The sequence below is a fragment of the Achromobacter sp. 10T422 genome, assembly GCF_056394065.1.
The window spans coordinates 1-226,695 of sequence record NZ_JBFTHD010000003.1 but is presented as its reverse complement, the minus strand read 5'-3'; the positions used below and the strand labels follow the sequence as shown (position 1 = coordinate 226,695).

The 226,695-nt window shown below is 63.9% G+C and carries 209 protein-coding genes, 5 tRNA genes and 1 riboswitch (1 of these 215 only partly in view); of the genes, 124 read left to right on the top strand and 90 right to left on the bottom strand.

Going from position 1 to position 226,695, the window contains the following annotated elements; genetic code table 11:
- The 3 genes from tatB to AC1DB0_RS08685 form a co-directional block, all read left to right on the top strand.
- Nucleotides 1-457: the 3' portion of a Sec-independent protein translocase protein TatB gene (tatB, locus tag AC1DB0_RS08695; RefSeq protein ID WP_476757361.1), read on the top strand. It extends 209 nt beyond the left edge of the window; only the last 457 of its 666 coding nucleotides appear in the window; its start codon lies off the left edge, out of view; its stop codon occupies nt 455-457.
- Complete coding sequence (gene tatC / locus AC1DB0_RS08690) at nt 454-1,245, top strand: twin-arginine translocase subunit TatC (protein WP_054421037.1); 792 nt, start codon at nt 454-456, stop codon at nt 1,243-1,245. The genes tatB and tatC overlap by 4 nt, the downstream gene beginning before the upstream one ends.
- A gap of 83 nt (nt 1,246-1,328) precedes the next feature.
- Entirely contained in the window at nt 1,329-1,880 is a 552-nt protein-coding gene (locus AC1DB0_RS08685) for a helix-turn-helix domain-containing protein (protein ID WP_476757360.1), read from the top strand.
- A 74-nt stretch (nt 1,881-1,954) separates the two neighbouring features.
- On the opposite strand, the gene AC1DB0_RS08680 is transcribed toward AC1DB0_RS08685, so the two are convergent.
- A complete protein-coding gene (locus AC1DB0_RS08680; RefSeq protein WP_476758643.1) occupies nt 1,955-3,115 on the bottom strand; it encodes a trypsin-like peptidase domain-containing protein in 1,161 nt (386 codons plus the stop codon).
- Nucleotides 3,116-3,134: 19 nt separating this feature from the next.
- Here AC1DB0_RS08680 and AC1DB0_RS08675 point away from each other — a divergent pair, with 19 nt between their 5' ends.
- Nucleotides 3,135-3,911: a Nif3-like dinuclear metal center hexameric protein gene (locus AC1DB0_RS08675; protein ID WP_054421034.1), complete on the top strand. Its 777-nt coding sequence runs from the start codon at nt 3,135-3,137 to the stop codon at nt 3,909-3,911.
- 28 nt (nt 3,912-3,939) lie between these two features.
- On the opposite strand, the gene mscL is transcribed toward AC1DB0_RS08675, so the two are convergent.
- Nucleotides 3,940-4,389: a large conductance mechanosensitive channel protein MscL gene (gene mscL / locus AC1DB0_RS08670; protein WP_006224521.1), complete on the bottom strand. Its 450-nt coding sequence runs from the start codon at nt 4,387-4,389 to the stop codon at nt 3,940-3,942.
- 140 nt (nt 4,390-4,529) lie between these two features.
- Between mscL and petA the strand changes: the two genes are divergently transcribed.
- From petA to AC1DB0_RS08640, 6 genes are all read left to right on the top strand, one after another.
- Nucleotides 4,530-5,171 carry a ubiquinol-cytochrome c reductase iron-sulfur subunit gene (gene petA, locus AC1DB0_RS08665; protein WP_054421033.1) on the top strand — a complete coding sequence of 214 codons (642 nt, stop codon included), beginning with the start codon at nt 4,530-4,532 and terminating at the stop codon, nt 5,169-5,171.
- A gap of 75 nt (nt 5,172-5,246) precedes the next feature.
- The gene (locus AC1DB0_RS08660; RefSeq protein ID WP_006224519.1) at nt 5,247-6,635 is read left to right on the top strand and encodes a cytochrome b; all 1,389 of its coding nucleotides are present in this window, start codon (nt 5,247-5,249) and stop codon (nt 6,633-6,635) included.
- A 24-nt stretch (nt 6,636-6,659) separates the two neighbouring features.
- Nucleotides 6,660-7,523, top strand: coding sequence for a cytochrome c1 (locus AC1DB0_RS08655; protein ID WP_054421032.1), 864 nt, complete (start codon nt 6,660-6,662; stop codon nt 7,521-7,523).
- Between the two features lie 153 nt (nt 7,524-7,676).
- On the top strand, nt 7,677-8,288 hold the full coding sequence (locus tag AC1DB0_RS08650; protein WP_006388039.1) for a glutathione S-transferase N-terminal domain-containing protein: 612 nt from the start codon (nt 7,677-7,679) through the stop codon (nt 8,286-8,288).
- 12 nt (nt 8,289-8,300) lie between these two features.
- On the top strand, nt 8,301-8,753 hold the full coding sequence (locus tag AC1DB0_RS08645) for a ClpXP protease specificity-enhancing factor (protein ID WP_054421031.1): 453 nt from the start codon (nt 8,301-8,303) through the stop codon (nt 8,751-8,753).
- A gap of 125 nt (nt 8,754-8,878) precedes the next feature.
- Nucleotides 8,879-8,954: transfer RNA gene (locus AC1DB0_RS08640), tRNA-Thr, on the top strand.
- A gap of 53 nt (nt 8,955-9,007) precedes the next feature.
- Here the strand turns inward: AC1DB0_RS08640 and AC1DB0_RS08635 are convergent.
- A complete protein-coding gene (locus tag AC1DB0_RS08635; protein ID WP_476757449.1) occupies nt 9,008-9,901 on the bottom strand; it encodes a LysR substrate-binding domain-containing protein in 894 nt (297 codons plus the stop codon).
- Nucleotides 9,902-10,067: 166 nt separating this feature from the next.
- Between AC1DB0_RS08635 and AC1DB0_RS08630 the strand changes: the two genes are divergently transcribed.
- Together AC1DB0_RS08630 and AC1DB0_RS08625 are read left to right on the top strand one after the other, a co-directional pair.
- Nucleotides 10,068-10,595, top strand: coding sequence for a sugar ABC transporter (locus AC1DB0_RS08630; protein ID WP_476757448.1), 528 nt, complete (start codon nt 10,068-10,070; stop codon nt 10,593-10,595).
- A gap of 27 nt (nt 10,596-10,622) precedes the next feature.
- Nucleotides 10,623-11,462, top strand: coding sequence for an MBL fold metallo-hydrolase (locus AC1DB0_RS08625; protein WP_054421029.1), 840 nt, complete (start codon nt 10,623-10,625; stop codon nt 11,460-11,462).
- 96 nt (nt 11,463-11,558) lie between these two features.
- Here the strand turns inward: AC1DB0_RS08625 and AC1DB0_RS08620 are convergent, their stop codons facing one another.
- The 3 genes from AC1DB0_RS08620 to AC1DB0_RS08610 all read right to left on the bottom strand — a co-directional run bounded on the left by AC1DB0_RS08620 (nt 11,559) and on the right by AC1DB0_RS08610 (nt 15,500).
- Nucleotides 11,559-12,947, bottom strand: a complete 1,389-nt coding sequence (locus tag AC1DB0_RS08620; protein WP_054421028.1) for a GntP family permease — start codon at nt 12,945-12,947, stop codon at nt 11,559-11,561.
- Between the two features lie 135 nt (nt 12,948-13,082).
- Nucleotides 13,083-14,048, bottom strand: a complete 966-nt coding sequence (locus AC1DB0_RS08615) for a Bug family tripartite tricarboxylate transporter substrate binding protein (RefSeq protein WP_342066326.1) — start codon at nt 14,046-14,048, stop codon at nt 13,083-13,085.
- Between the two features lie 30 nt (nt 14,049-14,078).
- A complete protein-coding gene (locus AC1DB0_RS08610; RefSeq protein WP_476757358.1) occupies nt 14,079-15,500 on the bottom strand; it encodes an amidase in 1,422 nt (473 codons plus the stop codon).
- 181 nt (nt 15,501-15,681) lie between these two features.
- On the opposite strand from AC1DB0_RS08610, the gene AC1DB0_RS08605 reads away from it, so the two are divergent.
- The 5 genes from AC1DB0_RS08605 to AC1DB0_RS08585 all read left to right on the top strand — a co-directional run bounded on the left by AC1DB0_RS08605 (nt 15,682) and on the right by AC1DB0_RS08585 (nt 19,589).
- Nucleotides 15,682-16,482, top strand: a complete 801-nt coding sequence (locus AC1DB0_RS08605) for an IclR family transcriptional regulator (protein ID WP_476757357.1) — start codon at nt 15,682-15,684, stop codon at nt 16,480-16,482.
- A gap of 66 nt (nt 16,483-16,548) precedes the next feature.
- Nucleotides 16,549-16,624: transfer RNA gene (locus tag AC1DB0_RS08600), tRNA-Asn, on the top strand.
- A 185-nt stretch (nt 16,625-16,809) separates the two neighbouring features.
- A complete protein-coding gene (gene gcvA, locus AC1DB0_RS08595) occupies nt 16,810-17,760 on the top strand; it encodes a transcriptional regulator GcvA (protein WP_476757356.1) in 951 nt (316 codons plus the stop codon).
- A gap of 94 nt (nt 17,761-17,854) precedes the next feature.
- Complete coding sequence (locus AC1DB0_RS08590; protein ID WP_054421024.1) at nt 17,855-18,328, top strand: RidA family protein; 474 nt, start codon at nt 17,855-17,857, stop codon at nt 18,326-18,328.
- A gap of 64 nt (nt 18,329-18,392) precedes the next feature.
- Nucleotides 18,393-19,589: an aminotransferase class V-fold PLP-dependent enzyme gene (locus AC1DB0_RS08585; RefSeq protein ID WP_476757355.1), complete on the top strand. Its 1,197-nt coding sequence runs from the start codon at nt 18,393-18,395 to the stop codon at nt 19,587-19,589.
- Between the two features lie 8 nt (nt 19,590-19,597).
- Here AC1DB0_RS08585 and AC1DB0_RS08580 read toward each other — a convergent pair whose 3' ends face one another.
- On the bottom strand, nt 19,598-20,497 hold the full coding sequence (locus tag AC1DB0_RS08580) for a DMT family transporter (RefSeq protein WP_476757354.1): 900 nt from the start codon (nt 20,495-20,497) through the stop codon (nt 19,598-19,600).
- Between the two features lie 162 nt (nt 20,498-20,659).
- Here AC1DB0_RS08580 and AC1DB0_RS08575 point away from each other — a divergent pair, with 162 nt between their 5' ends.
- The 8 genes from AC1DB0_RS08575 to AC1DB0_RS08540 all read left to right on the top strand — a co-directional run bounded on the left by AC1DB0_RS08575 (nt 20,660) and on the right by AC1DB0_RS08540 (nt 31,485).
- A complete protein-coding gene (locus AC1DB0_RS08575) occupies nt 20,660-21,550 on the top strand; it encodes a helix-turn-helix domain-containing protein (RefSeq protein WP_054421021.1) in 891 nt (296 codons plus the stop codon).
- A gap of 138 nt (nt 21,551-21,688) precedes the next feature.
- Nucleotides 21,689-23,128, top strand: a complete 1,440-nt coding sequence (locus tag AC1DB0_RS08570) for a DUF2868 domain-containing protein (protein ID WP_476757353.1) — start codon at nt 21,689-21,691, stop codon at nt 23,126-23,128.
- Entirely contained in the window at nt 23,121-24,509 is a 1,389-nt protein-coding gene (locus AC1DB0_RS08565) for a GTPase/DUF3482 domain-containing protein (protein ID WP_175170691.1), read from the top strand. Before AC1DB0_RS08570 ends, AC1DB0_RS08565 begins: the two co-directional genes overlap by 8 nt.
- A gap of 356 nt (nt 24,510-24,865) precedes the next feature.
- Entirely contained in the window at nt 24,866-26,473 is a 1,608-nt protein-coding gene (locus tag AC1DB0_RS08560; RefSeq protein WP_054421018.1) for an ABC transporter substrate-binding protein, read from the top strand.
- A gap of 131 nt (nt 26,474-26,604) precedes the next feature.
- A complete protein-coding gene (locus AC1DB0_RS08555) occupies nt 26,605-27,576 on the top strand; it encodes an ABC transporter permease (RefSeq protein WP_054421017.1) in 972 nt (323 codons plus the stop codon).
- A 10-nt stretch (nt 27,577-27,586) separates the two neighbouring features.
- Nucleotides 27,587-28,513 carry an ABC transporter permease gene (locus AC1DB0_RS08550; protein ID WP_476757352.1) on the top strand — a complete coding sequence of 309 codons (927 nt, stop codon included), beginning with the start codon at nt 27,587-27,589 and terminating at the stop codon, nt 28,511-28,513.
- A gap of 7 nt (nt 28,514-28,520) precedes the next feature.
- The gene (locus AC1DB0_RS08545; protein WP_476758642.1) at nt 28,521-30,251 is read left to right on the top strand and encodes an ABC transporter ATP-binding protein; all 1,731 of its coding nucleotides are present in this window, start codon (nt 28,521-28,523) and stop codon (nt 30,249-30,251) included.
- Nucleotides 30,252-30,276: 25 nt separating this feature from the next.
- On the top strand, nt 30,277-31,485 hold the full coding sequence (locus AC1DB0_RS08540) for a metal-dependent hydrolase family protein (protein WP_342066334.1): 1,209 nt from the start codon (nt 30,277-30,279) through the stop codon (nt 31,483-31,485).
- Nucleotides 31,486-31,572: 87 nt separating this feature from the next.
- Here AC1DB0_RS08540 and AC1DB0_RS08535 read toward each other — a convergent pair whose 3' ends face one another.
- Nucleotides 31,573-33,045 (bottom strand): YdgA family protein, encoded by a 1,473-nt coding sequence (locus tag AC1DB0_RS08535; RefSeq protein ID WP_175170693.1) that lies wholly within the window; start codon nt 33,043-33,045, stop codon nt 31,573-31,575.
- A gap of 303 nt (nt 33,046-33,348) precedes the next feature.
- On the opposite strand from AC1DB0_RS08535, the gene AC1DB0_RS08530 reads away from it, so the two are divergent.
- From AC1DB0_RS08530 to AC1DB0_RS08515, 4 genes are all read left to right on the top strand, one after another.
- Nucleotides 33,349-34,893 (top strand): DEAD/DEAH box helicase, encoded by a 1,545-nt coding sequence (locus AC1DB0_RS08530; RefSeq protein WP_342066335.1) that lies wholly within the window; start codon nt 33,349-33,351, stop codon nt 34,891-34,893.
- Nucleotides 34,894-34,949: 56 nt separating this feature from the next.
- Nucleotides 34,950-35,579, top strand: a complete 630-nt coding sequence (locus AC1DB0_RS08525) for a LysE family translocator (protein ID WP_476758641.1) — start codon at nt 34,950-34,952, stop codon at nt 35,577-35,579.
- A gap of 110 nt (nt 35,580-35,689) precedes the next feature.
- On the top strand, nt 35,690-37,297 hold the full coding sequence (locus AC1DB0_RS08520) for a peptide chain release factor 3 (protein WP_054421010.1): 1,608 nt from the start codon (nt 35,690-35,692) through the stop codon (nt 37,295-37,297).
- Between the two features lie 24 nt (nt 37,298-37,321).
- Nucleotides 37,322-38,008, top strand: coding sequence for a hypothetical protein (locus tag AC1DB0_RS08515; protein WP_175170501.1), 687 nt, complete (start codon nt 37,322-37,324; stop codon nt 38,006-38,008).
- An 84-nt stretch (nt 38,009-38,092) separates the two neighbouring features.
- Here the strand turns inward: AC1DB0_RS08515 and bfr are convergent, their stop codons facing one another.
- The 4 genes from bfr to rpoN all read right to left on the bottom strand — a co-directional run bounded on the left by bfr (nt 38,093) and on the right by rpoN (nt 41,954).
- Entirely contained in the window at nt 38,093-38,569 is a 477-nt protein-coding gene (bfr, locus tag AC1DB0_RS08510; protein ID WP_006216785.1) for a bacterioferritin, read from the bottom strand.
- Between the two features lie 387 nt (nt 38,570-38,956).
- Nucleotides 38,957-39,868: a DMT family transporter gene (locus AC1DB0_RS08505; RefSeq protein ID WP_054421008.1), complete on the bottom strand. Its 912-nt coding sequence runs from the start codon at nt 39,866-39,868 to the stop codon at nt 38,957-38,959.
- Nucleotides 39,869-40,121: 253 nt separating this feature from the next.
- A complete protein-coding gene (locus AC1DB0_RS08500) occupies nt 40,122-40,403 on the bottom strand; it encodes a (2Fe-2S)-binding protein (protein ID WP_050448875.1) in 282 nt (93 codons plus the stop codon).
- Nucleotides 40,404-40,526: 123 nt separating this feature from the next.
- The gene (gene rpoN, locus AC1DB0_RS08495) at nt 40,527-41,954 is read right to left on the bottom strand and encodes an RNA polymerase factor sigma-54 (protein WP_441372620.1); all 1,428 of its coding nucleotides are present in this window, start codon (nt 41,952-41,954) and stop codon (nt 40,527-40,529) included.
- 16 nt (nt 41,955-41,970) lie between these two features.
- On the opposite strand from rpoN, the gene AC1DB0_RS08490 reads away from it, so the two are divergent.
- From AC1DB0_RS08490 to leuA, 3 genes are all read left to right on the top strand, one after another.
- Nucleotides 41,971-42,627 (top strand): hypothetical protein, encoded by a 657-nt coding sequence (locus AC1DB0_RS08490; protein WP_054421006.1) that lies wholly within the window; start codon nt 41,971-41,973, stop codon nt 42,625-42,627.
- A 190-nt stretch (nt 42,628-42,817) separates the two neighbouring features.
- Nucleotides 42,818-43,795, top strand: coding sequence for a tripartite tricarboxylate transporter substrate binding protein (locus AC1DB0_RS08485; protein WP_476757351.1), 978 nt, complete (start codon nt 42,818-42,820; stop codon nt 43,793-43,795).
- A gap of 397 nt (nt 43,796-44,192) precedes the next feature.
- Complete coding sequence (gene leuA, locus AC1DB0_RS08480; protein ID WP_054421005.1) at nt 44,193-45,905, top strand: 2-isopropylmalate synthase; 1,713 nt, start codon at nt 44,193-44,195, stop codon at nt 45,903-45,905.
- 145 nt (nt 45,906-46,050) lie between these two features.
- Here leuA and AC1DB0_RS08475 read toward each other — a convergent pair whose 3' ends face one another.
- The gene (locus AC1DB0_RS08475) at nt 46,051-47,379 is read right to left on the bottom strand and encodes an amidase (protein ID WP_054421004.1); all 1,329 of its coding nucleotides are present in this window, start codon (nt 47,377-47,379) and stop codon (nt 46,051-46,053) included.
- Between the two features lie 320 nt (nt 47,380-47,699).
- On the opposite strand from AC1DB0_RS08475, the gene AC1DB0_RS08470 reads away from it, so the two are divergent.
- The 6 genes from AC1DB0_RS08470 (at nt 47,700) to AC1DB0_RS08445 (ending at nt 53,737) form a co-directional block, all read left to right on the top strand.
- The gene (locus AC1DB0_RS08470; protein ID WP_054421003.1) at nt 47,700-48,713 is read left to right on the top strand and encodes a substrate-binding domain-containing protein; all 1,014 of its coding nucleotides are present in this window, start codon (nt 47,700-47,702) and stop codon (nt 48,711-48,713) included.
- Between the two features lie 31 nt (nt 48,714-48,744).
- Nucleotides 48,745-49,542, top strand: coding sequence for a phosphodiesterase (locus AC1DB0_RS08465; protein ID WP_476757350.1), 798 nt, complete (start codon nt 48,745-48,747; stop codon nt 49,540-49,542).
- Nucleotides 49,543-49,665: 123 nt separating this feature from the next.
- Nucleotides 49,666-50,721 carry an ABC transporter ATP-binding protein gene (locus tag AC1DB0_RS08460; protein WP_054421001.1) on the top strand — a complete coding sequence of 352 codons (1,056 nt, stop codon included), beginning with the start codon at nt 49,666-49,668 and terminating at the stop codon, nt 50,719-50,721.
- 34 nt (nt 50,722-50,755) lie between these two features.
- Nucleotides 50,756-52,051, top strand: a complete 1,296-nt coding sequence (locus tag AC1DB0_RS08455) for an ABC transporter substrate-binding protein (RefSeq protein WP_054421000.1) — start codon at nt 50,756-50,758, stop codon at nt 52,049-52,051.
- A 13-nt stretch (nt 52,052-52,064) separates the two neighbouring features.
- The gene (locus tag AC1DB0_RS08450; protein WP_054420999.1) at nt 52,065-52,940 is read left to right on the top strand and encodes a carbohydrate ABC transporter permease; all 876 of its coding nucleotides are present in this window, start codon (nt 52,065-52,067) and stop codon (nt 52,938-52,940) included.
- Nucleotides 52,937-53,737, top strand: a complete 801-nt coding sequence (locus AC1DB0_RS08445; protein WP_006224480.1) for a carbohydrate ABC transporter permease — start codon at nt 52,937-52,939, stop codon at nt 53,735-53,737. The genes AC1DB0_RS08450 and AC1DB0_RS08445 overlap by 4 nt, the downstream gene beginning before the upstream one ends.
- Nucleotides 53,738-53,747: 10 nt before the next feature.
- Here the strand turns inward: AC1DB0_RS08445 and AC1DB0_RS08440 are convergent, their stop codons facing one another.
- Together AC1DB0_RS08440 and AC1DB0_RS08435 are read right to left on the bottom strand one after the other, a co-directional pair.
- Nucleotides 53,748-54,065, bottom strand: a complete 318-nt coding sequence (locus AC1DB0_RS08440; RefSeq protein WP_054420998.1) for a hypothetical protein — start codon at nt 54,063-54,065, stop codon at nt 53,748-53,750.
- A gap of 78 nt (nt 54,066-54,143) precedes the next feature.
- Complete coding sequence (locus tag AC1DB0_RS08435; RefSeq protein WP_054420997.1) at nt 54,144-54,482, bottom strand: DUF1840 domain-containing protein; 339 nt, start codon at nt 54,480-54,482, stop codon at nt 54,144-54,146.
- Nucleotides 54,483-54,785: 303 nt separating this feature from the next.
- Here AC1DB0_RS08435 and argS point away from each other — a divergent pair, with 303 nt between their 5' ends.
- The 5 genes from argS to AC1DB0_RS08410 all read left to right on the top strand — a co-directional run bounded on the left by argS (nt 54,786) and on the right by AC1DB0_RS08410 (nt 60,322).
- Nucleotides 54,786-56,471 carry an arginine--tRNA ligase gene (gene argS, locus AC1DB0_RS08430; protein WP_054420996.1) on the top strand — a complete coding sequence of 562 codons (1,686 nt, stop codon included), beginning with the start codon at nt 54,786-54,788 and terminating at the stop codon, nt 56,469-56,471.
- Nucleotides 56,472-56,480: 9 nt separating this feature from the next.
- Complete coding sequence (locus AC1DB0_RS08425; protein WP_054420995.1) at nt 56,481-57,218, top strand: SPOR domain-containing protein; 738 nt, start codon at nt 56,481-56,483, stop codon at nt 57,216-57,218.
- A 92-nt stretch (nt 57,219-57,310) separates the two neighbouring features.
- Nucleotides 57,311-57,943, top strand: coding sequence for a thiol:disulfide interchange protein DsbA/DsbL (locus AC1DB0_RS08420; RefSeq protein WP_054420994.1), 633 nt, complete (start codon nt 57,311-57,313; stop codon nt 57,941-57,943).
- Nucleotides 57,944-58,103: 160 nt separating this feature from the next.
- Complete coding sequence (locus AC1DB0_RS08415) at nt 58,104-59,327, top strand: ABC transporter substrate-binding protein (RefSeq protein ID WP_054420993.1); 1,224 nt, start codon at nt 58,104-58,106, stop codon at nt 59,325-59,327.
- Nucleotides 59,306-60,322: an alpha/beta hydrolase gene (locus AC1DB0_RS08410; RefSeq protein WP_425286144.1), complete on the top strand. Its 1,017-nt coding sequence runs from the start codon at nt 59,306-59,308 to the stop codon at nt 60,320-60,322. The genes AC1DB0_RS08415 and AC1DB0_RS08410 overlap by 22 nt, the downstream gene beginning before the upstream one ends.
- 52 nt (nt 60,323-60,374) lie before the next feature.
- On the opposite strand, the gene metC (AC1DB0_RS08405) is transcribed toward AC1DB0_RS08410, so the two are convergent.
- The gene (metC, locus tag AC1DB0_RS08405; protein WP_476757348.1) at nt 60,375-61,568 is read right to left on the bottom strand and encodes a cystathionine beta-lyase; all 1,194 of its coding nucleotides are present in this window, start codon (nt 61,566-61,568) and stop codon (nt 60,375-60,377) included.
- A 115-nt stretch (nt 61,569-61,683) separates the two neighbouring features.
- Complete coding sequence (locus AC1DB0_RS08400) at nt 61,684-62,328, bottom strand: nitroreductase (RefSeq protein WP_476757347.1); 645 nt, start codon at nt 62,326-62,328, stop codon at nt 61,684-61,686.
- 257 nt (nt 62,329-62,585) lie between these two features.
- Between AC1DB0_RS08400 and AC1DB0_RS08395 the strand changes: the two genes are divergently transcribed.
- Complete coding sequence (locus AC1DB0_RS08395; RefSeq protein WP_054420989.1) at nt 62,586-63,212, top strand: LysE family translocator; 627 nt, start codon at nt 62,586-62,588, stop codon at nt 63,210-63,212.
- Nucleotides 63,213-63,257: 45 nt separating this feature from the next.
- On the opposite strand, the gene AC1DB0_RS08390 is transcribed toward AC1DB0_RS08395, so the two are convergent.
- Complete coding sequence (locus tag AC1DB0_RS08390) at nt 63,258-64,325, bottom strand: MBL fold metallo-hydrolase (RefSeq protein ID WP_054420988.1); 1,068 nt, start codon at nt 64,323-64,325, stop codon at nt 63,258-63,260.
- Between the two features lie 73 nt (nt 64,326-64,398).
- Between AC1DB0_RS08390 and AC1DB0_RS08385 the strand changes: the two genes are divergently transcribed.
- The 3 genes from AC1DB0_RS08385 to AC1DB0_RS08375 all read left to right on the top strand — a co-directional run bounded on the left by AC1DB0_RS08385 (nt 64,399) and on the right by AC1DB0_RS08375 (nt 66,351).
- The gene (locus AC1DB0_RS08385) at nt 64,399-64,779 is read left to right on the top strand and encodes a MerR family transcriptional regulator (protein ID WP_476758640.1); all 381 of its coding nucleotides are present in this window, start codon (nt 64,399-64,401) and stop codon (nt 64,777-64,779) included.
- Nucleotides 64,780-64,789: 10 nt separating this feature from the next.
- Nucleotides 64,790-65,122 (top strand): YnfA family protein, encoded by a 333-nt coding sequence (locus tag AC1DB0_RS08380; protein ID WP_175170493.1) that lies wholly within the window; start codon nt 64,790-64,792, stop codon nt 65,120-65,122.
- Between the two features lie 137 nt (nt 65,123-65,259).
- Nucleotides 65,260-66,351, top strand: coding sequence for an FmdB family zinc ribbon protein (locus tag AC1DB0_RS08375; RefSeq protein ID WP_175170492.1), 1,092 nt, complete (start codon nt 65,260-65,262; stop codon nt 66,349-66,351).
- A gap of 46 nt (nt 66,352-66,397) precedes the next feature.
- Here the strand turns inward: AC1DB0_RS08375 and AC1DB0_RS08370 are convergent, their stop codons facing one another.
- On the bottom strand, nt 66,398-67,372 hold the full coding sequence (locus AC1DB0_RS08370; protein WP_054420985.1) for a Bug family tripartite tricarboxylate transporter substrate binding protein: 975 nt from the start codon (nt 67,370-67,372) through the stop codon (nt 66,398-66,400).
- A gap of 90 nt (nt 67,373-67,462) precedes the next feature.
- Nucleotides 67,463-68,641, bottom strand: a complete 1,179-nt coding sequence (locus tag AC1DB0_RS08365; protein WP_054420984.1) for a M20 aminoacylase family protein — start codon at nt 68,639-68,641, stop codon at nt 67,463-67,465.
- A gap of 247 nt (nt 68,642-68,888) precedes the next feature.
- On the opposite strand from AC1DB0_RS08365, the gene AC1DB0_RS08360 reads away from it, so the two are divergent.
- From AC1DB0_RS08360 to AC1DB0_RS08330, 7 genes are all read left to right on the top strand, one after another.
- Nucleotides 68,889-70,067 carry an isovaleryl-CoA dehydrogenase gene (locus AC1DB0_RS08360; protein ID WP_476757346.1) on the top strand — a complete coding sequence of 393 codons (1,179 nt, stop codon included), beginning with the start codon at nt 68,889-68,891 and terminating at the stop codon, nt 70,065-70,067.
- Nucleotides 70,068-70,089: 22 nt separating this feature from the next.
- Entirely contained in the window at nt 70,090-72,009 is a 1,920-nt protein-coding gene (aceK, locus tag AC1DB0_RS08355; protein WP_441372632.1) for a bifunctional isocitrate dehydrogenase kinase/phosphatase, read from the top strand.
- A gap of 2 nt (nt 72,010-72,011) precedes the next feature.
- The gene (locus tag AC1DB0_RS08350) at nt 72,012-73,193 is read left to right on the top strand and encodes an acetyl-CoA C-acetyltransferase (RefSeq protein WP_054420981.1); all 1,182 of its coding nucleotides are present in this window, start codon (nt 72,012-72,014) and stop codon (nt 73,191-73,193) included.
- A 218-nt stretch (nt 73,194-73,411) separates the two neighbouring features.
- Nucleotides 73,412-75,019: a carboxyl transferase domain-containing protein gene (locus AC1DB0_RS08345; RefSeq protein WP_476757345.1), complete on the top strand. Its 1,608-nt coding sequence runs from the start codon at nt 73,412-73,414 to the stop codon at nt 75,017-75,019.
- Between the two features lie 57 nt (nt 75,020-75,076).
- Nucleotides 75,077-77,104: an acetyl/propionyl/methylcrotonyl-CoA carboxylase subunit alpha gene (locus tag AC1DB0_RS08340; RefSeq protein ID WP_476757344.1), complete on the top strand. Its 2,028-nt coding sequence runs from the start codon at nt 75,077-75,079 to the stop codon at nt 77,102-77,104.
- 154 nt (nt 77,105-77,258) lie between these two features.
- Nucleotides 77,259-78,500, top strand: a complete 1,242-nt coding sequence (locus tag AC1DB0_RS08335; protein WP_342066345.1) for an MFS transporter — start codon at nt 77,259-77,261, stop codon at nt 78,498-78,500.
- A gap of 107 nt (nt 78,501-78,607) precedes the next feature.
- Entirely contained in the window at nt 78,608-78,982 is a 375-nt protein-coding gene (locus tag AC1DB0_RS08330) for a glutaredoxin family protein (protein ID WP_476757343.1), read from the top strand.
- Between the two features lie 41 nt (nt 78,983-79,023).
- On the opposite strand, the gene AC1DB0_RS08325 is transcribed toward AC1DB0_RS08330, so the two are convergent.
- The gene (locus tag AC1DB0_RS08325) at nt 79,024-80,241 is read right to left on the bottom strand and encodes a hypothetical protein (RefSeq protein WP_476757342.1); all 1,218 of its coding nucleotides are present in this window, start codon (nt 80,239-80,241) and stop codon (nt 79,024-79,026) included.
- A gap of 57 nt (nt 80,242-80,298) precedes the next feature.
- On the opposite strand from AC1DB0_RS08325, the gene AC1DB0_RS08320 reads away from it, so the two are divergent.
- Nucleotides 80,299-80,796 (top strand): hypothetical protein, encoded by a 498-nt coding sequence (locus AC1DB0_RS08320; RefSeq protein WP_175170488.1) that lies wholly within the window; start codon nt 80,299-80,301, stop codon nt 80,794-80,796.
- Here the strand turns inward: AC1DB0_RS08320 and AC1DB0_RS08315 are convergent.
- Nucleotides 80,774-81,388 carry an ABC transporter ATP-binding protein gene (locus AC1DB0_RS08315; protein ID WP_476757341.1) on the bottom strand — a complete coding sequence of 205 codons (615 nt, stop codon included), beginning with the start codon at nt 81,386-81,388 and terminating at the stop codon, nt 80,774-80,776. The two genes, AC1DB0_RS08320 and AC1DB0_RS08315, sit on opposite strands and share 23 nt — an antisense overlap.
- Nucleotides 81,389-81,463: 75 nt before the next feature.
- Here AC1DB0_RS08315 and AC1DB0_RS08310 point away from each other — a divergent pair, with 75 nt between their 5' ends.
- From AC1DB0_RS08310 to AC1DB0_RS08290, 5 genes are all read left to right on the top strand, one after another.
- Nucleotides 81,464-82,258 carry a hypothetical protein gene (locus AC1DB0_RS08310; protein WP_245636241.1) on the top strand — a complete coding sequence of 265 codons (795 nt, stop codon included), beginning with the start codon at nt 81,464-81,466 and terminating at the stop codon, nt 82,256-82,258.
- Nucleotides 82,255-82,947: a phosphoglycolate phosphatase gene (gph, locus tag AC1DB0_RS08305; RefSeq protein WP_342066351.1), complete on the top strand. Its 693-nt coding sequence runs from the start codon at nt 82,255-82,257 to the stop codon at nt 82,945-82,947. Before AC1DB0_RS08310 ends, gph begins: the two co-directional genes overlap by 4 nt.
- Complete coding sequence (locus AC1DB0_RS08300; RefSeq protein ID WP_175170486.1) at nt 82,944-83,420, top strand: hypothetical protein; 477 nt, start codon at nt 82,944-82,946, stop codon at nt 83,418-83,420. The genes gph and AC1DB0_RS08300 overlap by 4 nt, the downstream gene beginning before the upstream one ends.
- 197 nt (nt 83,421-83,617) lie before the next feature.
- On the top strand, nt 83,618-84,436 hold the full coding sequence (locus AC1DB0_RS08295; protein WP_342066353.1) for an SDR family oxidoreductase: 819 nt from the start codon (nt 83,618-83,620) through the stop codon (nt 84,434-84,436).
- Between the two features lie 6 nt (nt 84,437-84,442).
- Nucleotides 84,443-86,359, top strand: coding sequence for a glycoside hydrolase family 15 protein (locus AC1DB0_RS08290; protein ID WP_476757340.1), 1,917 nt, complete (start codon nt 84,443-84,445; stop codon nt 86,357-86,359).
- A gap of 26 nt (nt 86,360-86,385) precedes the next feature.
- Here AC1DB0_RS08290 and AC1DB0_RS08285 read toward each other — a convergent pair whose 3' ends face one another.
- Nucleotides 86,386-86,826 (bottom strand): DUF3806 domain-containing protein, encoded by a 441-nt coding sequence (locus tag AC1DB0_RS08285; protein WP_054420969.1) that lies wholly within the window; start codon nt 86,824-86,826, stop codon nt 86,386-86,388.
- Between the two features lie 155 nt (nt 86,827-86,981).
- Nucleotides 86,982-87,755, bottom strand: a complete 774-nt coding sequence (locus tag AC1DB0_RS08280; RefSeq protein ID WP_447576887.1) for a class I SAM-dependent DNA methyltransferase — start codon at nt 87,753-87,755, stop codon at nt 86,982-86,984.
- On the opposite strand from AC1DB0_RS08280, the gene AC1DB0_RS08275 reads away from it, so the two are divergent.
- The gene (locus AC1DB0_RS08275; protein WP_476757339.1) at nt 87,750-88,340 is read left to right on the top strand and encodes an HD domain-containing protein; all 591 of its coding nucleotides are present in this window, start codon (nt 87,750-87,752) and stop codon (nt 88,338-88,340) included. The genes AC1DB0_RS08280 and AC1DB0_RS08275 overlap by 6 nt on opposite strands.
- On the opposite strand, the gene AC1DB0_RS08270 is transcribed toward AC1DB0_RS08275, so the two are convergent.
- The 3 genes from AC1DB0_RS08270 to AC1DB0_RS08260 all read right to left on the bottom strand — a co-directional run bounded on the left by AC1DB0_RS08270 (nt 88,319) and on the right by AC1DB0_RS08260 (nt 90,619).
- Nucleotides 88,319-88,639 (bottom strand): hypothetical protein, encoded by a 321-nt coding sequence (locus tag AC1DB0_RS08270; protein WP_054420966.1) that lies wholly within the window; start codon nt 88,637-88,639, stop codon nt 88,319-88,321. The genes AC1DB0_RS08275 and AC1DB0_RS08270 overlap by 22 nt on opposite strands.
- Before the next feature lie 135 nt (nt 88,640-88,774).
- Complete coding sequence (locus AC1DB0_RS08265; protein ID WP_054420965.1) at nt 88,775-89,134, bottom strand: cupin domain-containing protein; 360 nt, start codon at nt 89,132-89,134, stop codon at nt 88,775-88,777.
- 291 nt (nt 89,135-89,425) lie between these two features.
- The gene (locus tag AC1DB0_RS08260) at nt 89,426-90,619 is read right to left on the bottom strand and encodes an acetylornithine transaminase (RefSeq protein ID WP_054420964.1); all 1,194 of its coding nucleotides are present in this window, start codon (nt 90,617-90,619) and stop codon (nt 89,426-89,428) included.
- A 216-nt stretch (nt 90,620-90,835) separates the two neighbouring features.
- Here AC1DB0_RS08260 and AC1DB0_RS08255 point away from each other — a divergent pair, with 216 nt between their 5' ends.
- From AC1DB0_RS08255 to AC1DB0_RS08225, 7 genes are all read left to right on the top strand, one after another.
- Entirely contained in the window at nt 90,836-91,801 is a 966-nt protein-coding gene (locus tag AC1DB0_RS08255; protein WP_175170482.1) for a Bug family tripartite tricarboxylate transporter substrate binding protein, read from the top strand.
- Nucleotides 91,802-91,991: 190 nt separating this feature from the next.
- Nucleotides 91,992-92,765 carry an SDR family oxidoreductase gene (locus tag AC1DB0_RS08250; RefSeq protein WP_476757338.1) on the top strand — a complete coding sequence of 258 codons (774 nt, stop codon included), beginning with the start codon at nt 91,992-91,994 and terminating at the stop codon, nt 92,763-92,765.
- A gap of 18 nt (nt 92,766-92,783) precedes the next feature.
- Entirely contained in the window at nt 92,784-93,692 is a 909-nt protein-coding gene (locus AC1DB0_RS08245; RefSeq protein WP_476757337.1) for a LysR family transcriptional regulator, read from the top strand.
- A 233-nt stretch (nt 93,693-93,925) separates the two neighbouring features.
- Complete coding sequence (locus tag AC1DB0_RS08240; protein ID WP_054420960.1) at nt 93,926-94,708, top strand: transporter substrate-binding domain-containing protein; 783 nt, start codon at nt 93,926-93,928, stop codon at nt 94,706-94,708.
- 18 nt (nt 94,709-94,726) lie between these two features.
- Complete coding sequence (locus AC1DB0_RS08235; RefSeq protein WP_054420959.1) at nt 94,727-95,395, top strand: amino acid ABC transporter permease; 669 nt, start codon at nt 94,727-94,729, stop codon at nt 95,393-95,395.
- Nucleotides 95,392-96,048: an amino acid ABC transporter permease gene (locus AC1DB0_RS08230; protein WP_175170479.1), complete on the top strand. Its 657-nt coding sequence runs from the start codon at nt 95,392-95,394 to the stop codon at nt 96,046-96,048. The genes AC1DB0_RS08235 and AC1DB0_RS08230 overlap by 4 nt, the downstream gene beginning before the upstream one ends.
- Nucleotides 96,029-96,766: an amino acid ABC transporter ATP-binding protein gene (locus AC1DB0_RS08225; protein ID WP_175170478.1), complete on the top strand. Its 738-nt coding sequence runs from the start codon at nt 96,029-96,031 to the stop codon at nt 96,764-96,766. Before AC1DB0_RS08230 ends, AC1DB0_RS08225 begins: the two co-directional genes overlap by 20 nt.
- A 45-nt stretch (nt 96,767-96,811) precedes the next feature.
- Here the strand turns inward: AC1DB0_RS08225 and AC1DB0_RS08220 are convergent, their stop codons facing one another.
- Nucleotides 96,812-97,951 carry a DSD1 family PLP-dependent enzyme gene (locus AC1DB0_RS08220; RefSeq protein ID WP_054420956.1) on the bottom strand — a complete coding sequence of 380 codons (1,140 nt, stop codon included), beginning with the start codon at nt 97,949-97,951 and terminating at the stop codon, nt 96,812-96,814.
- Nucleotides 97,952-98,234: 283 nt separating this feature from the next.
- Between AC1DB0_RS08220 and AC1DB0_RS08215 the strand changes: the two genes are divergently transcribed.
- The 4 genes from AC1DB0_RS08215 (at nt 98,235) to gluQRS (ending at nt 103,031) form a co-directional block, all read left to right on the top strand.
- Nucleotides 98,235-99,194: a TAXI family TRAP transporter solute-binding subunit gene (locus tag AC1DB0_RS08215; RefSeq protein WP_175170477.1), complete on the top strand. Its 960-nt coding sequence runs from the start codon at nt 98,235-98,237 to the stop codon at nt 99,192-99,194.
- Between the two features lie 104 nt (nt 99,195-99,298).
- Nucleotides 99,299-101,332 carry a TRAP transporter permease gene (locus AC1DB0_RS08210; protein WP_447576883.1) on the top strand — a complete coding sequence of 678 codons (2,034 nt, stop codon included), beginning with the start codon at nt 99,299-99,301 and terminating at the stop codon, nt 101,330-101,332.
- Between the two features lie 303 nt (nt 101,333-101,635).
- Nucleotides 101,636-102,094 (top strand): Smg family protein, encoded by a 459-nt coding sequence (locus AC1DB0_RS08205; RefSeq protein WP_050447430.1) that lies wholly within the window; start codon nt 101,636-101,638, stop codon nt 102,092-102,094.
- A gap of 49 nt (nt 102,095-102,143) precedes the next feature.
- Complete coding sequence (gene gluQRS, locus AC1DB0_RS08200; RefSeq protein WP_346552430.1) at nt 102,144-103,031, top strand: tRNA glutamyl-Q(34) synthetase GluQRS; 888 nt, start codon at nt 102,144-102,146, stop codon at nt 103,029-103,031.
- A 74-nt stretch (nt 103,032-103,105) separates the two neighbouring features.
- On the opposite strand, the gene AC1DB0_RS08195 is transcribed toward gluQRS, so the two are convergent.
- Nucleotides 103,106-105,733, bottom strand: a complete 2,628-nt coding sequence (locus AC1DB0_RS08195; RefSeq protein WP_476757336.1) for a GDYXXLXY domain-containing protein — start codon at nt 105,731-105,733, stop codon at nt 103,106-103,108.
- 62 nt (nt 105,734-105,795) lie between these two features.
- Here AC1DB0_RS08195 and AC1DB0_RS08190 point away from each other — a divergent pair, with 62 nt between their 5' ends.
- From AC1DB0_RS08190 to AC1DB0_RS08170, 5 genes are all read left to right on the top strand, one after another.
- Complete coding sequence (locus AC1DB0_RS08190) at nt 105,796-108,468, top strand: DNA topoisomerase III (RefSeq protein ID WP_476757335.1); 2,673 nt, start codon at nt 105,796-105,798, stop codon at nt 108,466-108,468.
- 172 nt (nt 108,469-108,640) lie between these two features.
- A complete protein-coding gene (locus AC1DB0_RS08185; protein ID WP_441372647.1) occupies nt 108,641-109,699 on the top strand; it encodes an ABC transporter substrate-binding protein in 1,059 nt (352 codons plus the stop codon).
- Entirely contained in the window at nt 109,699-110,469 is a 771-nt protein-coding gene (locus AC1DB0_RS08180) for an ABC transporter ATP-binding protein (protein WP_476757334.1), read from the top strand. Before AC1DB0_RS08185 ends, AC1DB0_RS08180 begins: the two co-directional genes overlap by 1 nt.
- Before the next feature lie 13 nt (nt 110,470-110,482).
- The gene (locus tag AC1DB0_RS08175) at nt 110,483-111,337 is read left to right on the top strand and encodes an ABC transporter permease (RefSeq protein ID WP_054420949.1); all 855 of its coding nucleotides are present in this window, start codon (nt 110,483-110,485) and stop codon (nt 111,335-111,337) included.
- Between the two features lie 70 nt (nt 111,338-111,407).
- Nucleotides 111,408-112,187 (top strand): SDR family oxidoreductase, encoded by a 780-nt coding sequence (locus tag AC1DB0_RS08170; RefSeq protein ID WP_054420948.1) that lies wholly within the window; start codon nt 111,408-111,410, stop codon nt 112,185-112,187.
- A gap of 8 nt (nt 112,188-112,195) precedes the next feature.
- On the opposite strand, the gene ilvB is transcribed toward AC1DB0_RS08170, so the two are convergent.
- Nucleotides 112,196-114,022, bottom strand: a complete 1,827-nt coding sequence (gene ilvB / locus AC1DB0_RS08165) for a biosynthetic-type acetolactate synthase large subunit (RefSeq protein ID WP_156336325.1) — start codon at nt 114,020-114,022, stop codon at nt 112,196-112,198.
- A 93-nt stretch (nt 114,023-114,115) separates the two neighbouring features.
- On the opposite strand from ilvB, the gene AC1DB0_RS08160 reads away from it, so the two are divergent.
- Complete coding sequence (locus AC1DB0_RS08160; protein WP_006227770.1) at nt 114,116-114,586, top strand: Lrp/AsnC family transcriptional regulator; 471 nt, start codon at nt 114,116-114,118, stop codon at nt 114,584-114,586.
- A gap of 39 nt (nt 114,587-114,625) precedes the next feature.
- On the opposite strand, the gene AC1DB0_RS08155 is transcribed toward AC1DB0_RS08160, so the two are convergent.
- Nucleotides 114,626-115,546: a bestrophin family protein gene (locus tag AC1DB0_RS08155; RefSeq protein ID WP_054420946.1), complete on the bottom strand. Its 921-nt coding sequence runs from the start codon at nt 115,544-115,546 to the stop codon at nt 114,626-114,628.
- A 127-nt stretch (nt 115,547-115,673) separates the two neighbouring features.
- Between AC1DB0_RS08155 and AC1DB0_RS08150 the strand changes: the two genes are divergently transcribed.
- Nucleotides 115,674-116,219, top strand: coding sequence for an SET domain-containing protein (locus tag AC1DB0_RS08150; RefSeq protein WP_427945811.1), 546 nt, complete (start codon nt 115,674-115,676; stop codon nt 116,217-116,219).
- Nucleotides 116,220-116,705: 486 nt separating this feature from the next.
- A riboswitch (FMN riboswitch) is annotated at nt 116,706-116,857 on the top strand.
- Nucleotides 116,858-116,973: 116 nt separating this feature from the next.
- The gene (gene ribB, locus AC1DB0_RS08145) at nt 116,974-117,687 is read left to right on the top strand and encodes a 3,4-dihydroxy-2-butanone-4-phosphate synthase (RefSeq protein WP_175170472.1); all 714 of its coding nucleotides are present in this window, start codon (nt 116,974-116,976) and stop codon (nt 117,685-117,687) included.
- A gap of 75 nt (nt 117,688-117,762) precedes the next feature.
- Here the strand turns inward: ribB and AC1DB0_RS08140 are convergent, their stop codons facing one another.
- Nucleotides 117,763-118,971, bottom strand: a complete 1,209-nt coding sequence (locus AC1DB0_RS08140) for an MFS transporter (protein WP_476757333.1) — start codon at nt 118,969-118,971, stop codon at nt 117,763-117,765.
- A gap of 150 nt (nt 118,972-119,121) precedes the next feature.
- Between AC1DB0_RS08140 and AC1DB0_RS08135 the strand changes: the two genes are divergently transcribed.
- Nucleotides 119,122-119,859, top strand: coding sequence for a TetR/AcrR family transcriptional regulator (locus AC1DB0_RS08135; RefSeq protein ID WP_342067951.1), 738 nt, complete (start codon nt 119,122-119,124; stop codon nt 119,857-119,859).
- Nucleotides 119,860-119,892: 33 nt separating this feature from the next.
- On the opposite strand, the gene AC1DB0_RS08130 is transcribed toward AC1DB0_RS08135, so the two are convergent.
- The 6 genes from AC1DB0_RS08130 to AC1DB0_RS08105 all read right to left on the bottom strand — a co-directional run bounded on the left by AC1DB0_RS08130 (nt 119,893) and on the right by AC1DB0_RS08105 (nt 124,257).
- Nucleotides 119,893-120,402, bottom strand: coding sequence for a nucleoside 2-deoxyribosyltransferase (locus tag AC1DB0_RS08130; RefSeq protein WP_175170471.1), 510 nt, complete (start codon nt 120,400-120,402; stop codon nt 119,893-119,895).
- Nucleotides 120,403-120,407: 5 nt separating this feature from the next.
- Nucleotides 120,408-120,977: a flavin reductase family protein gene (locus AC1DB0_RS08125; RefSeq protein ID WP_054420940.1), complete on the bottom strand. Its 570-nt coding sequence runs from the start codon at nt 120,975-120,977 to the stop codon at nt 120,408-120,410.
- Nucleotides 120,978-120,987: 10 nt separating this feature from the next.
- Nucleotides 120,988-121,446, bottom strand: a complete 459-nt coding sequence (locus AC1DB0_RS08120) for a nuclear transport factor 2 family protein (protein ID WP_054420939.1) — start codon at nt 121,444-121,446, stop codon at nt 120,988-120,990.
- Nucleotides 121,447-121,583: 137 nt separating this feature from the next.
- Entirely contained in the window at nt 121,584-122,195 is a 612-nt protein-coding gene (locus AC1DB0_RS08115; protein WP_054420938.1) for an NAD(P)-dependent oxidoreductase, read from the bottom strand.
- Nucleotides 122,196-122,351: 156 nt separating this feature from the next.
- Complete coding sequence (gene panE / locus AC1DB0_RS08110) at nt 122,352-123,278, bottom strand: 2-dehydropantoate 2-reductase (RefSeq protein ID WP_441372499.1); 927 nt, start codon at nt 123,276-123,278, stop codon at nt 122,352-122,354.
- Nucleotides 123,279-123,324: 46 nt separating this feature from the next.
- Nucleotides 123,325-124,257, bottom strand: coding sequence for a DedA family protein/thiosulfate sulfurtransferase GlpE (locus tag AC1DB0_RS08105; protein WP_342067948.1), 933 nt, complete (start codon nt 124,255-124,257; stop codon nt 123,325-123,327).
- A gap of 430 nt (nt 124,258-124,687) precedes the next feature.
- On the opposite strand from AC1DB0_RS08105, the gene AC1DB0_RS08100 reads away from it, so the two are divergent.
- The 5 genes from AC1DB0_RS08100 to AC1DB0_RS08080 all read left to right on the top strand — a co-directional run bounded on the left by AC1DB0_RS08100 (nt 124,688) and on the right by AC1DB0_RS08080 (nt 130,756).
- Nucleotides 124,688-125,722 (top strand): BMP family protein, encoded by a 1,035-nt coding sequence (locus AC1DB0_RS08100; protein ID WP_054420935.1) that lies wholly within the window; start codon nt 124,688-124,690, stop codon nt 125,720-125,722.
- Nucleotides 125,719-127,248 carry an ABC transporter ATP-binding protein gene (locus AC1DB0_RS08095; RefSeq protein ID WP_175170468.1) on the top strand — a complete coding sequence of 510 codons (1,530 nt, stop codon included), beginning with the start codon at nt 125,719-125,721 and terminating at the stop codon, nt 127,246-127,248. The genes AC1DB0_RS08100 and AC1DB0_RS08095 overlap by 4 nt, the downstream gene beginning before the upstream one ends.
- Nucleotides 127,249-127,297: 49 nt before the next feature.
- Entirely contained in the window at nt 127,298-128,371 is a 1,074-nt protein-coding gene (locus tag AC1DB0_RS08090; RefSeq protein ID WP_050728326.1) for an ABC transporter permease, read from the top strand.
- Between the two features lie 10 nt (nt 128,372-128,381).
- A complete protein-coding gene (locus AC1DB0_RS08085) occupies nt 128,382-129,332 on the top strand; it encodes an ABC transporter permease (protein ID WP_046804007.1) in 951 nt (316 codons plus the stop codon).
- 143 nt (nt 129,333-129,475) lie between these two features.
- A complete protein-coding gene (locus AC1DB0_RS08080) occupies nt 129,476-130,756 on the top strand; it encodes an amidohydrolase family protein (protein WP_054420933.1) in 1,281 nt (426 codons plus the stop codon).
- Here AC1DB0_RS08080 and AC1DB0_RS08075 read toward each other — a convergent pair.
- From AC1DB0_RS08075 to AC1DB0_RS08035, 9 genes are read right to left on the bottom strand one after another with little or no spacing between them, the layout of a single operon-like run.
- Nucleotides 130,731-131,120, bottom strand: coding sequence for a RidA family protein (locus tag AC1DB0_RS08075; RefSeq protein ID WP_054420932.1), 390 nt, complete (start codon nt 131,118-131,120; stop codon nt 130,731-130,733). The two genes, AC1DB0_RS08080 and AC1DB0_RS08075, sit on opposite strands and share 26 nt — an antisense overlap.
- A complete protein-coding gene (locus tag AC1DB0_RS08070; RefSeq protein WP_476757332.1) occupies nt 131,117-132,280 on the bottom strand; it encodes an NAD(P)/FAD-dependent oxidoreductase in 1,164 nt (387 codons plus the stop codon). The genes AC1DB0_RS08075 and AC1DB0_RS08070 overlap by 4 nt, the downstream gene beginning before the upstream one ends.
- 4 nt (nt 132,281-132,284) lie before the next feature.
- Nucleotides 132,285-133,727, bottom strand: coding sequence for an FAD/NAD(P)-dependent oxidoreductase (locus tag AC1DB0_RS08065; RefSeq protein ID WP_476758639.1), 1,443 nt, complete (start codon nt 133,725-133,727; stop codon nt 132,285-132,287).
- Nucleotides 133,724-134,032 (bottom strand): (2Fe-2S)-binding protein, encoded by a 309-nt coding sequence (locus AC1DB0_RS08060; protein WP_046804012.1) that lies wholly within the window; start codon nt 134,030-134,032, stop codon nt 133,724-133,726. Before AC1DB0_RS08060 ends, AC1DB0_RS08065 begins: the two co-directional genes overlap by 4 nt.
- Nucleotides 134,016-135,173 carry an NAD(P)/FAD-dependent oxidoreductase gene (locus AC1DB0_RS08055; protein ID WP_342067944.1) on the bottom strand — a complete coding sequence of 386 codons (1,158 nt, stop codon included), beginning with the start codon at nt 135,171-135,173 and terminating at the stop codon, nt 134,016-134,018. Before AC1DB0_RS08055 ends, AC1DB0_RS08060 begins: the two co-directional genes overlap by 17 nt.
- Nucleotides 135,173-135,973 (bottom strand): ABC transporter permease, encoded by an 801-nt coding sequence (locus tag AC1DB0_RS08050; RefSeq protein WP_054420928.1) that lies wholly within the window; start codon nt 135,971-135,973, stop codon nt 135,173-135,175. Before AC1DB0_RS08050 ends, AC1DB0_RS08055 begins: the two co-directional genes overlap by 1 nt.
- 1 nt (nt 135,974) lies before the next feature.
- Nucleotides 135,975-136,841 (bottom strand): ABC transporter permease, encoded by an 867-nt coding sequence (locus tag AC1DB0_RS08045; protein ID WP_054421374.1) that lies wholly within the window; start codon nt 136,839-136,841, stop codon nt 135,975-135,977.
- Nucleotides 136,838-137,899 (bottom strand): ABC transporter ATP-binding protein, encoded by a 1,062-nt coding sequence (locus AC1DB0_RS08040; protein ID WP_054420927.1) that lies wholly within the window; start codon nt 137,897-137,899, stop codon nt 136,838-136,840. The genes AC1DB0_RS08045 and AC1DB0_RS08040 overlap by 4 nt, the downstream gene beginning before the upstream one ends.
- A gap of 55 nt (nt 137,900-137,954) precedes the next feature.
- A complete protein-coding gene (locus tag AC1DB0_RS08035) occupies nt 137,955-138,986 on the bottom strand; it encodes an ABC transporter substrate-binding protein (protein WP_054420926.1) in 1,032 nt (343 codons plus the stop codon).
- 131 nt (nt 138,987-139,117) lie between these two features.
- Here AC1DB0_RS08035 and AC1DB0_RS08030 point away from each other — a divergent pair, with 131 nt between their 5' ends.
- Nucleotides 139,118-139,921, top strand: a complete 804-nt coding sequence (locus AC1DB0_RS08030; protein ID WP_054420925.1) for a GntR family transcriptional regulator — start codon at nt 139,118-139,120, stop codon at nt 139,919-139,921.
- Between the two features lie 15 nt (nt 139,922-139,936).
- Here the strand turns inward: AC1DB0_RS08030 and AC1DB0_RS08025 are convergent, their stop codons facing one another.
- From AC1DB0_RS08025 to AC1DB0_RS08015, 3 genes are read right to left on the bottom strand one after another with little or no spacing between them, the layout of a single operon-like run.
- Nucleotides 139,937-141,655 carry a hydantoinase B/oxoprolinase family protein gene (locus AC1DB0_RS08025; protein WP_476757330.1) on the bottom strand — a complete coding sequence of 573 codons (1,719 nt, stop codon included), beginning with the start codon at nt 141,653-141,655 and terminating at the stop codon, nt 139,937-139,939.
- On the bottom strand, nt 141,648-143,705 hold the full coding sequence (locus tag AC1DB0_RS08020; protein WP_476757329.1) for a hydantoinase/oxoprolinase family protein: 2,058 nt from the start codon (nt 143,703-143,705) through the stop codon (nt 141,648-141,650). Before AC1DB0_RS08020 ends, AC1DB0_RS08025 begins: the two co-directional genes overlap by 8 nt.
- Nucleotides 143,706-143,744: 39 nt before the next feature.
- A complete protein-coding gene (locus AC1DB0_RS08015; RefSeq protein ID WP_476757328.1) occupies nt 143,745-144,725 on the bottom strand; it encodes a Bug family tripartite tricarboxylate transporter substrate binding protein in 981 nt (326 codons plus the stop codon).
- Nucleotides 144,726-144,884: 159 nt separating this feature from the next.
- Between AC1DB0_RS08015 and AC1DB0_RS08010 the strand changes: the two genes are divergently transcribed.
- Nucleotides 144,885-145,781 (top strand): LysR family transcriptional regulator, encoded by an 897-nt coding sequence (locus AC1DB0_RS08010; protein ID WP_245636238.1) that lies wholly within the window; start codon nt 144,885-144,887, stop codon nt 145,779-145,781.
- A gap of 15 nt (nt 145,782-145,796) precedes the next feature.
- Here the strand turns inward: AC1DB0_RS08010 and AC1DB0_RS08005 are convergent, their stop codons facing one another.
- The 9 genes from AC1DB0_RS08005 to AC1DB0_RS07965 all read right to left on the bottom strand — a co-directional run bounded on the left by AC1DB0_RS08005 (nt 145,797) and on the right by AC1DB0_RS07965 (nt 155,078).
- Entirely contained in the window at nt 145,797-146,630 is an 834-nt protein-coding gene (locus tag AC1DB0_RS08005; RefSeq protein WP_476757327.1) for an AraC family transcriptional regulator, read from the bottom strand.
- 489 nt (nt 146,631-147,119) lie between these two features.
- The gene (locus AC1DB0_RS08000; RefSeq protein ID WP_476757326.1) at nt 147,120-148,055 is read right to left on the bottom strand and encodes a 2-hydroxyacid dehydrogenase; all 936 of its coding nucleotides are present in this window, start codon (nt 148,053-148,055) and stop codon (nt 147,120-147,122) included.
- A gap of 202 nt (nt 148,056-148,257) precedes the next feature.
- The gene (locus AC1DB0_RS07995) at nt 148,258-149,328 is read right to left on the bottom strand and encodes an ABC transporter substrate-binding protein (protein ID WP_054420919.1); all 1,071 of its coding nucleotides are present in this window, start codon (nt 149,326-149,328) and stop codon (nt 148,258-148,260) included.
- A complete protein-coding gene (locus AC1DB0_RS07990; RefSeq protein WP_054420918.1) occupies nt 149,325-150,494 on the bottom strand; it encodes an NAD(P)/FAD-dependent oxidoreductase in 1,170 nt (389 codons plus the stop codon). Before AC1DB0_RS07990 ends, AC1DB0_RS07995 begins: the two co-directional genes overlap by 4 nt.
- On the bottom strand, nt 150,491-151,876 hold the full coding sequence (locus AC1DB0_RS07985) for an FAD/NAD(P)-dependent oxidoreductase (protein WP_476757325.1): 1,386 nt from the start codon (nt 151,874-151,876) through the stop codon (nt 150,491-150,493). The genes AC1DB0_RS07990 and AC1DB0_RS07985 overlap by 4 nt, the downstream gene beginning before the upstream one ends.
- Nucleotides 151,873-152,214 (bottom strand): (2Fe-2S)-binding protein, encoded by a 342-nt coding sequence (locus tag AC1DB0_RS07980; RefSeq protein ID WP_054420916.1) that lies wholly within the window; start codon nt 152,212-152,214, stop codon nt 151,873-151,875. Before AC1DB0_RS07980 ends, AC1DB0_RS07985 begins: the two co-directional genes overlap by 4 nt.
- Nucleotides 152,215-152,251: 37 nt before the next feature.
- Nucleotides 152,252-153,046 carry an ABC transporter permease gene (locus AC1DB0_RS07975; RefSeq protein ID WP_054420915.1) on the bottom strand — a complete coding sequence of 265 codons (795 nt, stop codon included), beginning with the start codon at nt 153,044-153,046 and terminating at the stop codon, nt 152,252-152,254.
- A gap of 18 nt (nt 153,047-153,064) precedes the next feature.
- Nucleotides 153,065-153,946, bottom strand: coding sequence for an ABC transporter permease (locus tag AC1DB0_RS07970; RefSeq protein ID WP_054421372.1), 882 nt, complete (start codon nt 153,944-153,946; stop codon nt 153,065-153,067).
- Between the two features lies 1 nt (nt 153,947).
- Nucleotides 153,948-155,078 carry an ABC transporter ATP-binding protein gene (locus tag AC1DB0_RS07965; RefSeq protein ID WP_441372485.1) on the bottom strand — a complete coding sequence of 377 codons (1,131 nt, stop codon included), beginning with the start codon at nt 155,076-155,078 and terminating at the stop codon, nt 153,948-153,950.
- 192 nt (nt 155,079-155,270) lie between these two features.
- On the opposite strand from AC1DB0_RS07965, the gene AC1DB0_RS07960 reads away from it, so the two are divergent.
- Nucleotides 155,271-156,113 carry an IclR family transcriptional regulator gene (locus AC1DB0_RS07960; protein WP_054420913.1) on the top strand — a complete coding sequence of 281 codons (843 nt, stop codon included), beginning with the start codon at nt 155,271-155,273 and terminating at the stop codon, nt 156,111-156,113.
- A 55-nt stretch (nt 156,114-156,168) separates the two neighbouring features.
- Here AC1DB0_RS07960 and AC1DB0_RS07955 read toward each other — a convergent pair whose 3' ends face one another.
- A complete protein-coding gene (locus AC1DB0_RS07955; RefSeq protein ID WP_054420912.1) occupies nt 156,169-157,332 on the bottom strand; it encodes an alpha-hydroxy acid oxidase in 1,164 nt (387 codons plus the stop codon).
- 217 nt (nt 157,333-157,549) lie between these two features.
- Entirely contained in the window at nt 157,550-158,446 is an 897-nt protein-coding gene (locus tag AC1DB0_RS07950) for a phytanoyl-CoA dioxygenase family protein (protein ID WP_054420911.1), read from the bottom strand.
- Between the two features lie 161 nt (nt 158,447-158,607).
- Here AC1DB0_RS07950 and AC1DB0_RS07945 point away from each other — a divergent pair, with 161 nt between their 5' ends.
- Nucleotides 158,608-158,916 carry an acylphosphatase gene (locus AC1DB0_RS07945; protein ID WP_054420910.1) on the top strand — a complete coding sequence of 103 codons (309 nt, stop codon included), beginning with the start codon at nt 158,608-158,610 and terminating at the stop codon, nt 158,914-158,916.
- Between the two features lie 84 nt (nt 158,917-159,000).
- Here AC1DB0_RS07945 and AC1DB0_RS07940 read toward each other — a convergent pair whose 3' ends face one another.
- The 6 genes from AC1DB0_RS07940 to AC1DB0_RS07915 form a co-directional block, all read right to left on the bottom strand.
- Nucleotides 159,001-159,909, bottom strand: coding sequence for an EamA family transporter (locus AC1DB0_RS07940; protein WP_054420909.1), 909 nt, complete (start codon nt 159,907-159,909; stop codon nt 159,001-159,003).
- Nucleotides 159,910-159,950: 41 nt separating this feature from the next.
- Nucleotides 159,951-161,009, bottom strand: coding sequence for a threonine aldolase family protein (locus tag AC1DB0_RS07935; protein ID WP_476757324.1), 1,059 nt, complete (start codon nt 161,007-161,009; stop codon nt 159,951-159,953).
- Between the two features lie 5 nt (nt 161,010-161,014).
- A complete protein-coding gene (locus AC1DB0_RS07930) occupies nt 161,015-161,749 on the bottom strand; it encodes an amino acid ABC transporter ATP-binding protein (RefSeq protein WP_175170517.1) in 735 nt (244 codons plus the stop codon).
- A gap of 33 nt (nt 161,750-161,782) precedes the next feature.
- A complete protein-coding gene (locus tag AC1DB0_RS07925) occupies nt 161,783-162,472 on the bottom strand; it encodes an amino acid ABC transporter permease (protein WP_054420907.1) in 690 nt (229 codons plus the stop codon).
- A gap of 9 nt (nt 162,473-162,481) precedes the next feature.
- Complete coding sequence (locus tag AC1DB0_RS07920; RefSeq protein WP_054420906.1) at nt 162,482-163,231, bottom strand: amino acid ABC transporter permease; 750 nt, start codon at nt 163,229-163,231, stop codon at nt 162,482-162,484.
- Nucleotides 163,232-163,317: 86 nt separating this feature from the next.
- A complete protein-coding gene (locus AC1DB0_RS07915) occupies nt 163,318-164,229 on the bottom strand; it encodes an amino acid ABC transporter substrate-binding protein (protein WP_175170451.1) in 912 nt (303 codons plus the stop codon).
- Between the two features lie 171 nt (nt 164,230-164,400).
- Here AC1DB0_RS07915 and AC1DB0_RS07910 point away from each other — a divergent pair, with 171 nt between their 5' ends.
- Nucleotides 164,401-165,333, top strand: coding sequence for a LysR substrate-binding domain-containing protein (locus AC1DB0_RS07910; protein ID WP_175170450.1), 933 nt, complete (start codon nt 164,401-164,403; stop codon nt 165,331-165,333).
- Between the two features lie 60 nt (nt 165,334-165,393).
- Here the strand turns inward: AC1DB0_RS07910 and AC1DB0_RS07905 are convergent, their stop codons facing one another.
- Nucleotides 165,394-166,062 (bottom strand): flavin reductase family protein, encoded by a 669-nt coding sequence (locus AC1DB0_RS07905; RefSeq protein ID WP_441372483.1) that lies wholly within the window; start codon nt 166,060-166,062, stop codon nt 165,394-165,396.
- An 18-nt stretch (nt 166,063-166,080) separates the two neighbouring features.
- Nucleotides 166,081-166,569 (bottom strand): VOC family protein, encoded by a 489-nt coding sequence (locus tag AC1DB0_RS07900; RefSeq protein ID WP_342067523.1) that lies wholly within the window; start codon nt 166,567-166,569, stop codon nt 166,081-166,083.
- Between the two features lie 162 nt (nt 166,570-166,731).
- Here AC1DB0_RS07900 and AC1DB0_RS07895 point away from each other — a divergent pair, with 162 nt between their 5' ends.
- On the top strand, nt 166,732-167,637 hold the full coding sequence (locus tag AC1DB0_RS07895) for a LysR family transcriptional regulator (protein ID WP_441372481.1): 906 nt from the start codon (nt 166,732-166,734) through the stop codon (nt 167,635-167,637).
- On the opposite strand, the gene AC1DB0_RS07890 is transcribed toward AC1DB0_RS07895, so the two are convergent.
- From AC1DB0_RS07890 to dnaA, 4 genes are all read right to left on the bottom strand, one after another.
- Nucleotides 167,596-169,419, bottom strand: a complete 1,824-nt coding sequence (locus tag AC1DB0_RS07890) for a WG repeat-containing protein (protein ID WP_476757323.1) — start codon at nt 169,417-169,419, stop codon at nt 167,596-167,598. The genes AC1DB0_RS07895 and AC1DB0_RS07890 overlap by 42 nt on opposite strands.
- Before the next feature lie 178 nt (nt 169,420-169,597).
- Entirely contained in the window at nt 169,598-172,045 is a 2,448-nt protein-coding gene (gene gyrB / locus AC1DB0_RS07885; protein WP_054420900.1) for a DNA topoisomerase (ATP-hydrolyzing) subunit B, read from the bottom strand.
- A gap of 101 nt (nt 172,046-172,146) precedes the next feature.
- Entirely contained in the window at nt 172,147-173,256 is a 1,110-nt protein-coding gene (gene dnaN / locus AC1DB0_RS07880; protein ID WP_006227714.1) for a DNA polymerase III subunit beta, read from the bottom strand.
- A gap of 2 nt (nt 173,257-173,258) precedes the next feature.
- Nucleotides 173,259-174,716 carry a chromosomal replication initiator protein DnaA gene (gene dnaA, locus AC1DB0_RS07875; RefSeq protein WP_054420899.1) on the bottom strand — a complete coding sequence of 486 codons (1,458 nt, stop codon included), beginning with the start codon at nt 174,714-174,716 and terminating at the stop codon, nt 173,259-173,261.
- 405 nt (nt 174,717-175,121) lie between these two features.
- Here dnaA and rpmH point away from each other — a divergent pair, with 405 nt between their 5' ends.
- The 5 genes from rpmH to AC1DB0_RS07850 all read left to right on the top strand — a co-directional run bounded on the left by rpmH (nt 175,122) and on the right by AC1DB0_RS07850 (nt 179,458).
- Nucleotides 175,122-175,256, top strand: a complete 135-nt coding sequence (rpmH, locus tag AC1DB0_RS07870) for a 50S ribosomal protein L34 (RefSeq protein ID WP_003816025.1) — start codon at nt 175,122-175,124, stop codon at nt 175,254-175,256.
- Nucleotides 175,257-175,369: 113 nt separating this feature from the next.
- Nucleotides 175,370-175,741 carry a ribonuclease P protein component gene (locus AC1DB0_RS07865; RefSeq protein ID WP_175170445.1) on the top strand — a complete coding sequence of 124 codons (372 nt, stop codon included), beginning with the start codon at nt 175,370-175,372 and terminating at the stop codon, nt 175,739-175,741.
- Nucleotides 175,741-176,013: a membrane protein insertion efficiency factor YidD gene (gene yidD, locus AC1DB0_RS07860; RefSeq protein ID WP_082386929.1), complete on the top strand. Its 273-nt coding sequence runs from the start codon at nt 175,741-175,743 to the stop codon at nt 176,011-176,013. The genes AC1DB0_RS07865 and yidD overlap by 1 nt, the downstream gene beginning before the upstream one ends.
- A gap of 48 nt (nt 176,014-176,061) precedes the next feature.
- Nucleotides 176,062-177,741 carry a membrane protein insertase YidC gene (yidC, locus tag AC1DB0_RS07855; protein ID WP_175170444.1) on the top strand — a complete coding sequence of 560 codons (1,680 nt, stop codon included), beginning with the start codon at nt 176,062-176,064 and terminating at the stop codon, nt 177,739-177,741.
- 271 nt (nt 177,742-178,012) lie between these two features.
- Nucleotides 178,013-179,458, top strand: coding sequence for a catalase (locus tag AC1DB0_RS07850; protein WP_054420896.1), 1,446 nt, complete (start codon nt 178,013-178,015; stop codon nt 179,456-179,458).
- Nucleotides 179,459-179,567: 109 nt separating this feature from the next.
- Here the strand turns inward: AC1DB0_RS07850 and AC1DB0_RS07845 are convergent, their stop codons facing one another.
- The 10 genes from AC1DB0_RS07845 to AC1DB0_RS07800 form a co-directional block, all read right to left on the bottom strand.
- The gene (locus tag AC1DB0_RS07845) at nt 179,568-180,446 is read right to left on the bottom strand and encodes an ABC transporter permease (protein WP_175170443.1); all 879 of its coding nucleotides are present in this window, start codon (nt 180,444-180,446) and stop codon (nt 179,568-179,570) included.
- A 27-nt stretch (nt 180,447-180,473) separates the two neighbouring features.
- Nucleotides 180,474-181,316: an ABC transporter ATP-binding protein gene (locus AC1DB0_RS07840; protein WP_175170442.1), complete on the bottom strand. Its 843-nt coding sequence runs from the start codon at nt 181,314-181,316 to the stop codon at nt 180,474-180,476.
- Between the two features lies 1 nt (nt 181,317).
- Entirely contained in the window at nt 181,318-182,361 is a 1,044-nt protein-coding gene (locus AC1DB0_RS07835) for an ABC transporter substrate-binding protein (RefSeq protein ID WP_175170441.1), read from the bottom strand.
- 60 nt (nt 182,362-182,421) lie between these two features.
- The gene (locus tag AC1DB0_RS07830) at nt 182,422-183,375 is read right to left on the bottom strand and encodes a TauD/TfdA dioxygenase family protein (RefSeq protein WP_476757322.1); all 954 of its coding nucleotides are present in this window, start codon (nt 183,373-183,375) and stop codon (nt 182,422-182,424) included.
- A 187-nt stretch (nt 183,376-183,562) separates the two neighbouring features.
- A complete protein-coding gene (locus AC1DB0_RS07825) occupies nt 183,563-184,762 on the bottom strand; it encodes a M20 aminoacylase family protein (RefSeq protein WP_175170440.1) in 1,200 nt (399 codons plus the stop codon).
- Nucleotides 184,763-184,807: 45 nt separating this feature from the next.
- The gene (locus AC1DB0_RS07820; RefSeq protein ID WP_054420891.1) at nt 184,808-185,821 is read right to left on the bottom strand and encodes an ABC transporter ATP-binding protein; all 1,014 of its coding nucleotides are present in this window, start codon (nt 185,819-185,821) and stop codon (nt 184,808-184,810) included.
- Nucleotides 185,818-186,828 (bottom strand): ABC transporter ATP-binding protein, encoded by a 1,011-nt coding sequence (locus AC1DB0_RS07815; protein WP_175170438.1) that lies wholly within the window; start codon nt 186,826-186,828, stop codon nt 185,818-185,820. Before AC1DB0_RS07815 ends, AC1DB0_RS07820 begins: the two co-directional genes overlap by 4 nt.
- An 11-nt stretch (nt 186,829-186,839) precedes the next feature.
- Nucleotides 186,840-187,760 (bottom strand): ABC transporter permease, encoded by a 921-nt coding sequence (locus AC1DB0_RS07810; RefSeq protein WP_476757321.1) that lies wholly within the window; start codon nt 187,758-187,760, stop codon nt 186,840-186,842.
- Nucleotides 187,757-188,731 (bottom strand): ABC transporter permease, encoded by a 975-nt coding sequence (locus AC1DB0_RS07805; protein WP_054420888.1) that lies wholly within the window; start codon nt 188,729-188,731, stop codon nt 187,757-187,759. Before AC1DB0_RS07805 ends, AC1DB0_RS07810 begins: the two co-directional genes overlap by 4 nt.
- Before the next feature lie 22 nt (nt 188,732-188,753).
- A complete protein-coding gene (locus tag AC1DB0_RS07800) occupies nt 188,754-190,340 on the bottom strand; it encodes an ABC transporter substrate-binding protein (RefSeq protein WP_175170437.1) in 1,587 nt (528 codons plus the stop codon).
- Between the two features lie 115 nt (nt 190,341-190,455).
- Here AC1DB0_RS07800 and mnmE point away from each other — a divergent pair, with 115 nt between their 5' ends.
- Nucleotides 190,456-191,808 carry a tRNA uridine-5-carboxymethylaminomethyl(34) synthesis GTPase MnmE gene (gene mnmE, locus AC1DB0_RS07795; RefSeq protein WP_476757320.1) on the top strand — a complete coding sequence of 451 codons (1,353 nt, stop codon included), beginning with the start codon at nt 190,456-190,458 and terminating at the stop codon, nt 191,806-191,808.
- A gap of 121 nt (nt 191,809-191,929) precedes the next feature.
- Here the strand turns inward: mnmE and AC1DB0_RS07790 are convergent, their stop codons facing one another.
- On the bottom strand, nt 191,930-193,348 hold the full coding sequence (locus AC1DB0_RS07790; RefSeq protein ID WP_476757319.1) for a ClcB-like voltage-gated chloride channel protein: 1,419 nt from the start codon (nt 193,346-193,348) through the stop codon (nt 191,930-191,932).
- Nucleotides 193,349-193,837: 489 nt separating this feature from the next.
- Here AC1DB0_RS07790 and AC1DB0_RS07785 point away from each other — a divergent pair, with 489 nt between their 5' ends.
- The 5 genes from AC1DB0_RS07785 (at nt 193,838) to AC1DB0_RS07765 (ending at nt 199,187) form a co-directional block, all read left to right on the top strand.
- Nucleotides 193,838-194,515: a response regulator gene (locus tag AC1DB0_RS07785; RefSeq protein WP_175170434.1), complete on the top strand. Its 678-nt coding sequence runs from the start codon at nt 193,838-193,840 to the stop codon at nt 194,513-194,515.
- Nucleotides 194,505-195,989: a sensor histidine kinase gene (locus tag AC1DB0_RS07780; protein WP_476757318.1), complete on the top strand. Its 1,485-nt coding sequence runs from the start codon at nt 194,505-194,507 to the stop codon at nt 195,987-195,989. Before AC1DB0_RS07785 ends, AC1DB0_RS07780 begins: the two co-directional genes overlap by 11 nt.
- Before the next feature lie 114 nt (nt 195,990-196,103).
- Nucleotides 196,104-197,102, top strand: a complete 999-nt coding sequence (locus AC1DB0_RS07775; RefSeq protein ID WP_476757317.1) for a Bug family tripartite tricarboxylate transporter substrate binding protein — start codon at nt 196,104-196,106, stop codon at nt 197,100-197,102.
- A 124-nt stretch (nt 197,103-197,226) separates the two neighbouring features.
- Nucleotides 197,227-197,664, top strand: a complete 438-nt coding sequence (locus AC1DB0_RS07770; protein ID WP_476757316.1) for a tripartite tricarboxylate transporter TctB family protein — start codon at nt 197,227-197,229, stop codon at nt 197,662-197,664.
- On the top strand, nt 197,661-199,187 hold the full coding sequence (locus tag AC1DB0_RS07765) for a tripartite tricarboxylate transporter permease (RefSeq protein WP_476757315.1): 1,527 nt from the start codon (nt 197,661-197,663) through the stop codon (nt 199,185-199,187). Before AC1DB0_RS07770 ends, AC1DB0_RS07765 begins: the two co-directional genes overlap by 4 nt.
- Nucleotides 199,188-199,347: 160 nt before the next feature.
- Here AC1DB0_RS07765 and AC1DB0_RS07760 read toward each other — a convergent pair whose 3' ends face one another.
- Complete coding sequence (locus AC1DB0_RS07760; protein WP_054420880.1) at nt 199,348-200,514, bottom strand: pyridoxal phosphate-dependent aminotransferase; 1,167 nt, start codon at nt 200,512-200,514, stop codon at nt 199,348-199,350.
- Nucleotides 200,515-200,598: 84 nt separating this feature from the next.
- On the opposite strand from AC1DB0_RS07760, the gene AC1DB0_RS07755 reads away from it, so the two are divergent.
- From AC1DB0_RS07755 to AC1DB0_RS07715, 9 genes are all read left to right on the top strand, one after another.
- The gene (locus AC1DB0_RS07755; protein ID WP_476757314.1) at nt 200,599-201,663 is read left to right on the top strand and encodes an AbrB family transcriptional regulator; all 1,065 of its coding nucleotides are present in this window, start codon (nt 200,599-200,601) and stop codon (nt 201,661-201,663) included.
- 235 nt (nt 201,664-201,898) lie between these two features.
- Nucleotides 201,899-202,105, top strand: coding sequence for a cold-shock protein (locus tag AC1DB0_RS07750; RefSeq protein WP_476758638.1), 207 nt, complete (start codon nt 201,899-201,901; stop codon nt 202,103-202,105).
- Between the two features lie 415 nt (nt 202,106-202,520).
- Nucleotides 202,521-202,718 carry a hypothetical protein gene (locus tag AC1DB0_RS07745; RefSeq protein WP_175170430.1) on the top strand — a complete coding sequence of 66 codons (198 nt, stop codon included), beginning with the start codon at nt 202,521-202,523 and terminating at the stop codon, nt 202,716-202,718.
- A gap of 1,797 nt (nt 202,719-204,515) precedes the next feature.
- Nucleotides 204,516-206,435 carry a tRNA uridine-5-carboxymethylaminomethyl(34) synthesis enzyme MnmG gene (gene mnmG, locus AC1DB0_RS07740; protein ID WP_476757313.1) on the top strand — a complete coding sequence of 640 codons (1,920 nt, stop codon included), beginning with the start codon at nt 204,516-204,518 and terminating at the stop codon, nt 206,433-206,435.
- A complete protein-coding gene (gene rsmG, locus AC1DB0_RS07735) occupies nt 206,432-207,145 on the top strand; it encodes a 16S rRNA (guanine(527)-N(7))-methyltransferase RsmG (RefSeq protein ID WP_342067512.1) in 714 nt (237 codons plus the stop codon). The genes mnmG and rsmG overlap by 4 nt, the downstream gene beginning before the upstream one ends.
- Nucleotides 207,142-207,942: a ParA family protein gene (locus AC1DB0_RS07730; RefSeq protein WP_054420876.1), complete on the top strand. Its 801-nt coding sequence runs from the start codon at nt 207,142-207,144 to the stop codon at nt 207,940-207,942. The genes rsmG and AC1DB0_RS07730 overlap by 4 nt, the downstream gene beginning before the upstream one ends.
- Before the next feature lie 9 nt (nt 207,943-207,951).
- Nucleotides 207,952-208,776, top strand: coding sequence for a GNAT family N-acetyltransferase (locus tag AC1DB0_RS07725; RefSeq protein ID WP_175170427.1), 825 nt, complete (start codon nt 207,952-207,954; stop codon nt 208,774-208,776).
- Between the two features lie 43 nt (nt 208,777-208,819).
- Nucleotides 208,820-209,743 carry a ParB/RepB/Spo0J family partition protein gene (locus AC1DB0_RS07720; RefSeq protein WP_054420874.1) on the top strand — a complete coding sequence of 308 codons (924 nt, stop codon included), beginning with the start codon at nt 208,820-208,822 and terminating at the stop codon, nt 209,741-209,743.
- Complete coding sequence (locus AC1DB0_RS07715) at nt 209,736-210,740, top strand: asparaginase (protein WP_476757312.1); 1,005 nt, start codon at nt 209,736-209,738, stop codon at nt 210,738-210,740. Before AC1DB0_RS07720 ends, AC1DB0_RS07715 begins: the two co-directional genes overlap by 8 nt.
- Here the strand turns inward: AC1DB0_RS07715 and AC1DB0_RS07710 are convergent.
- Nucleotides 210,734-211,606 (bottom strand): LysR substrate-binding domain-containing protein, encoded by an 873-nt coding sequence (locus AC1DB0_RS07710; protein ID WP_054420872.1) that lies wholly within the window; start codon nt 211,604-211,606, stop codon nt 210,734-210,736. The genes AC1DB0_RS07715 and AC1DB0_RS07710 overlap by 7 nt on opposite strands.
- Nucleotides 211,607-211,724: 118 nt before the next feature.
- Here AC1DB0_RS07710 and AC1DB0_RS07705 point away from each other — a divergent pair, with 118 nt between their 5' ends.
- The 4 genes from AC1DB0_RS07705 (at nt 211,725) to AC1DB0_RS07690 (ending at nt 216,298) form a co-directional block, all read left to right on the top strand.
- Complete coding sequence (locus tag AC1DB0_RS07705) at nt 211,725-212,312, top strand: cysteine dioxygenase family protein (RefSeq protein WP_054420871.1); 588 nt, start codon at nt 211,725-211,727, stop codon at nt 212,310-212,312.
- Nucleotides 212,313-212,314: 2 nt separating this feature from the next.
- On the top strand, nt 212,315-213,505 hold the full coding sequence (metC, locus tag AC1DB0_RS07700; RefSeq protein ID WP_175170425.1) for a cystathionine beta-lyase: 1,191 nt from the start codon (nt 212,315-212,317) through the stop codon (nt 213,503-213,505).
- Nucleotides 213,502-215,100 (top strand): rhodanese-like domain-containing protein, encoded by a 1,599-nt coding sequence (locus tag AC1DB0_RS07695; protein WP_342067508.1) that lies wholly within the window; start codon nt 213,502-213,504, stop codon nt 215,098-215,100. The genes metC (AC1DB0_RS07700) and AC1DB0_RS07695 overlap by 4 nt, the downstream gene beginning before the upstream one ends.
- 190 nt (nt 215,101-215,290) lie before the next feature.
- Nucleotides 215,291-216,298 (top strand): Bug family tripartite tricarboxylate transporter substrate binding protein, encoded by a 1,008-nt coding sequence (locus AC1DB0_RS07690; RefSeq protein ID WP_175170423.1) that lies wholly within the window; start codon nt 215,291-215,293, stop codon nt 216,296-216,298.
- A 129-nt stretch (nt 216,299-216,427) separates the two neighbouring features.
- On the opposite strand, the gene AC1DB0_RS07685 is transcribed toward AC1DB0_RS07690, so the two are convergent.
- Genes AC1DB0_RS07685 through AC1DB0_RS07670 form a run of 4 tightly spaced genes read right to left on the bottom strand, consistent with a single transcriptional unit; the run spans nt 216,428 to nt 220,977 of the window.
- Nucleotides 216,428-217,189 carry a DeoR/GlpR family DNA-binding transcription regulator gene (locus AC1DB0_RS07685; RefSeq protein ID WP_054420867.1) on the bottom strand — a complete coding sequence of 254 codons (762 nt, stop codon included), beginning with the start codon at nt 217,187-217,189 and terminating at the stop codon, nt 216,428-216,430.
- Between the two features lie 17 nt (nt 217,190-217,206).
- Nucleotides 217,207-218,889 carry an ABC transporter permease subunit gene (locus AC1DB0_RS07680; RefSeq protein WP_476757311.1) on the bottom strand — a complete coding sequence of 561 codons (1,683 nt, stop codon included), beginning with the start codon at nt 218,887-218,889 and terminating at the stop codon, nt 217,207-217,209.
- Between the two features lie 22 nt (nt 218,890-218,911).
- Nucleotides 218,912-219,919, bottom strand: coding sequence for an ABC transporter ATP-binding protein (locus tag AC1DB0_RS07675; protein ID WP_342067506.1), 1,008 nt, complete (start codon nt 219,917-219,919; stop codon nt 218,912-218,914).
- A gap of 47 nt (nt 219,920-219,966) precedes the next feature.
- Nucleotides 219,967-220,977, bottom strand: a complete 1,011-nt coding sequence (locus AC1DB0_RS07670) for an ABC transporter substrate-binding protein (protein ID WP_054420864.1) — start codon at nt 220,975-220,977, stop codon at nt 219,967-219,969.
- A 152-nt stretch (nt 220,978-221,129) separates the two neighbouring features.
- Here AC1DB0_RS07670 and hisN point away from each other — a divergent pair, with 152 nt between their 5' ends.
- From hisN to AC1DB0_RS07630, 8 genes are all read left to right on the top strand, one after another.
- Nucleotides 221,130-221,936: a histidinol-phosphatase gene (hisN, locus tag AC1DB0_RS07665; protein ID WP_054420863.1), complete on the top strand. Its 807-nt coding sequence runs from the start codon at nt 221,130-221,132 to the stop codon at nt 221,934-221,936.
- A 57-nt stretch (nt 221,937-221,993) separates the two neighbouring features.
- Nucleotides 221,994-223,379, top strand: a complete 1,386-nt coding sequence (locus AC1DB0_RS07660; protein WP_054420862.1) for a glutamine synthetase family protein — start codon at nt 221,994-221,996, stop codon at nt 223,377-223,379.
- 30 nt (nt 223,380-223,409) lie between these two features.
- The gene (locus AC1DB0_RS07655; RefSeq protein WP_175170421.1) at nt 223,410-224,798 is read left to right on the top strand and encodes an aldehyde dehydrogenase family protein; all 1,389 of its coding nucleotides are present in this window, start codon (nt 223,410-223,412) and stop codon (nt 224,796-224,798) included.
- 24 nt (nt 224,799-224,822) lie between these two features.
- On the top strand, nt 224,823-225,986 hold the full coding sequence (locus AC1DB0_RS07650; protein WP_175170420.1) for an iron-containing alcohol dehydrogenase: 1,164 nt from the start codon (nt 224,823-224,825) through the stop codon (nt 225,984-225,986).
- Nucleotides 225,987-226,098: 112 nt separating this feature from the next.
- Nucleotides 226,099-226,185, top strand: a tRNA-Tyr gene (locus tag AC1DB0_RS07645).
- 145 nt (nt 226,186-226,330) lie between these two features.
- Nucleotides 226,331-226,404 (top strand) — tRNA-Gly (locus AC1DB0_RS07640).
- A 12-nt stretch (nt 226,405-226,416) separates the two neighbouring features.
- A tRNA-Thr gene (locus tag AC1DB0_RS07635) sits at nt 226,417-226,491 on the top strand.
- Nucleotides 226,492-226,547: 56 nt separating this feature from the next.
- Nucleotides 226,548-226,695: GTP-binding protein (locus AC1DB0_RS07630; RefSeq protein ID WP_441372500.1), on the top strand; the 148-nt coding region annotated here is incomplete at its 3' end.

Sequence of the window (226,695 nt, the reverse complement as noted above, 5' to 3'; positions counted from 1 at the left end):
GCAAGGTGTGCAGCAATCGCTGAACGACACGCATGCGTCGCTGCAAGAACCCGTGCAGCAATTCCGCGCCGAACTCGACGAAGTGGCCCGTGAAGCCAGCGGCAAGGCCGCGCCGGTGATCGTGGGTGACGCGTCAGTCGGGGACGCCTTTGCCGGGGACGCCTCAGTCGGTAACGCCTCCACCGCCCCCGCCGAAGCCGCCCGCACCATCGCGCCGCCAGGGCAGAATCACAGCCTGGATCTGGACCTGCCTGCCGTATCCGAACCCCGCCCCGCTGCCATCTCGGCTTCGGCTGCCGCTCCGGCTACCGTCCGGGCGTCCGCGACGGGTCCGGTTCACGGGCCCGTTATCGCGCCGGCCGCATCCCAACAACCCGCCCCGGCGCCTCGCGCGCCCCAGGCTGACGACGCTGCGCTCGCCGCCAAGCCCGTCCCGCCCTCCGGAACACCGACGTGACCCAGGACGCCTCCCAAGAAGAAGGCCAGCAAGAGACCTTCATCTCTCACCTGGTTGAATTGCGCACCCGTCTGCTGCGCGCCGTAGGCGCCGTGGTGGCTGTGTTCATTGTGCTGTTCATCTACCCGGGCGCATCGGCCATCTATGACGTGCTGGCGGCGCCCATGCTGGCCTCGCTGCCCGAAGGCACGCGCATGATCGCCACCGGCGTCATCACGCCGTTCATGGTGCCCGTCAAGGTCACGATGATGGCCGCCTTCATCGTGGCGCTGCCCGTCGTGCTGTACCAGGCCTGGGCCTTTGTTGCGCCCGGCCTGTACCGCCACGAAAAGCGCCTGGCGCTGCCGCTGATCATCTCCAGCACCTTCCTGTTCATCGCGGGCATGGCGTTCTGCTATTTCGTGGTGTTCCGCACGGTGTTCCACTTCATCGCCACGTTCGCGCCGCAATCCATCACGCCGGCGCCGGACATCGAGGCCTATCTGAGCTTCGTGATGACGATGTTCATGGCCTTCGGCATCACCTTCGAAGTGCCGGTGGCCGTGGTGTTGCTGGTGAAGATGGGCATTGTTGAACTGTCCAAGCTGAGGTCGGCGCGAGGCTATGTCGTGGTCGGCGCCTTCATCATCGCCGCCGTGGTCACGCCGCCCGATGTGGTCAGCCAGTTCATGCTGGCCGTGCCGCTGTGCCTGCTGTACGAAGTGGGGCTGATCTGCGCCCGCATGGTGCAGCCCAAGGCGGGCGCGGCTGAAGAGGCCGGTTCCGATTCGCTGACCGAGCGCCATTAAGACAGCCCCGGCCGTCACCGCGACGGCCAATATAGGACTGTTTCACTCTTGCCGGGACATGGCTGCAAACCTACATTGCAGACATGTCCCTCGCCAAAAGACTGCGCGCCCTGATGCGGTGGCGCGGTATCCATAGCCAGAACCAGCTCGCACGCATTTCCAGCGTGCCGCAGTCCTGCATTCACCGCATCCTTACTCGTGCCGATGGCTACTCGCCGTCTCGCGCCACGTTGATACGCCTGGCCGCCGCGCTGGATACCAGCGTGCCGTGGCTGTCAGACGGCGTCATCAGCGCGGTCGAGCCGCATGGGGTGCCACATGCTGTGCCACATGCGGTGCCACATGCGGTGCCACTCGGGGCGCCACATGCGGTGTCGCACGGTTCGCCACACGGTGTGCCACGCACTGATACCGCCATGCAAGCGGACAGGGGCGCGGCGGCGCATGCGTTCATACACACGGCAGTACCCGCGTCCGCCCCGGAGGTCGATGGCTATTGCGCCGAAATATGCGTGTTGCTGCGCCAGCAACCTGACAGCACCAAGAAGACCGTGCTGTCGATGGTGCGCTTGATGGTCGACAGCCAGGCGACGGGCGCAAGTTCGCAGGCCTTGAATTCGCTCGCCTCTTCTTAGCGCGGCTTCAAGGGGCTGAACGGGCCTTCATAGACCCTCATAGACCTTCCTAGGCCTTCACAGGCGAATCCGGTTCAGCGCGGCTTACCCGGCCGCGTGCCCACCACCACCGTCATGTCCTGCGGCTTGCCTGAACGCAGAATTCCCAGCGTGGCGCGCTGGCCCGGGGGCAGCTGCGCAATCTCGGCCAACAGCTGGGCCGTGTCGGCCATGCGTTTGCCATTGACGCTTTGCACGATATCGCCCACGCGCATGCCGCTGCGCGCGGCAGGGCCGTCGCGCATCACGCCCGCGATAATCGCGCCCTTGGCGTCACCGCCCAGCCCGAATGCGCGCGCCAGTTCCGGCGTGACGTCTTGCGGCTCCACGCCCAACCAGCCACGCTTGACGCCACCCGTCTTGACGATTTCGTCCATGACCTTGCGCGCAATCTCCACCGGTGTCGCAAAGCCAATGCCCATCGACCCGCCCGATTCCGAGTAGATCGCCGTGTTGATGCCGACGAGGTTGCCTTCCGCATCCACCAGCGCGCCACCCGAGTTGCCCGGGTTGATGGCTGCATCCGTCTGAATGAAGTTCTCGTACGTGTTCAAGCCCAGCCCATTGCGGCCCAGCGCCGACACAATGCCTTGCGTGGTGGTTTGCCCCACGCCAAACGGATTGCCAATGGCCAGCACCACATCGCCCACGCGCAAGCCGCGGTCAGCAGCCAGCGCAGCGGCGGGCAGGGTGCGCAACGAGGCCAGCTTCAGCACGGCCAGGTCAGTGTCAGGGTCGGCGCCCACCACCTTGGCGGTGTMGCGGCGGCCATCGCTCAAGGCCACTTCAATGGCGTCGGCCGCCTGCACCACGTGATAGTTGGTCAGCACATGGCCGTCCTGGCTCACGATAACGCCGGACCCCAGGCTGGTCGTGGCCTCGCGCCGGCTCACGCCCGGCAACTGGCCAAACAGCTGGCGCAGCACCGGATCATCCGGCAGCGGGATCAGTGGCACATTGACGTGCTTGGTGGTGTAGACGTTCACGACAGAAGGCGCGGCGCGAGCCACCCCATCCGCATAAGACACCGGGCCCGTCCCCGTGCCTGCGGCCGGCCGCGAGGCCGCCGCCACCGCGGCAGGCGCCGCACCCGGCACGGCCAGGCGCAGCAGGTCGGGCCGCAGCGTCGTGACGACGAATAGAATACCCAGGCAGACCGTGACGGCCTGAGAGAAGATCAGCCAATATCGGCGCATGATTCTGATAGGACAAACAATGAAAAAAGTGGACTCCCACGTGCTGGCCAGCTGGCTGGACAACACCCTGCAAGCCGCGCGCTTCAAGGACTACTGCCCCAACGGCATGCAGGTGGAGGGCCGATCCGAAGTCGGACACATTATCACCGGTGTCACCGCTAGCGAAGCGTTGTTGCGCACGGCCGTCGAACGCGGCGCCGACGCGGTGCTGGTGCATCACGGCTGGATGTGGCGCAACGAAGACCGCCGCGTCATCGGCACGCGCCGCACGCGCATGGCGTTGGCGTTGAAAAACGACCTGAACCTGTACGCCTACCACCTGCCGCTGGACGCCCACCCCACACTGGGCAACAACGCGCAATTGGCCCGCGTGCTGGGCCTGACACCCGCGCGCCGCGATGACGGTTCACCGCAAACCTGTGGTCAGGACAATCTGGTGTGGCTGGGCGACGCCACCGGTGTGCAAACGCTTGGCGAACTTGGCGCGCGCGTGGCCGAACGCCTGGGCCGCCAGCCGCTAGTCGTGGGCGACCCCGACCAACCCGTGTCGCGCGTGGCGTGGTGCACGGGCGGCGCGCAAGGCATGCTGGCTGACGCCGTGGACGCGGGCGTCAGCGCCTACATCACAGGCGAAGTCTCGGAATCCACCGTGCATCTGGCGCGCGAAACCGGCGTAGGGTTCATCGCCGCCGGTCATCACGCCACCGAGCGCTATGGCGCGCAAGCGTTGGGCCAGGCAGTTGCCGAGCACTTCGGCATCAAGGTCGAATTTGTCGACCTTGATAATCCAGCCTAATAAAAAAGCGCCCCACGGGGCGCTTTCTTCATGGCTTTTTCAGCAGGTCGCGGATCTCGCGCAGCAGCGCCACATCTTCGGGCGTTGCGGCCGGTGCGGCCGGCGCTTCCTCGGCCTTGGTGCGGGCCTTGTAGATGGCTTTCACCATCCAGAAAATCACGAACGCCAACAACACAAAGTTGATGATGATCGTGACGAAATTCCCCCACGCGAACACGTTCGCGCCGGCTTTCGTGAGGTCGGCATACGTCATCGGGCCGTTGTAGCCAGCAGGCATCGACAGCACCAAGAATTTGTTCGAAAAATCGACCGAACCACCCAGGATGAAGTTGACCAGAGGCATGACGATGTCTTTGACTAGCGAATCAACAATTCTGCCGAACGCTGCGCCGATAATGACACCCACCGCCAAGTCAACCGCATTGCCTTTAACAGCGAAATCTCGGAATTCTTTGACGAAACCAGTTGCTTTGCTCATAAAAGCACTCCCTTCGTGATACGCCCGTCAGTGGGCTGGCGCTATAATACGCGGTTGCTATGTTGTTACATATTCCCGCGAACCCGATGCCGCAGAAGTGATGCTACTCGTAGAGCGGGCGCATCAACAAGGATAGGAAGATGAGTCAGGATACGCTGGTGCACGATGATGACGGTGCGGTTGATCCCAACCTGCCACCTGATCCTTCGCGACGTTTCTGGGTTACCACCGCCTGTGCTGTGGGTGGCGTAGCAGGTGTCGCAACGGCAGTGCCGCTTGTGAGCACATTTTCTCCCTCTGAAAAGGCCCGCGCGGCCGGGGCCCCTGTAGAAGTGGATATCGGCGATATACCCGTCGGCACCATGAAAACAGTGGAATGGCGTGGGAAGCCGGTATGGATCATTCACCGGTCTCCCGAACAACTCGCCGGTCTCAAAGCGCTCGACCCTTTACTGGCCGATCCCGAATCCAAGCGGCCTGGTTTCACTCCCAAATACGCAGAAAACGAAGCTCGTTCGCGCAAGCCCGAGATCTTCGTCTGTGTCGGCATTTGTACTCATCTGGGCTGCTCGCCCACCTCGCACTTCGAGACAGGCGGCGGTGGCGGCATGGGCGCCAATTGGCAAGGCGGATTCCTCTGTCCGTGCCATGGCTCCACGTTCGACCTGGCCGGCCGGGTCTACAAGAACAAGCCTGCTCCCGATAATCTCGAAGTACCGCCCTACCAGTATCTGAGCGATACCCGCATCATTGTGGGCGTCGATGAAGACAACAAGGCCTGACGCTCGCGTCGCGCTTTTTTCCCGAATTACGTAAGTAAAACAAATACGCACACGTATTAGAGAAGGAGCCGTTACATGGCTGGCGAGAAAACCGTCGAGACGACAGGCCTGCTGGGCTGGTTGGACCGGCGCTTTCCGGTGACCTCCACCTGGAAAGCCCATCTGTCCGAGTACTACGCACCGAAGAATTTCAACTTCTGGTATTTCTTTGGCTCTCTGGCCTTATTGGTCCTGGTGCTGCAGATCGTGACCGGTATTTTCCTGGTCATGCACTACAAGCCGGACGCCGAACGCGCGTTCCAGTCCGTCGAATACATCATGCGCGAAGTCCCGTGGGGCTGGCTGGTGCGCTATATGCACTCCACCGGCGCGTCGATGTTCTTTGTCGTCGTCTACCTGCACATGTTGCGCGGGCTGCTTTACGGTTCCTACCGCAAGCCGCGCGAACTCGTGTGGATTTTCGGCGTGGCGATTTTCCTCTGTCTGATGGCCGAAGCCTTCTTCGGCTACCTGCTTCCGTGGGGCCAGATGTCGTATTGGGGCGCCCAGGTGATCGTCAACCTGTTCGCGGCCATTCCGTTCATCGGCCCTGAACTGTCGATCTGGATTCGCGGCGACTACGTCGTGTCGGACGCTACCCTGAACCGCTTCTTCGCCTTCCACGTCATCGCGATTCCGCTGGTGCTCGTGGGCCTGGTGGCGGCTCACCTGGTGGCGCTGCACGAAGTGGGCTCCAACAACCCGGACGGCATCGAGATCAAGCAGGGCCCGAAAGACAAGTACGGCCGGCCGAAGGATGGCATTCCGTTCCACCCGTTCTACTCGGTGCATGACCTGATGGGCGTGGCGGGCTTCTTGCTCGTGTTCGCGTTCATCGTGTTCTTCGCCCCCGAGATGGGCGGCTACTTCCTCGAGTTCAACAACTTCATTCCTGCTGACTCGCTGAAGACGCCTCCGCACATCGCGCCTGTCTGGTACTTCACGCCGTTCTACTCGATGCTGCGCGCCACCACCGACGAATTCACGTGGGTGCTGGCGGGTGCATCGGTGCTGGGCGCCATCGCGTTGCTCGTCAAGAGCAACCTGAAGGGCATCCTGCGCGTCGCCATCCCCGGCATCCTGATCGTCGTGGCCGTGCTGCTGCGCGTGATCGACGCCAAGTTCTGGGGTGTGGTGGCCATGGGCGGCACGGTTGTCATCTTGTTCTTCCTGCCCTGGCTGGACCATTCCCCGGTCAAGTCGATCCGCTACCGGCCCACGTGGCACAAGTGGATCTACGGCATCTTCATGGTCAACTTCCTGGTGCTCGGCTACATCGGTACGCAGCCGCCCAGTCCGCCGTTGAACATCACGTCGCAAATTGGCACGCTGCTGTACCTGGCATTCTTTTTCCTGATGCCGGTCTGGAGCCGCCTTGGCACCTTCAAGCAAGTGCCTGAGCGCGTTACGTTCCACGCCCACTGAGCCCCACCAGATAACGGATTAACCATGATCAAGAAGCTGATTGGTGCCGTAGCCTTGATGCTCACGTGCACCACCGCCGCATTCGCCGCCGAGGGCGGGTTCCCGCTGGACAAGGCGCCGTACCGCGTCAACGACATGTCGTCGCTGCAAAACGGCGCCAAGCTGTTCGTCAACTACTGCCTGAACTGTCATAGCGCCTCTTCGATGCGCTACAACAAGCTGAAGGACATCGGTCTGACCGACCAGCAAATCAAGGAAAGCCTGCTGTTCACCGGCGAAAAGGTGGGCGACATGATGAATATCGCCATGTCACCCAAGGACGCCAAGAAGTGGTTTGGCACGACGCCCCCGGACTTGTCCGTGATCGCCCGCGCCAAATCGGTCAACGCCGGCCCGTCCGGCGCCGACTACATCTACACCTACCTGCGCACTTTCTACCGCGACACGTCGCGCGCCACCGGCTGGAATAACCTGGTTTTCCCCGCCGTCGGCATGCCTCACGCGCTCTGGGAACGCCAAGGTCCGCGCGAACTGACAACCACCGCGATGCATGAAGTGGAAGTCAAGGATGCCAAGGAAGGCACACCCAAAACCTGGGAACGTGTCACGACGGTGTACGATGCTCAAGGTTTTTCCACGGTCAAGGCCGAACCGGTAGCTGATTACCACGGCCATGCCACCTTTGATGCCAAATTTAAGGCCGCCAACCCGGCCCAAGTCGCAACATACGACAACGACGTCGCTGATCTGACCGCATTCATGTCCTGGATGGCCGAGCCCGTCCAGACATTGCGCGTCCGCATCGGCGTCGGCGTCATGTTGTTCCTGCTGTTGTTCTTCCTCGTTACGTGGCGCTTGAACGCCTCGTACTGGAAACACGTGCGCTAACCGCAACGCCCCGCCAGGCAATTTGACCGTCCCCCCTATAAAAAGGGACGGTAGCGGAGGATAGGGCTGTACGCCTATCCCGTCTGGCAATTGGGGCCAGCGCCTGCTAGATTTAGGCGCTGGCCTTTCGTTTTTCAATAAAGGACTTACACCATGATGGTGCTCTATTCCGGAACCACGTGTCCGTTTTCGCAACGCTGCCGCTTCGTGTTGTTCGAAAAGGGTATGGATTTCGAGATCCGCGACATCGACCTGTACAACAAGCCCGAAGACATCTCGGTGATGAACCCGTACGGTCAGGTGCCCATTCTGGTCGAACGCGACCTGGTTCTGTACGAGTCGAACATCATCAACGAGTACATCGACGAGCGCTTCCCGCACCCGCAGCTGATGCCCGCTGATCCGGTGATGCGCGCCCGTACCCGCCTGTTCCTCTACAACTTCGAGAAAGAACTGTTCGTTCACGTCTCGACGCTGGAAGACCGCAGCGCCAAGCCCGACGAGAAGAAGCTGGCCAACGCGCGCCAGAACATTCGCGACCGCCTGGCTCAGCTGGCTCCGATGCTGCTGAAGAACAAGTACATGCTGGGCGAAGAATTCTCGATGCTCGACGTGGCCGTGGCTCCGCTCTTGTGGCGCCTGGATCACTACGGCATTGAACTGCCCAAGAATGCGGCCCCGCTGCAAAAGTACGCCGAACGCATCTTCTCGCGTCCGGCCTACATCGAAGCGCTGACGCCTTCGGAAAAAGTGATGCGTCGTTAAGGCTGTTGCGTGATGGGTGAAACTTCGACCAAACCGTATCTGATCCGCGCGTTGCATGAATGGTGCACTGATAACGGCTACACGCCGTACATCACTGTGCAAGTTGACGAGCACACCATGGTGCCCGTCGCGCATGTGCGTGACGGTCAGATCACTCTGAACGTCGGCACGCTGGCCACCAACCGTCTGGTGCTGGGCAATGAATTCATCGAATTCCAAGCCCGCTTCAGCGGCGTGACCGAGAACGTCTACGTTCCCGTCGGCGCGGTCAGCGCCATCTACGCGCGAGAAACCGGCGCAGGCATGGGCTTCGAAGTGCAGCCCTATGAACCGCCGGCAGCCGGTGCTCAAGGCGTGGCGGATACCGCTGCCGCGCCCGAAGGCTCCGACGCCGACGCCGCGCCTGGCGACGACGGCGGTGATGACGACGAACCCAAGCGTCCGCGTCTGACCATCGTCAAATAGCATCTGCTACGCGGGGACGGCGTGCCTGGCACATCGTCTCCGCCATCGCTATCTTCCGCGGTGCCACGCAGCCCCGCCGATTTTTCATTACAATGCAGTCCCTGCGCGTGCCCCCGGCACGCCGTGCCGGTGTAGCTCAGTTGGTAGAGCAGCTCACTTGTAATGAGAAGGTCGAGGGTTCGATTCCTTTCACCGGCACCAACACCCCTATTGCGATAGCGTCATAGGGGTACGCCAAACCGCTGGCGCTTACGTCACGACGCCAAGCCCCGCGCTTCATGAAGCATCCATTTCGCAAATGCCTGTAGTGGGGCCGCACTCAACTCGAGCGGCTCAGGAAGAACCAGGCAGAAGGTCTTGGTAATCGCTTTGCCGTCCGCCCAAGGCGCGACCAGACGGCCTTGTTCCAGCTCTGCCCCGATGTAAAGACGCGGCACCAACGCGACTCCCAGGCCGGCGACCGCCGCCGCTATCAGCATGGAATGCAGATCGTAGCGCGCACCTACCGCCGAATTGGTCAGCAAGATGCCGGCCTCTTTTGCATAAAGCTGCCACGCGTCCGGGTTCTGCCTGCGGTGAAGGCGTGGCAATTGGTCGAGCGACACATTCGCACCGGCCTCCGCCAGCAGCGCCGGACTACAGACGGGCACAAGCACCTCCTCCAGCAGCGGATGCAAATGCATACCCGCCCATGCCGGATGCTCAAAATGAATGGCTGCGTCGAATCCACTGCCAGCAAGAATGAAGGGCTCCATACGCTCGGCGATATGCACGGTAATGCTCGGATGCGCAGTCTGAAAGCGCTTCAGCCGGGGAATTAGCCAACGGGTGGCGAAGGTCGGAATGGCGGCAATATCAATGCTGCCCCCCTCGATGGGCTGCCCCATCAGATAGAGGCTGTCACGTTCCAGCCGATCCAGAATCTCACGCACCTGCACCGCGTATCGCTTGCCGTTGGGCGCAAGCCGAACCCGATTTCCCACGCGCTCGAATAGCGCGACATTCAAAAATGCCTCAAGGCGTCCGATCTGGCGACTGACCGCGCCTTCCGTCAGCGCCAATTCCGCGGCTGCGCGCGCGAAGCTGCCATGTCGAGCCGCGGCTTCAAAAGCAAGGAGCGCGGAATTGCTTGGAATCTTACGTCGCATAAGGGTTTCGACAACGGGGATGGGTTCGATATCAGCTTGAGTAAATGTCACCGAAGGCTGACTTTATATCGCTATATAGGCCGGGATTGTCCACTTAGCATTACGTTACCGCAATGAAAACGGGATGGCTGCCGCAAGCGCCTCGCCCGTGACGAAGGACAATCTGATGATCTACACCGTGGAATGCAGCTTCGCCGATCCCGCCAGCGAAGCCGAATGGAACGCCTTCTACAGCCTTGAAAAGCTACCTGCCCTGATCTCGGTAACCGGCTTCCATACGTCGCAGCGCTTCAAGCCGTTAAGCGACGGTTGCCCGACCTACCTGGCCGTCCACACCATCGACGGTCTCGATGTGCTGACGGGCGAGGAATATCGCCAGAAAGGCGGCGGTAATTTCGCAACGTGGCAGCAACACATCACCGACTGGCACCGAAATCTGTACAGCGATATCGGCCTTGCACCGGCGGTCAGCGCCTCCGAGCTTCTCGTGCTTTGTGCAAGCGGCCCAGACCCTCTGATCCAGATGGGCCTCACGCCCTTAGGCATGCAAGCGGTTGCGCTGGAACAGTTTCCGGAACGCCGTTGGCTCGCAAAACTGCCTCGGCAAACCGCTCAGCTTGTCGAGAGGCTGCCCGACGGCGTCCACCTCTATTCGCCGATGACGGACCAACTGACAAGCGCCCGCAGCGCTTGAAGCGAACAAAATTTTCCGGAGATAGCGATGCCCGCCATTCCCTTTCCCAGTCAGCAAGCCGGAGATTTCACGATCACCGCCATCAGCGACGGCTACCTCACCGCCAGCCTGGACTTTCTCTCGAATATCGACCCATCCGAGGCCGCCAGAATGCAAAGCGAAGCCGGGCAGCAGGAGCCCGCCGCCGTGCATATCAACTGCTATGTGGTGCGCGGCGCTGGCCGCACCATTCTTATCGATGCAGGGGCCGGAGGGATCAAGCAATGGGGCGGCCGTCTGATAAGGAATTTGTCGCTCGCTGGCGTCGAACCCGGCGATATCGACACCATTCTGCTCACCCATGCCCATCCCGACCATGTCGGCGGGCTGGTGGACGCCGCCGGGCACATCATCTTTCCGAATGCAGAACTGGTTGTTCATCAGCGGGAGCTTGCCTTCTGGCAGGACGACGGCAACTTAAGCCGTGCCAGCGAGCGCGCCCGGGGCAACTTCCTGATCGCACGCCAGGTCTTCAGCGGCTACCGCAACACGCTTCGCACGTTCGCTGAAGGGGAGGTGCTTCCCGGTGTCAAAGCGATGCCATTACCGGGACACACGGATGGACACTCCGGCTATCTTTTCGAATCCGCCGCTCAGAGCCTGCTTGTCTGGGGAGACATTGTTCATTTCCCTCATATCCAGATTGAACGGCCGGACGTCTCGATTGCATTCGACCAAGACGCAGCCCAGGCAGCCGCCACACGATCACGGCTTCTGGACATGGTCAGCTCGGAAGGTATGTTGATCGCCGGCATGCATCTGGGCGAACTCGGCTTCGCGCGAATCAAGCGAACGGGCAGCGGCTACGGTCTGCTTTACGAGGCCTGAGCCTGGGGCGGCGACGCGAAGCAGCCTTGTCGGATACCCCGCTTGGACCGCCTGTGCGCGCCGTTCAGGCAGCCCGTCGATGCGTCAGGCCCACAATCACCCCAACGCCGGCAGCATGTTGAACAACAGCACCATCACCAAGCCCACCACCGACACGATCGATTGCACGACCGAGATCGTTTTCGTGGCCTCGCCCATCGTCATGCCAAAGGACTCTTTCACCATCCAGAAGCCGGCGTGATTCGCGTAGTTGAAGAACAGCGATCCGCAGCCGATCGACAGCGCGAGCAGCGGCAGGTTCAGGTTGGGGTCGGCGCCTGCCAGCGGAGCCAGCAGGCCCGCCGCACCGACGATGCCGACGGTGGCCGAGCCGGTGGATACCGACAGCAGCATGGCGATCAGCCAGCCCAGGATCAGCGGCGGGAAGGCGAATTGGTGCGTCAGGTGCACGATGGCGTCGCCGACCTTGGCGCTGGTCAGCACCTGCTGGAACGCGCCGCCACCCGCAATGATCAGCATGATGCCGGCGATGGGCTTCAGGCTTTGGCCCAGCGCGTCGCGCAGCTTCTCAGCATCGCCTTGGCGCATGAAGACGAGCGTCACGGCCGCAAACAGCACGCCCAGCAGCATGGCGACGATCGGGTTGCCCAGAAACGCGGCCACGTGCAGCGTGCTTGACCCCTTGGGCAGCAGCATCTCGGCCACCGCATGCACCAGCATCAGCAAGGCGGGCAGCAATGCCGCCAGCACGCCCAGGCCGACGCTGGGTGCGGCGTGGCCACCTGCGGTTTCCTTGGTGGCGGTGAACTGATCGAGCAGCGCCGCGTCGGGGCGCGTCGTCATGCGCGGCGCGATGAAGGCGCCATACAGAGGCCCGCCGAAAATCATGGCGGGCAGGGCGGCGATGAAGCCGTAGATCATGGTCGGGCCGACCGTCGTCTTCAAGGTGGCAATGGCGGTCAGCGGGCCCGGATGCGGCGGCACCATGCCGTGCATGGCCGCCAGCGCAGCAATCACCGGCACCCCCACATACACATAGGCCGACCCCTTGAAGCGCTGCTGGCTTTCCAGCTTGCGCGCCACGCTGAAGATCAGCGGCAGCATCACCACCAGACCCACTTCAAAGAACATCGGGATGCCGATGACGAAAGCCACCAGCGTCATGGCCCACGGGATCATGCGGGTAGAGGTGCGCTGCAAGATGGCGTTGGCCAGGCGCTCGGTGGTGCCCGAGTCCGCCAGGATCTTGCCCAGCATCGCGCCCAGCGCAATGACTACCCCTACTGCGCCCAGGGTTTTACCCGCGCCATCGGTCAGGTTCTTGACGATGGCCACAGGCTCCATGCCTGTGGCGAAACCGACGCCGATCGAGACGATCAACAGCGCCAGCAGCGGGTGCATGCGGATGCGCGAGACGATAAGTGCGACCAGCACCAGGACGCTCACCAAGGCGGTGAGCAGCAATTGAATGTCGAACGAAGACATGGATGAACCCAGAAAAGACGAAAGAGGCCGCGAACCTTCTGGGTGCCATGATAAGGGATGCAGCCTGTCGCCAACCTGCATCCCGCTCGTGGGGCGCTGCCGCCGTTGGCAACAGCTATCGTCCCAAAATCCGCATCAATCCGGCTTGATCCCGGCCGCCTTGATGATCGCCACATTGCGCTCCAGCTCCGTTTCCACCTTGCGGCGGAACGCGGCCGGGTCTTGATAGGTGGCGTCAAAGCCCAGATCTTGCAGTTTGGCGCGGGTATCCGGTTCAGCCATGACCGCCTGAATCTCCTTGGACAAGCGGCTGACGATGGGGGCCGGCGTGCCGTGCGGCAGGACCACGCCGAACCAGGTTTCGAAGTCGTAGCCGGTGACGCCGCTTTCGGCCACGGTGGGCACGTCGGGCACCAGCGGCGAACGGGCGTTGCCCGTCAGCGCAACGGCGCGAGCCTTGCCTGCCTTGATTTGCGGCAGGCCAGCCACCAGCGTGTCGATAGACAGCGGAATCTGGTTGCCGATCAAGTCCGTCATGGCCGGTGCGCTGCCGCGATAGGGCACGTGCAACAGCTTGGCTCCCGTGCGCTGCGCCAGCGACTCGCCCGCGATGTGCGGCGTGGAGCCGTTGCCAAACGAGCCAAAGCTAAGCGGCTGCGCGGCTGACTTGCTGGTGATGTCGGCCACCGTGCCGATGCCGGTTTGCGGATTCGTCAGAATCACGAACGGCGTGCTGCCCGCGATGGCGACGTATTCGTAGCTCTTGATGGGGTCGTAGTTCAGGTTCGAATACAGCAGCGGATTCAACGTGAACGTGGGCGCGCCGGTGATCATGAACGTGTAGCCGTCAGGCGCGGCGCGCGCCACGGCAACCGCGCCGATGCTGGTGTTGGCGCCGGGCTTGTTCTCGACCACGACGGTCTGGCCCAGCCGTTCGCCCAGCTTGGCGGCAAAGAGGCGGCCGATGACGTCGGTGGAGCCTCCCGGCGGGAACGGCACGACCATGGTGATCGGTTTTGCCGGATAGTTCTGCGCCGACGCCATCAGCGGCGCGGCGGCCAGGACGCACAGCGCAAGCGTGCGAAGGACTTTCTGGTTCATGGATTTCCCCTTGTGTTGTAGGTGTGAAGGTCAGTTGGGCAATGCCGGCGCGCGGCGCCAGTGCTGCGTGGCGTGTTCGAACGCTTGTGCCAGTTGCAGCAGGGCGTGCTCCTGCCGATACCGGCCAACGATCTGGATGCCCACTGGCAACCCCTCGCCGGTAAAGCCACAGGGCACGGAAATGGCCGGATGCCCCGTCAACGACAGGTAGTAGCCCGAGCGCATCCAATCGATGTAGTTGTGCATCGGCGTGTCTTCAATGCGGCTCACGGTTTCGTGTTCCACCGGAAACGGCAACACCTGACTGACCGGGCCGATCAGGAATTCGTGCGTCTGCATGAAGGCGTGCATGCGCGCAAACAGCGCGGCGCGGTCGCGCTCGGCCTGGATGACGGCCGCAGCCGATTGCTGCAAGCCCAGTTCAATATTCCAGATGACCGTGTCTTTCAACAGATGCCGGTGCTCGCGCAGCACGGCTTCGTAGCCCACCGCGAAGGTTTGGCCGCGCAAGGCCTGGAACGACGCGTCCGCGCCGGTGAAGTCGGGGCAGGCGGGTTCCACGTGCGCGCCTAACTCGGCGAAGACGGGCAGCTGGCGGTCCAGCACTTCCAACACCGCACGTTCGACAGGCAGGCCGCCCCACGTCGGCGCGTAGGCGATGCGCACGCCCTTGAAATTACGGGCCAAGCTGTCCAGGAAGCGCGCGGGATCTTGGTCGATGGCCAGCGGGTCGCGCGCGTCGTTGCCCGCGGTGGCGGCCAGCAGCAGCGCCACATCGGCCACCGTGCGGGCCATGGGGCCGGCCACCGTCAGCGCGTTGTACGGGCTGGCCGTGGGCCATTGCGGCACGCGGCCGGGCGACGGGCGCAGGCCCACCACGTTGCAGAATGACGCGGGGTTGCGCAGCGAGCCGCCCATGTCCGTGCCGTCGGCCAGCGGCGTCATGCGCGCGGCCAACGCGGCGGCCGCGCCGCCACTGCTGCCCCCCGCAGTCAGGCGAAGGTCGTAGGGGTTGCGGGTGGCGCCGAAGACCGTGTTGAACGTCTGCGAGCCCGCGCCGAATTCGGGCAGGTTGGTCTTGCCCAGCGTAATGGCGCCGGCCGCGCGTTCGCGGCTGACGATGAGGCTGTCGCGCTCAGGCACGAAATCGCGATATAGCGGCGAGCCGTAGGTGGTGCGCATGCCGGCCGTCAGGAACGAATCCTTGTGCACGATCGGCAAGCCATGCAGCAAGCCCAGCGGGTGGCCGGCGGCCTGGCGTTCGTCGGCTTGCGCAGCGCGGGCCAGCGCGCCTTCGGCGTCCAGCGTCACAATCGCGTTCACACTGGGGTTGCAGGCGTCGATGCGCGCCAGATGGGCGGCGGTGACGTCGCGGGCGCTGACATGGCCGGCGGCGATCTCGGCGCGCAGGGCCACGGCGGTCATCTCGCAAAGGGGGGAAGTCGAAGTCATTGCGGCTTGGTTGTATTGCTATGCGATACAAAGTATTGAATAATCAACTTTATAGTGCGTATTTGGTGCGCGAACAATTCGGGGAAACTAGCCCCGCCACGTGCGCCAACGCCGCGCCACCGCCGCGCCAAACCCGCGCCACCCCGCCATTTCCCTTGTGCAAGACCTCGGCCAGACGCTCATGACCCCTCGCCAACATCCGGTTGCTGACATCCCCACTCCCGATGCCGACGACCCCTTGTTCGTCGCGTCGCTGGAAAAGGGCATGCGCGTGCTGGACGCTTTTCGTGACGCCTCGGACTCCTTGGGGCTGACCGACATCGCTACCCTGACCGGCCTGGGCAAAAGCGCGGCGCAACGCTTTGCGCATACGTGGGAACGCCTGGGCTACTTGGTCAAGGACCCGGCCACGCGCCGCTACCGCCTGGGGCCGCGCGTGGTGGAGCTGGGCTATTACTTTCTGCGCAGCGACCGCCTGGTATCCATGGCCGCACCGCATCTGGTCGCGCTGCGTGATCGCTGCGGCCTGGCCGTGCACATGAGCGTGCTGGCGGGCGATGACATGATCTATCTGCTGCGCCTGCCCAGCCGGCAGTTGACGTTGGCCGAAATGCTGCCGGGCCGCCGCATGCCGGCCTGGTGCAACAGCGGCGGGCGCATGCTGCTGACGCAGTTGGACGACAGCGCCATCGGCCAGACCCTACAGCGGTCGCCCCCGCGCGCGTTCACGCCGCGCACCGTGGTCGAGCCCGGCGCCTTGCTGGCGCTGATCCGGCAAGCGCGCGACGACGGCTATGCATTGACCGAAGATCAGGTGCTGCAAAACCAGGTTGGCGCGGCCGTGTTGCTACGCGATGCGCGAGACGTGCCACTGGCGGCAATCAGCGTCAGCGCGCCCCGCCACGACTATCCCAGCGACCGTTTGCTGCGCGATATCGTGCCGCAACTGTTCCGCACGGCCCAGGCGATTCAGCACGCCTGACAGAAAATTTTCCACCCGCTTTGCATTCTTTCGATTTTTTGTGCATAATTCGGCCCCTCTACCTGTTCCCCGATAGCTCAGTCGGTAGAGCGACGGACTGTTAATCCGCAGGTCGCTGGTTCGAGCCCAGCTCGGGGAGCCAAGAATTCAGCAATGCAAGCTTCATCCGCATTGCTCGCAGTACCCCTAAAAAAGCCCGCAACTTTGGTTGCGGGCTTTTTGCATTGGGCTTTTTGCATTGGGCTTTTTGCATTGGGCTTTTGCCCCGCGCCTTTCGATCAGCGTAGGATGACGCGCATCCCGTCCTGATGCTGCACTGCTGATTCCATGCGTTCCACGCGATCCCTGCCTGCCCTGGTTTCCCTGCGCGCGTTCGAAGCGGCCGCGCGCCGCTTGAGCTTTTCGCTGGCCGCGCAGGAACTCTTCGTCACGCAAAGCGCCATCAGCCACCATATCCAACGGCTGGAACGCGAATTGGGATTGGCGCTGTTTGAACGGCGCACGCGCGCCGTCGCGTTGACGCCCGCGGGGCAGGCATATTACGACCATGTGCATGCCGCGTTCGAATTGCTGCGGCAAGGCACCGACGCGATCCGCGCACCGGCTGTGGCGCGTACGACGCTGACGGTAGGGCTGCTAGCCTCGTTCGCCACCCGCTGGCTCGCGCCGCGCTTGCCAGCCTTCGCGGCCGCGCATCCCGATATCGACCTGCAACTGCAACCCGACATCAGCCTGGCCGACGTGGCAGGCGGCGATGTGGACGTCGCCATCCGCTATGGGCGCGGCGTGTGGCCCGGGGTGAAATCGCGGCTGTTGATGACCGAGCGGCTGTCTGTGGTCTGCGCGCCCAGCCTTGTCGCCGGCCGCAAGCGCCCGCGCACGCCGGACGATCTGCTGCGCCATCCGCTACTGACCTCGCACGCCAAGCAGCCCTTTGAATGGGACGCCTGGGCACGGCGCTATGGGATGGACCTGGGCCGCGCGCAGACCGTGCGCCTGCACGACTACAACATCGTCGTCGAAGCGGCGTTGGCGGGGCAGGGCCTGGCGATGGGCCGGCACCGGCTGATTGCCCCGCACCTGGCCAGTGGCGCGCTGGTGCAGGCGCTGCCTGACGCCGTGCTGGAAGATGCGCGCATCGGCTGGTGGTTCGTCGCGCCGCGCGGCGCGCTCACCCCCGCAGCGCAAATGCTGCATGACTGGCTGAAGCAGGCCGCCGCCGAATCCACTGGCTCCGGCACTGGAACCGGAACCGGAACCGGAACCGGAACGCATTAGTTTTACTCATACGTAAAGCGCAAGAATTGATTGGTCAGACGCGGCCCGCACCGATAGCATCAACGCTATCTCCAACCGTTTAAGGTGCACCGACATGACCCGCTCGATCTCTGGCCGCGTGGCCGAACTGGGCTACGCCCTGGAAGCCGCCTCCGCCCCCGCCGCCAACTACGTTCCGTTTGTTCTGGAAGGCAACCTGCTCTATATCTCGGGCCAAATTTCGCGCAAAGGCGGCAAGCCCCAGTACCTGGGCCAATTGGGCAACCAGATTTCCGATGCCGATGGCGTTGAAGCCGCCAAGCTGTCCGGCCTGGGCATCCTGTCGCAAATCGCCGCCGCCACCGGCGACCGCCTGGACCGCGTTGCACGCGTGGTGCGCCTGGGCGTATTCGTGGCCAGCACGCCGGATTTCAACCGCCAAAGCGCCGTCGCCAATGGCGCGTCCGACCTGATGGTGGACGTGTTCGGCGACGCCGGCCGCCATTCGCGCAGCGCGGTGGGTGTGGCCTCGTTGCCGCAAGGCGTGGCCGTGGAAGTTGAAGCCGTGATTGCGCTCACGCCCGCCTGATTTTTCGACAACATCCATCGCAGGCTCGTCTGAGCCTGCGCCTACGACACGCTCCGAGCCCCCCATGTCTGCCCCTCTGACTTCCGACGCCCGACTCGCCTTGCGCGCCCGCACGCCCGGTGCGCAACGCTGCGTCCACTTCAACCATGCCGGTTCGTCGCTACCGTCCGCCGCGACCGTGGATGCCGTCCACGAGCACCTGCTGCGCGAAGCCACGCAAGGGCCGATGGAAGCCGGAGTGCGGTCACGCGCGCTGACCGAAAGCGCCCGCACGCTGGGCGCGCAGTTGCTTAACGCGCAGCCTGAAGAGATTGCGCTGACCACCGGCAATTCCCATGGCTGGGGCGCGGCCTTCGCGGCGCTGCCGCGCTGGCAGCCCGGTGGCCGCATTCTGGTCGGCCGCCACGAATGGGGCGGCAATCTGGCCACGATGCGGCTTCACGCCGAACGCGCCGGCGCGGTGCTTGAAACGATTCCGTCGGATGCGAGCGGCTGCGTGGACGCCGATGCGCTTGCCGCCATGGTGGACGAACGCGTGCGCCTCATTGTGCTGACGTGGCTGCCTGCCAACGGCGGCCTGATCAACCCGGCCGCCGCGATCGGACGCGTGGCGCGCCAACACGGCATTCCGTACTTCGTCGACGCCGCGCAAGCGCTCGGCCAACTACCCATTGATGTGGAGCAAGTTGGCTGCGACGTGTTGACCGGCCCGGGGCGCAAAGCCTTGCGCGGCCCGCGCGGCACCGGCCTCTTGTATGTGCGCCGCGCGTTCCTGGATCAGCTCACGCCCGCCTTCGTCGACACCCACTCCGCCCCCTTGAACGCCGACGGCCAGCCCGTGCTGCGCGCCGATGCCGCGCGCCTGGAAGGCGCCGAGAGCGCGCTGGCCTTGCGTTGCGGCCTGGCCAACGCCTTGCAGGAAGCGCTGGACCTGGGCTTGGACACGATCCGCGCCACCATCGACGCCACCGCCCGCACGCTGCGCACGGAGCTTGCCGCCATTGACGGCATCACCGTGCTGGATCAGGGCCACGAACAATCGGGGCTGGTGGCCTTCAATCTGGCGGGCCAGGACGCGGCCGATGTGCAGCGCGCACTGGCGGCGCAAGGCATCACCATCGGCAGCAATGGCGTGCCCTACACGCCGCTGGACATGCAGGCGCGGGGTCTGACGCAGATTGCGCGGGCCTCCGTCAGCTACCTGACGAGCGACGACGAAATCAGCCAGCTGCTGGATGGCTTGCGCAAGCTGGCGCGATAAGCCTTACGTCACCGGGCGACGCACGGCCGGCGCAAAAACGGCGACCACTTCGTGAAGACGAGCAGGTTGCCCACCATCACCAGCGCCAAACCGGCGAACGCAGCCGGTGTCCACTGATAGCCCTCGGCCACCGTCGACACGCTTAGCGCCACCACCGGAAACAGCACCGTGCAATACGCGGCGCGCGCCGGACCCATCCGGCCGACCAACGTCAGATATGCGGTGAAACCAATCACCGACCCCGGAATCGCCAGGTACAGCAGGGCGCCGACATACTGCGAAGATCTGTCGAATTCAAACGGCAGACCCGCCACCAGGCACCCCGCCAGCAAGATCGACGCGCCGTACAACATGCTGTACGCATTGCCCGTCAGCGGGCGGATGCCGGCGCGCTGCTGCAAGGACGACAGCATGTTGCCCGTGGAAAAGCAGAACGTGCCCAGCAGCGCAAACCCCAGGCCCAGCAGCGTTTCGTGGCTGGCCGCCTGGCTGGACAGCTCCGGCCAGAACAGCAGCACCAGGCCCGAAAAGCCGAACGCGCCCGCCAGCATCACGCGCGGCGCAATCCGGGTGCCGAACCACAGCCGGGCGTTCAGCGCGTTCCACAGGGTGGCCGCCGAAAACACCACCGACACCAGCCCGCTCGGTATCCATTGCGTTGCGGTGTAGAAGCACAGGAAGTTCAAACAGAACAAGCACAGCCCCTGACCCACACAGAGCCAGTGTCCGCGCCGGTCCAGCTTCTGCAATTTGCGGGTCAGCAGCAAGGCGGCGAACAGCACCAGGCCCGCCAGCGCGAAGCGATAGAAAATGGACACGGGAATGGCCACCACGCCAAGCTGCAACTTGATGGCGATCCAGGTGGTGCCCCAGATGACGACGGTCAGGAAATACAGAAAGAGATTCACGATGCGATACGCAAGAAAAAGGGGACGTGAGGCCGACCCGTCAAACCCGGATCGCCTGGCCGCGAGTGTGCGCCTGGCCACTCATCCGCGATTGCCGATTCTTGCGGTTATTCCGTCAACGTTCGCGCGGCCCGCGCCAGATCGCAGTAGCATTTGAACCCTATGGGTTCCGCTGCCTCGGCCCCGGCCGATTTCTCCGTTTTCCGCACCCTCTCGCGCTCCACCGCCACGCTGGAGCGCGCCGCGCCGTTGGGCGAAGGAATGGCCATTTCGCAGTGGGCGCGCAGCGCGCACGAGACGCTGGGCTACGACTCGCCCGGCCACCACACGCTGTCGCTCTACCTGCATGGCGGCGACAAATCCTTCCGCGTCGGCCGCGACACACTGCATGGCGGCGCCGGCAAGTTCTGCGTGCTGCCGGCGGAACATTATTCGCGCTGGTGCATGAACGACACCGTGCATTTCCTGCACCTGTACATCTCGCCCGAACGGCTGGCGCGCGAAGCCGTGATGCGGCTGGACTGCGAACCCCGCACGCTGGAACTGCGCGACCGCACCTACATTCAGGACGACTCGCTGATCGATGTGTGCCGGCAGCTGCTGGGCACCGACTGGGCGCAGCCGGCAGACCGGCTGGCCGCCAGCAGCGCCGCCGAAACCGTGCTGCACCACCTGCTGATCCAGGGCGTGACCCGCAAGACCGCGCAGCCCGCGCGCGGCGGGCTGGCGCCGGCCGTGCGCCGCCGCATCATGGACTATGTGGACGCGCACCTGCACGAGGCCCTGACGCTGGACGAGCTGGCCGGCGTGGCCGCCTTATCCACCTATCACTTCGCCCGCATGTTCCACACCTCGTTCGGTGAACCGCCGCACGCGTGGGTGCGCGCACGCCGGCTGGCGCACGCGCGGCGTTTGCTGGCGGCCGGCAAGGGCGACCTGGCCGGCATTGCGCAAGCCAGCGGTTTCGGCAACGCCAGCCACCTGTCCCGCGTGTTCCGCGACGCAGTCGGCGTCACGCCCGGCCAATACCGCAGCGCCCGCCGCCAGCACTGAAACCCGCCGCCGTCCGGGTCCCGTCCAGCCCCGCGTCCATTCCCCCGCTCAGCCCCGGCTCCTGACTTGCGCGGTCTACAATGGCCCACCGCCTCAACGGCCTGACGCCGCGGCCCGACCGCGCTTGCTCCCGACGCGATGCCGTCTTCGAACTCTCGCGATTTTGATCCTCTGGCCGGCCCCGCCGCGCCGCGTCCGTTGCGCGCGCATTGGCTGGCTGAACTCATCCGCCTGCGCGAAACCCATTGGGGTCCGCTGGATGACGCCGACGCCGTGCGCCGCGTGCGGCAGCTGGACACCGATCTGCCTTCCCGCATCCTCGCCCGCGCCGGCTTGCTCGCGCAGCGCGAAAACCTGACATCGCTCGTCGACACCTGGAGCCGCAGCGCCAAAGCGATGCTGGCGGCGTTGTTCGTGATTGCGCTGCTGTCGGGCATTGGCGTGGCCCTGGGCGCGCTGGGCGACGGCGCCCGGCCCGTCAATGTGTTGTGGGCGCTGGGCGCGTTGCTCGGCCTGCACGCGCTGACCTTCCTGTTGTGGCTGGCCAGCTTCCTGCTCCGGGCCTCCGCCATGACAGGTCTTGGCCGTCTATGGCTCTGGGCCACCCGCAAGCTCGCGCGCGGCCCCGACGGCGCGCTGGTGCCGCAAGCATTCCTGAACCTGCTGGCGCGCGCAGGCGCGTTGCGCTGGCTGTTCGGCGTCATCAGCCATCTGCTGTGGCTGACCGCGCTGTGCGCCGCCCTGGCGGCCTTGCTGGTGGTGCTGTCCACCGCCAGCTACCGCTTCATCTGGGCCACCACGCTGCTGGCGCCCGACACCTTCGTCTGGCTGACGCAAGCCATCGGCTGGCTGCCCGCGCATCTGGGCTTTCCGATGCCCGACGCCGCCATCATCCTCGCCAGCGACGGCACGCAGACACTCGCCGCCGAGGCGCAGGTGCAATGGTCGCTATGGCTGATCGGCGTGGTGGTTGTCTACGGCATCCTGCCCCGCCTGCTGGCCGGCGCGCTGTGCGGCGTTGCCACGCTGCGCGCGCTGCGGGCCTTGCGCATTGATCCTTCGCTGGCCGGTTTCGCGCCCTTGCGCGATCGTCTTGAGCCGCCCGCGCAGTCCACCGGCATCGACCGCCCTGTAGACCCGCTGCACGAACCGCGCGTGCAATCGGCGCCGCTGTCGGGCCTGGCGGGCCAGCCCGTGCTGCTGGGCCTGGAACTGCCAACCGACCTGCCCTGGCCGCCCGCCGACGTGCCTGCGCCCATCCAGGTCGCCGGCAACCTGGACACGCGCGAAGAACGCAACCGCGTGCTGGATGCGTTGGCGCAGGCCGCGGCCTCGCGCCTGGTCATCGCCTGCGATGCGCGCCAGACGCCTGACCGCGGCACCTTGTCGCTGATCGCCGAACTGTCCGCGCACGCGCAACACACCCGCGTCTGGCTCATCGCGCCGTGCGGGGCCACTGCACACGCCACACGCGCCGCGTTGTGGCGCGAGCGGCTGCTGGCGCTAGGCCTTGCCGCCGACGCCATCCTGCAAACGCCTGCCGCGCCGCTCGCGTGGCTGGAGTCCGGCCATGGCTGACGACTTGATCAAGATCGCGCTGGTAGGCCACACCAACACGGGCAAGACCTCGCTCTTGCGCACGTTGACGCGCGACACCACGTTTGGCGAAGTGGCCGACAGCCCCGGCACCACGCGCCATGTCGAAGGCGCGCGCCTGCGTCTGGACGGACGCGCCGTGCTGGAATGGTTCGACACGCCGGGCATGGAAGACAGCATCGCGTTGCTGGAATACCTGGAACGGCTCGCCAGCCCCGACGAACGCCTGGACGGCCCCGCGCGCATCCGCCGCTTTCTGGATACGCCCGAAGCGCACGGCCGCTTCGAGCAAGAAGCTCGCGTGTTGACGAAGATGCTGGACTGCGACGCCGCGCTGTACGTCATTGATGCGCGCGACCCCGTGCTGGGCAAGCATCGCGACGAGCTCTCGATTCTGGCCGCTTGCGGCCGGCCTCTGCTGCCCGTGCTGAACTTCGTCAACGCGCCCGCGCACCGTGCCGATGAATGGCGTGGCGCAATGGCGCGCTTGGGCCTGCATGCGGTGGTGGAGTTCGACACCGTTGCGCCGCCGCTAGATGGCGAGCAACAGCTGTACGCCAAGCTGGGCGTCTTGCTCGACCGCCATGCCGCCGCGCTGGCAAAGCTCTCCGACAGCCTGTCCGCGCAACGCCGCCAACGCCACGACGCCGCCTACGAACTGCTGGCCGATCTGCTCATCGATGTGGCGGCGCTGCATCTGTCCAGCCCCAGCGACGACGACGCGCTTGCCGCCACATCGAACCAATTGCGCGATCAGGTGCGCCAGCGCGAGCAAGCCTGCGTGAACGCCTTGCTGGCGCTCTACAACTTCCGCCCCGCCGATGTCACCGACGACGCGCTGCCGCTGCAAGGCGAGCGCTGGGGCATGGACCTCTTTCATCCGCAGGCCTTGAAAGACATGGGCGTGCAGGTAGGCATGGGTGCGGCGGCGGGTGCGATGGCGGGCGCGGCGGTGGACCTGTTCAGTGCAGGCTTGAGCCTGGGCACCGGCATGCTGATTGGCGCGGCGGCAGGCGGCTTGTGGCAGGGCGTTGAGAAGCTGGGCAAGCGCATGGCCGGCAAGCTGCGCGGCTGGCGCGAGATCAGCGTGGACGACGCCGTGCTGCGCTTGCTGGCGCTACGCCAGCGGCAACTGATCGACGCCTTGGAACGCCGCGGCCACGCCGCGCGCGAGCCTTTGACACTACGTCTTCCGGATGATGACGCGTGGCGCAAAGGCCCATTGCCCGAAGCACTGAAAGAAGCGCGCAGCCGGCCCGAATGGTCGGCGCTGGGCAAGCACTACGAAGATAGCGACCGCCGCAAGCGCGTGGTGCGCGACTTGGCGAAAACCCTTGCTAGCGCGCCGCCATCCGCCCCCTGATCCGCCCCGCCGCAAGCCGCGCCAAACGCACCATTCAACGCTGACGGCAAGCACGGACTAACCCCAACCCAAACCGATTGACGCTTAAACGAATCGCTCTATAAGATTCGATCTGCATCGGCGCGGGTCCGTCCCCGTCATGACAATCACAAGGGGTTGGGTCCATCGTGAAGTCGAAGTCTTCGGCAGTGATTTCCGGCATCGCCCTCCACGGCCTGCGCGCAGTTCGCGCCGCGCGCCGCCCAGTCCAACACCGTCTTTCGTCGTAAGCAGCAACGCCATGCCCCGAGTCCCACAGGGGCCGGGGCCCTGTCACTTCTGTCGCGCGACACGCGCACCAACGGAGCATGAGGGCTATGCGTACTTTTCCCCACCTAAAGCAAGCTGCGCTGGCGGCCGCCATTGCCGCATCGCTGGCGTTCAGCGCCGGCGCGGCCGCCAAGACCTTCCACTGGGCGTATCAAGGTGACGCCACATCGATGGACCCGATGGCGTTGAACGAGACCTTCACGCTGGGCTTCCAGGGCAACATCTACGAAACGCTGGCGGGCTACGACGGCAACCTGAAACTGACGCCGCTGCTGGCCGAAAGCTGGGAAAACCCCGAGCCCACCAAGTGGGTCTTCAAGCTGCGCAAAGACGTGAAGTTCCACGACGGTTCGCCCTTCACGGCGGACGACGTCATCTTCTCGTGGAAGCGCAGCCTGACCCCTGGCTCCGACATGAAGGGCTACGGCGCCAAGGCGTCCGACATCAAGAAGGTGGACGACTACACCATCGAAGTCACCACCCCTACGCCCAACCCGATCTTGCCGCGCGAATGGGTGTTCCTGTACATCATGAGCAAGACGTGGGCCGAGAAGAACAAGACGACTGAAGCCACCAACGTCAAAGGCGACAACCAGGGCAACTATGCCAACCTGAACGCCAACGGCACCGGCCCCTTCATGCTGGTGTCGCGCCAGCCGGATGTGAAGACGGTGCTCAAGCGTTATGACGGCTACTGGAACAAGAACATCAAGACCAACGTCGACGAGGTCATCTTCCAGCCCATCACGCAGGAAGCCACGCGCGTGGCCGCGCTGATCTCTGGCGAAATGGACCTGGTGCAGCCGGTGCCCGTGCAAGACTGGAAGCGCCTGGAAGACGCCAAGGGCGTGAAACCGCTGACGGCGCCCGAAGCGCGCGCCATCTTCATCGGCATGGACCAGGACCGCGACGAACTGCTGTTCTCGGACGTCAAGGGCAAGAACCCGTTCAAGGACCCGAAGGTGCGCGAAGCCGTCGTGCTGGCGGTCGACACCAAGGCCATCAACGACAAGATCATGCGGGGTGCAGCAAAGCCGCTGGGCTCGCTGGTGGCTACCGCCATCAACGGCTACGCCGATTCCTATGGCGCACCGTACAAGCCCGACCCCGAACGCGCCAAGAAGCTGCTGGCCGAAGCGGGCTACCCGAAGGGCTTCACCGTCACCATGGACTGCCCGAACGACCGCTACGTCAACGACGAAAAGGTCTGCCAGGCGGTGGCCGGCATGTTGGCGCGCGTGGGCATCAAGATCAACCTGCTGGCGCAGACCAAGTCCAAGTACTTCGGCAAAATCCTGCTGCAAGCCGGTAACCAGACCAGCATGTACATGCTGGGCTGGACGCCCAGCTCTACCGACGCGCACAACGCGCTGCTGAACCTGGCGGCGTGCCGTGATGCGAAGACGGCGGCTGGCCAGTTCAACCTGGGCGGCTACTGCAACAAGAAGGTTGACGACCTGACCAACAAGATCGGTGTTGAAACCGATCAGACCAAGCGCAACGCAATGATCAAGGAAGCCTTCGAGATCGTGCGCAGCGACTACGGTTATTTGCCGCTGCACCAGCAGCCCATGTCGTGGGGCGTGAAGGACAACATCAAGGTCATTCAACGCGCCGACGACGTGCTCGACCTGCGCGATGTGGTGTTGCCGTAAACCTGCCGTAAACCTTTGACGTTGTATGCCCCGGATGGCGCAAGCCGTCCGGGCGCACCTGGCCCAGCTTCGCTTTCAAGCGTTCTACGCAAACGCGGCCCGGCGTTATCTGCAAACGAGGGCACCCGATAATGCTTTCCTTTATTGCGCAACGGCTTATCCAGTCGGTGCTGGTGATGTTGACGGTGGCGCTGATCGCGTTCTCCATGTTCCGCTATGTCGGCGACCCGATCGCCAGCATGGTCGGCCAGGACACCACCCCTGAACAACGCACGCAACTGCGCGAACAGCTCGGCCTGGACGACCCCTTCGTGGTGCAGTTCGCGCGCTTTGTCGGCAACGCGGTGCAAGGCGACTTCGGTATCTCGTACCGTCAGCGCCGGCCCGTCAGCGAGCTGCTTGAAGAACGCATGCCCGCCACCTTGGAATTGTCTTTCGTGTCCGCCGTGATGGCGTTGGCGCTGGGCATTCCGATGGGCATCTACACCGCGCTCAAACGCCACGGCATTCTGTCCAAGACCTTCATGGCGGTGTCGCTTGCCGGCATCTCGCTGCCCACGTTCCTGATCGGCATTCTGCTCATTCTTGTGTTCGGCGTGCAGCTGCGATGGCTGCCCAGCTTCGGACGCGGCGACGTCGTCAGTTTGGGCTGGTGGACAACGGGCTTTCTGACCAAATCAGGATGGCTGGCGCTGATCATGCCGGCCATCACATTGGCGCTGTTTCAGATGACTTTGATCATGCGGCTGGTGCGCGCCGAAATGCTGGAAGTGCTGCGCGCTGACTTCATCAAGTTCGCGCGCGCCCGCGGCCTGCCGGAACGGCTCATCAATTTCCGCCATGCGTTAAAGAACACGATGGTGCCCGTCATCACCATCACGGGCTTGCAGCTGGGCTCGATCATCGCGTTCGCCATCATCACGGAAACGGTGTTCCAGTGGCCGGGCATGGGCCTCTTGTTCATCCAGGCCATCAGCATGGTCGACATCCCCGTGATGGCGGCTTATCTGGTGCTGATCGCCTTCATGTTCGTGGTCATCAACCTGGTCGTCGACCTGCTGTACTTCGCCGTGGACCCGCGTCTGCGCGTGCAGAGCAAATAAGGGAATCAACATGATTGCTCGCATCGCTCCAATGTTCGCCCGCGCCGCCGACAGCGACCTGTGGCACAGCTTCAAGCGTTCGCCCGGCGCCATCATCGCCGCCATCTTCACGCTGATCATTTTGTTGGGTGCGCTGTTCGCGCCCGTCGTCGCGCCGCACAACCCGTTTGACCTGGCGTCGCTCAGCATCATGGACGCCAACACGCCGCCGGCCTGGGAAGAGGGCGGCAGCCCTGACTTCCTGCTGGGCACCGACGACCAGGGCCGCGACATCCTGTCGGCCGTGATGTATGGCTCGCGCGTGTCGCTGCTGGTGGGGTTTGCGTCGGTGCTGTTCTCGATGGTGCTGGGCGTCACGCTCGGCCTCATCAGCGGCTACGCCGGCGGCCGTATTGACAGCTTCATCATGCGTATTGCAGACGTGCAGCTGTCGTTTCCGGCCATCCTGGTGGCGCTCTTGATCGACGGCGTAGCGCGCGGGCTATTGCCGCGCGACATGCACGACCAGCTAGCGCTGTATGTGCTGATCTTCGCCATCGGCATCTCGGGCTGGGTGCAGTACGCGCGCACCGTGCGCGGCTCCACGCTGGTCGAGCGCAACAAGGAATACGTGCAGGCGGCGCGTCTGATCGGCATCGGCCCCTTCACCATTTTGCGCCGCCACATCCTGCCCAACGTCATGGGCCCGGTGCTGGTCATCGCCACCATTCACCTGGCGATCGCCATCATCACCGAAGCCACGCTGTCGTTCCTGGGCGTTGGTGTGCCGCCTACGGCGCCGTCGCTGGGCACGCTGATCCGCATTGGCAACAGCTATCTGTTCTCGGGCATGTGGTGGATTTCGATCTTCCCCGGCATTGCGCTGGTGGCGCTGGTGCTATCGGTCAACCTGCTGGGCGACTGGCTGCGCGACGCGCTCAACCCCAAGCTGCGCTGAGGACGTCATGGCCCTGTTGAACATTGAAGATATCCGCATCGAATTCCCCAGCCGCCGCGGCACGCTGGTGGCGGTGGATGGCGTATCGCTGTCCCTGGAAAAGGGCGAGATCCTGGGCGTGGTGGGCGAGTCCGGGGCGGGCAAGTCCACCATCGGCAACGCGGTGATCGGCCTGCTGGAAGCGCCCGGGCGTTTGGCCGGCGGTTCCGTGCTGCTGAACGGCGAACGCATCGACACGCTCACCCCTGCGCAGAAACGCAAGGTGCGCGGTCGCCGCATCGGCATGATCTTTCAAGACCCGCTGACCTCGCTCGACCCGCTTCAAACGGTGGAAAGCCAGCTGGTGGAAACCATGCAGGTGCACCTGAACCTGTCGCACGCCGAAGCGAAGAAACGCGCGGTGCAGCTGCTGGTGCAAGTGGRCATCGATCAGCCGGAACTGCGCGTCAAGCAATATCCGCATCAGTTCTCGGGCGGCATGCGGCAACGCGTAGTGATTGCGCTGGCGCTGTGCTGCGAGCCCGAAGTCATCATTGCAGATGAACCCACCACCGCGTTGGATGTGTCCATCCAGGCGCAGATTCTTGAGCTCTTGAAGAAGCTGTGCCGCGAAGAGCAGGTGGGCATGATCATCATCACGCACGACATGGGCGTGATTGCTGACGTGACCGATCGCGTGGCAGTGCTGTATCACGGCAAGCTTGTCGAGCAAGGCCCCACCGCCAAGATTCTGGGCGACCCCGATCATCCCTACACGCGCAGCCTGATTTCGGCCGTGCCGCGCCCCGACATCAAGCTCAAGCGCTTTCCGCTGGTGACTTACATCGAAGACGTGAAGACGCCGTCGCAGCCGTTGGACCTGGCCACGCATTGGCTGGGCCAGCGACGCGACTTCGGCGTGCAGACGGGCGGCCCGCTGGTGCAGGTGCGCGACCTGTCCATGCGCTTCGTGTTGAAGAGCGCGCTGTTCAAGCGCAATCAGCGCACGCTGGATGCCGTCAAGCGCGTGAACTTTTCCATTGGCGAAGGCGAAGTCTTCGGACTGGTGGGCGAATCCGGCTCGGGCAAATCCACAGTGGCGCGGCTGATCTCCGGCTTGTACACGCCATCCGAAGGCTCAGTCACGTTTGGCGGCACTGACCTCACGGCGCTCAAGGGCGAGAAGCAGCTGAACCCCTTCCGCCGGCAGATCCAGATGATCTTCCAGGATCCGTTCTCGTCGTTGAACCCGCGCATGCGCGTGCTGGACATCATTGCCGAACCCATCCGCTTCCATAAGCTGGCGGCCAACGAAGCTGAAACGCGCCGCATCGTCGCCAACCTGCTTGACGTGGTGGGCCTGGGCGACCGCGCCGCCGAACGCTTCCCGCACGAGTTCTCGGGCGGCCAGCGTCAGCGCATCTGTATTGCCCGCGCGCTCGCCACGCGTCCGCGATTCCTGATTTGCGATGAACCCACATCGGCGCTGGACGTTTCCATTCAGGCCCAGATTCTGAATCTGCTTAAAGACCTGCAAGAAGAGCTGGGCCTGACGATGCTGTTCATCAGCCACGACTTGCCCGTGATTCGCCAGATGTGCGACCGCGTGGGCGTCATGCGCTACGGCGAATTGCTGGAAGTGGCCGAAACGGAAAGCCTGTTCGATCACCCGCAACACCCCTACAGCCAACACCTGCTTGGGCTGATGCCCCGCCTGCAAACCATGTCCCGCAAGGGGCTGGATGTAGTGGAAGGCTGACGCCCGAGCGCAACCGGAGCGAGACATGACGGCGACACGACAGACCCTCTTCATCGGCGGCCAGGTATTTGATGGCGAGGGCAAGGTATTGCGCGATCACGGCGTGCTGGTCGAAGACAAGCGGGTGGCGCGCGTGGCGCCCGCCAGCGCATTCGAAGGCTATGCCGGTTTGCAGATCAACACCACCGGCATGACGCTGATGCCCAGCCTGGCGGACTGCCACGTGCATCTGGTCTACACGGGCGGCGCCGATCCCAATGCGCAATTAAGCAAGCAGGGTCCGGCGCAGATCACGCTGACCGCGCTGGAGAACGCACAAGCCAGCTTGCGCGGCGGCGTCACAGCCTTGCGCGACTGCGGCGGAAAGGACTATCTGGAATTCGGCGTGCGCGACGCGATTGCGCGCGGCGTGTTTCCCGGCCCCACCATCAAGGCGTCCGGCCGCATCATCTGCATGACGGGCGGGCACGGCAACCGCATCGGCCGCATCGCCGACGGCTGTGAAGACGTCATCAAGGCCGTGCGCGAACAAGTCCACGCCGGCTGCGATCTCGTGAAGATCATGGCCACGGGCGGCGTCATGACGCCGGGCGTGAGCCCGATGGATGCGCACTACAGCTTCGACGAAATGAAGGCGGGCGTGCATGAAGCCAAACGCTTTCGCAAAAGCACGGCCAGCCACGCACAAGGCACGCAGGGCATTCTGAACGCGGTGCGTGCGGGCATTGATTCCATCGAACACGGCATCTTCATGGACGACGATTGCCTGCGCGAAATGCTGGAGGCCGAAACCTATCTGGTGCCCACCATCGCGGCGGTGCGCAACATCATCGCCAACGCCGACAACGGCATCCCCGCCTACGCGGTGGAAAAGGCGCGCGCCGTCGAACAGCGCCATCGTGAGTCGTTCCAGATGTACTACAAGGCTGGCGGCCGCATCGCGATGGGCACGGACGCGGGCACGCCCTTCAACCTGCATGGCGAAAACGCCATGGAGCTGGCCTACATGGTGGAGTTCGGCATGACGCCCATCGATGCGCTGATTGCCGGCACATCACGCGGCCACGACCTGATGGGCTTGACGGAACACGGCGTCATCGCCGATGGCAAGGTCGCTGATCTGCTGCTGGTGCAGGGCGACCCCACGGAAGACATTCTGAAGGCGGCCGACAAACGCTTTCATGTGGCGGTGCTGCGCAATGGTGAATTGGCGGCGGGGGCTTTGCCCTTCTGAACCGCGCCGGGTTCAACCATGGAAAAAGCCGCCGCGCCCATCGGCGCGGCGGCTTTTTAATTGGCGTTGCAGGGGACTGCCCGCGCCTTAGCGCGCGCCACCCATCGCGCCGCTCATGACCATCATCAGGAACTGCTCAACCGGCATCTTCTTGCCGTTGAAGTCCACTTGGCCATCCGCGTAGTTCAGGTACGTCACGATGTTGTTGTTCTCGACCTTGGCCATGCCCATTGCGGTGGCCATGGTGCCGACCATTTCGGCCTGGCCCTTGGCGGTTTGCACGGCTTGTTCGGCCGGCACGCCGCGCATTTGCGGTTCGATGGCCATCAGGTCGCCCAGGTTGCCCTTGGACAGCACCAGCTTGGCGTCCAGCTTGCGCACGGCTTGCGTCAGCGTGTCAGACAGGTCACCTTCCATGGAAGCCGGCTTGGCCAGGTCCAGGTTCAGGTTGAACGTCGACGTGCCGTTGGCGGTGCGCACTTCCAGCGGCGCCACGGCCAGCGTCGGGTTGCCAGCCAGCAGCAGCTCAACGTTGGTCTTCAGCACCTGTTGCTCTTCCGGCGTGAACTCGGGCGTTTGCTGGTCGCCCTTGCTTTGCATCATGCGGCGCGAGGCGGCTTCATAGACGTCGTTCAGCGCCTTGAACGCCTTGGCGTCCAGCTTCTGCAGGTCGAGCGCCAGCTTCATGCCCGCCACGTCCTTGGCCTGCACGTTGATCATGCCGAAGTCCAGCGCCATCTTGGCGCCGATTGCCGAGCCGTTCTCCGTCACGTCGACGGCGATCGACGTGTCCTTGAACTGAACCGGCGGCTTTTCCTTCGAGGTGATCGTCCAGTCCTTGAACGTCAGCTTCTGGCTGCCCACGTACAGGTCGTTGGCCGACGGCGTCATGTCGCTGGTCAGCGTGATGCCTTGCAGGGCCATGCTGACGATGTCGCTGTTTTCGCTTTGGCCGGCCAGCACCAGCTTGTCAGTCTTCAGATCGAAGACGCCGTGCTTGGTGCCGGTGGCGTATTCCACGTTGCCGGTCATGCCCGAGAACGTCAGGCTGGTGTCGCCCTTGGTGACTTCGGCGGGAGCGACGTTGAACTTGCCGCTGATGTTCTTGCCGTAGCTGACGCTGTAGTGGCCGGTCACGGGCGTTGCGCCCTTGGACGCCGCGAACCATTCCTTGACGGTCGGGGTCTCTTCCAGCGCGAAGTCGCTGGCGACCATGGCGGGCATGAAGGCGCCGGACTTCAGGTTCGACAGGGGCAGGGGGCCGTGCGACAAGTGCTCGACGAACACCAGATCGCGGTCTTCGGCGGGCTTGCCTTCGGCGGCGGGCGTCGTGAACTTCACGCGGTAACGCGCGGTCGACGAAAACACGCCACGTTCGAACGACACCAGCTCAACGGCCGATGCGATGCCCCACTGGTCGCTGAGCTTCTTCAGTTCAACGTTGGCGTTGTCGATCGACTGCTTGACGAAGTCCTCGGCCTTTTGGCCCGTGAACCAGGCAGTACCCGTCCATACCGCGCCCAGAACGACGACAACGCCCACTAGTGCCGATTTCTTCATAGCGATCCTTTATTCTTCAAATGGATATAAGCGCACGGATTATAGGGAGTGCAGCCTAGGGAAAACACTTATTTCGTTCAGAGGCACTGCAATTTGTTACTTGGTGATACTGCGGTGCGTAATCCATTCGGTGCTGCAGCGCCACATCAGCTACAATCCCGCCGTGTGCTTTGCCAATCTGCACACGTCCGCTAGGCCCTTCGCTGCCAAGCTTCGCCCATCAGGGCGCTTCCCTTTTCTCCTTATTCGTCCGCCTGGATTGGAGTCTCTCAACTTGAGCGACGGGCTGCCGCTGGAGTTGTTTTGACTACCTCTTCCCCTTTTGCCGACCTCGGGCTGGCTGATTCCCTGTTGCGCGCCATTGCCGAAACCGGCTACACCGCGCCCACCCCCATTCAAGCCCAAGCCATTCCTCAAGTGCTGAAAGGCGGCGACCTGCTGGCCGCCGCACAAACCGGCACTGGCAAAACCGCCGGCTTCACGCTGCCCATTCTGCATCTGCTGTCGCAGCAGAAGCCGGAAGGCCGCAAGCCCGGCCGCCCCCGTTGCCTGATCCTGACCCCGACGCGTGAATTGACCGCGCAGGTGGCGGAATCGGTGCAAACCTACGGCAAGTACACCTCGCTGACGTCCATGGTGATGTTCGGCGGCGTCAACATCAACCCCCAGATCTCCGCGCTGCGCAAGCCGCTGGACATCCTGGTGGCCACCCCCGGCCGTCTGCTGGACCACTGCGGCCAGAAGACGGTTGACCTGTCGGGCGTGGAAATCCTGGTGCTGGACGAAGCCGACCGCATGCTGGACATGGGCTTCATCCGCGACATCCGCAAGATTCTCGCGCTGCTGCCCAAGCAACGCCAGAACCTGCTGTTCTCGGCCACGTTCTCGGACGAAATCCGCACGCTGGCGCGCGGCGTCCTGAACAACCCGGGCGAAGTCTCGGTCACCCCGCGCAACACTGCCACGGAACTCGTCACGCAGACGGTTCACCTGGTCGAACAGCACCACAAGCGCGACCTGATCAGCCACATCATCCGTGAAAGCGGCTGGCATCAGGTGCTGGTCTTCACGCGCACGAAGCACGGCGCGAACCGCCTGGCTGAAAAGCTGGTCAAGGACGGCCTGACCGCCGCCGCGATCCACGGCAACAAGAGCCAATCCGCCCGCACCCGTGCGCTGGCCGGCTTCAAGGACAGCACCGTGACGGTGCTGGTCGCGACCGACATCGCCGCCCGTGGCCTGGACATCGACCAGCTGCCGCAAGTGGTGAACTTCGAACTGCCCAACGTGCCGGAAGACTACGTGCACCGCATCGGCCGCACGGGCCGCGCAGGCGCCACCGGCGCCGCGGTCTCGCTGGTCGACAACAGCGAAATCAAGCTGTTGAAGGACATCGAACGCCTGATCAAGAAGACGATCGAGCGCAAGCCCGTGGAAGGCTGGACCCCGTCGCCCACCAGCGCCGCCGCCTTCGAACGCCAGGAACGCGATGAAGACGCGCGCAGCCCGCGCGGCGGCAATCGCAATGGCGGCGGCGGCCGTGGCGGTAACGCCGGCCGCGGCAATGGTGGCGGCGGTGCCGGCGCCGGCCGTTCGCGCCCCGCGCAAGGCCAACCCCGCGCCGCTGCTGGCGGCCGCGCCCCCGCGCCGGCCCGTGCTGGCGGCGAAGGCCGTGGCAATGGCGGCGCGCGTGATGGCAAGCCTGCTGACCGTCCGGCACACGCCGGCCGCGGCGAAAGCCGTCCGCAGCAAAGCCAGCGCCGTCCGGAGGGCTCTGGCCGTCCGGCTGGCAACGGCGGTTCGGGCCGCCCGTCCGGCGGTCCGCGCGCAGCCCTGCTCGGCAAGTAATTCCAAGCAGGTAATATCCCGGCACCCACATCCTGCGATCCAAGGACCCGCGCATCATGCCTTTATCCACCTGGTTGACGTTCTTCCTGGCCTCCTGGGCCATTTCGTTCTCACCTGGGGCGGGCGCGATTTCCGCGATGTCTTCCGGATTGAAGTACGGCTTTGCACGCGGCTACTGGAACACGGCCGGCCTGATCATGGGCATCCTGTTCCAGTTCGTCGTCGTGGCCGTAGGGTTAGGCGCGGTGCTGGCCACGTCCGAAATGGCCTTCAATGTGGTCAAGTACCTGGGCGTGGCTTACCTGATTTATCTTGGCGTGCGCCAGATCCGCACCGATGCCGCGCCCGTCGCGGTGGATGCGGGTGACCCCAAGCAGGCCTCGATCCGTGACCTCGTCATGCGCGGGTTCCTGATCAACACCATGAACCCCAAGGGCACGGTGTTCCTCTTGGCCGTGGTGCCGCAATTCGTGGACCCGGCGTTGGCGCTGACCCCTCAGTACGCCGCGCTGGCCGCCACGCTGGCTTTTACCGACCTCGTGGCCATGGGCGTGTACACGCTGCTGGCCGCGCGCGTGCTGCGCATGCTGCGAGACGCCAAGCACATCCGCTGGATGAACCGGACCTTCGGTTMGCTGTTCATCCTGGCGGGCGTTTTTCTGGCGTCATTCCGCCGTCATTCCTGACGCTGACCCCGTGGGGCACGCACCGGCAACGGTGCGTGCCCCATGCGTTTCATGCACGTCGCCGGACCGCACCGGCTGGAAGATGCGGCGTTAAGTAGAATCCCCCGATCATGAATATCCCTCAAGAAGTCGCGCGGCGCAGAACGTTCGCCATCATTTCCCACCCTGACGCGGGTAAGACCACGCTGACCGAAAAGCTGTTGCTGTTCGCAGGCGCGATTCAGATCGCCGGCAGCGTGAAAGCGCGCAAAGCGTCGCGCCACGCCTCGTCCGACTGGATGGAAATCGAAAAGCAACGCGGCATTTCCGTGGCGTCCTCGGTGATGCAGATGGAATACCGCGACTGCGTCATCAACCTGCTCGACACCCCGGGTCACCAGGACTTCTCTGAAGATACCTACCGGGTGCTGACGGCGGTGGACGCCGCGCTGATGGTGATCGACGCCGCCAACGGCGTGGAACCCCAGACGATCCGCCTGCTGCAGGTTTGCCGCGCGCGCAACACGCCCATCATCACGTTCATCAACAAGATGGACCGCGAAGTGCGCGAGCCGCTGGAACTGCTGTCTGAAATTGAAGGCCACCTGGGCATGGACGCCGTGCCGTTCTCGTGGCCGGTGGGCATGGGCAAAGCGTTTGGCGGCGTGTTCGACATCCGCCGCGACCGCATGCGCGTGTTCCGCCCCGGCCAGGAACGCCGTTCCGACAACGACGACGTCATCGAAGGCCTGAGCAACCCTGAAATCGCCCGCCGTTACGGCTCGGCATTCGACCAGGCCAGCGGTGAGATCGAACTCATCAACGAAGCCGCTCCCGCGTTTGACCGCGAGCAGTTCCTGGCCGGCAAGCAGACCCCGGTGTTCTTCGGTTCGGCCATCAACAACTTCGGTGTCCAGGAAGTGCTGGATGCGCTGGTCGACCACGCGCCGCCCCCGGGCCCGCGCATGGCGCTGCAACGCGAAGTGCTGCCCGAAGAGCCCAAGTTCACCGGTGTGGTGTTCAAGGTGCAAGCCAATATGGACCCCGCCCACCGCGACCGCGTCGCCTTCGTGCGCGTCAGCTCGGGCCGCTTTGAACGCGGCATGCGTTTGAAGGTGGCTCGCACCAACAAGGAAATGCGCCCGAACAACGTGGTGTCGTTCCTGTCGCAGCGGCGCGAGCTGCTGGACGAAGCCTATGCCGGCGACGTGATCGGTATTCCGAACCACGGCGTGCTGCAACTGGGCGACGTGCTGACCGAAGGCGAAACGCTGCAGTTCACCGGCCTGCCGTTCTTCGCGCCGGAACTGTTCCAGGCGGTGGAAGTAAAGGACCCGTTGCGCACCAAGCAACTGCGCACCGGCCTGACCCAATTGGGTGAAGAGGGCGCCATTCAGGTGTTCCGCCCCGAGGCGGCAGGCGGCTCCTTGCTGCTGGGCGCCATCGGCCAACTGCAGTTCGAAGTGGTCGCCCACCGGCTCAAGACGGAGTACGGCGCGGACGCCAGAATGCTGCCTTCCCGCTACACAATGGCACGTTGGATTACGTCTGAAAACCCGAAGGCGCTGCGCAAGTTCATGGATGCCAATGCGGCTCATATCGCCTATGATGTCGTCGATGCGGCGGCGTTTTTGATCAGTTCCCCTGCGCAGTTGCGCGTAGCCGAGGATCTGTATCCCGAAGTGAAATTCCATGCCATGCGCGAACACGGCGGCAAGGTTTTCGGGGACAAGGCGTAAACCCGTTCGGGTTCCGCACGGCAGATGAGGGTAGCAATGTCTTGGCGTTTATTATTCGCAACGCTCCTGATCGCGCTTGGCGCGTCGGCCTGGGGCGGAATTCAATTGGGTGACTGGCTGGTGGCGCATGCGCCGCCCGCCGCACCTGCTCCTGGTCAGGACGCGGCAGCTTCGCAGCAGCCCGTTCTGGACGCCAACGGACGTCCGTATGTGGCGCAGCCTCCGCAGCCGCGCATTGACGGCACGTTGGGTGTGCCGGACAAGCCGGCCGACCGGCAATGGCAGGTCAATACGGTGTCGTTGTTCGACACCGTCAGCGATCCGGCCGTCAAACTTTCCCGCGAACGCATCACCCCGGAACAGGCTCGAGAAATCGCAGCCGCCTCCGAAGTGCCGCTGCCGTCGGGTACGTCGGACGTGACCACGATGGATCTTCAAGTACCGGGCACCTCTACCGCCATTAATGGCGGCCAGGCGCAAGCGGGCGGCTACGGCACCCCGCAAATGGTGCAAGCGCCTCCGCCCCCGCCCAATACGTCGCCGGCACCGGGCGCGCCGGGCTGGCAAGACGCGCTCAAGCGCGAACTGGCCCAATGCGCGACCCAAGGCTTCTTCGAACGCCCGTCGTGCTCGTGGAACGCGCGCAATAAATACTGTGCGCCTAACCGCGCCTGGGGCACGATGGCCGAATGCCCGGCACGCCCGCAGTAAGCCCGATCCGCAGCTGATGCTGCAAAAAATAATGGCGCCCCGTGGGGCGCCATTATTTTTGCCTTGGCAGATAACGCGTGCGCGTTATTCCGGCACGGACATCTGGCTTTGCAGGTAGTTCTGAATACCGACCTTGTCGATCAGATCGATCTGCGTTTCCAGATAATCGATGTGCTCTTCGGTGTCGTCCAGGATGTCCTGGAACAGATCGCGCGAGACGTAATCACGCACCGATTCACAGTAGGCAATCGCTTCCACGACGGTGGCGTGCGCGGCTTGTTCCAGCTTCAAGTCACAGGCCAGCAGCTCGGGCACGTCTTCACCGATCAGCAGCTTGTGCAGGTCTTGCAGGTTGGGCAGGCCATCCAGCATGAAGATGCGGGCGATCAGGCGATCCGCGTGCTTCATTTCACCGATGGATTCTTCGTACTCGTGCTTGCCCAGCTTGTCGAAGCCCCAATGATTCAGCATGCGGGCATGCAGGAAATATTGGTTGATGGCCGTCAGTTCGTTGGTCAGTTGCTTGTTCAGAAACTGGATGACGGTTTTGTCGCCTTTCATAATGGACTCCTTGCAGTCAGGCGCGACGCGAGTGCATCGCGACAGAGGAGCGCACGATGCCGCGCGTACGCAACCCCGGCAGACTACCATCAGCCGGCGGGCCGCGCCTAGCCTTGCGCTGCATTTGGTAAACCGCTTTAGAACCGCTACAAGAAAGCGATACGCCAATGAGAATGAGTATGCGTGCGTGATGCCTTGCACAGACAAGGCAAGGGTTATGCGGCCTGTGCGGCATCGATGTGCGGGAATCGACCCCTATATTGCGCGCGCCATGTTCAATATCGCGCAGCCAACCGACGAATATCGACCTGAAGATGGCGTTATGTGCTGCGTTGCATATCGGCAACCCAAACGCGCCAAATCCTCACATTCTGTCTTGCGAGCCGATCAGGCCGCTTTGCGCGTGGTCAACCAGATGCCGAATGCAATCGGCACAATGCCCAGCAAATCCAGCCACGACACCGGTTCGCGCAGCACCAGCCAACCAAACAACAAGCCCAGCGGCGGCATCAGAAAGTGCAGCGCGCTGGCCGATGTGGCGCTGGCGCGAGTCAGGATCATGAACCACAGGTAGTAGCCGCCCATCGACACCGCCACGATCATGTAGGCCATGCTCCACGCGAGGCTCGCGGTCAGGCGCGCATCGCCCAGGCTTTCGTTCATCAGCGCGAAAGGCAGCAAGGCCACGGCCGCTGCCAACGATTGAATGCCGGTCGCCGTCCACAGGCCCGCCTGCGGCTTCAAGCGCTTGTAGAGCAGCGTACCGGCCACGAGCGCAATCAGGCCACCCGTGACGAGCAGCGTGCCATGCAGGTCCTCCTGCATGCCGCTCAAGCGCGACCGCAGCACCAGCGCCACGCCCGCCAGCCCCAGGCACAAGCCCAGCAGCTTGCGCCAGCTGAGTTGCTCTCCCAGCACTGGCCCCGCCAACACGCCGATCAACAAGGGGTTGGTGCTGATCAGCACGGCGGTGAAGGCGGAGGACACGGTGATCATCCCGGACCAGCTCAGGCCCAGGTACAGCGCGTTGTTCAGCACGCCCAACAGAATCAGCGCGACCAAGTCACGCGCGCTGGGCCGCTTGCCTTGGCGGCTGGCCACGGCGATGCCCAGCATCAAGGCGCCGGCGATCAGGAAACGGATGGTCAGAAGCGTCAGGGGCGGGCAGTCCCGCACCGCGATTTTGGCCGCGGCAAAGGCGGAACTCCACAAGAAGCAGAATGCGGCGATCGGCACCCAACTGATCCCCGGCGCGCCGTTGGCGGTCGAGGCGGTGGAAACGGCAGGCGTGGCCTTCATCGGAGATCCAGGTGGACAGGGCGCCACGCATGCCGCGTGGAGCAGGCATTCTGCGCGCCTGCCCAGGCGTGCGCAACCCATCAGCGAGCGGATCGCAATGGCCGGGAGGTTCTAAGAAAGCGGGGGGATCTTGCGGGAGGAAATGCGGAGCGACGGGGCGCGGGTGAAATGCGGAAAGAATGCGGAAAGAATGCGGGAAGAAAACAGCGCGGCCCGCTGCGTCAGGCAGCGAGCCGGAAATTGCGGGTCAAGCTCAGCCTGCGGCGACCAGCGGAATGGGGAAGCTGCTGTTGTTGGCAGCCGCACCCGACTCCACGAGCGTGGCAGGAGCATTGACCGGAACGGCAATGGAGCGGACGTCGCATACGCTGGAGCAGCGGCCGCCTGGCAGGTATTCGGCGGCGGTTGCCGCGCAGCAGCCGCAGCACGTGGCTACGCCCAGCTCGAATTGCAGGTCGGACAGGGTCGTCGCGCCTCCGTCCACGCTGGCGCGGACTTGGCGTTCGGTGATGGCATTACATACGCAAATGTACATGCGAATGATTATCGAAAATTATTCAGCGGATGACAAGTCCCCTGCGATAAAAAAATTTGCAACGGATTTGTCACGCAAGCCCTTGAAAGATTGGACGAATCTTAAAAAGATTCGTCCCCTATTTCAACGCGCCGAGGCCTGCGCCTTGCGCACCGTTGCGGGGGCAATCCGCAGCGCTTCGCGGTACTTTGCCACCGTCCGGCGGGCGATCACTATCCCCTGATCGGCCAGTTTTTGCATGATCTGGCTGTCGGACAAAGGCTTGGCACGGTTCTCGTCTGCCACCATTTGGCGGATAAACGTCTGCACCGCGGTGGCCGAGGTGGCGTCGCCGCCATCGGTGGAAACGCCCGCGCCAAAGAAGCGCTTGAGCTCCAGCGTGCCAAACGGAGTGAGCATGTACTTCTGCGTTGTGGCCCGTGAAATGGTCGATTCGTGCAAACCAAGCTCGCCCGCGATGTCTTTCAGAATCAGCGGACGCATGGCCGATGGCCCCTGGCTGAAGAACGCAGTCTGGCGTTCAACAATGGCTTGAGCCACCCGCAGGATCGTGTCAAAGCGCTGTTCGACGTTGCGGATCATCCATCTGGCCTGCTGCAACTGGGATTGCAGCCCGGCATGCGCGGATTCTTTCTGGTTGCCCAGCATCTGCGCATACAGCCCGTTGATCTGCAGGCGCGGCACGGCGGCGCTATTAAGCGTCACTTGCCAGCCGCGCCGGGTTTTACGCACGATGACGTCCGGCACGGCATAGTCGGCAGCCGGCACGGTCCAGGCGCGGCCCGGGCGCGGTTCCAACCGCAAGATCAGTGAATGCGCGGCGCGGAAGGTGGGGTCGTCACAGCCAGCGGCTGCGCACACACGTGCGGCGTTGCCCGTCGCCAACAGCGGAAGGTGCTGCGCACAGATTTGACGCGCGCACGCCAACACGGCGGGGTCTGCGGCTTCGGGCAGGCGGGTCAGGTCGGGGTTGCGCAGCTGCAACAGCAGGCAGTCGGCCATGTCGCGGGCCCCGATGCCAACCGGGTCGAACGATTGCAACAGCGACAACGCCGCGCGCAGCTCGTCCAGGTCAGGCTCCATTTCGGCGGGCAGCCAGCTAAGGATTTCTTCCAGGGGAGACCCCAGGTAGCCGTTCTCATCCAGCTCGTCGATCAGCAGCCCCGCCAGCGCGGCGTCTCGCGGCGCCGCGCGCGTCAGCATCAGCTGGCCCAGCAGGTGCTCGCGCAGCGTATCGGGCCGCGCCGCCTCGGGCGGGCCGGAATCGTCATCGGAATAGACCCCGCCCGAACCCGGCATTTCGTCCACCGGCGTTTCGCGTTCGGCCGCCGGCTCGTCGTCCTGCACGGAAGATTCGCGCTCGGACTCGGCTTGCGCCTCGGCCGCGGGCGTGTCGTCTTCACGTTCCAGCAGGGGGTTGTCCGAGAGCACTTGCGAGATCTCGGCCTCGAGGTCGAGCGTAGACAACTGCAACAATCGTATCGATTGTTGTAGCTGAGGGGTCAGCGTCAAATGCTGGCCAGGTCGCAGTTCTAAAATTGGACGGGTCATAGGTACAATATTTTGCATGATGAATCTGACTTCGCCCGCAAGCGTTCGCCAGGACAGCCGACTTATCGGCCAGACCCTGCTCAAATTGGCGCTTCCCCGACTCGTTGTGCGCGCGATAGTCATCGCCGTCGCCGTCGTCCTTTGGTATCTGGTCGCCTCGTGGATACTGGATTTCGGCAAACGCATGAACTACGACTTCCTGCATACCCTGGGCCAGCCCACCCAGGACATGGCGCAGAAAGTGAATCCGTATATCTGGTGGGTCGTCGCCGCCATCTGGACCTTGATCGTCTTCTTCTCGGTGCGCGCCTGGTTCTCGGCCAGCCTGGCCTCGGGCGCGGCAACGCCGGTGGGTACCGATGTGCTGGCAGAACTGGCGCCGAACCTGTCGGAAGAGTCTCTCGGCGTGCTGCGCTGGACGTGGGGCGACCGCCAAGAGCCCTTCACTGTAGGCGACTTGCGCCGCTCACTGTCTGAAATTCGCCACAATCGCATCGGCAAGATCGCGATGGTGGCCGAACAGGCGCAAATTCTGGAAGGCGCCGCGAGCCGCCCCACGCGCGATCCGCGCGACGATGGGCGCCGCGAGCCGCGCAGCGAAGTCCGCGGTGAGGTCCGTGGCGAACCCCGCGGCGACCGCTACGTCGAACCGCGCATCGGGCCGGCCCGCTAAGCGCCGAACGCATCACACGCAGACTTCAGGCCGCCCACAAGGCGGCCTGTTTGTTTCAGTCCTCTGCCAGCCGGCTTTTTCTATACTGGCCCCTCCAGGCTCGCGCAACCGCGGGCCGCGCACACACCAAACAATATCTACCGGCACCGAGACAGGCCGGATGCGCGGCCGGCCCCTGGAGTTGTTCATCATGTTCCGACCCCCCGTCCGGTATGCCGCCGGCCTGTTGTTGGCCTGTTCGGCCGCGTTCGCCGTCACGCCGGCCCTGGCCGCCTGGCCTGACAAGCCCATCACCTTCGTCGCCCCGTTCAGCGCGGGCGGCGCCAATGACCTCGTTGCGCGGATCATCGCGAAAGCGGTGGGTTCGACTTTGAACCAGACGGTCATCGTAGAAAACCGTCCCGGCGCAGGCGGCGTCGTGGGCGCTGCGCACGTCGCACGCAGCGGCGCTGATGGCTACACGTATCTGGTCGGCAGCAACGGCACCGTCACCAACAGCCTGATCCGGTCAGACCAGCCCTACAAAGATGAAGAGCTGACGCCTGTGGCGCTGCTGTCCATCACGCCGTCCGTCATTGTGGCCAACCCGTCCAACCCCGCCAAAGACCTGAAGGACTTCGTTGCGCGCGCCAAACAGGCCAAGACCGACCGCATCACGTTTTCCACCGCCGGTAACGGCAGCACGCCGCATTTCGTGGCGGAGATGGTCAAGGAAGCGACTGGCCTGCCCGTGGAGCCCATTGCCTACAAGAGCGGTTCGGAAGGCGTGACGGCGGTGATCGGCAACCAGGTCGACGCCACCTCGGAAGCCAGCATCGTGACGCTGCCACTGATCCAGAGCGGCAAGCTCAAGGCGCTGGCCACGACCTGGGACAAGCGCATGGCCAGCGCGCCCGACATTCCGACGACCGCCGAACAGGGCTTCCCGGCCATTCGCATCGGCCACTGGGCAGGCTTGTTCGCACCCGCCGGGACGCCCGCCGACGTATTGGACAAGATGAACGCCGCCGTCGAAAAATCTTTGCAGACCAAAGAAGTGCAGGACGCCTTGCGCCAAAGCAGCATCGAACCGGGCGGTGGCTCGCGCGCAAGCTTCGTTGAATTCGCAGCAAGTGAGCGCAAACGTCTGGGTAAAGTCGTGAAAAACGGGCATATGCAGACGCAGTAACTTCGTCTGATTTCTGGCCAAACCCGCGCGGGGATGCGATGCGTCCCCCGCTTTTTCTGTTTGCGCTGGCTGGCAAAGTGTGTTTGACTAGCAACCTATGGCCGCTTACCGCACCTCCCTCGCGATTGCCACCGGACGCTCCGCCGCTCCGGTCGCCGGCCTGCGCGCTCGTTCCTTCAACGCCGCCGCGCTATCGCTATACCTACCGATCGGTTGCCGGGCCTAGTGTCCCCGTGGTAGCTCGGCAGCCACGTTTGCCACACGCGATTTCCCCTTTTTAGATGTGAATCCTGCCGGTCAATCACGGCAAATCCAGGCACAAGACCGTCATCCGGTCATACGTGCCGCCGAGACTTAGTGCTCCCGGGATTCAAAAGAAACCGATCGAGGTGTAGTAATGATGCTTGCCAACCCCGCCACCAAATACGTCCCCTTCGCGCCCTTCACCCGCGATTTCTCCGAACGCACCTGGCCCAGCCGCCGCATCACCAAGGCGCCGATCTGGATGAGCACGGACTTGCGCGACGGTAACCAGGCCCTGATCGAACCCATGAGCGTCGAGCGCAAGCTCCGCTTCTTCGAACAGCTGGTGAAGATTGGCTTCAAGGAAATCGAAGTCGGTTTTCCGTCGGCCTCCCAGACCGACTTCGATTTCGTGCGCAAGCTCATCGAGGAAAAGCGCATTCCCGACGACGTGACCATCATCGTGCTGACCCAGTCGCGTGAAGATTTGATCAGCCGCACCGTGGAAGCCGCCGCGGGCGCCAAGCAAGCCATCGTCCACATGTACAACGCGTGCGCTCCGGCCTTCCGCAAGGTCGTGTTCAACATGACGAAGGAAGAGATCAAGGGCATCGCCACCACCGGCACGCGCCTGATCAAGCAATACACGTCGCAGCGCCCGGAAACCAAGTGGAGCTACGAGTACTCGCCCGAAGTGTTCAGCACGACTGAACCCGAATTCGCGCTGGAAGTCTCGGATGCCGTGGCCGACGTCTGGCAGCCCACGCCCGATCACAAGATGGTGTTGAACCTGCCCGCCACGATCGAGGCCACCAGCCCCAACTTGTACGCCGACCAGATCGAGTGGATGCACAAGAATCTGGCCCGCCGCGACAGCATCGTGCTCAGCGTGCACCCGCATAACGACCGCGGCACCGCCGTGGCCGCCGCCGAATTTGCCGTGATGGCCGGCGCCGACCGCATCGAAGGCTGCCTGTTCGGCAGCGGCGAACGCACGGGTAACGTTGACCTTGTCACGCTCGCCTTGAACCTCTACACGCAAGGCGTGCACCCGGGCCTGGACTTCTCCGACATCGACGAAGTGCGCCGCTGCGCCGAATACTGCAACCAATTGCCGGTGCACCCGCGCCACCCGTACGCGGGCGACCTCGTCTTCACCGCGTTCTCTGGTTCGCACCAGGACGCCATCAAGAAGGGCTTCGCGCTGCAAGCAGCCGACGCCGTTTGGGAAGTTCCGTACTTGCCGATCGACCCCGCCGACCTCGGCCGCAGCTACGACGCCGTCATCCGCGTGAACAGCCAATCGGGCAAGGGCGGCGTGTCGTACCTGCTTGAACAGGAACACGGCCTGGTCTTGCCGCGCCGCTTGCAAATCGAATTCAGCCGCGCCATTCAGCGCGTCACCGACGAGACCGGCCGCGAAGTCACCGCTGACGACGTGCACACGATCTTCAACCGCGAATACCTTGAACAGAAGTCGCCGTGGAAGCTGATCCGCCACCGCATCGACGGCAATCCGTCGGCCGGCGAAGGCCAGCACTTCAGCATCGAAGCCGAACTCGAATACAACGGCGAACGCCGCATCGTGACCGGCAAGGGCGACGGCGCCATCTCGGCCTTTGTGGCCGCGCTGGACGTGCCCGTGCGCATCATGGACTACCACGAGCACGCCATCGGCACCGGCACCGACACGCGCGCCGCTTCCTACGTGGAACTGCGCGTGGGTGAATCCAGCACGGGCTTTGGCGTGGGCATCGACCGCGACATCGTCACCGCGTCGTTCCAGGCTGTGCTGAGCGCCGTCAACCGCCACATCAACTCGGGCGCCGTCACGGCGGCCGAAACGGAAACCGCCGAGACCGCGTAATCCGCATCTCTGGCCACCAGTAAGCGCCTGACGCAAGCCCGAAACATGGGCTTGCGGCCCCCAAGAACCCACCGCTTCTTGGCGCGGCACGGCAACAAAAAAGCCCGCCTTATCTGGCGGGCTTTCTGCTTTCAACGCACCGGTTTCAGCCGCGCGGCCACATGTCGGATGCGCCGATGTCAGGCGTGTTTGCGGCCAGCAACTGCTTGTGCACCCACGCGCCAATGGCCAGCGTGCGGTAGTCGTCGTAGCGCTGCCCGATCAGCTGCAAGCCAACGGGCAAGCCTTGCGGGCCGGTTGCAAAGGGCAGGTTCAGGCAGGGCAGGCCAAACAGCGTCCAGGCGCGCGAGAACTGCGGGTCACCCGTACCCAAGTCAGCGAAAGGCGCTTCGCCCGCCGCGCTGGGCGCTAGCACCACATCGAATTCATCGAACCAGCTGTTTACCCGCGCGCGGGATTCTTCAGCACGCGCCAGATTTCGGATGTGTTCCTCTGCCGTGATCTGCGCGCCCGCTTCCAGCACCGCTTGAATCTTGGGGCTGAGCTGGCTGGCGTGTTCCAAGCGTTCGTAAGCCAACGACTGCGAGGCCTCGAACGCCATGATGTCGGCATGCAGCTGCACCAGCATGCAGTCCTGCGGCGGCAGCGGCACTTCTTGCACGAAGGCGCCTGCCCGGGACAACGTGGCGGCGGCCTGTGCGAAGGCTTCCTTGGTTTCGGCCTGCGCATGCCGCCATTGCAGCGTGCGGCACATGCCGATGCGCGGCTTGCCCTCGTAAGCCAGATTCAGCAAGCGCGGGTCACGCATCATGACCGACGCGAACAGCGCCACGTCCGGCACCGAGCGCGCGAAGCCGCCCACCGTGTCCAACGATTCGGCCAAACTCTTCACGCCGGCTCGCGGCACCGCACCAAAGGTCGGCTTGAAGCCCACGATGCCGCAGTACGACGCGGGGCGGATGATGGAGCCCGCGGTTTGCGAACCCAGCGCAAACGGCACCATGTCGTCAGCCACCGCAGCGGCCGAACCGCTGGACGAGCCGCCCGGCGTGTAGGCCTCGTTGCGTGGGTTGCGGGTGGGGCCGGCTTGATAGGTCGCGAATTCCGTGGTGACCGTCTTGCCAACCACTACTGCGCCTGCGCCACGGCACAACGCCACGGCGGCGGCATCCAGGCCGGGGCGGTGGCGTTCATAAATGGGGGAGCCGTAGCGGGTGGGCAGGTCGAACGTGTCGAACAGGTCTTTCACGCCGATCGGCAAGCCATGCAATGGCCCGCGCAGGGCGCCGCTATCGAGCACTTGCGCATGGTCCAGCGCCGCCTGCTTTTGCAGCGCCGTCCAGGCATGGATGGTGTTTTCGCGCTGCTCGATGCGGGCAAAGCAGGCCCGCACCAATTGCACCGCAGTTAACTCGCGCCGTTGCAGCTTGTGCGCCGCTTCCAGCGCGCCAAGTCTGTTTAAGGCAGTAGACATGATCCTTTCCTCTTTACCGGAGCCGCGCATCACGCGTGGCAGCTGAACTCCGCACCCGGTCCCCTTGACCGAGGGTCTGTCCTGGCTTGCCCCGCGCGATGGGCGACGAGGTTAAAGCGGACCGATCCCAACCATTGTGCGCGTTGCGTCAATTAGGAAAAACACCGAAAACACCTTGTTTTACGGGGTAAACCGACTGCGCTGCGCCATGGCTTTCTGTTGTTGCGGCGTCACCAGCATAGCGCAAACCCGTGCAATACAAAGGTCATATTTGTCTTGTAAGATGAAATCGTTTTCAGTAAACCGACAGCAATATAGATATGGCTACGCGCCCGTCGCCCCGCTTTTCCATCATTGAAGTGGCTCGCAAGGCGGGGGTTTCTCCGGCGACGGTGTCGCGCGCGTTCAACCAGCCCGAGATCGTGCACCCCGACACGCTGGCGCATATTCGCAATGTGGCCAAGCGCGCCGGCTTCCGTCCGAACCGCGTCGGCCGCAGCCTGCGTTCGGGCAGCACGCGCACCATCGGACTGATTCTCCCCACGCTGTCGAATCCCGTCTTCGCCGAGTGCTTTGAAGGCGCGGAACGGCGTGCGCGCGAATCGGGCTATAGCGTGATGCTGACCGCCACCGGCTACGACCCCGCCGTGGAATCGGCAGCGGTGCAAGGGCTGATGGACCATCAGGTGGATGGCCTGATCCTGACCGTGGCCGACGTCAACAAAAGCGCCACACTGGACGATCTGGACAGCGCCGGCATGCCGTACGTGCTGGTCTATAACGAATCCAACACGCATCCGTTCGCGTCCGTCGACAACCGCGCGGCAGCCAGCGACATGGTCGCGCACCTGGCCGCGTTGGGCCATCGCCGCATTGCACTGGTGACGGGTCCGCTGACGGCGTCCGACCGTGCGCGCCGACGGCTGACCGGCGCGCGCGCCTGCGCGAAGAAGCTGGGCCTGGACACCGTGCAGCACATCGCCATGAGTTCACACACGGGCAGCGACGCCGACGTGCTGAAAGCCGCGCTGCGCGGCAAGCAGGCGCCCACGGCGCTGTTCTGCTCGAACGACCTGCTGGCCACGGCCGTCATCGCCGACCTGGTGGCGCTTGGGCTGCGCGTGCCCGCCGATATTTCCGTCAGCGGTTTTGACGGCATGCGATTCGGCGCCTTGCTGACGCCGCCCTTGACGACCGTAGCGCAGCCCAGCGACGGCATCGGACAAACCGCGTGCTCGAATCTGCTGGCGCAGATTCACGGCCAGCCGCCCCAATCGAATCGCCTGCCGCACTGCATCGTGGTCGGCGGCACCGCGGCCGCCGTGCGCCGCTGATCCCCATCCCTTCCGACATTCCGCACGCATCATGCTCATCGCACAAATCACCGACCTGCACATGCGCACCCCGGGCGACAAGGCCTACGGCATCATCGACCCGGCTGCGTTTCTGGCGCCTGCCGTGCGCGCGCTCAACGCCCTGACGCCGCGCCCTGACTGCGTGCTGATCACGGGCGACCTGACCGACCTTGGCCGCCCGCACGAATACGCGGTGCTGCGCGAACACCTGCAAGCGCTGGAGATTCCGTACTTTCTCTTGCCCGGCAATCATGACGACCGCGCACAGCTGCGCGCCGCCTTCCCCGACCATGCCTACCTGCAAGATGGCGGCGACTTCGTCCAGTACGCCATCGAAAACTATCCGCTGCGCATGCTGTCGCTGGACACGGTGGTGCCAATGAAGAGCCATGGCGAGCTATGCCAGGACCGCCTGGACTGGCTCGCCGCGCGCCTGGCGGAGCAACCTGACCGGCCCACGCTGGTGCTGATGCACCATCCGCCATTCCTGACGGGCATCGAACACATGGACGCCATCGGCCTGTTGGCCGGCGCGCCGGAACTAGAACGCATCATCGCGCGCTTTCCGAACATTGAACGCGTGCTGTGCGGGCACTTGCACCGCACCATCTTCCAGCGCTTTGGCGGCACCATTGCGTCGACCTGTCCCGGCACCGCGCATCAGTTGGCGCTGGAGCTGGGGCCGCGCCCCACGCTGCAATACATCATGGAACCGCCGGGCTACCAGCTGCATTGGTGGCAAGGCAAGAACCTCGTCACCCACCACGCCGTTATCGGGGATTACCCCGGGCCTTATCCGTTTGCCTGAGCCGTAGAACGGGGGCTATAACCCCCGGGCATTGCCACGAATCCGTCATGTTTGCGCTGCACAATGAAAAGGTTTTCATAACAGGCAACAATGCGGATCTAACAATTAGATCGTCGAGACAGCATGTCATCCATCGTTCTGGATAACCTCACCAAACAGTATGGCGGCGCCGCCGCGATTCACGGCGTGAGCTTCACCGTGCCAGCGGGCAGCTTCACGGTGCTGCTGGGCCCGTCGGGCTGCGGCAAGTCGACCACGTTGCGCATGATTGCCGGATTGGACACGCCCACCTCGGGCACCATCCACATCGGCGACCGCGACGTCACCCAACTGCCGCCGGCCAAACGCCGCATATCGATGGTGTTCCAGTCGTATGCGCTGTTTCCGCATCTGTCGGTGCGCGAAAACATTCTGTTTGGCCTCAAGGTGCGCAAGGAACCGGCGCGTGATTTTGACCGCCGCCTGCAACGCGTGGCCGGGCTGTTGGGCCTGGGCCATCTGCTGGACCGCAAGCCTTCGCAATTGTCGGGCGGCCAGCAGCAGCGCGTAGCGCTGGGCCGCGCGGTGATTTCGGAAGCGCCGGTGTGTCTGATGGATGAACCGCTGTCGAACCTGGATGCGCAGCTGCGTCACGAGATGCGCCGCGAGATCCGGGCGTTGCAGCAAGACCTGGGCATCACGATGGTGTACGTGACGCACGACCAGACCGAAGCCATGAGCATGGCGGATCAGGTGGTGCTGTTGCGCGGCGGCCAGATCGAACAGCACGATACGCCCGACGCCTTGTATGCGCGTCCGGCCAGCGAATTCGCGGCGCGCTTCATCGGCACGCCCCCCATGAATCTGATCGGTCTGGCGAGCCCGCAAGGCGCCACCGTCATCGCCGGCACGCAGGGCCCCGTCATCGCGAATGCGCCGGCGGGTGCGGTCAAGCTGGGCGTGCGCCCCGAACACATCCGCATTGATGGCGACGGCATTCCCGCCACGGTGGAAAGCGTCGAGTACTTCGGCGCGGACTCCATCGTGGTCTGCCGCGTCGGCGATACCAGCGGCGTGGCCGTGCGCGTCGGCGGCCATTTACGCGCCCGTGCAGGCGAGGCCTTGCGCCTGTCCTGGCAGGACGCGCAGCAGCATTTCTTTGCCGCCGATTCGGCGGTCATCAACACCGTCGGGCGCTAGAAGACGCCCACATCCACAGGAAGGAAACGCCACCATGCGACGCATCGTACTGAAGACCCTGGCCGCCAGCCTGGCCGCCGCCTGCCTGTCCCTGCCTGTGCAGGCGCAGAACAAGCCCGTAGAAGTCGAGTTCTATTACCCGGTTGCCGTCGGCGGCCCGATCACGAAGATCGTTGACGACATGGTGGCGGACTTCCAGAAGGAAAATCCCGACATCAAGATCAAGCCGATCTACGCCGGCTCGTATCAGGATTCCATCGCCAAGGCGCTGACGGCGCTCAAGGGCGGCACGCCGCCGCAGCTGGCCGTGCTGCTGTCCACCGACATGTTCACGCTGATCGACGAAGACGCCATCGTGCCGATCGATTCGCTGGCGAAAAGCGACGCCGACAAGAAATGGCTGGGCGGCTTCTATGACGCCTTCATGCAGAACAGCCGTTCGGGCGGACACACCTGGGGCGTGCCGTTCCAGCGTTCGACCATCGTCATGTACTACAACAAAGACCTGTTCAAGGCCGCGGGCCTGGACCCCGAGCGCGCGCCCGCCACGTGGGCAGAGCTGGTCGACTACGGCAAGAAGCTGACCAAGCAGGATGCGTCCGGCAACACCACGCAATGGGGCATCGAGATCCCGTCGGGCGGCGCGTTCGCGTACTGGCTGTTCCAGGCGCTGACCACGCCCAACGGGGCCATCCTGATGAACGAGGCGGGCAACGAGGTCTACCTGGACAAGCCGGCAGTGGTGGAAGCCGCGCAGTTCTGGCGCGACCTGTCGGCCAAGCACAAGATCATGCCGACCGGCACCATCGATTGGGGCACCACGCCGAAGGACTTCCTGGAGAAGAAGGCGGCCATGGTCTGGACCACCACTGGCAACCTGACCAACATCCGCAAGAACGCCGACTTCCCGTTTGGCGTGGCCATGATGCCGCAGCAAAAGCGCGGCGGCAGCCCGACGGGCGGCGGCAACTTCTACATCTTCAAGAGCGGCACGCCGGCGCAACAGCAAGCCGCGCTGAAGTTTGCGCAGTGGGTCACGACGCCGGAACGCGCCGCCGACTGGAGCATCGCCACGGGCTATGTCGCCGTGACGCCGGCCGCCTGGCAAACCGAAAAGATGAAGAAGTATGCGCAGGAAGTGCCGGCAGCGGCGGTCGCGCGCGACCAGTTGGAAGTCAGCGTGGCGGAGTTCTCCACGCATGAAAACCAGCGCGTCACCAAGACCCTGAACGACGCGCTGCAAGCGGCGCTGACGGGGTCGAAGACGCCGCAGCAAGCGCTGACCGACGCCCAGCGCGAGGCCGATCGCATCCTGCGTCCTTACAAGTAAACCGACAAGCACGATGAGCCGCTCTTTGAATGCGCTTTATGGCTGGCTGCTGTTGCTGCCAGCCATCGTGCTGCTCGCCGCGTTCACGCATTACCCGGCGGTGGCGACGCTCTGGCACAGCTTTTTCTCCACGCCCAAAGGCGCGCGCCCGGCGCGCTTTGTGGGCCTGGATAACTATGCCGTCATGCGTGACGATCCGGTGTTCTGGCAGTCGCTGTGGAACAACCTGTGGTTTGCGCTGGGCACGATCCCCACGTCAATCGGCATTGCGCTGATCATGGCGCTGTGGGTAAACCGCAATCTGCGCGGGCGCGGCTTTTTGCGCATGGCGTACTTCACGCCGACGGTGCTGCCGATGGTGGCGGTGGCCAACATCTGGCTGTTCTTCTACACGCCGCAGTACGGGCTGATCGCGCAGGTGATGGGCTGGTTCGGTTCGCCCGGCCCCAACTGGCTGGGTAACCGCGACACGGCGCTGCCGGCGCTGATGCTGGTGACGGTGTGGAAGGAGTCGGGCTTCTTCATGATCTTCTACCTGGCCGCCTTGCAAACGGTGTCGCCGTCGCTGCGCGAGGCCGCCATGCTGGAAGGCGCATCGCGCTGGCAGTATTTCCGCCGCATCCTGTGGCCGCTGCTGATGCCCACCACGCTCTTCGTGCTGATCAATGCGCTGATCAACGCGTTCCGTCTGGTGGACCACGTGGTCGTCATGACGCGCGGCGGGCCGGACAACGCCAGCACCTTGCTGCTGTATTACATCTACCAGGTGGGTTTCAGTTTCTGGGACACGGCTTACGCCGCCACGCTGACCGTCGTGTTGCTGGTGGTGCTGGCGCTGACCGCGCTCATCAAGTTCCGCTGGCTGGATCGCAGGACGCACTATCAATGAAAGACAAGCTCGATACCCTGGGCGCGTGGGCGCTGGGCCTGTTGTGGATTCTGCCGCTGGCCTACGCCATGTGGGCGGCGTTCCACCCGCCGGCCTATGCGACCCGCTTTGAACTGTTCGCCCCGCTGACGCTCGATAACTTCGCCCGCGCCTGGCAGGCCGCGCCGTTTCCGCGCTACTTCCTGAACACCTTCCTGCTTGTCACGATGGTGCTGGCGGCGCAACTGGTGCTGTCCACGCTGGCCGGCTACGCGTTCGCGCGCTTCGAGTTTCGCGGCCGCGATTTCGTCTTCATGCTGGTGCTGTTGCAGCTGATGATCATGCCGGACGTGCTGCTGGTGGAGAACTACCGGTCGATGAGCCAGCTGGGCATTCGCGATACGGTGTTCGCGATCGGCCTGCCGTACTTTGCGTCGGCCTTTGGCATCTTCCTCTTGCGCCAGACGTTCAAGACGGTGCCGCGCGAGCTTGAAGAAGCCGCGCGCATGGAAGGCGCGAACGCCATGCAGATTCTGTGGAAGGTGTACGTGCCGCTGGCCAAGCCGATCTACGTGGCCTATGGGCTGGTGTCGGTCAGCCACCACTGGAACAACTTCCTGTGGCCGCTGATCATCACAAACTCCGTGGAGTCCCGGCCGCTGACGGTGGGGTTGCAGGTGTTCTCATCGACCGATCAGGGTATCGATTGGTCGGTGATTACCGCGGCCACGCTGATGTCGGCCGCCCCCTTGCTGATCGCCTTCCTGCTGTTCCAGCGGCAGTTCGTGCAATCGTTCATGCGGGCGGGAATCAGGTAGCCGTGGCGGGTCAATAGCCGACCGTCAGCCCCGGCAAGTCCACCGTGATGCGCGGTCGCTCCAGCGCCAGCGCCAGGTTCTCTGCGAACTCACGCGCTTCTTTTTCGTCGGTGGACAGGGTGTCGTAGCCCAGGGCGTCGGCCACGCCCAGCACCTTGTCCAGCAACAGCACCTTGCCGCTGGGCCGCAGAGGTTCGCAGCCCAGGGTTTCCCAGGCGCCGTCGAACCAGTCGCGCGCTTGGGCTTGGCGTTGCGGAGACGTTTCCACGGTGGCGGTCAGGTCCAGCGAACGCCGGGGGTCAAAAACAATGGTGATGTCGCTGCGCATAGGGAATTCCTTGAAAAGGCGTCAGGCCGAAAGGGTAGGCAAAAAAAGCCGGTCAGATTGTCTGCCCGGCGACATTGCCTACCAGCCGCGTGACGCCTCCCAGGTGACCTCGACATTGGCGGCTTGGGATTGCCGCATCATGTCCAGCAAGGGGAAGGCGCGTTCCTTCATGCCGACTGCGCGGGCCATGGGGGAGCGGGGCGCCTTGTCCTCGTCGTCTTCGTCGGCGGGGTGTTCGGCGATTTCGATGGCGCGTTCGATGCCTGCGATGGCGGGGCCCAGCTGGTCGACGGTGAAAACGCCGCGCTCGGGAATCTTGTCACCGATGGACTTGCCCGCAGCCTGCAGAATGGGACCGGCGTGGTCGGACAGCATCAGCACCTCGGCAACCGCCTTGGAGTGAAAGGTAATCAGCATATTGCGGTCTCCCTCATTGAGTACGTTACATACACTACCGCAACGCCCGGGGGATGCCAACTGGCCCCGAAGCGCCCGCCGCCAGGGCGCCGTCGCCCCGGGCTAGAGGTTTGATTTTATTGACAGTTCCGGCGGCCCGGCGAACGCTTGCCGGACGGTTTGACGCCCGTTGGCTGCCGATTGGCCCGCCAAATCAACTATCATTCAGCATGATTCCCGTGACATTGCCGGCCCGGACCGCGTCCGCTTGATCCCCGCCAGATCTCCGCATCGGTCACTCACCCAGAACTTCTCCAGACGCCCATGCTCCCCGAGCAACAAAAACAGCTTATCTCCCTGATCCAGGCCGCCGTTGCGCAGAGCCTTCCCGACGCCCAGCCCAACGTGCTGCTGGAGCGCCCCAAGGTCGCCGCCCACGGCGACGTCGCCACCAACGTGGCCATGCAGCTGGCCAAGCCCGCAGGACGCAACCCGCGCGAACTGGCCCAGGCCATCGTTGACGCGCTGATGGCCGCCCCCGGCGCCCGTGATCTGGTCGACAGCGCTGAAATCGCCGGCCCCGGCTTCATCAACCTGCGTATCACCGCCGCCGCCCGTCAGGCCGTCATTGCGACGGTCGCCGAGCAGGGTGCAAGCTTTGGCCGCGCCGCGCGCAGCGGCGAGAAGATCCTGGTCGAATTCGTGTCGGCCAACCCCACCGGCCCGCTGCACGTGGGCCATGCCCGCCAGGCTGCGCTGGGCGACGCCCTGTGCCGCCTGTACGACGCCAGCGGCTGGGACGTGACCCGCGAGTTCTATTACAACGACGCCGGCAACCAGATCGAAAACCTGGCCATCAGCGTGCAAGCGCGCGCCCGCGGCCTGACGACCGACTCCCCCGAATGGCCGGCCGACGGCTACAAGGGCGACTACATCGTCGACATCGCCCGCGACTTCCAGGCCGGCAAGACCCTCCAGGCGTCCGACGGCCAGCCCGTCACCGCCACCGGCAACATCGACAGCCTGGACGACATCCGCGCCTTCGCCGTGGCCTATCTGCGCCGCGAACAAGACCTGGACTTGCAAGCGTTCGGCCTGAAGTTCGACAACTACTACCTGGAAAGCTCGCTGTACACGTCGGGCCGCGTCGAAGCCACGGTCAACGCGCTGATCGCCGGCGGCCATACCTATGAAGAGGGCGGCGCGCTGTGGCTGCGCACCACCGAATTGGGTACGGGCGACGACAAAGACCGCGTGATGCGCAAGAGCGAAGGCGGCTACACCTACTTCGTGCCTGACGTGGCCTATCACAAGGCCAAGTGGGAACGCGGCTTCCACCGCGCCGTCAACATCCAGGGCAGCGACCACCACGGCACCGTGGCCCGCGTGCGCGCCGGCCTGCAAGCGCTGAACGAGGGCATCCCGAAGGACTACCCGTCTTACGTGCTGCACAAGATGGTCAAGGTGATGCGCGGCGGCGAAGAGGTCAAGATCTCCAAGCGCGCCGGCAGCTACGTCACCATGCGCGACCTGATCGACTGGGTGGGCCGCGACGCCGTGCGCTACTTCCTGATCCAGCGCCGCGCCGACACCGAATTCGTGTTCGACGTGGACCTGGCCTTGTCCAAGAGCGACGAAAACCCGGTCTATTACATCCAGTACGCCCACGCGCGCATCTGCACGATGATCAACAACGCCGGCATGCCCGCGGCCGATGTGGCCGCCGCCGACGTGTCCGTGCTGACCGCGCCGTCGGAATTCGCGCTGATGCAGCGTCTGGCCGAATTCCCGCACGTGGTGGCGTTGGCCGCCCAGGACCTGTCGCCGCACCACATTGCCTTCTGGCTGCGTGACTGCGCGTCGGACTTCCACGCCTGGTACAGCGCCGAACGCGTGCTGGTCGACGACGTCGCCCTGAAGCTGGCCCGCCTGCGCCTGGCCGCCACGACGCGGCAGGTGCTGGCCAACGGCCTGGAGCTGCTGGGCGTGTCCGCCCCCGAGCGGATGTAACATCGGTTCATGGCAACCAAGCGCAAACCCACCCGCCGTTCCTCTGGCGAAAGCGGCAGCACCCTGTACGGGGCGCTCGCCGGCCTGCTCATCGGTCTGATCGTGGCCGCCGTCGTGGCCTTTTATGTCACCAAGGCCCCGGTGCCCTTCGTGGACCGCGCCAGCCGTCAGGGCGACACGGGCAAGCTGCCCGACCCCCGGCAGGCGCCGGACCCCAACGCGGGCCTGTACGGCCGCGACGGCGCGGCGGGTGCGCCGCCTACCGGCCCCACCGCCACGGCGCCTGCGCCCTTACCTGGCGCCGGCACGGGCGCGGCCAAGCCGGACGAAACACCGTCACGGCTGGACGACCTGGGCGCGCTGATCGCCACCTTGCCGTCGACCGCCAAACCGCAGGCCACAGCTCCCGCGGCGGTCGCCATGGCGCCCAGCCAGGCCCCCACGCCGATCTCCAAGCCCGCGGCAACACCCGCGCCTAAAGCCGCTGCGCCCGCTACGGCCACGGCGTCCGCCGCCACCGGCACGTACTTCCTGCAAGCCGGCGCCTTCCGTGGCGAAAACGACGCGGAATCGCTCCGCGCCCGCATCCTGCTGCTGGGGCTGCCCGTGAATGTGCAAAAGGCGGAAGTGAACGGTAAGCCGATCAACCGGGTCCGGGTGGGTCCGTTTGCGCGCCTGGACGACATGAATCGCGCCCGCGGCCGATTGGGCGAGAACAAGATTGAAACCGCCGTGGTGCGCCAGTAATGCGCCCGTAATGCACTCTGGCGCCATTTTTTCGATTGAACTTATCCGCGTTTGAACCTGTCTGTAACTTTTTACTCAGGAACCTCTCATCCATGCTGTCCCCCAAGATTGTTCGTATCCTGGCCGCGGCCGCACTGACGGCCACCGCGTTCTTCAGCCCGGTCAGCCACGCTCAAGGCACGCAAGCCTATGTGGCGATCAACCCGCCGCTGCCCTCGGATACCCCGGGCAAAGTGGAAGTGCTGGAATTCTTCGCCTACACCTGCCCGCATTGCGCCGCCATGGAACCCATGGTTGAAGACTGGGCCAAGACCGCCCCGTCTGACGTCGTGCTCAAGCAAGTGCCGATCGCCTTCAACGCCGGCATGAAGCCGCTGCAACAGGTCTACTACACGTTCCTGGCTCTGGAACGCCCCGACCTGCACGCCAAGTTCTTCACCGCCATCCACGGTGAACACAAGCGCCTGTTCGACAAGAAGGCCATGGGCGACTGGGCGGCTTCGCAAGGCGTGGACCGCGCCAAGTTCGATTCGATCTTCGATTCGTTCAGCGTGCAAACACAAGTGCAGCGCGCCACCCAGCTGGCCGACGCCTACCGCATCGACGGCACGCCGTCGTTTGCCGTCGGCGGCAAGTTCATGACGTCCCCGGTCATGGCGGGCAACAGCTACGAAGGCGCCCTGAAGGAAGTGAACCAACTGATCCCGATGGCGCGCAACAAGTAATCCGCGTCCTCCGCATCACCGCAAAGCGCCTCGGCCAATCTGGCCGGGGCGTTTTCTTTTGGGAAATCGTTAAGAAAGTGCTGCGCTCCGGCGCGGGGGCAGCGCTAAACTTTCACCACAAAATTCGCCGCAACGACGGCATAAAACGGGTGGAAGACAAATGACATCGCAATCTCTGCGCGCACGCGCGGCATTGAGCCTTGGGCTGGGCCTCAGCTTGGCGCTCGGCGCCTTCACCACGCACGCCAGCACGGCCGACGGCGTGAAGATCGGGGTCCTGACGGACATGGCGGGCGTCACCGCCGACGCCACGGGCAAGGGGTCGGTGGAAGCCGCCCGGCTGGCCATCGAAGAAGTGGGCGGCACGGTGTTGGGCAAGCCGATTTCGCTGGTTTCGGGCGACCATCAACACCGCCCCGACATCGGCAGCAGCATGGTCCGCAAGTGGTACGACACCGACGGCGTTGACGTCGTGGTGGACGTGCCCAACTCGTCCGTCGCGCTGGCCGTGCAGGGCATTGCGCGCGAAAAGAAAAAGCTGGTGCTGTTCTCCAGCCCTGGCACCACTGCGCTGTCGCAAGCGCAGTGCTCGCCCTACGGCGTGCAATGGACGTACACCACCTACGCCTTGTCGCGCGGCACGGCCACCGCCGTCGTCAATGAAGGCAACAAGCGCTGGTTCATCCTGGCGTCCGACTACGCCTTCGGCAAACAGTTGGCGGCCGACACCGAAGCCGTCGTCAAAGCCAACGGCGGCGAAGTCGTAGGCACCGTTTTCCATCCGTTGAACGCGTCGGACTTTGCGTCCTTCCTGCTTCAGGCCCAAGGCTCCAAGGCGCAGATCATCGCCATTGCCAACGCGGGCGGCGACACAATTTCCGCCATCAAGCAGGCGGCGGAATTCGGCATTGGCGGCACGCAGCAGCTTGCGGCCATGCTGCTCTTGATCACGGACGTGCACAGCCTGGGCCTGCAAGCGGCGCAGAAAACGTATTTGACCGTGCCGTCGTACTGGGACATGAATGACGGCACGCGCGCCTTCACCAAGAAGTTCGAAGCGCGCGTCGGCCGTCCGCCCACCTTCTTGCAGGCGGGTGTGTACAGCTCGGTGCGCCACTACCTGCAAGCCGTGAAAGCGGCCGGCACGGCGGATGCCGACGCGGTGATGGCGAAGATGAAATCGCTGCCCATCGACGACCCGTTCAGCTTGAATGCCCACATCCGTGAAGACGGCCTGGTGGTGCGCGACATGATGCTGGCGCAGGTGAAGACGCCCGCGCAATCCAAAGCGCCTTGGGACTACTACAACATCGTGCGCAACATCCCCGGCGACACGCTGGCGTGGCCGCTCGCGGAAAGCCAATGCCCCCTGGTCAAGAAATGACCAAACAGGCGCATCAACCGGGGGGGCAACGGCCGGGGCAGCAACCAGGGCAGCAACCCCTCTCGCTCGCTGATTTCGGCAGCTTCTACGCGGGCGGCAGACCGGTGCGCATTGCCGGGCTGCCGCAGCGCGAGATTGCGTTCACGAAAAGCGCGTCGCTGGCCTACGACCCGAACGGGCTCTACCACTTCGAACAGGCGTACGTGCAGTACTTCATTCCGTCGCGCCTGACGCATCCCTTGCCCATCGTGCTGCTGCATGGCGGCGGCATGACGGGCGCAATGTGGGAACAGACGCCTGACGGACGCCCCGGCTGGACGCAGCATTTTCTGCGCCAGGGCCATGCGGTGTATGTGGTGGACAACGTTGAGCGCGGCCGCGCCGGCTGGGCGCCGTTTGAGCAGGTCTGGCCCGAACCGCCCATCATCCGCACCGCCGAAGAAAGCTGGTCGTTGTTTCGCTTTGGCCGCGCCGAAGACTACGCGTTGCGCCGCGCGTTCGCGGGGCAACGTTTTCCGGTTGATGCGTTCGATGATTTCATCCGGCATGCCGTGCCGCGCTGGCTGGGCAACAACGATGCGGCCCTGCACGGTTTCTGCGCCGTGCTGGACCGCATCGGCCCATGCCTGGTGCTGGCGCACAGCCACGGCGGCGAAGTGGCGTACCGGGCGCTGCATGCACGGCCCGATCTGGTGCGTGGCGTGATCGGCATCGAGCCGTCGGGGTTTTCGGGCGACGTCACGGCCGCCGCCGTGGCGGGCAAACCGTTCCTGTTTGTCTATGGCGACTATCTGGATGCCACGCCGCTATGGCAGCGCCTGTGCGCAAGCGGGCAGGACTACGCCGAATCACTTGCCCGGCATGGTGCGCGGGTGGATACGTGGCGGCTGGCCGACCAGGGCATTGCGGGCAATTCCCACATGCCGATGATGGACGACAACAGCGATGACATCGCCGCGCGCATCGGCGCGTGGATACGCAGCGCGGCAGTCTGAACCCGCCGCGCCGCAACCCAAAATTTGGCGCGGCGTCTTCAGACCCCAGCGCTTACTCGCTGACCGCCGCCGCCTTTTCCAGCGCCTGCGTCAGATCCGCGATGATGTCTTCCGGCGATTCCAATCCGATGTGCAAGCGCACCAACGCGTTGTCGCCTTCGCCCCAATAGCGGTGATGGGACAAGTCCTTGGGCGATACGAGCTGCACCAGGCTTTCGTAGCCGCCCCAGGAAAAGCCGATGCCAAACAAGGTCAGCGCGTCCACGAAGGCGCGCGCGGCCGCGGGCGACAGGCGCAGCTCAACCGACAGCATGCCGTTGGAGCCGGAACAATCACGCTTCCACAGCGCATGGCCGGGGTCGGCCGGCCAGGCCGGATGGAACAAGCGCACGGTCTCGGGGCGGCTCTTGAAGAACTCGCACACTTGCAGCGCATGGCGCGCGTGCTGCGCCATGCGGATCGGCATCGTGCGCACCCCGCGCAGCGCCAGCCACGCGTCGTCCGCGCTGATGGAATACCCCATCGCGTACTGCGTGCGGTTGAGCTTCTTGGCGATGGCCTCGTCGTTGGTCACCACCGCGCCCAGCATCAGGTCGGAGTGGCCGCCCACGTACTTCGTGCCTGCAATGACGGACACCTGCGCGCCCAACGTCAGCGGGCGGTAGATGTAGCCGGAGCCCCAGGTGTTGTCAGTCGCCAGCACCAGGCCGTGCGCGTCGGCAAAGGCCGCCATCGCGCCCATGTCCAGCATTTCAAACAACAGCGAACCCGGCGACTCCACGTACAACAGCTTCGTGTTCGGCTGCACCAGCGATTCCAGGTCATCACTGGTTGAGAAGTACGTGATGTCGATGTTCATGCGCTTGAGCACCGCGTCGTCCAGCTCACGCATCGGGCCGTACACGCAATCGGAAATCAGCGCGTGGTCACCCGCCGAGCACAACGCCATCATCACCATCGTCATGGCCGACAGGCCCGACGACGCCAGATAGCAATGCGTGCCGCCTTCCAGCTGCGTGAAGACTTCCTCCAGCGCGGCGTGGGTGTCCATGCCCATGCGGCCGTAGGTGGTGGCGCGGCCGCCAGCGGCCTTGCTGCGCTGCGCCTGTTCCAGCGCGGCCAGGTTCTCGAAACGCACGGTGCTGGCGCGCATCGGCGGCAGCGGCACGGGCGCGGTGCCGGTCTCGGGGTTGAACGGGGCGGTGCCCGCGTGCTGCAAAACCGTATCGATGTGTTTGGAAGTCATCTGCTGAAGGAATGCGGTAGTGTGAACAAGGCCGAATCGGGGCGAATAGGAGCGAATAGGGGCGAATAGGGTGAACCTTATCAGGCGGGCGGGCGCCTGTCCCTAGCCCCTGTCCCTAACTCGTGACCCAGTTGACGGTTTCCGGCAGCTCGGCGCGCCGGGTGCGGTAGCTGTTGGCGGGATGCGCGGTATCGGCATAGCCAAAGGAAATGCCGCAGACCACGCGCCGGCCGGGCGCAATGCCCAGCACGTCGCGCAGCACTTCGGGGTACATCGCCAGCGACGCCTGAGCCACGGTGGCCACGCCATTGGCCTGGGCCGCCAGCAGGAAGTTGGCGACGTACCCGCCGCAGTCCATCGCGCCGTATTCGCCCAACGCCTCGTCGGTGGTGATGATGGCCACGTGCGGCGCGTCGAACAATTGGAAGTTGCGCATCTCTTGCTGGCGGTAGGCATCGCGGTCGCCGCGCGCCACGCCCACCGCACCGTACAGCTGAAAGCCCGACTCGCGGCGGCGGGCCAGGTATTCGTTGCGGTACTCGCGGGGGAAGGGGAAGTCGGGCGTGAAGCCGGCGTGTTCGGCTCGTGCGGTAAGCGCCGCCCGTAAACGATCAGTGCCTGCGCCTTCGGTAATCGCCACCTGCCAGGGCTGGCAGTTGCACCACGACGCCGTGCGCTGGGCCAGGGTCAGAATCCGTTCAATGACGCCGCGTGGCACAGGCGCGGGCAGGAACGCGCGGCAGCTGTGCCGGGTCAACATCCACGCTTCGAGCGCGGCGTCGCCACCGGCCGGCTGGGCTGTTGCGTCAGCGCTTGCATCGAGCTTTGAGTGAAGGTTAGGGTCAAGACTGGCGTCAGGGTTTGCGCCAGGGGTTGTGTCAGCGCTTGCAGCATGAGTCGTCATGGCGAGTCTCTCTCTCCTTGTATGTCCGGTGGTGCGGGGTGGACGGCGTGGATTTTGCCCTTATGATGCCATTCTCCGGCTGACCGGAACCCACCCGCACCAGGCGAAATCCCATGCTGCCCCTTGATACCTTGATCGCTTTTTTCGGCATTGCCGTCCTGTTGGCCCTGACGCCCGGGCCGGACAATCTGTTCGTGCTGATGCAATCGGCTATCTGGGGACGCAAGGCGGGCATGCTGGTGGTGCTGGGCCTGTGCACCGGCCTGTTGGGTCACACGGCGGCCGTGGCGCTGGGTTTGGCGGCGGTGTTCGCCGCGTCGCCCATGGCGTTCACAGCGCTGAAGCTGGCGGGGGCTGCGTATCTTGCGTATCTGGCGTGGCAGATTTTGCGCGCGCCCGTCGAAGCGGAAGATGGCAAGCGGCCCGAACCGCTCAAGCCCGGCGCGCTGTACCGGCGCGGCATCGTCATGAACCTGACGAACCCCAAGGTGCTGCTGTTCTTCTTCGCGTTTCTGCCGCAGTTCACCACCCCCGCGCTTGGCCCCGTCGGCGTGCAGGTCATGCAGCTGGGCGCGGTGTTCATGGTGTCGACGTTGCTGGTGTTCGGCGCCATCGCATTTTTCTCGGGCGCGTTCGGCGAACTGCTGCAACGCTCGGTGACGGCCAAGCGTTGGCTGAACCGCATCGCCGCGCTGGTGTTTGTGGGCCTGGCCGTCAGGCTGGCCACCGCGACGCGCTAAGAGGGGCCGCAAAGCCCCCATCAGCGCGGCGGTGTGAGTGGCCGATCACGCCGCCGTGAAGCGCACGATGCCATCCGCCCCGGTCGCGCGTTTCAGCTTGCCTTCGAAATACAGCGCGTGCAGATGCGCCAGCGCCTCGCCCATGGCGAAGGTCAGCTGATGCAGATCCAGCTTGCGCTTGAATAGCACGGGCACGATGTCGGACGTGGACTGCGGCTGCACCGTGCATGCTTCCAGCACTTCCGCCAGCCGGTCACGGTGATGCTCGTGCTGTTGCGCGATGCGCTCGTGCAAACCGGTGAACGGCCGGCCATGCGACGGCAGCACCAGCGTGTCATCCGGCAAGCCGTCATAGCCATCCAGCGACCGCAGATACAAGGGCAGGGGATTGGCGTCGGGTTCGTAATCGAACACGCTGACGTTGGTCGAGATGCGCGGCAACACCATGTCGCCAGAGATCAGCACGTTCAGGCCGGGCGAGTGCAGCGACGCATGTTCCGGCGCATGGCCGTAGCCGACAATCACGCGCCAATCGCGGCCGCCGATGCGGACCTGATCGCCGTGCATGATGCGCGTGTAGCGCGCAGGCACGGCGGGCACCAGGTTCGGGTAGTAGTTGGCGCGCTGGCGGATTTGCTCCTGCGCGTCCGGGTCGGTCAGGCCATGGCGGGCGAAATGCGCCACCGCCGATTGGCCGCCTGGGCCGCCGCCGGCCTCATTGCGGCGCGACGACCACAACGACGCCACCATGAAGTCCGTCATCGTCATCCACAGCTGTGCGTCCCAGCGCTCGCACAGCCAATGGGCCAGGCCGATGTGGTCAGGATGCATGTGCGTGACCAGCACACGCAACACCGGCAGCCCTTCCAGTTCGTTCTTGAAAACGTCTTCCCACAACGACTTGACCTCGTCGCGCGAGATGCCACAGTCAACAATCGTCCAGCCGTCGCGGCCGTCGATGTTGTCGCGCAGCAGCCAGAGGTTGATATGATCCAGCGCGAACGGCAGCGGCATCCGAATCCATTTGACGCCCTCCGTCACCACATGGGCATGGCCGGCTTCGGGCTGGAAGTCCGCCCAGGGATACTGCAATTTCTGTTCGTTGGGGTTCATTGCCTCTCGCTCCACGCTTGACGTTCACGTCAAGTCATCATAATTTACGTTTACGTAAACTGCCACACGTCGCATGCCCTCGTCAACCTGGACCATCTCTGAACTCGCCCGCGAGTTCGACGTCACGCCCCGCACGATCCGCTTCTACGAAGACCAGGGGATCGTCAGCCCGGCGCGCGAGGGCCGCAACCGCATTTTCGGTCCGCGCGACCGCACGCGCCTGAAGCTGGCGCTGCGCGGCAAGCGGCTGGKGCTGCAACTGTCCGAAATCCTGACCCTGATCGACATGTACGACGGGCCGGGCGATACCGAAGTGCAGCTGCGTCAGTACCTGAGCGTACTGGAACAGCATCGCGCCACGCTCGAACAACAACGCCGCGACATCGAAGACACCTTGCAAGAGATTGCACAGCAGGAACGCGAATGCCGCGTGCTGCTGGCGCAAAAGCCGTAAGGGCCGCATCATGGCCGCCCTGCAAACCGTTGCGCTGTTCGTCCTGACCGCGCTGGCCGAAATCATCGGCTGCTATCTGCCTTATCTGTGGCTGCGCAAGGGCCATTCCATCTGGCTGCTGGCGCCTGCCGCCATCAGTCTGGCGCTGTTCGCGTGGCTGCTGACCTTGCATCCCACCGCTTCGGGCCGCGTCTACGCGGCGTATGGCGGTGTGTACATCGGCATGGCGCTGCTGTGGCTGTGGGCGGTAGACGGCGTGCGGCCCAGCATCAGCGATTGGGTTGGCGTGGGCCTGTGCATCGCGGGCATGCTCGTCATCATGTTCGGGCCGCGCAGCGCGTAAACCTTCGGGCCTGCATCGGCCGTTGATCAAGCGCGCGGCCGCCCGCGTGGCGTCACCGCGATCGGCGTTGATAGTTCCGACCCAAAATCGGATTCATCCAATATCTTTGCGCACGGCGGGAAGGCAAGATCGGCTCCATGCACAAGAGCCGTCCTCACCCCATTCTTGACCGCCAGCCGCAGCTTCGCGCAACCGCCGACGCCGCAGGCTTTGAGTGCCTGGATAGCGACTGGCGCGGCTTGTCTGCGATGTACCGTTTTCAATGCCGCGCAGGGCACCGCTTTGACCGCACCTTGCAAACGTTTGGCCGCGCGCGCGAGACCAAATGCCCCGTCTGTACGGCAGAAGCAAACTTCACCCGCTTGCGCGCCTTGTCGCAAGAGGCCGGCGTGCAATGCCTGGAATCGCACTGGCTCGGCTGGGACAGGCCGCATCGCTTCCAATGCCAGGCCGGTCACCGCTGGACCCGCAACGGCAACAAGGCGCTGGATCGTACCGGTTGCCCCGTCTGCGGACGCGATGCCGGCTACCGGCGCAGGCGCGACGATCTGCTGACCCGTATTCATCAAACGGCAGCGGCGCGCGGCGGCGTCTGCCTGGACACGGCAAGCCCTCGCGGGCAACGCGTGTTCCGCTTTCGCTGTGGCGCGGGCCATGAATGGAACGCCCCCGGCGCCGATGTCCTGCGGCGCACCTGGTGCCCGGAATGCGCGCGGCTGCGCAAGGTTGAAGGGTATCGGCATCCGGACGGCCTGGAACGCCTGCAACGCAAGGCCGCCGAACGTGGCGGCGCCTGTTTGTCGGACGCGTATCACGGGCTGGGCGTGCGCTACCGATTCCGTTGCACGGAAGGCCATGAATGGCTGACAACGGGCGGCAAGATACTGTTGGGAAGTTGGTGCGGCGTGTGTGCGAACGTCAACAAGCGCCTGGGCATCGAAGCGGCGCATCACGCAGCGCGCGAACGCGGCGGGCAATGCCTGTCATCCAGCTATGTAAACACCACCAAGAAGCTGCATTGGCTATGCCATCGCGGGCACGATTGGTATGCGCCATTCGCGTCGATCCGGGCCGGGCATTGGTGTGCGCAATGCGCGCACATCGCGCGGATCACCAAAGCAGATTCATTGGCCCGAATGCGGTATCGGGTGGCGCCGCTGCCCGTGGATGATCGGGGTGCGCCACAAAAATCGCGTAAGCGCCCCACGCTGGAGGCCTTAAAGCCGTAGGCCCAACACGGGGACGCTTACGCAATCGGCACGATTGAACCCAGGCTTACTCAGCCTTGATATTGCCTTCCTTGATGATGCGGGCGTTGTTCGTGAATTCCGCCTGCACTTGCTTGACGAACGCATCGCCCGATGCCGTACCCGGTTGCAGGTACGACTTCGCCAGCAAGTCCTGGAATTCGGCGCTGGCAACGGCCTTGGTCAACGCCGCTTGCAGCGGCTGCGACACAGCCGGCGGCAGGTTGGCCGGCGCGAACACGCCAAAGTTCGAGTAGTACTGCGCTTGCGGCATCTTCAATTCGGCCATCGTCGGCACGTCGGGCCAGGCGGCCAGACGTTGCGGCGCCATCACGGCCAACGGCTTCAATGCGCCATTGGCCACATGCGGCAACACCACATCGCTATTGACCACCAGCAGTTCAATCACGCCGCCCAAGCCATCGGTCAGCGCCTGGCTGTTGCCGCGATACGGCACGTGCAGCATCTTGGTGCCGGTCTGCGTGGTGACAGCGGCCATGCCGATGTGGGCCACGGTGCCTTGGCCCGGGGTGCCATAACGCACCCCTTCCGGATGCGACTTGGCGTACTCGACCAGCCCCGCGAAATCCTTCACCGGCAACGACTTGGTGGCAACGATCGCCACCGGCGCCACGGCCACGCTGGCCACCGGCGTCAGGTCCTTCATCGGGTCGTAGTTGGTCTTGGCCAGATGCGGGAAGATGGTCAGCGGGCTGGTGGACGCCAACAGCAGCGTGGTGCCGTCCGGCTGCGCGCGAGCCACAAAGTCCGTACCCACAGACGCGCCCGCGCCCGGCTTGTTTTCAACGATCACGGTCACGTTGGCTTCCTTGCGCAACGCGTCGCCCAGGCGGCGCCCGATCGCATCGGCGCTGCCGCCGGCGGTGTAGGGCACGACCAGCGTCACAGGCTTGGCGGGCCAGCTTTGCTGGGCCATCGCGCCGCTTGCCATGATTGCCAGGGCCGCCCCCGCGGCCTTGATCAGCAATGTCTTCTTTTTCATATCGTCCTAGTGATGTTGCGTAGCACTGCGGTGGGTAAAGCGTCGAACGTAATCCGTGTAGCGGTGAAGCCCATCAAGCGGGCGCGGCGCTCAGGCCGCAAGGTAGCGTTGCGCCAGGCGAACCCAGTACGACGCGCCCGCCGGAATCAAAGAATCATTGAAGTCATAGCTGGCGTTGTGCAGCATGCACGGGCCCAGGCCGTGGCCGGCCATGCGGTGCTCGCCATCGCCGTTACCCAGGAACACATAGCAGCCGGGCTTTTCCTGCAACAGAAAAGCGAAATCTTCCGAGGCCATGGCGGGTTCGATTGTCAGCGCGCGCTCATCGCCCACGACGTCACGCATGACGTTCATGCAGAACTCGGTCTCGGCCACCGTGTTGACCAGCGCCGGGTAGCGGCGCTCGAAGAACACATCGGCCTCGCAGCCGTGCGCGGCCGCGATGTTGCTGGCGATTTCCTTCATGCGGCGTTCGATCAGGTCCACCACATCGGTGCTGTACGCGCGCACCGAACCGCCCAGCCACGCCGTGTTGGGGATGACGTTGATGACGGTGCCACCGGCCTGCACCTGCGTGATCGACAGCACGGCCGCATCCAAGGGGCGCTTGCTGCGGGTCAGGATGGTTTGCAGCGACTGGCCGATGGCGAACAACGCAGGCACCGGGTCGGCGCAGTCTTGCGGCGCGGCGGCGTGGCCGCCCTTGCCCTTGACGGTGATCTTGAAGCCGTTGGCCGCCGCCATCATCGGGCCGGCGCACACGCCGAACGATCCGGCGGGCAGGCCCGGCCAGTTGTGCATGCCGAACACGGCTTCGCACGGAAAGCGCGTGAACAAGCCGTCCTGGATCATCGCGCGCCCGCCCGCGCCGCCTTCTTCGGCCGGCTGGAAGCACAGGTACACGGTGCCATCGAAGCCGCCTGCGGTTTGCAAGTGCTGGGCCGCGGCCAGCAGCATGGCCGTGTGGCCGTCGTGGCCACAGCCGTGCATCTTGCCGTCGTGGCGCGAACGATGTTCGAACTGGTTTTCTTCCTGCATGGGCAGCGCGTCCATGTCGGCGCGCAGCATGATGGCGCGGTCCGACGTGCCACGCTTGATCACCCCGACCACGCCCGTCTTGGCGATGCCGGTATGCGTTTCGATGCCCCAGCCTTGCAGCGTATCGGCCACCACCTTGGCCGTGCGGTGCTCTTCATAGCAGAGCTCCGGGTGCATGTGAATATCGCGCCGCAGCGCCACAATTTCTTCCAGATTGGATAGTTCGAGCACGGCAAACTCCGACTTGTCGAGGCAGATTTCAGGGACAGAGACGGATATTACTCACCGTTACTCCCTGGGAAATACGCATTTCCCTAGGGATAACCCGACTCCAATTTACGTTTACGTAAACGTAATATTTGCGGTGCATCATTGCGCAGCGACGCCGTGTCGGCGCATGATGAGCCACGCGATGCAAACAAGGCGCAGACCACAGGCGCCCATAAGAATGTAAGTACCCACTATCACGGAGACATCGATGAATCTTCCCGGCCTGAACTTCGACCTGGGCGAAGACCTGGACATGCTGCGCGACGCGGTGCGCAATTTTGCGCAGGCCGAGATCGCGCCGCGCGCGGCGGAAGTGGATCGCAGCGACCAGTTCCCCATGGACCTCTGGCGCAAATTTGGCGAACTTGGCGTGCTGGGCATGACGGCCGACGAAGAATATGGCGGCGCCAACATGGGCTATCTGGCCCACATGGTGGTGATGGAAGAAATCTCGCGCGCCAGCGCCTCGGTGGGCTTGTCCTACGGCGCGCACTCCAACCTGTGCGTGAACCAGATCAACCGCAACGGCACGGCCGCGCAAAAAGCCAAGTACCTGCCCAAGCTGATCTCGGGCGAACACGTGGGCGCGCTGGCCATGAGCGAACCGGGCGCCGGGTCGGATGTCGTCAGCATGAAGTTGCGCGCCGAGAAAAAGGGCGACCGCTACGTGCTGAACGGCACCAAGATGTGGATCACCAACGGCCCCGACGCCGACACGCTCGTCGTCTACGCCAAGACCGACCCCGAAGCCCACCAGCGCGGCATCACCGCGTTCCTGGTCGAAAAGGGCTTCAAGGGTTTCTCGGTGGCGCAAAAGCTCGACAAGCTGGGCATGCGCGGCAGCCACACGGGCGAGCTCGTGTTCCAGGACTGCGAGATTCCCGAAGAGAACGTGCTGGGCCAGGTCAACGGCGGCGTGAAGGTGCTGATGAGCGGGCTGGACTACGAACGCGCCGTGCTGTCTGGCGGCCCGCTGGGCATCATGCAGGCCGTGATGGACGTGGTGGTGCCGTACATCCATGACCGCAAGCAATTCGGCCAGGCCATCGGCGAATTCCAGCTGATCCAGGGCAAGGTCGCCGACCTGTACACCACGCTGCAAGCCAGCCGCGCCTTCTGCTACCAAGTGGGCAAGAACCTGGACAAGCTGGGCGCCGAACACGTGCGCCAGATGCGCAAGGACTGCGCCGCACTCATCCTGTACACCGCCGAGAAAGCCACATGGATGGCGGGCGAGGGCGTGCAGATCCTGGGCGGCAACGGCTACATCAACGACTACCCGGTGGGCCGCCTGTGGCGCGACGCCAAGCTGTACGAGATTGGCGCAGGCACCAGCGAAATCCGCCGCATGCTGATCGGCCGCGAACTGTTCAACGAAACCGCCTGATCCGCCGGCCGAGCGCTCCGCCATGATCCGTCTGTCCGACGTCCAGCATATCGAGCCGGCCCCCGCCCCGGGGCCGTCTCCGCTGGATGTCGCGCGGCGGATTCTGGCGGGCTTTGATCGCCACTACGCGCTGTTTCGCTACAGCGCGCAGCGCGCCAAGGCGCTGTTCGAATCCGGCGACTGGCACGGCATTCAGCACCTGTCGCGCGAACGCATCGAGTACTACGACATGCGCGTGCGCGAATGCGCCACGCAACTGGAAGGCGTGTTGCGCGGGCGCCCCGAGAGCGCGCTGGACGACATCCCCAGCCACAACGGCACCAGCAACGGCAACGGCGCGGCCGTGCCCGCCCTGACCGACGCCCAGACCGCCTACTGGCAACAGATCAAACAGGAATTCGTGGGCCTGCTGGGCGAACACAAGCAGCCCGAATGCGCCGAAACGTTTTTCAATTCGGTAACGTGCCGGCTGCTGCATCGCGACTATTTCCACAACGATTTCCTCTTCGTGCGGCCCGCCGTTGCAACGGAATATCTGGACAGCAGCATGCCGTCGTACCGGGTGTATTACCCGGCCACCGACGGCATGGAAAAAAGCCTGATCCGCATGGTGGCCGACTTCGGCCTGGCGCTGCCGTTTGAAGACCTGCCACGCGACACCCGCATGCTGGCGCGCGCCGCGGTCAAGCAATTGCGTACGCTGCTGCCGCGCCATGTGGGCCGGCGCATCGCCAGCGACTGTCAGATCCATGCGCTGGGCTCGCTGTTCTTTCGCAACAAGGGCGCCTACATCGTTGGCCGCCTGATCAACCAGACCACCGTCTACCCCTTTGCCGTGGCGCTCACGCGCAATCCGGCAGGGCAGGTGACGCTGGACGCGCTGCTGTTGGGCGCGGATGACCTGAGCACGCTGTTCAGCTTCACACGCGCCTATTTCCTGGTCGACATGGAAACGCCCGCCGCGGTGGTGAACTTCCTGGCGAGCCTGTTGCCGCGCAAGCCCAAGGCCGAGCTCTACACCATGATCGGCCTGCAAAAGCAGGGCAAGACACTGTTCTACCGCGACTTCCTGCATCACCTGACCCATTCGCGCGACGCCTTCGACATTGCGCCCGGCATCAAGGGCATGGTGATGTGCGTGTTCACGCTGCCGTCTTACCCGTACGTGTTCAAGCTGATCAAGGACCGCATCGACAAAGACGGCATGGACCACGCCACCGTGCGGCGCAAGTACCAGATGGTAAAGCTGCACGACCGCGTCGGCCGCATGGCTGATACCTGGGAGTACTCGCAGGTGGCGCTGCCGCGCAGCCGTTTCGCGCCGGCGCTGCTGGATGAATTGCGGCGGCTTGTGCCCAGCCTGATCGAAGAAACGGATGACACCGTCGTCATCCGCCACGTCTACATCGAACGGCGGATGACGCCGCTGAACATCTATCTGCGCCAGGCGTCCGACGCGCTGCTGGAACCCGCCGTGCGTGAATACGGCGATGCGATCCGTCAGCTGGCGGCGGCCAATATTTTCCCGGGCGACATGCTGTACAAAAACTTCGGCGTCACGCGGCTGGGCCGGGTCGTCTTTTATGACTACGACGAAATCCAGCGCATGACCGAGATGAATTTCCGGCGCATCCCGCCGGCCCCCAACGAAGAAGCGGAAATGGCGTCCGAACCCTGGTACGCCATCGGACCGAACGACGTATTCCCCGAAGAATTCGGCCGCTTCCTGCTAGGCGACGCGCGCGTGCGCGGCGCCTTCATGCGTCACCATGCCGACTTGCTGGAGCCGGACTGGTGGCAGGCCTGCCGCACCCAGGTGGCGCAAGGCCGAATTGAAGAATTTTTCCCTTACGATACGGACAGACGGCTGCGATCGGCACGCCCTTCAGGCACCCGCGCAGTTCCGACTCCCAGACGCTGTCCCGACCCCCACAGGAGCTAGTCATGTCAGATCCCATCGTTATCGTTTCCGTCGCCCGCACCCCCATGGGCGGCATGCTGGGCAGCTTGTCCGGCCTGGCCGCGCATGAGCTTGGCGCGGTGGCCATCAAGGCCGCCATCGAGCGCGCCGGCATCAAGCCCGAGCAAGTTGATGAAGTCATCATGGGCAACGTGCTGCAAGCCGGCCAGGGCCAGGCGCCCGCGCGTCAAGCCGCACTCGGCGCAGGCCTGCCGCTGGGCGTGGCGTGCACCACGATCCACAAGGTGTGCGGTTCGGGCCTGAAGGCAGCCATGTTCGGCCACGACCTGCTCGCCGCCGGCAGCGCCGAAGTTGTCGTCGCGGGTGGTCAGGAAAGCATGAGCAACGCGCCGTACCTGCTGCTCAAGGCGCGCCAGGGCTACCGCTTTGGCCACAACACCGTGTATGACCACATGGCGCTGGACGGCCTGGAAGATGCCTACGACAAGGGCAAGGCCATGGGCGTCTTCGCCGAAGACTGCGCCACCAAATACGAATTCACGCGCGAACAGCAAGACGCGTTCTCGCTGGAATCGCTGCGCCGCGCCCGCGCCGCCACGGAAGATGGCAGCTTCAAGTGGGAAATCGCCCCCGTCACCGTCGCCGGCCGCAAGGGCGACACCGTGATCGATACCGACGAAGCCCCCACCAAGGCCATGCCGGAAAAGATCCCGACCTTGAAGCCCGCCTTCAAGAAGGACGGCACCATCACCGCCGCGAACTCGTCGTCGATCTCCGACGGCGCAGCCGCCATGGTGCTGATGCGCGCGTCCACCGCCGAAAAGCTCGGCGTGAAGCCGCTGGCCCGCATCGTGGCGCACAGCCAGCACTCGCAAGAACCGGGCTGGTTCACCACCGCCCCGGTTGGCGCGCTGAAGAACCTGTTCGCCAAGACCGGCTGGAAGGCCGAAGACGTGGACCTGTACGAAATCAATGAAGCCTTCGCGGTGGTCACCATGGCCGCCATGACCGACTTCAAGCTGCCGCACGACAAGGTCAACGTCAACGGCGGCGCCACCGCCCTGGGCCACCCGATCGGCGCATCGGGCGCGCGCCTGATGGCCACGCTGGTTGGCGCGCTGCGCAAGACTGGCGGCAAGCGCGGCGTCGCCACGCTGTGCATCGGCGGCGGTGAAGCCGTCGCAATGGCCATCGAAATGGTCTAAGGCAATGCCTGGGAGACGGACTCACCCTCCGTCTCCCGATTGGCTTTTCGCCGCGCCTTTCTTGTGTGGCTTCCGGACGCGACAACGAGTCGCGGGCCATGCTTGGAAAGGCGCAACGAAAACCCAATCGACAAGAATGCCCGGCCCACCGGGCAGCGAGACAAACCGCTCGACCAGAGCGCCTTCAAATTCCAATCAAGCAGGACGGGTGGAACCCCATGCCCATCATCGAATCCCGCATCAATCCGCGGTCGCAGGACTACACCGACAATGCGCGCGCCATGCAGGCGCAGCTGGATGATCTGAATCAGAAACTGGCGCAGACCGCGCTGGGCGGCAGTGAAGCCGCGCGCGCCAAGCACGTGGCGCGCGGCAAACTGTTGCCTCGCGACCGCGTCGAGAACCTGATCGATCCGGGCACCCCGTTCCTGGAACTGTCGCCCATGGCGGCGCACGATATGTACGACGGCGACGCGCCGGGCGCCGGCGTCATCACCGGCATCGGCCGCGTGTCGGGCACCGAATGCGTCATCGTCTGCAACGACGCCACCGTCAAGGGCGGCACGTACTACCCGATGACGGTCAAGAAGCATTTGCGCGCGCAGGAAATCGCCGCGCAAAACCATCTGCCTTGCGTCTACCTGGTGGATTCGGGCGGCGCCAACCTGCCGCAACAAGACGAAGTCTTCCCAGACCGCGAACACTTCGGCCGCATCTTCTACAACCAGGCGCAGATGTCTGCGCAAGGCATTTCGCAGATCGCCGTGGTGATGGGTTCGTGCACCGCGGGCGGCGCGTACGTGCCCGCCATGAGCGATGAATCCATCATCGTGAAGAACCAGGGCACCATCTTTCTGGGCGGCCCGCCGCTGGTGAAAGCGGCCACCGGCGAAGAAGTCAGCGCCGAAGACCTGGGCGGCGGCGACGTGCACACGCGCCTGTCCGGCGTGGTCGACCATCTGGCCGCCAACGACATGCATGCGCTGCAACTGGCGCGCAACGCTGTGGCGCGCCTGAACCGCAAGAAGCCCGCGCCGCTGGCGACCATTCCCGCGCGCGAACCGCGCTACGACCCCAGCGAATTGAACGGCATCATCCCCGCCGACACCCGCAAGCCCTACGACGTGCGCGAAGTGATTGCGCGCATCGTTGACGGCTCCGAGTTCGACGAATTCAAAGCGCGCTTCGGCCCCACGCTGGTCACGGGCTTTGCGCACATCCAGGGCATGCCGGTAGGCATCGTCGCCAACAACGGCATCCTGTTTTCGGAATCGGCGCAGAAGGGCGCGCACTTCATTGAACTGTGCGCGCAGCGCAAGATTCCGCTGGTGTTCCTGCAGAACATCACCGGCTTCATGGTGGGCCGCAAGTACGAAAACGAAGGCATCGCGCGCCACGGCGCCAAGATGGTGACGGCGGTGGCAACGGCCGCCGTGCCGAAGTTCACCGTGCTGATCGGCGGCTCGTTTGGCGCGGGCAACTACGGCATGTGCGGCCGCGCCTACTCCCCGCGCATGCTGTTCATGTGGCCCAACGCGCGCATCTCGGTGATGGGCGGCGAGCAGGCTGCAAGCGTGTTGGCCACCGTCAAGCGCGATGGCATCGAAGCGCGCGGCGGCAAGTGGTCGGCCGACGAAGAAGCCGCCTTCAAGGCGCCCATCCGCGAACAGTACGAACACGAAGGCCATCCGTATTACGCCACGGCGCGCCTGTGGGACGACGGCATCATCGCCCCGGCGGACACGCGCCGCGTGCTGGGCCTGGCGTTGTCGGCCGCGTTGAATGCGCCAATTGAAGACACGCGCTTCGGCGTGTTCCGCATGTAGGGCAGGCGCCACCGCCGCCCCCGCAGATCAAGAAGAACACCAGCCAGGATGACATTCATGTTCGACACTTTGCTGATTGCCAATCGCGGAGAGATTGCCTGCCGCGTCGCCGCCACCGCCCGACGCATGGGCATCCGCACCGTTGCCGTGTATTCGGATGCGGACGCCAATGCGCGCCACGTGGCGGCCTGCGATCAGGCCGTGTACATCGGCGGATCGGAACCGCGCGCGAGCTACCTGCGCGCCGACGCCATTCTGCAAGCCGCCATCGACACCGGCGCGGGCGCCATCCACCCGGGCTACGGCTTCCTGTCGGAAAACGAAGCCTTTGCCGAAGCCGCGGAAAAAGCCGGCATCTCGTTCGTGGGCCCGCCCGCCTCGGCCATAGCCGCCATGGGCAGCAAGTCGGCCGCGAAGTCGTTGATGGAAAAGGCCGGCGTGCCGCTCGTGCCGGGCTATCACGGCGACAACCAAGACCCGCAATTCCTCAAGACCCAAGCCGATGGCATCGGCTACCCCGTGCTGATCAAGGCCAGTGCGGGCGGCGGCGGCAAGGGCATGCGCGTCGTGGAATCATCGGGCGCATTCCTGGATGCATTGGCCTCGTGCCAACGTGAAGCCGCGTCCAGCTTCGGCGACGACCGCGTGCTGATCGAACGCTATCTGCAAAAGCCGCGCCACATTGAAATCCAGGTGTTCGCCGACACGCACGGCAATTGCGTCTATCTGTTTGAACGCGATTGCTCGGTGCAGCGCCGCCACCAGAAGGTCATTGAAGAAGCCCCCGCGCCGGGCATGACGGAAGAACGCCGCCGCGCCATGGGCGAGGCCGCCGTGGCCGCCGCGCGCGCCGTGGGCTACGTAGGCGCAGGCACCGTCGAGTTCATCTCGGAACCCGACGGCCGTTTCTACTTCATGGAAATGAATACGCGTTTGCAGGTCGAGCACCCGGTCACCGAAATGATCACGGGTCACGATCTGGTTGAATGGCAATTGCGCGTAGCGGCCGGCCAGCCGCTGCCTGCACGCCAGGAAGACCTGCGCATCAATGGCCACGCCATCGAAGCCCGCATCTACGCTGAGAACCCTGAGAAGGGCTTCCTGCCGTCGATTGGCACCTTGGCCTACCTGGGCCTGCCCCCGCACACCGCGTTCACCAACGGCGATATCCGCGTGGATGGCGGCGTGCGCACGGGCGACACCATCACGCCGTTCTATGACCCGATGATCGCCAAGCTGATCGTGCACGGCGCTGACCGCGACCAAGCGCGTGCCCGCATGCTGCAAGCGCTGGCGCAAACGCAGGCCGTGGGCGTGCAAACCAACGTCGCGTTCCTGTCGCGCCTGATGAGCGACAGCGCCTTTGCCGCCGCCGACCTGGACACGGGCCTGATCGAACGCCAGCGCGCCACGCTGCTGCCGGAACCGCAAGCCGCCAATGCCGCCACGCTGGCGCTGGCCTCGGCCGCCGTGCTGGTGCGCCAGGGCCTGGCCCAGCCCGGCCTGGCATCCTCCGGCAAAGGTCCGGCAGACCCCTGGGACGCGCGCGACGGCTGGCGCCTGGGCAACCAATATCAACGCCATCTGCAATGGGTGGACAACGGCGAGACGCGGCGCGTCACCGTGGCCCGCCAGGGCAGCGCGTGGACGCTGGACACCGGCGCGGGCGCCCAACCGTTTCTGTGGCGCTCGCACGCCAGCGCCAACCCGAACCTGGCCTATGGCCTGCGCATCACGCTGGCAGGCCACGAGAACGCCGGCACGGTCGTGCTGCATGGCGACCGCGCCCACGTCTTCGGCGAAGGCGGCGTGCACGTCCTGGAGCTCTACGACCCCCTCACGCACGCGCAGGACACGCAAGGCGAGCACAGCGGCGGCCTGACGGCCCCGATGCCCGGCAAGATCATATCGATCTCGGTCAAGGCGGGCGACACCGTCGAAAAGGGCCAGCCGCTGCTGGTGATGGAAGCCATGAAGATGGAACACACGATCTCCGCGCCCGCCGATGGCAAGGTCGAAGAAGTGTTCTACGGCGTGGGCGACCAGGTCACCGAAGGCGCTGAACTGGTGTCGATCGGGGCGTAGGCGCTTGCCCTGGCGCGCCATCGCGGTGGTCGTCAGGCTTGCCTCATTGACCGCAGGCTATCGCCCTGCCGGCTGGCGCTTTAGTTTCGCGTCAGCCGGCTGTCACTAGAATGTGCCTTCCGGCGCCGCCCGCGCGCCTGCCGCGCACGCTCCCATGCCCGCCCCCGATTCCCCCAGTCCGCTTACCCGCCCCCCGTTCCTGCACTTCCTGTTCGCGCGCGTCAGCGCGTCGTTGGCCTTTCAGATCGTCTCGGTGGCGGTGGGCTGGCAGATCTACGCGCTGTCCGGCAGCGCGATCGACCTGGGGCTGATCGGCCTGGCGCAGTTTCTGCCCATGGCCGCGTTGACGCTGGTGGTGGGCCACGTCGCCGACCGCTACGACCGCCGCAAGATCGTCGCCCTCTGCATGGCGCTGGAAACGCTGGCCACGCTGGTGCTGGCCATTGCCGCCTTGCACGGCGTGGGCGGCAAGACGCTGATCTACGCCACCATCATCATCATGAGCTCGGCGCGCGCCTTCGAAGCGCCGACCTTGTCCACGCTGATCCCCGCCGTGGTGCCACGCGAATGGCTGCCACGCGCAACCGCCTTGGCGTCTTCGGGCGGCCAGATCGCGCAGATCGCCGGCCCCGCGCTGGGCGGCATCGGTTATGGATTTGGGGCAGGGTGGATCTATTGTGTCGCCGCGGCGTTGTACCTGTCGGCCTTCGCGTCGATTGCCACGCTGGTGATCGAACGCGCCCCGCCGCGCAAGGAACCAACGACGTGGCGCACGCTGTTCGCCGGCATCACGTTCATCTTCCAGCGGCGCTTGCTGCTTGGCACCTTGTCGCTGGACTTGTTCGCCGTGCTGCTGGGCGGCGCCACGGCGCTGCTGCCGATCTTCGCCAAAGACATCCTCAACGCCGGCCCCTGGGCGCTGGGCGCGTTGCGCGCGGCCCCCGCTTGCGGCGCGGCGTTGATGTCGCTGACGCTGGCCCGCTTGAGCCTGGGCGAACACGTGGGGCGGCTGCTGTTTGGTTCGCTGATCGTGTTCGGGCTGGCGACCACGGTGTTTGGCTTGTCGACCTCCATTCCGCTATCAGTCGCCGCGCTGGTGGTGCTGGGCGCGGCGGACGCGGTGAGCGTCGTGGTGCGCTCGTCGCTGGTGCAGCTGAACACGCCCGACCACATGCTGGGGCGCGTCAGCGCGGTAAACACCTTGTTCATTGGCGCGTCGAATCAGCTGGGGGAATTTGAATCCGGGCTGACGGCGGAACTGTTCGGCGCCGTGCCGGCGGTGGTGATTGGCGGTATGGGAACCATCGCGGTTGCCGGGTTATGGATGCGATGGTTCCCGGAATTAAGAAAGCTGAAGACCTTGCAGGGGCACGAGATGCCGCAGAAGCAGGCGTGAAGCCATGGGCGTGAAGCCATGGGCTTGAAGTCATCGGCTTGAGGTCACAGGGCTGAAGGCACACAGGGTAGACTGGCTGCCTCTTTCTTCCTATCGAGTCCCCCACCATGTTTGTGAAAGTCCTACGTGTCGGCCTGGGTCAGTTGATTGTGCTGGGCGACGCGTTGACGCGCCCGCGCCCGCAGAAGCGCTCGGCACAAGGCCAGGCGGCGGTCAATAAAGACGCCGCCGCGCTCGCGCTCTATCAATTCAATGCCTGCCCGTTCTGCGTGAAGACGCGTCGCGCAATGCATCGCCTGAATGTGCCTGTCGCGCTGCGCGACGCCAAGAATGATCCGCAAGCGCGTGAGCAATTGCTGGCGGGCGGCGGCAAGGTGAAAGTGCCTTGCCTGCGGATCGACGACGCGGACGGCACGCGCTGGATGTATGAATCCAACGAGATCATTGCGTATCTGGATAAGCGGTTTGGTGGGGTGGCGTGACGATGGGGCAGGGGCGTAACCCATTACCCCTCCAAGCCTGGCTATCGGAATGCCTCGATCACGTTTGGCGACGCCTTGTCTATCGGCTTTCCGTATACGGTTGGCTTTCTGTAGACCATGCCGCGCAGCAACTCATCCATCTTGGGCATCTTGAAACTCGTGGCGCTGGGCGCCTGACGAAAATTCTCGATGCTGGCGGGCAAGCGCTGCACGGTCAGTGACTGAATCAGGCACATCGTGTCACGCGCGGTTTTCTGGCACTTGTCCATGTTCAGCACGGGTTGGCCGTCCATCAGTACGAAACCATCGGTCAACACGACCTCGCCTTCTTTCAAGGTGATTGACGCGATCGGAGCAAAGTGCAGTTGCACAGTCATGCCTCGCACCTCTAGCTCCTCGGCCGTGCCGGCCTCGACGCCGCGCTGGGCGCTGCGCTGCCACCGGAATTCACGAGCGGCTTCATCGCAGCCGCCCCCCAGACGTACTACCACTTCGCAACCCTCGCCCAATCCGTCATCGGTTGCTTTCTCGTACTGCGGCCACGGACCCGTTTTCTTGTAGCCGATATCCGTCGTCTCGATCAGCGTAGACACGCCGACTTCTTCCAACGCCTCATCTATTGTCCAACTCCGCGTCCCGTTGGGAGTCGCGGCTCCTGGCTGACGATAAGTGATGACGTTGAGACGGTATTCGCCCGGCCACACGGGAATCACCTGATACGTGATCGCGCCATTTGGTGTTTGGAACTGAGGCCCAAGGTCGAAGTGATCGAGTTTGTGTTTGCCATGGCCGGCGGTGATGGCATAGTCGCGCTCGGTCTTATGATTCCAACGCATCAACAGGCTTTGCTGGCGCAGAAACTTCTCACGCGTGGCTGCGTCGTCGAAATTACGCTGGCCCCCCGCATCAAGGTTGATGGTCGGAATCACCAACAAAGCCATGCCGTCGCGCACAAGACTGCCAATCGCGTTATCGAAGCTCGACCGTTGCCGCTCCGTTGTTTCGGCCACTTTCGCGACCCATTCGGGGTCGGGCGGCGACAGCGCAAGGGCGACCGCAGGCGTGAAAAGTCCAATCAGGCAAACTCGGGCGAGCACGGGAACAAGCGACATCGTTCTTCTTTCCTTTTTCTGATTCAAGGATGGACGGCGAGGGCGTGCCAGCGCGGCCTCGCAGAAAAAACGGCCCGGCCATGATATCGCGATGCCGCCAGTGCGCCAGCGCGCCAGGAAATCGTTGCATTTGTCATGTTTTGCCACGCACGATGGGCGAGTTCCGTGTTGAATGTCGCGCAAGAAAACCCATCAGACGCTCACATGCCTATCGACTTCGAGCCCATCGAAAACGGCTTTATGGAAACGTTGCGGCCGCATCCCGCCTTTGCCGGCTGGCGCAAGAAGCGCAAGCGTTGCCTGTGGCGCAAGGTGGGCGACGTCGAGCAAGGCGTGGAGCTGATCCGCTACAAGGACTCGTTCGAGAACCGGCAGCGGGTGTCGCTGGGTCTGTACGTGTCCGTGCCTTATGAGCGGGAATGGCCGGTGTATGTGCCCACCGAGATCTGGGACAAAGGCCGCTTGTATCGGCGTGCCTACCTGGTGCCGAATCAGGGTCTGGTGGACGACAACAGCTTTGCCAGCGGCGCGCTGATTACGCTGACCTCAGAGGAAGAACTGGCGGCGTGGCTGGCAACGTTGGCGGCCGATATCGACCCGCACGTCGCCCCATGGTTCAAGCAGTACGAGACGCTGGAAGCGGCGTCCTATGAATATGAGATTCCCAGCTGGCGCAACGTCAGCGCAAGTCCGCCACGTTGACCGTGCTGGCGTCACAGGCCTCGACAAGTTCGGCGTCGTGGCTGGCGAACAGCACAACGCGGTCCTGCGCCCAGGTCTTGAACACGTCGGCCAGCACGGCGCGGGCCTGCGCATCCAGGCCGCTGCTGGGGCCATCCGCGATGACAACCGCGGGATTCCCCAGCGCCGCGGCCGTCAGATACACCTTGCGGCGCGTACCGGTCGACATCTGTTCGAAGCGCTTGTCCAGATGCGGCTCCAGGCCCAGACGATACGCAAGGTCAAGCACAGCAGCACCAAGCGGCACGTGCTTTTCGTCGGCCACTTGCCGCAGCAGCTCACGCCCGGTCAGGGTGGGAAACGCCAGGCAATTGTCGGGCACATAGGCCAGACGGGCCCGGGCTTGTTGCGGTGCGTGGGCGAGCGAGTGTCCGTCGATCCAGACGTCGCCGCCATCCGGCGCCACCGCGCCCGCGATGATGCCCAGCAAGCTGGATTTGCCGGTGCTGTCTTCTTCGCATAGCGCCACGCATCCCGGCGTGAACGTATGCGTCAGGCCTTGGAAGACGAGATAGTCGCCGTAGCGTTTGCTGAGATTGTCGATGCGTAGCATGCCCGAAGTTTACGCAGGAAAGCGGGGGCTGCGGTATAAACAACCCGCCATTTTTTTCCAAAAAAAAGGAATCTTGTGTCGATCAAACTTGGGGCCGGCCGTCTTGTGGCGGCAACCGCCAGCGTCCTCCGCCGCCAGGGCCGCGCCATGCTGGCCGCCGCACCGTGGTCGTTGGCCGCGTTCACGTTATCGCTGCCGTTTGCGTTGACGTTTTCACGCTTGAACCAGCCATCGGATTTGCTGTGGGCCGCGCTGGCCCTGATCAACCTGATCGCGTTTGCCCGCATGACGTACGCCTGGCACCAGATTGCCGCCGCGGGCGAGGCCAGCCGCTTGCCCGCGGCGCGTGGCGGCTCGGGCGAGGCGCGGTACCTGGTTCTGCTGAGCGCAATCGCCATCGTCATCACGGCCCTGGCGCGCGCAACCGGCGACCTGCCGTATGCGGTCTACATGTTGCTGGACGCACCGCCCGACGGACGCTTCTATGCCGCATTGCTCGCCGCGCTAGCGGTGATCTGGCTGCCGGTGTTGTACGCGCTTGCCGTGTACGGCGTGAGCCTGTCACGCGCTGCGGTAACAGGGGAGTATGGATTGGGTGGGATACGCGCTGACGAGGCCGGCACTGGCGGTGTACGTGCCCCGATGCACTATCCGCGTTGGCCATTGATGGTGTGTCTGCTCGCACTGATCGCGATGACCAGCTTTGCCGCCATCAACCTCGAACCGTTGACCTACGGTGCCTTCGAAACCGAACACTGGCCGATGGCCGCACTAAGCGTGTTGCTCTGCGTCCCGATCATGTTCGTGGTGACGGCGATGTACGCGGTGGCGTATCGCGATTCTGTCGGCGAGGCGCACGAAGGAACATGATGACGACGGATCTCAACGCACTGGACGGCGCCACCATCGCCTTCGATCTTGACGGCACGTTGGTCGAATCGGCCCCCGACCTGATCGGCGCCGTGAATGCCATTCTGACCGCCGAGGGCTACCCGCCTCTGGCCTATGAAGCCGGCCGGCCCTTCGTCAGCCGTGGCGCCCGCTGGCTGCTGCAATCCGGCCTTGCGGCGGCAGGCGAAGAAGACCCTGCCGCCCGTACCGCCGCGCTCTTCGGCCGCTTCATCAGCCATTACAGCGCGCATATCGCCGACGAAACCCGGCCCTTCCCCGGCGTCGTCGATGCGTTGAAAGTGCTGAAGGACCGCGGCGCAACGCTCGTCGTCTGCACCAACAAACCCACCGGCTTGTCACGAACACTGCTGAGCAAACTGAGCATGGCGCAATGGTTCGACGGCGTCGTCGGCATCGACGCCGTCACCGCAGCCAAACCCGACCCCGCCCATCTGATCGAAGCGGTCCAGGCAGTGGGCGGCGACCTTGCCCGCACCGTCATGGTGGGCGACGCCGACACCGACGCCGGCGCGGCGCGGGCTGCCGGCACGCCGTTGATTCTGGTCGATTTCGGCTACTCCGACGTTCCGGCTGCGGAACTCGCGCCGGACGTTCTGCTCCATCATTTCGACGATTTGGTCGACGCGTGCGCGAGCTTGCTGAAATGAGCCTTGCTCCCGAACCCTACGCTCCCCGCCGCATCGCACCCCTTGAAATCTGGCGCGGCGCCGGTCATGCCATCAAGGTCTACGGTATTCATCGCGATATCGATGCGGGTTCAGTCGTGCTGGCCGATAAGGTGCTCGCCTCGGTGCGTGCTGCGATGGTGGAAGTGCTAACCGAACCTGCTCTTGACGAGCGCAGCCATGGCCTGGGATTCTGCATCGTCCACGTCGGCGAAGAAGCCGTGTGGTTGCTGGTGGACTGGTGGATCTCAGGCGGCATCGTGTGCCAGTGCATGCTATCGGCGCCGCTGGAGCGACCCGAAGTTTTCACGCCCGTCCATGCGCCGGCACTTGCCTGCGTCTGGGAACTAGTCATCACGGCGCACGAGCGCGATGCATGGGTGCGGCACATGCTCACGGCAGAACCGAATCCGGGCGCTTACCTGGACGACATCTTGCCTGCGGGTTGTTATTGATGGGGTTGGGTATCGACAACAGCGGCTGGTACGTCAGCTGAGCCGAAGCGCCGGAGCACGGCGGCGGGAGAAGGCTTGAAGCCGAAGGTTGAAGCCGCACGCGTTCGGGACTAAGCTGAACTTTCGCTATCGAACGCGGCGCGACAAGATCCGCACGGCCATCGCCCCGGATCGGCTCGCCGCAAGGAGAGAGCAGCATGCGGCATGCAGTGGACTTATCCGGGCGTGTGGCCATCGTCACCGGCGCCAATTCAGGCATTGGGCGCGGCGTGGCGCTGGAACTCGCGCGGGCTGGCGCGAAAGTGGTCGTCAACCATCGCCCCAACCAAGACTCCGAACAACGCGGCCATGCCGTCGTGCAGGACATCACCAACGCAGGCGGACAAGCCGTTGCAATCGCCGCCGACATCAGCCGCGAAGACGATGTCGAGCAATTGTTCCGCGCGGCAAGCAATCACTTTCAAGACATCGACATCCTGGTCAACAACGCGGGCATCGAGCAGCCTGCTCCCATCCAGGACATGACGCTGGCCCAGTGGCAAAAGGTGATCGACACCAATCTGACCGGCCAGTTTCTGTGCGCACGCGCGGCCGCACGGGCGTTTTTGAATCGCACGCCGAAGCCGCCAGCCGATGCCGCCGCAGGAAAAATCATCTTCATCAGCTCCGTTCACGAAGTGATTCCGTGGGCATTCCAATCCAACTATGCGGCCTCGAAAGGCGGCGTGTCGCTGCTGATGCAGTCGCTGGCGCAAGAGCTTGCGCCGATGAAGATACGCGTGAATTCCGTTGCGCCCGGCGCCATCCGCACGCCCATCAATGCTCCCGCCTGGAACACGCCGGAAGCMCTGGCGTCGCTGCTCAAGCTGATTCCGTACGGACGCATCGGCGAACCGGAAGACGTGGCGCGCGCCGTGGCGTGGTTGGCCAGCGACGATTCTGATTACGTCACGGGGTCGACCTTGTTCGTCGATGGCGGCATGACGCTGTACCCCGAATTTCGCGGCGCGGGTTAAGCGCATATGTCCAAACCCCTGGAAGACTACGGCCTGATCGGCAATATGTTGTCGGCGGCGCTGGTTGCGCGCGACGGCTCCATCGATTGGCTGTGCCTGCCGCATTTCGATTCCCCCGCCTGCTTTGCCGCCTTGCTGGGCGACGACAGCCATGGACGCTGGCTGCTTGCGCCGCGCAATACGGCGCCCGCCGTGGAAAACCCCACGGACAATTCCAGGAACCATCCCTCGGGCGACAACACGGGCTGCGATACGGGCTGCGATATGGGCTCTGATACGGGCTGCAACACCACCCGCCGCTACCTGCCCGAAACCGCCGTGCTGGAAACCCGCCATGAAACGCCTACCGGCGCCGTGCGGGTCTACGACTTCATGCCGCTTAGCGACGATGAAGAACGCGTGGACGTGGTGCGTATCGTGCAAGGCGAGTGGGGTCACGTCGACATGCATATGGAACTGACGCTGCGCTTCAACTACGGGCAGGCGGTGCCTTGGGTACGTCGGCGCGATTACGGTTTGAGCGCCATCGCCGGACCCGACGCCGTCGAGCTGCACACGGCCGTGCCGCTGGTTGGCCGCGACATGAAAAGCGTGGCGGATTTCACCGTGCGGCAAAACGAGACCGTGCCGTTCACCTTGTCGTATCACCGCTCGCACAAGATGCCGCATTTCGTGCCAGACCGCATGGAAAGCATGGACCGCACGATTGCGTGGTGGCATGAATGGGCCAAGCGCTGCCATTGGGAGAACGGCCCCGGCGAGCGGCGCGACGCGGTAGTGCGGTCACTGATCACGCTCAAGCTGCTGACGTTTCAACCCACAGGCGGTATCGTCGCAGCGCCCACCACGTCGCTGCCCGAGCAACTGGGCGGCAGCCGCAATTGGGACTATCGCCACTGCTGGCTGCGCGATTCGGCGCTGACCTTGTATGCGCTGCTGAACGCCGGGTATCGCGAAGAGGCCGAGGCCTGGCGGCAATGGCTGCTGCGCGCCGCGGCGGGCCACCCCAATCAGTTGCAGATCATGTACGGCATTGCCGGCGAACGCTGGCTGCCCGAACACGACATTCCCTGGCTGCCTGGTTATGAAGGCAGCGCGCCCGTGCGTGTGGGCAACGCCGCGGCCGGGCAAATGCAGCTGGACGTGTATGGCGAACTGATCGAAACCCTGCACGCTGGCCGTGTGGCCGATCTGGCGCCGCTGGCTGAAGCATGGCGCATGCAAAAAGTGCTGCTCACGGCGCTCGAGGACTTGTGGCGCGAGCCGGATCACGGCATCTGGGAGGTGCGCGGACCCCGCCGCGCGTTCACGCATTCGCGGCTGATGTGCTGGGTGGCGTTGGATCGCACCGTGAAATCCTGCGAACGATTTGGCCTGGAAGGCCCGGTGGACCGTTGGCGTGCGCTGGCCGACGAAATCCGCCAAGACATCTGCACGCACGGCTTTGACGCGCAGCGCAACACCTTCGTGCAGTACTACGGCGGCACGGCGCTGGACGCGAGCCTGTTGCTGATTCCCCAAGTGGGCTTTCTGCCGCCGGATGATCCGCGCGTGACCGGCACTGTGGACGCCATCGAACGCGAACTGCTGCGCGATGGCCTGCTGCTGCGGTATTCCACGCAGCACAGTGACGACGGCCTGCCCGGTGACGAAGGCGTATTCCTGGCGTGCAGCTTCTGGCTGGCCGATGCGTACATCATGCAAGGCCGGCTTGCCGACGCGCACCAATTGTTTGGGCGCCTGCTGTCGCTACGCAATGACCTGGGGTTGCTGTCCGAAGAATACGACGTGGTGCGCAAGCGCCTGGTGGGGAATTTTCCGCAAGGGTTCTCGCACATTGGCTTGGTCAATACGGCGTACAACCTGAGTGCGGCAGGGGGGACCGCGCATCAGCGATCATCCCGCAATGCGCCGCACGACTGACGGGCCGTCGCGCACGTCGAAGTGAATCAACGATATTCGTGCGCTTTGTCTTCGATGAACGTTTTCAGCCATTGCGCCAGATGCGCGACGTTGATCACCTCGTTCGCCTCGGCGCGCTTGAGCAGCATGGTGACCACGCCAATCTGCAACGTCGTCGCCTGATAGCGCAGCACGGCATCCGTGCCGAATTGGTCGGTGACCTGCGCCCACGCCAAGCCCGGGACCATCGTCGTCAAGCCATCGCCAAACGCAATGCCCATGGCTTCCCATCCCGCCACGTCTTCCGCTTCCAGGAGATCGGCATCGACGATGCGTTGCAGCAGTTCAAAGTCCGCGGCGGAGTGCGTCAGTTCGCTGTCGGGAAAATTCAGGGCAACCAGCGCATGGAGCTGGGCGCGTCGCGCTTGCATGTATTCCAGGGTGGATGTGGGCAACGGCTGGAAATCGGCAGTCATTTCTTGGGTCATGCAGTCTGCTTCCTGATGCGGGGTATTTGCATGCCGCGAGGGGTTGCGGCGGGTTTACGGGCGGGCTTAGTGGTGGGCTTAGTGGTGGCTCGGGCCGCTCAGGCGGCTCGGTCGGCTCGGTCGGCTCGGTCGGCTCGGGCGGTCGTCATTGTCGCTCAAAGCGTGCCAACTTCCCGCTGCGCCAGCCACACCGTGGCGCCCCCGCAAGCCGGATCGTTCTCTACATACTGCTTCACGGCAAACCCATTGGCGTTGAGCAGCTGCCGATACTCCTCGCGATCCAAACTGCCGTGATAAAGCGGCTTGCCTTCGAACTGGCCAATGGCTTCTCCCAGCGACGTGCCGCTGGTGAACATCAGCACCGCCCCGGGCGAAGCAAGACGCCGAAAGGTGCTGAACATGGGCCGTTGATCTTCGGGGCTCAGATGGAAAAAACTATGCCAGGCAATCAAACCGTGAAAGGGCTCGGTGAACGGCAATCGCCGCATATCAGCGGCGATCCATCGATGGTTGGGGAACGCGGATTGCGCCCGAGTCAACAAGGGCAACGAGGTATCGATACCCGTGATCGAGCAACCGTTTTCGATCAGATGGCGCGCGATGGGGACACCGCTTCCGCAACCGATGTCGAGCACTTGCGGGTGCGGGACGGGCAGTAAAGACAGGAACTGCGTCAACCAGCCGAGTTCGACAAGCGTTGTTCCACGCTGCGCTTCAAACGCAGCGGCGTGGTCTTGATATAGCGCGATAACGTCATCGGCGGGTGAGGGCATGGTCGTTAACCGAGAATGGAATTCAGGAGGTGCAATCGGATGGAACTTTAAGGTGTCAGACGGCATTTTCAAAGCCCGCATAACTTCTGGGATGTACGCCGCCGCACGTAAAATCAGCCCATGCACACCGATACCCACATAGGCCCTGGCATGCATTCAACCCCTCTGGAAAGCCAGCTTAATTTCCTAAGAGAAATCGATCGGCTGAAATCCGTCGTCCGGCAGTCTCCGCTGCTGGACTGCAGCCGAAAGGAAAACTCTGCCGAACACTCATGGCACTTGGCGATGTACGCGTTGATCCTGAACGAGTACGCGAGTGGCGCGGTGAATACGAACCGGGTCATCCAGATGCTCTTGCTGCATGACATCGTTGAGATAGACGTGGGTGATTTTCCGATTCACGGCGGGTCATCCGCCGCGTTGCAGGCCGAGCAGGAATTCAAAGCGGCCGAGCGCTTGTTTGGATTGTTGCCCTCGCCGCAACGCGATGACTATCTCAGCCTGTGGCAGGAATTTGAACGGGCAGAGAGTGAAGACGCGCAGTTCGCGAAGGCGCTTGATCGCTTTCAGCCGCTACTCACGAATATTTATACCGGCGGGGGAACGTGGACCGAGAACGGCGTGTCTCTGGAACAGGTTTTTTCGCGGTACGGGCCGGTCATCAAACGAGGCGCACCCCGGCTGTGGGACGAGTGCGAACGATGGGTGACGCGGCATTTTCAGCTGAGTAACGGTTCCTGAAAGGACGCCCAAGCCTCGTCTTCGATTCCCTCTATCACGTTCCCATCTTCATCGGCAATCGTGAAGGCCTGTTGATCTCCGCCGATGCTGGCGGCGCCATCCAGCCCCAACAGCAGCGTGTACATCGTGTCCCGAAGCACGCCATCCAGCACGACCCGCATCTGTTCGCCCTGCTCGGCTGACAAGCCCATCGCCCGCACCCTGGCTGCGACGTCGCTGGCGCCTTCTGGCGCCATGAACGACTCCAGCAATTCCGCCCTTAGCGCATTCCAATTCGCGACGAACTCCTTCGCGTCCATTTCGATTCCTTTATCAACCCATCACCAAGCAACGGCATCACCTTCACTGCCGCCACGCCCCAGAACACAAGGGCCGCGATCTCTGCAGCCCTTAGAAAAATGCAGTCAGACTGCATTTTCGAGACTGCATTTTCGCTACCCCTCCCGAGGTTGCCATCGACCCGGAAGATTGTGCATCAGCGTGAGCAGCGCAACCGATGGCACGCGCGCGTACAGGCTGTGGGGCTCGTCGCCCGGCAACATGACCAATTGGCCTTCAACGAGCGTGCACTGGCCAGCCGACGCCTCGATGTCGATCTGCCCGTTCAGGCATTGCAGGGTCATAACACCCTGAACGTGATGCGAGGGCATGCGATGTCCCGCTGGCAACACAAGCCGAATAATCTGCACATCCGTCGTGCGCAGCAGACTGATGCTGACGGGCGGGTCCGGTTCCGCGCTCGGTCTATGAAGCAGGTCGACGACATCCAGCGGGTTCGCGTGCTTGAGGGCCATAAGGACTCCGATTCAGAATCGAAAACGATGCGCTTTGGTGCATAGGCAATCTGCGCACAAGCAATCACGCACAAGCAATCAGACTGCATTATCGAAGTTGGAAATTGCAGTCTGACAGCAATGCAAATTGCAGTCAGACACCAATACCGAAATTGCAGTCTGACACCAATACCACGACACCAATACCAGTCACGATAGGCGCCCCGCCGCGTCACACCATGGGTGGCGTTCCAAATAAACAAGGGCCGCATTGCTGCGGCCCTTGGCTTATTCCCTACCTACCTGACGCGATCACGCCTTACGCACCTGTGCGATCAGCGCGTCCAGTTGCGTCAGCATCAGGTCGATTTCTTCGGCCGTGACGTTCAGCGCCGGCATGAAGCGCAGCAGGTTGGGGCGCGGGGCGTTCAGCAGCAGGCCTTGCGGGTTCTGGTTGCGGGCGGCTTCGACGATGGCGGGGCCGTCGTCGCGGTCCATGATCAAGGCGCGCAGCAGGCCTTGGCCGCGCTCGCCCTTCATGCCGTACTTGGCCGACAGGGCCAGCAGGCCTTCGGACAGTTGCTTGGCGCGCGCGTTGACGGCGTCCATGAAGCCCGGGGCGGCCAGCGCGTCGAACACGGCGACGCCGACGGCGGTGGTCAGCGGGTTGCCGTTGTACGTGCCGCCCTGGTCGCCATGCGAGAACACGCAAGCGTCCTGGCGCGCCAGCAGCGCGGCCAGCGGCACGCCGCCGCCGATGCCCTTGGCCAGCGTCATGATGTCCGGCGTGACGTCGGAATGCTGGTACGCGAACATCTTGCCCGTGCGGCCCATGCCGGTCTGGACTTCGTCAACGATCAGCAGCAGCTGGTTTTCGTCGGCCAGCTTGCGCAGGCCTTGCATGAATTCGCGGGTGGCGGGGATGACGCCGCCTTCACCTTGCACCGGCTCCAGCATGATGGCGACGGTCTTGTCGTCGATCAGCTTCTTCACCGATTCCAGGTCGTTCAGCTCAGCCTTGGGGAAGCCTTCGACTTGCGGGGCGAACATCTTGTCCCAGCCCGGCTTGCCCGATGCGGACATCGTGGCCAGCGTGCGGCCGTGGAAGCCGTGGTTCATCGTGATGATCTTGTAGGCGCCGTTCTTCTTGACCTGGCCCCACTTGCGCGCCAGCTTGATGGCGCCTTCGTTGGCTTCGCCGCCGCTGTTGGCGAAGAACACGCGGTCAAAGCAGGACGCGCCGGTCAGGCGTTGCGCCAGCTCGATCGAGGGGATGTTGTAGAACGCCGGCGACGGGTTCATCAGCTTTTGCGACTGTTCGATCAGCGCGCGCTGCATTTCCGGCGCCGAGTGGCCCAGCGTGTTCACGGCCCAGCCCTGCACGAAGTCCAGGTATCGCTTGCCCGCGTGATCCTCCAGCCAGGACCCCTTGCCGCTGACGAACACGAGGTCCGGGCGGGAGGTGATATCCATGAGGGTGTTGACGTTGAACTGGCTGAATTCCATGGCGGTTCCTGCGGGGTGAAAGGACAGGGGAAGAAGAAAACTTCGCGGGGGAAACGCGAAAGGGCAAATGTAGCACCGACAGAGGGATGCTATCGTGACGCACCCCCGCCGATTCGCCCCGGGCCGCCTCAAAAGGGCCGCCGTCTCGGGCGCTCTATTTTATGCAAGTGGCGCGCCCTACGCGCGCAGCCCGTTGTCGCTTTTTACTGACCAATCATGAAACGTATCCTTTCCAGTCTTGCAGCCGGCCTGGCGCTGGCGGCGGCCGGCGCGCCCGTGCACGCCGAATATCCCGAACGACCCATCCGCCTGATCGTGCCGTTCCCGCCCGGACAGGCCACCGACATCTTCGCCCGCGCGCTGGCTGAAAAGCTGGGCGCGGCCGTGAAGCAGCCGATCGTGGTGGAAAACCGCGCTGGCGCCGGCAGCAACATCGGCATGGAACAAGCCATGCGCGCCCCCGCCGATGGCTACACGCTGGTCATTGCGGGCAGCGCCGCCGCGGTCAACCAGACGCTGTACAAGACCATCAACTACAGCCTGACCAAGGATTTCGCGCCGGTGTCGGGCGTGTTCTCGGTGCCGCTGATGTTCCTGGCCACGCCGGCATCCGGCATCACGTCGCTCAAGCAGCTGGTGACGCAGGCGCGCGCCAATCCGGGTGAACTGGCCTACGCCAGCGCCGGCATCGGCGGCACGCAGCATTTGTCGGCCGAGATGTTCAAGGCCGCAGCCGATATCGACATCCGCCACATTCCGTACAAGGGCAGTGGCCCGGCCCAAGCGGATTTCCTGGGTCACCAGGTGCCGTTGATGGTGGATTCGGTGACGGCCGGCCTGCCGCACGTGCAGAACAAGAAGGCCGTGGCGCTGGCCGTGACCACCGCCAAGCGCCTGCCGCAGCTGCCCGACGTGCCGACCGTGGCCGAATCCGGCTACCCCGGCTTTGAGGCGATTGGCTGGGCCGCCGTGCTGGCCCCGCGCGACACGCCGCCCGCAGTGACGAACTACCTGAGCAAGCAGATCGGCCAGGCGCTGTCGACGCCGGAAATGCAGAAGTTCCTGCGTGACCGGGGCGCCGAACCGATGCCGCTGACGCCCGAAGCCACCGGCGCATTCATCGCGGCGGAAGTGGACAAGTGGGGCCGCGCGGTCAAGCAGTCCGGCGCGCAGGTGGACTAAGCACGCCGTCGGCCACGCCGAAAAGCCGTCCCTGTTTTTCAGGGGCGGCTTTTTTTTGGGCCCCCCGTCCTGCACGCCCGCCCCCGGGATTGGGCGGTTTTTCTGGATGATCCATCTCGCACCAGCCGGTTTATCCACAGCAAGCCCTTGCCTAAGCTCGAAGCTCCATTGATTCATGAAGGGGTTTTCCATGGCAGACCATTCCATCAACGGCAAAGTCGTGCTGATTGCGGGCGGGGCGAAGAACCTGGGCGGGTTGATTGCGCGCGACCTTGCCGCGCACGGCGCCCGCACCATCGCCATCCACTACAACAGCGCTGCGTCGAAAGCCGATGCCGACGCGACCGTGGCCGCCGTTGAAGCGGCGGGCGCAAAGGCCGTGGCCTTGCAAGCTGACCTGACGACGGCGGGCGCGGTCGAGAAGCTGTTTGCGGATGCGATCGCAGCCGTGGGCAAACCCGATATCGCGATCAATACCGTTGGCAAGGTCTTGAAGAAGCCGTTCACCGAGATCAGCGAAGCCGAGTACGACGAGATGACGGCGGTGAATTCCAAGACGGCGTTTTTCTTCCTGCGCGAAGCGGGCCGGCACGTGAACGACCACGGCAAGATCTGCACGCTGGTGACGTCGTTGCTGGGTGCGTTCACGCCGTTCTATGCCGCCTATGCGGGCACCAAGGCGCCGGTTGAGCACTACACCCGCGCGGCGTCGAAAGAGTTTGGCGCGCGCGGCATTTCGGTCACGGCAGTCGGCCCCGGCCCGATGGACACGCCGTTCTTCTACCCGGCCGAAGGCGCCGATGCGGTGGCGTATCACAAGACCGCCGCCGCGCTCTCGCCCTTCAGCAAGACGGGGCTGACCGATATCGAAGACGTCGTGCCGTTCATCCGCCACCTGGTCAGCGACGGCTGGTGGATCACGGGCCAGACCATTTTGATCAACGGCGGCTACACGACAAAGTAAGCGGCTACTCTGTCACGCATGGACAGATTCGACCAATACCGCGTCTTCGCCCACGTCGCCGAAATGGGCAGCTTCATCAAAGCCGCCAACGCGCTGGACGCGCCGCGGGCGTCGGTGTCGGCCGCCATCCAGCAGCTGGAAACACAACTGGGCGTGCGCCTTTTGCACCGCACGACGCGGCAGGTTCGCCTGACGGCCGACGGCGAACAACTGCTGGCGCGCGTGCGCCCGTTGCTGGCGGAAGTGGAAGACATCGACCAGCTGTTTCATGCCAGCCAGCGCCAGGTGTCGGGCCGGCTGAGCATTGATGTGCCCAGCCGTATCGCCCGCCGCCTGATTGCGCCGGCGCTGCCTGGCTTGCTGCGCCGCCATCCCCGGCTGGAACTGGCTTTGACCTCTACTGACCGCGCGATCGATCTGGTGCAGGCAGGCGTGGACGGCGCCGTACGCATTGGTGCGCTTGCCGATAGCAGCCTGGTGGTTCGGCCGCTGGGCCGGATCGCCCTGATCAACTGCGCCAGCCCCGGCTATGTGCGCGAGCATGGCGAACCACGCCAGCCTGCCGACTTGTCCGGCGGCCATTGGGCCGTGGGTTATGCGTCACCCAAGACGGGCCGCGAACTGCCTTGGGAATTGCCGCCCGGCGATGACACCGGGCTTCCCGGGCCGCTGCCCAGCCGGGTGACCGTGGACAACGCCGAAAACTACATCGCCTGCTGCCTGGCCGGCCTGGGGCTCATCCAGATTCCGCGCTTCGATGTTCAGCATTTGCTGGATGCCGGCGAGCTGGTCGAAGTGATGCCGGCGTATCGCGCGGCGCCCATGCCGGTGTCGTTGATCTATCCGCACCGGCGGCAGCGCACGCGCCGGCTGACCGTCTTTCAAGAGTGGTTTGACGCGCTGATGCGGCCCCACTTGGACGCCTGATCCGCACAAGCGCCCCGAGTTATCAACACCCACCAAACCGGTGCGGCGCATGCCCGGTTCCGGCGCATGCGCGGCACCAAAACAGGGCAGAGCGCAAACGCATCGGAAGCCTCGCGCAGCGCAATCCCCTGCCACGCGAAATGGCACGGAACTTGCTTTTCCAGCTTTGTATACCGAATTGGTGTGCAACGCATCGACCCGCCCCGGGCGATGTGCGCCCTGGAGAGTTCCTCATGAACCGTAGAACCCTGTTGTTGTCCCTTTGCACCGCCGCCAGCCTGCTGGCCGCGCCGCTGACGCACGCCGACACGCTGGACGATATCGTCAAAGCGGGCACCATCAAGATTGCCGTGCCGCAGGATTTCCCGCCGTTCGGCTCGGTGGGCGCCGACATGAAGCCGCTGGGCTATGACATCGACACCGCCGCGCTGATCGCCAAGCAGCTGGGCGTGAAGTTGGAACTGGTGCCGGTCACCAGCGCCAACCGCGTGCCGTACTTGCAAACCCGCAAGGTGGACCTGGTGATCTCCAGCCTGGGCAAGAATGCCGAGCGCGAAAAAGCCATCGACTTCTCTGACGCCTACGCGCCGTTCTTCAATGGCGTATTCGGCCCGGCGGACCTGAAGGTCTCGTCGGCCGCCGACCTGGCGGGCAAGACGATTGGTGTGACACGCGGCGCGGTGGAAGATATCGAGCTGTCGAAGATTGCGCCGGAATCCGCCACGTTGAAGCGCTATGAAGACAACAACGGCACCATCACCGCCTTCCTGTCGGGCCAGGTGCCGATGATCGCCACGGGCAACGTGGTCGCCGCCGCCATCCTCGCGCGCAACCCGGCGAAAAAGCCCGAGACGAAATTCCTGATCAAGAACTCGCCGTGCTACATCGGCATGAACAAGGACGAGCCCAAGCTGCGCGCCAAGGTCAACGACATCCTGGCCGCCGCCAAGCGTGACGGTTCACTGTCGGCGATCTCGCAGAAATGGCTGGGGGCCGAGCTGCCCAAGGATCTGTAAGTACCGAAGGCGGCCATCATGGCTTATCAATACGACTTCGCGTCGGTATTCGATTACACGCCGGTGCTCGTGAAGGGCATCGGCGTCACCGTCGAACTGATCGCGTTCGGCGCGGTGGCGGGCGTGGCGCTGGGCATCGCCTGCGCCTGGGTCCGCACGCAAGGCCCGGCGTGGTTGCGCGCACCGGTCACGGCGTACGTTGAACTGATCCGCAACACGCCCTTTCTGATTCAGCTGTTCTTCGTGTTCTTCGGCTTGCCATCGCTGGGCGTGCAGCTGGGCGAGATGCAAGCGGCCTGCATGGCGATGGCGCTGAACCTGGGCGCCTATAGCGCCGAGATCATCCGCGCCGGTATCGACGCCACGCCGAAAGGGCAGTACGAGGCGGGCGCGAGCTTGGCGATGACGCGCTTTCAGGTGTTCCGGCACGTGGTGCTGAAACCTGCGTTGAAACGCATCTGGCCGGCGTTGTCTTCGCAGATCGTGATTGTGATGCTGGGCTCGGCGGTGTGTTCGCAGATTGCGGCCGAAGACCTGACCTTTGCGGCCAACTTCATCCAGTCGCGCAACTTCCGCGCGTTCGAGGTCTACCTGGTCACGACCGGCATCTATCTGGCGCTGGCCATCCTGTTGCGCCAGTTGCTGCGCATGGTGGGCCAACGGCTGTTTCGCAAGGCGGCGCGATGATTGAATTTTCAACCTGGGACATCGTCCGCAACTTGCTGCTGGCCGCGCGCTGGACGGTCGTGCTGTCGCTGGTGGCGTTCGCCGGCGGTGCGGCGATGGGCGTGCTCGCATTGATGATGCGCACGTCGCGCGTGGCGCTGATGCGCCGCGCCAGCTGGGCCTATATCGAACTGTTCCAAGGCACGCCGCTGCTGATGCAGCTGTTCCTGGCGTTCTTCGGGCTGTCTTTGCTGGGCCTGGAAGTGCCGCCCTGGCTGGCGGCGGGCGCGGCGCTGACGCTGTGGTCGGGCGCGTTCCTGGCCGAGATCTGGCGCGGCTGCGTGGAAGCCATCCCCAAGGGCCAATGGGAAGCGTCCGCCAGCCTGGCGCTGGGCTATGTGCAGCAGATGCGCTACGTGGTGCTGCCGCAGGCGCTGCGCATCGCGATTGCGCCCACCGTCGGGTTTGCGGTGCAGATCGTCAAGAGCACTGCGCTGACCTCCATCATCGGGTTCACCGAGCTGTCGAAAGCCAGCACGGTGATCACCAACGCCACGTTCAGTCCCTTCACCGTCTATGCCTGCGCCGCGCTGATTTACTTCGCGCTGTGCTGGCCCCTGTCGCGCCTTAGCCTCCGGCTGGAAAGGAAGTTGCATGCCCCTCATCGCCCTTGAAGACGTCCGCAAAAAATTCGGCGACAACGAAGTCCTGAAGGGGGTGACGTTACGCGTCGAACCCGGCGAGGTCATCGCCATCATCGGCAAGAGCGGCTCGGGCAAGAGCACGCTGCTGCGCTGCGTGAATGGGCTGGAGCAGATTGATGGCGGCGCAATCATGGTGGCCGACGCGCAACTGGCCGACGACGAATTGCGGCTGCGTGCGCTGCGGCTCAAGGTGGGCATGATCTTCCAGCAGTTCAACCTGTTTCCGCATCTGACGGTGGGGCGCAATGTGATGCTGTCGCCCATGGTGGCCAAGCGCATGCCCGAAGCGGAAGCGGCCGACATGGCGCGCGCCATGCTGACCCGCGTGGGGCTGGCGCACAAGTTCGACGCGTGGCCGGAAGAGTTGTCAGGCGGGCAGCAGCAACGTGTGGCGATTGCCCGTGCGCTGGCGATGCAGCCACTGGCCTTGCTGTGCGATGAGATCACGTCGGCGCTGGACCCGGAGCTGGTCAACGAAGTGCTGGCGGTGGTGCGCGAGCTGGCCGCCGATGGCATGACGCTGTTGATGGTCACGCACGAGATGCGCTTTGCGCGCGAAGTGTGCGACCGTGTCGTCTTCATGCATCAGGGCCGCGTGCATGAGATCGGGCCGCCGGAAGAATTGTTCTCGGCGCCCGCCACCCCCGAACTGCGGCAATTTCTGGGGATGACGAATCTGGCGCCGTGACCACCGCGCTATCAGTGTTGCGCGATGAATATTGATTGACGGCGATCAGCGCGAAAAGCCGCGCGCCGCGATCTCCCAGATGTCTTGCACCACGCCGTCCCGCACCACGACCAGCCCGTCATGCAAGTTGAAGGTGGGGTCCACATGCGACGGCACCAGGCGCAGCACATCACCCAACGCGGGTGCGGTGGCGCCAGGCGCCACGCGCACCACGCCGTGCTCGTCGTTGATGGCGGCATAGGTCAGCCCTTCAGCATCAAAGACGGCAGGCGGGCCGCATTCGGCGGTAGTCGATTTCAAGCCTGCATCCAGGATCACGCGGTCGGCGGCGGGCACGCTCATCACCGTCGACAGCACGAACAGGCTGTTCTGGAACGTGAGCGGGCCGTCCCATTCGTTGGCGCCGTAGTCGCCGTCCATGAACGCGTATGAACCCGCCTGCAATTCGGTGTAAACGCCGCTTGCCGCGTCGAACTCCGCGCTGCCCGTGCCGCCTCCTGTGATGATGTCGCACGCAATGCCGTTCTCGCGCAAGAGCTGCGCATGGGACGCCGCGATGCGCGCCGCTTGCTTGCAGACCTGTGCGCGTTCTTCGCGCGTGCGGTAGTGCTGAACCGAGCCGTGATACGCCTGCAGCCCCACGAAGTTCACGCCGGGCAAGTCCCGCGCCTGCTGCGCCAGCGCCAGCACCAAGGCGTCGTCAGACACGCCGCAACGGCCTTGTCCGACATCGACTTCCACCAGCACATCGATCTCGGCGCCGGCCTGCGCCATGGCGTGGGAAATCTGCGCCAGGTTCTGCGCGTTGTCGACACAGACGCTCATCTTGGCCGTGCGCGCCAGTTGCGCCAGCAAGGCCAGCTTTTGCGGCCCGACGACTTCATTGCTGATGTGGATGTCGCGAATGCCGGCCGCCACAAAGGGCAGGGCTTCGCTGACCTTCTGGCAGCAGATGCCACGCGCGCCCAGCGCAAGCTGCCGCAACGCGATCTCGGGGCATTTGTGCGCCTTGGCATGCGGACGCAAGGCAACATCGTGACGGTCGGCCCAGGCTTGCATGGCGCGCAGATTGGCCTCGAAGGGCGTCAGGTCCAGCACCAGGCTGGGCGTGTCGACGCGGGCCAACGGGTCGCCCGGTTGCGCGGGCGGGGGCAGCGCTATGCCGCGTATGACTTCCTGGGACATCGGGGTAACTCCGTTGTTGGGAACCGCGTGGGATGTAACCGTAGGGCCGAATGCATAACCAAACGAAGACCATCCATAACCCAAAGGCCCATCGACCCCCAGGTAAACGATAGCTCCGTAACCATTGGCTACGCATGCCCCGCATGCCAGAATTTCAACATGAAAACGGCCCCCAAGGGGAGGCCCATTTTTGCGCCGCGGCAGCGCTGATTCGCCCGATGCAGGAATGACAAGACGATTCCCGTCACATGAATCCTACCCAACAAGACCCGGAGAAGCTCGCATGAAACTCAAGCACTGGATCACCGCCCTGACCGTCGCCGTTGCCGCAGTCGGCACCGCAGGTTCCGCGCAGGCTCAGCAGTTCTTCCGCATTGGCACGGGCGGCACGGCGGGCACGTACTACCCGATTGGCGGCATCATCGGCAACGCCGTGTCGCAACCCGGCAAGCTCATCGCCACGGCGGTGGCATCGAACGGGTCGGTCGCCAACATCAACGGCATTCTGGGCGGTTCGTTCGAAGCGGGCTTCACGCAATCCGACGTGGCGTACTGGGCCTACAGCGGCACCGGCACGTTCGAAGGCAAGCCCAAGGCGCAAGACCTGCGCCTGATCGCAACGCTGTACCCGGAGAGCATCCACCTGGTGACGCGCAAGGGCGCGGGCATCAAGAGCGTGGCTGACCTGAAGGGCAAGCGCGTGTCCATGGATGAGCCGGGTTCCGGCACGCTGGTCGATGTGCGCCTGATCCTGGGCGCCTACGGCATGACCGACAAAGACATCAAGGCCGAATACCTGAAGCCGAACCAGGCGGGCGACAAGCTCAAGGACGGCGGGCTGGATGCGTTCTTCTTCGTGGGCGGCGCGCCGGCAGGCGCCATTGCCGAACTGGCCTCCACCGGCAACATCGAACTGGTGCCGCTGGTGGGCAAGGAAATCGACGAGCTGCGCGCCAAGCAGGAATTCTTCACGCCTGACGTCATCACCGCCAACACCTACCAGAACATGCCCGAAGTGAAGACCATCTCGGTCAACGCGCAGATGGTCACGTCGGCCAAGATTCCTGAGCAGACCGTCTACGACGTCACCAAGGCGCTGTACAGCGACGCCACGCGCAAGACGCTGGACGCCGGCCACGCCAAGGGCAAGCTCATCACCCGCGAAAACGCCATCAAGGGTGCGGGCATTCCGTTCCATCCGGGCGCCGAGAAGTTCTACAAGGAAATCGGACTGCTGAAGTAAGCCGTCCCGCTTTATACGGAACGACCACGGCGCGCGTTGCGCCGTGACAGGGCAGGGCCGCCGCGCGCGGCCCTGTTCGCGGCATCACCCTGAGAAATTCAGCGATGGAAATAGATCACGAAAAAACCCAGAAGCTGGCGGAAAAGTACGACTCCGAAATCCGCTTCCGGCCGCTGGACAAGACGGCTACCTGGATCGTGTCGGGCTTGCTCGTCACCTTGTCCCTGTTTCACTACTACACCGCCGGCTTCGGCCTGCTGCGCGAAGCCACGCACCGGGGCGTGCACCTGGCCTTCGTGCTGAGCCTGATCTTCCTGGTGTTCGGCTTTTCAAAGTCGCACTATCAGCGCGAGCCCAAATCTACGTGGTTCGCGCCCGGCGGCATCCCGCTGTATGACTGGATCATCGCCATCGCGCTGGCGTTGTCGGTGCTGTACATCCCCTACATTTTTGAAGACCTGGCGTTCCGCGTGGGCAACCCCATGCCGATGGACGTGTTCATGGGGTCCATCCTGCTGATCGGCTTGCTGGAAGCCACGCGCCGCGCCATGGGCTGGCCGCTGCCGATCATTGCGCTGGTCTTCATGGCTTATGCGATGTTCGGGCCGTACTTTCCCGGCCTGCTCAAACACGCAGGCAACACGTGGCCGCAGATCGTCAACCACATGTACCTGACGAGTCAGGGCGTGTATGGCGTGGCGGTTGGCGTGGTGGCGACGTACGTCTTCCACTTCGTGCTGTTCGGCGTGCTGGCCACGCGCATCGGGCTGGGGCAGCTGTTCCTGGATGTGGCCTCCACCGTGGCCGGCCGCTACGCGGGCGGCCCCGCCAAGGTGTCGGTGTTTGGTTCGGCCATGTTCGGCATGCTGTCGGGCTCGTCGGTGGCCAACGCCGTGACCGTGGGTTCGCTGACCATTCCGGCGATGATCCGCGTGGGCTATCCCCGCCACTTCGCCGCGGGCGTGGAAGCGGCCAGCAGCACGGGCGGGCAGATCACGCCGCCCATCATGGGCGCGGCCGCGTTCCTGATGATCGAATTCCTGGGCATCCCGTATCAGCAGATTGCGATTGCCGGCATCTTCCCGGCGTTCCTGTATTTCTTCGGCATGTTCATGCAGGTGCACTTCGAAGCCAAGCGCGAAGGCCTGCGCGGGCTGACGCCGGAAGAAATGCCCAAGCTCAAGCAGTCGTTCAAGATGCGCTGGCCGACGCTGATTCCGCTGTTCCTGCTGGTCGGCGTGCTGGCCAGCGGCCGCACGCCTTACCTGGCGGCGTTCGCGGGCATCACGGGCTGCATCGTGGTGGGCCTGTTGAATCCGTATCAGCGTCTGCGCTGGCGCGATCTGTACGAAGCCTTTGAAACCGGCGCGAAGTACGCGCTGGCGGTGGGCGCGGCAGCCGGCGCAGTGGGCATCGTGATTGGCGTGGTGACGCTGACGGGCGTGGGGTTCAAGATCTCGTACATCGTGATCTCGGCCTCGCAAGTGATGGCTAGCGGCGTGGCCATGGTCCTGCCTGACGCCCTGGCCAACATGCAATCGCTGACGCTGATGGCTGCGCTGATCATGACCGGCATCGTCTGCATCCTGATGGGCTGCGGCGTGCCCACAACCGCCAACTACCTGATCATGGTGGCAGTCGCCGCCCCCACGCTGGTGCAGTTGGGCGTGCAACCGATCGCGGCGCACTTCTTCGTGTTCTATTTCGGCATCCTGGCCGACATCACGCCCCCCGTGGCGTTGGCGGCCTACGCGGCGGCGGGCATGGCGGGCAGTGATCCGTTCAAGACCGGCAATACGGCGTTCAGGCTGGGCATCACGAAGCTCATCGTGCCGTTCGTGTTTGTGTTTTCGCCGTCGCTGCTGATTTCCGTGCAGGGCTTCACCTGGTACGACTTCTTCGTCACCTTGGTAGGGTGCATGGTCGGGCTGGTGCTGCTGTCGGCGGCGTTCTCGCGCTACATGCTGGTAGGCATGAAGAGCTGGGAGCGCTGGCTGTGCACCGTCGGCGCCTTGCTGACGATCATCCCCGGGCTGGCGAGCGGCCTGGTCGGACTGGTCATCTGCATCCCGGTATTCATCCGGCAGCTGGCGGAACTGAAACTGGAAAACACGGCGAAGGCGGCAAAAGCGGCTTAGGCAGCGAAAGCGGCCGAGGGGGCTGAAGGAGGCTCGTGCGGCTGCGGGCGGCTGAAGGCCCATCCCGGCTCCCGATAAAAAAGGGGCGGACTGTTGTGTCCGCCCCTTTTTCTTTTAGGGGAATCACGCATTTTGTCAGCAAATACCGGCAGAATGGGGACCTTCGAATACACGATGACGCCATACAACATTCCGCCTTTTCGCTGGTTGCCCGGCTAAATAAATCAGCGTAAAGTAAAATTCATGTTTGCTGGTCTGCCGATATGCGGGCCGACTGTGCAAACAGGCACAAAACTGCGCCATATGTTCGATATCCTGGTTTATCTGTTCGAGAATTACTACACGCCGCAAGCCTGTCCTGCGGCCGATGTGCTCGCAAAGCGGCTTGCCGCCGCCGGTTTCGAGCACGAAGACATCGACGACGCCCTCGGCTGGCTGTATGGCTTGGCCGAGACCACCGAACGATGTGTCGACCTCGCTCAGGCGCCCAACACCGGAACCCGGATCTACACCGACAACGAATACAGCCAACTCGGCACCGAATCCATCGGCTTCATCGCCTTCCTGGAATCGGCTGGTGTGTTGCCTGCGCCCTTGCGCGAAATCGTCATCGACCGGGGCCTGGCTTCGCCGGAAACGCCCGTGCCGCTGTCCAAGATCAAGATCATCGCCCTCATGGTTCTCTGGAGCCAGGAAGCCGAGATCGACAACCTGGTCCTGGAAGAGCTGCTGGACGAAGAGGGCGTGCGGCTGCTGCATTGACCCCGCTGACTCCCGCGTGGCGCTTGCCGCGCGGGTTTTTCGTTTTGCCGTGACCTACGTAGGCCGATTCGCCCCCAGCCCCAGTGGCCCGCTGCACGCGGGTTCGCTCGTGGCCGCGCTGGCCAGTTGGCTGGATGCGCGCGCCCACGACGGGCGCTGGTTATTGCGCATGGAAGACGTCGACACCCCCCGCACCGTGGCGGGCGCGGCAGACGCCATCATGGCGCAGCTGGACGCGCTGGGATTGCACTGGGACGGCGACATCCTGTGGCAGTCGCAACGCAACGCCGCCTACCAATCCGCTTTTGACTCGCTGGCCGCGCGCGGCCTGATCTATGGCTGCGGCTGCACACGCCGCGAAATTGCCGATTCCGCCTTGCGCGGGCAGACAGTGCCGGGCGCCGATGGCGAACGCCCCTATCCCGGCACCTGCCGCCACGGGTTGCCAGCAGGCCGCCAGGCCCGCGCGTGGCGGCTGCGCGTACCAGAAGGCATCGAACCGTTTGAAGACCGCTGGCTGGGTCCGCAGGAACAGGACGTGGCGCAAGCGGTGGGCGACTTCGCCCTCCGGCGCGCGGATGGCCTGTGGGCGTATCAGCTCGCCGTAGTGGTGGATGATGCCGAACAAGGCGTGACGGATGTGGTGCGCGGCGCCGACCTGCTCAGTTCCACGGCGCGCCAGCGCGTGCTGGGCCGCATGCTGGGGCTGCCCCCGGTGCGCTACCTGCACGTGCCGCTGATTCTGGATGCCGCCAGCGGGCTGAAGCTGTCCAAGCAGAACGGCGCCCCCGCCATCGATACGGACGCGCCGCTACAGGCGCTTCAGGGCGCGTGGCGCGCATTGGGATTCGCCCCTATCGCCGCGCAAGATCGCGCTGCGTTTCTGCGGGAAGCCACTGCGCACTGGGCGCAGCGCTTTCCCCGCCTTCCGGCTTAACGCACCCGCCTTCCCGCTTCACGCACCCGCCTTCCCGCTAAACGCGCCCGCCTTCTCGCTTCACGCACCCGCCGCTACAGCGGCTGCAAGTCTGCGCCCAGCATCCGTACCAGCAAGGCCTCGCCGTTATCCCCCACGCGCAGCTCGCCATAGCGGGCCACCTCGTAACGCTTGGCTTCGCCTTCGGGGAAGAAAAATGCGTTGGTCACGATGCGCACGCCCCGATCGCGGACGCGATAACGCAGCGGCACCTCGCCATCGGTATGCGGATGCACGTCGGGCTGGATACGCAGCGGCGTGGCGACGCCACGCGCATCGGGTTGCAGCATCACATAGCCATCGGGCTCGAAACCCATGAGGGAATCGTCATCACTCGGGCGGTCGCCCCCCAGGCGCAGACGCGTGATGTCCCGGCTGGCGGCGAAGTTCAGCGCCATGTAGTCGCCTTGCATCAGCGAACGGGGATCGACAGGCGCCAATTCCAGAATGACGACGCGGCCCGTGGCCAGCAGCTTCTCGCGCTGCCAGATGCCGCCGTTGGCGACCACCAGCACCAGCGCCAGGCCGCCCAGGATGGCCAGCGTGCGCAGGCGCAGCGAGCCCGAGACGGGCGGCAACGGGGCGCGCCGGTCAGGCGTCTGCGTACGCATCAATCGGGGCACAAGCCAGACCAGGCCGCGCAACGCGAACAGCAGCAACGCCGCGCCGCCCAGCCACAACGCCTTTTGCAGCAGCGACACATCCAGCTGGTAGTAATAGATGCCCAGATACGCCAGCAGGCTCAGCACCCCGAAGATGACCAGCCGCAACTGGTTCAGCCCGAACCCCAGCAGCAGCCAGGCCAGCGCAAAACCCACGCCGGGGCTGGGCAGCCAGAACAGCGCCAGCACCAACAGGGCGATCGGCACGCCCCAGGTCACGCCTGACGTCAGCACGTGGCGACGCGGCCAAAGCACCGCCAGCGCCGCGGCAGCCGGCAGCAGCGCGCCGGCCACGGCAAGTACCGCCCCTTGGGGGTTGAGTTGCCACATGGCGGGCAGATGCAGGGCCGAAACCCCGCCCGCCAGCCACACCATTCCTTGCACAGACAGCAGGAAAGCCCAGGCCAGCGGCTCCAGCGTGGGGGCACGCTTGCCACCCTGTCGATGGCCCCAAGTCAGGATGACGGCCGTGGCCCACGCGCCGATCACGGCGATGGGCAGCCAGACAAACCCGACGCGGCCCGCGTCAAAGTAGAGCCAGGCGTCCAGCAGATCGTCGCTCATCAGTTCGGGGGCCAGCACGCGCCACATCAAGGCGGCGCCCGCCGCCGCGATCAGCAGGCCAGACAAAAAGCGCAGGATCACGTCGGGCCCCAGCGCATAGACCGCCGCGCCCAGCAGCAAGACAAAGAAGCAGGCGCTGGTGAAAGACGTGGAGCTGGACAGCCCGTAGATGATGAGGATCTGGCCGGTGAAGGCCATTGCGGTGCCGCATTGCCGCCAGAACGGCCCGGCGTCGCTGCGCAGCACCGCCACGCCCGCCCCGCACAGCACCAGCCCGGCCACCAGTGCGCCTTCTTCCGACGTGACGAAGCCCGAGAACGCAACGAACACCAGCAGCAGCAAGGTGGCCAGCCAGGCGCTCAGGCCCAGCAGGCATTGGACGTACCAGGGCGGTTCGGCATGCGGCTTGGCGGCCGGGGCCAATTGCACCACGGGCGTGCCCGCGTCGCCGGACTCGACCGCATTGCCCGCCGAGGCGGCGGCCGGTTCGGCGTCAGCAGGCGCCACGGCGGCGCCGGGTTCGGCCGCCAGCTTGCGCAGCCAGCGCGCAGCCAGCACGGCTTCGGCCATGAGCAGGGCGGCCAAGGGCAGCGCCGCCCAGACGCCGGGTTCCAGCCGCAGCAGCCATTCGCCCACCACACGCAGCGACACGCAGATGACGCCCGCCGCCAGCATGGCCAGAATGACCAGATCGCGCCGGCCGCGCTGATAGAAAAAGCCCAGACCCAGCGTGACGGCAACCCACGCCACGGCGTTCAGCGAACCCGCCCCGCGCAGAATGAAGAAGCCGAACATCAAGGACAGCACCAAAGCGCTGATGGCGATGGCCGCCAACACGCGGGGACCGATCAGCGTGCTGGCCTGCCAGCGGCGCGCGGCCAGCTCCCAGCCCAGCAACAAGGTGAGGTTAAGCGCCGCCATGATCAGGTTGGGCAGGCCGGTGCCGTCATAGATGGCGTACCAGGTGAACACGCGTTCGCCCAGCCACAGGGCGGCCGCAACGTTAAGCACCAGCACCCACAATAACCACACGGCCTGGCTGGATGCAGCCAGCGCCCAGGGCAGCAGCAACAGCGCCCACCAGGCGAACAATTCCCAGGTATCGGCGCCAGTCTGGTAAGTTTGGCCTAATAACGCGAGCAAGGCGCCCAGCAACATGCCGGCCAAAGCCAGAAGCGCGCCAGGGATGCTGCGCCGCACGCCGGGCGTTCCCCGAAGGCGCAACCCGGTCCAGGCGGCAGCAAGCGCAGAAAACGCCAGCAGGCCTTGTGTGCCGGCAAAGCGTTGCACTTTTGTCATGTCCTGCCAGTTGGCGGCGACCCAGCAAACCGCAGCGCTGCCAAGCAGCAAAACGCCTAGCCACAAGGTGCTTCGCGCCAAGAATTGACGCCAAGCGTGCAGTTCGGATCCCGCTTGTCTTTCAGTGCCGACTTGCATCTGGCGAATCTCCGATCTTATTATCCGCGCTACTAAGGCGGGACTACCGCCACTGGATACACATGAATAAAACGCTGATTATTGCCGAGAAGCCCTCGGTGGCCCTTGATATATCACGCGCCTTGGGAGGCTTTGCGCGCGAGGGCGACTATTTTGAAAGCGAACGTTACGTACTCGCATCCAGCATCGGCCACTTGCTGAGCTTGGTCGCGCCCAATGATCCGGTCAAGGGAAAGTGGAGCTTCACGCACCTGCCCGTGATTCCGCCGGAATTCGAACTGGGCCCCACCGACAAGAAATCCGCCGAGCGCCTGAAGCTGCTGGTTCGCCTGGCCAAGCGCAAGGATGTGGATTCGATCATCAACGCCTGTGACGCGGGACGCGAAGGCGAACTGATCTTCCGCTACATCATTCAGTACGCAGGGGTGAAGAAGCCCATCCAGCGCCTCTGGCTGCAATCGATGACGCAGGCCGCCATCCGCGACGCCTTCGCCAATCTGCGCGACGACGCCCAGTTAAAGCCGCTGGAAGCGGCCGCCCGCTCGCGCGCCGAAGCCGACTGGCTGGTTGGCATCAACGGCACCCGCGCCATGACCGCCTTCAACAGCAAGGACGGCGGCTTCTTCAAGACGCCGGTGGGCCGGGTGCAGACGCCCACGCTGGCAATTGTGGCCGAGCGCGAAGAGCGCATCCGCCGCTTCGTACCGCGCGACTACTGGGAAGTGCGCGCGCAGTTCGTCGCCGCCGCCGGCCTGTACGAAGGCCGCTGGATCGACCCCCAATTCAAGAAAGACGACCGTGACCCGGAAAAGCGCGAATCGCGCCTGTGGTCGGCCGCTGCTGCGCAAAGCGTGGTTGCCGCCTGCCGCGACCAGCCGGGCAACGTCACCGAAGAATCCAAGCCGTCGACCCAGATGTCGCCGGCCCTGTACGACCTGACGTCGTTGCAGCGCGAAGCCAACGGCCGCTTCGGCTTTTCGGCCAAGACCACGCTGGCGCTCGCCCAGACCCTGTACGAACGCCACAAGGCGCTGACCTATCCCCGTACCGATTCGCGCTATCTGCCCGAGGACTACATCACCACGGTGCAGGAAACGATGCGCGCGCTGGCCAAGGGCGGCTCGAACGCCGTGGGCGGCCTGGCGCGCCACGCGGACACCGTCGTCAGCCAGCAATGGGTGAAGCCGAACCGCCGCATCTTCGATAACAAGAAGGTGTCGGATCACTTTGCCATCATCCCCACGCTGCAAATCCCGCATGACCTGAGCGAAGCCGAAGCCAAGTTGTATGACCTGGTGCTCAAGCGCTTCCTCGCCGTGTTCTTCCCGGCCGCCGAATACCGCGTCACCACCCGCCTGACCGAAGTGCAGGGGCACCGCTTCCGCACCGACGGCAAGGTGCTGGTCACCCCGGGCTGGCTCGCCGTCTACGGCAAGGAAGCCCAAGGCGAAGACGCCAACCTGGTGCCCGTGGCGGACGGCGAGACCGTGCGCACCGAGGAAGTGGAAGCCGTCGGCCTGTCGACCAAGCCGCCCGCCCGCTTCAACGAAGGCACCTTGCTGTCCGCCATGGAAGGCGCCGGCAAGCTGGTGGACGACGAAGAGCTGCGCGAAGCCATGTCCGAGCGCGGCCTGGGCACCCCGGCCACGCGCGCCGCCATCATCGAAGGCCTGCTCAACGAGGTGTACCTGCGCCGCGAAGGCCGCGACCTGGTGCCAACCGCCAAAGCGCGCCAGCTGATGACGCTGCTGTCGGGCCTGGACGTCACCGAACTGACCTCGCCTGAACTGACTGGCGAGTGGGAACACAAGCTCAAGCAGATCGAGCAGGGCGGCCTGGGCCGCGAGGCCTTCATGCGCGAAATCGCGCAGATGACGCAAGTCATCGTCAAGCGCGCCAAGGAATACGAGCGCGACACGGTGCCGGGCGACTACGCCACGCTGCAAACGCCGTGCCCCAAGTGCGGCGCGGTGGTGAAGGAAAACTATCGCCGCTTCGCCTGCACGGCATGCGACTTCTCGATCGGCAAGCACCCGGGCGGCCGCACGTTCGAACTGCCGGAAGTGGAAGAACTGCTGGCCAAGCGCGAGATCGGTCCGCTGCAAGGCTTCATCAGCAAGATGGGCCGGCCGTTTGCCGCCATCCTGCGCATCAGCGATGAGTACAAGCTGGAGTTCGACTTCGGCCAGAACGACGAAGACGACACCGAAGCCGTGGATTTCTCCGGCCACACGCCGGTGGGGCCATGCCCCAAGTGCCAGTCGCGCGTGTTCGAACACGGCATGAGCTACGTGTGCGAAAAGTCGGTCGGCCCCGAAAAGTCCTGCGACTTCCGCTCGGGCAAGGTCATCCTGCAACAGGAGATCTCGGCCGAACAGATGGGCAAGCTCTTGGGCAGCGGCCGCACCGACCTGCTTGAAGGCTTCGTGTCCAGCCGCACCAATCGCAAGTTCAAGGCGTTCCTGGTGCGTCAGCCCGACGGCAAGATCGGCTTCGAGTTCGAGCCGCGTCCTGAGAAGCCGGGCCGCGCCGGCGCGAAGACCGCGACGAAGACGGCAACTAAGACGGCAACTAAGACGGCAACTAAGACGGCGGCCAAGAAGGCGCCGGCAAAGAAGGCAGCGGTGAAAAAGACCGCTACCAAGACGGCCACAAAGACAGCCACCAAGACAGCAACGAAGACCGCTGCCAAAAAAGCCGTCAAGAAAGCCGCCCCCAAGAAAACCGCCGCCTAGGATGGGCGCAGCGCGATAAGCCCGGCACAAAAACCCCGACGCTGATCGCGCAAACCCATTGCTCGCAAACGCCCAACGCCCGGCACCGCCGGGCGTTTTCCATTGTTGGACGGCAATCGCTGGGGTATTGTTTACGCCAAACAGCTGCAACCAAACTCACTTCGAGGATGACATGAATCACCGCCCCGACTTCACTACCCGCCGCCGCGTGCTGGCGGCCGCTGGCGCATTGGCCGGCGTCACATTGCTGAACGGGCGCGTCGTGTTCGCCCAACCCAAGCTGGGCCGCGTGGTCTACGGGCAAGGCAGCATCGACCCATTTTTCGCAGCTGGCTATGTCGCGCTGAAGAAGGGTTATTTCGGTGAAGGCGGCCTGGACGTTGAATACCTGAACTCGCAAAGCGGCCCGCGCACCAACCAGTTGCTGGCAGCTGGCCAGATTGTGTTCGGCGCCACGGCGGCCACCGCCGCGCCTGCGCTGACCATTGCCGGCAAGCCCGCCGCACTGGTGTTCGGCTTTGACCGCAAGCTCACCTACGCCAACGTCATCGTGCGCCGCGAAGACTTCGACAGCGGCAAGATCAAGTCGCTGAAAGACCTGGCCGGCAAACGCGTGGGCGCAACCCAGCCGCAGTCCAGCACCTGGCTGATGGCGGTGTACCTGATGCAGAAGGCGGGCGTGGCCGACAAGGTCGACATCCGTCCGCTGGGTGACCTGGCCACGATGCTGGGCGCGCTGAAGACGGGCTCGGTGTCGGCCAGCATGGCCACCATGTCCATGATGGAACAGGCCCGCCAAGAGGGCTGGGGCGTGCCGATTTTCGACGCCACCACCGAAGCCTCGTGGAATGAATTCATGGGTGGCGACGTGCCCGGCATCGCGGCCCTGACCCTGGAAGACACCATCCAGAAGCGGCCCGAAGTGGTGCAGGCGTTTGTGACCGCCATGGTCAAGGCGCAGGACTTCATCACCGCCAACAGCGCGGCCGGCATCACGGACGTGATCTACGACGACTACCTGAGCGCATTCCCGCGGGCCGCCATCGAGAAGACGTTGGGCGTCTACAAGGACACGGTGTTCCTGAAAGACAACCTGATCACCGAAGACGCCTACAACCGCATGACGGCCATCATGGGCGACGGCCGCCAGTTCTCGAACGACGAAATCAAGACCGTGCCTTACACCCGATGCGTGAACATGAGCTTCGTGCGTAAAGCCCGGGGCCTTTGATGATCACGCTGGACAAGGTCGGCAAGGCGTACCAGTCGCGCCAAGGCACGACGCATGCAGTGGGCGACGTCAGCCTGACGATCGAAGCCGGAGAATTCGTTTCCATCGTCGGCCCGTCGGGTTGCGGCAAGAGCACGCTCTTGAACATGATCGCGGGCTTTCTGCGGCCCACCACCGGCACGATCCGCGTCGATGGCAACGTGGTCGACGGGCAGGTGCCGCCTGCGCTGGGCTACATCTTTCAGAAAGACACGCTGCTGCCCTGGTTCAGCGTCAGGAAGAACGTGGCGCTGGGCCTGAAGTTTCAGGGCGTAGCCACCGACAAGATCGAACGCCGCGTGGCCGAACTGCTGGAGCTCGGCCATCTCAGCGCCTTTGCCGACGCCTATCCGCATCAGTTGTCGGGTGGCATGCGGCGGCGCGTGGCGTTGCTGATGAGCCTGGCGGTTGAGCCCCGCATCCTGTTGCTGGACGAGCCTTTCGGCGCGCTGGACACGCATACCAAAACGCACCTGCACCGCGAGCTGATGGAGATCTGGCGCAAGCTGGGCCAGACCATCGTCATGGTCACGCATGACCTGGACGAAGCCATCCTGCTGTCGGACCGCGTGGTGGTGCTGTCCGGCCCGCCCAGCCACGTGCTGCTGGAGGAACGCATTCAGATTCCGCACCCGCGCGATGTCTTCACCCTGCGCGAAACGCCGCAATTCGTGGCGCACGTGCAAAGCTTGTGGAGCGTGCTAGGCCAGCAGTTCCGCGCCGCCGCCTGACCCTCTACGCACCATGATCCCGACCGAAACATCCGATTCCCTGCAGGACCAGCTGCGGCTGGACCGCCGCGCCAGCGTCGCCCGGCGCGTGCGCATCACGCTGTGGCAAGTGCTGATCCTTGCCATCATCCTGGGCTCCTGGGAGACGCTGACGCGCATCCCGTGGTTCACGCAAAACACGCTGTTCGACCCCTTCTTCATCAGCCAGCCATCACGCGTAGCGGTGCGGCTGTGGGAATGGGTGCAACCTGGGCCGCGCTCGGTCTGGCCCCACTTGTGGCTGACCCTGCAAGCCACGCTGGTGGGGCTGGTGGTGGGCGTAGGCAGCGGCTTCATCGTTGGCATGACGCTTAGCCGCAGCCGCTTTCTGGCCGACGTCTTCAACCCCTTCATCGTGGCCTTCAACTCGATGCCGCGCATCGCGTTCGTGCCGCTCATCACCATGTTCTTCGGCCTGGGGCTGGCCTCCAAGGTGGTGACTTCGTGGTTCGTTGTGTTCTTCCTGGTGTTCTTCAACACCTACAAGGGCGGGCGCAGCGTCGAACGCGAACTGGTCGACTTCTGCCGCACGCTGGGCGGTTCACCGCGCCAGATTCTGTGGCGGGTGCGCATCCCCACGGCCGCGGCATGGACGTTCGCCGCCTTGCCCAACGCCATCAGCTTTGCGCTGATCGGCGTGGTGCTGGCCGAATTTGTCGGGTCCACCACCGGCATGGGGTATCTGATGATCACCGCACTGGCCACGCTGAACGCCACCGACATGTTCGCCGCCGTGACATTGTTGTCCATCGTTGGCATCGCACTGGTTTATTGTGTGACCTGGCTGGAACGCCGGCTGCTGCATTGGGCGCCGGAGTTCCGCGAATAGGCGTTCAAGGAAAAAGCGCTCAGCAAATGAGCGCTCAGCAACTAAGACGGCAACAAGCGGGATAGCACTGATGACGACACTACCGTATCTGCGCAACTTCGATCTGACCGGCCAGGTCGCACTGGTGACCGGCTCCGCGCGCGGGCTGGGCTTTTGCATCGCGCGTGCGCTGGCGGGTTGCGGCGCGCGCGTGCTGATCAACGGCCGCAACGCCGCGGCGGTAGACGCCGCCGTGGCAGACCTGGCCAGCGCCGGCCTGGACGCGCACCCCTTGCCCTTCGACATCAGCGACGATGCCGACATGGAACGCGCCTTCCAGCGCATCGACGACGAGCACGGCCGGCTGGACGTGCTGGTGAACAACGTGGGCGCGCGCAACCGCAAGACCTTGCGCGACACCAGCCCCGCTGAAATCCGCGACCTGATCGACACAGACCTGGTGGCCGGCATGCTGCTGGCGAAGTTCTCCGCCGAGCGCATGGTGCGCCAGGGCGGCGGCCGCCTGATCGCCATCACGTCGGTGGTGGGTGAGCTGGCCCGCGCGGGCGATGCCGTGTATCCCGCGGCCAAGCAGGGCCTGACTGGCATGGTGCGCGCATTGGCCGCGGAATTCGGCGGCCACCACATCACCAGCAACGCCATCGCGCCGGGTACGTTCGCCACGGAAACCAACGCCGACATGGTGGCGGACCCGAAGGTCGGCCCGCGCATCGCGGCGCGTAACCCTACAGGGCGTTGGGGTGAGCCCGAAGAAATCGCGGGCGCCGCCGTGTTTTTGGCCTCACCGGCCGCGTCGTATGTGAACGGACACGTGTTGGTGGTGGACGGCGGCTTGTCGATTCAGTTTTAGCGGCCGAATCAGGTCGTCTCGTCCTGATACCAGACGCCTTCGGCCAGCATCATCTTCTGATGCCCGTGCCCGGCCGGCATCATCGGGAAGCAGTTTTCCTGCGCCGTCACCGCCACGTCCAGGAAATACGGCCCGTCATGCGCCAGGCATTCGGCCAAGGCGGCATCCAGCTTCGCCGGGTCATCCACCCGCGCCGCGCCCCAGCCGAACGCACGCGCCAGCGCCACGAAGTCGGGCAATGACGCGTTGTAGCTGTGGCTGTAGCGGCCGCCGTGGATCAGTTCCTGCCATTGGCGCACCATGCCCATGTAGCCGTTGTTGCACAACACGACCTTCACAGGCGTCTGGTGTTGCATGGCGGTGGACAATTCCTGGATGTTCATCAGCACCGACGCATCGCCGCTGACGCACACCACCGTCTTGTCCGGATGCGCCACCTGCGCGCCAATCGCGGCCGGCACGCCGTAACCCATCGTGCCCGCACCGCCCGACGTCAACCAGCGATGCGGCTTGTCGAAACGCAGATACTGCGCCGCCCACATCTGATGCTGGCCCACGTCGGTCGAGACGATGGCATCGCGATCAGCCAGCGCGGTGTTCAGGCTCGACATCAGGTGTTGCGGCAAGATCGCGTCGGCCGCGGGCGTGAAGCCCAGGCAGTCCTGACGGCGCCACGTGTCGATACGCTGGAACCACGGCGCCAGCCGCGCCGCGTCCATCGGCGCATCGCCCAGTTCGGCGCGCAGCGCGCGCACCAGCGGCAGGCAGTCGCCCACCAGCGCCACGTCCACGCGCACCACCTTGTTGATCGACGCCGGATCGATGTCGATATGGATCTTGCGCGCATGCGGGCAAAACTCCGACAGCTTGCCGGTGATGCGGTCGTCAAAGCGCGCGCCAATGCACACCACCAGGTCGGCGTTGTGCATGGCCAGATTGGCCTCGACCGTGCCGTGCATGCCCAGCATGCCGACGAATTGCGCATCAGACGCCGGGAACGCGCCCAGCCCCATCAGCGTCAACGTGCACGGCGCGCCGGTGTGCCGGACCAGGTCGGTGAAGGCCTCGCAGGCCTCGGGGCCGGCATTCACCAGCCCGCCGCCGCCATAGAAAATAGGACGCTTGGCCTGGGCGATCAACGCGGCAGCGCGGCGCACGGCCGACTGCGGCAACTTCGGCGCCAGCTTGCCTGCCTGACGGCGCGCACGCAGCGCGGCCAGCTTCTGCTGCGAAGGCAGGCCCATGCCATCATCATCCGCGTCGCGCGGCACGGCCAACTGCACGTCTTTCGGGAAATCCACCAGCACGGGGCCGGGGCGGCCCTGCCGGGTCAGCTCGAACGCCCGCGACACCACATTGCCCACATCATCCACGGCGCGGATCTGGGTATTCCACTTGGTCACGGAACGCGAAATGCCGATGGCGTCACATTCCTGGAAAGCGTCGGTGCCGATCGCGGCGGTCGCAACCTGGCCGCTGATGCACAGCACCGGAATCGAATCGCACATGGCGTCCAACAGACCCGACGTGGTGTTGGCCATGCCGGGGCCAGACGTCACAAACACCACACCCGTGCGGCCCGTGGTGCGGGCATAGCCTTCCGCGGCGTGCACGGCGGCCTGCTCATGGCGCACCAGCACATGGCGCAAGCGCGGCTCGGCGTACAGCGCGTCGTAGAGCGGCAACACGGCGCCCCCGGGATACCCGAACACGGTGTCGACACCGTGCGCAATCAGCGTATCGAGCAGAATTTTCGCCCCGTTTTCAACGGGGCGATCAGTGGCGGCAAGCGCGGCGGCGGCGGTGGGGTGCAGGCGATCGTTCATGCTATCTATCTTATTCGTAGGCTCGGAGAATTTTTATCTTCTTTTCCACGAATACCGACGGATCKGAGTAAATTTATCTTCGATTTGGAGGAATCAAAGAAAATGAACCTGGACAAGTTTGATCTGGCCATTCTGAAGGTGCTGCAAGAGAACGCGCGCGCCAGCCTGAACGACATCGGCGCGGCCGTGGGATTGTCATCCACGCCCTGCTGGAACCGCATMAAGCGGATGGAAAGCGCCGGGGTGATCCGCGGCTACACCGTGGACATCGACCCGGCCAGCCTGGGCTTCATGGACACGGTGATCGTGCACGTCACGCTCGAAAGCCACAGCGAAGAAACGCTCTATGAATTCGGCCGCGCGCTAGCGGCCATTCCTGAAGTGCTGGAAGCGTTCCTGGTGTCGGGCGACTACGACTATTACATCCGCATCGCCGTGCGCGACACCCGCGACTACGAACGCCTGCTGCGCGAACAGCTCTACCGCATCCCCGGCATCCGCCACAGCAAATCCTGCTTCGTGCTGCGCCGCCTGAAGGAAACCATGCTGCCCCTGACGGGTCCGGCAGGTTAAGGGAGAGGGGGAAGTGAAGATGCCTGCGCCCCCCCTCATTTAACGCAACACGTAATCCTCGGGCACCACCGCATCGGGCAAAGGACGCACGCCCAGACCTTCCAGCAGATCAATCTCGATCACCCGCGCCAACGCTGACAACGGCAGGTCGTTCTCTTCCAGACCGAAGGGGTCTTCAAGCTCGTCGCCCAACGCGTCCAGCCCGAAGAACGTATACGCAATGATGATGACCGCCACCGGCGTCAAATACTCCAGCGTACCCACCAGCCCGAACGGCAGCAGCAGACAGAACAGCCATGCCGTGCGATGCAGCAGCAGCGAATACGCGAACGGACAAGGCGTGAACTTGATGCGTTCACAGGCCGCCTGAATCGCCGCGCACTGCGCCACGCGCTGGGTCAGCCCCTGATAAAGGATGTCGCTCAACTCACCGCGCCGCAAACACGCCGCCAGATCGCGGTTGATCGCCATCAGCAGCGCATCCGGCACATTGCGAACCCCGGCCAACGTATCCAGCTCATCCTGCTGCACCCACGGGCGCACGGCGTCCACCATATCCTGACCGCGCAAGCGCGCCGCCAAGCCATATCCAAAACCGATACACCGCCGCACCAGCCGTTCCTGCACCGGATTCGCCGTGCTCGCCGCCAACAGCACCGCACTTTCACGCGCCAGACTGCGCGCCTGCACAATCAGATCGCCCCATTGCTTGCGAGCTTCCCACCAGCGGTCATAGCAGACGTTATTGCGAAAGCCCATGAAGACCGACAGCGCCAGCCCGAACAGCGAAAACGGCACCGCCGTCAGATGCGCGGGCGAAAACAGCTGGCGGTGATACATCCACACCACCACACAGGACAACAACGTAATGACGATGAGCCTGGCGAGAATGCGCGGGATGATGGAGCCCCGCAACACAAAGAACAAAGCCAGCGCAGAGGGACGCGGACGGACGATCATGATAAATATCAACGAGGAACAAGGCGGCGCTCACTATACGCCTGTCATCCTGTCAAAGACGCGTCGATATAATTCTGTTTCGTCTGTTCGCCTTCTTATCGACTAAACCCGCCTCCCACACGCCTCCATGACCACCGAAGCCACCCCGATCAAGCCCTGGCACGTCGTGCGCCGCTCCAAGCTTCACGGCACCGGCGTCTTCGCCGCCCGCAAGATCCCCGCCGGCACGCGCATCATCGAGTACGGCGGCGAACGCATCAGCGCCAAAGAAGCCGACCGCCGCCACCCCACCAACCCGGACGACCCCTTCCACACCTTCTTCTTCGCGCTCAGCTCCGGCCGCGTGATCGACGGCGGCGACAACGGCAATGACGCGCGCTGGATCAACCATTCCTGCGAACCCAACTGCGAGGCGCAGGAAGGCAAGCACGGCAAGCGCGTCTACATCGTCGCCCTGCAAGACATCCCGCGCGGCACTGAACTGTCGTACGACTACGGCCTGGTCCTGGACGGCCGCATCACGAAGGCGCTGAAGGAAGGCTACCGCTGCCTCTGCGGCACCCCGCCGTGCCGCGGCACGATGTTGGCCCTGCCCAAAAAGAAGACGAAAAAAGAAGCCCCGGCCGAAGCAGAAGCGAAGGCTCCCACCAAAACGCCCCCCGCCAAAGCCTAAAAAGCCCGCGAGCGAAGCGACGCGCCGCCGCGCGCAGCGTCATCACAAACCGCAAGACACCCCAAAGCCAAAAAAGGTCGCCCGCGCGACCGGCTTTGGCGACCCCGCAAGATCTTCCCCCACCAAACCGCCTGGCAGCAAAAGGCCAAGCAAACCACCCGCCCCAGCACCCGTAATGTTCCCCGCAGCGCAGTCAGGCGTGTGGGCGGGCCGGGGTGCGCGGGGCGTCGATAAGCCCGAGGGAATCTGAAGGAACCCGCCAACGGCGGGTGACGAAGATGACAAGGGGGCAGTCCGGAGCGAAGGCTCCGGACCGCAATCGTTGCCCCGCGCACCCCGGCCCGCCCACACGCCTGACGTCAAAAGAACCCATAGCCCGTCCCCAAAACCAAGCCACCCAAAAACAAAACCCCACCCACATAACGCCCATTCCAACCACAACCCCAGACAGGCGTACAATCCGCAAAGTCGTTAACACGACATGCAGTACGTCTTCAGGGCGGGGTGCAATTCCCCACCGGCGGTATGCCATGCAATGTGGTGAGCCCGCGAGCGCCCGGCGTCTTCGGACATCGGGGTCAGCAGATCTGGTGAAATGCCAGAGCCGACGGTCATAGTCCGGATGAGAGAAGATGTGCCGACACAACGCCGGTCACCCGGGCGCCACACGCGCCTGGCAAGCCGTATTGCGTTCGGCTGTCGATTAGCCCTGAAACGTTTTTCGCCCCCTTAAATTTGCGAGAGCGTTTCAACAATGTCCAACCTCAATACCCCGCAGTCCCTTCCCAGCCTGGCTTCACAACCGTTCGCCGCTCGCCTGCAGCGCGCCTTGCATCACCTGCGCCTGGGCCGCCCCGTCATCCTCATGGATGATTTCGATCGCGAAAACGAAGCCGACCTTATCGTCGCCGCCGACAAGCTCACCGTGCCCGTCATGGCTCAGCTGATTCGTGACGGCAGCGGCATCGTCTGCCTGTGCCTGCCCGGCGAAACGCTTGACCGCCTGGAACTCCCCCCCATGGTCCAGCGCAACCAAAGCCGCTTCGCCACCGCCTTCACCGTCTCCATCGAAGCCCGCGAAGGCGTCAGCACCGGCGTATCCGCCGTTGACCGCGTCACCACCATCCGCGCCGCCATCTCGCCGTCGGCACAAAGCGAAGACATCGTCAGCCCCGGCCATGTATTCCCCTTGCGCGCCCAACCCGGCGGCGTACTGACCCGCCGCGGCCACACCGAAGGCTCCGTTGACCTGGCCGTGCTGGCCGGCCTGCGTCCCGCCGGCGTCCTGTGCGAACTGATGAACGCCGACGGCACCATGATGCGCGGCGCCTCGCTCGAACGTTACGCCGCCCAACACGGCCTGGTCGCCCTGACCATCGCCGAACTCGCCGACCACCTGCAAAAGCTGAAAGACGGAGAAGCCACTCCCGTCGACGACGAAGTCCTGGAAATGGCCGCCACGGTCTAAGCGAACCGTCTGCCCCAAACGCATCGGGGCGGCGATCGGGAAACCACCCCAACCGCCGCCCCGCTGCGTAGTGACTCAACGAGACTGCGCTGAACGCTTAAGCACCCACGCCACCCCCACCGCGGCCAGCGCGCACGCGCCGCCCATCGCATACACCGCGCCATACCCCTGCAACGCGGCAAGCCAACCCGCCGCCGGGCCACTGATGCCCAACGCCACATCCAGAAACGCCACATACGCTCCCATCGCCGCGCCACGGCTTGCCGCCGGCACGCGCCGCACGGCCTCTACGCCGAATGCCGGGAACGCCAGCGAATAGCCCGCACCCGTCAAGAACGCGCCCGCGTACGCCCACCACGGCGTTGCGCCTGACCAGATCAGCCACTGACCCACGGCCTCGATCACCACGCACACCAGCGCCACACGCGCGCCGCCCAGCTTGTCCGGCAGCCCCGCAAAAAACACGCGCGCAAGAATGAAGCCCACGCCAAACGCGCTAAACATCCACGCCGCCCCGTCCCAGCCGCGTTGCGCAAAGAACAGGCTGACAAACGCGGTAATCACGCCAAAGCCCACGCTCGTCAACGCCAGGCCCAAACCCGGCAACAGCACCATCCCCACCACGCGGTAAAACGGCGTGCGCACCCCGTTCAACGCAGGCGACCCGCCCTGCGGCAACACCAGCGCCAAAGCCGCCAGCGGTATCAACACCGTCGCCCACGCAATGCCCCCGAAACCGGCAGCGTCATACAGCCGCATGCCGGCGGGTGCGCCCAGCGCATACGCCGCATAGATCGCCACGCCCACCCACGCCATCACCCGGCCCGCATTCTGCGGCCCCACGCGGCCCACGCCCCAGCTCAGCGCGCCCGTGACTATCAGGCTTTCCGCGCAGCCCATCACCGCGCGGCCCGCCAGCAACACCGTCAGCGCCGCCTGCGGCTGGGCCGACAACATATTGGCCAACGCATACAGCAGCCCCGCCGCCGAACCCAGCAAGAAGCCGGCCACCACCGCGCGCTTGGCGCCGCGACGGTCGGCCAGCGCGCCGGCGTAGGCGCGCGACAACAAGGCGGCGGCGAACTGCAAGCCTGCCACCACCCCCACCACCACCGCCCCCATCGCCAGCGTGCCGTCCACATACAGAGGCAGCACCGGCATCGGCAGCCCAACCATGAAAAATCCGATGAACACTGCCAGGACCAATGGCAGCAATTGCGCAAAAACAGAGCGCACGGGTCCACGGGCCGTGGGCATACCCCCGGCCGTCGAAACGTTCGACATGAAAAATCCTTGAAAGGGTCATGACAATCCGAAACCATCGCGGAGAATTCGTCGATGGCATAATCCGCGCTTGCGGGTGACAACTCGGATTGCCTGCTGCAAATTTTATGAGCCATTGCTCAGGTTTGATACTCGCCTTTCAACGCATCCATGACCGCCATCCCCCAGCCCCGGAAATCACCGCGCCAACTCCGGTCCCAGCACACCGTCGACACGATTCTGCAAGCCACGGCTCGCGTTTTGGCCACGCACGGCTATGCGGGCACCAACACCAACCTGATCGCTGAAACCGCGGGGGTCAGCGTCGGCTCCCTGTATCAGTACTTTCCGAACAAGAACGCATTGATCGCCGCGCTGCATCAGCGCCACGACAACCAGATGCTGGATGTCATTGACGACGTCCTGAACAGCAACCCCGCCGCCACGCTGAAAGAGCGCGTGGGCGCCATTGTTCAGGCCATGCTGCACGCGCACCTGCTGGAGCCCGCGCTGCACCGTGTGCTGGAGCGTGAATTCCCGTTATTCGATACGCCGCGCGAACACAGCCTGGCGGATCAGGACATCCACCGGCGCATGCGGCACCTGCTGGAATTACACCGCGCCGAAATCGCGCAACAAGACCGGGACTTGGCGACCTACGTCGTGCTGCGCATCATGGAATCCCTGGTGCACGCGATGGCGCTGGAACCGCCCGCGGGTTTCGACGCCAAGCAGCTTGAACAAGCCGTGGTCGATGCGGTGATGGGGTATCTGGCGACGCCGGGCGGCGCCGCGCCGCAGAAAGCGGTGAAGGCGGTCAGGGCCGTGAAAGCCGTGAAGTCCGCCGCCAAAACCGGCGGCGCCACGGCAGCGGTGAAGAAAGCACCGCGCCGCAAAGCTGCCGCCTGATCAGATTGACGCCTGATAAAACGCGCGCCTGATCTATCGGGCGGCGTCTTGCGCCATGCGGGCCAGGCAATCGGATGCCTTGCCCACCACGATGCGGGCGCTGCACGCCAGCATCAGATTCAGGTTCAGGCCGAAGTCTTCCACCGTGTAGCCTTCGGCATCCACCATGCGCGACGCGCCATCGTCCGCCGCCGCGCCCACGGCCACCTGGTCGATCAGCGATCCGGCGTGGCTCGTGTAGCCCCACACCGGTTTGCCGCAGGCAATGGCGTAACCCACTTCAAAGGCCGTGCCCGAATCGGGCTCGGCGCCGCGAAACGGATTCAGGTTGGCCATCACCATGTCGGCGCGGCGAATCAACGCCACGTTTTCACGATAGATCCATTGCGCCAGCGCCTGGCCCGACAAGTCCTTGGGCGCCAGGTTGTCCAACGGGAACAAGCCGTCAAACCCGTATGTGGCGCAAAGCGCCTTGAGCCGCTGGCCATGCGCCACGGCATCGGGCAGGAATACATCGAAACCCGCGAGATACACGCTGCGCATAAGGGCTACTCCGGTTCTGAAACGTTGAAGGCCTCGCCGGTGGCGAAGAACGAGCCGCCGGCCAGATAGTGGACCGAACGCCGGTCGTCTTGCGGGAAGTGCCAGCGGTTCTGCGAGAACACATCCGGCGCCGCCCAGGCGGCCACGACTTCGCCGATGAACAGATCATAAGCCTGCTGGTTGTGCGGCTCGGGCACGACCTTGCATTCCAGCCAGCCCAGGCAGTCAGCCACCAACGGTGCGCCGATCTTGCTGGCCGGAAACGTGGCCAGGCCGCTGGCCTGAAACTTGTCTTCATCGCGGCCGGATTCCGAGCCCACCTTCAACGTAGCAGCGGCCTGCGCGCGCGACGGAATGCACAACGCGAATTCGCCCGACGCTTCGATGAGCTCGCGCGTGTAGGTGTTCTTGTCCACCACCACCAGCATCTTGGGCGGGCTGAAATCCAACGGCATCGCCCACGCCGCCGCCATCACGTTTTGCGCATCGCCGTGAGCGCTGGTGACCAGCACCGTCGGCCCGTGGTTCAACAGCAGATACGCGCGGGCCAGTTCGACCGGTTCAATGTGGGACATGGTTCGCTCTTTAGAACATGCCGTTCTGGTTGGCGGGGTTCTCGGGAATTTCCTGGCTGACGTCCCAATGCTCGACGATCTTGCCTTTTTCAACGCGGAAGATATCCACCACCGCCTGGCCACGGTCTTCCGGCGAATCGCGCCATTGGTTGTGAATCACCACCAGATCGCCCTCGGCGATCACGCGCTTGATGTCGACGATGGCTTGCGGATGCTGATCGAAATAGGGCGGAAAGAAATCCACCATCGGGCCGACGCCATCGCGCATGTACGGGTTGTGCTGCACGTAGTTGGGGCTGACGTACAGGCGCACCGCTTCGTCGACCTCGCGGTCTTGGAACATCATGCGAAAGAACGCGACAACGATCTCCTTGTTCGACTGGGGCGCAGCCGCAAGCGCCGGCGCAACCGCCAGGCAGTGGGACGCGGCCAGTACACAGGCGGCCAAGGATTTCCACTTCATACGCATACAGAACAACTCAGGGTGACGCCGGTTGGCGGTCTGCCAGTTTACAAACAAAAGCGCGGGATTCGCCCCCGGCGCACAATGAAAAAAGGAGCCCTTTGCAGACTCCAGGGCTCCTTTTTCCTTGCACAGCCTGCTGCTTAGTACCCGACGGTGAAGCGGCGGCGCGAATGTTTCGGCGTTTCCAATTCATCGGCCAGGGCGATGGCGTAGTCTTCCATCGAAATCCAGCTCTTGCCTTCGTCGTCGGCCAGCAGATAGTCATCGCCCACGCGGAACGTGCCCGTGCGCTCACCCGGTTCGAACAATGCCGACGGCGAGATGAACGTCCAGTTCAGCACTTTTTCCTGACGTAGCGTGTCCAGGAACACAACGCCCCCGCGGGCTTCGGGTTTGTAGGCGTCGGGGAATTCAGGCGTGTCGATCAGCAGCTTGCCGGGCGCCACCAAGAGGCTGCCCGCGCCGCCCACCACCAGCAGACGCGGCACGCCCGCGTTCTTCACGGCGGCCAACAGCGGCTTGGCGTCGGTTGACACAAAACGCGTAGCGCTGATGACGGCATCGTGGCCGGTCAAGAGCGGGGTCAGGGCTTCGGGGTCGGTGGCGTCGCCTTGCTGGACGGTCAGGCCGGGCTGGACGTTGACGTCGGCCGGATTGCGGGCGATGCCCGTCACTTGATGGCCGCGCTTGAGCAGTTCGTCTGCAACGCGGGAACCGACGCGGCCGGTAATGCCGATCAATGCAATTTTCATGGTCTTGCTCCTAGGGAGGAAGAACCGGGGCGGGCGGCGCAACATGCGCCACAACACGCCCCGGTTCAGGCAAATCCATACTATTCGGTCAAATCCGAACAAAAAACCCAGAAAATCGGAAGAGTTTTTTGCAAGTTATGCACCAATCGACCGAATTCAAGCCGCTGCGCGCTGCGCTTGATAGACCTGCAAGTGCGCATACGCCACGCGCAGATACGTCGCGTCCACGCCCAGCGCGCGGGCGCGGTGAATCATGTCGCCCACGATGTGGTCGGCCTCGACCGGCAGCCCTTGGCGCAGGTCGCGGAACATGGACGCCGTCATCGGTTGCGTGCGGTCAGTCATCAGCTTTTGTGCGGCGGCATCCGCTTCCGGACGCACGGCATAGCCGGACGCGGCGGCCACGGCTTGCGTTTCTTTCAGCAGGCTGAGCAGGATGCCGATGCCATCATCGGTGCACGCAATCTGCCCGACCGAGCCACGCATCATGCAGGTGGCGGCGGCCAGCGTCGTCAGCATGACGTACTTTTCCCAGATGTCCTGGTAGATGTCTTCGCTAAGACGGCTGGCGTATTCGCCGCCCGCCAAGGCCTGCTCCAGCGCCACGCAGCGCTCGCTGCGCGGCGCGCCGGCGCGTTCGCCAAAGACGATGTTGGCGTGCTTGCCCAGATGCACCACTTCGCCTTCAGGGCCGAGCGTGGCGTTGATCTGGCACAGCCCGCCCAGCACGCGCTGCGGTCCGAACTCGCGGTCCAGCACGTCGTACTGCAACACACCATTCATGATGGGCAGCACGGCCGTGTCGGGGCCAACGGCCGGGCGGATGGCGTCAATGGCGCTGGCCAGGTCATACGCTTTGCAGCTGAGCACGACGACGTCGTAGTGGCCTTGCAAGGTCTGCTGCGTGACCACCTTCGGGTGCAGCGTCACGTCGCCCAACGGGCTTTGAATGCGCAAGCCTTGCTCGCTGATGCGCGCCGCGCGCGGCTCACGCACCAGAAACGTCACGTCCGCGCCCGCCTGGGCGGCGCGTCCGCCGAAATAACCACCCGTGCCGCCGGCACCCAAAAACAACAACCGCATTCGTATCTCCTGTTGCCGCCCGCCTGTCTTGCGGGCTGATGTGAAATTATGCGCTTGGCGCAGCGGGTGGCGCGTGATTGCGTTCCATCCACGCCTCGTAACCGCCGCGCAGCGCCCAGGTCTTGGGATACCCCGCCGCGCGCAGGCGCGAGGCCAGCAGCGCGGCCGAGACCTCGTTCGGGCAGGCGCAATAGACCACGATGTCGGAGTCCAGCGCGTGGGCGTCCAGTGCAGGCAAGGGCGCCTTCAAGTCCACGGCGATGGCGCCGGGGATGCGCGCAGCGTCGCGCTGCGCTTCGGGGCGCACGTCAAAGACCAGCGGGTTGCGGCCGTCTTGCCGCCACTGCATCAGCTCGTCGACCGACACACGCGGAATGATGCGCAGGCTGCGCAGCAGAATGCGGCGGCGGAAAAAACGCGTCAGGATGTACAGCGCCAACACCGCGGCCAGCACGCCCAGCCCCATCGCGCCGTAGGTGCCAAGAATTTCGATCACGTCGTTGACCACGCTATGGAACAAGCCGCCCAGCAGCAACGCGGAGCCAGCCCAGATCATCGCGCCCACTAGGTCGTACAGCAGAAAGCGCCGGTAGGCGGTGCCGGTCAGGCCCGCCATGACGGTGGACAGCGCGCCCGCGCCGGGCAGGAACTTGCACACCAGCAAGGCCCGCACACCAATGCGCAAATACAGGCGTTGCGTCTGGCGGATGCAGGAATCCTGCGACAGCGACATCTTGCAGATCACGCCCAGCAGCCGCGAACCGTAGCGCCGGCCGGCCACATACCAAAGCGAGTCCGCGAGCAAGCAGGCGACGGTGGCAGCCAGCCAGGGCACAAGCCACCCCGCCGCGCCGCCCAGCGCGCCCGCCGCAATCAGCATCGGGTACGCAGGCACGGGCAAGCCCGCCTGTTCGACGAGCACGTTGGCGAACACCAGCCACCCGCCGTATTGCTCGAGCAGCAATTGAATGTCTTGCATGGAATTTCCAGCTTGCCGCGCCTCGCGCAGCTTATGGCGGGATTTTAAGTGCGGCGGGCGGCGCCCCAGGGGATACGCACAACGTTGACGCGGGAACTCACCGTTTCGCAGCAAGGGTGTCCACGCTTTGGGACAACCCGCACCACCTTGGTGCCACGAATCCCCGCCAGGGTGCCTATAATCCTGCCCGTCCATCAGGTTTCCCCGACTTGTCGCAGGAATGCCCCATGGCATACAACTTGCTTCGCCAGGACTGGCTGCGAACCCGACCATTCGGGTGGGACGCGCCTCCCGGCGCCTCCATCCGATGACCGATCCCTCGCCTACGTTTCCGCCCGTTCGCCCCGGCACGCCTGCCGGCGACCGCGATTTTCAAACGTCTGGCCGCCATTCCCATTCTGTTTCCATCCCCCGCGAAGGAGTCACCCGCATGAAATCCTTGTCCACCCCGTCCGCCGGCGGCATCGCCCGCCGCGGCCTGCTCAAGCTGGCGGCCGCCGCCGCTGCCGGCGCGCTGCTGTTCTCGGGCGCCGTGCAAGCCCAAGCCCCCGCCAAGACCAAGGTTGCCGCCATCTACACGGTGCCGGTCGAGCAGCAATGGGTGTCGCGCATCCACAAGGCGCTGACGGCTGCCCGCGACCGTGGCGAGATCGAATACACCTTCTCGGAAAACGTCACCAACGCCGACTACGAACGCGTCATGCGCCAGTACGCCGAGCAGGGCAACAAGCTGGTGGTGGGTGAAGCCTTCGCCGTGGAAGCCGCCGCCCGCAAAGTGGCCAAGGACTATCCGCAGACCGCCTTCCTGATGGGTTCTTCGGGCAAGCCGCAGCAGCCCAACTTCTCGGTGTTCGACAACTACATCCAGGAACCCGCCTACCTGACCGGCATGATCGCCGGCGGCATGAGCAAGTCCGGCAAGATCGGCCTGGTGGGCGGCTACCCCATCCCCGAAGTGAACCGCCTGATGCAGGCCTTCATCGAAGGCGCCAAGGAAGTGAACCCGAAGGCTGAATTCACCGTGACCTTCATCGGTTCGTGGTTCGATCCCCCGAAGGCCAAGGAAGCCGCCTTCGCCATGATCGACAAGGGCGCAGACGTGCTCTACGCCGAGCGCTTTGGCGTGTCGGACGCCGCCAAGGAACGCGGCAAGCTGGCCATCGGCAACGTCATCGACACGCAGCCGCAGTACCCCGAGACCGTGGTGGCTTCCGCGCTGTGGAGCATGGAACCCACCATCGACGAGGCGCTCAAGCAGGTCAAGGCGGGCACGTTCAAGGCCGATGACTACGGCCAGTACTCGCTGATGAAGCACAAGGGCTCGTCGCTGGCGCCGTTGGGCACCTTCGAAAAGAAGATTCCCGCCGAGCTGATCGCCCAGGTCCAAGCCAAGCAAAAAGCCATTCTGGACGGCAGCTTCACCGTCAAGGTCAACGACAAAGAACCCAAGTCCTCGGCACGATGAATCAAGCGCCTCTCGCCCTGCAACTGACAGGGATCACCAAGCGTTTCGGCAGCCTGACGGCCAACGACGATATCTCGCTGACGCTGCGGCAAGGCGAAGTGTTGGCCTTGCTGGGCGAGAACGGCGCCGGCAAATCGACCTTGGTGTCGATTCTGTTCGGCCACTATGTGGCCGATGCCGGCAGTATCGACGTCTTCGGCAAACCCTTGCCGCCCGGCCGGCCCGACGCCGCGCTGGCGGCGGGGGTGGGCATGGTGCATCAGCACTTCACCCTGGCCGACAACCTGACCGTGCTGGACAACATCATGGTCGGCACGGAATCGCTGTGGAAGCTGGCGTCCGGCCGCAGCAAAGCGCGCCGCCGCCTGGTTGAACTGGGCCAACGCTTCGGCCTGGGCGTGGACCCGGACGCGCGCGTGGGCGGCTTGTCCGTCGGCGAAAAGCAGCGCGTGGAAATCCTGAAGGCGCTGTATCGCGGCGCGCGCGTCCTGATCCTGGACGAGCCCACCGCAGTGCTCACGCCGCAGGAAGTGCAGGACCTGTTTGCGACCCTGCGCGGTTTTGTTGACGAAGGCTTGGCCGTCATCTTCATCTCGCACAAGCTGGACGAAGTGATGGCCGTGTCGCGCCGCGTGGCCGTGCTGCGCCAGGGCAAGCTGGTGGCCGAACGCGACACCGCCGGCACCAGCCCCGCCGAACTGGCGGAGTTGATGGTGGGCCGCAAGGTCGTCATGCCGCGCGCGGAAGCCGTGGCCGCCGCCGAACAGGCGGCGCCCGTGGTGACCTTGTCGCAAGTGACGGTGCGCGACAGCCGCGATGGCGCCCCGCGCCTGGACAGCCTGGACCTAACCGTCCACAAACATGAAATCGTGGCGATTGCGGGCGTGGCCGGCAACGGCCAGCAGGCGTTGGTGTCGGTGTTGACCGGCCTGCGCCAACCCAGCGACGGCACGATCCGGCTGGGCGCGGAACACGCAGCCGCGCCCACGACACCCGCCGGATGGACTGCGGCCCGCGTCGGCCGCATTCCCGAAGACCGCCACGGCGAGGGCATGATCGGCGACAGCCCGCTATGGGAAAACGCCATCGTTGAAGATTTGAAGGACAAGCGCTTTGCGCGCTACGGCCTGATCCGCGCACGTGCCGGCCGCGCTTACGCGGCATCGCTGGCCAAGCAATTCGACGTGCGCGCGGCCTCGCTGGATGTGCGCACGCGCAGCCTGTCGGGCGGCAACATGCAGAAGCTGATTCTGGGCCGCACGCTCGCACGCGAACCGCGCTTCATCGTGGCCGACCAGCCAACCTGGGGCCTGGACATTGGCGCGGTCGCCTATGTGCGCGAGCAGTTGCTGGCCGCCCGCGCACGCGGCGCCGGCGTGCTGCTGGTGTCCGAAGACCTGGAAGAAATCTTCGCCCTGGCCGACCGCATCGCCGTGCTGTGCGGCGGCAAGCTCGTCGCCGTCAAGCCGGTGGCCGAATGGACGCCCGCCACTGTGGGCCTGGCCATGACGGGAACGCGCGCATGACGGGTCGTTCCGTCCCACGCTGCTTCCCCCTCTATTGAGCATCACTCGCATGAAACTGATCCTGGAACGCCGCCCCGAGCCCAGCCGCATGGCGCTGGCCTTGGCCCCGATTGCGGCCATCCTCTTCACCCTGGCGGTCTGCACCTTGCTGGTCGCCTGGGCCGGCGCGCCGGTTGGCCGCACCTACGCGCTGCTGTTCGAAGGCGCATTCGGGTCGCGCTTCGCCTTGTCTGAAACGCTGACCCGCGCCACACCCTTGATGCTGACCGGCCTGGCCTGTGCCGTGGCGTTTCGCGCCCGCTTCTACAACATCGGCGCCGAAGGCCAGCTGTATCTGGGCGCGCTGGCGGCCGTGGCCATCGGCGGCCTGCATGACGGCACGGGCTTTGACCTGCCGGTGCCGGTGCTGTTCGGCGGCATGATGCTGGCGGCGGCGCTTGCCGGCGCCTTGCTGCTGCTGATTCCCGCGCTGTTGAAAACCCGTCTGGGCGTGGACGAAGTCGTGACCACCTTGCTGGGCAACTTCATCGTGCTGCTGTTCGTCTCCATGATGCTGGACGGCCCCATGAAAGACCCGATGGCGATGGGCTGGCCGCAATCCGTGGCGCTCAATGGCGACCTGGAACTGGGCAAGCTGATTGAACGCACGCGTGCCCATACCGGCCTCTTGTGGGCGGCCGGGTTGGCGCTGGGCTTGTGGCTCTTGAACCGCTACACCGTGTTCGGCTTTCAGATGCGCGCCGTGGGCGCCAACGCGCACGCCTCGCGCTTCCTGGGGCTGCCGGTCAACCGCGTCATGCTCGGCACCGCGATGCTGTCCGGCGCGCTCGCGGGCCTGGCAGGCGCCATCGAAGTGGCGGGCCGCACCGGTTACGTCACGCTGGATATGTCGCCGGGCTACGGCTACACGGGCGTCGTCGTCGCCATGCTGGCCGGCCTGCATCCGCTGGGCGTGATCCTGGCCAGCATCTTTGTTGCCGGCATGCTCGTGGGCGCCGACAGCATGAGCCGCGCCATCGCCGTGCCGAACTACATCGCCGACGTCATCGTCGCCACCTCGTTGCTTGCCATGCTGGTCGCGACGCTATTTGCGCAGTACCGCCTGCGCCGCAACCGGGCTTGAGGAGCACGCCATGGAATGGATGGATCTGTTGAGTTCCTCGGCCTTCTGGGTCGCCGTGCTGCGTCTGGCGACGCCGCTGATTCTGGGCACCTTGGGCGTGCTGCTGTGCGAACGCGCGGGCGTCTTGAACCTGGGCATAGAAGGCATCATGGCGGCCGGTGCATTCACCGGCTGGCTCGTCGTGTATCTGGGCGCGCCGCTGTATGTGGGCGTGCTGGCGGCGGCCTTTGCCGGCGCCGTGTTCGGCCTGCTGCACGCGGTGCTGACGGTGCCGCTGGGATTGTCGCAACACGTGTCGGGGCTGGGGGTGACGCTGTTGGCGACCAGCCTGTCGTACTTCGCGTACCGCGTCACGTTCCCCAGCGTGAACACGCCGCCTACGATCACGCCGTTTGCCGAAATGAAATTCCTGGACGGCATTCCGCTGATTGGCCCGGTGCTGGCCGGGCAGACGCCCATGACGCTGATTGCGCTGGCCGCCGTGCCCATTCTGGCCTGGGTGCTGAACCGCACGCCGGTCGGCCTGGCGATCCGCATGGTGGGCGAAAACCCCGCCGCCGCCGAAGGGCAGGGCCTGTCGGTCACGCGCCTGCGCATCGGCGCCATCGTGGCGGGCTCGGCGCTGATGGGGGTTGCCGGCAGCTTCCTGACGCTGGCCGCGTTCAACGCGTTCTTCTTCAATATGGTCAACGGCCGTGGCTGGGTCTGCGTGGCGCTGGTCGTGTTCGCCTCCTGGCGGCCCGGCAAGGCACTGCTGGGCGCGCTGATCTTCGCCTTCTTCGATGCGCTGCAACTGCGGCTGCAACAAGGCGGGGCCGCCTTGCCCGGCCTGCCCGAGCTACCGTATCAGGTGTACCTGATGCTGCCGTACATCCTGTCCATCCTGGCCCTGGTGGTGATGGCGCGCCGCGCCGCCTACCCACAAGCCCTGATGAAGCCCTACCGCAAGGGCGAACGCTAAGGGTGTGACCCACCCCCGAAGCGCTGCGCGCTTCCCCCTCAAGGGGGCGTCGCGACGGACCGGCGGAGCCGGCTCCGTGCGACCCCGATGCTGGGGTACTTTTGCAGCACTGTGAAATACTGAACTTCCACTAGGATCCCCCAATGCTCGATCTCATCATCAAGAATTGCACGCTGCCCGATGGCCGCACGAACATCGACATCGGCGTGGCTCAGGGCCGCATCACGGCGGTGGAACCTGCGCTGAAGGCCGAAGCAGGCCAGGTGATTGATGCCGCCGGCCAGCTGGTGAGCTCACCCTTTGTGGACGCGCACTTCCACATGGACTCGACCTTGTCCTTTGGTCTGCCGCGCGTGAACCAGTCCGGCACCTTGCTGGAAGGCATTGCGCTGTGGGGCGAACTGAAGCCGCTGCTGACGCAAGAAGCGCTGGTCGAACGGGCGCTTGCGTATTGCGACTGGGCCGTGGCGCGTGGCTTGCTGGCCATCCGCTCGCACGTTGACGTCTGCGACCCGCGTCTGTTGGCAACCGAAGCGCTGCTGCACGTGCGCGAGAAGGTCAAACCCTATCTGGACCTGCAACTGGTCGCCTTCCCGCAAGACGGCGTGCTGCGCGCGCCGGGCGCGATGGACAACCTGAAGCGCGCCCTCGACATGGGCGTGGATGTGGTGGGCGGCATTCCGCACTTTGAACGCACCATGCAGGACGGCGCCGAGTCCGTGCGCATCCTGTGCGAACTGGCCGCCGAACGCGGCCTGCGCGTAGACATGCATTGCGATGAAAGCGACGACCCCTTGTCGCGCCACATCGAAACGCTGGCCTATCACACGCAACGCCTGGGCCTGCATGGCCGCGTCACCGGTTCGCACCTGACGTCCATGCATTCGATGGACAACTACTACGTGTCCAAGCTGATTCCGCTGATGCGCGAAGCGGGTGTCGCCGCCATCGCCAACCCGCTGATCAACATCACGCTGCAAGGCCGCCACGATACCTATCCGAAGCGCCGCGGCATGACGCGCGTGCCGGAACTGCTGGCCGCTGGCGTGCCGGTGGCCTTCGGCCACGATTGCGTGATGGACCCCTGGTACAGCCTGGGTTCGGGTGACATGCTGGAAGTGGCGCACATGGGCCTGCACGTGGCCCAGATGACGGGCCAGGACGCCATGCGCGCCTGTTTCGAAGCCGTGACGACCACGCCCGCGAAAATTCTTGGGCTGGACGAAACCGGCATCGCGGTCGGAAAGCGCGCCGACCTCGTGCTGCTGCAAGCGCGCGACCCCGTCGAAGCGCTACGCTTGCGTGCGACCCGTCTGATGGTGCTGCGCGCGGGCCAGGTGATTGCCACCACGCCGCCCGCCACCGCCACCTTGAACCTGCCGGGCCGCCCTGGCCAGGTCAGCTTTCAGACACCGGCCCGCTGACGTATGCCGGCCGCTTGGCGGCCGTCACGATGATCTCCACCAGCAGCTCMGGCGCGGCCAGCTTGGCCTCGCAGGTGGCGCGGGTGGGCATCGCGTCCGGCAGCGCCCACTCGGCCCACACGCTATTCATGCCGGCGAAGTCGCGGTCGATGTCCTTCAGCCAGATCTGCACCGACAACAGCCGCGACTTATCGGTGCCAGCCTGCGCCAGATAGCCGTCGATCTTCGCCAACGCGTCACGCGTTTGCGCCGCGATGCCGCCTTCAGCCGCAGACGTCACGCCCGCCACGTACACCGTATCGCCATGGATCACGATGCGGCTCAGGCGCTGGTTGGTTTCCTTGCGCACGATATCGTCATTCATTCGTCTTGCTCCTTGTTTGATGGGGAGGACGCGATAGCCGCGTCCGAAAAACGGTCAATCCGGAATGGCGCAATCGGCATGTCCGTCGCGCCAGTCGTGATCAGGTCAGCCATGATGCGGCCCACAATCGGGCCCAGCTCAAAGCCGTGCGCCGAAAAGCCGAACGCATGAAACGCGGTCTCGTGACGGCGGCTTGGGCCAATGACGGGAATCTCATCCGGCATGGCCGCCTCGATACCCGCCCAGCCCCGGTTCACGATCGCATCGCGCATGTGCGGAAACAGATCGCAGACCGTGCGTGCGCCTTCGGCCAGCGAGCGGAAATCCAGCTCTGTCCATTCCGCGTCGCGATCCACCCAGGCGCGCCGTCCGCCGCCAATCAGCACGGTGCCATTTGAGCGCTGCTTGAACGACAACGCGCGGCCCGTTCCCAGCACGACGGGGGCCAGAAAGTGATCCATGCGCAGCGTCACCAGCATCATCGGGCTAATGGCCACCAGCGGCACCGGCTCGCCCCATTGCGCCGCGATGCGGTCGGCCCACGCGCCCGCGCAGTTCAACACTTGCGGCGCAGTGTAAGTGCCCGCATCGGTGTCCACGCGCCATTGGCCGTCCACGCGCGCAACGCCCTGCACGCGCACGCCTTCCAGAAAGCGCGCGCCCAGGCTTGCCGCCTTGGTGCGGAACGCCAGCGTCGTGCGATACGGATCGGCCGCCGCGTCCTCGCGTGCAATCAGGCCGCCCTGGATGGTGGGCGCAAGCGCCGGAATCATGTCCCGCAAATCCTCGGCGCTGATCCATTGCTCGTGCGTGTAGCCGTGCGCGGTCATCGTCTGCAAGCGCGTCTGCAACGCGGATACGTCGGCGGCGTTTTCGGCCACGCGCACCTGGCCGTGCTGCTCGAAACCGCAATCGTCATCCACCAGATCGCCAATGCGATACCAGAGCTCGCGCGAGGCCAGCGCCAGCGGCACCTCGGCCAGATGCCGCGACAAGGTGCGCACGCCGCCTGCATTCACGCCCGACGCGTGGCGGCCCACGTAGTTCTTTTCGATCACCAGGGCAGACACGCCCGCACGCGCCAAGTGCAGCGCCGCCGAGCTGCCGTGCAGGCCTCCCCCGATGATGATGACTGCTGCCGACCGCGTTGCACCGGTCATGGCATTACTTTTTCAAACGGACCACGGCCTGGCGGGAATCGTCCGTCTGCGGCAGCGACGCGAGTTCTCCCAGGGTCAGCGGCTTGGTCGGAAAACGCAGCCGGTAATAGCCCACTTCCTGCGTCGGCACGCCCCGTTCCTCGGCGATGATCTCGGCCACGGTCAGCCCACAGAAACGCCCTTGGCACGGCCCCATGCCGCAACGCAGAAACGCCTTCATCTGGTTCGGGCCGGTGCAGCCCAGCTTGACCGTGTCGCGCACCTGCGCAGCGGTGACTTCCTCACAGCGGCACACGATGGTGTCGCCGGTCGGGCGTCTGAACGCGTCAGGCGCCTTGTAGAGCGCGTCGAAGAACTCGCGGCCTCTCACGGCACGGGCTAGCGCATCGCGCGGCGCCACGGCCTCGCTATCGCGTTTGGCGGCATCAATGCGGCCCAACAGATGCACGGCTTGCAGGGCGGCCAGCCGGCCACGGTGTTCCGCCGCCAACGCGCCCGCGATTCCTGCGCCATCACCCGCCATGCCGATGCCGTCCACCGACGTCAGCCCCCATGCGTCAACCTGCGGCTCCCAACAGTCCAGCGCATCATTCCAGCGGTGTTCCGCACCCACCGCGCGCGACAAGTTCACGTTGGGCACCACGCCTTGATGCAGCATCAGCTGTTCGGCGGGCAAAGTCTTGGTGACGCCGCCTGCCGTGTAGCGCACGCTTTGCAGCTTGCCATCGCCCAGCGCTTCCAGCGCGGTGACGCCGCGCGTGATCGGCACCGCGGCCTTCACCGCACGCAGCAGCTTCAAACCCTTGCCCAGATACGGCGAACGCAGAAAGCCCCACACCTTGGGCAGCGCCTGGCTCATGCGGCCGGGCGGCGTGGTTTCCAGCAGCGCGTCAATCTTCACGCCCGCGTTCAGGTATTGCCACGCCACCAGATACAGCAGCGGGCCGCTGCCGGCCAGCACCGTGCGGTCGGCCGGCACCACGCCCGACGACTTCAGCAGAATCTGCGCCGCGCCTGCGGTGATGACGCCCGGCAGCGTCCAGCCCGGAATGGGGAAGGGGCGCTCTTGCGCACCGGTTGCCAACAGCAGCCGGCGCGCATGCACGATGCGCGCTTCGCCCGCCACCGAGTACGCCACCTCGAAACCTTTGTCGGGATGCGGCGCGGTGTGCTCGGCCACGGCCCAGACGGTGGCGCCCGGCACATAGCGCGCGCCCGACTGCTTGAACGGGCCGACAAGCGAGGCGCCATGCCAATAGTCTTCACCCAGAATGCTGCGGTCGGTGACGGGCGTGGTCGTGATGGCGCGATAGATCTGTCCGCCCGGCGCCGCCYGCTCATCCAGCAGCACCGTGTCCACGCCCAGCTTGGCCGCCAGCGTCGCCGCCGCCAATCCTGCGGGGCCTGCGCCCACCACCAGCAAATCACATTGCGTCGTATCGATCATGCCTGCACCTTGCGCGCGCCCAGCTGGCGCTCGATCTTCATGCCTTCGCGCACGGCCGTCATGCAGCCTTGCTGATTCGCCTGGCCATCAATGGTGACCAGGCAGTCGTAGCACACGCCCATCATGCAATAGGGCCCGCGCGGCACTTCGTTCACCGCTGTGTCGCGACAGGCCGACACGCCGCCTGCAAACAGCGCCGCCGCCACGCTGTCGCCTTGGCGGCATTGCAGCTCGGCCCCGTTGACCGTCACGCGCACGGGCGCGCCTTGCGCCTGGCGCTGCGCCTCGTCAAGCCTCTTGAACATGGAACCTCCGGGTCGAGAAGGGCGCCATGTCGTCGGCCAGCTTGCCGGCCACGATCATGGGCGCCAGATTGAGAGCGTGCGCGGCGGCCAGCGTCACGCCGCTGTGACAGGTGGCGACGAAAGCGCCCGGGCACGTTTCAGATTGCTGATAAATCGGAAAGCCATCCTTGGACATCACGCGCAGCGCGGCCCAGCTGCGCACCACGCGCACGTCGCGCAAGGCAGGCAGCGTGCGCACGGCGCGGTCGGCCAGCGTGCCCAGAATCGGCAGGCCCACCAGGTTGTCCACATAGCCGGCCTCTTCTTGCGAATCGCCGATCAGCCACGTGCCTTCATCGGTTTGGCGCAAGGTGGAGAGCGGCGTTTCCAGCATGCGGCGCGTGCGTTCCAGCACCACGATCTGCCCACGCTGCGGGCGCACCGGCACGTCCAGGCCAACTTGCGCACCCAGGTCTTTGTTCGACAAGCCCGATGCCAGCACGACCTTGCGCGCACGCACCGTGCCTGATGGCGTGGCGATCTCGAACACACCGTCGCGCTGCTTGATGCTTTGTGCCGGCCGGCGCGGCAAGTAATCCACCACCCGCTGTGCAAAACTCATGTGCAGCGCGCGCAGCAGCTTCAGCGGGTTGGCAATGCCGTCCACCGGCGTCCACGTGGCGCCGCGCACCTCGGGGCCAATGCCCGGCACTAAGTCCGCAACCTCGGCGCGGTCCAGCAGTTTCCAGTCGTACTGTGCCATGCCCGGTTGCGCCAGCAAGGTCTGCATGAACTTGCCGCGCGCTTCCACCTCTTCGTCACTCAACAGCGCGTGCAGTCCGCCGCGCTGTTCCAGGTGCACGTCCACACCGGTCTCGTCCAGCAGTTGCGCAGCCAGCCGGGGCCAGCCGGATGCGGACGTCATCGTCCACACGCCGTAGCGCGGCAGCCCCATGCCCTTGCTCTGCACCCACACCAGCCCGAAGTTGCCACGCGACGCCCGGTACGCCACGTCGCCTTCGTCCAGCACGGCCACATGGTCCAGCTCGCGCCGCAAGCCATAGGCAATGGCCGACCCCACCAGCCCGCCGCCGATCACCGCAGCGTCATAAATGCCGCGATGCACGGGCGCGCGGGGCGCCAGTTCTTTCTCGTCCGTCATTAGCGTCCCTTTCCTACAAACAGCTTTTCCAGGCCGACCACGCGGTCCAGAATGAAGATGGCGATGATCGTTACGTAGATCAGCACGGCCGACACGGCCGTCACGAGCGGGTCGATGGTGTCTTCGATATGCAGGAAGATACGCACCGGCAGCGTCGTCGTGGACGGCGAGGCGATGAAGATCGACATGGTCAATTCATCGAAGCTTGTGATGAAGGCGATGACCCAGCCGCTGACCACCCCCGGCAGCAGCAACGGCAGCACCACGCGCCGGAACGCCGTCCAGTTGGACGCGCCCAATGATTGCGCAGCGCGCTCCAGCGCCGGATCGATCCCGGTGGCGGAAGCCAGCACCAGACGCAACGCGTAGGGCATCACCAGAATCACGTGCGCGACCACCAGCCCCACATAGGTGCCGGCCAGGTCCACGGTGGTGAAAAACTTCAGGAACGCCAAGCCCAGCACCACATGCGGAATCATCAGCGGCGACAGAAAGAACGCCACCAACGCCTCGCGGCCACGGAAGCGGTTGCGGGCCAGCGCCAGCGCGCTTGGCACCGCCAGCGCAATGGCCAATGTTGCCGACAGCGTGCCCAGTCCCAGACTGAACCAGAAGGCTTCCACAAAGCGCGGGTTGTCCAGAATGGCGCGGAACCAGCGCAGCGACAGCCCGCTCGTCGGCAACGAGATAAAGCCTTCTGACGTGAACGCCACCGCGCACACCATCACGATGGGCGCCAGGATGAAAAGAATGAACAGCGTGTGGAACAGCAGGCCGATGGGGCCGTTTCGGAATTGCATCTCAGCCTCCGGCCTGGTTGAAGACGGCACCGTACTTGCGCTCGATGATCCGGTTGGCCGACAGCAGCACCACCACGGTCGCCAGCAGCAGCACGACCGCCAGCGCCGCGCCCAGCGGCCAGTTCAGCGTGTTCAGGAATTCGTCGTAGGCGGCCGTGGCCACGTTCTTCAGGCGGCGTCCGCCGATGATGGCCGGCGTGGCGAACGAGCTTGCCGCCATCGCAAACACCATGATCGCGCCCGATAAAATGCCCGGCATGACTTGCGGCACGATCACGCGGCGGATCACCGTGAATTGCGATGCGCCCAATGACAGGGCCGCGGCTTCCGTTGACGGGTTGATCCGCTGCAACGACGCCCATACCGAGATCACCATGAATGGCACCAGCACGTGCGTGAGCGCAATGGCCACGCCCAAATTGCTGTACATCAGGTCCACCGGCGTTGAGATGATGCCGATTCCCATCAACGCCTTGTTGATCAAGCCCGTCGAACCAAACAGCAGCGCCCAGCCCAAGGTGCGCACCACCACCGAAATCAGCAACGGGCCTAGCACCACCATCAGGAACAGGCCTTTCCACGGATTGGCCATGCGCGACAGCACGTAGGCCTCGGCCGTGCCCAGCACCAGGCAGGCTAGCGTCACGGCGGCGGCGACGCCGAACGTGCGGGCGTAGATCTCGTAGTAGTAGCCGTCAGTCAGGATCTCGATGTAGTTCTTCCACGTGAACGTGGCCTGCATGCCGCCATAGAACTGGAAGTCAAAGAAACTGATCAGGAACACCAGCGCCATCGGCACCACCAGAAAGGTGGCGTACACCACCAGCGCTGGCGCGCTCAGCACCCAAGGGTTGGCGCGCGCGCTCATGACGCGCGGCCTTGCGGCGCGGCCGCCACCACACACATGTCCTGCGCGCGCCAGCGCAGGTGCACGGTCTCGCCTTCGGCCGGCACCGGCACGCCGTCGTTCTGCCGGATCACCATGACTTCGCCCACGGATGTTTCCACCTGGCACAACCAGTGGTTGCCCTGGAACACGCGCGTCTTCATGCGGCCGGGCAGGGCACAGGCTGCGGGCTCAGAAAACAGGATCTTCTCGGGCCGCACAATCACCGCGCCCTGCGGCACGGGCGCGCCGTCCATCGAGATATGCGCTTCGCCCACGCGGGCGCGCGTTTCATCGTTGTACTGCTCGGACTGCGGCGTGAACACATTCGCTTTGCCCAAAAAGCCGCCGACGAAATGGCTGGCCGGCCCTTCATAGGCCTGGAACGGTTCCGCCACCTGTTCCACGCGGCCCTGGTTCATCACCACGATGCGGTCCGACAAGGCCAGCGCTTCGGACTGATCGTGCGTCACCAGAATCGTGGTGGTGCCGATGGTGCGTTGAATGCTGCGCAGCTCCAGCTGCATTTCCTCGCGCAGCTTGGCGTCCAGGTTCGACAGCGGCTCATCCAGCAACAGCACGCTGGGGCGGATGACCAGCGCGCGCGCCAACGCCACGCGCTGCTGCTGCCCGCCGGACATGCGCGCCGGATGGCGGTCAGCCAGATGCGACAAGCCCACCAGCTTCAACGCTTCCGCCACGCGCGCCTCGCGCTCGTCCTTCTTCACCCGCTGCATCTCCAGGCCAAACGACACGTTTTCAGAAGCGGTCATATGCGGGAACAAGGCGTAGTTCTGAAACACCAGGCCCAGGCCGCGCTTGTTGGCCGGCACGCGGCTGACGTCGCGGCCATCCAGCACGATGCTGCCGCCCGTGGGTTCGACAAAGCCCGCAATCATTTGCAGCGTGGTGGTCTTGCCGCAGCCGGAAGGCCCCAGCAGCGAAATGAATTCGCCCCGGTTTACCGACAGGCTCAGCTCTTCGACGGCAGTCGTGTCGCCATAGCGCTTGCTCAGGCGGTTCAACACTAGATAGGTCATGAAAGCTCCCGTGGGCGGCGCGGTGCGCCGCCCCGTTTTCACTGCCGGCTGCGCGTCAGCGCTCGATTTCCCGCGTCCAGCGCTTGTTCCAATCGTCGCGGTTCTGGTTCACCGTGTCCCAATCGATCACGATCAGGTCCGCAGCACGCTTGCCAATCGGCAGCGGCACGCGCGGGTCATCCTCGATCTTGGCTTTCTTGTTGACCGGGCCATAGCCGTAGGCCGACGCCAGTTTCTGTTGCACCTCGGGCGTCACCAGGTACTGCACGAAGGCTTGCGCAACCGGGTTGGGGCTGGCCTTGGCGATCGGGCACACCGACGACAGCAGGGCGTAAGCGCCTTCCTGCGGATACACGAAGCCCACCGGGAAGCCGGTGTCGGCGAACGCCTTCGCGCGGCCGCTGCCCCACACGGAAATCACGGCCTGGCCGCTGGAGAACAGCTCGGTCATCTTGCCGGGCGACGGTTCATAGACCAGTACGTTGGGGCCGACCTCGTTCTTGAACGTGGTGAAACCCGCGTCGATCTTCTTTTCGCTGCCGCCGCCTTCGCGGGCGTATTCCACCAGCGCGTGCAAGCCGTAGGTGTTGTTCAGCGGCGGCACCACCAGCTGCTTCTTGTATTTGGGGTCCTTCAAATCTTTCCACGACGTGGGCGGGGCCCATTTCTTTTCATCGAAGACTTTCTTGTTGTACATGATGCCGGTGGCCACGATGCCGATGGCGACGGCCTTGTCATCCTTGTAGCGTGCGGTGCTGTAGATGTCGTCGGCGGGCAGGCCCGTGATCGGGGCGCAGAAGCCCAGCGCAATGGCCTGGTACATGGGGCCGTCATCAATGATGGCGACGTCAATCTGCTGATTGCTTTTCTGCGCTTGCAGGCGCGCCACCGTGTTGGTGGAGTTGCCCGCCACATAGTCCAGCTCGACGCCGTGCTGCTTGGCGAAGGGCGGGAAGATGTCTTTACGCATGATGTCTTCGAACGAGCCGCCGTAACCGGCCACCACCAACTTCTGCTGCGCTGCTGCATTGGCGCTGAGTCCGGCTGCCACCGTCGCCGCCACGATCACTGCAAGTACCTTGCCCATGAGAACCCCCGAATTGTTGGTACACTTTGTCCGTACATGAATGTCCGGACAAATAATGAATCCCACAAGACACCGCTGTCAATCGGTTATTGTCCGTACAAACCCCATATAACAATTCAAGGAGCCTCCCGATGACCCGATCCTCCGAGCGCGCCGCGGGCCCTGGCGGAGCACGGCAGGCGCGCGGCAAACCGGAATCGCACGCGCCGGATGCCGACGCCAGCGGCCCCCGTTACAAGAGCATTTTCCAGACGCTGTCCCAAGACATCAGCGCCGGCCGCTACCCCGTCATGACGCTGCTGCCGACCGAACACGAGCTTTGCGATCAGTTCAACGCCAGCCGCCACACCATTCGCGAAGCGATCCGCATGCTGACCGTGGCGGGCATGGTGTCGCGCCGCCCCGGCGTCGGCACTCGCGTGGAAACCGCCCGTGCCAGCACCCGCTTCACGCAGCGTATTTCGCAGTTTCCTGACCTGCTGCAATACGCGCGCAACGCCGCGCTGCTGGTGCAAGACGTGCGCACCATCAAGCTGCCCAAGCGGCTGGCCGAAGCGCTGGGCTGCTCGGCCGATAAATCCTGGCTGCACATCAACTCCATCAAGACCCTTGACGACCCGGACACCGCCGCCGCCAGCACGCTGATCTACGCCGACCCCGAACACTCGGATGTGCGCGTCGAGGTCAAGTCGCGCATCTCGCTCTTGCGCCTGATCGAAGACCACTTTGGCGACCGCATCACCGAGGTCAACCAGGAGTTCTCGGCCACGCCCATCAACGCGACGATCGCCAAGCAACTCAAGGTTGAACCCAAGACGGCGGGCTTTGTCATTACCCGCCGCTACTACGGCGAAGGCGGCCTGCTGCTGCTTGCCACCATCACCACGTTCCCGCACGACAAGATGAAATACTCGATGACGCTCAACGTGGGGTAACTGGGCTGCCGAGCCCTAGACAGCGCCCTGCACAGCGCCATAGTCCTTTCTAGCGGCCTCGGCGCTGATCTTTCCATCCGCCAGATCTTGCTCGATACGGGTGCGCAACCGCTCGGCAGGCGCGCCGTAACCGCCACCGCCCGGGGTTTCAATCCGCACGCTGTCACCCGGCGCCAACGCGATGTTCGCCGTCTTCGAAAACAGTTCTTCCGCCTGGGGCGTGCCGAAGTTGCGGATCAGGCGCGCACGGCGTCCGTCACCGCCGCCGTCCACCCCGGCTGCGACGCCTACCGTATGGCTGTCCGATCGCGCCGAGAACACGATGCCCGGCCCCACCGCGCGAATCTGCTTGGCAATCGCCAGCCCGCCGCGTGTGCGGCCCGCGCCGCCCGAATCCGGAATCATCGCGTACTCGTCCATCATCAGCGGGTACTCGTTTTCCAGCGCTTCCACCGGCAGGTTCGACGTGTTGGTCATGTGCACATGCACCGCGTCCATGCCATCGGCATCAAAGCGCGCACCCGCGCCGCCGCCCAACGTTTCCAGATACACGAAGTGCCCGGCGCGTTCGCGCCAGCGGCCTGAAAACACAATGGCAGGGCAGCAGTCGTTGCTGGACGCCATGGTCTTTTCCGGCGGCAGCAAACCACGAAACGCACCGAAGATGGCGCCCGCCACTTTCTGCGCCGTGATCGACCGCGCGCCCACTGCCGCCGGATGTTCCGGGTTGGTAATCGTGCCCACCGGCGCCGACACCGAGATGGGATCGAACAAGCCCGCATTCGGCGCAAGATCCGGGTCAAGCAGCGCTTTCACGGCGTAGTACACGCAAGCGCGCAAGGCGTTGAAGGGCAGGTTCATCGCGCCACGCGCCTGCTTGCCCGAGCCTTCGAAATCGAAGTGCAGATTGTCGGGGTTCACGGTCAGCGTGACTTGTATCGGCACCGGGTCGCCACCCATGCCGTCGTCGTCCAGATCGCTGCGGAACGTGTAGCTGCCCTGGCGCAATTCAGCGATGCGATTGAGCAGGCGTCGGCGCGTATACGCGATGACGTCGTCAACCGAACGCAGCACCGCATCCAGCCCCATCTGGCGGATCAGGCCTTGCACAGCGGCCGCGCCCCGGCGGTTGGTGGCCATCTGCACGCGCAAGTCCAGCACGCGTTCTTCCGGGTCGCGGGTGTTGGCGCAGATCAGGCGCAGCATGTCTTCGTCGGTCTCGCCGTGCTTGGCGATGCGGCACGCGGGAATGCGTATGCCTTCTTCAAAAATGGATTTCAAGCCACCCGCGATCGACCCCGGCACCGCGCCGCCCACATCCGAATGGTGCGCAATGTTGGCGGCGAAAAAGCGCAGCACGCCGTCCCAGAATACGGGCGTGACGATGTTGATGTCGGGCAGATGGCTGCCGTCCGCCAGGTACGGGTCATTGCAGATGAAGACATCGCCTTCGCGGATGTCGTCGGCCTTGTACGAGCGCAGAATCGCGCCCATTGCGCCATCCAGCGACCCCAGGTGCAACGGAATCTGCGTGCCTTGCGCCACCAGCCTGCCAGCCGCATCAAACAGTGCGACGGAGCAGTCCTTGCGTTCCTTGATGTTGGTGGAGAACGACGCGCGCACGAGCGTGTTGTTCATGTCTTCGGTGATGGACAGCAGGCGGTTGCAGAACACTTCCATGCCGATGGGGTCGGCCAGTGCCGCGCCGGCGTCGTGAGGGTTGGGCTTAGTCATTCAAGCCTCCTTGCAAACGGATGATCAGGTTGCCGTATTCGTCCACGCTGACGTGCTGGCCCACGCCCACCACGGTGGTCGAGCTCATTTCTTCCAGCAGCGCGGGGCCGGTGAAGCGGGCGCCGGTTGGCACGCGGTCGCGGTCGTACACCGGCGTTTCACGCCAGCCGTGTTCGGCGCCGAAGTACGCCTTGCGTACGCCCAGCCTGGCGTCTTCCAGCACCCCGCCGATATGGCGCGGCGCAAGCGGGGCCTTGACCACCTGGCCCACGGCCTGCATGCGGCAGTTGATGATCTGCACGTTGCGGTCGTCGACGGTGTAGCCGTATTCGCGCTCGTGTGCTTCAGCGAAGCGGCGCGCAAATTCGGCGTAGCCGCCCGCGCCCGTATCGTCCAGGCTGACCTGCACTTCAAAGTTCTGGCCTTCGTAGCGCGCGTCGATGGCGCTGTGGCAGACCCGCAACGCGGGGTCCACACGCTCGTCGTCCAGCCAGTTCTGCGCCTGCGTGCGCAACCCGTCGAAAAGGGTTGAGATCGCGGGCCAGGCCGCCTCGCTTGCCAGCGAGATTTCGCTTTGCACGAAGTCAAACGAGATGTCGCTTAGCAAGATGCCGCGTGCGCACATCGTGCCGGGTTCCTGCGGCACGATGACGACAGGAATGCCGCATTCCTCGGCCACTTCGACGGCGTGCAATGGCCCCGCGCCGCCGTAGGCGTAGAGCGCGAAGCGCGACAAGTCATAGCCGCGCTCGGTGGACACGGCGCGGATGGCGCGGCTCATGTTCGCTGCGGCAATGCGCAGAATGCCTTCGGCTGCGGCTTCGCGGTCCAGGCCCAACGGTTCGGCCACGCGTTGTTCAATCACACGGCGCGCCGCTTCCGCATGCACGGGCATGCGGCCGTTCAACAACGCGACCGGGTTCAAGCGTTGCAGCGCGATCTCGGCATCGGTGATGGTTGGCTCCTGACCGCCGCGGCCATAGCCCACCGGCCCCGGCACCGCGCCCGCGCTGTGCGGGCCTACCTTCAATGCGCCGGCGTCATCCAGCCACGCAATGCTGCCGCCGCCCGCGCCAATCACATGGATATCCACCATCGGCGTCTTCACCGGGTAGCCCGCCACATGACGATGCGAGGTAAACAGCGGGCGGCCGTCGCACACCAAGGACACGTCGGTGCTGGTGCCGCCCACGTCGAAGGTGACAAGATTCAGGCTGCCGATGGCGCGCCCCACGGCCGCCGCGCCCACCACGCCCGCCGCCGGCCCGGACAAACACGTCCGCACTGGATATTGGCGCACGGTGGCAATCGACATCAGGCCGCCGTTGGAATGGATGGTGTGCGGTTCGTGGCTGATATCCAGATCGCGCACCCGTTGCAGGAAGCGTTCAAGATAGCGCGCCATCTTCGGGCCCACAGCCGCGTTCAGCACGGTGGTGGACAGGCGTTCGTATTCGCGAAATTCCGGCAGCACATCCGACGACTGGCTGATGTAGGCATCCGGCATGACTTCCGCCACGATGCGCGCCGCGCGCCGCTCGTGTTCAGGGTTGCGGTAGGCATGCAGAAAGCAGATCGTGACGGCTTCGATACCGGCGGCGGCGAACTGCTTCGCCGCCGCCAGCACCTGCTCATCATTCAGCGGCGTCAGCACGTCACCGGCGGCATTCACGCGTTCGTCGACTTCCACGCGAAACTCGCGCGGCACGGCAACGGGCGGCTTGCCCACGCTGTAGTCATACAAATGCGGGCGCGTCTGCCGGCCAATTTCGAGCACGTCGCGAAAGCCGCGCGTGGTGATCAGCCCAACACGCGCGCCCTTGCGTTCAATGATGAGGTTGGTGGCGACTGTGGTGCCATGCCCCACGTGCGACACCTGCGAGGGCGCTACGCCGTGGTCCGTGAGCATCTGGCCGATACCGGTGGCGATGGCTTCCGAGGGGTCGTGCGGCGTGGAAGGCACTTTGTGAAAGTGCACCACGCCGGCGTCCTCGTCGATCATCGTGAAATCGGTAAACGTGCCTCCGACGTCTATCCCTATGCGATACATATCGTTCTTTCCAATAAAGAATGTTGTGGAGCGGGACGATCAATCCAGACGGATGTCGGCCTTCTTGACCACCTGGCACCACTTGCTGATTTCGTCTTTGATCATCGTGCCGAACGCGGGGCCGGCTACGTCTGACACCTGCGCGCCTTGCTGCTCCAGATAGGTTTTCATGGCGGGCGCGTGCAAGGTTTGCACCAGGCCGTCAGTGAGCTTTTGGCGCAGCGGCTCGGGCAAGCTGGCGGGCGCCAGCATGCCGAACCACACCATGGCCTCGTAGCCGGGGTAACCGGATTCCGACACGGTGGGCACGTCGGGCAACATCGTCGACCGCTGCGGCGAGGTCACCGCCAAGGCTTTGAGCTTGCCGTCCTTGATGTAGGGGTAGGACGTCATCACCACGTCCATCATCATGTTGATCTGGCCGCCCACCAGGTCGATCAGCGCGGGACCGGAACCGCGATACGGCACGTGCACCATCGACACGCCAGCGGTGGTCTTGAAGAGTTCGGCCGCCAGGTGGTTCGACGTGCCTTGGCCGTTGGAGGCGAAGGAATATTTCTCAGGGTCCTTCTTCAACAGCGCCACGAACTCTTGCAGGGTGTTGGCGGGCACCGATTGATTCACCGACATCACGTTGGGAATCGTCGCCACCACCGTCAGCGGGGTGAAGTCTTTGACGGCGTCGTAGGGCAGTTTGGAATACACGCATGGGGCGCTTCCGTGCGTGCTGACCGAGCCCATCAGAATGGTGTAGCCGTCGGCCGGCTGGCGGGCGACGTATTCGGTGCCGACAGTGCCGCCTGCGCCGGGGCGGTTTTCGACGATGACGTTGGCGGACAGGCGCTGGCCCAATCCTTCGGCCACCTTGCGCGCAATCAGGTCGGTGGACCCGCCCGCCGCAAACGGCACGACGATGCGGATCACTTTATCCGGCCAGGCGGCGCTGGCGGAACCCGCGGCCGCAAACAACGCGACCCCGGCGGCAATGCGGCAGCAACTGCGTATCAGCCCTGAGTTCATGGCTTGGTTTCCCCTTGTTGATAGAACTTCCTTGTGGCCGGATCATGCGTGTCCGACCTTGGTTCGCTGCAACAACGGGTCCATCCTAGGCCTGCGCATTGAATGACAGCAGTCCTACAGGTTTATATTTGTATAACTGCCATTTATAGGTGCGCGGCCGTGAAGAATCCGGACCTGAATCTGCTTCTGCATTTCGATGCCTTGATGGCGTGCCGCAATGTGTCGCGCGCGGCCGAGCAGCTGAACATCAGCCAGCCGGCGATGAGTGCGGCGATGAACCGGCTGCGGCAGTTGTTTGGCGACCCTTTGCTGGTGCGTGAGAGCGGGGCGTGGCAGCCGACGGTGCGGGCGCTGGAGCTGCATCAGAATTTCAAGCCGCTGTTGGAAGGGTGGCATCGCGCAACGCGCACGCGAGAGGCTTTCGACCCGGCGCATTCCTCGCGCACGCTGTCGTTGTATGCAACGGACTATGTGCAGTACACGTTGCTGCCCAAGCTGATTCCCCGGCTGGCGGTGGATGCGCCGCATTTTCAGCTGCAGATTGTGCCGGCGCGGCCGCAGCATGGCTTGAGCATGCTGGACACGAATCATGTGGAGTTGATTGCGGGCTATTTTCCAGACCCGGCGCCGGATTTGCGCACGCGGTTTCTGTATCAGGAGCCTGCCGTGTGCATCGTGCGCGAGGGCCATCCCTGTTTGCGCAAGCGTTGGAATCTGGATGCGTACCTGAGCTATGGCCATTTGGATCTGGCGGCGCATACGCGGTACTTCAGTACGGCGATTGACCGCATCCTGATGGGGCAGAACCGCAGCCGCAAGATCGTGGCAACGCTGTCGAGTTATCTGGTGTGCCCGTTCATTGTTGAGGGTTCAGATTTGATTGCGACGATGCCGGTCAGCATTGCGAAGGCGATGACGGGTGCGGCGCGGATTGTGACGCAGAAGGTGCCGCTGACGTTGCCGCCGATTGCGGTGTCGCTGTATTGGCACGAGCGCTATCAGGACGACCCCGCGCACGCCTGGCTCAGGCAGTATCTGGCGGGCGTGCTGGGGTAGCCTTTTTGCGGGGCGCTATTTCAGGGGCAGGCAGATGCGGGTTTGCAGTTGCGCGGGCGGGGTGGTGCGGGGGTCGTTCAGGTATTGCTCGAACATGGGGAAGTCGGCGGGTGTCATGCCGCTTGCGGGCAGCCATTCCGAGAACATCCAGTTGTAGGGTTTGCTCATTTCGTTGTAGGGGCCGGTGTAGGTCAGGATGGCGCAGCGGCCGGCGGGAATTTCAAAGCGTTCGAGTTCGCTGCCCAGGTCGGCGTCGGGGGCCACGGACATGCCGGCAAGGGATCGCAGCTGGCTTTCCGGGACTTGTTCGGGGTCATCGAAGTAGACGCCGAAGCCAATGGATTCAGGCGCGGCGATGCCTCGGCTTGCGGCCAGCATGAAGGCGCGGGTGAAGGTGGTGCCGATGTTTTGGTAGCTGCCGCGATGGGGCAGGACGGCGAGGGTGGCGCCGGGGAAGGTTTCGATGTCGATGGGGTACATGGCTTGCTCCTTGGGGGTGAAGGGTTGGGAGCGGGCGGCCCGATACCGGCCCGGAGAGATGCCAAATACGTTCCCAAACGCGCGGTTGAACGCGGCGTCGGAGTCGTAGCCGGCGCGTTGCGCAACGTTGCGTAGCGGGTCCTCCGTGCCAGCCAGTGCGATCGCGGCGCGATGCATGCGAAGGCGCTGGACGGTGGCGTTGACCGTTTCGCCCATCATGGCGCGGTAGACCCGGTGAAAGTGATACGGCGACAGGCAGGCCAAGTCGGCGAGCTGGTGCAGGTCGGGGTCGGCGTCAGGGTGGGCGGCTAGCCAGTGCAGGACGGGGGTTAGGCGCTGGGCGTATTGGGTTCGGGTTTCGGGCTTCATGCTGGCTCCTTGGAGGGCAATGTAGCTTTGGGCGGTTTGCAGATTTTGCGGTTTTTTTTGTTGTTGCTGATGCTGTTGCTGTTGTTGATGCTGTTGTTTTTGTGTTCTTTTGACGCGTGGGGTGACTGGGGCCGGTGGGGTGCGGGTCAACGATTGCGGTCCGGAGCCTTCGCTCCGGACTGCCCCGTCGTCATCTTCGTCAGCGCCTGCGGCGCCTCCTTCAGATTCCCTCGGGCTTATCGACTCCCCGCACCCCACCAGCCCCAGTCACCCCACGCTCCGTCAATGGACATTTCACGTCAGCTGGGGCGAGTCGTTTGCTTGGGGTTCTGGCCAACGGCGGGGTGTGGTGGAAGATCTTGCAGGGCCCGCCCCAGGCCGGCCGCGCGGGCGGCCTTTTGGGGCTTACGCGTGGTGATGGTTGGACGATTTTTGGGGGTGTCGCGTTGCGTTCGAAATGTGGGGTGCGCGGCCCATTATCGGCGTGACTCAGTATCCGCGTACCGGGTCGAAGATATTCGGCAGGGCTTCGCCGCGCTCATTCGCTTCAATCAACCACGCCGTATGACGCGCGCGCTCTTTGCGATCGGGGATTGCCGCGCAATGCGGCGTGATGATGATGCCGGGCTGCGTCCACAATGGGGAATCTTCGGGCAAGGGCTCTTGCTCAAACACGTCGAGCACGGCTTGGTGCAGCTGGCCGCTGTCCAACGCGTTGATGACGTCTTGCGTCACCATGTGCGAGCCGCGGCCGGCGTTGATCAGGCTGGCGCCGCGGGGTAGTTGCGATAGCGTAGCGGCGTTCAGGATGCCTTTGGTCGCGTCGGTGGCGGGAAGCAGGCAGACGAGCAGGTCGGTGTTGGAGAGGAACTCGCCGAACTGGTCTTGGCCGGCGTAGGACGGAAGGCCGTCGAGTTTGCTGGCGCCGCGTGACCAGCCGCTGACGGGGAAGCCAACGCGTGACAGCAATTGCGCACTGGCGACGCCCAGGTGGCCCAGGCCCATGATGCCGACGCGCACGTCGGCGGCAACGCGCAGGGAGTCGAACACTTCCCAGTGGCGGCGCGCCTGGTTGTCGACAACGCGTTTGATGTCGCGGGTGAGCATCAGCGCAGAGGTCAGCACGAACTCGGCCATTTCGGTCTGGGTGCGGCTGGTGACCATGCGGGCGATGGACAGGTGGCGCGGCAGTTGCGGGTCGGCCAGGATGTGGTCGACGCCGGCGCCTGCGCTGATGATGAGTTTCAGGTTGGGGAAGGTGGCCAGCCGGCCGGCGTCGGGCGCCCAGACCAGGGCGTAGTCGATGCTGGCCGGGTCGACGTTTTCATGCCAGCCCACCACGTCCAGCGCCGGGGCGAATGTGCGGAATTGTGCGCGCCATTCGTCTATGGCTTGGGGGCCGCCGGAGTTGATGATGAGCCGCATGCTGGTTCTTCCCTGTGTGCGGGCGTGGGCAGGCCCGGAGCGTGGTGGGTGTTGCGTGGTGCGTGCTGCGTGGTGCGCGCTGCGTGTTGCGTGTTGCGTGTTGCGCGGTGTGCGGTGCGCGCCTGCGGCTTATCCACAGGCGGCGCGCCGCAAGATCTTAGCAATGTTTTCGTTGTCACCGTGCCAGATCTTGACCCGTTGTTTAACGTTCCACTGTGCGGTTCCAGCGGGCGTTGAAGGCGGGGCGTGCGGTGTTGATCTGGTCCCAGTCCAGGATCTTGGCGTTTTCCATGTAGCCCTGGAAGCGCTTGAGGGATTCGGCGTTGTCGGCGGGGGCCTTTACGTTTTTGTTCGACGGGAAGTGGCCGCCCATTTCCAGCGCCTTGGCTTGCGCGCTGGCCGACAGCAGGTACAGCGCCAGTTTCTGCGACAGCTCGGGTTCGCTGTTTTTGGCGATGACGCATTCACCCACCATCAGGATCACCGAGCCTTCTTTAGGCTGTGCGTATTCCACGGGGATGTCGCGCTTTTTCAAGCGGGCGATGGCGGTGGGGGTCAGCGGGAAGATGGCGGCTTCGTTGGACTGGATCATCTCGGCCAGCTTGGCCGAGTTGGGGATGTATTCCAGTACGTTGGGGCCGATGGTGTCGGGCCATTTCTTGAAGCCGGGTTCGTAGTTCTTGTCGTCGCCGCCCTGGATGCGGTTGAACATCAGGAAGCCGTGCAGGCCGAAGGTGCTGCCGGATGCCGACTGGAATACGACTTTGCCCTTGTACTTGGGGTCGGCCAGATCCATCCATGACGTGGGCGGCGCCCAGCCTTTGTCGGCGAACATCTTGGTGTTGTAGCCCAGGCCCGTCATGCCGATGTCGATACCGGCGGCCATGCGGTCCTTCATCACGGCAGTGGGGTAGAGCTCTTTCAGGACGGGGTCGTCGTTCAACTGTTCGCACAGGCCCATTGAAATCGCGCGCGCCATGATGCCGTCGTCCAGGAACATGACGTGCATCTGCGGCTTGTCTTTGTAGGCTTGCGCCTTGGCCAGCACGTCGGTGGACGTGCCTGGCACCACAACGATTTTCACGTTGTTGGCCTTTTCGAAGTCCGGGAACACGTACTGCGTGAAGGCGCGTTCCATGTCGCCGCCGTTCATGCCGACGTACAACGTCTTCTGCTGCGCCATGGCGCCCGCAGACAGCAACGTCATCATCGCCGCGCCCAGCAGCCACTTCCCCTTGCTCAGGCGCGATGCGCCCTGTTTCTTATCCATCATGGTGACTCCAGCGTTTGCTCACGAACACTCTCAGGCCGAGCCGCGGCGCCGTGAGCGGCCACCGCGTATCGTTCAATGCGGAAGGCATCGATAGGAATGGAGGACTGGCCGCGCACGACCAATTCGGACAGCACTTCGCCCACGGCGGGGCCGATCTGAAAGCCCGCGCCCGACAGGCCGAAGGCGTGGAACAGGCCTGGCACGGTGGAGCTGGGGCCCAGCACCGGATTGTGGTCGGGCATATTGCCTTCCACGCCGGTCCAGAAACGGATGACCTGCGCGCCGCGCAGCACAGGCAGCAGCTTCGTGGCGTTGGCCATCAGCGTACCCAGGCCGGCGCGGCCGGGCCTTGCGAAGTCGGGGTCTGACGACACGCCGCGTCCGCCGCCGATGACGCAGTTGCCGCGCGCAACCTGGCGGGCATAGATGCCGCCGCCTTGTATGCCCAAGCTGACGCTCATGAACACGGGCAGCGGTTCGGTCACCATCATCAGCGGGTGGATGGAGGTCTCGGGTACCGGCTCGCCGAAGCTTTCAGCGAATCGTCCCGCCCAGGCGCCCGCGCAATTGAGCAGGAAGCGCGAGCGCACTTCGATATCGCCGGCGCGCACGATGAAGTGCGAGCCGTCGTGTTCGGCGGAGGTGACGCGCGCGCCCTCGCGCACATCAGCGCCCAATGCGCGCGCGGCCCGGCCGAACGCAGGGGACACCAGACGCGGGTTGGCGTGGCCGTCTTCTGGGCAGAACGAACCGCCTGCGACGTCCTGGCCCAGCCAGCCGAAACGTTGCGCAAGCGCGCGGCGGTCCAGCATTTCCAGGTGCATGCCAAAGCCGCGTGTGCGTTCGCGGTATGCCTCCAGCAGCACCATGTCGGCTTCCGAGGCGGCCAGCTTCAGATGGCCGGAACGCACGTATTCGCCATCGATGCCGATCAGCGATGGCAGCTGGCCCCATAGCTCATGTGCGCGGCGCGTCAGCGGCATCTGTTCCAGCCCGCGGCCCTGGCGGCGTACGCCGCCGTAGTTCACGCCGCTTGCGCGCGCGCCACACAGCGCGGCTTCCAGCAGCACCACGGGTACGCCTAGCCGGCGCAGGAACAAGGCGGCGCTGCCGCCGACAATGCCGCCGCCGATGATGGCCACTTCGGTATCAATGCGCTGCGTCATGCCGACACCTTCTCTTGCCGTTCCAGGCACACCACGCGCACCGGCACGGGTTTGACGGGCGGCTGGTTGCGCAAACGGCCAACGTCGGCGGGGGATCGGCCGCAAGCGTGCGCCAGCACTTCCGCTGCCGCTGCGCCGCACATGCGGCCCTGGCAGCGTCCCATGCCGACGCGCGTCAATGCTTTGACGCGATTCAGTTCCTGCGCATCCGTGTCGCGCACGGCTTGGCGCAGCGTGCCGGCGGTGACTTCTTCGCAGCGGCACAGGACGGTGTCGTCCGCAATGCTGGCCGCCCAATCTTCAGGGAAGGGGAACGCGAGTTCCAGCGCGGTGCGCACACGGCTGTTGGCGGCGAGCCGTGCGTCGAGCACCCGCGCACGCGCGGCGTCGTGCGAATGGCCTGTGTCTTCCAGCAAGGCCAGCGCGGCGCGTTCGCCGGCAAGTTCGGCGGCATCCGCGCCGCCGATGGCCGCGCCGTCGCCCGCCACGTAAACGCCCGGCACGCTGCTGCGTCCGGCGGCATCGCGCCGTGGCGTCCAGTTGCGGTCGCGGGCGTTGAATTCGAACGCGCAGCCGACCAGGCTGGCCAGCTGCGTTTCGGATCGCAAGGCCAGGCCATAGGCCACGGCGTCGCAATCAATGGTGTGCAGGCGCGCGCCCTGGCGATAGCTCAGCCCAATCACGCGCGCGTCGCCCTGCACGGCCACCGGCCGCACGCCCGAACGCAGCGGCACGCCGTGCGCGCGCAGCCACGCCATGTAGTACAGGCCCTTGGCCAGCAGACCGGGTGCGCGCATGAGGCCCGGCAAGGCCGCCAGCCGATCCGTGAAGCGCGAGGTATCCAGCACCGCCGCCACCTGTGCGCCGGCCTTGGCGTATTGATACGCCACCAGATACAGCAACGGCCCCGTGCCCATGAAGACCACGCGCGAACCGATGGCGCAGCCCTGGAACTTCAGCGCCACCTGCGACCCGCCCAAGGTGTAGACGCCGGGCGTCAGCCAGCCGGGAAAGGGCAGCACGCGATCCGTCGCGCCCGTGGCCAGGATCAGGTGCGTGTACGGCACGGCCGTGCTGACGCCATCCTGCAAGACGTCCAGCGTCTTGCCTTCCACGTTCCACACCAGGCTGCCGGGGCGGTAGTCCACATGCGGCAATATGTCGGCCATGGTGCGGTGCACGGCATCGGCCTTGCGGTGTTCAAACCCGTAGAGCTCGGATTTCGCGCGTTGGAATCCGGGTGGAGGCTGGCGGTAGATCTGGCCACCGGCGCGTGGGGCTTCGTCCAGAATGACGGGGCGCAGGCCTTGCGCCACCAGCGCTTGCGCGGCGCGCACGCCAGCGGGGCCGGCGCCCACGATCACAGGCATCATCATGCTCATGCTGCGTCGTCCTCCGGCCATGCTGCGGCCGATAACGAACCCGGCACGGCGGCAGGCGCAAGCGGCGTGCTTTGCAGGCGCATGCCGGGTTCGATGAAGGTGGAACAGGCGCGCACGCGCGAGCCGTCTTCCAGCTGCATCCAGCAGTCTTGGCAGGCGCCCATCATGCAGAAGCCCGCGCGCGGGCCGCCGCCGAATTCAGACTGGCGCACGCGGTCGGCTTGGGTCAGCACGGCGGTCAGCACGGTGTCGCCAGCCAAGGCGCGGCAGGCTTGCCCGTCAAGCGTGAAGGTCACCGCAGGCCGGCCCGTTTCGGCCAGGCGTTTCAGAATTGCCATAATGCCGGCGCCTCTCTTTTTGCAAATGGCGGGGTGATCATTTCTGGCCCACCAGAACGCGGTCCAGTCCGTACACGCGGTCCAGCAGCAGCATGGTGACGGCGGTCAGGCCGATGACCAAGGCGGACACGGCGGCCATCATCGGGTCGATGGATTCAGTGGCGTACATGTACATGCGCACGGGCAGCGTGATGGTGGACGGCGCGGTGATGAACACCGACATCGTCAGCTCGTCAAAGCTGTTGATGAATGCCAGCAGCCAGCCGCCCGACACGCCGGGAATGATCAGCGGCAGCGTCACCTGGAAGAACACCGTGGCGCGGCTGGCGCCGAGCGACAGCGCGGCGTGTTCGATGGAGCGGTCAAAGCCAACCAGCGCGCCTATCACCAGCCGCATCACATACGGCGTGATGACGACCACGTGCGCGGCGACAAGCCACGGGAAACTGCCCGCCATGCCCATCAGCGCAAAGAAGCGCAGCAGCGCCACGCCCAGCACCAGATGCGGGATCATCAGCGGCGACAGGAACAAACCGTTCAACACGTCGCGGCCCGGAAAGCGGTAACGCGTGATGGCGATGGCCGCTGGCACCGCCAGGCACACTGCGATGGTGGCCGACAGAAACGCCAGCCACAGGCTGTTCTGAAAGGCCTGCATGAAGTTGGGGTGGTCGAACACGGCGCGGAACCAGCGCAGCGAAAAGCTCGTTGTCGGCACCGTCAATGTGGTGTCGGGCGTGAACGCCACGAGGCACACGATGACCAGCGGCGCCAGCACGAACGCCACCACCAGGAAGTTGAACGCCAGCGCGAAAGGACCGTTCTTCTGCATGTTGAATTCCTTTGCGGGCTAGCCGAGGCTGCGGCGGTAAGAGCGTTCAACGACGCGGTTGTACGCCATCATGATGATCACGTTGACCACCAGCAGCACGATCGCGATGGCCGCGCCCAGCGGCCAGTTGAGCTCGGTCAGGAATTCGTCGTACACGACGGTGGCCACCATCTTCAGACGGCGTCCGCCCAACAGCGCGGGAATGGCGAACGAGCTGGCCGACAAGCCGAACACGATCAGGCTGCCCGACAAGATGCCCGGCATCGCCTGCGGCAGCACGATGCGCGTCAGCGTCTGAAAGCGCGAGGCGTTCAGCGACAGCGCGGCGTGTTCAACAGTGGGGTCGAGCTTTTGCAGCGAGGTCCAAACCGGGATCACCATGAAGGGCAGCATCACGTGCACCAGGCCGATGATGACGGCGGTGGGCGTGTAAAGCAGCGGCCCCATCCCCAACGCCGCAGCAGCTTTGCCAATGGCGCCGCCAGGCCCCAGCAGCATGCTCCAGCCAAAGGCGCGCACCACCAGCGAGATCAACAACGGCGACAGCACGACCAGCAGGAAGATGGAGCGCCAGGGCTTGCCCATGCGCGACAGGATGTAGGCTTCGGGTGCGCCGATCAGCACGCAGATCAGCGTGGTGACGCCCGCGATCCAGAACGTGCGCCAGAAGATTTCCAGGAAGTAGCTGTCGGTGACCACCGCCAGATAGTGTTCGAACGTATGGCCCGGCAAGATGCCCGCGCTGTAGTCGAAGGGGCGGAACGACAGCACGAAGGTCAACGCCAGCGGCGTCAGCACCAGCGTCAAAAAAACAATGGCCAGCGGCAGCGAACCCAGGATGGCGAGCGTGCCGTCGTTGCGCGGCTTGGGGCCGGCGGCGGCTTGAGTCAGTGTCGCCATGTCAGGCCCCGTGAACGTCTTGCGCGGCATGGGCGCCATGTGCGCCATGGACGTTCTGCGCAGGGCTGACGTCTGGCGCGCCGGGCGCGCGCAGCACGCGCAACACACCTTCTGCCCAGTCCAGGCCGATGGTTTCGCCATCGTCGTGCGGGCGGCGGCCGTCGTTGGGCGTCAGGATGGTCAGCGCCCCCACAGGCGAATCCAGGTCGTACATCCACTGGCTGCCCAGGAAGTAGCGCGTGTTGACCACACAGGCCAGCTTGCCCTGGCCAGCCGGCACGGGCACGAGCTTCTCGGGGCGCAGCGACAACTGCACGGTGTCGCCATGGCGCAAGCCTTCGCCATCCACCACGACACGCAGCGCGCCGGTTTCGATTTCGGCCTGCGCACCGCAACGCGTGACGCGACCCGGCAGCAGATTGGTCTTGCCCACAAAGCGCGAGATGAATTCGGTTTGCGGATGTTCGTACATGCGAAACGGCGCATCGACCTGAGTGGCGCGGCCATCCTGCATGACCACGACGCGGTCGCTGATGGACAGCGCTTCGGCCTGGTCATGCGTGACCATGACGGTGGTGGTGCCGATCTTCTTCTGGATGCTGCGCAGCTCGAACTGCATGTCTTCGCGCAGCTTGGCGTCCAGGTTGGACAGCGGCTCGTCCAGCAGCAGCACGGGCGGGCGGATGACCAGCGCGCGCGACAGCGCCACGCGTTGGCGCTGCCCGCCGGAGAGTTCACGCGGAAAGCGGTCGGCGTGCTTGTCCAGCTTCACCAGCGCCAGCGCTTCCCGTACGCGCTCCTGGCGTTCCGCGCGGTCCACCTTGCGCATCTTCAGCCCGAAGGCCACGTTGTCGGCAACCGTCAGGTGCGGAAACAGCGCATAGCTCTGGAACACGATGCCCAGCCCGCGCGTGTTGGGCTTGGCGTGGGTGATGTCGCGCCCATCCAGCGTGATGGTGCCGCGGGTGACGTCGGCAAAGCCGGCAATCATCTGCAAGGTGGTGGTCTTGCCGCAACCGGATGGCCCCAGCAGCGAGACAAACTCCCCTTGTTCCACTGTCAGGCTCAGATCGGAAACGACGCGCAGGTCGCCATAGTTCTTGGAGACGTTGTCCAGCCGCAGAAATGACATTTTCCAAACCCCGTCGCCCGGTGCGGGCGTTGCGCCGCGCGTAGCGGCTTATTGATGGGGCAGTCTAGGATTTGCCAAAAGCCGGGGTCAATTAGGGTTTTCCGAAGAATCGAATTTTTTAACTATTAATTCCATCTAGCTGAATTTCCTGATAAAAATACATCCAGTAATTTTGATTATCGGAACCAAAGAATGAAGAAATCAGAAACAGCAGAAGATTCCGGTGGCCAGGGCGTGTTGCAGCGGGCCTTTGCCGTGCTGCGCGTGCTGGCTGACGCGAAAGGAGAAAAGCTGCGCCTGACCGATATCGCCGCGCGCACCGGCCAGGCGCAAGCCACGGTGCACCGCGTGCTGCAAGGGCTGATGCAGGAAGGCGTGGTCGAGCAGCCCGCGCAAAGCAAGGGCTACCAGTTGAGCGTGGCGTTCTTCTCGCTGGCGGCGGCGGCCGGCACGCACCAGTCGAGCCTGCGATCGTTGTACCGGCCGGCCATGCTGCGTTTGTCAGGCATGTTGAACGACACGATTTTTCTGCTGGTGCGCAGCGGTTTCGATGCAGTCTGCGTGGACCGCGTAGACGGCGCGTTTCCCGTGCGTTCGCATACGGGCGACATTGGCGGGCGGGTGCCGCTGGGCATGGGCCAGGGCGGCCTGGTGCTGTTGGCGAGCCTGCCGGAAGCCGAGCGCGAAGAAGTGATCCGCTTCAACATTCCGCGGCTGCATCATCTGGGTTTCGTGGACGAGATCTCGATGCGCGTGCGCATCAAGGAATGCCAGGAACTGCAATACGCGCGCAGCCAGGGGCAGGGCGTGTTCCCGAATATCGCGGGGCTGGCGGTACCGGTGTATGACCCCAACGGCGTGACAGTGGCGGCGCTAAGCGTCGCCGCCCCCATCGAACGCATCAACGACGAACGCCTGCCGTTGATCGTGGAAATGCTGCGCCGTGAGGCCGATGCGGTCGGCGCGCAGATCAATCCGTTTGATCCAGCGTTGCGGCGGCCCAGTCAGTATTTGGGCGCGGGCAACGGGGGGTAATTGGGGGGATGGCGGTAGAGGGGCGGCAACGTGTCACGTTCGCCGCCCTGACCGATCAGTTCGGATACGTGCCCGGCAGCAAAATGCTGCGGTCGCCCGGCTCGATCGAGCGGCGGCCGCACAGGGCCATCGTCGTGTCCATTTCCTTGTAGAGCAGCTCCAGCGCGCGGGTCACGCCCGCTTGGCCGTAGGCGCCCAGGCCGTACAGGAAAGCGCGGCCGATCATCGTGCCGCGCGCGCCCAGCGCCACGGCCTTCAGGATGTCTTGGCCGGAACGGATGCCGCCGTCCATCCAGACTTCGATCTTCGAGCCCACCGCATCGGCAATCGACGGCAGCGCGGCAATCGACGACATGGCGCCGTCCAGCTGACGCCCGCCGTGGTTGCTGACGATGAGCGCATCCGCGCCGCTATTGGCGGCCAGCTGCGCGTCTTCCACATCCAGGATGCCCTTGATGATGAGCTTGCCGCCCCAGCGCTGCTTGATCCATTCCACGTCGTCCCAGCTCAAGCGCGGGTCGAACTGTTCGGCCGTCCAGGCCGACAGCGACGACAGGTCGCTCACGCCCTTGGCGTGGCCGACGATGTTGCCGAAGGTGCGGCGCTTGGTGCCCAGCATGCCCATGCACCAGCGCGGTTTGGTCGCCAGGTTGATCAGGTTGCGGATGGTGGGCTTGGGCGGCGTCGACAGGCCGTTCTTGATGTCTTTGTGGCGTTGGCCCAGGATCTGCAAGTCCAGCGTCAACACCAGCGCGGTGCAGCCAGCAGCCTTGGCGCGGTCGATCAGGTTGGCCACGAATTCGCGGTCGCGCATCACGTAGAGCTGGAACCAGAACGGCTTCTTCGTGGCTTCGGCCACGTCTTCCAGCGAGCAGATGCTCATCGTCGACAGCGTGAACGGCACGCCGAAATCCGCCGCAGCCTTGGCCGCCAGGATCTCGCCATCCGCATGCTGCATGCCGGTCAGACCCGTGGGCGAAATCGCCAGCGGCATCACCACGTCATGCCCCACCATCGTGGTGCGCAACGACCGGCCTTCCATGTTCACCGCCACGCGCTGACGCAGCTTGATCTTCTGGAAATCGCTTTCATTGGCGCGGTACGTGCCTTCCGTCCAGGCGCCGGAATCGGCGTAGTCGTAGAACATGCGCGGCACGCGCTTTTGCGCAACGGCGCGCAAATCTTCGATGCAGGTGATCGTAGAAAGGTTAGCGGTCATGGGAGGTCTGAGGAGTGATAGAGGTGCGCCAGCTGCGTTTCGTATTTTTAGAATTTAGAATCTGGAGCCGCCGGCTGCGGGCGGCTGTGCCGCAACGCCTGGGTGACAGACCCTGCGGCGCCGCCCAGTATACGCGCCGAGGCCGGCAAGCGCTGCTTGCCGGCCCCGTTCGCCCCCCCCTCTCTGACCGGGGCTCTGCGGCCCCGGTCCACCCAAGCTATCGCGGCCAGACCTTGCTGACCGCGCGGATCGTCGCCCACGCCACCCAGCGCGGGCTGGTCAGCCGCGCGCCCGGCAAACGGCGCATCACATCCACCGCCAGGCCGCCGCGCTTGTGCCATTGCTTTTTGCGGGTCTGGCTATCGGTCCAGCGGCCCTCCAGCCACGGGAATTCGCGGCGTCCCGGCTTGTAGACGGGCGGCGTGTTGTAGATCAGGATGTACGCCAGCCGCGGCGATGGCGACGTGTTCGGCCCCGTGAAGTGCAGCGTGCGGGCGTCGTGCACGGTGATGCCGCCCGGGTCCAGCGGTTCGGCCACCGCCTGGTCGCGCGCGAAATCGCCGCAGCATTCCAGCGGATGCAGGGTCTTGTCGCCGCCGGGCGAACGATGCTCCAGCACGTCCCACTTGTTGGACCCGGGGATGAACTGCATGCAGCCGTTTTCAACGGTAGCCGGTTGCAGCGCCAGCCAAATGCTCAGCTCGTTGTAGACAAAGTCGGGCGAACGGAACGCCTCGTCCTGGTGCCACGGCGTCTCGGGGCCGAACGGGCCGGGCTTGAGCAGGGCGTGTTCGCCATACAGCGCCGCCTCTTCGCCCAACAGTTGGCGGGCCAGGTCCAGCGTGCGCTCGTGATAGGCCGTCTTCAACAGACCGGGGGCATAATGACGCGGATCGTGCAGGCTGGGAAACTTGGCCGGCTTGGACGGATCGTCCCGGCTGACAAAGTCGTACTGTGCGCCCTCGTTGTAGCCGGTCTTGTTCGCAAACAGGTCCAGCAACGTCCGCCGGATGTATCCCACTTCATCCTGCGGGCACATGTCCTTCAGGGCCAGGTACCCCTGATCCCTGTAGCGCGCTGTCTCAGCTTCCGACAACAAACTGGTCTCTTCCATAATGGCTTCTCCAAGCTCTAGTAGCGGGTGTTCCCGTTGGCACGTTTTGACATGAGCTCTAACGTATCGCTTCGGTGCCATCCGGGCCTATAGACCATCCGCCGTAGCCATTACCGCCTACGCACATCGCGCCGGGCGGCGCATCATCCGAAGGAAAATTCATGCAAGACCCTCAGCAAGCTCCGCAATCCGACACCCATTTCGAAACTGTCCTCGTCAGCATCAGCGGCACCGTGCAAGGCGTGGGATATCGCCACGCCACGGTCAGGCGCGCTCACATGCTGGGGGTGACGGGTTGGGTGCAGAATCTGCTGGACGGCACGGTCGAGGCCCTGGTGCAGGGCACGCCCGACCAGGTGGATCACATGCTGGAATGGTTGCGGCGCGGCCCGCCGGGCGCATCGGTCACGGAAATCACGACGCGCCGGGAGTACACCGACAAGCGTTACATTCGCTTCGAGCAGGTGTAGGCGGATGGGCCGCCCTCGGCAGGACGGCGTAATCCCATCAGCCGAGAGCAGGGCGCAGCAGGGAAGCTGCCGCTACGGCAACGGTCAGCGGCTGCGCAGCCAGCGCCCGCCCACCTGATTGACGACCAGGCCCGCCAACACGCAGGCGGCGCCCACCCATTGCAAGGGCTGCAAGCTTTCGCCAAACGCCGCCGATGCCGCCCACAGGCCCACGACGGGCACCAGCAACGAGAACGGCGCGATCTTCGCCGCGGGGTGGCGGGTCAGTAACTGGGTCCACAAGGTGTAGGCCAAGAGCGTCGCCAGCACCGCCAGGTACAGCACCGACAGCGCCTCGCCCCAGCCCATACCCGTCACCATGCCTACCACCGGCTCCCAGCCGTCGATCAGCACGGCCAGCAGCAGGAACGGCAGAACCGGCGCGGCGCTGCTCCAGGCGATGAAGGCGAAGGGGTCGTAGCCGGGCGCCTTGCGGCTGGCCAGCCGGACGATCAGGTTGGACACCGCCCACATGAACGCGCCGCCAAGTGTCAGCACAAAGCCCAGCATCGTCATCTGGCCAGGGCCTTCGCCGCGTCCGCCGGCAATCACCGCCAGCCCCAACGCGGCCACGCCCAGCCCGATCCAATGATGGCGGCGCGCCCGCTCGCCCAGCACAGGTGCAGCCAATAGCAACGTGAAGAACGCCTGCGTCTGGATCACCAGCGAGGCCATGCCAGCCGGCATGCCGAACTTCAACGCGGTGAACAGCAGGCCGAATTGGCCCAGCCCCTGCACCAGCCCGTAGGCGGCGATCCAGTGCCACGGCAGCTGTGGCCGTCGCACAAACAGGATCAGGGGGAAGGCCGCCAGCGCGAACCGGAGTGCGCCCAGCATCATGGGAGACAAGCCCCGCATGCCGACCTTCATGACAACAAAATTCAGGCCCCAGATGACCACCACCGCCAAGGCGCAGAAATAGTCTTTACGGGTGAGAGGGGTAGTCGTGGACATCCGGCATTATCGCATCGCCGGCCCCTGCCGGCGGCGATAACTCAACGCTTTTTCAGTACCGTGGCGAACGCTTGCACCGCGGTATCGATGTCGTCATCGTCGATGTGCCGATGGGTCACGCAGCGCAGCCGCGTGCGCCCCCACGGACGGGTCAACAAGCCTTCCGCTTGCAGCGCCGCCACCCACTGGGCGTTCGTCATGCCGGTGTTAGCGGTCTCGACCTGCACGATGTTGGTCTGCGGCACAGTTGCCGACAGCGCAGGCGCCAAGCCATTGATGCCGTCGCTCAAGCGGCGCGCGCGCACGTGGTCTTCGACGAGCCGGTCGGTCATCGTCTGCACGCCTTCCAAGCCGGCCGCCGCCATGATGCCGGACTGGCGCTGCGTGCCGCCCAGCATGCGGCGCAAGGTGCGCGTGCGGGCGATTACCGTCTTGCTGCCCGCCAGCACCGCACCCACCGGCGCGCTCAGGCCCTTGGACAGGCACAGCGACACCGTGTCGGCGTACTGCGTGATCTCAACGGCCGGCACGCCCAGCGCCACCGCGGCGTTGAACAGGCGCGCGCCGTCCAGGTGCACGGGGATGCCCGCCGCGTTCGCCATGCCGTACACGGCCTGCATATGATCCAGCGGCAAGACCGCGCCCCCGGCGTTGTTGTGCGACGTTTCCATCGCCACCAGCGACGTCTTCAAACGGTGGCCGCCGGACAAGAGCGCTTCGTCCAGCCGGTTCAGGTCCATCGCGCCATCGGTGCCGGACACGCCCTGGTAGAACAGGCCCGTAAAGGTCGCAGCGCCGCGTTCCGACGTGTACATGTGGGCGGACGATTCCAGCACCACCTGTTCGTTGCGCTGCGTTTGCGCCAGCACGGCCAGCAGGTTGGCCATGGTGCAGCTGGGCACGAACAGCCCCGCTTCCTTGCCCAGGCGGGCCGCCACATGGGCTTCCAGCGCGCGTACGGAAGGGTCGCCATCCAGCCCGTCGTCGCCAATGGGCGCGGTGCGCATGCGCTCGTACATGGCCGCGGTGGGATGGGTGACCGTGTCGCTGCGCAGGTCGACAGGGCTGGTCGGGTGGTCGGCGGGAGTCCGCTGGGTCATGGCGTTCAATGCTGCAAAATTTTGGAAAGAAATTGGCGCGTGCGCGGAGCACGTTCCTCTACATTGCCGAAGAACGCGTCTTTGTCGCAGTCTTCAACAATCTTGCCGCCGTCCATGAAGATCACACGGTCGGCGACGCGGCGGGCGAATCCCATTTCATGGGTCACCACCATCATCGTCATGCCCTCGCGGGCAAGGTCGGTCATGACGTCCAGCACCTCGTTGACCATCTCGGGGTCCAGCGCAGACGTCGGTTCGTCAAACAGCATCACCACCGGGTCCATCGACAGCGCGCGCGCAATGGCCACGCGCTGCTGTTGGCCGCCCGACAATTCGCCGGGATGCTTGTCCTTGTGCGCCGACAGGCCCACGCGTTCCAGCAGCGCCAGCGCGCGCGTGCGCGCTTCGTCCTTACTGCGGCGCAGCACCTTGACCTGACCCAGGCACAGGTTCTCGGTCACGGACAGATGCGGGAATAGCTCGAAGTGCTGGAACACCATGCCGGCCACCGCACGCAGCTTGGGCAGATTGGTGCGGGGGTCGCCCACCGAAATGCCGTTGACCACGATGTCGCCCTGTTGAAAGGGTTCCAGCGCGTTCACGGTCTTGATCAGCGTGGACTTGCCGGACCCGGACGGCCCGCACACCACCACGACCTCGCCTTTGCCGACGGTCGTCGTGCATTCATCCAGCACCTGAAAGGCGCCGTACCACTTGCTGACCTGCTTGATCTCGATCATCGGAGGCGTCGAAGAAAATTGCATCGTTAAACCCTATCGCAGCACACGGGTGCGCTTTTCCAGCAGTTTGACCAGGCGGGACGCCGTGAAGCAGATCACGAAATACACCACCGCCACAAAGAGGTAGAGCTCCACCAGCCGGCCATCGCGCTGGCCGATCTTGGAGGCCGCGCCCAGGAAGTCCGTCAGTGACAGCACGTAGACCAACGAGGTGTCCTGGAACAGGATGATCACGCGCGTCAGCAGCGCGGGCACCATGTTGCGAAACGCCTGCGGCAAGATCACGTAGCGCATGCCTTGCCACGGGCTCAGACCAATCGCCATGCTGGCCGACACCTGCCCGCGCGCAATCGACTGGATGCCGGCGCGCATGATTTCGCAGAAGTACGCGGCCTCGAACATCGTGAAGGTGATGACCGCCGAATTGAACGCCCCCACGCGCAAGGGCGTGGGCGACCCCACCACCCAGGCCGCAATGTACGGCACCAGGAAGTAGAACCAGAAGATCACCAGCAACAGCGGAATCGACCGCATCACGTTCACATAAATGCCCGCCGGCACCGACAGGATCTTGAAGCGCGACAAGCGCATCATCGCAAGCAGCGTGCCCAGCGCCAGGCCCATTACAGCGGCCAGCACCGTCAGCGTCAGCGTGAACGTCATGCCCGTCTGGAACAGATAGGGCAGGGCGGTCCAGATCACATCGAAATCGAATTTACCCACGGCGTTCCCCTAGCGGCTCTTGCCGGCTGAACCGATCAGCCCGGGAACAGCGACATGGCGTTCAAGCAGGCGCATACCCAGCACGACGATGCCGTTGAGGATCAGGTAAATCACCGTCGCGGCGGAGAACGCCTCGAAGATGTGGAAGCTAAATTCCTGCATGGAGCGCGCCTGGCCGGTCAGTTCCAACAGGCCGATCGTCAGCGCCACCGAGGAATACTTGATGGTGCCCATGAATTCGGAAGTCAACGGCGGCAGCACGATGCGAAACGCTTCGGGCAGGATGATGTAGCGATACACCTGCACCTCGGTCAGCCCCAGCGCGGTGCCCGCCTGGAACTGGCCGCGCGGCAAGGACTGGATGCCGGCGCGCAATTGTTCAGCCACGCGGGCCGATCCATAAAACCCCAGGCACAGCACCGCAGGCACGAACTGCCCCCACGGTTGCGGCATCTGCTTCATCGCCAGACCCCAGGCATGCGGCAGCAGCTCGGGCAGCACGAAGTACCACAGGAACATCTGCACCAGCAGCGGGATGTTGCGGAAGATCTCGACGTAGGTCGCGCCAACGACGTTCATCAGCCGGGACTGCGCCGTGCGCATCACGCCCAGCCACGACCCCAGCAGCAAAGAGAAGACCCACGCGGTCAGCGCCAGCGCCAGCGTCCAGCCCACGCCGATCAGGAGCGTCTGCAGGAAGGTGTGCACGCCGTCTGGCGACATCTCCAGGAAGACGCCCCAACTCCAGTTGTAATTCATGCCTGTGCCTTAGATGGCGGCGCCGGCCCCGGCGCCTTGCCCCAAAACCGCCGCGGGACGCACTGGGCGTCCCGCGGACTACCTGCTTACTCGTATACCTTGGGGTCACCCGAATCGGTCGGGTTGGCCAGCGCGCGCTTGAGCGCGTCGCTCATCGGATACTTCAGGTTGATCTGCTTCGGGGGAATCGGCGAATTGAAGTACTTGTCGTAGATGGCAGCGACCTTGCCGGTCTTGATCAGGTCCACCACGGCGTCGTCCACCACCTTCTTGAAGGCGGGGTCGTCCTTGGGTTCCATGATGCCGTAGGGAGCCATTTCCAGGCCCTTCTTGCCGATCACGAACGCGTCCGGGTTCTTCGACGAGGCCACGGCGCCGTAGGCGATGCCGTCATCGTTGGCCGAACCGGCGGCACGGCCCGATTCCACCATCAGGATGGTCTCGGCGGTATCCTTCGTCGGCGCCATCGTGATGCCCAGGTTGCCCTTGGCGTTCAGGCCCGAGATCAGGCGGAACGTCTGGCCACCGGCTTGGGCGGCGATGGTCTTGCCGCGAAACGATTCCAGGTTGTTGGGATCAACGCCGCCGTCCTTGCGCGCCACCAGCACCACTTGCGCCACGAAGGTCGTGGGCGCGAACGACACCAGCTTGTGGCGGTCCAGGTTATTGGTGGTGTTGCCGCATTCCAGGTCGATCGTGCCGTTGGCCAGCAGCGGGATGCGCGTGGCCGAGGTCGTCGGGTTGTAGCGCACTTCCAGCTTGGGCAGCTTCAGCGCGGCCTTCACGTACTGGGCGACTTCCTGGCAGATCTCGACCGTGTACCCGACCGGCTTCTGGTTGCCGTCAAGGTAGGCGAAGGGGACGGACGTCTCGGGGTGGCCGATGGTGATCACGCCCGTTTCGCGGATCTTGTCCAGGCGGCTGGGGCCTTCGGCGTGGGCGGTGGCGGCGCTGCCCAGCAAGGTGGCGGCAACCGAGATCGCGGCAAATGCTTTCATCTGAATCCCTTGGCGCCGTGCGTGCGGCGCGTGTTTGTAATGTCGATCAGCGGCGCCAGATTTTTTGGCGGCCGCCGCGTCCCGCGATGAGCCCCGCGGCTGGCAAAAAGTATCAACTAGCAGTATGGTTTTATCCAGTTCCAATCAGGTATTCCTCTATACGGATTTGATATGGCCATTCCACGGATGGGCTTAAGACACATCGAGGCCTTCCGAGCCGTCATGATGACCGGCTCGATGACGGCCGCCGCGCGGCGCGTGCATACCTCGCAGCCGCACGTTAGCCGCTTAATTGCGCAATTGGAAGCCATCACCCAGTTTCCCTTGTTCGATCGCAATGGCAGCCGCCTGAGCCCCACACAGGACGGCTCGCGCTTCTTCCAAGAGGTTGAAAAGACCTTCATCGGCCTGGCCGGCCTGGAGTCCGCCGCAGCCAGCATCCGCTCGTTCAGCGCCAGCCGCCTGAGCGTGGCCGCCATGCCCCGGTTGGCAGGCGGCATCCTGGCGCGCATCGTCGCGGCCTTCAAGACTGAGTACCCGGACGTGATGGTCTCCATCCACTCGGGCAACGCCAGCGCGGTGCACAACTGGATCAGCTCGGGCTTCTGCGACACGGGGCTGGCCATGCTGTCGGGCGACAGCCCCGGCATTCAGGTCGAGCCGGTGTTGACGATGAGCTGCGTGGCGGTGCTGCCCAAAGGGCATCGCCTGACCAAACTGAAAAAGCTGAAGCCCGCTGACTTCGCCGGCGAACCGTTCATCGCCTTTCCCAGCGCCACGCCGCTGCGCGAAAAGATCGACGCCGTCTTCAAGGCGGCAAAGGTCGAGCGTCAGACGGTGGCCGAAGCCGGGCTGGGTTCATCGGTGTGCGCGCTGGTGGGCGCCGGGCTGGGCGTGGCGCTGATCAACCCGCTTGCGGCGCGCGAAGAGTACGAGGCCAACGGCGTCGAGGTCCGCCCCTTCAGCCCGTCGGTGCCGGTGACGGTGGCGCTCCTGTACCCGCCGTATCACACGCGCACCCGGCTGGTCAGCGTGTTCTCGCGCTACGCGCATCAGCTGATGAATGAAGAGATGGCGGATCTGAAGGCGCGGGCGCCGCGGTAACGCACAAGCGCCCGGCAAGAAAGGCGGCATGCGCGATGAACGGCGCCGCGTCCCCGCCTGCTATATGAAAGACTGCTCAAGATAGCCCGCCGCTTCGCCAGACTGCTTCAGGGCTTCCCACTGCGCCAGGTTCAGCTGCGGCATCTGAAAGGCGGGCTGCGGGCGGCTGTACCAGCCGGGGTTATGCAGACGGGCCAGCAGGTCCATCTTCGGGCCATCCAGGTACAGATGGTCGCGGTCTGCCACCAGCTCATCCTGCACATGCATGGCCACCACGTCGGCCACCACCAGGCTGCGGCCGTCGATGCGCAGCAGTTCATGCACCCGGCACTCGAACGCAACAGGCGACTGCATTACCCGTGGCACGCCGATACGCTCGGAAGGGGACAACACCAGACCGGCCTCGGCCGATTCGTCAACGCCTGCCGGGAAATCCACCGCCGTCACATTCATTCTGGCCGCCAGCCGGGTCGACACCAGATTGACGGTGAACTCGCCACGCTCGGCGATATTGCGGGCGGTGTCCTTGGGTGCGCCGTCACGCATCCCGATACCCACGCAGATCAGCGGCGGGTCACCCGACATCAGGTTGAAGAACGAGAAGGGCGCCACGTTCGTCGCCCCCCGCGCGTCGCGTGACACGATCCACGCGATGGGACGCGGCACGATCGCTGCGGTCAGCAGCTTGTAGCGGGCAGGGCCCGCCAGCGCATTCAGATCAATGAACATGACTGATCCCCTGGGCCATCAGTCTTGCGGGGCGGTGTGGGCCGGCGCCGCGCCCTCGGCGGCCTTCGCATCGGCAAACAGGCGGTCACTGCGCTTGCAGCGGCACCGGCCAATCTGATGCAGCTCGATCAAGTTGCCCACCGGATCGCGCAGGAACAGCTGCATCAGTTCGGGCGCCGCCACGTTGTCCAACTTCCAGTAGTCCACCGCCTGACGCTTGAGTTCGGCTTCGGCCGCTGCAATGTCCCGCACCGCCAGCGCCACATGGTTTTCCACAGGGTCGCGGCCCGGCCCTTGGGAATAGGGCGAGGGGCCGTCGCTGCCCAGCAGATGGATCTGACAGTCATTGCCCATGTCCAGGAAGTACCCGGCAATGCCCGGGATTTCCCAGCGGCCCTTGTCGGTGTCCAAGCCCAGCACGTCTCCATAGAACGCACCCATCGCCGCCACCTTCGCAAGCGGCATGCGCACCGCGTGATGATGCAGTTCCAGAACGTCTAATGCCATGTGTGTCTCCTTTGTTATCCGGCTGGCGCCCAAGCGCTGCTAAAGGGGCATTGTTGGCGGCGTCGGACCCGGTGGGGAATGCCGTTCAGCGCAACTCACGATTGCACGGCGTGCAACTCCGGCAGCCCGATTCGGCCGGAGAGCCGCGCTATGCTTGGCGGCATGACTACGCCAGACCTCAACATGCTGCTGACACTGGATGTCCTGATCCAGGAAGGCAGCGTCGCCGGTGCAGCGCGCCGCCTCAACCTGAGCACACCCGCCATGAGCCGCGCCCTGGCCCGCATCCGCGAGGCCGTGGGCGATCCCGTACTGGTGCGTTCGGGCCGCGGGCTGGCGCCCACGCCGCGCGCCCTGGCGCTGCGCGACCAGGTGCGCAGTGTGGTGGAACAGGCGCAGACAGTGATCTCTGCATTTAGCCAGGATGTGGACCTGGGTTCCTTGACGCGGGTGTTCACGCTACGGTCCAACGACGTGTTCGTCAGCGCCTACGGCGGCCGCCTGCGCGAACGGCTGCGCCGCGACGCGCCTCACGCCGTGTTGCGCTTTCTGTCGGAAGCGAAAGATGACAGCGACGCGCTCGCGGGCGACGCCGACCTGTACATCGGCTCGTCGCAGAAATTCGGCGCCGACATCAAGGTGCAGACGTTGTTCACAACGTCCTTCTGCGGCCTGGCACGCGCCGGCCACGCCATCTTTCAAGACGACATCACGCCCGAACGTTTCGTCGCCTACGAGCACATCAGTGTCTCGCGGCGCGGCCGTGCGCAAGGCCCTTTGGACCTGGCGCTGAGCGACTTGGGCCTGTCCCGGCGCGTCGCGTTGATCACGCCCACCTTCCACGCCGCCATCTTCGCGCTGGCCGATTCCGACATGATCCTGCCGTCCATGCCGCAACACCTGATGCCGGGCATCGAGCGCTTGGGGCTGGCCCTGCGCGGCTTCGCCGTGCCAATACCGATGGCATCGGTCAGAGTCGTGCAGGCCTGGCCGCCCCGGCTGGACAGCGACCCGGCGCACCGCTGGTTAAGGCAGACGATCAAGCAGGTGTGTGGCGGGGAGGCCTGAGCCGCCGTCGCGGGTCCGGCCATCCGCATACAGCCACCAGACGGCGCCCGTGTCTGCCCGCAACGCTTGGACCGGCAAGCCTGCTGCCCAGCATTGAGCAATCGCCGGCGGCCCGCCATGCACCCCATCCGCAGTACGCAACGACGCCGGCGCGCCGATCCACGCATAGACCGGCTCATGCAACCAGACGCCGTGCGCATCTGCGATACCGATGTGCAGGCCGTCCGCGCTGTGCTCGCTGGGTGCGTCAGGCGCTACCGCGCACAGCCAGCCGTAGTCAGCGCCCCACTTCAAACCGAACAGCATGTGCTGCGCGCAGGGCAACGCCTCACGGCCTGCTTGCGTGTCGTAGACGCCTTGGAACCATTCGTCCCATTCGCCGTGATCCACACACCGCAGCACGCGCACGTAGCGGCCCGCCTGACCGGCAGGCGGCGGCGGAATCTCGGCGGGGTCGTCCGACGGCAGCCAGATGACGTCTGCCAAATCGGTATAGACCACAGGCACGATCACATTGCCCTGGCTGTCGAGGATGCCGCGTTTGTCGTCGTCGGTCAGGACACGCACGCGCATGCGTGCCTGCGCCCATAAATCCGCGGCGTCGGTTTCCGTATCCACCGGCGCAAACGCCGCGTACTGCGCGTCCAGCACCTGACGGCCATGTTTGTCGATCAATCCGCACAAAGCGTCGCGCTCAGTCACATAGGCGTGCAACGCGTCATCCCAATTGATGTCGTCCCAACACGGCGGCACGGCCCACGCGCCTGTCCGGTCGATCAGCCCCCATTGGCCCGAATCAAAAGCGGGCGCCAGATCGCCCGGCGAAAAATCGCCCGCAGATTCAAATCGGGGGGCAATCGCCCACGCTCCCTGCTTATCCACAAAGCCGATCTGATCGCCGACCCGCGCCATCACCAGGCCCTGTGCATAACTCCACGCTTCATCCAACACACACGGCATCAGTTCGCGGCCATCCGTGTCGATCAAGCCGATCTTGTCGCCTTTCAACACCGTTGCAACGCCGTCTTCAAATGCCCAGATGGTGTCGAACTGCGGCGCCAGCACGATCCGTCCATCGTCGGCCGCGCCCACACGCACGCCCCACAACTTGTCCACAAGAAAGCGGTGCAGGCCGGCGCCAAGGTGCGTACCGTCGGGGCGTTCTGTTTCGCCTTCGTTGTCGTCTTCGTTGTCGTCTTCGCTGGCGTCTTCGCCCCCGTCCTGCGTCACGAAGTCTTCGTAGCGCACGGTGCGCACCGGCTCCTGCTCGGCAAAGTAAGGGTGGCTCAAGCCACCCAGACCAAAGCGCCACGCCCAGCCCGACGCGTCGTCCACGCCGTGCACGCCCAGCAAGCGCAAAATGCCCGCGCTGTCTTCGGCTGCCATGCAGGCATGCAGCTGCTGCCAACGCAGATTGCACTGCGCGCGTGCGTGGGCGGCATACGCCGCCGCGCCGTCCTCATGCAGCCACGCCAATTCGTCCAGATTCGCCGTGATCCACAAGGCGGTGTCATCGGCTTGCGCGTCGATCATTTCTGCCAGGTACGTGGCGGCGGCATCCAGCTGCAAGCAGTAGGGCGCATCGTCGTGTGCCGCATGCGACAGCAAGAAGGCCGCCAGCTCGCATAAGCGGTCATGCGCGTCGTTCGCGCGCGCGGCCAGCCCCGCGGTTTCCGCATCGCCGAACACACGCTGCGACACATCCGCCTCTACGTCCGCTGCGCCCGCCAGCAAGACCTGCCACAGGGTCGGAAAATTGCCATTGGCGCTGGCGATTTCCACTGAAGGGCTATGCCCTTTGTCTTCTGACTGCAAATAGAGCCACGCCCGATTACCCATCACCCCATCCTTGCCGTTTGGAAACGCAACCACAAAAAATAAGGGCTGCCGAAGCAGCCCTATCAACCCATCAGATCCCCGAGAACGATCTACGTTCTGACGAGATCACGTATGGGCTTGATCACGCGTCGATATTGCCCGCCGACAGCGCATTGCGTTCGATGAACGCGCGGCGCGGTTCGACGTCGTCGCCCATCAGCGTCGTGAAGACTTCGTCCGCCGCAATGGCGTCTTCGATCTGCACGCGCAGCAGACGGCGCACCTTCGGGTCCATCGTGGTTTCCCACAGCTGTTCCGGGTTCATTTCGCCCAGACCCTTATAGCGCTGCTTCGAGATGCTGCGGTCGGCTTCGCTGCGCAGCCATTGCATGGCTTCGCGGAAGTCGGACACCGTCTGTTCCTTGCGCTTGTCGCCTTCGCCACGCGCGGCGAGCGAACGCGAACTCACCTTGCCCAGGAAGCTCTTGGCGGCCTTGGACAGAATGGCGTAGTCGGAACCGTTGACGAAGTCGGCGTCGATGATGCTGACGCGCACGTTGCCGTGGTGCATGCGCTGCACGGACAAGCGATGACGTTCGGTGGCTTCATCAAACTGCGGCACCACTTCCACGCCGTTGCCGCTGACCGGGTCACGCATGGCATCAGCCAGGCGCTTGGCGGAGTCGGCGGTGGATTCGGCCGATTCCAGGTTGATCTCAACGCCTTCGGCCATGGCCGACAGCGCGCCCACGTCGAACACCTTCGCCAAACGCGCGATGACGCCGTCAGCCGCCACGTACTGGCTGGCCAGATCGGTAAGTTCTTCGCCGCGGATGATGTTGCCGCCCGAGATGATCTCGGCATCCTTCAGCGCCAGTTGCAGCATGAACTGCGCTTCTTCCTGGTCGTCCTTCAGATAGCGTTCTTCGCGGCCAACCTTCACCTTGTACAGCGGCGGCTGGGCGATATACACATAGCCGCGCTGAACCAGCTCGGGCATCTGGCGGTACAGCAGCGTCAGCAGCAGGGTGCGGATGTGCGCGCCGTCAACGTCCGCGTCAGTCATGATGATCAGGCGGTGGTAACGCAGCTTTTCCACGTTGAAATCGGGGCCGATGCTGGTGCCCAGCGCCGTGATCAGCGTGGCGATCTGTTCGCTGGCGATCAGGCGGTCAAAGCGCGCCTTCTCAACGTTCAGCACCTTGCCGCGCAGCGGCAGGATGGCCTGGAACTTGCGGTCGCGGCCTTGCTTGGCCGAGCCGCCTGCGGAGTCACCCTCGACGATGTACAGCTCGCACAGCGCGGGGTCTTTCTCTTGGCAGTCGGCAAGCTTGCCGGGCAGGCCAGCGCCTTCCAGCACGCTCTTGCGCCGCGTCATTTCGCGGGCCTTGCGCGCGGCTTCGCGGGCGCGGGCTGCTTCAACGATCTTGTTGCACAACGCCTTGGCGTCGTTCGGGTTTTCAAGCAGCCAGGATTCCAGCGTGCGGGCCACGGCTTCTTCAACGGCCGGACGCACTTCGCTGGACACAAGCTTGTCTTTGGTCTGGCTGCTGAACTTGGGTTCGGGCACCTTCACCGACAGCACGCAGGCCAGGCCTTCGCGCATGTCGTCGCCAGACGTTTCAACCTTGGCCTTCTTGGCCAATTCGTTGTCGGCAATGTACTTGTTGATGATGCGGGTCATCGCCGCGCGCAGGCCGGTCAAGTGCGAGCCGCCGTCGCGCTGCGGGATGTTGTTGGTGAAGCACAGCACGCTTTCGCTGTAGCTGTCGTTCCACTGCATCGCCACTTCCACGCCCACCGACACACCGCCTGCGGCCGACTCGGTGCTGACCGAGAACACGTTCGGGTGCAGCACGGTCTTGGCGCGGTTGATGTATTCAACAAAGCCCTTCACGCCGCCCGAGAACGCAAAGTTCTCTTCCTTGCCCTGGCGCTGATCCACCAGGCGGATCTTCACGCCGTTGTTCAGGAACGAGAGCTCGCGCAAGCGCTTGGAGAGAATCTCGTAGTGGTATTCGATGTTGTTGAAGATGACCGGGTCGGCCAGGAAGCGCACTTCCGTGCCCCGCATGTCCGTCGTGCCCGTCACGGCCAGGGGCGCCACGCGCGCGCCTTGGCGGAATTCCATCTGGTGGACCTGGCCGTTGCGGCGGATCGTCAGGCGCAGCCATTCCGACAGGGCGTTCACGCAAGACACGCCCACGCCGTGCAGGCCGCCAGACACCTTGTACGAGTTCTGGTCGAACTTGCCGCCGGCGTGCAGTTCGGTCATCACGATTTCCGCCGCGCTGCGGTGGAATTCGTCGTCCTTGTGGATATCCGTGGGGATACCGCGGCCGTTGTCGGTGACCGAGATCGAGTTGTCGGTGTGGATGGTGACGACGATGTCGTCGCAATGGCCGGCCAGGGCTTCGTCGATGGCGTTATCCACGACTTCAAACACCATGTGGTGCAAGCCTGTGCCGTCGGACGTGTCGCCGATGTACATGCCGGGGCGCTTGCGCACGGCCTCCAGCCCCTTGAGCATCTTGATCGAGTCAGCGCCGTAGCCGCTGGTCTCGGGAGTGGTGTTCTGCTGATCTGACATGTCTGGTTCGATAACGCTTTAAAGAACGGCCTGGCGGCCGGACCGCCCGCGAGCCCTCAGGCCCGCAAGCGGCACAAACCCACAAACGCGTGGGGCGCGGATCAAATCCGCATGGGCATGACGACGTACTTGAACTGGTCGTCTTCGGGCAGGGTGATGAGCGCCGACGCGTTGGCGTCGGGCATGACCGACCACTGGATGTTGTCGACCTTCACGTTGGCCAGCACGTCGAGCAGGTAGCCCACGTTGAAGCCCACGTCCAGGGCTTCATGGCCATAGTCGATGTCGATTTCTTCCTGCGCCTCTTCTTGCTCGGCGTTGGAAGACGAAATCTTCATCTGGTTCTGCGCCAGTTGCAGGCGCACACCCTTGAACTTGTCGGTCGTCAAAATGGCGGCGCGCTGCAAGCTGCCTTGAAGCGCTTCGCGGCCCACCATGAAGTGGCGCGTGTAGTTCGTGGGAATCACACGCGTGAAATCGGGGAACTTGCCTTCGACCAGCTTGGACACCAGCTCGACGTCGCCGAAACGGAAACGGATCTGGCCCGGCGCCACATCAATGGAGACCACTTCATCGGAGTCTTCCAGCAGGCGCTGCATTTCCAGCACAGTCTTGCGCGGCACGATCACTTCGTGACGTTCGGCAATGCCGTCAGCTTCCGTCGAGCAATGCGCCAGGCGGTGACCATCGGTGGCGACGGCGCGCACACGGCCCGGTTCAAACACCAGCAACATGCCGTTCAGGTAGTAACGGATGTCTTGTTGCGCCATGGCGAAGTGCACCATGTTGAACAGATGGCGCAGCGTGCGTTGCGGCATGGTGAGCGAGACGTCCCACTGCTCGGGCTGAGCCACGGTGGGGAACTCGCTGGCAGCCAGCGTCTGCAACGCAAAGCGGCTCTTGGCCGACTGCACCGACAGCTTGTTGCTGGCCAGCGCCAGACGCACGTCGCCGGTATCCGGCAGCGCTTTCAGGATGTCGAGCAGCTTGCGCGCGGCAACCGTGGTGGACTCGTTGTCCTGGCCCACGCCGAAGTCGGCGTGCGTGGTGATCTGTACTTCCAGGTCGGTCGCAATAAAGGCAACCTTGTTGCCTTCCTTGCGCATCAGGATGTTCGCAAGAATGGGCAGGGTATGGCGTCTTTCGACGATGCCCGCCACAGTCGACAGCGGTTTCAGCAATGCATCGCGTGTGGTTTGTACGAGTTGCATGTTCATCCTTTTAGAGTTTGTTCCAACACGTGCAGGGTATGGTTGAGCTCCGCTTGCTTTGCGCGGGCGTCGGAAATCTTGCGTACGGCGTGAAGTACGGTGGTGTGATCACGACCCCCGAACAAATCGCCGATTTCCGGCAGGCTTTTCTGCGTCAGCTCCTTCGCCAGGTACATTGCGACCTGGCGCGGCAATGCGATATTGGCGGGCCGGCGTTTCGAGTACATGTCGGCGACCTTGATCTTGTAGAAATCCGCAACCGTCTTCTGGATATTTTCCACAGTGATCTGGCCGTTGGACACGGACAGCAAGTCCTTCAGGGCTTCCTTGCAGACATCCACCGTCAGCACATCGCGGCCGTGGAAGCGGGCGTACGCAAGCACCTTGCGCAACGCGCCTTCCAGCTCGCGCACGTTGCTGCGCAGATGCTTGGCAATGAAGAAGGCCACTTCCTCGGGCATGGGCACGCCTTCGGATTCCGCTTTACGCAGCAGAATCGCCACGCGCATTTCCAGCTCGGGGGGCTCGATCGCCACCGTCAGGCCGGAGTCAAAGCGCGAGATCAGGCGGCTGTCGATGCCCGACAGTTCCTTCGGATACGTATCGCTGGTGATGATGATCTGCTTGCGCTGGGCCACCATCGCTTCGAACGCGTAGAAGAATTCTTCCTGCGTGCGGTTCTTGCCGGAGAAGAACTGAATGTCATCGATCAGCAGCAAGTCCAGCGAATGGTAGTAGCGCTTGAAATCGTCGAACGCCTTGCGCTGGTACGCCTTCACCACATCGGACACGTATTGGTCGGCGTGCACATAGCGCACGCGTACGCCCGTGCCGGCCGCCACCATGGCGTTGCCGATGGCGTGGATCAAGTGAGTCTTGCCCAGGCCCACGCCGCCATACAGGAACAGCGGGTTGTAGGACGTGCCCGGGTTCTCGGCCACTTGCAGCGCCGCGGCGCGCGCGAGCTGGTTCGCCTTACCCGTCACGAAGTTCTCGAAGGTGAGATCCGTATTCAGGCGCGAACGCTCGTACACGATGTTGGCCGCGTCGGCGTTGACCGCCTGGGCAGCCGCCGTGGTCGCGGGCGGGGGTGGGGCGGCCGGAGCCGGGGCCTGCATGGGCGGCGCGCCGCCTGAGGGCTGTGCAGCGGACAGGTGGGACTGATCGGGCTGCGGCGCACGCACGGGCGCGACCGGCATACGCGGGGCGGCTCCATGAGAAGGCAACTCGAACAACACCTGTACTGGTCGCTTGAACCACTCCGCGGCCAACGCTTCAATCTGGTGGGAAAAATTCTTACGCACCCAATCCAGCTTGAAGCGGTTGGGCGCGGCAACGCGCAGCACCGCCTGCGTTTCGTCGTACGCAAGCGGGACCAGCGGTCGTATCCACGCGCTGATTTGTTGGGGGGGGAGTTCCTGCTCAAGACGACTGACGCAGGTCTGCCAGAATTCTTTCATGTCGCTCTTATTCAAACCTCGATTCTACCTTGCCTGGGCTGGGGTTATCCACAGGGTAGGACATAAGCGTCTACACTGCTCAGGCTTAACTGTTTGACAAGACAGGGAAAACTTGCTGAAATGGTGGGCTTTTCCGAATTCTGTCTGTCAGAAGGTTTCACAGAGAGCTTAGCCGGAGTTGTGGCAAGACCCCTCCTTTCATTGGTTGGGGCGCTTACTGCACTGTCCGGTTTTTAGCTTTGCTGAATAGGTCGCCTGGGGAGAAATCCCTTGTCCAGAGCCCCGTCTACGAGTTGTTTTTTGCACATGTTGCAAAAATGCTCACTAGATACCCGCTGCTGAATCCGCGACCTGGAACCCTCCGGGCAGGTCCCTTCTGACTTTTGTTCTTTTTGTGGATCGTCCATGAAACGTACCTACCAACCTTCCGTTACCCGCCGCAAGCGCACCCATGGCTTTCGCGTGCGCATGAAAACCCGCGCTGGCCGCGCCATCCTGAACGCCCGTCGCGCCAAGGGCCGTAAGCGTCTGGCTGTCTAAGTTCTGGTTTTCCGGTTTTTCCGGAAGACCGTGACTCTTTGCACGGACCGGCCATATTGCAAGACCTCTCGCAATCTCGTTCTGGTTCCGCGCAAACGCCTGACCCGCAGTCCATGCCGCGCTCCACGCTTCCCCCGGAGGCGCGGTTGCATCGCCCCTCCGAGTTCGCCGCTGCCCTAAAAGGCCGGCGTCTTGCTCGAGGGGCGTTATTCATTGTGACTTCGGCTCCCAATGATCTGCCTCCCGGCCAGGATGCCTGTGCCCGCTTGGGGCTGATCATCGCCAAGCGCTTCGCCGCCCACGCCAGTACGCGCAACGCCATCAAGCGGGTCATCCGCGAAGCGTTCCGCCACCGGCGTCTGGCGTTGCCGCCCAAGGATTACGTCGTGCGATTGCATAGCAAAGTCGCTCCCACCACGCTCACCTCGCTAAAACGCTTGGTCAGAGCCGAAGTGGACGCTCACTTTGAACGGATCGCGCGATGATTTTCAAAGCACTGCTCATCGCCCCCATCCGGTTCTACAGGTTTTTCCTGAGTCCCTGGATCGGCCGGCAGTGCCGCTTTACCCCTACTTGCTCGGCGTACGCGATTGAAGCAATCGAACGCCACGGCGCCTGGCGCGGTTTCTGGATGGCGGTTCGGCGCATTGGCCGCTGCCATCCGTGGTCGCCCGGCGGATGGGACCCGGTTCCGCCAACACGGGGAACCAAAGCGCCCCCGTGCTGTTCCCACAGCCACCGCACCGAGCACGATTGACGCTAAACTGGCGGGCTTTGCTGGCCCGTATTCACTTCAGTAGGCACCATGGATATCCGACGAACCGTCCTCTGGATGATTTTTTCCTTTTCGCTGTTGCTCTTATGGAACAACTGGCAAATCCATAACGGCAAGCCGTCGCTGTTCGGGGGCCCGACGCCCGCGGCCAGCACGGCTGAACCGCAGGCCGGCGCCAATAACGCCACGCCATCGGTGCCCAGCGCGCCGACCTCCACGGCAGCTACGCCGTCGGCGGTTCCTGGCGCCACTGCACCCGCTACCGCACGCTCGGAAGAAGTCGTCATCACGACGGACGTTCTGCGTCTGACGTTCGACACGATGGGCGCCCAACTGGTGCGCGCCGAGCTGCTGAAATACCCGGCAACCGGCCAGCCCGACAAGCCCACCGTGCTGCTGGACCGTTCGGCCGGCCTGACCTACGTCGTGCAATCCGGCGTGGTTGGCGCCCCCAATGGCCAGAGCTTCCCCACGCACCAGACGCCTTTCCGCGTCGTGTCCACCGAACGCCAACTGACCGGCGACAGCCTGGTCGTTGCCTTCGAAGGCGAATCGGGCGGCGTGAAGGTCACCAAGACGTTCACCCTGCACAAGGGCCGCTACGACATCGACGTGCGCCATGACCTGGCCAACGTCGGCTCCGCCCCCGTCACGCCCGCGCTGTACCTGCAGCTTGAGCGCGACGGCAACGACCCGGCCGACACGTCGAGCTTCTATCACACCTTCACCGGTTTCGCCGTCTACTCTGAACAGGACAAGTTCCAGAAGAGCACCTTCAGCGACATCGAAAAGAAGAAGGCCAACTACATCAAGCAGGCGGACAACGGCTGGATCGCCGTGGTGCAGCACTACTTCGCCACCGCCTGGGTGCCGCCGCAAGGCAAGCCGCGCACGAACGAACTGCTGGAAGTGCAGAAGAACCTGTACGCCGCCCGCAGCATCGAAGCCGTGGGTGAAATTGCCCCGGGTTCCGCGTCGCGCGTCGACTCGCACCTGTGGGTTGGCCCGCAAGACCAGAAGGCCATGGCAGCACTCGCCCCCGGCCTGGAATTGGTGGTGGACTATGGCTGGCTGACCATCATCGCCAAGCCGCTGTTCACGCTGATGACGTGGCTGCATTCGCTGCTGGGCAACTGGGGCTGGACCATCGTCGCACTGACCGTGCTGATCAAGGCCATCTTCTACCCGCTGGCCGCCGCAAGCTACCGCTCGATGGCCCGCATGAAGCAAGTGGCCCCGCGTCTGCAAGCGCTGAAGGAAAAGTACGGCGACGACAAGCAGAAGCTCAACGCCGCCATGATGGAGATGTACCGCACCGAAAAGATCAACCCGCTGGGCGGCTGCTTGCCGATGGTGGTGCAGATTCCGGTGTTCATCTCGCTGTACTGGGTGCTGCTGGCCAGCGTGGAAATGCGCGGCGCGCCGTGGATTCTGTGGGTCCATGACCTGTCGATCCGCGACCCGTACTTCATTCTGCCCGCCATCATGATGGCCACCATGTTCCTGCAGATCAAACTGAACCCGACGCCGCCGGACCCCATCCAGGCCAAGGTCATGATGATCATGCCGCTGGTGTTCGGTGGGATGATGTTCTTCTTCCCGGCCGGTCTGGTGCTGTACTGGTGCGTCAACAACACCTTGTCGATCGCGCAGCAGTGGTCCATCACCCGCGCCATGCAACGCAAGACGGAAGCCGCGGCAAACCGCTAAGCCTCCTCCTTGCAAGCATGAAGAACCGGCCCCAAGGGGCCGGTTTTTTTATGCGCGCGCCGTTTGCAGCGATGACCGAAGCACGCCATCTGGGGCATTTCTTAATAGCTTTAATCAATTGAATTTGGTGCTTCAATCAACTTCACAAGTGAAACGATGACCCCTATGATGTGTCGGACATATTCCCCGGGCGGCATCGCCGGGGAATATTCACAACACGGCGCGGGCCGGCAAAGGCCACGCGCCCTCCAGATCACGTAGGGAGTGTGCTATGACCGACAAGAAGCAACTGACCACCGCCTCAGGCGCGCCGGTGGCGGACAATACCAACACGCTGACCGCGGGCCCGCGCGGTCCGGCGCTGTTGCAGGACTTCTGGCTGATTGAAAAGCTTGCCCACTTCGACCGCGAACGCATCCCCGAACGCGTCGTCCACGCCAAAGGCTCCGGCGCCTACGGCACCTTCACCGTCACCCACGACATCTCGCGCTACACGCGCGCCAGCATCTTTTCCCAGGTCGGCAAGCAAACCCCGCTGTTCCTGCGCTTTTCCACCGTGGCCGGCGAACGCGGTGCGGCAGACGCCGAACGCGACGTGCGCGGCTTCGCCATCAAGTTCTACACCGACGAAGGCAACTGGGATCTGGTGGGCAACAACACCCCCGTGTTCTTCATCCGCGACCCGCTGAAGTTTCCGGACTTCATCCACACCCAGAAACGCGACCCCAAGACCAACCTGCGCAGCGCCACCGCCGCCTGGGACTTCTGGTCGCTCAGCCCCGAATCGCTGCACCAGGTCACCATCCTGATGAGCGACCGCGGCATTCCCGCCAACCTGCGCCAGCAGCACGGCTTTGGCTCGCATACGTTCAGCTTCGTCAACAAAGACGGCGAACGCTTCTACGTGAAGTTCCACTTCAAGTCGCAGCAGGGCGTGGTCTGTATGAGCGACGAAGAAGCGGCGCAAGTCGTGGCGCATGACCGCGAAAGCTCGCAGCGTGATCTGTTCGAAAACATCGAAAAGAAGAACTTCCCGAAGTGGACGCTGAAGGTGCAGATCATGCCCGAGGCCGAAGCCGCCACCTACCACATCAACCCGTTCGACCTGACCAAGGTGTGGCCGCACGGCGACTATCCGCTGATTGAAGTGGGTGTGCTGGAACTGAACAAGAACCCCGAAAACTACTTTGCCGAAGTCGAGCAGGCCGCCTTCACGCCGGCGAACGTTGTGCCGGGCATCGATTTTTCGCCGGACAAGATGCTGCAAGGGCGCTTGTTCTCTTACGGCGACACGCACCGCTATCGCTTAGGGATCAATCACCATCAGATCCCCGTGAACGCGCCGCGCTGCCCGTTCCACAGCTATCACCGCGATGGGGCGAGCCGGGTCGACGGCAACGTGGGCGGCACGCTGAACTACGAGCCCAACAGCGCGGGCGAATGGAAGGAAACCCCGTCGGCCGGCGAACCGCCGCTGGCGCTGGACGGCCAGGCCGCCGCGCGCTGGAATCACCGCGTGGATGATGACTACTACTCGCAGCCGGGCAACCTGTTCCGCCTGATGACGCCGGAAAAGCAGGAGCTGCTGTTCGGCAACATCGGCCGCCACATGGCGGGCGTGCCGGAAGAGATTCAGCGCCGTCAGCTGGAGCACTTCAAGAAGGCTGACCCGGCGTATGCAGCCGGCGTGGCCAAGGCGCTGGGGCTGAAGCTCTGAACGGCTAGGTTGACTGCATGAATCGCCAGGCGACGTCTGGCGGTGAATAAAAGGGGCCGGCTTCGCAAGAAAGCCGCCCCCCTTTTTTTACCTGTGGACAACGCGCCGGCTAGCGCTGCATGCCCCACCGCCGTACCGTCAAACGCTCCAACGTATCGAATCCCAGGTTTTCCACAAGCAGGCCAATGATGACCACGGCCGCTAACCCTGCGAACACGCGATCTGTGTATAACTCGTTGCGGTTCTGAAAGATGTACCAGCCGAGTCCCCCTTTGCCGCTCGACGCGCCAAATACCAGCTCGGCGGCAATCAACGTGCGCCACGCAAACGCCCAGCCTATCTTCAGGCCGGCCAGAATCGCGGGCAACGCCGCAGGCACCAGAATCTGCAATACGTACCGCAGCCCGGTCAGCCCATAGTTGCGGCCCGCCATGCGCAGCGTTTCCGACACGCCCAGAAACCCCGCATACATGTTCAGCGCCAGCGCCCACAGCACCGAATGGATCAGCACGAACACCAGGCTGCCTTCACCCAGACCAAACCAAAGCAAGGCCAACGGCAGCAGTGCGATGGCTGGCAGCGGGTTGAACATCGCCGTCAGCGTGGACAGCAGATCGCGCCCGAAGCGCGTGGACACGGCCAACGTAGTCAGCACGAACGCCAACGCCACCCCCGCCAGATAACCCTGCACCAACACCCGCAACGACTGCCAGGCGCGCGCCGGCAGCTCACCATTGGCGATGCCCTGCACGAAGGCTTGCGCCGTCTGCCACGCTCCCGGCAGCAACAAGTCATTGTCGGTATAGCGCGCCGCCAACTCCCACAAGCCCGCCAGCAAGGCCAGAATGAACAGCTTGCGCAGGCTGGCGTGTTGCCACAGCTTTTCGTGCCACGGCAGCGGCGCCTCGGCCGCCTGCGGGGGCAGGGGAGGCAGGTCATATTCCACTTCGGGGCGGATCGGCGGAGCCGCAGCGTGCGCGTGAGTCATAGAAGAAGGCTCATAAGGAAGGGGCGCTCAGGCCGCAGCGCGCTCAGCCGGCAGGGGCGTGGCATCGGGGGCGGGCGATTCGAACAGCAAGTCATGGATGCGCCGCGCCGCCGACTGAAAACCGGCAGAACCCTGGCTGTGCAAGCCATACGCGTGCGCATTCAACTCTGCGCGCACACGCCCCGGATGCGGCGACAACAGCAGCACACGGCTGCCCAGCACCAGGGCCTCTTCAATCGAATGCGTGACGAACAGCAAGGTGAAGCGCACCTCTTCCCACAGGGCCATCAGCTCTTCCTGCATGCGCCGCCGTGTCAGCGCGTCGAGCGCTGCGAAGGGTTCATCCATGAGCAGCACGCGCGGCTGCATGGCAAGCGCCCGCGCAATCGCCACGCGCTGCTTCATACCGCCGGACAACGTGTGCGGGTACGCATCGGCAAACGCAGCCAGGCCCACCTTATCCAGATAATGCATGGCGCGTTCATCCGCTTCGCGCCGGTTCAATTTGCGCGAGGCCACCAGCGGAAAGGCCACGTTCTGCCGCAAGGTTTTCCACGGCGGCAACTGGTCGAATTCCTGGAACACGACGATGCGATCCGGGCCAGGCCCAGCCACCGTCTGGCCATCAATGGCGATGCGTCCTTCGGTGGGCGGGATGAATCCGGCCACGGCTTTCAGCAACGTCGACTTGCCGCAGCCCGATGGCCCCAACAAGATGAAACGGTCGCCACCGTGCACCTCGAAACTGACCTGATGCGTCGCGCGAACCCGCCGTTCGCGCGTCTTATATTCGATTGTCACCTTATCCACAGCTAGCAGCGGTGACGTCTTTTGAACGTTATCCACAGGGCTTGCGGCGGCGACCGGCATCTCAGCTGCCTTGCGCCGTCAGCGCATCATCGAAGAAGTAGTCGCGCCAGCTGGCCGGCGCATGCTTGATGGCGCCCACCTTGTGCATGAATTCGGCCAGCGCGTAGGTATTCTGCGGTTCCAGCTTGAATTGCACGTCGGGGTTCTTGATCACCTTGATCAAGAAGTCGCGGTCTTGCTTGGCGCCGGTCACGCGCAAATACGTGTCGGCCGCCTTCTCAGGATTTGCCGTGGCAAACGCCGCGGCTTCTTTCAGCGCTTCCTGGAACGCCTTATACGTCTTGGGATTTTCCTTGCGGAATTTCTCGGTGGCGAACAACACGGTGGACGAACTGGGGCCGCCCAACACGTCATAGGAATTCAGCACGATGCGCGCCTTGGGATTCTCGGCCAGCTCCTGTTCCTGGAACGGCGGGTTGCCGAAGTGGCCGGTGATTTCCGTGCCGCCAGCGATGATGGCCGCCGCCGCATCCGGATGCGGCAACGCCACGGAAATCTTGTCCAGCTTGTTGAATTGCGCGTCGCCCCACAGCTTGGCAGAGGCCAGCTGCAATACGCGCGACTGCACCGACACGCCCACCGCCGGCACCGCAATGCGGTCCTTGTCCGTGAAGTCGGCAATGGTCTTCACATTGGGGTTATTGGTGACCAGGTAATAGGGGAAGTTGCCCAGCGACGCCACGCCCTTCACATTCTGCTTGCCATGCGTGCGGTCCCAGATCGTCAAGAGCGGCCCCACGCCGGCCCCCGCGATATCCACAGCCCCCGACAGCAACGCATCATTCACCGCTGAGCCGCCGGATAACTTTGCCCACTCGACCGAGATATCCACACCCTGGGCCTTGCCGTGCTTTTCGATCAGTTGCTGGTCACGCGCCACATTCAGCAGCAGGTACACGATGCCGTACTGCTCCGCGATGCGGATGCGTCCTTCCGCCATGGCGGGCGTCGGCGAGGCCAGCGCCAGCACCGCCAGAATCAGCGCCAGCCCGGCGCCGGTAGCGGTTTGGATCAGGCGATCCCGAAGTGCAGATGACAGTTGCATGGTGTTCCTTGTGGATAAGTGCTTTGCGCCAAACGCGGTGCGTTTTTCGCGGTGCATTTCTTAAAACGGCACATCGCCTTCGATGGTGGTGCGGTACAACTTGCGGCGCAGATGATCTGGAGTGCCGCCCGCCAGATGGATCAGCGAACGGTTGTCCCAGAACACCAGGTCATGCGGCTGCCAGCGATGGCGATAGATGTGTTCAGCGCGCACGCTATGCGCAAACAACTCGGCCAGCAGGGCGCGGCTTTCGTCTTCCGGCAGGCCCACGATGCGCGTCGTGAAGCCCTCGCTCACGAACAGCGCGCGGCGGCCGTTCTCGGGATGCGTACGCACCACCGGATGCACCACTTCCTGCACTTGCGCGATCTGCTGCGCGCTCAAGTTCGGACGCCAGTTCCCTTCCTTCTGCAACTGGCCGTACTGCGCCAGATACGAATGCACGGCGCGCTTGCCGACGATGGCATTGCGCAACGCTGCGGGCAGCGTGTCGTAGGCCAGATGCATGTTGGCGAACAAGGTGTCGCCGCCTTCCGACGGCAGTTCCTGCGCGTGCAAGAGCGAGCCCAGGCTGGGCAGTTCCTTGTACGAAATATCCGAATGCCAGTACTTGCCCGCATCCCCCAGGCCAATCGGCTTGCCGTCTTCCACAATGTTGGACACGGTCAGGATCTCGGGGTGGCCGGCCAGATGAAACTGGTGCAGCACGTGAATCATCAGCGGGCCGAAGCGGCGGCTGAAATCGATGTGCTGTTGCGGCGTGATGCGCTGGTCACGGAACACCAGCAGGTGATGATCCAGATGCGCCTGATGCACGCGCGAGAAATCGGCCGGCGCGAGTTCGCGGGTCAAGTCCAAACCGATGATTTCGGCGCCAACCGGGCCGGGCAGGGGGCGGACGTCAAACTGCTGCACATCGGACTGGTGCACATCGGACGGCTGCACATCGAACTGCTGCGCCTGTCGGGCGGGGGCGGCGTCTACTTCGCGCCGCAGGGCGTTGCTCTGGGACATCGATCGCTCCGTTTCGCCTTGCGGCATGTCTGGAACGATCGATTATGGAAACGGCGCCTTGTATCTCAAACGAAGTTATCGGCGTTTGATCAAAGCTTCCCGTCATATAGAAAAAGCCGCGGGGCAGGCCCGCGGCTTCATGCACCAAACACTATTAGCTAATAGCGTATCGGTTATTAGACGGTGCTTATGCCGCTGGCAAATAGGCCTCGACGAGCTTCACCCAATAGGTCGCGCCCACCGGCAGCAATGCGTCGTTGAAGTCGTAGTTCGGGTTGTGCAGCTGGCACGGACCCATGCCGTGATAGCTTTCCATGCGGTGATCGCCATCGCCGTTGCCCAGGAACAGATAGGCGCCCGGAATCGCTTCCAGGAAGAAGGAAAAGTCTTCCGCGCCCATGAAGGGCGGCATGTCGCGCAGCACGTTCTCGGCGCCAAATGCGTCCTCAGCAACCTTGGCCGCGAAGGCCGTTTCGTTTTCCCAGTTCACCAGCGGCGGATACGCGCGCACGAAGTCCAGCTCGCCCGTACCGCCATATACCTGCGGCAAGGTGGTGGCGATGCGGCGCATGTCGGCTTCGATCTTGTCCAGCGTCTCGACCGAGTACGTGCGCACCGTGCCGCGCAGCACGGCCTCGCCGGGAATCACGTTGTACGCGTCGCCCGCATGAATCTGCGTGATCGACAGCACCGCTTGCTCAAGCGGGTTCTTGCTGCGCGAAATGACGGTTTGCAGCGCGTGCACCATATCGGCCGCCACGATGATCGGGTCCACCGAGGCATGCGGCTGCGCCGCGTGGCCGCCCACGCCCTTGATGACGATGTCCCAGCGGTTGCTGGAGGCCATCGTGGGGCCCGCCCGAAAGCCGAACTGGTTGACCGGCATACCAGGCATGTTGTGAATGCCAAACACGGCGTCACACGGGAATTTGTCGAACAGGCCATCCTGCATCATGGCGCGCGCGCCGGCGTTGCCGCCTTCTTCGGCCGGCTGGAAAATGAACACTACCGTGCCGTCGAAATTGCGATGCGTGGACAGATACTGCGCCGCCCCCAACAACATCGCGGTATGGCCGTCATGGCCACAGCCGTGCATGCGGCCGCTGATGGTGGACTTGTGCGCAAAGCGGTTGTGCTCCGGCATGGGCAGCGCATCCATGTCGGCACGCAGGCCGATGGTCTTGCCGCCGCTGCCCGCGCGCAGCACGCCCACGACGCCCGTTTTGCCCAGCCCGGTATGCACTTCCAGGCCCCATTCGCGCAGGCGTTCGGCCACCAGGTTCGACGTACGCGTCTCTTGGAAGGCAAGTTCGGGATGCGCGTGGATATCCCGGCGCAGCGCAGTCAGCTCAGGATGCGCGCGTTCGATTTCGGCAATGGTTTTCATGGTGATGGAGATAATTCAAAAGAGGTGAGTTTTTAGGGCCGAGCCCTAAGTCATATCGTTCAAATGGCAAGCGCTGAACTGCCCCGGCGATATCTCGCGCAGCAACGGCCGTTCCACCTTACATCGCGCCATCGCCTGCGGGCAACGCGGGTGAAAGGCGCAGCCCGTGGGCGGGTCCAGCGGTGACGGCAATTCGCCCTTGATCGGCTGGTACGTCCGCCGCCCCGGCGTCAACGTCGGCAATTCCTTCAACAGCGCCTGCGTATACGGATGGTTGGCGCGTTGAAAAACCGTATCGGTGGGTGCAAGCTCGACCACGCGGCCCAGATACATGATGGCCACGCGGTCCGAAATATGGCTGACCACGCTCAGGTTGTGGCTGATGAACAGATACGTCAAGTCCAGATCATCGCGCAGCTGTTCGAACAGGTTCAGCACCTGCGCCTGAATGGACACGTCCAGCGCGGCCACGGCCTCGTCGCAAACAATCACGGAAGGCTTGAGCGCCAACGCCCGCGCGATACCAATGCGCTGCCTCTGGCCCCCTGAAAACTGATGCGGATAGCGCTGTGCAAAGGTCGGGTCCAGCCCTACCTGCCGCATCAGCCCCGCCACATATTCCGCTTTGTCGCGTGCGCGGATCAAGCCGTGCGCCACCGGTGCTTCGCCGATAATTTCACGCACGCGCATGCGCGGGTTGAGCGACGCGTACGGGTCCTGGAAGATCATCTGCACGCCCAGCTCGTACGCACGCCGCTCGGTGCCTGTCATGGCGCGCACGGCCTTTCCCTGGTAGTGCACATCGCCGGACGAGGGCGGCAAAATGCCCGACACAATGCGGCCCAGCGTGGATTTCCCACAGCCGGATTCGCCGACGATACCAATCACTTCGCCCGGCTGCACTTCCAGGTCGACACCCGCCACGGCGTGCACCACTTGCGTCTTCAAGCCCGCGCCCAACAGGTTCGCAATGCGCCCGGCAATATCCACGGGCTGCACGAAGCGCAGTTCCACACCACGCAGGGACAGAATGGGGGCGTTGCTTTCTGCTGCGCTCATTTGAGGTCTGGGTCTCCGGCATGCCAGCAGCGCACCCATTGCGCCGGGCGAACTTCAACGGGCTGCGGCTCGACCAGACAGGCGTCCGTCGCGCGCGGGCAGCGCCCGCGAAACGCACAGCCTTGCGGCAGGTTCAACAGCGACGGCGTCATGCCGGGAATCGGCACCAGCGGCCTGCCACGCGACTCCGGCGTGGGAATGGATGCAATCAGCCCATGCGTATACGGATGCATCGGATGGCTGATCACGTCTTGCGTGCTGCCCGTTTCCACGACACGTCCCGCATACATCACCGACACGCGGTCCGCCAGGCCGGCCACCACCGCCAGATCGTGCGTGATCCAGATCAGGCCCGTGCCGGTCTCGCGGCACAGCTTCTGCACTTCGAAAAGAATCTGCCCCTGAATCGTCACGTCCAGCGCGGTAGTGGGTTCGTCGGCAATGATCAAACGCGGCGAATTCAAGAGCGCGATAGCAATCGCCACACGCTGCCGCATGCCGCCCGACAACTGATGCGGATACGTGCGCAAGCGTTCCGCGGGCGACGGAATGCCCACCATCGTCAGGGTCTGCAAGGCCCGCGCGCGCGCCTGTTCACGCGACACCTTGTGATGCGCCTGCACCGCCTCGATCATCTGCGTATCCACACGCAGCACGGGGTTCAGCGTCATCATGGGGTCTTGGAAGATCATCGCGATCTCTTGCCCCCGCAGCTGGCGCCAACGGGCGGGCGTGGCGCCACGCAGGTCTTCACCATTCAGGCGCAGCTGCCCCTCTACGATGCGGCCCGGCTCGTCCAGCAAGCCCATCAGCGAAAAGCCGGTAATGCTCTTGCCCGAGCCGGACTCGCCCACCAGCCCCAGGATCTCGCCTTCAGCAAGGGTCAGGTCCACGCCATCCACCGCTTTCACGACACCATTGCGCGTGAAGAAGTGCGTCTTCAGGCCCTGTACCTCAAGAATGGTCGGGGGCGTGGCCAAGGGTTTTTCAAGCGCGCTTGTCTGCATCGCGTCCGCCTTCAATTCGCGTGGCGCGGGTTGAGCACATCGCGCAGGTGGTCGCCCACCAGGTTGATGGCGATGATGGCAAGCGCCAACGCAATGCCGGGGAAGAACGAAATCCAGTATTGGCCCGACAGCAGGTATTCGAAGCCGTTATAAATCAGCATGCCCAGCGATGGCTCGGTGACCGGCACGCCCACCCCCAGGAACGACAGCGTGGCTTCCAATGCGATGGCATGCGCCAGATCGATCGTGGCGATCACGATGAGCGGCGGCATACAGTTGGGCAGCACGTGGCGAAACAGCACGCGTCCCCACGACAGGGACATACAGCGCGCGGCCTCCACATATTCCTTGCCGCGCTCAACCAGCGCCGCGCCGCGCGCGGCACGGGCAAAGTACGCCCATTGCACGACGATGAGCGCGATGATCACCTTATCCACACCCTTGCCCAAAATCGCCAGCAGCATCAGCGCAACGAGAATGGCGGGGAAAGACAACTGGATATCCACAACCCGCATCAGCAGCGCGTCGATGCGGCCACCAAAATAGGCCGCGATCAGCCCGACGGTGGCGCCAATGCCAAACGCTGCCAGCACTGACACGGTGGCGACCAGCAGGCTGGTGCGCATGCCATACAGAATGGCCGACAGCAGATCACGCGCCTGTCCGTCGGTGCCCAGCCAGTAATGCATGGACCCATCACCGCTTTCACTGCCCGGTTTGAGCTTGGAATCCATGATGTCCAGCGCAGCCAGGTCGTACGGATTCTGCGGCGCGATCCACGGCGCCAGCAGTGCGGCGCCCACAATCACCACCAGCATCACCAGGCCGAGTGTGGCGAGCTTGCTGGCGAAGAAGTCCGACACAAAGCGCCGCCAGGGCGTCTGTTCTTTTTTTGCGGCGACGGGCGCGGCGGTGGTGGCGGGGTTCGTCATCGGCGGCTATCCAAACGTACGCGGGGGTCCAGCACCGTGTAGATGATGTCCACCACCAGATTCAACATGACCAGGAAGAACACGATCAAGAGCAGATACGCCACCACCACCGGACGATCCAAGTTGATGATGGAATCGATCAGCAGCTTGCCCATGCCCGGCCACGAAAACACCGTCTCGGTCACGACGGCAAACGCCATCACCTGACCAAATTCCAGCCCGGCAACCGTGACGACGGGGATCAAGATGTTCTTCAACAGATGCACGCCCAGCACACGCTTTTCCGACAGCCCCTTAGCGCGCGCGAACTTGATGTAGTCCATGGGCAGCGCTTCGCGCGTGGCGGCGCGCGTCACGCGGATGATCATCGCGCACTTGGCGAACGCGATCGTGGCCGCTGGCAATGCCAGGCTCAACCAGCCGTTAAGCGTCAGCACGCTGAGCTCCAGCGAACCGATGTGCACGGTTTTGCCGCGCCCGCCGGCCGGCACCCAGCCAAGCATCACGGCGAACACCATGATCAGCATCAGGCCGACCCAGAAGTTGGGCAGCGAAAACCCCAGCACGGAACCCGTCATGATGGCGCGCGAACCGGGCGCTTGCGGCTTCAAACCTGCCAGGATGCCGAGCGGCACGCCGATCAGCACCGACAGCAGCATGGCCACACAGGCCAGCTCGACGGTGGCCGGCATGCGCTCCAGGATCAGGTGCATGGCGGGCTCACCCGTCAGGAAGCTGTTGCCGAAATCGCCTCGCACCGCCTGGCCCATGAAGATCAGGTATTGCCGCCACAGCGGCAAGTCCAGACCCAACGACGCGCTGATGGCGGCACGTTGCGCTTCGGTGGCTTCGGGGCTGGCCAGCATCGAGACCGGGTCGCCCACCATGTAAATCCCTGCAAAAACCAACGCCGACATGACGAGCATGACGACGATGGTTTGCAGCAGTCTTCTTACGATTGTTGCCAGCACTGGAGACCGCCTGTGTCGCGCATTACTTCTTCAGCGTTGCAAACTGCGCAAGCGTGACCTGATCGGGGCGGCCCTGGTAGCGGATGTCGCCCTTCATGGCCCAAACCGACAGTTCGAAGTGCACCGGCAGCATGGCGTAGTCATCCATGGCGATGTTGCTGGCCTTGGACAGTAGCTCGGCGCGCTTGGCGTCATCCATCGTGGACGACGCTTCCTTCACCAGCTCGTCCATCTTCGGGTTGGAGTAACGGCTGCGGTTGGTGGTGCCCAAGCCGGCTTCCGGATTACGCGTCACTAGCAAGGACGTCAGCGCGTTGGACATCTCGCCGCTGGTCACGGACCAGCCCGCCAGATAGGCCGAGAACGCATAGCTGTCGCGGTTCTTGAAGAACACCGGGGGCGCCATCGCGTCCACGCTGGTCTTCACGCCGATGCGCGTCCACATCGATGCGATGGCCTGCGCCACCTTCGAATCGTTCACGTAGCGGCCCGACGGCGAACCCAGCGTGATCGAGAAGCCATTGGGGTAACCGGCTTCCTTCAACAGCGCCTTCGCCTTTTCCACATCGGCCTTGGGCGCCTTGGAATGCTCTTTGCTGGAACCGAACATGGGGTAGGGCAGCAGGTTGCCGGCCGGCAGCGCCACGCCCCCCATCACGCGTTCCACCAGCGCATCGCGGTTGATGGCCAGGGACAGCGCCTCACGCACGCGCTTGTCCTTCATCGGATTCTTGTCGGTGCCTTGAATGCCCGGCGACGGTTCCGCGTACTGATCCAGCGCCACATACACGACACGTACCGACGGCGTTTCTTCAACGAAGAGCTTCTTGTCGCCCTTCAGCTTGGGCAGGTCATCGGTGGGAGGATCTTCGATCATGTCGACGTCACCGGCCAACAGCGCGGCCACGCGCGCGGCGGCGTTGCTGATCGGGCGATAGACGACGCGGTCCCACTCGGGCTTCTTGCCCCAGTAATTGTCATTGCGCGCCAGCACGAATTCGGCGCCGCGCTTCCATGACACGAATTTGTACGGGCCCGTGCCGATCAAGCCGTCGCCGCTATTCAATTCTGTGGTGGTCTTGCCTTCGGCCGCGGGGCCGGAAGCGGCCTTTTTCGACATGATGGGCAGTTGCGCCAGATTCACCAGCAGGTTCGGCGCGACTTCCTTGGTGGTAATGCGCACGGTCATGGGATCGACCGCTTCGGTCTTCGCCACCGAGCCGAGATATAGCGTGAAGGGCGAGGGGCTGTTGGGCACCTTCGGCACGCGGTCGTACGTGAACACCACGTCTTCCGCCGTGAACGGCGTACCGTCCGAGAACTTCACGTTCGGACGCAGCTTGAACGTCCAGACTTTACCGTCCACCGTCCAAGATTCCGCCAGCGCAGCTTGCGGCTTCAATTGGGCGTCGGTGGCAACGAGCGTGTCGAAGATGGTTTGGGAGATCTGCGTATTCGGCGTCAACGCGTGGTACTGCGGGTCCATCGATGAGGGCTCGGTCTTCAAGGCGATCACCAGATCGCGAGCCATTGCGGAACTGAATGTGCCAAAGGCCAACATCACCGCGGCGGAGCCGCAGGCCAAGACACGCGAAAACCGAGATGCCATCGTGATCTCCCTGAGTTGTTTCGGGTTTTGAACCTCGGGGCCACATTAACCAGCAAACAAGGGGCCGCGCAACAGTTATATTCCCCTATTGTTCTCGCATCCCCCACGCTCAGATATGTCCGCTTACGCCCCCATTGCCGCTATTGCCACCGCCCCCGGAAGAGGCGGCATCGGCGTCGTGCGCGTTTCTGGTGCGGACCTGTCCGAATTGGTGCGGCGCATCTTTCAGCGCGAGCTCACGCCGCGCCACGCGCACTATTTGCCGTTCAAATCCGTGGACGGCGAACTGCTCGACGAAGGCATCGCGCTCTACTTTCGCGCGCCGCATTCCTATACCGGTGAAGACGTGCTGGAACTGCAAGGCCACGGCGGCCCGGCTGTGCTGCGCCGCGTGCTGGAAAGCTGTTTGGCCGCTGGCCGCGACTTGGGCGTGCGCCTGGCCGAACCCGGCGAATTCACACGTCGCGCCTTTCTTAGCGACCGCATGGATCTGGCGCAGGCCGAAGCGGTGGCGGACCTGATCGATGCGTCGTCCGTGGCCGCGGCGCGCGGCGCCATGGCGTCGTTATCGGGCGAATTCTCTGCCCGCGTGAATGATTTATCTGACCGCATCATCCACCTGCGCATGCTGGTGGAAGCGACGCTGGATTTCCCCGAAGAAGAGATCGATTTTCTTGAGAAGTATCAGGCCCGCCCGACGCTGGATGCGCTGACGTCGGACTTGTCCAAACTGATAGCGCAAGCACGCCAAGGTGTGATCTTGCGCGAAGGCCTGCATGTGGTGCTGGCCGGCCAGCCCAACGTGGGAAAGTCCAGCTTGCTTAACGCATTGGCGGGCGACGATATCGCCATCGTCACCCCGATTGCGGGCACAACGCGCGACAAAGTGGTGCAAGAAATTCATATCGACGGCGTGCCGTTGCACATTGTGGACACGGCCGGATTGCGCGAAACCGAAGACACCGTCGAGAGCATCGGCATTGCCCGCACCTGGCAGGAAATCGAACGCGCTGACGTTATTTTGCATCTGCAAGACGCCACCCAGCCCGGCGATGAACTGGACGCCCAGATCACCGCGCGTCTGCCGCCCCGCACTCCGGTGCTTAAGGTTTTCAACAAGGTGGACCTGTTATCCACAGGCTTCACCGCAAGCGCGGGTGAATTGGGCATTTCCGCCAAGCGCGGCGTAGGCCTGGACGCCTTGCGCGCCGAACTGCTGAATATTGCCGGTTGGAACCCCGGCGCAGAATCGCCCTGGCTTGCGCGCGAACGCCACCTGCATGCTTTGCAACAGGCGGCAGAACATCTGGAACTGGCGGGCGAACATGCGGGGCAAGACGACCGCGTGCTGGATCTGTTTGCGGAAGAACTGCGCCTGGCGCACGACAGCTTGTCGAGCATCACGGGCAAATTCACCAGCGACGATCTGCTGGGCGAGATTTTCTCGAGCTTTTGTATTGGGAAATAAAGGTTGAAACACATGAGTCACGCGATAGTGCTCGATGCGTGACGATCATTCGTGGCCTGAATTCAGGTCGGCATTCAGGCCCGGCACTTCGTTCCTTTATCTGAATAATATGAGCCTTTGCTCACATTATATTTTTTCCCGGTTCAGCTCTATTTTCACGCTTATCTAGCGCAGATTTCGCCACCGCGAGTTGCGCGCGCTCGTTGTTCGCCAATGATTTCGCGTACACCGATTCCGGCCGTATGCGATGGGCGATGACGTAACCGGTAATGCAGGCCAGCATCAGCGGCAGCATCACTTCATAGCTCAGCGTCATCTCAAAAATCATCAATATCGACATCAGCGGCGCATACGTGGTTGCGGCCAGTAGCGCGCCCATGCCCACGACGGCATAGCTGGAAATTGCCGACACATCCCCCGCCGGCAACACCGCTTGCAAGCCGCTCGCATACAGCGCACCCAAGGCCGCCCCCACAAACAGCGTCGGCGTGAACACGCCGCCCACCGCGCCGGACCCCACACTTGCGCCCGTGGCCACTATCTTCATCAGCAAGATGGCCGCCACTGCCTGCCACGCCCATTGCGTATGCAGCATGCTATTGACCACGCTGTACCCATTGCCCCAGACCTCGGGGTTAATGACCGACAAGGCGCCGACCACCAGGCCGCCCAACGCCATCCGCAGCCAAAGCGGGAAGGGCATCCGCGAAAACGTGGCGCGCGACAGGTCCAGGAATCGCAGGAATTGGGGCGCGACCAGGCCAGCGGCCACGCCCAGCCCCAGGTAATTGATCACTTCCCATCCCGACACAAACTCAAAGTGCGGCATATGGAACACCGCGTCGTAGTGCAGGATCTGGCGCGTGACGATATTGGCCACCACCGACGACACCACCAGCGGCACCAGCGTGGCGGACGAAATCACGCCAAAAACGATTTCAGAAATAAACAAGGCGCCCGCAATCGGCGCGTTATAGGCGGATGTGATGCCCGCCGTGGCCCCACAGGCGACCAATAAGCGCAGGTGACGGGGCGGAAGCAGCAGGAATCGGCCGGTCAACGATGAAAACATGGCGGCCAGCTGGACCATCGGCCCTTCGCGGCCGATCGACGCGCCGGAGCCGATCGAAAAAATGGACGACAGGCTGCGCGCAAGCGTCTGGCGCAGGCCAATGACGCCGCGGCCAATGGAAATGGCTTCCATATAGTCGGCCGCGCCCCGCTTTGGCAGCCATCGGGCGGCCATTTGCAGGATGAGGCCGGCGATTGCGCCCCCCGCAGCGGGCATCAGGAACCGTTGCCAGGCGTCCAGCCCGCGCGCCAGCGAGACCATGCCGTGCGGGACATCTTCCCCGCCCAGCAACATTTGCGTCCACCCCAGCAGTTCGCGAAACACCACGGTAGCCAGGGCGCCGAACAGCCCCATCAGCGCCGCCGCGCACAGGGTGGCGGGCAGATTATCAGCCACCAAACGGGCTCTTAACCCGTGGGCCACGCCGAATTTCGCCCTGAATTTCCTGAATTTTTTTTCTGTAGCCATGGCCGGATTTTACGGCGGAAGCTGCTCACTTTTTGTTCAGTCCCCTGTCAAGAAAGCGCCTGGGTACCCCCTCGAATGGCCGATTTCCGCAATGCCTCTCGGGCCGTTTTTGACCCCCTGCAAGGGCGAAAAACCGGGTAGGCAAAGGGCGCTTTTTCGGGGTAAAAGTGCCGCTTTCCACCCCATTTCCCATGGCCGACCCTGTGGATAACTCCTAAGTAGCCAGGTTGTGCACATTGTGTGGAGGCAAGTTGAACAAGCCGGGGTTTTTGAGGGGGTCCGAAATGTTGTCCAACTTCAACTTTTTTCCCACACAGAGTTCTTGCACAGGCAAAAACGGCTGCAAGCTGATGAAAAGAATGAGGTTTTCAAGGTTAAGGTAGTTATCCACAGGCCTTATTAATCATTAGTCTTTATATAAAGAGAAATAAAGGAAAAGCCAAACATGCTTTCCCATTCCGCCCAGCCACTCCCCCCCGGACTCCGTCCATGCGCATCCTCCTGATAGAAGACGAAGCCGAACTTGCTCGCTGGCTTTCCAGAAGCCTGGCCAGACATGCGGGCTTTGTTGTCGAATGGGCTGACGACGGATTGGTCGCCGAAAGAAGGTTGGCAATTGAAGAATTCGATGCGGTCATCCTCGATTTGGGACTTCCGGGCATGGATGGCCATGCTTTGCTGGCAAAAATTCGCGCGCGAGACGACCGTACGCCGGTGTTGGTCTTGACTGCGCGCGATTCCTTGGCCGAAAAAATCGGAACCCTGCACCTGGGTGCAGACGATTTCCTGCCAAAACCTTTTGTTGTGGAAGAGTTGGAAGCGCGTTTGATCGCACTGATTCGGCGCAGCCGTGGACGCGAACATCCGCGTTTGGCTCTGGGAAACCTGGTTTTTGAGACGTCAGCGCAAAAATTCACGGTCTCGGGACAGACTTTGCAGTTATCCCCACGTGAACACGCGGTGCTTCGCGTGCTGATTCAAAAAAGTGGCGAACCGATCAACAAGCAGCAGATCCTTGACCGCATCCTCACGGACGATGCAGACATCAACCTGGAAGCCATCGAGGTGCTGGTGCACCGTTTGCGAAAAAAATTGGCCGATTCCGATGTGCAGATCGTGACCATGCGAGGCATGGGCTACTGCCTGGAGACCCTTGTTGACAACTAGAAATCCGGAAAAAGCCGGTTTTTTCGCGCCAAAAAAACGCAATCGCACGCTGAAAACGCAGTTGCTCTGGTGGCTGATTCCAACGCTGGTCTTTGTGATGATGGGCGCCTTGTGGCTGTCGAACCATCAACTGCGCAACCAGGTCGACATTGCCTACGACCGTTCCCTTTCCGGAGCGCTTCGCGCGATCGACCACAACATATCCACAGCCAGCGGTGGATTAGCCATGGAACAGCCTTACCTGATGCTGGAATTTTTCGAGCTGACGGCCAATGGCAGCGTGTTCTACCGCGTCGCCACCGAGGACGGGCTGGCAGAAATCGGGCATCCGGACCTGCCCATGCCCGACCAACCCCTGGTATCTGGCGAACCGCGTTTTTTTTACGCGACGTATCAGGGGACGCCCGTCAGGGTTGCGGCGCTGGCGCGGCCGATGGACCCGCCGCTGTACGCGAACAAAGGGGGACGGGTAATCGTCCAGGTCGCAGAGGGGCTGGAGAGCCGCCAGGCGTTCTTGCATCAGGTGCTGCTGCGCTCGGTTGAGCGGGACCTGGCCGTGATCCTGATCAGCGTTCTGGTGATCGTCCTGGGGGTTTTCATGGCCTTGCGCCCCCTTGTCAGACTCCGGCAGGAGGTAGAAGGGCGTTCTGGAGACGATTTAAGCCCCGTGAGCGCGTCCGAGATGCCTGGGGAGGTCCTGCCCCTGGTTGCGGCCGTAAACCTCCACATGGCCCGTTTTGCGGCTCAGGCAAGGGTGCAGAGTCAGTTCCTGGATGACGCCTCGCACCAATTGCGCACGCCGTTATCCGTGTTGCGGACCCAAACCGCCTACGCCTTGCGCGAAACAGACCCCCAGGAGGTCCGTACAGCCCTTCTGGCGATGCAAGAGGGGTTGGACAGGGCCGTACGCACCACCAACCAAATGCTCGCTCTGGCGCGCGCTAAGGACGCTTCCGTGGCCGAAGGCGGTTTCACCCCGGAACCGGTGGACCTGGTCGAGCTGGCCGATGCCGTGATCCGCAGCCTGCTTCCGGCGGCTCGCGCCCGGCAACTGGACATCGGCCTGGAGGCTTGTCTGCGCCCGATTCGGGTCAGCGGCGCCGAATGGCTGCTGCGCGAAGCGGTCACTAACCTGGTCGACAACGCCATCCGCTACGCCTCGCCGGGCGGCGAGGTCACGGTGACCGTACAGGCCGAACAGGGGTTTGCCCGCCTGATCGTCGAAGACGACGGCCCCGGCATGTCCGCCGAAGACATCGCCCGCGCCTGTGTGCGGTTTCGCCGGGGAGCAGCCGGCAAGAACAAGGCGGGGGCTGGGCTCGGCCTGGCCATTGTGGGCACCATCGCCGGGATTCTGGGCGCCAGGCTGGTCCTGGAGAACCGGGCCCCGCAGCCGGGATTGCGAGCGGCRTTGGTGTTTTCCCTGGAACCGGCCCCGGATGCTGCGCCGCGTCACGAAAACGGCCGTTTTTGAAAGGATTTGGAAAGCTTCGGTTTTGTACGGTAGCGTCCGCTGGGTCCGATCTGGCATCACCGCAGGTCGGCGCATCCAGCCATACCAAGACCTATAAAACACGGAGACGCAAGAATGCAGACCAGCCTGAAGCTGCGCCTGGCCGCCTTGGCGGCGCTTGGCGCGATGACCTTGTCCCAGGGCGCCGCCCAGGCCGCCGACGAGCCGCGCCGCCCCGAGTGCATCGCCCCCGCGCAGCCGGGCGGCGGTTTCGACCTGACCTGCCGTCTGGCCACTGAAGGCTTGAAGCAGAGCGGGGCGCTCAAGAGCACGATGCGCATCGTCTACATGCCGGGCGGCATCGGCGCCGTGGCCTACAACAACATCGTGGCGCAGCACCCCAACGAACCCGGCACCATCGTCGCGTTCTCGGGCGGTTCGCTGCTGAATCTGGCCCAGGGCAAGTTCGGCAAGTACAACGTCGACGACGTGCGCTGGCTGGCCGCGATCGGCACCGACTACGGCGTGGCGGTCGTGCGCAATGATTCCCCGTACACCGATTTGAAGAGCCTGATGGACGCCTTCAAGCAGGACCCCACCAAGATCGTGCTGGGCGCGGGCGGCACCGTAGGCAGCCAGGACTGGATGAAGGCCGCGCTGACCGCCAAGGCCGCGGGGGTGGATTTCAAGAAAATGCGCTTCGTGGCGTTTGAAGGCGGCGGCGAAGCCGTGACTGCCCTGCGCGGCGGCCACATCCAGGCCTACATGGGGGATGCGGCCGAAGCGTTCACCATGCTGGAAGGCGGCGCTCCCATCCGCGTGCTGGCCGTCTTCAACGACCAGCGCCTGCCGGGCAAGCTGAGCACGGTGCCCACGGCCAAGGAGCAGGGCTACGACATCGTCTGGCCCATCATCCGCGGCTTCTACGTGGGGCCGAAGGTGTCGGACAACGACTACCAGTTTTGGGTCAAGGCTTTCAACCAGGCCACGGCATCGCCCGAATTCGACAAGCTGCGCCAGCAACAGGGTCTGTTCCCGTTCAACAAGACGGGGCCTGACCTGGACGCCTACGTGAAGAACCAGGTCAAGGTCTACGCCGAACTGGCTGACTCGTTTGGCTTGATCAAGAAGTAGGCCAGAAGAGGCTGACCGAAAGGCCGCTTCACTCCCATCCGATCGCGCATCCGCGCCGCCCACGTCTTGGGCGGCGTTGGGGGCGGCTGCGCCGCGCGATCCCCACAACAACGGAAAGTGGATCATGAACGATCGAATCCTGGGCATCGGCGCGTTGGCGCTGGCGGCCTTCATGACAGCAGCGGGGTGGGGCATTGAAGCGCCCTTCGCGTACGAACCGGTAGGCCCGCGCGCCTTCCCCTTGCTGCTGGCCGGCATCATCGGCCTGTGCGGCTTGTGGCTGGTCTGCAAGGGCGGCCATTCGGTCGAAGCCAATCCGCCCGGCGCCAACGGCCGCATTGCGCTGATGATGGCGTTCACCGTGGGCTATGCCTTCTTGTTCCAGTGGCTGGGCTTTGTTGTTGCGACCTCGTTGATGACGGTGTTTGTCGGCCGCTTGTTCGGGGGCGGCTGGGTCAAGTGCGCCATCGGCGGCGTCGTCATGAGCCTTTTCTTTTTCGTGTTGTTCGACAAGGTGCTGGACGTGGTCTTGCCCGGCGGACTGCTGGAGACCCTGATATGAGCGGCATTCTTGATCATCTGGCGATTGGCTTTGGCGTCGCCTTCTCGCTGACCAACATTCTGGTGGCCATGATCGGTTCGTCCATCGGCACCATGGTCGGCGTGTTGCCGGGCCTGGGGCCGGTAAACGGCGTGGCGATGCTGATTCCGATCGCGTTCGCGATGAACCTGCCGCCCGAAACCGCGCTGATCCTGCTGGCGGCGGTGTATGTGGGCGCCGAGTACGGCGGCCGCATCACGGCCATTTTGCTGAACGTGCCGGGCGAGGCCAGCGCCATCATGACCACGCTGGATGGCTATCCGCTGGCGCGCCAAGGCTTGGCCAATGTGGCGTTGTCGCTGTCGGCATGGTCAGCCTTTTTTGGTGCCATCGTTTCCGTGGTTGGCATCATTCTGCTTGCGCCGATGTTGGCGAAATGGGCGTTGGCGTTTGGCCCTGCCGAGTACTTCGTGCTGATGATTTTCGCGTTCTGCTGCCTGACGAGTTTGCTGGGCAAGCAGCCGGTAAAAGGCGTGTTGGCGGCCATGATCGGGTTGTCGATTTCAGTGGTTGGCGTGGACGCGAATTCCGGCGTATACCGCTATACCTTCGAGTCTGTACACCTGGCCGACGGCATCGATTTTGTCGTTGTCGTGATTGCGCTGTTTGCGGTCAGCGAGATGCTGGAGATGCTGGAAAAAGTGATGGCCGGTCATAGCGTCGAGGTCAAACCCAGTGGCCGAAAACTCTTCAATTTGAAAGAGCTGGCGTTCACGTGGTGGAGCGTGGTGCGCAGCGCCTTGGTGGGCTTTGGCGTCGGCGTGTTGCCGGGGGCGGGCGCAAGCGTGGCGGCCGCCGTCGCGTACTCGCAGGAAAAGCGCATCATCGAAGCGAAAGACCCCGAGGCCAAATTCGGCAAGGGCGATATGCGCGGCCTGGTGGCGCCCGAGGCTGCGGCTACGGCATCGGCGATTGGCTCGTTCGTCCCCATGCTGACGCTGGGCGTGCCGGGTTCGGGCACGACGGCCGTCATGATGGGCGCGCTGACGCTCTACAACATCACGCCGGGTCCGGTGCTGTTTGAAACCAAGCCCGAACTGGTGTGGGGCTTGATCGCGTCGCTGTTTGTCGCCAACGTGTTGCTGTTCATCATGAACGTGCCGCTGGTGCGCTTCTTCTCGAAGGTGCTGTCGGTGCCGGGCTGGCTGATGGTGCCAGGCATTCTGTGCATCAGCTATATCGGCGTGTATGCCATCAACGCCGGCACGTTTGATCTGTTGCTGGTGGCGGGCATCGGCGCGTTGGGCTACTTCCTGCGCAAGTTCGGCGTGCCGATGGCGCCGCTGGTGCTGGGCGTGGTGCTGGGCAACATGATGGAGCAGAACCTGCGCCGCGCCTTGTCGATGACGGATGGCGACGTGGGCGTGCTGTTTGCTAGCCCTGTGTCGATGGGCTTGTGGGCGGCGGCAGCGGCGGTAGTCGTGGTGCCGCAGGTGATGCGCAGGATTCGCAAGTCCAGGAAGCTTGCGGCTGGCGCGGTGTGATCGCGTATAGATAGGCGGAAAAAAGACAAGGGGCGCTTGCGGCGCCCCTTGTTCATTTATTCATTAAATTTGTTCTGTTCATTTGCGCTTTTTATTTTCGGTTTTCATTTGCGCTTTTCAGTTATGAATATGAGTATTTACTCATATTCATATTTTTGGCTTACACCTGCGCCAATCGCTCCAGCGCCGCGTCCAGCGTTGCATCCTTCTTTGCGAAGCAGAAGCGCACGATCCGATGGTTGGATTCTGCAGCGTCAGGATGACGATAAAAGGCAGAAACGGGAATTACCGTCACGCCATGATTCACCGTCAGGTCGCGTGCAAAGTCGGCTTCGTTCTGTTTGGAAATCTGGCTGTAGTCGGCCAGCAGGAAGAAGGTGCCGGGGCTGGGCAGCGGGCGGAAGCGCGTCTTGGCCAGGCCTTGCGACAGGCGGTCGCGTTTGGCTTGGTAGAAGGCGGGCAAGTCCAGGTAGGGCTTGGGATCGCGCATGAATTCCGCCAAGGCGAATTGCATCGGCGAGGGCACCGTGAACACCATGAACTGGTGCACCTTGCGCAGCTCGGCGCTCAGTTGTCGCGGTGCGCAGCAATAGCCGATCTTCCAGCCGGTCGTGTGGTACGTCTTGCCGAATGACGAAATGACAAACGCGTGTTCGGCCAGCAGCGGACGGCGCGCAACGCTGGCATGCGGCTTGCCGTCGAACACGATGTGCTCATAGACCTCATCTGACACCAGCAGCACGCCGGTATCACGCACGATGGCTTCCAGCGCATCCAGATCGCTGTCGTCCAGCACGGCCCCGGTGGGGTTGTGCGGGAAGTTCAACATCAAGAGGCGCGTCTTGGACGTGATGGCGTCGCGCACACGCTGCCAATCGATGCGGTAGTAGGGGTCGGCCTCGGTGGGGGCGCGCAACGGCACCGGCACCGCTGTGCCGCCCGCCAGGCGGATGGCCGGCAGGTAAGAGTCGTAGCAGGGTTCGATGACGACCACTTCGTCGCCGCTGTTCACGGCGGCCAGCACGGTGGCCATCAGCGCTTCGGTAGCGCCGCTGGTGACGGTGATCTCGGTTTCCGGGTCGTAGGCGTGGCCATAGAGTTCGCGCGTCTTGGCGGCGATGGCTTCGCGCAAGGGCGCAACGCCGGGCATGTACGGGTACTGGTTATGGCCGTTGGCCATGGCCTGGGTCACGAGTGCGCACAACGCGGGGTCGGGGTCGAAGTCCGGAAAGCCCTGGCCCAGGTTGATGGCCTTGTGTTCGATGGCCAGGCGGCTCATCACGGTGAAGATGGTGGTGCCGACGTCGGGAAGTTTGGATCGGATCATGGTGGATGCGAAGGTGAACGCTGGTAGGCAGAGAAATTTTTCGTAAGTATCCCACTAACTCATAATTCGTTTTTCGTATTAGCTATGCACGTGGAAGGAATCGTGGGTCAGAACATGTTGTTAAGGGTGCTGGGCGGTTTGACGATTGCGCTGGCCGGGGCGTGGTTCGCGGTATGGGCGCATCTGCCCTTGCCCTGGATGCTGGGAGCCTTGCTGGTGACCGCAGCGACGCGTATTGCGGGTTTGGGGACGGTCTGCCCGCGCCCGGCGCGCAACGGCGGGCAATGGGTTATCGGGACGTCGCTGGGGCTGTATTTCACGCCGCAGGTAGTCGGGCATATCGGCACCAATGCCGGGCCCATCGTTGTGGGCATGCTGTTCGCATTGGCGCTGGCGTTCTTGGGCACGGCCATGCTGCGCCGTTATACAGATGCGGACTTCAAGACCGCATGGTTCTCGTCTGCGATTGGCGGCGCCAGTGAAATGGCCAGCCTGGCGGAACGGCACGGTGCGCGCATTGATCGTGTGGCGACGGCGCACAGCGTGCGCGTGTTGCTGGTGGTGGTGACGGTGCCGTTCATTTTTCAATGGTGGGGCGTGGCGGGGCTGGACCCGACGGTGCCAGGGCCGAAGACGGTGGATGGCGCAGGCCTTGCCGCGCTGGTGGCGCTGACGTGCATGGGCGGCGTGATTTTCATGAAGCTGCGGTTGCCGAATCCGTGGGTGCTGGGGCCGATGCTCGTGGCGATGATTCTGACGGTGTCGGGCATCGAGCTATCGGCCTTGCCGGACGTCGTGCCGAAGGTGGGGCAGCTCTTCATCGGCTGGTCGCTGGGCGATCGTTACCGCCCCGATTTCTTCCGCGCTGCGCCGCGATTTATTGCGGTGGTTGCGGCGTTTACGATCAGTGCGCTGGCCTTGGCGTTCGGGCTGGGGGCGTTGCTGTCGTATTGGTCGGCAGCGCCTGTTCCGACGCTGATTCTAGGCACCACACCGGGCGGCATCGCCGAGATGGCAATCACCGCCAAAGTGCTGCAATTGGGCGTCCCGGTGGTCACCGCATTCCACGTGACGCGCATGGTTTTCGTGGTGATTGTGACGGGTCCGATTTATGCGTTTTTGGCGCGCCGGCAGATGAATTCCGCCTAGCGGTACTTCAGTGCGAGTCTGAAAAAAGAGACATTGGGGTAAACAACAATATGAGCCGGTAATGCCGGATGAGTATGCTGATTCCGCAGTTGATTCAAGCAGCGCGCGGACTCGTTCTGTTGCTCGGCGACGAGCGGGAACGCAGCAGCAACGCAAGGTACTTCTACCGATCGTTCAGTTCTCACGGCGTCCTTGATTCATTGCATTTCGACTTAATTACAGGACGCTAGAGAAAATGGCTCAGAAGGGCAAAGTTAAGTGGTTCAACGCTGACAAGGGTTTCGGTTTCATTACTMCGGATGTTGGCGGGACCGACGTTTTCGCACACTTTTCCGCCATCCAGGGCCGCGGCTATCGCAGCCTGAACGAAGGCCAGGAAGTCGAATTCGAAGTTAAGGATGGTCCGAAAGGACCTCAAGCGGCCGAAATTCGCCCGCTCTAAATCGGGAAATCCCAATTTCCCGTCCGCCAGGTCCGACCTGGCTACAACGCCCCAAGACTTCCGAGTCTGGGGCGTTGTTTCATTTAAGACGCCACTTTGCGCGCGCCATCCATCTCTGAATCCCAGCCGTAGTTAGTGTTCACTAACTTATCCTCTACCCTTGGATAAGTCTGTGGATAATTATTTTTGGGCATCAAGATTTTTGTGCTCATAAATGAAGCAAAGGCATTCCCTGGCCTTGGGTTTTGCACAGAAAAACAGTTTTTCCAAACTTGCTTTTGAACGCGCCGCAATGGCGCCGGCGCTCCCTGCCTTACGCGTCTTGCTCAACGTGAAACACGGCCTTTCCCTAGGGAAAACGGGTGTTTAGCGGGGTTTTCCACATTGTTATCAGTCGCGCCAGGCGCATTAAGAGATGACTTTCTGGATCACGCCACAGCCCGTTTTTGAGTTTGCGGGGACGGTTGTTCACAAAGATATCCCCATCCCGGTTATGCACAGAATTTGCCGATTTGAGACCGAAATGAAGGTGCGCAGCCTGTGGATAGAAATGGGGATAGCGCTGCGTTTCCCGGTCAAAACTTCGGGCTTCTTACCGATAAGCTGGCGATGATGACTGCGGGATTACCGCTTTGAGACTTCCGAACGGACGTCGCGATCGAGACTTGGAAAATGCGCTGTGAAAACAGACAAGCAGGTTTTCCACAGGGATTCACATGAAACCGTGCGCCTCCGCCAAATGGATGATGGCGGACCGGCAACGCCTCAAGCAAGATAGTTGTGTTGCTTGGGGAAAAGCGGGATGGGGATAATCGCCGCAGATTTCGCGTAGTACGCGTGTGGATAATCCGCGAGTGTGAAATTTAGCCGCAATTTGACTGAGGCATATCCCAAGAGTTCCCGCCTGATTTTCGATGGTTTATTGGCGAGCCGGTTGCGCCGTTGAACCCGTCAATTGGGTCGATAGCCGAATCTTATCCACAAAGTTTTCCACGGTTATTTTGTTCGCGAACCGGGGCCGTAAGAGGCTACTTTTGATGGGTTATTCGTCGTTCCTCAATAGGCATGAAAATCGCAATGTCCCTATGAAACGCGTTGGCGTTTTGTTCGAATTTTAGTTTTTGGGGAATCAGCTTCGCATGTGCCGATCTATCATTTCCCAGTGCCTTTCGGCGCGCGAATTTTCGAGTTATCCCCAAAGTTGTTCATCGTGAAAATGAACTTTGGTTGACCCATGCGCGAACGCGTTCTGTTGATAACTCCACAGCCGATGATGGGGCGAAGTTTTTGAATTTTCGGCTGCAAAGAGATATCCACCGCAGGTTGTGAATTAACTCTGAGTCGTCAGCCAGAGCGAATTCACACCGGCTTCGCCCAGCCCTCCCAGCATTCTTAGAAATTTTCCGGATGCGGTTTCTGCGATGATCCGGGTTTGTATTTCTTGAATCGCGTTTTTGATTGCGTGATGTGTTTCACGTGAAACGCAAAAGAGCGATATTTTTGGCAAGGGGTAGGGTAGGGTCAAAAATATCTCTTTTTTTCTCTCTCCCAGGCCCATCTTGGGAAGAATGCGCGCTTAGGCGAAATCGTCGCCGTCCCCAAATTTAGTCTGTTTCACGTGGAACAACGCCGACTAAATGATCGTGAAATTTCATGGTTGGGTGGTCGCCGGCTGGTTCCACGTGAAACACATCCGAGGGTTTTCGAAAAATTTGGTGGGTCATGGCCCCTAAAAGCAAAAGGGTGGATGTTTCACGTGGAACACTTCTTTGACGGGTTATGCGCGGGTGATGTTTCACGTGGAACATTGAGTGGTCAAAAACGGTTGGGGCAGTTCAAGAGTGTTGCACTCGCCGTCCCCGATGTTTCACGTGGAACCTTCCCCAAAAGATCGACCAGCCCTATGACCGTTGGCAGCACCTCATGCCATGCTGGTTACCGCACGGACTGTTTCGCGTCGCTGGTTTGGCATCGGGGCAGGGTGGATCTTCATGTTCCACGTGGAACATGACGCAACGCGAATACTAGGAGTGGGGTCAGCGTGGTTGTTTCTCCTCGATGTTTCACGTGGAACATCGAGGAGAAGCTTGAGTGAAGCCGAGTATGTGTACATCCTGCGGCGTTCTTTCACCTGTCCAATGTTCCACGTGAAACATCGTTGGACCTACCCCGCTAGTTGAACCGGTGCGCGGAGCGACGCCCAGCCACATGTTTCACGTGGAACATCCATTTAGAAACAGAGGCAGATGCCGACATATTTACTGGCCGGCCGGGCTGATTCGTTGCCAATTGCCTACGGCAGGGTTGTACCCATCCCGCCCAATATCAAGCCCGGCGATGTTTCACGTGAAACATGCAACCCCTGCCTCTATAATGAGCACCGAACGCCTTCTTATCTTTCCTCCCCATCATGGACTATCCCCGCGAATTCGATGTCATCGTCGTCGGTGGCGGCCACGCCGGCACTGAAGCCGCCCTGGCTGCTGCCCGCGCTGGCGCCCAGACGCTGCTGTTGACGCACAACATCGAAACCCTAGGCCAAATGTCTTGCAATCCCTCCATCGGCGGGATCGGCAAGGGCCACCTTGTCAAAGAAGTCGACGCCCTGGGTGGCGCGATGGCTTTGGCAACGGACGAAGCGGGGATTCAATTCCGCATTCTTAACGGATCGAAAGGCCCGGCCGTCCGCGCGACTCGCGCCCAGGCCGACCGAGTGCTGTACCGTCAGGCGATCCGTGGCCGTCTCGAGAATCAGCCCAATCTGTGGTTGTTCCAGCAGGCGGTTGAAGACTTGATGGTGGAGGGCGACCGCGTTGTCGGTGCCGTGACCCAGGTGGGCCTGAAGTTTCGGGCCAAGACGGTGGTGCTGACCGCCGGCACATTCCTGAACGGGTTGATTCACGTGGGCCTGCAGAATTATTCCGGCGGCCGCGCGGGCGACCCCCCTGCGATTTCGCTGGGCCAGCGCCTGAAGGAACTGAAGCTTCCGCAAGGCCGCCTGAAGACGGGCACGCCCCCGCGCATCGACGGCCGCTCGATCAACTACAGCATTCTGGAAGAGCAGCCGGGTGACCTGGACCCGATCCCTGTGTTCTCGTACATGGGCAATGTGGCTATGCATCCGCGACAGCTGCCGTGCTGGATCACCCACACCAACGCCCGCACGCACGACATCATCCGCGGCGGCCTGGACCGCTCGCCGATGTACAGCGGCGTGATCGAAGGAGTGGGCCCGCGTTACTGCCCGTCCATCGAAGACAAGATCCATCGCTTTGCCGACAAGGAATCGCACCAGGTCTTCCTGGAGCCCGAAGGTTTGGATACGCACGAGGTGTATCCAAACGGCGTGTCGACGAGCTTGCCGTTCGATGTGCAGCTGGATTTGATCCATTCCCTGCGTGGCCTGGAAAATGCGCACATCATGCGCCCCGGCTACGCCATCGAATATGACTACTTTGATCCACGTGGATTGAAGAGCACGCTGGAAACCAAGGCGATCAGCGGGCTGTTCTTCGCCGGCCAGATCAACGGCACCACCGGTTACGAAGAAGCGGCGGCCCAAGGGCTGCTGGCGGGCATCAACGCCGCGCTGTTGTCGCTGGGCCGCGACCAATGGACGCCGCGCCGCGATGAAGCCTATTTGGGCGTACTGGTGGACGACCTGGTGACGCGTGGCGTGACCGAGCCGTACCGCATGTTTACCTCGCGTGCCGAATACCGCCTGAGCCTGCGTGAAGACAACGCCGATCTGCGCTTGACCGAAATCGGCCGCCAGCTGGGCATCGTCGACGACGCGCGCTGGGATGCTTTCAATCGCAAGCGCGACGCGGTGGCTGCGGAAGTTGAACGGTTGAAATCCTCGTGGGTGAATCCGCGCGTGATGCCGCCTGAGATCGCGGAACCCTTGCTGGGCAAGTCGATTGAACGTGAGTACTCACTAGCTGATCTGCTGAAACGCCCGAATGTTTCATATGAAGCGTTGATGGCGGTGCAGAACGCCGACGGTTCGCTGCTGGCCGGCCCCGGTGTGGTTGCGGATGACGTCTTGGCCGAACAGGTCGAGATCCAGCTGAAGTACGCCGGCTACATCGCGCGCCAGCAGGAAGAAGTCCAGAAGCAGATTTCGCACGAACAGCAGCCCATCCCGGCCGACGTGGATTACGACGCCGTGACGAGCCTGTCGTTCGAAGTGCGCCAGAAGCTGAAGACGCATCGTCCGGAAACGGTGGGCCAAGCCGCTCGCATATCCGGCGTGACTCCCGCTGCAATCTCGTTGTTGCTCATCCACCTGAAGCGCCTGCATTACGGCTCGCGCAAGCAAGCCGCATGACCGCCTATACCGATCAGGCCGGCGCTGACATGGCCGGCCGCCTCTCTCGCGCATGCGAGCAGCTGGGGCTGCGCGCTGACGCCGCCGCACAAGCCAAGCTGCTGAACTATCTGTCGCAGATGCAGCGCTGGAACCGCACGTACAACCTCACCGCCATCCGCGATCCGCAGCAGATGCTGATTCAGCACTTGTTCGACAGCCTGGCCGCCGTCGGGCCGTTCAGCGACGCGCTGGGCGCCGATCTCGACGCGGCCAAGGTCTACGACGTGGGATCGGGTGGTGGACTGCCTGGCGTCGTTCTCGCCATCATGCGGCCCACGTGGTCCGTGACCTGCATCGACGCCGTTGAAAAGAAAACCGCATTCGTGCGCCAGATGAGCGGCGCACTGACGCTGCCTAACCTGCAAGCGCGCCATGCACGCATTGAAACGCTGGACCCGGCCGAGTGCGACATCGTGACCTCGCGGGCCTTCGCATCCCTGGATGATTTTGCGCAGCTTGCGGGTCGCCACGTGCGCAACGATGGTACCCTCGTCGCCATGAAGGGCAAGGTCCCCGAAGAAGAAATTCAGGCATTGCATGCGCGCGGGGAATGGCAAGTCGACCATATTCAGCCGCTCCAGGTGCCGGAGCTGCAAGCAGAGCGCTGTCTGATCTGGATGCGCCGCAACGAAGAACGCAGCGAAGGACGCAGTCAAGGAACCCTATGAAGAACTTACCCCCCAGCACAACCGCCCGCGTCTTCTGCATTGCCAACCAGAAGGGCGGTGTGGGCAAGACGACGACCGCCATCAATTTGGCGGCGGGTCTTGCCACGCACAATCAGCGCGTGCTGCTGGTGGACCTGGACCCACAAGGCAACGCCACGATGGGCAGCGGCATCGACAAGAATGCGCTGGAGTCGAACCTGTACCAAGTGCTGATCGGCGAGGCCACGATTGAGCAGGCCCGCGTGAAGTCGGAATCCGGCGGCTACGACGTGCTGCCCGCCAACCGCGAGCTGTCCGGCGCCGAGATTGACCTGGTGCAGATGGAAGAGCGCGAGCGCCAATTGAAGTCCGCGCTGGACACCGTCGCCACCCAATACGATTTCGTGCTGATCGATTGCCCGCCGACTTTGTCCCTGCTGACCCTGAATGGTCTGGCCGCCGCCCACGGCGTCATCATCCCGATGCAGTGCGAGTACTTCGCGCTGGAAGGCTTGTCTGACCTGGTCAACACCATCAAGCGGGTTCACCGCAACATCAACGACGACCTGCGTGTCATCGGATTGTTGCGTGTGATGTTCGATCCGCGCATGACGCTGCAACAGCAAGTGTCGGCGCAGCTTGAAGCGCACTTTGGCGACAAGGTCTTCAAGACCGTCGTGCCGCGCAACGTGCGTCTGGCTGAAGCACCCAGTTACGGCATGCCGGGTGTGGTGTATGACCGCGCGTCACGCGGCGCGCAAGCCTACATCTCGTTCGGCGCTGAAATGATCGAACGCGTCAGAAAGGACTTGAAGTAAGCCGTACCCATGTCCGTTGCCGCGCTCTTTTCTCCGACTGCATCGCAAGCCTCACACACGCCGCCCGCCGACGTGCGCGACAGCTTGCGCGTGCGTCTTGAAGAGGCCGCACTGAACGCCACGGCGGTCGGCGCGCAGCTGCTCTATGATGGCTGGCTGGTGCGCTTCTCGCGTGCGGAAGCCAAGCGGGTGCGCAGCGTGAACGTGCTGGGGTTATCCACACGTCCGCTGGACGAGCGGCTGGCGTATTGTTCTTCGTTGTATGCGCGCCATGGCTTGCCCATGGTGCTGCGCATTACCTCCATCGGCCCCGATTTTTCCCTGGACGCCGAGCTGGAGTCCCGCGGCTATACCTTCACCGGTGAGACCCGAGTCATGAGCATGTCGCTCGCCCCCAGGCCTGGCGTCCGGGGCGGCCTGTTTTTCAGGAATGTCGACACCGGCCGCTTCGCGCAAGTGGTCGGGGCAATGCGCGGCTCGGCGCCCGAACATATCGGTGAACATCAAGCGCGTCTGCAAGGGCTGGCTGTGGATAAGCAGCCGGTGCTGGTTTTTGACGCGCACGAGCAGTGCGTTGCCGCGGGCTTGGCCGTCCGCGATGGCGACTTGCTTGGTCTGTTCGACATCGTCACCGATCCGGGGCAACGGCGTAAAGGCTACGCCGACGCCCTGGTAGATCATCTATTGACCGAAGGCGCCGCCGGCGGCGCCACGACCGCGTACCTGCAGGTCGAGCCGGAGAATACCGCCGCGCGGGCCTTGTATGGCCGCTACGGTTTCAAAGACTGTTACGCGTATTGGTACCGTCTGCCCGCCGAGCAGACGGACGCCTGAGCCTGGCTCGGGATACAAAAACAGAAGGAAAGAGGATTTAACTATGGCCACCAAGAAACCCAAGGGATTGGGTCGCGGACTGGACGCCTTGCTTGGCGCGGACGCGCCTGCGATCGACAACATCGGCAAGGCCGTCGCGGCCAAGCCCGAGGGTCCGCCATCCACCTTGCCCATCTCGAAGATGCGCGCCGGCAAGTATCAGCCGCGCACGCGCATGGACGAGGGCGCCCTGGGTGAGCTGGCCGAATCGATCCGCACACAAGGCATCATGCAACCCATTCTTGTGCGCGCACTGGGCGAGACCGCGCCCGGCCATTACGAGATCATCGCAGGCGAACGCCGCTACCGCGCCGCGCAGATTGCCGGCTTGAAGGAAGTGCCGGTGCTTGTGCGTGAAGTGGCCGACGAGAACGCGGCCGTCATGGCGCTGATTGAAAACATCCAGCGCGAAGATCTGAATCCGCTGGAAGAGGCGCACGGCGTGCGCCGCCTGCTGGACGAATTCGGCCTGACACACGAGCAGGCCGCGCAAGCGATCGGCCGTTCGCGGTCCGCCACCAGCAATCTGCTGCGTCTGTTGAACCTGGCCGCGCCCGTGCAAACGATGCTGCTGGCGGGCGACGTCGACATGGGCCATGCCCGCGCGCTGTTGGCCGTGGACGCGGCCACGCAGATCCAGCTGGCCAACCAGATCATCGCGCGCCGTCTGTCGGTGCGGGAAGCGGAAAAGCTGGTTGCGAAGACCGCCAAGGACACGGAGTCCGCGGCATCCCCGCGCAAAAAGACCAATGGCGTATCGCGTGATCTGACGCGTCTGGAAGAAGCCTTGTCCGATCACCTGGGCACGCGTGTCGCCCTGAAGGTGGGCGCTAAAGAGAAAGGGCAGATCGTCATCGACTTCCATGGGTGGGAACACCTGAACTCGCTGCTGGAACGCCAAGGCTTGTCCGGAGTCGTGGATGCTTGAGCAAGCCTTGCCGGTGATCGCCGTGCTGGCCACGGGCGGCACCATTGCGGGCGCCCAGGCCGACGCCACGTCTGCCGGCTACAAGGCAGGATCGTTCTCGGTGAACGACTTGCTGGCCGCTGTGCCGCAGTTGTCCGGCATTGCCGAGATTCGCGCTGAACAGGTCGCGAATGTGGGCAGCCAGAACATGACGCACGCCGTGTGGAGTGCGCTGGCCGAACGCGTGAACACCCTGTGCCAGGACGCTTCGGTGGCCGGCATTGTCATCACGCACGGCACCGATACGCTTGAAGAAACCGCGTACTTCCTGAGCCTGGTTATCCAGCACGACAAGCCTGTTGTGCTGGTGGGCGCCATGCGTCCCGCCACGGCGTTGGGCGCGGAAGGCCCGGCCAACTTGTATAACGCGGTGGCGCTTGCCCGTCACCCCGACGCGCGCGGCCGTGGGCCGCTTGTCGTCATGAATGAAGACGTGCACTACGCCCGCGAAATCCAGAAGATCGCCAGCGCAGGCCTGTGCGCGTTTGCGTCGCCCAATCGTGGCCGCGCAGGCGTCATGCATGGCGGCGCGCCGTGCTTCTATTCACGCAACACCACTACGCACACGATACAAAGCGAGTTTTCACTCGCATTGCTGGAAAGGGCGGGCTGGCCGCGCGTAGACATCGTCTACGCCCATGCCAACCTGCAAGCCGATTTGATCGAATTCCTGACCGATAGCGTGGATGGCATCGTGCTGGCCGGCGTGGGCGATGGCAACGCCACCGATCTGGCCATTGACGCATTGAGCCGTGCGGCAGATCGCGGCGTGGCCGTGGTGCGGTCCAGCCGCACCGGCAGCGGCTTCGTGGCGCGCGATGTTGAGCTGGACGACGGCAGCCTGGGCTTTATCGCGGCGCGTGACCTGAATCCGCAAAAGGCGCGCATCCTGCTGATGCTGGCCCTGTCCGTCACGCGCGACGCCGCCGCCATGCAAGCGGTGTTCGACCGCTACTGAGCGTCGCCTTGTTGCGCCAGCCCCAGGTTGGTCCGCAGCATGTCATAGACCTGCCGCGTCAGCGGATTGATCAGATCACGTCTTATCCACAGGAAGTAGGTGACGTCCGGCAAGGGCGGCAGCCCTTCCTTTTCTCCCAGCACGCGCATCTCGGGCCCCAGTAGTTCCACGCTGCGGGCCGTCACGCCCAGACCGGCGCGCAACGCCGCTTTGATCCCCACCAGGTTCGGCGCCACATAGTTGGTGTGCCAGCGCACCCGCGCCTGCTCCAGCGCATTCAAGGCCAGCCGGCGAAAGATGCTGGGCTCATCGGCCAGCACCAGCGGCACGGGCGCGTGCACGTCATGCACATAGTCGGCAGACGCCAACCACACCGTGGGTGACGTGCGTAGCGCCACGCCTTCGAAGTCCTGATCAAAACGCGTGGAGATGGTGAGGTCGATTTCGCCCGCACGCAGGGCATCCATCAGGAAGGGGCTGCGATCCACGCGAATCTCGAGCTTCACACGTGGCGCTGACCGAGCGATGTGCGTCAGCAGCGTGGGCAAGATGGTGTCCGCCACGTCCAACGGCGCGCCCAGCCGCAAATCCCCTTCCAGCGGACCGTCCTGCAAGGCGCGCAGCGCTTCATCGTTGATGGCGAGCATGTGGCGCGCATATTCCACCAGCCGGCGTCCATGCGATGACAGCACCTTGTTGCGCCCCTGCTTTTCGAACAGTGGCAGGCCAATGGTGGATTCCAGCCGCTGCATCTGCTGCGTAATCGCCGACTGCGTTTTATGCAGCCGATTGGCGGCTTCCGAGAACGTCTCGTGCTGGGCGATGGCCGTTAGCGTGCGAAGCAGGTCCAGATCCAGATTGCGCATGTCATGCCCTAAAAGTATTAGCAATGCTAATGGGATGTTAAGGCAATTTAAATTGTTGGCGCAGGGTCCGAGCGATACATTAAGTGCAATAACTCATGAGACAAGAGGGAAAACCAAAGTGAGCACTGCACATCCTCATCAGGCCGGCATCGATAGCGCCATCGGAAATATTAAAAAAACTGTAGGAAATAAGGGGCTGAACCGCGACAGCCTGAACGACGTTCTGCAAGAGCTGGTGGGCTTGGCCGCGCACACGGACTGGTGGACGGGCGACCGCTACGCACCCCCGGAAGACGGTGAGCGCCAGGCGCGCTACCTGATCGCGGAAGACCCCGACAAGAGCTACGCGCTGTACCTGAACGTCATGCGCCCCGGCAACAAGATCGTGCCGCACAACCACACCACCTGGGCCTGTATCGCTGCCGTGGAAGGCGTGGAATACAACTACGTGTACGACCGCCTGGATGATGGCTCGGTGCCGGGCGTGGGCAAGCTTGCAAAGACGGGCACCGTCGTCGTGGGCCCAGGCGCCGGCATCGCCTTGATGCCCGACGACATCCACGCCGTTGAAATCCAGGGCGACAGCGTCATCCGCCACCTGCATATGTACGGCCGCGCCCTGGAAACGCTGAACGAACGCCTGGGCTTCGACCTGGACGCCGGCACCTGCAAAGTCATGCCAATCGGCGTGAAGACGCGCCGCTGATCATGAGCAAGCCCTACCAGTCCACTACGCGATTGCTGCGCGCCGGGCGTCCCCATCAAGGATGGGTCAATACGCCGGTGACGCGCGCCAGCACCTACGTCTTCGATAGCGTCGAAGCCTGGCGCGATACGCGCGCACGCCGCGAAGAAGAGCGCCTGCCGTCCTATGGCGCGCGCGGCACTGACAGCACGCATGCGCTGGAAGACGCGCTGGTGGAGCTGGAGCAGGGCTTTCGTGCGGCGCTGTATCCCACGGGGCAGGCGGCGATCGCCACCGTGTTGCTGGCCTATCTGCGCGCGGGCGATCACGTGCTGATCACCGACGCCGTGTATGAGCCGGTGCGCCGCTTCTGCGCCGAGCATCTGACGCGTCTGGGCATTGAACACACGTTCTACCGGCCGGATGGCGTGGGCATCGAGGCGCTGATCCGGCCGAACACCAAGATGATCTACGCCGAAGCCCCGGGCTCGCTGACGTACGAATTTCCGGACCTGTGCGACTTATCCACAGCTGCCAAAAAACACGGTTGCTGGCTGGCTGTGGATAACACGTGGGCGTCGGGTTTGATATACAAACCTCTCACGCTGGGTGCCGATATTTCCATCTTGGCGGCCACCAAATATCTGGGCGGACATGCCGATGTGATGATGGGCGCCGTGGTGGTCAACGCACGCGCCTGGCGTCCGCTGGAACGCGCCAGCATCGACTTCGGCCAGACCGTCGGCGCCGACGATGCGTTTCTGGTGCTGCGCGGCATGCGTTCGCTACCGCTGCGCATGGCGCAACACGCCAAGAACGCAATGCAGGTCGCGCAGTTCCTGTTGGAACGCCCTGAAGTGGCCCGCGTGCTGTGCCCCGCCTTGCCCGGCGATCCGTCGCACGCCATCTGGCAGCGCGATTGCTCCGGCGCCAATGGCCTGCTGACCGTCGAACTGAACGACGGCTTCACCGCGACAGACGCCGAGCGGCTGATCGACAGCCTGCGTTTGTTTGGTATCGGCGCCTCGTGGGGCGGCTTTGAAAGCCTGGTGATCCCCGTGCAACTGGCCTCGCGCGCGTTGCCTGACGCGACCCCTCGCGGCGCCATGCTGCGCCTGCATATCGGCCTGGAAGCGCCCGAAGACCTGATCGGCGACCTTGAACAAGGCCTGTCCGCCATGACCCAATCCTCTCGTTCCCTTCGAATCTCATGATGCACCCGACCTCCGCTTCTTCCTTTGCAGACATCGATGCCCACACGCTGAAGCAGTGGTTGCACGACGGCCACGAGATCGCCTTGCTGGATGTGCGCGAACACGGCCAGTACGGCGAATCGCATCTGTTCTACGCCGCGCCCGTGCCGTACAGCCGGCTTGAAATCGACATCGTGCGATTGGCTCCGCGGCGCGACGTGCGCGTGGTGGTGTACGACAATGGCGGCGATGACGACGCCGCGGCTCGTGCCGCCCGGGCGCTGGTCAAGCTGGGCTATGGACAGGTGCATCGCTTGGCAGGCGGCATCGCGCAATGGCAGCAAGATGGCTACGCCGCCTTCGCTGGCGTGAATGTGCCCAGCAAAACCTTCGGCGAATTGGCCGAAGAAGTTTTCCACACCCCTCGTATCGGCGCGCGTGAATTGGCCGAACGCCAGCAACGCGGCGATGACCTGATCGTGCTGGATGGCCGGCCTTATTCCGAATACCAGAAGATGAGCATCCCCGGAGGCATCTGCTGCCCGAATGGCGAACTCGCGCTGCGCGCGCATACGCTGGCCAAGCGCCCCGAGACCACCATCGTGATCAACTGCGCCGGCCGCACGCGCAGCATCATCGGTGCTCAGACGCTGATCAATCTGGGTGTGCCCAACCCCGTCTACGCGCTGGAGAACGGCACGCAGGGCTGGTATCTGGAAGACCTGCAACTGGAACATGGTGCACGCCGCCGTTATGACGACGGCGTCGCGGCCGAAGACCTGCCCGCGTTGGCCGGCCGCTCGGCGCAGCTGGCCGAACGCCATGGCGTGCCATTCGTCAGCGCCGCTACGGTGCAGGAATGGCTGCACGATTCAACGCGCAGCACCTTCCTGTGCGATGTGCGCAGCGCGGAAGAATTTGCAGAAGGCTCGTTGCCGGGGGCGCAGCATACGCCGGGTGGGCAGCTGGTGCAGGCCACCGACCAGTACTTGGCCGTGCGCGGTGCGCGCATCGTGGTGTTCGACGCCGAAGGCGTGCGCGCGCCGGTCGTGGCCAGCTGGTTGCGGCAGATGGGCTGGGACGCCTGCGTGCTGCAAGAAGGCATCAACGCCGCCTTGACGCATCAGACGCCCGAGGTGCAAACACCCGTCGTTTCCATGCTGTCCGATTCCGGCCTGGCCAGCGCCTTGGCGCAAGGCGCGCAAGCCGTCGATGTTCGACCCGGCATGCGTTATCGCGCAGGCCACATCGCGGGTGCGCAGTGGTCAATTCGGCCGCGTCTGCATCGGCTGGCGCTGGACCCTGCGCGCGCTGTCGTGCTGCTGGCCGAAGACGTTGCGGTGGCGGCGTGGGCCGCTGAAGATTTGCGCGCGTTGGGCGTGCAAGACATCAAGGTGAACACCGGCACGCCGGCCAGCTGGCAGGCAGCGGGCATTGCGCAAGCGGCCACGCCCGCCGTGCCGGCCGACGATGAATGCATCGACTACCTGTTCTTCGTGCACGACCGCCACGATGGCAACAAAGCCGCGGCGCGCCAGTATCTGGCGTGGGAGACCAACCTGGTCAAGCAGATCGATGAGCGTGAATTGGCGGGCTATCGCTTTCCGGCGCGCTGACGCCGCCCATTCACGCCGCGTCCGATAGGGCGCATGCCGCAACGGCCCGCAGAGGCCGCGCGGCATACCCAATGCATCAACGCAATCAATACGCCCCGGCGGCAGGTGCCGGCGGGGTGCGGACGGTTCATGGCGAACCGGAATGCAGGGACGGCCGAGTATCCGGCCGCAGACACAAGGGGAAATCCAGATGAAGCACCATGCATTGCACACTTGCGGCGCGGCCGCGTTGGCCATTGCCGGCTTGACGTGGGGGGCAGGCGTCCAAGCGCAAACGCCGTCGCTCAAGGCGCCCGCCGACTATCCCAAGCAGGCCATCACCGTCGTCTCGCCATTCCCGCCCGGGGGCGGCAATGACAACGTGGCGCGGCTGATTGCGCAGGAGCTGGGCGCCATTACGGGCCAGAGCGTTGTGGTGGAAAACCGCTCTGGCGCAGGCGGCAACGTCGGCACGGCGCAAGTGTCGCGCGCCAAGCCCGATGGCTACACGCTGGTGATGTCGCAGACGAGCGTCATGGCCGTCAACCCGCGTTTGTACAAGAACGTGGGCTTTGATCCGGTGAAGGACTTCACGCCGATCTCGCAGATCACGTCTGCGCCGCTGGTGTTGGTGGCGCGCACCGAAAGCCCGTACAAGACCTTGGCCGACTATCTGGACGCCGCGCGCAAGCAGCCGGGCATCATCACGTATGCGACGCCCGGCAACGGCACGATGAGCCATCTGATGGGCGCGCTGGTCTCGAAAAAAGCGGGTGTGAATCTGGTGCACGTGCCGTATCGCGGCGCGGCGCCCGCCATCACCGATTTGATGGGCGGTACCGTCGATATGCTGATCACGTCACCCGCGTCGGCCGAACCCATGGTGGCCGCAGGCAAGCTGCGCATCCTGGCCTTGAGCCACGAGAACAGCATCGGCATTTTCAAGGGGGCGCCGACGTTGAAGCAAAGCGGTCTGGACGGCATCACCGCCGATGATTGGTATGGCCTGTTTGCCCCTGCCGGCACGCCGCCCGAGCGCGTCGCCTACCTGGCGCAAGCGGTCGGGCAAGCCATGAAGTCGCCCAACGTGATCGCCAAGATCAACAGCGGCGGCAGCTGGCCGGTGGGCAGCCAGCCGGATGCGTTCAAGACGCGCTTGCAGGAAGACACGGTGTACTGGGCCGACATGGTGAAGACGGCAGGGGTATCGCTGGACTAATGCGACCGCGACCGAGAAGGCCAAGGCCAAGGCCAAGCTCACGGTCAAGGTCAAGGTCAAGGCCAAGGTCAAGGTCAAGGTCAAGGCCAAGGTCAAGGCCAAGGTCTAATTGGGCGCAGGGCAACGGGCTTACACCGCCAGCACGTTGCCCACCGCTGACTCCAGCGCCGTGTAGGCCGCCGATTTCTGTGCACTGGTGTTCGTCACCAGATGATCAATGCGGTCAGCGCCGCAGAATGACACGCGGCTGCACAGGCCGATCTTGCTGAAGTCAGCCAGCAGGACCAGTTGCTTGGCGTTGGCCGTCATCGCGCGGGCCACCTCGGCTTCGCGCAAGTCGTAGTTGGTGGCGCCGCATTCAGCATCCACGCCCACGGGCGACAGCAACGCGAAGTCAGCGCGGTAGCGGTGGATTTCGGCAATGGTGATGTCGCCCGCGGTGGCGCATACCGGCCCGCCGACAGACCCGCCCAGCATCAACAGCTGATTCGCGCCGTTGCCCGCCGCGCCCACCTTCAACGCCACATCGAACGAATTGGTGATGATGGTGAGCCCCGACAACTTCGCCAACTCATCGGCCAGCACGCTGGTTGTGCTGCCCGCATCCAGGAACAAGGTCTGGCCGCTTGCCACCAGCCCCGCCGCCGCGCGGGCAATGGCGCGCTTGTATTTGACGCGCGTGTGTACGCGTTCAGCGATGGGCGGCTCGCTGTGCACTGGCACCGCGCCGCCATGCACGCGGCGCAATTCGCCCATGGCTTCCAATTCGAGCAGATCACGCCTGACGGTTTCGCGCGACACGCCAAGCTCGCCGACGATGCGGTCCGTCGACACCTGCTGCAATGAAGACAGCAGGGCGCGGATTCTTTGATACCGCTCTTCTTGCCACATATCCGATGCTTCCTAATCTATCTCCGCCGCCGCGCCGCGCCGACGATCAACGCGCGCATGGCCAGCAGAGAACCTCCAACGACCAGCATGATAAGCGTGGAATACGCCGCCGCCTGCGAAACGAATCCAGCTTCGTCCAGCCGCAGCACCGATACGGGCGCCACGCTGACCGATGGGGTCACCAGGAAAATCACCGCCGACAGCGTCACCATCGACCGCATGAACAGGAAGAAGAACACGCCCAATACCGTGGGGGCGATAAGCGGCAGCACGGCGTCGCGCAGCACTTGCATGGTGCCGCCCCCCAGGCAGCTGACCGCTTCCTCCAGGGCTTGCGGCACGGCGCGCATGCCCGTCATCATCGTCAGGAATCCTTGCGTGTGATAGTGGTAGAAGTTGCATAGCGCAATCAGCGCCGCGCTGCCATACAGCGCATACAGCGGCGTGCCAGGCGCGTTGAACGCGAAGATGTACGACAGCCCCAGCACCAGGCCCGGCACCCCCACCGGCAACACCGACAGCAGATAGATCACCTTCGCCCAGCCGCGGCCAATGCGGCAGACGCCGAAGCTCAAGAAGAACAACAGCAGCACGCCGCCGCCTGCGGCCGCCAGCGAGAGATACAGCGACGTCCACAACGGCGCATAGCCGCCGCTGACGGTGATGTCGTAGTGCTTGAGCGTCCACTCCATCCGGTACGGCCATAGCCGCATGAAGCTGGCGAAGACAACGGTGGCCACTGTCAGGATGATCGTGCTGCAAGCCAGCAGCACGCCGATGCCAAACGCCAGGTCTCGCGCGCGTGCCGGTTGCGGCGCCACCCGTATGCCGCTGGGCGACGCCGAGCCGAATTGGCGCTGCGACGCCACGCGTTCGATCTGCACTGAAATCAGCGAAGGCAGCAACAGCAAGATGCCCACTACCGAGCCCATGCCGAAATTCATTTGCCCCGACACCTGGCTGTAGATCTCGGTGGCAAGAACCCGGTAGTTGCCGCCGATCACCGCGGCGTTGCCGAAGTCGGTGATGGTGATGACGAACACCACGAAGCCTGCGCTCAGCAAGCCGAACTTGCAGTTGGGCAAGGTAATGTCGAAGAATTGGCGCGTGCTGGATGCGCCCATGACTTCGGCCGCATCGTAGTAGCGGGCGTCCATGTTGCGCAGCGCCGCCTGCAGGATCAGCACGGCTTGGGGCAGGGCATAGAACACGTTCGATATCAGCAGGCCCCAGAACCCGTAGATATCGATTTCCCAGCCGGTCCACCGATGCACCAGCCCATTGCGTCCCAGGATGAAGATCAGGCCCAGCCCTTGCACGAGCGACGGCGCCAGTAATGGCAACACGAGCGCAAGCCGCACGATGCCCTTGCCGCGCATGCAGCTGCGGTCCAGCCCATACGCGATGGCGAAGCCCGCGGTGATGCTGATAAGCGTCGTCGCCGCGCTCATCACAAGGCTGTTTACCGTGGCGGTCAGGATGCCGCGGGTGGCGAAGACCTCGGCGTAGTTGCCCAGGCCGATCGAGCCGTCTTTCTCGACCAGGCTGCGCCACGCGACGGTGGCCAGCGGATACAGGAAGAAGAGTGCCAGCCCGGCTAGCGGAATGGCGACGCAGGTCCATAGCAACAGCCGGTCGGCGGACCAGGGCGCGCGTCCGGCGGGCGTGGCGATGGCGGCGCCGGCTTGTAGCGTGCTCATGCGGACATTCCGCTTGGCGCGGTCATACCGCTACCCAGGCGCAGTGGCCGGGCTCCATGTCCAGCCGCACGGCTGCGCCGCGCGACAGGCCGGCCGCACCATGTTGTTCCACCACCAGCTCACGTCCCAGCCAGGCGACGCGCAAGCGGGTCAGATTGCCCATGAACGTCATGTCCTGCACGCGTCCGGGGCCGTGCGCATCGGCGGCGATGCGCAGGTTCTCGGGCCGCAGGCAGGCCTCGTAGCGTTCGCTGGCGCCGTCGGGCCGCGATGCCAGCAGTTGCGGCATGGCGTCGCGCACCCAGTCGGTGGGCAGCAGATTGCTCAGCCCCACGAAGTTGGCCACGAAACGGGTGCGGGGCCGCAGATACAGATCGGACGGCGACCCCACCTGCTCGATGCGCCCATCGTTCATGCAGACAATCTTGTCGGCAAGCGTCAGGGCTTCCTCCTGGTCATGCGTCACCATGATTGTGGGAATTTTCAGGCGGCGTTGCACCTCGTGTATTTCCGCGCGCATGTCCGTACGCACGCGGGCGTCCAGCGCCGACAGCGGTTCGTCCAACAAGATCAGCGCCGGGTCCACTGCCAGCGCGCGCGCCAGTGCCACACGCTGCTGCTGGCCGCCCGACAACTGATGTGGATAACGCGCCGCATAGTCGGGCAGCTTGATGAGCGTCAGCAATTCGCCCACACGCGCCGCGATGCGGTCGCGCGGTTCGCCTCGGATGCGCAGCCCGTAGCCCACGTTTTCGGCCACCGTCATGTTTGGAAATAGCGAGTACGACTGGAACACGATGCCAAAGCCGCGCTTGCGGGCAGGCAGCCCGCTCAGGTCGCGTCCGCCCAGCGTGATGGCGCCGCTGTCAAAGGGAAGCAGCCCGGCCACGATGCGCAGCAAGGTCGTCTTGCCGCAACCGCTGGGCCCCAGCAGGCAGACGAATTCGTGCTCGCCAACGGACAGGTCGATATCTTCCAGCGCCACGGACGCGTCGAAGGTTTTCCGTATCCCGCGCAATTCCAGATACATGAGGTCTCCCGGGCGGATGGCGGCGGGCGGCGCCCGCCGCGCAGGCGTCAGCGCTTGATGGTGTTTTGCCAGGTCTTGATGGTGGCGTCGCGCTCGGCGGCAGACGTCTGGAAGTTCACCGGATACAGCACCGTCGTCAGATCTTTTGGCAAGCCCGCGGCCTCGGCCGCTTTGTTGGGGGCGGCGCCGGGCAGGGTGACGAGCTCCTTGTACTGGCTGTACAGGGCGCCAGCTTGCGGCGATAACGTCCAGTCCAGGAAGCGCTTGGCGTCGGCGGGATTCTTCGCCGCCTTCATCAGCCCGGATGCCTCAAGCTCGTATCCGACCCACTGTTTGGGAATCACCATCTTGACGGGGTAGCCCTCGTCGATGGATTGCATGGCGGGGAAGGCGAACGACACGCCGATGGCATATTCACCGGCGCGCGCCATCTTGCAGGGGCGGGACCCGGATGGCGTGTATTGCGCCACGTTCTTGTCCAGGTCCTTCAACAATGCCCAGCCTTTCTCCTGGCCCAGTCCTTGCAACAGGGCGACGATCTGCAAGTAGCCAGTGCCGGACGCAGCGGGGCTGGGGATAACGATTTCGCCCTTGTAGACCGGCTTGGCCAGATCCTCCCAAGACGTCGGCATCGGCAGGTTCTTGGATTTCAGCCGATCAGTGTTCACACAGAATGCGGCGACGTAGCCGGTCGCGGCGAACCACTTGTTGTCTGCGCCTTTGTACTGGGCGGGCAGGGCGTCGATGCCCTTGGCCGCGTAGGGCTCCAGCAGATTCTGCAAGCGCGGGTCCAGCATGTTGCTGACGGCAAAGCCCCAGATCAGATCCTGCTGGGGGTTGGCCGCCTCGGCGATCAGGCGCGCGCCCAGGTCGCCGGTGGACAAGCGCAGCACGTTGACCTTCACGTCCGGCATGGCCGCGTTGGCCGCCTTCAGGTAGGCGGCAATCTCGTCTTCTTCCAGCGCGGTGTAGACGGTGATGGCGCCGGCGTGGACCGCCTGTGCACAACTTAGGGAAATTACTGCAACCACAACGCTAAGCTTCTTCATACATTGCATGATGGAACTCCGGTAGGGAATACACGGCAACGGTGGCGAGCTACGAATGCGTACGGCGACTTCATATGACAACGGTGAAGTTGCAGTTTTAGGTATATTTGCAAATTTGGGGCAACGTGTCTAGACTGGAAAAACCCCCTGGGAGCTCACTGATGCAAACGTCCGCCGCCCTGTCGGCGCAGCAATTGGCCGAATATTCCTCGTTCGCGCAAACCCTCGCGGATCAGGTTCGGCCGTTGTCCCGCAAGTGGTTCCGCCACCCGCTGTCTATCGACACCAAAGCCGACGAAAGCCCGGTCACGCAAGCTGACCGCGAAGTCGAGTCCGCCTTGCGCGAGGCCATCGCGCAGCACTATCCCCAACATGGCATCTTCGGTGAAGAGTTCGGCGCCCAGCATGCCGAAGCCGATTTTGTGTGGTCGCTCGACCCCATCGACGGGACCCGTGCCTTCATTTCGGGCAACCCGTTGTGGGGCACGCTGCTGGCGCTGCTGCATCGCGGCCGCCCGGTGTTGGGCCTGATCGACATCCCCATGCTGGAAGAACGCTGGATCGGCGCGTCCGATTCGCCCGCCCGTCTGAACGGCGAGACCTGTCAGGTCAGTGGCTGCACCGAATTGCGCAACGCCATCCTGTACGCCACCTCGCCCGATATCTTCGAAGGCGCCGAACTGGCGGCGTTTGACGCCCTGACCGGCGCCGCGCGCATGCGCCGCTACGGGGGCGACTGCTACAGCTATGGTTTGCTGGCCAGCGGCCATGTCGACCTGGTGGTCGAAGCCGGCTTGCAACCGTATGACTATCTGGCGCTGATGCCCGTGATTGAAGGCGCGGGCGGCGTCATTACCGATTGGTCGGGGCAGCCGCTCAGCCTCGAATCGCAGGGCCGCGTCGTCGCGGCCGCCACGCCGCAGCTGCATCGCCAGGCGATGCGGGTGCTGGGGGCGGCCATGACCTGAACGCCGCGCCGCCCGCCCGCAGTTCAACGCAACGCTTCAGCCACAAGGTGAACAAGCATGCATGCACTTGGGGTAGCAACGGTGGAAGACGCGGAGCGGCTGGTGCAAACCAGCCCGCTCTCGCATATCAAGGTGGGCCTGTCCGACGTCGACGGCGTCATGCTGGGCAAGTATTTGCGGCGCGACAAGTTTCTGGGCGCGTTGCGTTCTGGCCTGGCGTTCTGCGATGTGGTGTTTGGCTGGGATCTCGATGACCAGCTCTACGACAACACCAAATACACTGGATGGCACACCGCCTATCCCGATGCGAAGCTGCGCATCGTGCCGCAAAGCGCACGCCGGTTGCCGCTTGAGCAAGGCCCCGGCGGCGAAGACATGCTGCTGTTCCTGGCCGAGTTCGAAGGCGATGCGGGCAACATCTGCCCCCGCCGGCTGCTGCATCGCACGCTGGATCGCGCGGCAGGTATGGGTTTTGACGTCTATGCCGCGCTGGAATACGAGTTCTTCATGTTCCGCGAAACGCCCCACTCGGTGCGCGCCAAGCACTACCGCAACATGGAAAACTGGACGCCCGGCAATTTCGGCTATTCCATGTTGCGCAGCACGGTCGAAGGGGACTTCTACCGCAAGCTGCTGGATATGTGCGAACGCATGGATATGCCCATCGAAGGGCTGCACACCGAGACCGGCCCGGGCGTGCTGGAAGCGGCCCTCGCCGTGGATCAGGCGGCGGATGCTGCCGACAAGGCCTTTCTGTTCAAGACCTTTACCAAAGCACTGGCGCAGCAAAACGGCTTGATGGCGACGTTCATGGCCAAGTGGTCGCACGACCATCCCGGGCAAAGCGGCCACATCCATCTTTCGCTGCGTGACAAGAAGAGCGGACGCTCGGCGTTCTATGACGAATCCCAACCGCATGGGATGAGCGCGGCGCAGGTCTCGTTCATGGCGGGCGTGCAGCGCTATCTGCCGGAGTTCATGGCGCTGTATGCGCAGACGATCAACAGCTATTCGCGCCTGGTGCCTGGCTACTGGGCGCCGCTGGACGCGACCTGGGGCATGGAGAACCGCACCACTGCGTTGCGGCTGATTCCAGGCAGCGACAAATCCCAGCGCGTCGAAGTGCGCATCGGCTCGGCGGACGCCAACCCCTATTTGGCGCTGTCCGCCGCGTTGGCCTCGGGACTGTATGGCATCGAACAAGGCCTGAAACCCGAACCCATGGTGCAAGGCAACGCATACACACAGCAGTTTCCCGCCCATCTGCGTTTGCCCACGACGTTGTGGGAGGCTGCGCAGCGCTTGCGCGAGTCCGAAGCCGCAAATCATCTGTTTGGCGCGCCGTTCGTCGAGCACTATGTTGCGACCCGTGAATGGGAAGAACGCCAGTTCCGCCGTCACGTGACCGACTGGGAGCTGGCGCGCTATTTCGAAATCATCTGATCCCCGTCCACCTGTTTGCATAGGGCCGATATGACCCAGGAACTCATCACCATCAGTCCCATCGACGGGCGCGAGGTTGTTCGGCGAGCCTATGCCAGTGAAGCGCAGATTGCGCAGGCGCTGGCGCAGGCTAAGGCTGCGCAGCCCGCGTGGCAGGCGTTGGGCATTGCGGAACGGGGGCGCATCGTGTCGGCGGCGGTCGACCGCTTTGTGGCCGCACGCGATGACATTGCGCGGGCCATCACCATCCAGATGGGCAGGCCGTTGCGCTATACGCCGGGCGAGGTCAGCGGCTTCGAATCGCGCGCGCGCCACATGATCGCGATTGCCGAGGAGGCCCTGGCCCCCATTCGTGTGCCTGAACAAGCCGGCTTTACCCGTTTCATCAGCCGCGAACCGATCGGCGTGGCGCTGACGATCGCGCCGTGGAACTATCCCTTGCTGACGGCGGTGAACAGCATCGTGCCGGCTCTGATGGCCGGCAACACCGTAATCCTGAAGCACTCGGATCAGACGCCGTTATGCGCCGAGCTGATCGAACGGGCGTTTAGAGACGCTGGCGCGCCCAAGGGCGTGTTCCAGTACCTGCATGCGAATCACGACACGGTGCAGCGCCTGATCCGCGCACCCGAGATCGGCTACGTGTCCTTCACGGGTTCCGTGCGCGGCGGCCGCATCATCGAAGAAAGCGCGGCGGGGCGATTTATCGGCGTGGGACTCGAGCTGGGCGGCAACGATCCGGCGTATGTGCGGGCGGACGCCAAACTGGAACACGCCGTMGAGACCTTGGTGGATGGCGCATTTTTCAACTCGGGCCAGTCTTGCTGCGGTATTCAGCGCATTTACGTCGCGCGGCCGGTGTTTGACGAGTTTGTTGAACGCGCCGTGGCGTTGACGAACGATTACGTGCTGGGCAATCCGCTGCATGCCGATACGACCTTGGGGCCGGTGGTTCGCGCCCGCGCGGCGGCTGAGATTCGCGAGGTTATTGCCGAAGCCGTTTCGGCCGGCGCCCAAAACCTGATTGATCCCTCACATTTCAAGAATGCGAGTGAAAGCTCGCCTTACGTTGCACCCGCTTTGCTTACGCGAGTAAACCATCGCATGCGCATCATGAGTGATGAGTGCTTTGGTCCGGTGGTTGGCATCATGCCGGTAGAGACCGATGATGAAGCCGTGGCGTTGATGAACGACAGTCCCTATGGTTTGACGGCGGCGGTGTTCACGCAGGACGAAAGCGCCGCGCTGGCGCTAGGCCGCCAAGTGCAGACCGGCACCTTCTTCATGAATCGCTGCGATTACCTGGACCCGGCGCTGGCCTGGACTGGCGTGAAGAACACGGGGCGGGGCGTGTCTCTGTCCGTCGTCGGCTACGAGCAACTTACGCAAGCGAAATCCTTCCATCTGCGCAGCGTCTGACACGACGCATTCAGGAATCGAATCATGACTGTGCCCAGCGTCAATTGGAACTATCCCACTGCCATCAAGGCCGGCCCCGGCCGCGTTAAAGAACTGCCTGATTGGTGCCGCGAGCTAGGCATGCAGCGGCCGCTGCTTGTCACGGACCCAGGCTTGGCCGCTTTGCCGATGGTGGGCGACACCGTGCGTGCTTGCCGCCAATCCGGGCTGGAATGCGGGCTGTTCCACGAGGTCAAGGGCAACCCCACCGGACGCAACGTGGAGGACGGTGTGGCGGCTTATCAACAGGGCCGGCACGATGGCGTCATTGCATTTGGGGGCGGGTCGGCGCTGGATGCGGCCAAGGCGATTGCATTGATGGTGGGACAAAAGCGTCCCTTATGGGACTTCGAAGACATTGGCGACAACTATCAGCGCGTGAATGTGGCCGGCATGGCGCCGGTCGTGGCGGTGCCGACCACGGCGGGTACGGGGTCGGAAGTGGGGCGGGCGTCGGTCATCACGGACGAGGCCGCCGAGGTCAAGCGCATCATTTTCCACGCGCGCATGCTGCCCGCAATTGTGATTCTTGATCCGGAACTTACGGTGGGCCTGCCGCCCAAGATCACCGCCGCAACCGGCATGGATGCGCTGTCCCACAATCTGGAGGCGTACTGTTCGCCGTTCTTTCATCCGATGGCGGCCGGCATCGCCATTGAAGCCATGCGGATGATCAAGGAATACCTGCCGCAAGCGGTGGCTGATGGCGCGGATTTGCAGGCCAGGCAGCAGATGCTGGTTGCGTCCTGCATGGGCGCCACGGCATTTCAACGCGGCTTGGGCGCCATGCACGCGCTGGCGCATCCGCTGGGCGCGCTGTACGACGCGCATCACGGCATGTTGAACGCGATCCTCATGCCCTATGTGTTGAAAGCCAACCAGCATGCGGTCGCGCCGCGGCTGGAAGCGCTGGCGCGGTACCTGGATCTGCCGGCGACGGGGCCGGGGGCCGTGCTGGATTGGGTGCTGCGCCTGCGCGAGACGGTGGGCATCCCTCATACCCTTGCCGAGATCGGCATCGACGAGGGCCAGGCCGAGCGGGTAGGGCGCATGGCCAGTGAAGATCCGTCAGGCGGAACCAACCCCATTATTTTCACGGCCGACGACTATTCGCAGCTTTTGCGTGCATCAATTCGCGGAAACCTGTAAGATTCGGCCCCTCTGCGCGGAAACGCGAGTGGTTGAACAAAAGTTTTGAATATTTTCATCCGAAGGGTTTGACACCGGATTCGAAAGTGTTCATAATCTCAAGTTCTCCGCTGGAGGGGTGCCCGAGTGGTTAAAGGGGGCAGACTGTAAATCTGTTGGCCTTGCGCCTACATTGGTTCGAATCCAATCTCCTCCACCAGAGACCCAACTCTATATCCAGGCGATGTCTGCCTGGATTTTAAAATTAGGCCTAGGGAACTGGGCGGCCTTTGCAAAAAAGGCTGTAAGGTTCCCCAGGCCTTGATTTTGAAGAGTCTGGGATGAGAGAAGGTGATGGGTATGCCGCGGGTGTAGCTCAATGGTAGAGCAGAAGCCTTCCAAGCTTACGACGAGGGTTCGATTCCCTTCACCCGCTCCAAGATTTTTAAATGCCCATGTGGCTCAGTGGTAGAGCACTCCCTTGGTAAGGGAGAGGTCGCGCGTTCGATCCGCGCCATGGGCACCACAAATTTCCAAGTTCTTTTCTTCAGTCTGAAGCGCAATCCAGGTCAGGAGTCAGCCATGGCAAAAGGCAAGTTTGAACGTACCAAGCCGCACGTGAACGTGGGTACGATTGGTCACGTTGACCACGGCAAAACGACGTTGACGGCAGCTATCACGACCGTTCTGTCGAACAAGTTCGGTGGCGAAGCCAAGGGCTACGACCAGA

Excerpts from the sequence above, each read along its gene's own strand:
- AC1DB0_RS08415 (WP_054420993.1), top strand. The coding sequence starts at position 58,104 with ATGACATCGCAATCTCTGCGCGCACGCGCGGCATTGAGCCTTGGGCTG.
- AC1DB0_RS07975 (WP_054420915.1), bottom strand. The coding sequence starts at position 153,046 with ATGCAGAAGAACGGTCCTTTCGCGCTGGCGTTCAACTTCCTGGTGGTG.
- AC1DB0_RS08125 (WP_054420940.1), bottom strand. The coding sequence starts at position 120,977 with ATGTCCCACATTGAACCGGTCGAACTGGCCCGCGCGTATCTGCTGTTG.
- AC1DB0_RS08570 (WP_476757353.1), top strand. The coding sequence starts at position 21,689 with ATGCCGTCTTCGAACTCTCGCGATTTTGATCCTCTGGCCGGCCCCGCC.
- rpmH (WP_003816025.1), top strand. The coding sequence starts at position 175,122 with ATGAAACGTACCTACCAACCTTCCGTTACCCGCCGCAAGCGCACCCAT.
- AC1DB0_RS08540 (WP_342066334.1), top strand. The coding sequence starts at position 30,277 with ATGACGGCGACACGACAGACCCTCTTCATCGGCGGCCAGGTATTTGAT.
- gph (WP_342066351.1), top strand. The coding sequence starts at position 82,255 with ATGATGACGACGGATCTCAACGCACTGGACGGCGCCACCATCGCCTTC.
- AC1DB0_RS08425 (WP_054420995.1), top strand. The coding sequence starts at position 56,481 with ATGGCAACCAAGCGCAAACCCACCCGCCGTTCCTCTGGCGAAAGCGGC.
- AC1DB0_RS07930 (WP_175170517.1), bottom strand. The coding sequence starts at position 161,749 with ATGATCGAGATCAAGCAGGTCAGCAAGTGGTACGGCGCCTTTCAGGTG.
- AC1DB0_RS08330 (WP_476757343.1), top strand. The coding sequence starts at position 78,608 with ATGTTTGTGAAAGTCCTACGTGTCGGCCTGGGTCAGTTGATTGTGCTG.
- mnmE (WP_476757320.1), top strand. The coding sequence starts at position 190,456 with ATGTCCGCTTACGCCCCCATTGCCGCTATTGCCACCGCCCCCGGAAGA.
- AC1DB0_RS07685 (WP_054420867.1), bottom strand. The coding sequence starts at position 217,189 with ATGTGGCAAGAAGAGCGGTATCAAAGAATCCGCGCCCTGCTGTCTTCA.
- AC1DB0_RS08565 (WP_175170691.1), top strand. The coding sequence starts at position 23,121 with ATGGCTGACGACTTGATCAAGATCGCGCTGGTAGGCCACACCAACACG.
- argS (WP_054420996.1), top strand. The coding sequence starts at position 54,786 with ATGCTCCCCGAGCAACAAAAACAGCTTATCTCCCTGATCCAGGCCGCC.
- AC1DB0_RS08490 (WP_054421006.1), top strand. The coding sequence starts at position 41,971 with ATGATGAATCTGACTTCGCCCGCAAGCGTTCGCCAGGACAGCCGACTT.
- AC1DB0_RS08185 (WP_441372647.1), top strand. The coding sequence starts at position 108,641 with ATGAATCACCGCCCCGACTTCACTACCCGCCGCCGCGTGCTGGCGGCC.
- AC1DB0_RS08315 (WP_476757341.1), bottom strand. The coding sequence starts at position 81,388 with ATGCTACGCATCGACAATCTCAGCAAACGCTACGGCGACTATCTCGTC.
- AC1DB0_RS07820 (WP_054420891.1), bottom strand. The coding sequence starts at position 185,821 with ATGAGCGCAGCAGAAAGCAACGCCCCCATTCTGTCCCTGCGTGGTGTG.
- AC1DB0_RS08030 (WP_054420925.1), top strand. The coding sequence starts at position 139,118 with ATGACCCGATCCTCCGAGCGCGCCGCGGGCCCTGGCGGAGCACGGCAG.
- AC1DB0_RS08175 (WP_054420949.1), top strand. The coding sequence starts at position 110,483 with ATGATCCCGACCGAAACATCCGATTCCCTGCAGGACCAGCTGCGGCTG.
- AC1DB0_RS08460 (WP_054421001.1), top strand. The coding sequence starts at position 49,666 with ATGTCATCCATCGTTCTGGATAACCTCACCAAACAGTATGGCGGCGCC.
- AC1DB0_RS08240 (WP_054420960.1), top strand. The coding sequence starts at position 93,926 with ATGAACCGTAGAACCCTGTTGTTGTCCCTTTGCACCGCCGCCAGCCTG.
- AC1DB0_RS07670 (WP_054420864.1), bottom strand. The coding sequence starts at position 220,977 with ATGCAATGTATGAAGAAGCTTAGCGTTGTGGTTGCAGTAATTTCCCTA.
- AC1DB0_RS08120 (WP_054420939.1), bottom strand. The coding sequence starts at position 121,446 with ATGCGTATGAAGTGGAAATCCTTGGCCGCCTGTGTACTGGCCGCGTCC.
- AC1DB0_RS08095 (WP_175170468.1), top strand. The coding sequence starts at position 125,719 with ATGAATCAAGCGCCTCTCGCCCTGCAACTGACAGGGATCACCAAGCGT.
- AC1DB0_RS08225 (WP_175170478.1), top strand. The coding sequence starts at position 96,029 with ATGCCCCTCATCGCCCTTGAAGACGTCCGCAAAAAATTCGGCGACAAC.
- metC (WP_476757348.1), bottom strand. The coding sequence starts at position 61,568 with ATGACTTCCAAACACATCGATACGGTTTTGCAGCACGCGGGCACCGCC.
- petA (WP_054421033.1), top strand. The coding sequence starts at position 4,530 with ATGAGTCAGGATACGCTGGTGCACGATGATGACGGTGCGGTTGATCCC.
- AC1DB0_RS08170 (WP_054420948.1), top strand. The coding sequence starts at position 111,408 with ATGACGACACTACCGTATCTGCGCAACTTCGATCTGACCGGCCAGGTC.
- AC1DB0_RS08420 (WP_054420994.1), top strand. The coding sequence starts at position 57,311 with ATGCTGTCCCCCAAGATTGTTCGTATCCTGGCCGCGGCCGCACTGACG.
- AC1DB0_RS08625 (WP_054421029.1), top strand. The coding sequence starts at position 10,623 with ATGCCCGCCATTCCCTTTCCCAGTCAGCAAGCCGGAGATTTCACGATC.
- AC1DB0_RS08515 (WP_175170501.1), top strand. The coding sequence starts at position 37,322 with ATGAGGGTAGCAATGTCTTGGCGTTTATTATTCGCAACGCTCCTGATC.
- AC1DB0_RS07650 (WP_175170420.1), top strand. The coding sequence starts at position 224,823 with ATGACTGTGCCCAGCGTCAATTGGAACTATCCCACTGCCATCAAGGCC.
- AC1DB0_RS08215 (WP_175170477.1), top strand. The coding sequence starts at position 98,235 with ATGAAACTCAAGCACTGGATCACCGCCCTGACCGTCGCCGTTGCCGCA.
- AC1DB0_RS07940 (WP_054420909.1), bottom strand. The coding sequence starts at position 159,909 with ATGTCCACGACTACCCCTCTCACCCGTAAAGACTATTTCTGCGCCTTG.
- AC1DB0_RS08675 (WP_054421034.1), top strand. The coding sequence starts at position 3,135 with ATGAAAAAAGTGGACTCCCACGTGCTGGCCAGCTGGCTGGACAACACC.
- AC1DB0_RS08485 (WP_476757351.1), top strand. The coding sequence starts at position 42,818 with ATGTTCCGACCCCCCGTCCGGTATGCCGCCGGCCTGTTGTTGGCCTGT.
- gcvA (WP_476757356.1), top strand. The coding sequence starts at position 16,810 with ATGCGTTCCACGCGATCCCTGCCTGCCCTGGTTTCCCTGCGCGCGTTC.
- AC1DB0_RS08155 (WP_054420946.1), bottom strand. The coding sequence starts at position 115,546 with ATGATCGTCCGTCCGCGTCCCTCTGCGCTGGCTTTGTTCTTTGTGTTG.
- AC1DB0_RS08520 (WP_054421010.1), top strand. The coding sequence starts at position 35,690 with ATGAATATCCCTCAAGAAGTCGCGCGGCGCAGAACGTTCGCCATCATT.
- AC1DB0_RS07970 (WP_054421372.1), bottom strand. The coding sequence starts at position 153,946 with ATGGCGACACTGACTCAAGCCGCCGCCGGCCCCAAGCCGCGCAACGAC.
- AC1DB0_RS07815 (WP_175170438.1), bottom strand. The coding sequence starts at position 186,828 with ATGCAGACAAGCGCGCTTGAAAAACCCTTGGCCACGCCCCCGACCATT.
- AC1DB0_RS07965 (WP_441372485.1), bottom strand. The coding sequence starts at position 155,078 with ATGTCATTTCTGCGGCTGGACAACGTCTCCAAGAACTATGGCGACCTG.
- AC1DB0_RS08260 (WP_054420964.1), bottom strand. The coding sequence starts at position 90,619 with ATGGAATTCAGCCAGTTCAACGTCAACACCCTCATGGATATCACCTCC.
- bfr (WP_006216785.1), bottom strand. The coding sequence starts at position 38,569 with ATGAAAGGCGACAAAACCGTCATCCAGTTTCTGAACAAGCAACTGACC.
- AC1DB0_RS08575 (WP_054421021.1), top strand. The coding sequence starts at position 20,660 with ATGGGTTCCGCTGCCTCGGCCCCGGCCGATTTCTCCGTTTTCCGCACC.
- AC1DB0_RS08130 (WP_175170471.1), bottom strand. The coding sequence starts at position 120,402 with ATGCGCAGCGTGTATCTCGCGGGTTTCGATGTATTCCTGCCCGATGCC.
- AC1DB0_RS08610 (WP_476757358.1), bottom strand. The coding sequence starts at position 15,500 with ATGACTTCGACTTCCCCCCTTTGCGAGATGACCGCCGTGGCCCTGCGC.
- AC1DB0_RS07765 (WP_476757315.1), top strand. The coding sequence starts at position 197,661 with ATGAGCGGCATTCTTGATCATCTGGCGATTGGCTTTGGCGTCGCCTTC.
- dnaN (WP_006227714.1), bottom strand. The coding sequence starts at position 173,256 with ATGCAACTCGTACAAACCACACGCGATGCATTGCTGAAACCGCTGTCG.
- AC1DB0_RS07680 (WP_476757311.1), bottom strand. The coding sequence starts at position 218,889 with ATGAGCACGCTACAAGCCGGCGCCGCCATCGCCACGCCCGCCGGACGC.
- AC1DB0_RS08270 (WP_054420966.1), bottom strand. The coding sequence starts at position 88,639 with ATGGACGCGAAGGAGTTCGTCGCGAATTGGAATGCGCTAAGGGCGGAA.
- AC1DB0_RS08285 (WP_054420969.1), bottom strand. The coding sequence starts at position 86,826 with ATGACCCAAGAAATGACTGCCGATTTCCAGCCGTTGCCCACATCCACC.
- AC1DB0_RS07895 (WP_441372481.1), top strand. The coding sequence starts at position 166,732 with ATGACTACGCCAGACCTCAACATGCTGCTGACACTGGATGTCCTGATC.
- AC1DB0_RS07725 (WP_175170427.1), top strand. The coding sequence starts at position 207,952 with ATGTCCGTTGCCGCGCTCTTTTCTCCGACTGCATCGCAAGCCTCACAC.
- AC1DB0_RS08100 (WP_054420935.1), top strand. The coding sequence starts at position 124,688 with ATGAAATCCTTGTCCACCCCGTCCGCCGGCGGCATCGCCCGCCGCGGC.
- AC1DB0_RS08290 (WP_476757340.1), top strand. The coding sequence starts at position 84,443 with ATGTCCAAACCCCTGGAAGACTACGGCCTGATCGGCAATATGTTGTCG.
- AC1DB0_RS08350 (WP_054420981.1), top strand. The coding sequence starts at position 72,012 with ATGTCAGATCCCATCGTTATCGTTTCCGTCGCCCGCACCCCCATGGGC.
- AC1DB0_RS08000 (WP_476757326.1), bottom strand. The coding sequence starts at position 148,055 with ATGCGGCTCATCATCAACTCCGGCGGCCCCCAAGCCATAGACGAATGG.
- AC1DB0_RS07990 (WP_054420918.1), bottom strand. The coding sequence starts at position 150,494 with ATGACGCAGCGCATTGATACCGAAGTGGCCATCATCGGCGGCGGCATT.
- AC1DB0_RS08435 (WP_054420997.1), bottom strand. The coding sequence starts at position 54,482 with ATGCTGATTACCTTTCACTCCAAGGCGGTTGCCGAGGTGCTGATGCTG.
- AC1DB0_RS08390 (WP_054420988.1), bottom strand. The coding sequence starts at position 64,325 with ATGAACCCCAACGAACAGAAATTGCAGTATCCCTGGGCGGACTTCCAG.
- AC1DB0_RS07695 (WP_342067508.1), top strand. The coding sequence starts at position 213,502 with ATGATGCACCCGACCTCCGCTTCTTCCTTTGCAGACATCGATGCCCAC.
- AC1DB0_RS07905 (WP_441372483.1), bottom strand. The coding sequence starts at position 166,062 with ATGTTCATTGATCTGAATGCGCTGGCGGGCCCTGCCCGCTACAAGCTG.
- AC1DB0_RS07720 (WP_054420874.1), top strand. The coding sequence starts at position 208,820 with ATGGCCACCAAGAAACCCAAGGGATTGGGTCGCGGACTGGACGCCTTG.
- AC1DB0_RS07810 (WP_476757321.1), bottom strand. The coding sequence starts at position 187,760 with ATGACGAACCCCGCCACCACCGCCGCGCCCGTCGCCGCAAAAAAAGAA.
- AC1DB0_RS08380 (WP_175170493.1), top strand. The coding sequence starts at position 64,790 with ATGGCCGCCCTGCAAACCGTTGCGCTGTTCGTCCTGACCGCGCTGGCC.
- AC1DB0_RS07835 (WP_175170441.1), bottom strand. The coding sequence starts at position 182,361 with ATGCAACTGTCATCTGCACTTCGGGATCGCCTGATCCAAACCGCTACC.
- AC1DB0_RS08080 (WP_054420933.1), top strand. The coding sequence starts at position 129,476 with ATGCTCGATCTCATCATCAAGAATTGCACGCTGCCCGATGGCCGCACG.
- AC1DB0_RS08280 (WP_447576887.1), bottom strand. The coding sequence starts at position 87,755 with ATGCATGCCAGGGCCTATGTGGGTATCGGTGTGCATGGGCTGATTTTA.
- AC1DB0_RS08020 (WP_476757329.1), bottom strand. The coding sequence starts at position 143,705 with ATGTATCGCATAGGGATAGACGTCGGAGGCACGTTTACCGATTTCACG.
- AC1DB0_RS08455 (WP_054421000.1), top strand. The coding sequence starts at position 50,756 with ATGCGACGCATCGTACTGAAGACCCTGGCCGCCAGCCTGGCCGCCGCC.
- AC1DB0_RS08550 (WP_476757352.1), top strand. The coding sequence starts at position 27,587 with ATGATTGCTCGCATCGCTCCAATGTTCGCCCGCGCCGCCGACAGCGAC.
- AC1DB0_RS08195 (WP_476757336.1), bottom strand. The coding sequence starts at position 105,733 with ATGCAAGTCGGCACTGAAAGACAAGCGGGATCCGAACTGCACGCTTGG.
- AC1DB0_RS07775 (WP_476757317.1), top strand. The coding sequence starts at position 196,104 with ATGCAGACCAGCCTGAAGCTGCGCCTGGCCGCCTTGGCGGCGCTTGGC.
- AC1DB0_RS08635 (WP_476757449.1), bottom strand. The coding sequence starts at position 9,901 with ATGCGACGTAAGATTCCAAGCAATTCCGCGCTCCTTGCTTTTGAAGCC.
- AC1DB0_RS08535 (WP_175170693.1), bottom strand. The coding sequence starts at position 33,045 with ATGAAGAAATCGGCACTAGTGGGCGTTGTCGTCGTTCTGGGCGCGGTA.
- AC1DB0_RS08465 (WP_476757350.1), top strand. The coding sequence starts at position 48,745 with ATGCTCATCGCACAAATCACCGACCTGCACATGCGCACCCCGGGCGAC.
- leuA (WP_054421005.1), top strand. The coding sequence starts at position 44,193 with ATGATGCTTGCCAACCCCGCCACCAAATACGTCCCCTTCGCGCCCTTC.
- AC1DB0_RS07800 (WP_175170437.1), bottom strand. The coding sequence starts at position 190,340 with ATGGCATCTCGGTTTTCGCGTGTCTTGGCCTGCGGCTCCGCCGCGGTG.
- AC1DB0_RS07825 (WP_175170440.1), bottom strand. The coding sequence starts at position 184,762 with ATGAAAACCATTGCCGAAATCGAACGCGCGCATCCTGAGCTGACTGCG.
- AC1DB0_RS08605 (WP_476757357.1), top strand. The coding sequence starts at position 15,682 with ATGACCCCTCGCCAACATCCGGTTGCTGACATCCCCACTCCCGATGCC.
- AC1DB0_RS07985 (WP_476757325.1), bottom strand. The coding sequence starts at position 151,876 with ATGAGCATGATGATGCCTGTGATCGTGGGCGCCGGCCCCGCTGGCGTG.
- AC1DB0_RS07980 (WP_054420916.1), bottom strand. The coding sequence starts at position 152,214 with ATGGCAATTCTGAAACGCCTGGCCGAAACGGGCCGGCCTGCGGTGACC.
- AC1DB0_RS08115 (WP_054420938.1), bottom strand. The coding sequence starts at position 122,195 with ATGAAAATTGCATTGATCGGCATTACCGGCCGCGTCGGTTCCCGCGTT.
- AC1DB0_RS08235 (WP_054420959.1), top strand. The coding sequence starts at position 94,727 with ATGGCTTATCAATACGACTTCGCGTCGGTATTCGATTACACGCCGGTG.
- rsmG (WP_342067512.1), top strand. The coding sequence starts at position 206,432 with ATGACCGCCTATACCGATCAGGCCGGCGCTGACATGGCCGGCCGCCTC.
- AC1DB0_RS07840 (WP_175170442.1), bottom strand. The coding sequence starts at position 181,316 with ATGCCGGTCGCCGCCGCAAGCCCTGTGGATAACGTTCAAAAGACGTCA.
- AC1DB0_RS08245 (WP_476757337.1), top strand. The coding sequence starts at position 92,784 with ATGGACAGATTCGACCAATACCGCGTCTTCGCCCACGTCGCCGAAATG.
- AC1DB0_RS08345 (WP_476757345.1), top strand. The coding sequence starts at position 73,412 with ATGCCCATCATCGAATCCCGCATCAATCCGCGGTCGCAGGACTACACC.
- AC1DB0_RS08475 (WP_054421004.1), bottom strand. The coding sequence starts at position 47,379 with ATGTCTACTGCCTTAAACAGACTTGGCGCGCTGGAAGCGGCGCACAAG.
- AC1DB0_RS08190 (WP_476757335.1), top strand. The coding sequence starts at position 105,796 with ATGAATAAAACGCTGATTATTGCCGAGAAGCCCTCGGTGGCCCTTGAT.
- AC1DB0_RS08470 (WP_054421003.1), top strand. The coding sequence starts at position 47,700 with ATGGCTACGCGCCCGTCGCCCCGCTTTTCCATCATTGAAGTGGCTCGC.
- AC1DB0_RS08685 (WP_476757360.1), top strand. The coding sequence starts at position 1,329 with ATGTCCCTCGCCAAAAGACTGCGCGCCCTGATGCGGTGGCGCGGTATC.
- AC1DB0_RS08140 (WP_476757333.1), bottom strand. The coding sequence starts at position 118,971 with ATGTCGAACGTTTCGACGGCCGGGGGTATGCCCACGGCCCGTGGACCC.
- AC1DB0_RS08210 (WP_447576883.1), top strand. The coding sequence starts at position 99,299 with ATGGAAATAGATCACGAAAAAACCCAGAAGCTGGCGGAAAAGTACGAC.
- AC1DB0_RS08630 (WP_476757448.1), top strand. The coding sequence starts at position 10,068 with ATGATCTACACCGTGGAATGCAGCTTCGCCGATCCCGCCAGCGAAGCC.
- AC1DB0_RS08135 (WP_342067951.1), top strand. The coding sequence starts at position 119,122 with ATGACCGCCATCCCCCAGCCCCGGAAATCACCGCGCCAACTCCGGTCC.
- AC1DB0_RS08060 (WP_046804012.1), bottom strand. The coding sequence starts at position 134,032 with ATGTTCAAGAGGCTTGACGAGGCGCAGCGCCAGGCGCAAGGCGCGCCC.
- AC1DB0_RS08265 (WP_054420965.1), bottom strand. The coding sequence starts at position 89,134 with ATGGCCCTCAAGCACGCGAACCCGCTGGATGTCGTCGACCTGCTTCAT.
- AC1DB0_RS08335 (WP_342066345.1), top strand. The coding sequence starts at position 77,259 with ATGCCCGCCCCCGATTCCCCCAGTCCGCTTACCCGCCCCCCGTTCCTG.
- hisN (WP_054420863.1), top strand. The coding sequence starts at position 221,130 with ATGCAAACGTCCGCCGCCCTGTCGGCGCAGCAATTGGCCGAATATTCC.
- AC1DB0_RS08230 (WP_175170479.1), top strand. The coding sequence starts at position 95,392 with ATGATTGAATTTTCAACCTGGGACATCGTCCGCAACTTGCTGCTGGCC.
- aceK (WP_441372632.1), top strand. The coding sequence starts at position 70,090 with ATGATCCGTCTGTCCGACGTCCAGCATATCGAGCCGGCCCCCGCCCCG.
- AC1DB0_RS07730 (WP_054420876.1), top strand. The coding sequence starts at position 207,142 with ATGAAGAACTTACCCCCCAGCACAACCGCCCGCGTCTTCTGCATTGCC.
- AC1DB0_RS08085 (WP_046804007.1), top strand. The coding sequence starts at position 128,382 with ATGGAATGGATGGATCTGTTGAGTTCCTCGGCCTTCTGGGTCGCCGTG.
- AC1DB0_RS08220 (WP_054420956.1), bottom strand. The coding sequence starts at position 97,951 with ATGTCCCAGGAAGTCATACGCGGCATAGCGCTGCCCCCGCCCGCGCAA.
- AC1DB0_RS07790 (WP_476757319.1), bottom strand. The coding sequence starts at position 193,348 with ATGGCTACAGAAAAAAAATTCAGGAAATTCAGGGCGAAATTCGGCGTG.
- AC1DB0_RS07760 (WP_054420880.1), bottom strand. The coding sequence starts at position 200,514 with ATGATCCGATCCAAACTTCCCGACGTCGGCACCACCATCTTCACCGTG.
- AC1DB0_RS08250 (WP_476757338.1), top strand. The coding sequence starts at position 91,992 with ATGGCAGACCATTCCATCAACGGCAAAGTCGTGCTGATTGCGGGCGGG.
- AC1DB0_RS08505 (WP_054421008.1), bottom strand. The coding sequence starts at position 39,868 with ATGAAGGCCACGCCTGCCGTTTCCACCGCCTCGACCGCCAACGGCGCG.
- AC1DB0_RS08655 (WP_054421032.1), top strand. The coding sequence starts at position 6,660 with ATGATCAAGAAGCTGATTGGTGCCGTAGCCTTGATGCTCACGTGCACC.
- AC1DB0_RS08375 (WP_175170492.1), top strand. The coding sequence starts at position 65,260 with ATGCACAAGAGCCGTCCTCACCCCATTCTTGACCGCCAGCCGCAGCTT.
- AC1DB0_RS07755 (WP_476757314.1), top strand. The coding sequence starts at position 200,599 with ATGCACGTGGAAGGAATCGTGGGTCAGAACATGTTGTTAAGGGTGCTG.
- AC1DB0_RS07745 (WP_175170430.1), top strand. The coding sequence starts at position 202,521 with ATGACTTTCTGGATCACGCCACAGCCCGTTTTTGAGTTTGCGGGGACG.
- AC1DB0_RS07995 (WP_054420919.1), bottom strand. The coding sequence starts at position 149,328 with ATGATGGATAAGAAACAGGGCGCATCGCGCCTGAGCAAGGGGAAGTGG.
- AC1DB0_RS08340 (WP_476757344.1), top strand. The coding sequence starts at position 75,077 with ATGTTCGACACTTTGCTGATTGCCAATCGCGGAGAGATTGCCTGCCGC.
- yidC (WP_175170444.1), top strand. The coding sequence starts at position 176,062 with ATGGATATCCGACGAACCGTCCTCTGGATGATTTTTTCCTTTTCGCTG.
- AC1DB0_RS08180 (WP_476757334.1), top strand. The coding sequence starts at position 109,699 with ATGATCACGCTGGACAAGGTCGGCAAGGCGTACCAGTCGCGCCAAGGC.
- AC1DB0_RS08050 (WP_054420928.1), bottom strand. The coding sequence starts at position 135,973 with ATGCAATTCCGAAACGGCCCCATCGGCCTGCTGTTCCACACGCTGTTC.
- AC1DB0_RS07900 (WP_342067523.1), bottom strand. The coding sequence starts at position 166,569 with ATGGCATTAGACGTTCTGGAACTGCATCATCACGCGGTGCGCATGCCG.
- AC1DB0_RS08255 (WP_175170482.1), top strand. The coding sequence starts at position 90,836 with ATGAAACGTATCCTTTCCAGTCTTGCAGCCGGCCTGGCGCTGGCGGCG.
- AC1DB0_RS08450 (WP_054420999.1), top strand. The coding sequence starts at position 52,065 with ATGAGCCGCTCTTTGAATGCGCTTTATGGCTGGCTGCTGTTGCTGCCA.
- AC1DB0_RS08055 (WP_342067944.1), bottom strand. The coding sequence starts at position 135,173 with ATGACGGACGAGAAAGAACTGGCGCCCCGCGCGCCCGTGCATCGCGGC.
- AC1DB0_RS08300 (WP_175170486.1), top strand. The coding sequence starts at position 82,944 with ATGAGCCTTGCTCCCGAACCCTACGCTCCCCGCCGCATCGCACCCCTT.
- dnaA (WP_054420899.1), bottom strand. The coding sequence starts at position 174,716 with ATGAAAGAATTCTGGCAGACCTGCGTCAGTCGTCTTGAGCAGGAACTC.
- AC1DB0_RS07770 (WP_476757316.1), top strand. The coding sequence starts at position 197,227 with ATGAACGATCGAATCCTGGGCATCGGCGCGTTGGCGCTGGCGGCCTTC.
- AC1DB0_RS08590 (WP_054421024.1), top strand. The coding sequence starts at position 17,855 with ATGACCCGCTCGATCTCTGGCCGCGTGGCCGAACTGGGCTACGCCCTG.
- AC1DB0_RS08360 (WP_476757346.1), top strand. The coding sequence starts at position 68,889 with ATGAATCTTCCCGGCCTGAACTTCGACCTGGGCGAAGACCTGGACATG.
- AC1DB0_RS08585 (WP_476757355.1), top strand. The coding sequence starts at position 18,393 with ATGTCTGCCCCTCTGACTTCCGACGCCCGACTCGCCTTGCGCGCCCGC.
- mnmG (WP_476757313.1), top strand. The coding sequence starts at position 204,516 with ATGGACTATCCCCGCGAATTCGATGTCATCGTCGTCGGTGGCGGCCAC.
- AC1DB0_RS07935 (WP_476757324.1), bottom strand. The coding sequence starts at position 161,009 with ATGACCCAGCGGACTCCCGCCGACCACCCGACCAGCCCTGTCGACCTG.
- panE (WP_441372499.1), bottom strand. The coding sequence starts at position 123,278 with ATGCGGTTGTTGTTTTTGGGTGCCGGCGGCACGGGTGGTTATTTCGGC.
- AC1DB0_RS08395 (WP_054420989.1), top strand. The coding sequence starts at position 62,586 with ATGCTGCCCCTTGATACCTTGATCGCTTTTTTCGGCATTGCCGTCCTG.
- AC1DB0_RS08005 (WP_476757327.1), bottom strand. The coding sequence starts at position 146,630 with ATGAAGCCCGAAACCCGAACCCAATACGCCCAGCGCCTAACCCCCGTC.
- AC1DB0_RS08650 (WP_006388039.1), top strand. The coding sequence starts at position 7,677 with ATGATGGTGCTCTATTCCGGAACCACGTGTCCGTTTTCGCAACGCTGC.
- AC1DB0_RS07710 (WP_054420872.1), bottom strand. The coding sequence starts at position 211,606 with ATGCGCAATCTGGATCTGGACCTGCTTCGCACGCTAACGGCCATCGCC.
- AC1DB0_RS08645 (WP_054421031.1), top strand. The coding sequence starts at position 8,301 with ATGGGTGAAACTTCGACCAAACCGTATCTGATCCGCGCGTTGCATGAA.
- AC1DB0_RS07910 (WP_175170450.1), top strand. The coding sequence starts at position 164,401 with ATGGCCATTCCACGGATGGGCTTAAGACACATCGAGGCCTTCCGAGCC.
- AC1DB0_RS08150 (WP_427945811.1), top strand. The coding sequence starts at position 115,674 with ATGACCACCGAAGCCACCCCGATCAAGCCCTGGCACGTCGTGCGCCGC.
- AC1DB0_RS07830 (WP_476757322.1), bottom strand. The coding sequence starts at position 183,375 with ATGTCCCAGAGCAACGCCCTGCGGCGCGAAGTAGACGCCGCCCCCGCC.
- rpoN (WP_441372620.1), bottom strand. The coding sequence starts at position 41,954 with ATGACCCGTCCAATTTTAGAACTGCGACCTGGCCAGCATTTGACGCTG.
- AC1DB0_RS08105 (WP_342067948.1), bottom strand. The coding sequence starts at position 124,257 with ATGCAAGACATTCAATTGCTGCTCGAGCAATACGGCGGGTGGCTGGTG.
- AC1DB0_RS08320 (WP_175170488.1), top strand. The coding sequence starts at position 80,299 with ATGCCTATCGACTTCGAGCCCATCGAAAACGGCTTTATGGAAACGTTG.
- AC1DB0_RS08440 (WP_054420998.1), bottom strand. The coding sequence starts at position 54,065 with ATGCGCAGCGACATCACCATTGTTTTTGACCCCCGGCGTTCGCTGGAC.
- AC1DB0_RS08205 (WP_050447430.1), top strand. The coding sequence starts at position 101,636 with ATGTTCGATATCCTGGTTTATCTGTTCGAGAATTACTACACGCCGCAA.
- AC1DB0_RS07660 (WP_054420862.1), top strand. The coding sequence starts at position 221,994 with ATGCATGCACTTGGGGTAGCAACGGTGGAAGACGCGGAGCGGCTGGTG.
- AC1DB0_RS07960 (WP_054420913.1), top strand. The coding sequence starts at position 155,271 with ATGAAGAAATCAGAAACAGCAGAAGATTCCGGTGGCCAGGGCGTGTTG.
- AC1DB0_RS07845 (WP_175170443.1), bottom strand. The coding sequence starts at position 180,446 with ATGACTCACGCGCACGCTGCGGCTCCGCCGATCCGCCCCGAAGTGGAA.
- AC1DB0_RS08275 (WP_476757339.1), top strand. The coding sequence starts at position 87,750 with ATGCATTCAACCCCTCTGGAAAGCCAGCTTAATTTCCTAAGAGAAATC.
- AC1DB0_RS07950 (WP_054420911.1), bottom strand. The coding sequence starts at position 158,446 with ATGGAAGAGACCAGTTTGTTGTCGGAAGCTGAGACAGCGCGCTACAGG.
- AC1DB0_RS07715 (WP_476757312.1), top strand. The coding sequence starts at position 209,736 with ATGCTTGAGCAAGCCTTGCCGGTGATCGCCGTGCTGGCCACGGGCGGC.
- AC1DB0_RS08500 (WP_050448875.1), bottom strand. The coding sequence starts at position 40,403 with ATGTACATTTGCGTATGTAATGCCATCACCGAACGCCAAGTCCGCGCC.
- metC (WP_175170425.1), top strand. The coding sequence starts at position 212,315 with ATGAGCAAGCCCTACCAGTCCACTACGCGATTGCTGCGCGCCGGGCGT.
- AC1DB0_RS08015 (WP_476757328.1), bottom strand. The coding sequence starts at position 144,725 with ATGAACTCAGGGCTGATACGCAGTTGCTGCCGCATTGCCGCCGGGGTC.
- AC1DB0_RS07675 (WP_342067506.1), bottom strand. The coding sequence starts at position 219,919 with ATGTATCTGGAATTGCGCGGGATACGGAAAACCTTCGACGCGTCCGTG.
- ribB (WP_175170472.1), top strand. The coding sequence starts at position 116,974 with ATGTCCAACCTCAATACCCCGCAGTCCCTTCCCAGCCTGGCTTCACAA.
- gyrB (WP_054420900.1), bottom strand. The coding sequence starts at position 172,045 with ATGTCAGATCAGCAGAACACCACTCCCGAGACCAGCGGCTACGGCGCT.
- AC1DB0_RS08025 (WP_476757330.1), bottom strand. The coding sequence starts at position 141,655 with ATGACTAAGCCCAACCCTCACGACGCCGGCGCGGCACTGGCCGACCCC.
- AC1DB0_RS08040 (WP_054420927.1), bottom strand. The coding sequence starts at position 137,899 with ATGACCTATCTAGTGTTGAACCGCCTGAGCAAGCGCTATGGCGACACG.
- AC1DB0_RS08370 (WP_054420985.1), bottom strand. The coding sequence starts at position 67,372 with ATGAAAAAGAAGACATTGCTGATCAAGGCCGCGGGGGCGGCCCTGGCA.
- AC1DB0_RS08090 (WP_050728326.1), top strand. The coding sequence starts at position 127,298 with ATGAAACTGATCCTGGAACGCCGCCCCGAGCCCAGCCGCATGGCGCTG.
- AC1DB0_RS08615 (WP_342066326.1), bottom strand. The coding sequence starts at position 14,048 with ATGAACCAGAAAGTCCTTCGCACGCTTGCGCTGTGCGTCCTGGCCGCC.
- AC1DB0_RS07785 (WP_175170434.1), top strand. The coding sequence starts at position 193,838 with ATGCGCATCCTCCTGATAGAAGACGAAGCCGAACTTGCTCGCTGGCTT.
- AC1DB0_RS08070 (WP_476757332.1), bottom strand. The coding sequence starts at position 132,280 with ATGACCGGTGCAACGCGGTCGGCAGCAGTCATCATCATCGGGGGAGGC.
- AC1DB0_RS08445 (WP_006224480.1), top strand. The coding sequence starts at position 52,937 with ATGAAAGACAAGCTCGATACCCTGGGCGCGTGGGCGCTGGGCCTGTTG.
- AC1DB0_RS08620 (WP_054421028.1), bottom strand. The coding sequence starts at position 12,947 with ATGTCTTCGTTCGACATTCAATTGCTGCTCACCGCCTTGGTGAGCGTC.
- AC1DB0_RS08045 (WP_054421374.1), bottom strand. The coding sequence starts at position 136,841 with ATGAGCGCGCGCGCCAACCCTTGGGTGCTGAGCGCGCCAGCGCTGGTG.
- AC1DB0_RS07850 (WP_054420896.1), top strand. The coding sequence starts at position 178,013 with ATGACCGACAAGAAGCAACTGACCACCGCCTCAGGCGCGCCGGTGGCG.
- AC1DB0_RS07915 (WP_175170451.1), bottom strand. The coding sequence starts at position 164,229 with ATGAAAGCATTTGCCGCGATCTCGGTTGCCGCCACCTTGCTGGGCAGC.
- AC1DB0_RS08560 (WP_054421018.1), top strand. The coding sequence starts at position 24,866 with ATGCGTACTTTTCCCCACCTAAAGCAAGCTGCGCTGGCGGCCGCCATT.
- AC1DB0_RS08035 (WP_054420926.1), bottom strand. The coding sequence starts at position 138,986 with ATGGGCAAGGTACTTGCAGTGATCGTGGCGGCGACGGTGGCAGCCGGA.
- mscL (WP_006224521.1), bottom strand. The coding sequence starts at position 4,389 with ATGAGCAAAGCAACTGGTTTCGTCAAAGAATTCCGAGATTTCGCTGTT.
- AC1DB0_RS08555 (WP_054421017.1), top strand. The coding sequence starts at position 26,605 with ATGCTTTCCTTTATTGCGCAACGGCTTATCCAGTCGGTGCTGGTGATG.
- AC1DB0_RS08400 (WP_476757347.1), bottom strand. The coding sequence starts at position 62,328 with ATGTTGACCCGGCACAGCTGCCGCGCGTTCCTGCCCGCGCCTGTGCCA.
- AC1DB0_RS07920 (WP_054420906.1), bottom strand. The coding sequence starts at position 163,231 with ATGAATTACAACTGGAGTTGGGGCGTCTTCCTGGAGATGTCGCCAGAC.
- AC1DB0_RS07955 (WP_054420912.1), bottom strand. The coding sequence starts at position 157,332 with ATGACCGCTAACCTTTCTACGATCACCTGCATCGAAGATTTGCGCGCC.
- AC1DB0_RS07865 (WP_175170445.1), top strand. The coding sequence starts at position 175,370 with ATGCCGCGCTCCACGCTTCCCCCGGAGGCGCGGTTGCATCGCCCCTCC.
- AC1DB0_RS07690 (WP_175170423.1), top strand. The coding sequence starts at position 215,291 with ATGAAGCACCATGCATTGCACACTTGCGGCGCGGCCGCGTTGGCCATT.
- AC1DB0_RS08410 (WP_425286144.1), top strand. The coding sequence starts at position 59,306 with ATGCCCCCTGGTCAAGAAATGACCAAACAGGCGCATCAACCGGGGGGG.
- AC1DB0_RS08660 (WP_006224519.1), top strand. The coding sequence starts at position 5,247 with ATGGCTGGCGAGAAAACCGTCGAGACGACAGGCCTGCTGGGCTGGTTG.
- AC1DB0_RS07945 (WP_054420910.1), top strand. The coding sequence starts at position 158,608 with ATGCAAGACCCTCAGCAAGCTCCGCAATCCGACACCCATTTCGAAACT.